235 protein-coding genes (2 of these 235 cut by a window edge) are annotated in these 219,940 nt (G+C 72.5%); 90 read left to right on the top strand and 145 right to left on the bottom strand.

All coding sequences use genetic code 11. The features are described 5' to 3' along the window. The 4 genes in view from ligD (EXE57_RS16735) to EXE57_RS16720 are tightly spaced (at most 19 nt apart) and all read right to left on the bottom strand, a layout consistent with a single transcriptional unit that may run on beyond the window. A protein-coding gene (gene ligD, locus EXE57_RS16735; RefSeq protein ID WP_135079456.1) for a non-homologous end-joining DNA ligase crosses the window boundary here: on the bottom strand, window positions 1-652 show its 5' portion. It extends 254 nt beyond the left edge of the window; the window shows 652 of its 906 coding nt (coding positions 1-652); it begins with the start codon at window positions 650-652; the stop codon falls past the left edge of the window. Then, a complete protein-coding gene (locus EXE57_RS16730; protein WP_135079454.1) occupies window positions 649-1,353 on the bottom strand; it encodes a L,D-transpeptidase family protein in 705 nt (234 codons plus the stop codon). Before EXE57_RS16730 ends, ligD (EXE57_RS16735) begins: the two co-directional genes overlap by 4 nt. Beyond that, complete coding sequence (gene ligD / locus EXE57_RS16725; protein ID WP_135079452.1) at window positions 1,350-2,264, bottom strand: non-homologous end-joining DNA ligase; 915 nt, start codon at window positions 2,262-2,264, stop codon at window positions 1,350-1,352. The genes EXE57_RS16730 and ligD (EXE57_RS16725) overlap by 4 nt, the downstream gene beginning before the upstream one ends. A gap of 19 nt (window positions 2,265-2,283) precedes the next feature. Further along, window positions 2,284-3,006 carry a VOC family protein gene (locus EXE57_RS16720; protein WP_135079450.1) on the bottom strand — a complete coding sequence of 241 codons (723 nt, stop codon included), beginning with the start codon at window positions 3,004-3,006 and terminating at the stop codon, window positions 2,284-2,286. A 55-nt stretch (window positions 3,007-3,061) separates the two neighbouring features. Here EXE57_RS16720 and EXE57_RS16715 point away from each other — a divergent pair, with 55 nt between their 5' ends. Both EXE57_RS16715 and ku read left to right on the top strand, forming a co-directional pair. Further along, entirely contained in the window at window positions 3,062-3,436 is a 375-nt protein-coding gene (locus EXE57_RS16715) for a nuclear transport factor 2 family protein (protein WP_135079448.1), read from the top strand. A 25-nt stretch (window positions 3,437-3,461) separates the two neighbouring features. Next, window positions 3,462-4,331 carry a non-homologous end joining protein Ku gene (gene ku, locus EXE57_RS16710; RefSeq protein ID WP_135079446.1) on the top strand — a complete coding sequence of 290 codons (870 nt, stop codon included), beginning with the start codon at window positions 3,462-3,464 and terminating at the stop codon, window positions 4,329-4,331. 9 nt (window positions 4,332-4,340) lie between these two features. Here the strand turns inward: ku and EXE57_RS16705 are convergent, their stop codons facing one another. Continuing rightward, on the bottom strand, window positions 4,341-5,315 hold the full coding sequence (locus EXE57_RS16705; protein WP_135079444.1) for a helix-turn-helix transcriptional regulator: 975 nt from the start codon (window positions 5,313-5,315) through the stop codon (window positions 4,341-4,343). Between the two features lie 92 nt (window positions 5,316-5,407). Between EXE57_RS16705 and EXE57_RS16700 the strand changes: the two genes are divergently transcribed. Then, a complete protein-coding gene (locus EXE57_RS16700; protein WP_135079442.1) occupies window positions 5,408-6,892 on the top strand; it encodes an MFS transporter in 1,485 nt (494 codons plus the stop codon). A gap of 43 nt (window positions 6,893-6,935) precedes the next feature. On the opposite strand, the gene EXE57_RS16695 is transcribed toward EXE57_RS16700, so the two are convergent. Continuing rightward, on the bottom strand, window positions 6,936-8,108 hold the full coding sequence (locus EXE57_RS16695; protein ID WP_135079440.1) for a CaiB/BaiF CoA transferase family protein: 1,173 nt from the start codon (window positions 8,106-8,108) through the stop codon (window positions 6,936-6,938). 166 nt (window positions 8,109-8,274) lie between these two features. Between EXE57_RS16695 and EXE57_RS16690 the strand changes: the two genes are divergently transcribed. Next, complete coding sequence (locus EXE57_RS16690) at window positions 8,275-9,036, top strand: sulfite exporter TauE/SafE family protein (protein WP_135079438.1); 762 nt, start codon at window positions 8,275-8,277, stop codon at window positions 9,034-9,036. Window positions 9,037-9,049: 13 nt separating this feature from the next. Here the strand turns inward: EXE57_RS16690 and EXE57_RS16685 are convergent, their stop codons facing one another. The 3 genes from EXE57_RS16685 to EXE57_RS16675 are packed head-to-tail and all read right to left on the bottom strand — an operon-like array spanning window position 9,050 to window position 15,796. Continuing rightward, window positions 9,050-10,111 (bottom strand): ABC transporter permease, encoded by a 1,062-nt coding sequence (locus tag EXE57_RS16685; RefSeq protein WP_135079436.1) that lies wholly within the window; start codon window positions 10,109-10,111, stop codon window positions 9,050-9,052. Continuing rightward, window positions 10,108-10,941, bottom strand: a complete 834-nt coding sequence (locus EXE57_RS16680; protein WP_135079434.1) for an ABC transporter ATP-binding protein — start codon at window positions 10,939-10,941, stop codon at window positions 10,108-10,110. The genes EXE57_RS16685 and EXE57_RS16680 overlap by 4 nt, the downstream gene beginning before the upstream one ends. Window positions 10,942-10,951: 10 nt before the next feature. Further along, window positions 10,952-15,796 (bottom strand): NAD-glutamate dehydrogenase, encoded by a 4,845-nt coding sequence (locus tag EXE57_RS16675; protein ID WP_208543114.1) that lies wholly within the window; start codon window positions 15,794-15,796, stop codon window positions 10,952-10,954. 119 nt (window positions 15,797-15,915) lie between these two features. On the opposite strand from EXE57_RS16675, the gene EXE57_RS16670 reads away from it, so the two are divergent. Then, the gene (locus tag EXE57_RS16670; protein ID WP_135079430.1) at window positions 15,916-16,398 is read left to right on the top strand and encodes a DUF2505 domain-containing protein; all 483 of its coding nucleotides are present in this window, start codon (window positions 15,916-15,918) and stop codon (window positions 16,396-16,398) included. A 5-nt stretch (window positions 16,399-16,403) separates the two neighbouring features. On the opposite strand, the gene EXE57_RS19840 is transcribed toward EXE57_RS16670, so the two are convergent. From EXE57_RS19840 to EXE57_RS16655, 4 genes are all read right to left on the bottom strand, one after another. Next, window positions 16,404-16,556 carry a cytochrome c-type biogenesis protein CcmH gene (locus EXE57_RS19840; RefSeq protein ID WP_167305948.1) on the bottom strand — a complete coding sequence of 51 codons (153 nt, stop codon included), beginning with the start codon at window positions 16,554-16,556 and terminating at the stop codon, window positions 16,404-16,406. 89 nt (window positions 16,557-16,645) lie between these two features. After that, window positions 16,646-18,274 carry an L-glutamate gamma-semialdehyde dehydrogenase gene (gene pruA / locus EXE57_RS16665; RefSeq protein ID WP_135079428.1) on the bottom strand — a complete coding sequence of 543 codons (1,629 nt, stop codon included), beginning with the start codon at window positions 18,272-18,274 and terminating at the stop codon, window positions 16,646-16,648. 10 nt (window positions 18,275-18,284) lie between these two features. Then, window positions 18,285-18,641 carry a DUF6912 family protein gene (locus EXE57_RS16660; protein WP_135079426.1) on the bottom strand — a complete coding sequence of 119 codons (357 nt, stop codon included), beginning with the start codon at window positions 18,639-18,641 and terminating at the stop codon, window positions 18,285-18,287. After that, the gene (locus tag EXE57_RS16655; RefSeq protein WP_135079424.1) at window positions 18,638-20,086 is read right to left on the bottom strand and encodes a WS/DGAT/MGAT family O-acyltransferase; all 1,449 of its coding nucleotides are present in this window, start codon (window positions 20,084-20,086) and stop codon (window positions 18,638-18,640) included. The genes EXE57_RS16660 and EXE57_RS16655 overlap by 4 nt, the downstream gene beginning before the upstream one ends. A 127-nt stretch (window positions 20,087-20,213) precedes the next feature. On the opposite strand from EXE57_RS16655, the gene EXE57_RS16650 reads away from it, so the two are divergent. Beyond that, the gene (locus EXE57_RS16650) at window positions 20,214-20,564 is read left to right on the top strand and encodes a hypothetical protein (RefSeq protein ID WP_135079422.1); all 351 of its coding nucleotides are present in this window, start codon (window positions 20,214-20,216) and stop codon (window positions 20,562-20,564) included. Between the two features lies 1 nt (window position 20,565). Beyond that, a complete protein-coding gene (locus EXE57_RS16645; RefSeq protein ID WP_135079420.1) occupies window positions 20,566-21,891 on the top strand; it encodes a hypothetical protein in 1,326 nt (441 codons plus the stop codon). Here the strand turns inward: EXE57_RS16645 and EXE57_RS16640 are convergent. Both EXE57_RS16640 and EXE57_RS16635 read right to left on the bottom strand, forming a co-directional pair. Further along, window positions 21,870-23,072, bottom strand: a complete 1,203-nt coding sequence (locus EXE57_RS16640) for a CpaE/TadZ family protein (protein ID WP_135079417.1) — start codon at window positions 23,070-23,072, stop codon at window positions 21,870-21,872. The two genes, EXE57_RS16645 and EXE57_RS16640, sit on opposite strands and share 22 nt — an antisense overlap. 4 nt (window positions 23,073-23,076) lie before the next feature. After that, complete coding sequence (locus EXE57_RS16635) at window positions 23,077-23,724, bottom strand: hypothetical protein (RefSeq protein ID WP_135079415.1); 648 nt, start codon at window positions 23,722-23,724, stop codon at window positions 23,077-23,079. Between the two features lie 101 nt (window positions 23,725-23,825). Between EXE57_RS16635 and EXE57_RS16630 the strand changes: the two genes are divergently transcribed. Further along, a complete protein-coding gene (locus EXE57_RS16630; protein ID WP_135079413.1) occupies window positions 23,826-24,092 on the top strand; it encodes a helix-turn-helix domain-containing protein in 267 nt (88 codons plus the stop codon). Between the two features lie 9 nt (window positions 24,093-24,101). On the opposite strand, the gene EXE57_RS20405 is transcribed toward EXE57_RS16630, so the two are convergent. From EXE57_RS20405 to sigE, 3 genes are all read right to left on the bottom strand, one after another. Beyond that, complete coding sequence (locus EXE57_RS20405) at window positions 24,102-25,382, bottom strand: S1C family serine protease (RefSeq protein WP_135079411.1); 1,281 nt, start codon at window positions 25,380-25,382, stop codon at window positions 24,102-24,104. Window positions 25,383-25,464: 82 nt separating this feature from the next. Next, the gene (locus EXE57_RS16620) at window positions 25,465-25,932 is read right to left on the bottom strand and encodes a hypothetical protein (protein WP_135079409.1); all 468 of its coding nucleotides are present in this window, start codon (window positions 25,930-25,932) and stop codon (window positions 25,465-25,467) included. Next, window positions 25,929-26,513, bottom strand: a complete 585-nt coding sequence (gene sigE, locus EXE57_RS16615) for an RNA polymerase sigma factor SigE (protein WP_135079407.1) — start codon at window positions 26,511-26,513, stop codon at window positions 25,929-25,931. Before sigE ends, EXE57_RS16620 begins: the two co-directional genes overlap by 4 nt. Before the next feature lie 275 nt (window positions 26,514-26,788). Between sigE and EXE57_RS16610 the strand changes: the two genes are divergently transcribed. Next, window positions 26,789-27,349 (top strand): O-methyltransferase, encoded by a 561-nt coding sequence (locus EXE57_RS16610; protein WP_425271689.1) that lies wholly within the window; start codon window positions 26,789-26,791, stop codon window positions 27,347-27,349. 13 nt (window positions 27,350-27,362) lie between these two features. Here the strand turns inward: EXE57_RS16610 and EXE57_RS16605 are convergent, their stop codons facing one another. From EXE57_RS16605 to EXE57_RS16595, 3 genes are read right to left on the bottom strand one after another with little or no spacing between them, the layout of a single operon-like run. Next, a complete protein-coding gene (locus EXE57_RS16605) occupies window positions 27,363-27,686 on the bottom strand; it encodes a hypothetical protein (protein WP_244246879.1) in 324 nt (107 codons plus the stop codon). 11 nt (window positions 27,687-27,697) lie between these two features. Continuing rightward, entirely contained in the window at window positions 27,698-29,251 is a 1,554-nt protein-coding gene (locus tag EXE57_RS16600; RefSeq protein ID WP_135079401.1) for a leucyl aminopeptidase, read from the bottom strand. Window positions 29,252-29,255: 4 nt separating this feature from the next. After that, window positions 29,256-29,423, bottom strand: coding sequence for a DUF3117 domain-containing protein (locus EXE57_RS16595; RefSeq protein WP_167305947.1), 168 nt, complete (start codon window positions 29,421-29,423; stop codon window positions 29,256-29,258). Window positions 29,424-29,551: 128 nt separating this feature from the next. Here EXE57_RS16595 and EXE57_RS16590 point away from each other — a divergent pair, with 128 nt between their 5' ends. Both EXE57_RS16590 and EXE57_RS16585 read left to right on the top strand, forming a co-directional pair. Further along, window positions 29,552-30,322, top strand: coding sequence for a PaaX family transcriptional regulator (locus EXE57_RS16590; RefSeq protein ID WP_135079399.1), 771 nt, complete (start codon window positions 29,552-29,554; stop codon window positions 30,320-30,322). 141 nt (window positions 30,323-30,463) lie between these two features. Continuing rightward, window positions 30,464-31,258: an enoyl-CoA hydratase-related protein gene (locus EXE57_RS16585; RefSeq protein ID WP_135079397.1), complete on the top strand. Its 795-nt coding sequence runs from the start codon at window positions 30,464-30,466 to the stop codon at window positions 31,256-31,258. 4 nt (window positions 31,259-31,262) lie between these two features. On the opposite strand, the gene EXE57_RS16580 is transcribed toward EXE57_RS16585, so the two are convergent. The 5 genes from EXE57_RS16580 to dapE are packed head-to-tail and all read right to left on the bottom strand — an operon-like array spanning window position 31,263 to window position 34,601. Then, complete coding sequence (locus tag EXE57_RS16580) at window positions 31,263-32,054, bottom strand: M14 family zinc carboxypeptidase (protein WP_135079395.1); 792 nt, start codon at window positions 32,052-32,054, stop codon at window positions 31,263-31,265. Then, window positions 32,051-32,476, bottom strand: a complete 426-nt coding sequence (locus tag EXE57_RS16575) for a hypothetical protein (RefSeq protein ID WP_135079393.1) — start codon at window positions 32,474-32,476, stop codon at window positions 32,051-32,053. Before EXE57_RS16575 ends, EXE57_RS16580 begins: the two co-directional genes overlap by 4 nt. Window positions 32,477-32,490: 14 nt before the next feature. Then, window positions 32,491-32,772 carry a DivIVA domain-containing protein gene (locus EXE57_RS16570; RefSeq protein ID WP_135079391.1) on the bottom strand — a complete coding sequence of 94 codons (282 nt, stop codon included), beginning with the start codon at window positions 32,770-32,772 and terminating at the stop codon, window positions 32,491-32,493. Window positions 32,773-32,784: 12 nt separating this feature from the next. Next, entirely contained in the window at window positions 32,785-33,540 is a 756-nt protein-coding gene (locus EXE57_RS16565) for an LOG family protein (RefSeq protein WP_135079389.1), read from the bottom strand. Further along, the gene (gene dapE, locus EXE57_RS16560) at window positions 33,537-34,601 is read right to left on the bottom strand and encodes a succinyl-diaminopimelate desuccinylase (RefSeq protein ID WP_135079387.1); all 1,065 of its coding nucleotides are present in this window, start codon (window positions 34,599-34,601) and stop codon (window positions 33,537-33,539) included. Before dapE ends, EXE57_RS16565 begins: the two co-directional genes overlap by 4 nt. A 65-nt stretch (window positions 34,602-34,666) precedes the next feature. Here dapE and EXE57_RS16555 point away from each other — a divergent pair, with 65 nt between their 5' ends. Beyond that, window positions 34,667-35,860: an endonuclease/exonuclease/phosphatase family protein gene (locus EXE57_RS16555; protein WP_135079385.1), complete on the top strand. Its 1,194-nt coding sequence runs from the start codon at window positions 34,667-34,669 to the stop codon at window positions 35,858-35,860. 24 nt (window positions 35,861-35,884) lie between these two features. Here EXE57_RS16555 and ileS read toward each other — a convergent pair whose 3' ends face one another. Then, complete coding sequence (ileS, locus tag EXE57_RS16550) at window positions 35,885-39,145, bottom strand: isoleucine--tRNA ligase (protein ID WP_135079383.1); 3,261 nt, start codon at window positions 39,143-39,145, stop codon at window positions 35,885-35,887. 312 nt (window positions 39,146-39,457) lie between these two features. Between ileS and EXE57_RS16545 the strand changes: the two genes are divergently transcribed. Next, the gene (locus EXE57_RS16545; protein ID WP_135079381.1) at window positions 39,458-40,012 is read left to right on the top strand and encodes a DinB family protein; all 555 of its coding nucleotides are present in this window, start codon (window positions 39,458-39,460) and stop codon (window positions 40,010-40,012) included. A gap of 39 nt (window positions 40,013-40,051) precedes the next feature. Here EXE57_RS16545 and aceB read toward each other — a convergent pair whose 3' ends face one another. The 4 genes from aceB to EXE57_RS16525 all read right to left on the bottom strand — a co-directional run bounded on the left by aceB (window position 40,052) and on the right by EXE57_RS16525 (window position 44,677). Continuing rightward, window positions 40,052-41,662, bottom strand: a complete 1,611-nt coding sequence (aceB, locus tag EXE57_RS16540) for a malate synthase A (RefSeq protein ID WP_135079379.1) — start codon at window positions 41,660-41,662, stop codon at window positions 40,052-40,054. Between the two features lie 138 nt (window positions 41,663-41,800). Next, window positions 41,801-42,586, bottom strand: coding sequence for an IclR family transcriptional regulator (locus EXE57_RS16535; RefSeq protein WP_135079377.1), 786 nt, complete (start codon window positions 42,584-42,586; stop codon window positions 41,801-41,803). A gap of 106 nt (window positions 42,587-42,692) precedes the next feature. Beyond that, the gene (locus EXE57_RS16530; RefSeq protein WP_135079375.1) at window positions 42,693-43,235 is read right to left on the bottom strand and encodes a gamma carbonic anhydrase family protein; all 543 of its coding nucleotides are present in this window, start codon (window positions 43,233-43,235) and stop codon (window positions 42,693-42,695) included. Continuing rightward, window positions 43,232-44,677 (bottom strand): SLC13 family permease, encoded by a 1,446-nt coding sequence (locus tag EXE57_RS16525; protein ID WP_208542890.1) that lies wholly within the window; start codon window positions 44,675-44,677, stop codon window positions 43,232-43,234. The genes EXE57_RS16530 and EXE57_RS16525 overlap by 4 nt, the downstream gene beginning before the upstream one ends. 210 nt (window positions 44,678-44,887) lie before the next feature. Here EXE57_RS16525 and EXE57_RS16520 point away from each other — a divergent pair, with 210 nt between their 5' ends. From EXE57_RS16520 to EXE57_RS16510, 3 genes are read left to right on the top strand one after another with little or no spacing between them, the layout of a single operon-like run. After that, a complete protein-coding gene (locus tag EXE57_RS16520) occupies window positions 44,888-46,054 on the top strand; it encodes a pyridoxal-phosphate-dependent aminotransferase family protein (RefSeq protein WP_135079371.1) in 1,167 nt (388 codons plus the stop codon). Next, a complete protein-coding gene (locus EXE57_RS16515; RefSeq protein WP_208542889.1) occupies window positions 46,051-48,963 on the top strand; it encodes an FAD-binding and (Fe-S)-binding domain-containing protein in 2,913 nt (970 codons plus the stop codon). The genes EXE57_RS16520 and EXE57_RS16515 overlap by 4 nt, the downstream gene beginning before the upstream one ends. Next, entirely contained in the window at window positions 48,960-49,631 is a 672-nt protein-coding gene (locus EXE57_RS16510; protein WP_135079369.1) for an HAD family hydrolase, read from the top strand. Before EXE57_RS16515 ends, EXE57_RS16510 begins: the two co-directional genes overlap by 4 nt. 12 nt (window positions 49,632-49,643) lie before the next feature. Here the strand turns inward: EXE57_RS16510 and EXE57_RS16505 are convergent, their stop codons facing one another. Next, complete coding sequence (locus EXE57_RS16505) at window positions 49,644-50,060, bottom strand: GlcG/HbpS family heme-binding protein (RefSeq protein ID WP_135079367.1); 417 nt, start codon at window positions 50,058-50,060, stop codon at window positions 49,644-49,646. Between the two features lie 46 nt (window positions 50,061-50,106). Here EXE57_RS16505 and EXE57_RS16500 point away from each other — a divergent pair, with 46 nt between their 5' ends. From EXE57_RS16500 to EXE57_RS16475, 5 genes are read left to right on the top strand one after another with little or no spacing between them, the layout of a single operon-like run. Continuing rightward, window positions 50,107-50,538, top strand: a complete 432-nt coding sequence (locus EXE57_RS16500; protein ID WP_425271688.1) for a helix-turn-helix transcriptional regulator — start codon at window positions 50,107-50,109, stop codon at window positions 50,536-50,538. Window positions 50,539-50,548: 10 nt separating this feature from the next. Further along, entirely contained in the window at window positions 50,549-51,010 is a 462-nt protein-coding gene (locus tag EXE57_RS16495) for a VOC family protein (protein WP_208542888.1), read from the top strand. Further along, window positions 51,010-52,311 (top strand): phosphotransferase, encoded by a 1,302-nt coding sequence (locus tag EXE57_RS20030; RefSeq protein ID WP_208542887.1) that lies wholly within the window; start codon window positions 51,010-51,012, stop codon window positions 52,309-52,311. The genes EXE57_RS16495 and EXE57_RS20030 overlap by 1 nt, the downstream gene beginning before the upstream one ends. Before the next feature lie 10 nt (window positions 52,312-52,321). Then, a complete protein-coding gene (gene dapD / locus EXE57_RS16480; protein WP_135079365.1) occupies window positions 52,322-53,269 on the top strand; it encodes a 2,3,4,5-tetrahydropyridine-2,6-dicarboxylate N-succinyltransferase in 948 nt (315 codons plus the stop codon). Between the two features lie 12 nt (window positions 53,270-53,281). Then, complete coding sequence (locus tag EXE57_RS16475) at window positions 53,282-54,253, top strand: VldE C-terminal domain-containing protein (protein WP_425271687.1); 972 nt, start codon at window positions 53,282-53,284, stop codon at window positions 54,251-54,253. A 7-nt stretch (window positions 54,254-54,260) separates the two neighbouring features. Here the strand turns inward: EXE57_RS16475 and EXE57_RS16470 are convergent, their stop codons facing one another. Then, the gene (locus EXE57_RS16470; protein WP_135079362.1) at window positions 54,261-54,605 is read right to left on the bottom strand and encodes a hypothetical protein; all 345 of its coding nucleotides are present in this window, start codon (window positions 54,603-54,605) and stop codon (window positions 54,261-54,263) included. A gap of 88 nt (window positions 54,606-54,693) precedes the next feature. On the opposite strand from EXE57_RS16470, the gene EXE57_RS16465 reads away from it, so the two are divergent. Together EXE57_RS16465 and EXE57_RS16460 are read left to right on the top strand one after the other, a co-directional pair. Further along, on the top strand, window positions 54,694-55,701 hold the full coding sequence (locus EXE57_RS16465; RefSeq protein WP_425271717.1) for an NADP-dependent oxidoreductase: 1,008 nt from the start codon (window positions 54,694-54,696) through the stop codon (window positions 55,699-55,701). 86 nt (window positions 55,702-55,787) lie between these two features. Further along, the gene (locus tag EXE57_RS16460; protein WP_135079358.1) at window positions 55,788-56,483 is read left to right on the top strand and encodes an alpha/beta fold hydrolase; all 696 of its coding nucleotides are present in this window, start codon (window positions 55,788-55,790) and stop codon (window positions 56,481-56,483) included. Between the two features lie 24 nt (window positions 56,484-56,507). On the opposite strand, the gene dapC is transcribed toward EXE57_RS16460, so the two are convergent. After that, on the bottom strand, window positions 56,508-57,620 hold the full coding sequence (dapC, locus tag EXE57_RS16455) for a succinyldiaminopimelate transaminase (RefSeq protein ID WP_279633162.1): 1,113 nt from the start codon (window positions 57,618-57,620) through the stop codon (window positions 56,508-56,510). Then, the gene (gene fdxA / locus EXE57_RS16450; RefSeq protein ID WP_135079356.1) at window positions 57,617-57,943 is read right to left on the bottom strand and encodes a ferredoxin; all 327 of its coding nucleotides are present in this window, start codon (window positions 57,941-57,943) and stop codon (window positions 57,617-57,619) included. Before fdxA ends, dapC begins: the two co-directional genes overlap by 4 nt. Window positions 57,944-57,999: 56 nt before the next feature. Between fdxA and EXE57_RS16445 the strand changes: the two genes are divergently transcribed. The 4 genes from EXE57_RS16445 to EXE57_RS16430 are packed head-to-tail and all read left to right on the top strand — an operon-like array spanning window position 58,000 to window position 61,389. Continuing rightward, window positions 58,000-58,905 carry a GNAT family N-acetyltransferase gene (locus EXE57_RS16445; RefSeq protein WP_135079354.1) on the top strand — a complete coding sequence of 302 codons (906 nt, stop codon included), beginning with the start codon at window positions 58,000-58,002 and terminating at the stop codon, window positions 58,903-58,905. 38 nt (window positions 58,906-58,943) lie between these two features. After that, window positions 58,944-59,717, top strand: a complete 774-nt coding sequence (locus tag EXE57_RS16440) for a LamB/YcsF family protein (protein ID WP_135079352.1) — start codon at window positions 58,944-58,946, stop codon at window positions 59,715-59,717. After that, a complete protein-coding gene (locus tag EXE57_RS16435) occupies window positions 59,714-60,406 on the top strand; it encodes a 5-oxoprolinase subunit B family protein (protein ID WP_135079350.1) in 693 nt (230 codons plus the stop codon). The genes EXE57_RS16440 and EXE57_RS16435 overlap by 4 nt, the downstream gene beginning before the upstream one ends. Beyond that, a complete protein-coding gene (locus EXE57_RS16430) occupies window positions 60,403-61,389 on the top strand; it encodes a 5-oxoprolinase subunit C family protein (protein ID WP_135079348.1) in 987 nt (328 codons plus the stop codon). The genes EXE57_RS16435 and EXE57_RS16430 overlap by 4 nt, the downstream gene beginning before the upstream one ends. Window positions 61,390-61,420: 31 nt before the next feature. On the opposite strand, the gene EXE57_RS16425 is transcribed toward EXE57_RS16430, so the two are convergent. Genes EXE57_RS16425 through EXE57_RS20250 form a run of 5 tightly spaced genes read right to left on the bottom strand, consistent with a single transcriptional unit; the run spans window position 61,421 to window position 65,110 of the window. Beyond that, window positions 61,421-63,142: a VanW family protein gene (locus tag EXE57_RS16425; protein WP_135079346.1), complete on the bottom strand. Its 1,722-nt coding sequence runs from the start codon at window positions 63,140-63,142 to the stop codon at window positions 61,421-61,423. Next, window positions 63,139-63,504, bottom strand: coding sequence for a hypothetical protein (locus tag EXE57_RS19835; protein WP_167305758.1), 366 nt, complete (start codon window positions 63,502-63,504; stop codon window positions 63,139-63,141). The genes EXE57_RS16425 and EXE57_RS19835 overlap by 4 nt, the downstream gene beginning before the upstream one ends. Then, window positions 63,504-64,409, bottom strand: a complete 906-nt coding sequence (gene mshB / locus EXE57_RS16420) for an N-acetyl-1-D-myo-inositol-2-amino-2-deoxy-alpha-D-glucopyranoside deacetylase (RefSeq protein WP_244246878.1) — start codon at window positions 64,407-64,409, stop codon at window positions 63,504-63,506. The genes EXE57_RS19835 and mshB overlap by 1 nt, the downstream gene beginning before the upstream one ends. Before the next feature lie 24 nt (window positions 64,410-64,433). Then, on the bottom strand, window positions 64,434-64,718 hold the full coding sequence (locus EXE57_RS20255) for a hypothetical protein (RefSeq protein WP_135079344.1): 285 nt from the start codon (window positions 64,716-64,718) through the stop codon (window positions 64,434-64,436). Beyond that, complete coding sequence (locus tag EXE57_RS20250) at window positions 64,715-65,110, bottom strand: (deoxy)nucleoside triphosphate pyrophosphohydrolase (protein WP_135079342.1); 396 nt, start codon at window positions 65,108-65,110, stop codon at window positions 64,715-64,717. Before EXE57_RS20250 ends, EXE57_RS20255 begins: the two co-directional genes overlap by 4 nt. A gap of 41 nt (window positions 65,111-65,151) precedes the next feature. Here EXE57_RS20250 and EXE57_RS16405 point away from each other — a divergent pair, with 41 nt between their 5' ends. After that, a complete protein-coding gene (locus EXE57_RS16405) occupies window positions 65,152-66,234 on the top strand; it encodes a hypothetical protein (RefSeq protein WP_135079340.1) in 1,083 nt (360 codons plus the stop codon). Window positions 66,235-66,250: 16 nt separating this feature from the next. Here EXE57_RS16405 and EXE57_RS16400 read toward each other — a convergent pair whose 3' ends face one another. Next, window positions 66,251-67,045, bottom strand: coding sequence for a thioesterase family protein (locus tag EXE57_RS16400; protein ID WP_135081075.1), 795 nt, complete (start codon window positions 67,043-67,045; stop codon window positions 66,251-66,253). 126 nt (window positions 67,046-67,171) lie between these two features. Between EXE57_RS16400 and EXE57_RS16395 the strand changes: the two genes are divergently transcribed. The 4 genes from EXE57_RS16395 (at window position 67,172) to EXE57_RS16380 (ending at window position 72,511) form a co-directional block, all read left to right on the top strand. After that, the gene (locus EXE57_RS16395) at window positions 67,172-69,682 is read left to right on the top strand and encodes an ATP-binding protein (protein WP_135079338.1); all 2,511 of its coding nucleotides are present in this window, start codon (window positions 67,172-67,174) and stop codon (window positions 69,680-69,682) included. Window positions 69,683-69,736: 54 nt separating this feature from the next. Further along, on the top strand, window positions 69,737-70,939 hold the full coding sequence (locus EXE57_RS16390) for an MFS transporter (protein ID WP_135079336.1): 1,203 nt from the start codon (window positions 69,737-69,739) through the stop codon (window positions 70,937-70,939). 70 nt (window positions 70,940-71,009) lie between these two features. Beyond that, window positions 71,010-71,204, top strand: a complete 195-nt coding sequence (locus tag EXE57_RS16385) for a hypothetical protein (RefSeq protein ID WP_135079334.1) — start codon at window positions 71,010-71,012, stop codon at window positions 71,202-71,204. Continuing rightward, window positions 71,201-72,511, top strand: coding sequence for an NAD(P)/FAD-dependent oxidoreductase (locus EXE57_RS16380; RefSeq protein WP_135079332.1), 1,311 nt, complete (start codon window positions 71,201-71,203; stop codon window positions 72,509-72,511). Before EXE57_RS16385 ends, EXE57_RS16380 begins: the two co-directional genes overlap by 4 nt. A 22-nt stretch (window positions 72,512-72,533) precedes the next feature. On the opposite strand, the gene EXE57_RS16375 is transcribed toward EXE57_RS16380, so the two are convergent. The 10 genes from EXE57_RS16375 to EXE57_RS16330 form a co-directional block, all read right to left on the bottom strand. Continuing rightward, window positions 72,534-73,538 carry a sugar phosphate isomerase/epimerase family protein gene (locus tag EXE57_RS16375; RefSeq protein ID WP_135079330.1) on the bottom strand — a complete coding sequence of 335 codons (1,005 nt, stop codon included), beginning with the start codon at window positions 73,536-73,538 and terminating at the stop codon, window positions 72,534-72,536. A 40-nt stretch (window positions 73,539-73,578) separates the two neighbouring features. Beyond that, on the bottom strand, window positions 73,579-74,739 hold the full coding sequence (gene xylA / locus EXE57_RS16370) for a xylose isomerase (RefSeq protein WP_135079328.1): 1,161 nt from the start codon (window positions 74,737-74,739) through the stop codon (window positions 73,579-73,581). After that, the gene (locus EXE57_RS16365) at window positions 74,736-75,929 is read right to left on the bottom strand and encodes a Gfo/Idh/MocA family protein (protein WP_135079326.1); all 1,194 of its coding nucleotides are present in this window, start codon (window positions 75,927-75,929) and stop codon (window positions 74,736-74,738) included. Before EXE57_RS16365 ends, xylA begins: the two co-directional genes overlap by 4 nt. 76 nt (window positions 75,930-76,005) lie before the next feature. After that, a complete protein-coding gene (locus EXE57_RS16360; RefSeq protein ID WP_135079324.1) occupies window positions 76,006-77,079 on the bottom strand; it encodes a substrate-binding domain-containing protein in 1,074 nt (357 codons plus the stop codon). A 76-nt stretch (window positions 77,080-77,155) separates the two neighbouring features. Further along, a complete protein-coding gene (locus EXE57_RS16355; protein ID WP_135079322.1) occupies window positions 77,156-78,250 on the bottom strand; it encodes an ABC transporter permease in 1,095 nt (364 codons plus the stop codon). Further along, window positions 78,247-79,767, bottom strand: coding sequence for a sugar ABC transporter ATP-binding protein (locus tag EXE57_RS16350; RefSeq protein WP_208542885.1), 1,521 nt, complete (start codon window positions 79,765-79,767; stop codon window positions 78,247-78,249). The genes EXE57_RS16355 and EXE57_RS16350 overlap by 4 nt, the downstream gene beginning before the upstream one ends. Further along, the gene (locus tag EXE57_RS16345) at window positions 79,764-81,035 is read right to left on the bottom strand and encodes an ROK family transcriptional regulator (protein ID WP_135079320.1); all 1,272 of its coding nucleotides are present in this window, start codon (window positions 81,033-81,035) and stop codon (window positions 79,764-79,766) included. The genes EXE57_RS16350 and EXE57_RS16345 overlap by 4 nt, the downstream gene beginning before the upstream one ends. Before the next feature lie 107 nt (window positions 81,036-81,142). Then, on the bottom strand, window positions 81,143-82,567 hold the full coding sequence (xylB, locus tag EXE57_RS16340) for a xylulokinase (RefSeq protein ID WP_135079318.1): 1,425 nt from the start codon (window positions 82,565-82,567) through the stop codon (window positions 81,143-81,145). Window positions 82,568-82,614: 47 nt separating this feature from the next. Further along, a complete protein-coding gene (locus tag EXE57_RS16335) occupies window positions 82,615-83,970 on the bottom strand; it encodes a hypothetical protein (protein ID WP_135079316.1) in 1,356 nt (451 codons plus the stop codon). A gap of 75 nt (window positions 83,971-84,045) precedes the next feature. Then, window positions 84,046-84,258 (bottom strand): PLD nuclease N-terminal domain-containing protein, encoded by a 213-nt coding sequence (locus EXE57_RS16330; protein ID WP_135079314.1) that lies wholly within the window; start codon window positions 84,256-84,258, stop codon window positions 84,046-84,048. 113 nt (window positions 84,259-84,371) lie between these two features. Here EXE57_RS16330 and EXE57_RS16325 point away from each other — a divergent pair, with 113 nt between their 5' ends. Further along, the gene (locus tag EXE57_RS16325) at window positions 84,372-84,554 is read left to right on the top strand and encodes a hypothetical protein (protein ID WP_135079312.1); all 183 of its coding nucleotides are present in this window, start codon (window positions 84,372-84,374) and stop codon (window positions 84,552-84,554) included. Between the two features lie 108 nt (window positions 84,555-84,662). After that, window positions 84,663-85,868 carry a patatin-like phospholipase family protein gene (locus tag EXE57_RS16320; protein ID WP_167305946.1) on the top strand — a complete coding sequence of 402 codons (1,206 nt, stop codon included), beginning with the start codon at window positions 84,663-84,665 and terminating at the stop codon, window positions 85,866-85,868. Between the two features lie 21 nt (window positions 85,869-85,889). Here the strand turns inward: EXE57_RS16320 and ychF are convergent, their stop codons facing one another. Beyond that, window positions 85,890-86,966, bottom strand: coding sequence for a redox-regulated ATPase YchF (ychF, locus tag EXE57_RS16315; protein ID WP_135079308.1), 1,077 nt, complete (start codon window positions 86,964-86,966; stop codon window positions 85,890-85,892). Window positions 86,967-87,082: 116 nt separating this feature from the next. Continuing rightward, on the bottom strand, window positions 87,083-87,907 hold the full coding sequence (locus EXE57_RS16310) for a M57 family metalloprotease (protein WP_135079306.1): 825 nt from the start codon (window positions 87,905-87,907) through the stop codon (window positions 87,083-87,085). A 126-nt stretch (window positions 87,908-88,033) separates the two neighbouring features. Here EXE57_RS16310 and EXE57_RS16305 point away from each other — a divergent pair, with 126 nt between their 5' ends. From EXE57_RS16305 to EXE57_RS16270, 8 genes are all read left to right on the top strand, one after another. Further along, window positions 88,034-88,807, top strand: coding sequence for an exodeoxyribonuclease III (locus EXE57_RS16305; protein ID WP_135079305.1), 774 nt, complete (start codon window positions 88,034-88,036; stop codon window positions 88,805-88,807). 49 nt (window positions 88,808-88,856) lie between these two features. Then, entirely contained in the window at window positions 88,857-90,383 is a 1,527-nt protein-coding gene (locus EXE57_RS16300) for a glycosyltransferase 87 family protein (RefSeq protein ID WP_135079303.1), read from the top strand. Between the two features lie 2 nt (window positions 90,384-90,385). After that, the gene (locus EXE57_RS16295; RefSeq protein WP_135079301.1) at window positions 90,386-91,903 is read left to right on the top strand and encodes a hypothetical protein; all 1,518 of its coding nucleotides are present in this window, start codon (window positions 90,386-90,388) and stop codon (window positions 91,901-91,903) included. 115 nt (window positions 91,904-92,018) lie between these two features. After that, entirely contained in the window at window positions 92,019-93,560 is a 1,542-nt protein-coding gene (locus EXE57_RS16290; RefSeq protein WP_167305945.1) for a DolP-mannose mannosyltransferase, read from the top strand. Beyond that, window positions 93,557-94,504, top strand: coding sequence for a glycosyltransferase family 2 protein (locus EXE57_RS16285; RefSeq protein ID WP_135079297.1), 948 nt, complete (start codon window positions 93,557-93,559; stop codon window positions 94,502-94,504). The genes EXE57_RS16290 and EXE57_RS16285 overlap by 4 nt, the downstream gene beginning before the upstream one ends. Next, window positions 94,501-95,244: a sulfotransferase family protein gene (locus EXE57_RS16280; RefSeq protein ID WP_135079295.1), complete on the top strand. Its 744-nt coding sequence runs from the start codon at window positions 94,501-94,503 to the stop codon at window positions 95,242-95,244. The genes EXE57_RS16285 and EXE57_RS16280 overlap by 4 nt, the downstream gene beginning before the upstream one ends. Then, the gene (rffA, locus tag EXE57_RS16275) at window positions 95,241-96,386 is read left to right on the top strand and encodes a dTDP-4-amino-4,6-dideoxygalactose transaminase (RefSeq protein WP_135079293.1); all 1,146 of its coding nucleotides are present in this window, start codon (window positions 95,241-95,243) and stop codon (window positions 96,384-96,386) included. The genes EXE57_RS16280 and rffA overlap by 4 nt, the downstream gene beginning before the upstream one ends. Next, a complete protein-coding gene (locus EXE57_RS16270; protein WP_135079291.1) occupies window positions 96,383-97,093 on the top strand; it encodes a class I SAM-dependent methyltransferase in 711 nt (236 codons plus the stop codon). Before rffA ends, EXE57_RS16270 begins: the two co-directional genes overlap by 4 nt. Here the strand turns inward: EXE57_RS16270 and EXE57_RS16265 are convergent. Continuing rightward, entirely contained in the window at window positions 97,058-98,305 is a 1,248-nt protein-coding gene (locus EXE57_RS16265; protein ID WP_135079289.1) for a hypothetical protein, read from the bottom strand. The two genes, EXE57_RS16270 and EXE57_RS16265, sit on opposite strands and share 36 nt — an antisense overlap. A gap of 79 nt (window positions 98,306-98,384) precedes the next feature. On the opposite strand from EXE57_RS16265, the gene EXE57_RS16260 reads away from it, so the two are divergent. Together EXE57_RS16260 and EXE57_RS16255 are read left to right on the top strand one after the other, a co-directional pair. Further along, window positions 98,385-99,431: a DNA recombination protein RmuC gene (locus EXE57_RS16260; RefSeq protein WP_135079287.1), complete on the top strand. Its 1,047-nt coding sequence runs from the start codon at window positions 98,385-98,387 to the stop codon at window positions 99,429-99,431. A 21-nt stretch (window positions 99,432-99,452) separates the two neighbouring features. Further along, a complete protein-coding gene (locus EXE57_RS16255; protein WP_135079285.1) occupies window positions 99,453-99,938 on the top strand; it encodes a DUF6542 domain-containing protein in 486 nt (161 codons plus the stop codon). Here EXE57_RS16255 and EXE57_RS16250 read toward each other — a convergent pair. Together EXE57_RS16250 and EXE57_RS16245 are read right to left on the bottom strand one after the other, a co-directional pair. Continuing rightward, on the bottom strand, window positions 99,884-100,507 hold the full coding sequence (locus tag EXE57_RS16250) for an L-threonylcarbamoyladenylate synthase (protein ID WP_135079283.1): 624 nt from the start codon (window positions 100,505-100,507) through the stop codon (window positions 99,884-99,886). The genes EXE57_RS16255 and EXE57_RS16250 overlap by 55 nt on opposite strands. A gap of 16 nt (window positions 100,508-100,523) precedes the next feature. Continuing rightward, complete coding sequence (locus tag EXE57_RS16245) at window positions 100,524-101,540, bottom strand: 4-hydroxy-3-methylbut-2-enyl diphosphate reductase (RefSeq protein WP_135079281.1); 1,017 nt, start codon at window positions 101,538-101,540, stop codon at window positions 100,524-100,526. Between the two features lie 179 nt (window positions 101,541-101,719). On the opposite strand from EXE57_RS16245, the gene EXE57_RS16240 reads away from it, so the two are divergent. Continuing rightward, window positions 101,720-102,292 carry a dihydrofolate reductase family protein gene (locus EXE57_RS16240; RefSeq protein WP_135079279.1) on the top strand — a complete coding sequence of 191 codons (573 nt, stop codon included), beginning with the start codon at window positions 101,720-101,722 and terminating at the stop codon, window positions 102,290-102,292. 78 nt (window positions 102,293-102,370) lie between these two features. Then, a complete protein-coding gene (locus EXE57_RS16235) occupies window positions 102,371-103,207 on the top strand; it encodes an MBL fold metallo-hydrolase (protein ID WP_135079277.1) in 837 nt (278 codons plus the stop codon). Here the strand turns inward: EXE57_RS16235 and EXE57_RS16230 are convergent, their stop codons facing one another. Continuing rightward, window positions 103,208-103,690 carry a hypothetical protein gene (locus EXE57_RS16230; protein WP_135079275.1) on the bottom strand — a complete coding sequence of 161 codons (483 nt, stop codon included), beginning with the start codon at window positions 103,688-103,690 and terminating at the stop codon, window positions 103,208-103,210. Between the two features lie 84 nt (window positions 103,691-103,774). Between EXE57_RS16230 and xseA the strand changes: the two genes are divergently transcribed. Together xseA and EXE57_RS16220 are read left to right on the top strand one after the other, a co-directional pair. Continuing rightward, window positions 103,775-105,019, top strand: coding sequence for an exodeoxyribonuclease VII large subunit (gene xseA / locus EXE57_RS16225; RefSeq protein ID WP_244246877.1), 1,245 nt, complete (start codon window positions 103,775-103,777; stop codon window positions 105,017-105,019). Further along, window positions 105,016-105,249 carry an exodeoxyribonuclease VII small subunit gene (locus EXE57_RS16220; RefSeq protein ID WP_135079271.1) on the top strand — a complete coding sequence of 78 codons (234 nt, stop codon included), beginning with the start codon at window positions 105,016-105,018 and terminating at the stop codon, window positions 105,247-105,249. Before xseA ends, EXE57_RS16220 begins: the two co-directional genes overlap by 4 nt. Window positions 105,250-105,258: 9 nt before the next feature. Here the strand turns inward: EXE57_RS16220 and EXE57_RS16215 are convergent, their stop codons facing one another. Beyond that, window positions 105,259-105,801, bottom strand: a complete 543-nt coding sequence (locus tag EXE57_RS16215) for a DUF4245 family protein (protein ID WP_135079269.1) — start codon at window positions 105,799-105,801, stop codon at window positions 105,259-105,261. Between the two features lie 34 nt (window positions 105,802-105,835). Between EXE57_RS16215 and EXE57_RS16210 the strand changes: the two genes are divergently transcribed. Genes EXE57_RS16210 through glpX form a run of 6 tightly spaced genes read left to right on the top strand, consistent with a single transcriptional unit; the run spans window position 105,836 to window position 111,080 of the window. Beyond that, window positions 105,836-107,074 carry an SLC13 family permease gene (locus EXE57_RS16210; RefSeq protein WP_167305944.1) on the top strand — a complete coding sequence of 413 codons (1,239 nt, stop codon included), beginning with the start codon at window positions 105,836-105,838 and terminating at the stop codon, window positions 107,072-107,074. Between the two features lie 58 nt (window positions 107,075-107,132). Beyond that, window positions 107,133-107,528, top strand: coding sequence for a TOBE domain-containing protein (locus EXE57_RS16205; RefSeq protein ID WP_208542883.1), 396 nt, complete (start codon window positions 107,133-107,135; stop codon window positions 107,526-107,528). A 1-nt stretch (window position 107,529) separates the two neighbouring features. Beyond that, entirely contained in the window at window positions 107,530-108,267 is a 738-nt protein-coding gene (gene modA, locus EXE57_RS16200) for a molybdate ABC transporter substrate-binding protein (RefSeq protein ID WP_135079263.1), read from the top strand. Window positions 108,268-108,289: 22 nt separating this feature from the next. Further along, the gene (locus tag EXE57_RS16195) at window positions 108,290-109,081 is read left to right on the top strand and encodes an ABC transporter permease (protein WP_244246876.1); all 792 of its coding nucleotides are present in this window, start codon (window positions 108,290-108,292) and stop codon (window positions 109,079-109,081) included. Then, on the top strand, window positions 109,078-110,064 hold the full coding sequence (locus EXE57_RS16190; protein WP_167305943.1) for an ABC transporter ATP-binding protein: 987 nt from the start codon (window positions 109,078-109,080) through the stop codon (window positions 110,062-110,064). The genes EXE57_RS16195 and EXE57_RS16190 overlap by 4 nt, the downstream gene beginning before the upstream one ends. Further along, the gene (gene glpX / locus EXE57_RS16185; protein WP_135079258.1) at window positions 110,061-111,080 is read left to right on the top strand and encodes a class II fructose-bisphosphatase; all 1,020 of its coding nucleotides are present in this window, start codon (window positions 110,061-110,063) and stop codon (window positions 111,078-111,080) included. Before EXE57_RS16190 ends, glpX begins: the two co-directional genes overlap by 4 nt. On the opposite strand, the gene EXE57_RS16180 is transcribed toward glpX, so the two are convergent. Next, complete coding sequence (locus EXE57_RS16180; protein ID WP_167305942.1) at window positions 111,045-111,878, bottom strand: lipase family alpha/beta hydrolase; 834 nt, start codon at window positions 111,876-111,878, stop codon at window positions 111,045-111,047. The two genes, glpX and EXE57_RS16180, sit on opposite strands and share 36 nt — an antisense overlap. Window positions 111,879-111,966: 88 nt before the next feature. Between EXE57_RS16180 and EXE57_RS16175 the strand changes: the two genes are divergently transcribed. Beyond that, the gene (locus tag EXE57_RS16175) at window positions 111,967-112,893 is read left to right on the top strand and encodes an alpha/beta fold hydrolase (protein WP_167305941.1); all 927 of its coding nucleotides are present in this window, start codon (window positions 111,967-111,969) and stop codon (window positions 112,891-112,893) included. 66 nt (window positions 112,894-112,959) lie between these two features. Here the strand turns inward: EXE57_RS16175 and EXE57_RS16170 are convergent, their stop codons facing one another. From EXE57_RS16170 to EXE57_RS16155, 4 genes are all read right to left on the bottom strand, one after another. Further along, window positions 112,960-114,051, bottom strand: coding sequence for an ABC transporter ATP-binding protein (locus tag EXE57_RS16170; protein WP_135079254.1), 1,092 nt, complete (start codon window positions 114,049-114,051; stop codon window positions 112,960-112,962). A gap of 153 nt (window positions 114,052-114,204) precedes the next feature. Beyond that, window positions 114,205-115,134 carry a carbohydrate ABC transporter permease gene (locus tag EXE57_RS16165; RefSeq protein ID WP_244246875.1) on the bottom strand — a complete coding sequence of 310 codons (930 nt, stop codon included), beginning with the start codon at window positions 115,132-115,134 and terminating at the stop codon, window positions 114,205-114,207. Further along, the gene (locus tag EXE57_RS16160) at window positions 115,131-116,312 is read right to left on the bottom strand and encodes a carbohydrate ABC transporter permease (RefSeq protein WP_135079252.1); all 1,182 of its coding nucleotides are present in this window, start codon (window positions 116,310-116,312) and stop codon (window positions 115,131-115,133) included. Before EXE57_RS16160 ends, EXE57_RS16165 begins: the two co-directional genes overlap by 4 nt. Further along, window positions 116,309-117,679, bottom strand: coding sequence for an ABC transporter substrate-binding protein (locus EXE57_RS16155; RefSeq protein ID WP_135079250.1), 1,371 nt, complete (start codon window positions 117,677-117,679; stop codon window positions 116,309-116,311). Before EXE57_RS16155 ends, EXE57_RS16160 begins: the two co-directional genes overlap by 4 nt. 240 nt (window positions 117,680-117,919) lie before the next feature. Between EXE57_RS16155 and EXE57_RS16150 the strand changes: the two genes are divergently transcribed. Further along, on the top strand, window positions 117,920-119,035 hold the full coding sequence (locus tag EXE57_RS16150) for a LacI family DNA-binding transcriptional regulator (protein ID WP_208542882.1): 1,116 nt from the start codon (window positions 117,920-117,922) through the stop codon (window positions 119,033-119,035). On the opposite strand, the gene EXE57_RS16145 is transcribed toward EXE57_RS16150, so the two are convergent. After that, entirely contained in the window at window positions 118,977-119,624 is a 648-nt protein-coding gene (locus tag EXE57_RS16145; RefSeq protein ID WP_135079248.1) for a DUF1707 SHOCT-like domain-containing protein, read from the bottom strand. The two genes, EXE57_RS16150 and EXE57_RS16145, sit on opposite strands and share 59 nt — an antisense overlap. 35 nt (window positions 119,625-119,659) lie before the next feature. Here EXE57_RS16145 and EXE57_RS16140 point away from each other — a divergent pair, with 35 nt between their 5' ends. Together EXE57_RS16140 and EXE57_RS16135 are read left to right on the top strand one after the other, a co-directional pair. After that, a complete protein-coding gene (locus tag EXE57_RS16140; protein ID WP_135079246.1) occupies window positions 119,660-121,351 on the top strand; it encodes a fumarate hydratase in 1,692 nt (563 codons plus the stop codon). Window positions 121,352-121,407: 56 nt separating this feature from the next. Then, entirely contained in the window at window positions 121,408-121,713 is a 306-nt protein-coding gene (locus tag EXE57_RS16135) for a TFIIB-type zinc ribbon-containing protein (RefSeq protein WP_135079244.1), read from the top strand. A gap of 62 nt (window positions 121,714-121,775) precedes the next feature. Here the strand turns inward: EXE57_RS16135 and EXE57_RS16130 are convergent, their stop codons facing one another. After that, window positions 121,776-122,717, bottom strand: a complete 942-nt coding sequence (locus EXE57_RS16130) for a PDDEXK family nuclease (RefSeq protein ID WP_135079242.1) — start codon at window positions 122,715-122,717, stop codon at window positions 121,776-121,778. Window positions 122,718-122,888: 171 nt separating this feature from the next. Here EXE57_RS16130 and EXE57_RS16125 point away from each other — a divergent pair, with 171 nt between their 5' ends. Then, a complete protein-coding gene (locus tag EXE57_RS16125; protein WP_244246874.1) occupies window positions 122,889-123,563 on the top strand; it encodes a spermidine synthase in 675 nt (224 codons plus the stop codon). Here the strand turns inward: EXE57_RS16125 and EXE57_RS16120 are convergent. The 3 genes from EXE57_RS16120 to EXE57_RS19830 are packed head-to-tail and all read right to left on the bottom strand — an operon-like array spanning window position 123,556 to window position 124,987. Further along, on the bottom strand, window positions 123,556-124,080 hold the full coding sequence (locus EXE57_RS16120; protein WP_135079238.1) for an SRPBCC domain-containing protein: 525 nt from the start codon (window positions 124,078-124,080) through the stop codon (window positions 123,556-123,558). The two genes, EXE57_RS16125 and EXE57_RS16120, sit on opposite strands and share 8 nt — an antisense overlap. Next, window positions 124,077-124,442, bottom strand: a complete 366-nt coding sequence (locus EXE57_RS16115) for an ArsR/SmtB family transcription factor (protein ID WP_135079236.1) — start codon at window positions 124,440-124,442, stop codon at window positions 124,077-124,079. Before EXE57_RS16115 ends, EXE57_RS16120 begins: the two co-directional genes overlap by 4 nt. Window positions 124,443-124,474: 32 nt before the next feature. After that, window positions 124,475-124,987 carry an HTH domain-containing protein gene (locus tag EXE57_RS19830; protein WP_167305940.1) on the bottom strand — a complete coding sequence of 171 codons (513 nt, stop codon included), beginning with the start codon at window positions 124,985-124,987 and terminating at the stop codon, window positions 124,475-124,477. A 57-nt stretch (window positions 124,988-125,044) separates the two neighbouring features. Between EXE57_RS19830 and EXE57_RS16105 the strand changes: the two genes are divergently transcribed. The 3 genes from EXE57_RS16105 to EXE57_RS16095 are packed head-to-tail and all read left to right on the top strand — an operon-like array spanning window position 125,045 to window position 127,337. Continuing rightward, window positions 125,045-125,500: an SRPBCC domain-containing protein gene (locus EXE57_RS16105; protein WP_167305939.1), complete on the top strand. Its 456-nt coding sequence runs from the start codon at window positions 125,045-125,047 to the stop codon at window positions 125,498-125,500. After that, window positions 125,497-125,913, top strand: a complete 417-nt coding sequence (locus EXE57_RS16100; protein WP_135079232.1) for a DUF6855 family protein — start codon at window positions 125,497-125,499, stop codon at window positions 125,911-125,913. The genes EXE57_RS16105 and EXE57_RS16100 overlap by 4 nt, the downstream gene beginning before the upstream one ends. Before the next feature lie 38 nt (window positions 125,914-125,951). Continuing rightward, a complete protein-coding gene (locus EXE57_RS16095) occupies window positions 125,952-127,337 on the top strand; it encodes a class II fumarate hydratase (protein WP_135079230.1) in 1,386 nt (461 codons plus the stop codon). An 87-nt stretch (window positions 127,338-127,424) separates the two neighbouring features. Here EXE57_RS16095 and EXE57_RS16090 read toward each other — a convergent pair whose 3' ends face one another. From EXE57_RS16090 to EXE57_RS16080, 3 genes are all read right to left on the bottom strand, one after another. Further along, window positions 127,425-128,105, bottom strand: coding sequence for an aggregation-promoting factor C-terminal-like domain-containing protein (locus EXE57_RS16090; RefSeq protein WP_135079228.1), 681 nt, complete (start codon window positions 128,103-128,105; stop codon window positions 127,425-127,427). Window positions 128,106-128,369: 264 nt separating this feature from the next. Next, a complete protein-coding gene (gene phoH2 / locus EXE57_RS16085) occupies window positions 128,370-129,734 on the bottom strand; it encodes an RNA 5'-3' helicase PhoH2 (RefSeq protein ID WP_208542881.1) in 1,365 nt (454 codons plus the stop codon). Between the two features lie 267 nt (window positions 129,735-130,001). Further along, entirely contained in the window at window positions 130,002-130,787 is a 786-nt protein-coding gene (locus EXE57_RS16080) for an isoprenyl transferase (protein WP_425271686.1), read from the bottom strand. A gap of 73 nt (window positions 130,788-130,860) precedes the next feature. Between EXE57_RS16080 and trhA the strand changes: the two genes are divergently transcribed. Beyond that, window positions 130,861-131,580: a PAQR family membrane homeostasis protein TrhA gene (gene trhA / locus EXE57_RS16075; protein WP_135079224.1), complete on the top strand. Its 720-nt coding sequence runs from the start codon at window positions 130,861-130,863 to the stop codon at window positions 131,578-131,580. 66 nt (window positions 131,581-131,646) lie between these two features. Here the strand turns inward: trhA and EXE57_RS16070 are convergent, their stop codons facing one another. Both EXE57_RS16070 and EXE57_RS16065 read right to left on the bottom strand, forming a co-directional pair. Further along, window positions 131,647-133,593, bottom strand: coding sequence for a thioredoxin domain-containing protein (locus tag EXE57_RS16070; RefSeq protein ID WP_135079222.1), 1,947 nt, complete (start codon window positions 133,591-133,593; stop codon window positions 131,647-131,649). Between the two features lie 40 nt (window positions 133,594-133,633). Then, window positions 133,634-134,425, bottom strand: a complete 792-nt coding sequence (locus EXE57_RS16065; protein ID WP_208542880.1) for a class II glutamine amidotransferase — start codon at window positions 134,423-134,425, stop codon at window positions 133,634-133,636. Window positions 134,426-134,635: 210 nt separating this feature from the next. On the opposite strand from EXE57_RS16065, the gene EXE57_RS16060 reads away from it, so the two are divergent. Further along, window positions 134,636-135,910: a hemolysin family protein gene (locus EXE57_RS16060; RefSeq protein ID WP_135079218.1), complete on the top strand. Its 1,275-nt coding sequence runs from the start codon at window positions 134,636-134,638 to the stop codon at window positions 135,908-135,910. Between the two features lies 1 nt (window position 135,911). On the opposite strand, the gene EXE57_RS16055 is transcribed toward EXE57_RS16060, so the two are convergent. Next, window positions 135,912-136,760: a patatin-like phospholipase family protein gene (locus EXE57_RS16055; RefSeq protein ID WP_135079216.1), complete on the bottom strand. Its 849-nt coding sequence runs from the start codon at window positions 136,758-136,760 to the stop codon at window positions 135,912-135,914. Between the two features lie 25 nt (window positions 136,761-136,785). Here EXE57_RS16055 and EXE57_RS16050 point away from each other — a divergent pair, with 25 nt between their 5' ends. From EXE57_RS16050 to EXE57_RS16040, 3 genes are read left to right on the top strand one after another with little or no spacing between them, the layout of a single operon-like run. After that, window positions 136,786-137,898 carry an FUSC family protein gene (locus tag EXE57_RS16050; RefSeq protein WP_167305938.1) on the top strand — a complete coding sequence of 371 codons (1,113 nt, stop codon included), beginning with the start codon at window positions 136,786-136,788 and terminating at the stop codon, window positions 137,896-137,898. 9 nt (window positions 137,899-137,907) lie between these two features. Next, window positions 137,908-138,330, top strand: a complete 423-nt coding sequence (locus EXE57_RS16045) for a hypothetical protein (RefSeq protein WP_135079212.1) — start codon at window positions 137,908-137,910, stop codon at window positions 138,328-138,330. Window positions 138,331-138,364: 34 nt separating this feature from the next. Further along, window positions 138,365-138,988, top strand: a complete 624-nt coding sequence (locus tag EXE57_RS16040; RefSeq protein WP_135079210.1) for a class I SAM-dependent methyltransferase — start codon at window positions 138,365-138,367, stop codon at window positions 138,986-138,988. A 4-nt stretch (window positions 138,989-138,992) separates the two neighbouring features. Here the strand turns inward: EXE57_RS16040 and EXE57_RS16035 are convergent, their stop codons facing one another. Both EXE57_RS16035 and mca read right to left on the bottom strand, forming a co-directional pair. Then, complete coding sequence (locus tag EXE57_RS16035) at window positions 138,993-139,235, bottom strand: hypothetical protein (protein WP_135079209.1); 243 nt, start codon at window positions 139,233-139,235, stop codon at window positions 138,993-138,995. Window positions 139,236-139,261: 26 nt separating this feature from the next. Next, on the bottom strand, window positions 139,262-140,146 hold the full coding sequence (mca, locus tag EXE57_RS16030; protein ID WP_135079208.1) for a mycothiol conjugate amidase Mca: 885 nt from the start codon (window positions 140,144-140,146) through the stop codon (window positions 139,262-139,264). Between the two features lie 43 nt (window positions 140,147-140,189). Between mca and EXE57_RS16025 the strand changes: the two genes are divergently transcribed. Further along, window positions 140,190-140,585: a DUF4307 domain-containing protein gene (locus tag EXE57_RS16025; RefSeq protein WP_167305937.1), complete on the top strand. Its 396-nt coding sequence runs from the start codon at window positions 140,190-140,192 to the stop codon at window positions 140,583-140,585. Window positions 140,586-140,710: 125 nt separating this feature from the next. Continuing rightward, the gene (gene greA / locus EXE57_RS16020; protein ID WP_135079206.1) at window positions 140,711-141,217 is read left to right on the top strand and encodes a transcription elongation factor GreA; all 507 of its coding nucleotides are present in this window, start codon (window positions 140,711-140,713) and stop codon (window positions 141,215-141,217) included. Between the two features lie 102 nt (window positions 141,218-141,319). On the opposite strand, the gene ilvA is transcribed toward greA, so the two are convergent. From ilvA to EXE57_RS16000, 4 genes are read right to left on the bottom strand one after another with little or no spacing between them, the layout of a single operon-like run. Further along, complete coding sequence (gene ilvA / locus EXE57_RS16015) at window positions 141,320-142,528, bottom strand: threonine ammonia-lyase (protein WP_135079205.1); 1,209 nt, start codon at window positions 142,526-142,528, stop codon at window positions 141,320-141,322. Further along, on the bottom strand, window positions 142,521-143,837 hold the full coding sequence (locus tag EXE57_RS16010) for an AI-2E family transporter (protein WP_244246873.1): 1,317 nt from the start codon (window positions 143,835-143,837) through the stop codon (window positions 142,521-142,523). Before EXE57_RS16010 ends, ilvA begins: the two co-directional genes overlap by 8 nt. 10 nt (window positions 143,838-143,847) lie before the next feature. Beyond that, window positions 143,848-145,233, bottom strand: coding sequence for a glutamate mutase L (locus EXE57_RS16005; protein ID WP_208542879.1), 1,386 nt, complete (start codon window positions 145,231-145,233; stop codon window positions 143,848-143,850). Next, window positions 145,226-146,389, bottom strand: coding sequence for a cystathionine gamma-synthase (locus EXE57_RS16000; protein WP_135079204.1), 1,164 nt, complete (start codon window positions 146,387-146,389; stop codon window positions 145,226-145,228). The genes EXE57_RS16005 and EXE57_RS16000 overlap by 8 nt, the downstream gene beginning before the upstream one ends. 104 nt (window positions 146,390-146,493) lie before the next feature. Between EXE57_RS16000 and msrA the strand changes: the two genes are divergently transcribed. Beyond that, the gene (gene msrA / locus EXE57_RS15995; RefSeq protein WP_135079203.1) at window positions 146,494-147,138 is read left to right on the top strand and encodes a peptide-methionine (S)-S-oxide reductase MsrA; all 645 of its coding nucleotides are present in this window, start codon (window positions 146,494-146,496) and stop codon (window positions 147,136-147,138) included. A 23-nt stretch (window positions 147,139-147,161) separates the two neighbouring features. Here msrA and EXE57_RS15990 read toward each other — a convergent pair whose 3' ends face one another. The 3 genes from EXE57_RS15990 to EXE57_RS15980 all read right to left on the bottom strand — a co-directional run bounded on the left by EXE57_RS15990 (window position 147,162) and on the right by EXE57_RS15980 (window position 150,782). Next, a complete protein-coding gene (locus EXE57_RS15990; protein ID WP_135079202.1) occupies window positions 147,162-149,336 on the bottom strand; it encodes an AGE family epimerase/isomerase in 2,175 nt (724 codons plus the stop codon). A gap of 114 nt (window positions 149,337-149,450) precedes the next feature. Continuing rightward, a complete protein-coding gene (locus EXE57_RS15985; protein WP_135079200.1) occupies window positions 149,451-150,257 on the bottom strand; it encodes an isocitrate lyase/PEP mutase family protein in 807 nt (268 codons plus the stop codon). A 69-nt stretch (window positions 150,258-150,326) separates the two neighbouring features. Further along, a complete protein-coding gene (locus tag EXE57_RS15980; protein WP_167305936.1) occupies window positions 150,327-150,782 on the bottom strand; it encodes a GNAT family N-acetyltransferase in 456 nt (151 codons plus the stop codon). 60 nt (window positions 150,783-150,842) lie between these two features. Between EXE57_RS15980 and EXE57_RS15975 the strand changes: the two genes are divergently transcribed. The 3 genes from EXE57_RS15975 (at window position 150,843) to EXE57_RS15965 (ending at window position 153,867) form a co-directional block, all read left to right on the top strand. Further along, entirely contained in the window at window positions 150,843-151,379 is a 537-nt protein-coding gene (locus EXE57_RS15975; protein WP_135079196.1) for a hypothetical protein, read from the top strand. A gap of 74 nt (window positions 151,380-151,453) precedes the next feature. Further along, on the top strand, window positions 151,454-152,188 hold the full coding sequence (locus EXE57_RS15970) for a YcnI family copper-binding membrane protein (RefSeq protein WP_135079194.1): 735 nt from the start codon (window positions 151,454-151,456) through the stop codon (window positions 152,186-152,188). Then, the gene (locus EXE57_RS15965; protein WP_135079192.1) at window positions 152,185-153,867 is read left to right on the top strand and encodes a copper resistance CopC/CopD family protein; all 1,683 of its coding nucleotides are present in this window, start codon (window positions 152,185-152,187) and stop codon (window positions 153,865-153,867) included. The genes EXE57_RS15970 and EXE57_RS15965 overlap by 4 nt, the downstream gene beginning before the upstream one ends. Before the next feature lie 3 nt (window positions 153,868-153,870). Here the strand turns inward: EXE57_RS15965 and EXE57_RS15960 are convergent, their stop codons facing one another. Continuing rightward, complete coding sequence (locus EXE57_RS15960; RefSeq protein WP_135079190.1) at window positions 153,871-154,698, bottom strand: hypothetical protein; 828 nt, start codon at window positions 154,696-154,698, stop codon at window positions 153,871-153,873. Between the two features lie 90 nt (window positions 154,699-154,788). On the opposite strand from EXE57_RS15960, the gene EXE57_RS15955 reads away from it, so the two are divergent. Then, a complete protein-coding gene (locus EXE57_RS15955; protein ID WP_135079188.1) occupies window positions 154,789-156,120 on the top strand; it encodes an ABC1 kinase family protein in 1,332 nt (443 codons plus the stop codon). A 28-nt stretch (window positions 156,121-156,148) separates the two neighbouring features. Here EXE57_RS15955 and EXE57_RS15950 read toward each other — a convergent pair whose 3' ends face one another. From EXE57_RS15950 to EXE57_RS15930, 5 genes are all read right to left on the bottom strand, one after another. Continuing rightward, window positions 156,149-156,454: a putative quinol monooxygenase gene (locus tag EXE57_RS15950; protein ID WP_341869405.1), complete on the bottom strand. Its 306-nt coding sequence runs from the start codon at window positions 156,452-156,454 to the stop codon at window positions 156,149-156,151. Window positions 156,455-156,515: 61 nt separating this feature from the next. Continuing rightward, the gene (locus EXE57_RS15945) at window positions 156,516-157,004 is read right to left on the bottom strand and encodes a GNAT family N-acetyltransferase (protein ID WP_135079184.1); all 489 of its coding nucleotides are present in this window, start codon (window positions 157,002-157,004) and stop codon (window positions 156,516-156,518) included. Further along, complete coding sequence (locus EXE57_RS15940; RefSeq protein WP_135079182.1) at window positions 157,001-157,525, bottom strand: DinB family protein; 525 nt, start codon at window positions 157,523-157,525, stop codon at window positions 157,001-157,003. The genes EXE57_RS15945 and EXE57_RS15940 overlap by 4 nt, the downstream gene beginning before the upstream one ends. Further along, complete coding sequence (locus EXE57_RS15935) at window positions 157,522-158,247, bottom strand: VOC family protein (RefSeq protein ID WP_135079180.1); 726 nt, start codon at window positions 158,245-158,247, stop codon at window positions 157,522-157,524. The genes EXE57_RS15940 and EXE57_RS15935 overlap by 4 nt, the downstream gene beginning before the upstream one ends. After that, a complete protein-coding gene (locus EXE57_RS15930) occupies window positions 158,244-158,615 on the bottom strand; it encodes a pyridoxamine 5'-phosphate oxidase family protein (RefSeq protein ID WP_135079178.1) in 372 nt (123 codons plus the stop codon). Before EXE57_RS15930 ends, EXE57_RS15935 begins: the two co-directional genes overlap by 4 nt. 120 nt (window positions 158,616-158,735) lie before the next feature. Between EXE57_RS15930 and EXE57_RS15925 the strand changes: the two genes are divergently transcribed. Both EXE57_RS15925 and EXE57_RS15920 read left to right on the top strand, forming a co-directional pair. Beyond that, on the top strand, window positions 158,736-159,269 hold the full coding sequence (locus tag EXE57_RS15925) for a SigE family RNA polymerase sigma factor (protein WP_167305935.1): 534 nt from the start codon (window positions 158,736-158,738) through the stop codon (window positions 159,267-159,269). After that, window positions 159,266-160,507, top strand: a complete 1,242-nt coding sequence (locus EXE57_RS15920) for a hypothetical protein (RefSeq protein ID WP_135079176.1) — start codon at window positions 159,266-159,268, stop codon at window positions 160,505-160,507. Before EXE57_RS15925 ends, EXE57_RS15920 begins: the two co-directional genes overlap by 4 nt. 3 nt (window positions 160,508-160,510) lie before the next feature. Here the strand turns inward: EXE57_RS15920 and tsaD are convergent, their stop codons facing one another. Next, on the bottom strand, window positions 160,511-161,557 hold the full coding sequence (tsaD, locus tag EXE57_RS15915) for a tRNA (adenosine(37)-N6)-threonylcarbamoyltransferase complex transferase subunit TsaD (protein WP_135079174.1): 1,047 nt from the start codon (window positions 161,555-161,557) through the stop codon (window positions 160,511-160,513). 29 nt (window positions 161,558-161,586) lie between these two features. Here tsaD and EXE57_RS15910 point away from each other — a divergent pair, with 29 nt between their 5' ends. Beyond that, a complete protein-coding gene (locus tag EXE57_RS15910) occupies window positions 161,587-162,336 on the top strand; it encodes a GNAT family N-acetyltransferase (RefSeq protein WP_135079172.1) in 750 nt (249 codons plus the stop codon). On the opposite strand, the gene rimI is transcribed toward EXE57_RS15910, so the two are convergent. The 6 genes from rimI to EXE57_RS15880 are packed head-to-tail and all read right to left on the bottom strand — an operon-like array spanning window position 162,258 to window position 168,358. Beyond that, complete coding sequence (rimI, locus tag EXE57_RS15905; protein ID WP_135079170.1) at window positions 162,258-162,728, bottom strand: ribosomal protein S18-alanine N-acetyltransferase; 471 nt, start codon at window positions 162,726-162,728, stop codon at window positions 162,258-162,260. The genes EXE57_RS15910 and rimI overlap by 79 nt on opposite strands. Next, a complete protein-coding gene (tsaB, locus tag EXE57_RS15900) occupies window positions 162,725-163,363 on the bottom strand; it encodes a tRNA (adenosine(37)-N6)-threonylcarbamoyltransferase complex dimerization subunit type 1 TsaB (RefSeq protein ID WP_135079168.1) in 639 nt (212 codons plus the stop codon). Before tsaB ends, rimI begins: the two co-directional genes overlap by 4 nt. Before the next feature lie 33 nt (window positions 163,364-163,396). Beyond that, the gene (gene tsaE / locus EXE57_RS15895; protein ID WP_167305934.1) at window positions 163,397-164,794 is read right to left on the bottom strand and encodes a tRNA (adenosine(37)-N6)-threonylcarbamoyltransferase complex ATPase subunit type 1 TsaE; all 1,398 of its coding nucleotides are present in this window, start codon (window positions 164,792-164,794) and stop codon (window positions 163,397-163,399) included. After that, window positions 164,791-165,837: an alpha/beta fold hydrolase gene (locus EXE57_RS15890; protein ID WP_135079166.1), complete on the bottom strand. Its 1,047-nt coding sequence runs from the start codon at window positions 165,835-165,837 to the stop codon at window positions 164,791-164,793. Before EXE57_RS15890 ends, tsaE begins: the two co-directional genes overlap by 4 nt. After that, the gene (alr, locus tag EXE57_RS15885) at window positions 165,834-166,964 is read right to left on the bottom strand and encodes an alanine racemase (protein ID WP_135079164.1); all 1,131 of its coding nucleotides are present in this window, start codon (window positions 166,962-166,964) and stop codon (window positions 165,834-165,836) included. The genes EXE57_RS15890 and alr overlap by 4 nt, the downstream gene beginning before the upstream one ends. After that, complete coding sequence (locus EXE57_RS15880; RefSeq protein WP_135079162.1) at window positions 166,961-168,358, bottom strand: NAD(P)H-hydrate epimerase; 1,398 nt, start codon at window positions 168,356-168,358, stop codon at window positions 166,961-166,963. The genes alr and EXE57_RS15880 overlap by 4 nt, the downstream gene beginning before the upstream one ends. A gap of 124 nt (window positions 168,359-168,482) precedes the next feature. Between EXE57_RS15880 and EXE57_RS15875 the strand changes: the two genes are divergently transcribed. Continuing rightward, on the top strand, window positions 168,483-169,400 hold the full coding sequence (locus tag EXE57_RS15875; protein ID WP_135079160.1) for a PDDEXK family nuclease: 918 nt from the start codon (window positions 168,483-168,485) through the stop codon (window positions 169,398-169,400). Window positions 169,401-169,452: 52 nt separating this feature from the next. On the opposite strand, the gene EXE57_RS15870 is transcribed toward EXE57_RS15875, so the two are convergent. After that, a complete protein-coding gene (locus EXE57_RS15870) occupies window positions 169,453-169,806 on the bottom strand; it encodes a holo-ACP synthase (protein WP_135079158.1) in 354 nt (117 codons plus the stop codon). 9 nt (window positions 169,807-169,815) lie between these two features. Continuing rightward, window positions 169,816-171,660, bottom strand: coding sequence for a glutamine--fructose-6-phosphate transaminase (isomerizing) (glmS, locus tag EXE57_RS15865; RefSeq protein ID WP_135079156.1), 1,845 nt, complete (start codon window positions 171,658-171,660; stop codon window positions 169,816-169,818). 57 nt (window positions 171,661-171,717) lie between these two features. Here glmS and coaA point away from each other — a divergent pair, with 57 nt between their 5' ends. After that, the gene (gene coaA, locus EXE57_RS15860) at window positions 171,718-172,692 is read left to right on the top strand and encodes a type I pantothenate kinase (RefSeq protein WP_135079154.1); all 975 of its coding nucleotides are present in this window, start codon (window positions 171,718-171,720) and stop codon (window positions 172,690-172,692) included. Between the two features lie 72 nt (window positions 172,693-172,764). Here coaA and EXE57_RS15855 read toward each other — a convergent pair whose 3' ends face one another. From EXE57_RS15855 to rplM, 5 genes are all read right to left on the bottom strand, one after another. After that, window positions 172,765-173,199, bottom strand: coding sequence for an Ohr family peroxiredoxin (locus tag EXE57_RS15855; RefSeq protein WP_135079152.1), 435 nt, complete (start codon window positions 173,197-173,199; stop codon window positions 172,765-172,767). A 71-nt stretch (window positions 173,200-173,270) separates the two neighbouring features. Then, window positions 173,271-174,284 (bottom strand): GNAT family N-acetyltransferase, encoded by a 1,014-nt coding sequence (locus EXE57_RS15850; protein WP_135079150.1) that lies wholly within the window; start codon window positions 174,282-174,284, stop codon window positions 173,271-173,273. Next, window positions 174,281-175,630: a phosphoglucosamine mutase gene (glmM, locus tag EXE57_RS15845; RefSeq protein WP_135079148.1), complete on the bottom strand. Its 1,350-nt coding sequence runs from the start codon at window positions 175,628-175,630 to the stop codon at window positions 174,281-174,283. The genes EXE57_RS15850 and glmM overlap by 4 nt, the downstream gene beginning before the upstream one ends. A 24-nt stretch (window positions 175,631-175,654) precedes the next feature. Beyond that, window positions 175,655-176,152 (bottom strand): 30S ribosomal protein S9, encoded by a 498-nt coding sequence (gene rpsI, locus EXE57_RS15840; protein WP_135079146.1) that lies wholly within the window; start codon window positions 176,150-176,152, stop codon window positions 175,655-175,657. A 23-nt stretch (window positions 176,153-176,175) separates the two neighbouring features. After that, a complete protein-coding gene (gene rplM, locus EXE57_RS15835) occupies window positions 176,176-176,619 on the bottom strand; it encodes a 50S ribosomal protein L13 (protein ID WP_135079144.1) in 444 nt (147 codons plus the stop codon). A 312-nt stretch (window positions 176,620-176,931) separates the two neighbouring features. Here rplM and EXE57_RS15830 point away from each other — a divergent pair, with 312 nt between their 5' ends. Beyond that, complete coding sequence (locus EXE57_RS15830; RefSeq protein ID WP_135079142.1) at window positions 176,932-178,236, top strand: citrate synthase; 1,305 nt, start codon at window positions 176,932-176,934, stop codon at window positions 178,234-178,236. Window positions 178,237-178,309: 73 nt separating this feature from the next. After that, window positions 178,310-179,446 (top strand): MFS transporter, encoded by a 1,137-nt coding sequence (locus EXE57_RS15825; RefSeq protein ID WP_167305933.1) that lies wholly within the window; start codon window positions 178,310-178,312, stop codon window positions 179,444-179,446. 13 nt (window positions 179,447-179,459) lie between these two features. Here the strand turns inward: EXE57_RS15825 and EXE57_RS15820 are convergent, their stop codons facing one another. From EXE57_RS15820 to EXE57_RS15810, 3 genes are all read right to left on the bottom strand, one after another. Then, complete coding sequence (locus tag EXE57_RS15820; RefSeq protein ID WP_135079138.1) at window positions 179,460-180,422, bottom strand: YihY/virulence factor BrkB family protein; 963 nt, start codon at window positions 180,420-180,422, stop codon at window positions 179,460-179,462. Window positions 180,423-180,492: 70 nt separating this feature from the next. Continuing rightward, window positions 180,493-182,064: a long-chain-fatty-acid--CoA ligase gene (locus tag EXE57_RS15815; protein ID WP_135079136.1), complete on the bottom strand. Its 1,572-nt coding sequence runs from the start codon at window positions 182,062-182,064 to the stop codon at window positions 180,493-180,495. Between the two features lie 61 nt (window positions 182,065-182,125). Further along, window positions 182,126-184,219, bottom strand: coding sequence for an acyltransferase family protein (locus EXE57_RS15810; protein WP_167305932.1), 2,094 nt, complete (start codon window positions 184,217-184,219; stop codon window positions 182,126-182,128). Between the two features lie 185 nt (window positions 184,220-184,404). Between EXE57_RS15810 and EXE57_RS15805 the strand changes: the two genes are divergently transcribed. Then, window positions 184,405-185,634: a S1C family serine protease gene (locus tag EXE57_RS15805; RefSeq protein WP_135079132.1), complete on the top strand. Its 1,230-nt coding sequence runs from the start codon at window positions 184,405-184,407 to the stop codon at window positions 185,632-185,634. Between the two features lie 100 nt (window positions 185,635-185,734). On the opposite strand, the gene EXE57_RS15800 is transcribed toward EXE57_RS15805, so the two are convergent. The 3 genes from EXE57_RS15800 to EXE57_RS15790 form a co-directional block, all read right to left on the bottom strand. Further along, window positions 185,735-189,274: a M36 family metallopeptidase gene (locus EXE57_RS15800; RefSeq protein WP_167305931.1), complete on the bottom strand. Its 3,540-nt coding sequence runs from the start codon at window positions 189,272-189,274 to the stop codon at window positions 185,735-185,737. A 187-nt stretch (window positions 189,275-189,461) separates the two neighbouring features. Next, entirely contained in the window at window positions 189,462-189,968 is a 507-nt protein-coding gene (locus tag EXE57_RS15795; protein WP_135079128.1) for a hypothetical protein, read from the bottom strand. A 94-nt stretch (window positions 189,969-190,062) separates the two neighbouring features. Then, on the bottom strand, window positions 190,063-191,748 hold the full coding sequence (locus tag EXE57_RS15790) for an ABC-F family ATP-binding cassette domain-containing protein (RefSeq protein ID WP_135079126.1): 1,686 nt from the start codon (window positions 191,746-191,748) through the stop codon (window positions 190,063-190,065). A gap of 112 nt (window positions 191,749-191,860) precedes the next feature. Between EXE57_RS15790 and EXE57_RS15785 the strand changes: the two genes are divergently transcribed. Then, entirely contained in the window at window positions 191,861-193,015 is a 1,155-nt protein-coding gene (locus EXE57_RS15785; RefSeq protein ID WP_135079124.1) for an acyl-CoA dehydrogenase family protein, read from the top strand. Between the two features lie 10 nt (window positions 193,016-193,025). Next, window positions 193,026-194,165 (top strand): acyl-CoA dehydrogenase family protein, encoded by a 1,140-nt coding sequence (locus EXE57_RS15780; RefSeq protein ID WP_135079122.1) that lies wholly within the window; start codon window positions 193,026-193,028, stop codon window positions 194,163-194,165. Window positions 194,166-194,234: 69 nt separating this feature from the next. Here EXE57_RS15780 and EXE57_RS15775 read toward each other — a convergent pair whose 3' ends face one another. From EXE57_RS15775 to truA, 6 genes are all read right to left on the bottom strand, one after another. Next, the gene (locus EXE57_RS15775) at window positions 194,235-194,720 is read right to left on the bottom strand and encodes a GNAT family N-acetyltransferase (RefSeq protein WP_135079120.1); all 486 of its coding nucleotides are present in this window, start codon (window positions 194,718-194,720) and stop codon (window positions 194,235-194,237) included. Next, window positions 194,717-195,745, bottom strand: a complete 1,029-nt coding sequence (mgrA, locus tag EXE57_RS15770; RefSeq protein WP_135079118.1) for an L-glyceraldehyde 3-phosphate reductase — start codon at window positions 195,743-195,745, stop codon at window positions 194,717-194,719. Before mgrA ends, EXE57_RS15775 begins: the two co-directional genes overlap by 4 nt. Window positions 195,746-195,757: 12 nt before the next feature. Continuing rightward, window positions 195,758-196,756, bottom strand: a complete 999-nt coding sequence (locus EXE57_RS15765) for a hypothetical protein (RefSeq protein WP_135079115.1) — start codon at window positions 196,754-196,756, stop codon at window positions 195,758-195,760. Further along, window positions 196,749-197,261, bottom strand: a complete 513-nt coding sequence (locus EXE57_RS15760) for a SigE family RNA polymerase sigma factor (RefSeq protein ID WP_135079113.1) — start codon at window positions 197,259-197,261, stop codon at window positions 196,749-196,751. Before EXE57_RS15760 ends, EXE57_RS15765 begins: the two co-directional genes overlap by 8 nt. Before the next feature lie 92 nt (window positions 197,262-197,353). Beyond that, window positions 197,354-197,953, bottom strand: coding sequence for a class I SAM-dependent methyltransferase (locus EXE57_RS20020; protein ID WP_208542878.1), 600 nt, complete (start codon window positions 197,951-197,953; stop codon window positions 197,354-197,356). Further along, window positions 197,950-198,750, bottom strand: coding sequence for a tRNA pseudouridine(38-40) synthase TruA (truA, locus tag EXE57_RS20015; protein WP_208542877.1), 801 nt, complete (start codon window positions 198,748-198,750; stop codon window positions 197,950-197,952). Before truA ends, EXE57_RS20020 begins: the two co-directional genes overlap by 4 nt. A gap of 39 nt (window positions 198,751-198,789) precedes the next feature. On the opposite strand from truA, the gene EXE57_RS15750 reads away from it, so the two are divergent. The 4 genes from EXE57_RS15750 (at window position 198,790) to EXE57_RS15735 (ending at window position 201,961) form a co-directional block, all read left to right on the top strand. Beyond that, a complete protein-coding gene (locus EXE57_RS15750) occupies window positions 198,790-200,442 on the top strand; it encodes an NAD(P)/FAD-dependent oxidoreductase (protein WP_244246872.1) in 1,653 nt (550 codons plus the stop codon). A 79-nt stretch (window positions 200,443-200,521) separates the two neighbouring features. Continuing rightward, window positions 200,522-200,890 carry an ArsR/SmtB family transcription factor gene (locus tag EXE57_RS15745; RefSeq protein ID WP_135079109.1) on the top strand — a complete coding sequence of 123 codons (369 nt, stop codon included), beginning with the start codon at window positions 200,522-200,524 and terminating at the stop codon, window positions 200,888-200,890. Continuing rightward, window positions 200,887-201,384: an SRPBCC domain-containing protein gene (locus EXE57_RS15740; RefSeq protein WP_135079107.1), complete on the top strand. Its 498-nt coding sequence runs from the start codon at window positions 200,887-200,889 to the stop codon at window positions 201,382-201,384. Before EXE57_RS15745 ends, EXE57_RS15740 begins: the two co-directional genes overlap by 4 nt. 4 nt (window positions 201,385-201,388) lie before the next feature. Continuing rightward, the gene (locus EXE57_RS15735) at window positions 201,389-201,961 is read left to right on the top strand and encodes a TIGR03086 family metal-binding protein (RefSeq protein ID WP_135079105.1); all 573 of its coding nucleotides are present in this window, start codon (window positions 201,389-201,391) and stop codon (window positions 201,959-201,961) included. A 9-nt stretch (window positions 201,962-201,970) separates the two neighbouring features. Here the strand turns inward: EXE57_RS15735 and EXE57_RS15730 are convergent, their stop codons facing one another. Next, on the bottom strand, window positions 201,971-202,882 hold the full coding sequence (locus EXE57_RS15730; protein ID WP_135079103.1) for a PfkB family carbohydrate kinase: 912 nt from the start codon (window positions 202,880-202,882) through the stop codon (window positions 201,971-201,973). Window positions 202,883-203,037: 155 nt separating this feature from the next. Between EXE57_RS15730 and EXE57_RS15725 the strand changes: the two genes are divergently transcribed. Together EXE57_RS15725 and EXE57_RS15720 are read left to right on the top strand one after the other, a co-directional pair. Next, on the top strand, window positions 203,038-203,421 hold the full coding sequence (locus EXE57_RS15725; RefSeq protein WP_135079101.1) for a DUF805 domain-containing protein: 384 nt from the start codon (window positions 203,038-203,040) through the stop codon (window positions 203,419-203,421). Between the two features lie 6 nt (window positions 203,422-203,427). Beyond that, entirely contained in the window at window positions 203,428-203,784 is a 357-nt protein-coding gene (locus EXE57_RS15720) for a GntR family transcriptional regulator (protein WP_135079099.1), read from the top strand. Window positions 203,785-203,855: 71 nt separating this feature from the next. On the opposite strand, the gene rplQ is transcribed toward EXE57_RS15720, so the two are convergent. The 29 genes from rplQ to rplB all read right to left on the bottom strand — a co-directional run. Continuing rightward, on the bottom strand, window positions 203,856-204,392 hold the full coding sequence (gene rplQ / locus EXE57_RS15715) for a 50S ribosomal protein L17 (RefSeq protein WP_135079097.1): 537 nt from the start codon (window positions 204,390-204,392) through the stop codon (window positions 203,856-203,858). A 155-nt stretch (window positions 204,393-204,547) separates the two neighbouring features. Beyond that, window positions 204,548-205,567 carry a DNA-directed RNA polymerase subunit alpha gene (locus EXE57_RS15710; protein WP_135079095.1) on the bottom strand — a complete coding sequence of 340 codons (1,020 nt, stop codon included), beginning with the start codon at window positions 205,565-205,567 and terminating at the stop codon, window positions 204,548-204,550. 70 nt (window positions 205,568-205,637) lie between these two features. Next, window positions 205,638-206,246, bottom strand: coding sequence for a 30S ribosomal protein S4 (gene rpsD, locus EXE57_RS15705; RefSeq protein ID WP_135079093.1), 609 nt, complete (start codon window positions 206,244-206,246; stop codon window positions 205,638-205,640). A 32-nt stretch (window positions 206,247-206,278) separates the two neighbouring features. Continuing rightward, window positions 206,279-206,674, bottom strand: coding sequence for a 30S ribosomal protein S11 (gene rpsK / locus EXE57_RS15700; RefSeq protein ID WP_135079091.1), 396 nt, complete (start codon window positions 206,672-206,674; stop codon window positions 206,279-206,281). 78 nt (window positions 206,675-206,752) lie between these two features. Further along, window positions 206,753-207,130: a 30S ribosomal protein S13 gene (gene rpsM, locus EXE57_RS15695; RefSeq protein WP_135079089.1), complete on the bottom strand. Its 378-nt coding sequence runs from the start codon at window positions 207,128-207,130 to the stop codon at window positions 206,753-206,755. A gap of 162 nt (window positions 207,131-207,292) precedes the next feature. Beyond that, window positions 207,293-207,406: a 50S ribosomal protein L36 gene (gene rpmJ, locus EXE57_RS15690; RefSeq protein ID WP_135079087.1), complete on the bottom strand. Its 114-nt coding sequence runs from the start codon at window positions 207,404-207,406 to the stop codon at window positions 207,293-207,295. 34 nt (window positions 207,407-207,440) lie between these two features. Further along, window positions 207,441-207,662, bottom strand: coding sequence for a translation initiation factor IF-1 (gene infA / locus EXE57_RS15685; protein WP_011757309.1), 222 nt, complete (start codon window positions 207,660-207,662; stop codon window positions 207,441-207,443). A 240-nt stretch (window positions 207,663-207,902) separates the two neighbouring features. Beyond that, window positions 207,903-208,949 carry an LLM class flavin-dependent oxidoreductase gene (locus EXE57_RS15680; RefSeq protein ID WP_208542876.1) on the bottom strand — a complete coding sequence of 349 codons (1,047 nt, stop codon included), beginning with the start codon at window positions 208,947-208,949 and terminating at the stop codon, window positions 207,903-207,905. A gap of 44 nt (window positions 208,950-208,993) precedes the next feature. Further along, window positions 208,994-210,019 carry a TerC family protein gene (locus EXE57_RS15675; RefSeq protein ID WP_135079085.1) on the bottom strand — a complete coding sequence of 342 codons (1,026 nt, stop codon included), beginning with the start codon at window positions 210,017-210,019 and terminating at the stop codon, window positions 208,994-208,996. A gap of 56 nt (window positions 210,020-210,075) precedes the next feature. Beyond that, a complete protein-coding gene (map, locus tag EXE57_RS15670; protein WP_425271716.1) occupies window positions 210,076-210,912 on the bottom strand; it encodes a type I methionyl aminopeptidase in 837 nt (278 codons plus the stop codon). Between the two features lie 12 nt (window positions 210,913-210,924). Further along, complete coding sequence (locus EXE57_RS15665) at window positions 210,925-211,500, bottom strand: adenylate kinase (protein ID WP_135079081.1); 576 nt, start codon at window positions 211,498-211,500, stop codon at window positions 210,925-210,927. A 1-nt stretch (window position 211,501) separates the two neighbouring features. After that, window positions 211,502-212,797 (bottom strand): preprotein translocase subunit SecY, encoded by a 1,296-nt coding sequence (gene secY, locus EXE57_RS15660; RefSeq protein WP_135079079.1) that lies wholly within the window; start codon window positions 212,795-212,797, stop codon window positions 211,502-211,504. Between the two features lie 205 nt (window positions 212,798-213,002). Continuing rightward, window positions 213,003-213,443 carry a 50S ribosomal protein L15 gene (gene rplO / locus EXE57_RS15655; protein WP_135079077.1) on the bottom strand — a complete coding sequence of 147 codons (441 nt, stop codon included), beginning with the start codon at window positions 213,441-213,443 and terminating at the stop codon, window positions 213,003-213,005. Between the two features lies 1 nt (window position 213,444). Further along, a complete protein-coding gene (gene rpmD, locus EXE57_RS15650; RefSeq protein WP_135079075.1) occupies window positions 213,445-213,627 on the bottom strand; it encodes a 50S ribosomal protein L30 in 183 nt (60 codons plus the stop codon). After that, window positions 213,627-214,247: a 30S ribosomal protein S5 gene (gene rpsE, locus EXE57_RS15645; protein WP_135079073.1), complete on the bottom strand. Its 621-nt coding sequence runs from the start codon at window positions 214,245-214,247 to the stop codon at window positions 213,627-213,629. Before rpsE ends, rpmD begins: the two co-directional genes overlap by 1 nt. Before the next feature lie 31 nt (window positions 214,248-214,278). Continuing rightward, entirely contained in the window at window positions 214,279-214,662 is a 384-nt protein-coding gene (rplR, locus tag EXE57_RS15640) for a 50S ribosomal protein L18 (RefSeq protein ID WP_135079071.1), read from the bottom strand. Between the two features lie 2 nt (window positions 214,663-214,664). After that, window positions 214,665-215,204, bottom strand: coding sequence for a 50S ribosomal protein L6 (gene rplF / locus EXE57_RS15635; protein ID WP_135079069.1), 540 nt, complete (start codon window positions 215,202-215,204; stop codon window positions 214,665-214,667). A gap of 31 nt (window positions 215,205-215,235) precedes the next feature. Further along, on the bottom strand, window positions 215,236-215,637 hold the full coding sequence (rpsH, locus tag EXE57_RS15630) for a 30S ribosomal protein S8 (RefSeq protein ID WP_135079067.1): 402 nt from the start codon (window positions 215,635-215,637) through the stop codon (window positions 215,236-215,238). Between the two features lie 77 nt (window positions 215,638-215,714). Then, window positions 215,715-215,900 (bottom strand): type Z 30S ribosomal protein S14, encoded by a 186-nt coding sequence (locus tag EXE57_RS15625; protein ID WP_011757321.1) that lies wholly within the window; start codon window positions 215,898-215,900, stop codon window positions 215,715-215,717. A 13-nt stretch (window positions 215,901-215,913) separates the two neighbouring features. Continuing rightward, entirely contained in the window at window positions 215,914-216,483 is a 570-nt protein-coding gene (gene rplE, locus EXE57_RS15620) for a 50S ribosomal protein L5 (protein WP_135079065.1), read from the bottom strand. Window position 216,484: 1 nt separating this feature from the next. Next, complete coding sequence (rplX, locus tag EXE57_RS15615) at window positions 216,485-216,859, bottom strand: 50S ribosomal protein L24 (RefSeq protein WP_208542875.1); 375 nt, start codon at window positions 216,857-216,859, stop codon at window positions 216,485-216,487. 2 nt (window positions 216,860-216,861) lie between these two features. Further along, window positions 216,862-217,230 carry a 50S ribosomal protein L14 gene (rplN, locus tag EXE57_RS15610; RefSeq protein ID WP_135079063.1) on the bottom strand — a complete coding sequence of 123 codons (369 nt, stop codon included), beginning with the start codon at window positions 217,228-217,230 and terminating at the stop codon, window positions 216,862-216,864. A gap of 93 nt (window positions 217,231-217,323) precedes the next feature. Continuing rightward, window positions 217,324-217,593 carry a 30S ribosomal protein S17 gene (gene rpsQ / locus EXE57_RS15605; RefSeq protein ID WP_135079061.1) on the bottom strand — a complete coding sequence of 90 codons (270 nt, stop codon included), beginning with the start codon at window positions 217,591-217,593 and terminating at the stop codon, window positions 217,324-217,326. Next, window positions 217,590-217,835, bottom strand: coding sequence for a 50S ribosomal protein L29 (rpmC, locus tag EXE57_RS15600; protein WP_135079059.1), 246 nt, complete (start codon window positions 217,833-217,835; stop codon window positions 217,590-217,592). The genes rpsQ and rpmC overlap by 4 nt, the downstream gene beginning before the upstream one ends. After that, entirely contained in the window at window positions 217,835-218,254 is a 420-nt protein-coding gene (gene rplP / locus EXE57_RS15595; RefSeq protein ID WP_135079057.1) for a 50S ribosomal protein L16, read from the bottom strand. The genes rpmC and rplP overlap by 1 nt, the downstream gene beginning before the upstream one ends. A 3-nt stretch (window positions 218,255-218,257) precedes the next feature. Further along, entirely contained in the window at window positions 218,258-219,088 is an 831-nt protein-coding gene (rpsC, locus tag EXE57_RS15590; RefSeq protein ID WP_135079054.1) for a 30S ribosomal protein S3, read from the bottom strand. After that, on the bottom strand, window positions 219,088-219,522 hold the full coding sequence (gene rplV, locus EXE57_RS15585) for a 50S ribosomal protein L22 (RefSeq protein ID WP_135079052.1): 435 nt from the start codon (window positions 219,520-219,522) through the stop codon (window positions 219,088-219,090). Before rplV ends, rpsC begins: the two co-directional genes overlap by 1 nt. A gap of 30 nt (window positions 219,523-219,552) precedes the next feature. After that, complete coding sequence (gene rpsS / locus EXE57_RS15580) at window positions 219,553-219,834, bottom strand: 30S ribosomal protein S19 (RefSeq protein WP_110182960.1); 282 nt, start codon at window positions 219,832-219,834, stop codon at window positions 219,553-219,555. Between the two features lie 5 nt (window positions 219,835-219,839). Next, a protein-coding gene (gene rplB / locus EXE57_RS15575) for a 50S ribosomal protein L2 (protein ID WP_135079050.1) crosses the window boundary here: on the bottom strand, window positions 219,840-219,940 show its final stretch. It continues 736 nt past the right edge of the window; 101 of the gene's 837 nt are visible here — the last part of the coding sequence; its start codon lies beyond the right edge, outside the window — the gene reads right to left on this strand; its stop codon occupies window positions 219,840-219,842.

Here is a 219,940-nt window from a genome sequence, read left to right as displayed (position 1 = left end):
TGGCCTTCGGGTGCTCCTGCTGCAGCTCCTCGGCGACCTCCTTGGCGAGCCCCGTGGACCCCTCCGGGTCGAGCCTGCCGGGGAGGTGCGCGTAGAGGTGGAGGCCCTTGCTGCCGCTGGTGACCGGCCACGCCTCGAGGTCGCGCTCGGCGAGCTTGCCACGGACCAGCAGCGCGACCGACGCGCACTCGTGGAGACCCGCACCCTCGCCGGGGTCGAGGTCGATGACGAGCCGGTCGGGGTTGCGCGGCTGGCCGCGGGAGCCGACCGTCCACTGGTGGACGTGCAGCTCGAGCGCCGCGAGGTTGGCCAGCCAGGTGAGCGTCGCGAGGTCGTCGACGATCGGGAAGACGAGGGTGTCGCCGTGCCGGGACTCCCCCCGCGAGCCGGTCGTGGGGACCTTCGCCGTGTGGACCCAGGAGGGCGTGCCGGCCGGGGCGTTCTTCTCGAAGAAGCTGCTGCCCGCCACGCCGTGCGGCCAGCGCACGCGGGTGACGCAGCGGTGGGCGAGGTGCGGCAGCATCACGGGCGCGATCCGGGCGTAGTAGTCGATCACCTCGCCCTTGGTGGTGCCGGTGCGGGGATAGAGCACCTTGTCGAGGTTGCTCAGCGTGAGCGTGCGCCCCTCGACGTCGACCCGGACCTCGGTCACCGGCCGATCGCGATGACGGGCGCGGCCCCGGACGAGAGCCGGCGTACGGCGCGCTTGAGGAACCAGCGGGGCGCGCTCACGCAGCCGGCGGTCGCCCCGCTGCCGTTGACGTGCAGGAAGATCGCCCCGCCCCGGCGCTTGACCTGGCGCCGGTTGAAGCTGGTGACGACCGCCCACTCATACTGCTGGGGGTAGTCCTTGAGCCGCTCGGAGCTGTCGGGGTGGCTCGAGCCCAGCCGCCAGCGGAAGCCGCCCTGCCGCCTGTTGCGGTAGCGGTTGTAGTGGGCGGACTGGTTGTCGAGCACCCAGTAGTCGCCGCGGCGGACCCGGCGATAGCTGGGGTCCCAGGCGTCGCGCTGCGGGTGCATGCCGAAGGAGTAGGGCAGCCGGAAGGTGCCGAGCGGGGTGGTGCCCGAGCCCTGCACCCGCCGGGTCGGGCGCACCAGCCCGTTGTAGCCGATCCGCCCGTCGGTGGCGGTGAACTGGCGCTGCCAGCGGCCGTCGTGGCGTCCCCAGAAGACGACGCGCGCGCGCCACCCCCGGGTCCGGTTGACCGTCACGACCTGGCGGGTGCCGGGTCTCGGCTTCACGGTGACGCCGTCGAGCACCACGCTGCCGGCGCCGGCCGCGGCGGTCGGGGTCGCGGAGGGGGCGGCGACGAGGGCGGTGGCCAGGAGCACGAGGACGAGCAGCTTCTTCACGAGAGATCCTCCGGGGTCAGGTCGGTGCGGACACCCTGGAACGACGGCTGGCGCAGGCGATCGTAACCAAGGCCGTGGGTGTCGATGTCGACGACCACGACCGGCTCGACCCAGGTCGTGCCGAGCGCGTCGACCCGCGGCACCTCGTCGGCGAACGGGCTCGCGGCGAGGTGGAGCGGCGCCAGCCGCTCCTGCAGCATGCGGGCGGTCGCGCCGGTGATGCCGCTGCCGACCCGGCCCCGGTAGAGCAGTCCCTCGGCCGTCGGCTCCCCCACCAGCAGCGCGGCCAGCCGGTCGGAGGTGCCGACCTGGGGACGCCAGCCGCCCACCACGAAGGAGCCGCGGTGGCGGTGGGCCCGCTTGAGCCAGTCCTTGCTGCGGGTGTCGAAGCGGTAGCGCGAGGTGAGGCGCTTGCTGACCACGCCCTCCAGCCCCTGCTGGCCGGTCGCGTCCCAGAGCATCTGCCCGTCGTCGTACACCGCGGGGACCTGCCAGCGGGTCTCCGACAGCTCCAGGCCCTCCAGCAGCCGGCGACGCTCGGCCAGCGGGCGACCGGTGAGGTCCTCGCCGTCGAGGCGCAGCAGGTCGAAGACCATCAGCGTCGCGGGGATCTGCTCGGCCAGTCGGGTGGCGTCGGAGGCCTTGCGGACGTGCATCCGGTGCTGCAGAACGCGGAAGTCGGGGATCCCGCGGTCGTTGAGCGCGATCACCTCGCCGTCGACGAGCAGGTCCCGCTCCCCCAGCGGCGGCTCGGCCAGGTCGGGCCAGGCGGCGGTGACGACGTTGCCGTTGCGGCTCAGCATCCGGGTACGGCCGTCGACCACGTCCACGAGGACGCGGACGCCGTCCCACTTCACCTCGTGGTGCCAGCCCTCACCGACCGGGACGTGGTCGGTGTGGGTGGCGAGCATCGGCCGCAGCTCCGCCACGTCAGCCCCGGGCCGGCAGCAGGCAGAACTCGTTGCCGGAGCCGTCGACGAAGAAGCGCCACGGCAGGTCTCCCCAGTCGGGGTGCAGCACCTCGCGGCCGCCACGCTCGGCGACACCCAGGGCGACCAGGTCGGGGTCGTCGCCCTGCTCGAGCCGTACGTCGAGGTGGATCCGGTTCTTCTCCGGTCCCTTCGGGCCCGCCTCCTCGCACAGCTCGAGCAGCGGGCCACGGCGCGAGGGGTGACGCAGGCTGACGGCCGCCGTCCCGGGGGCCTCCGTCCAGCCGGTGAGCCACGCCCACAGCAGCGCGTCGCGCGCCGGGTCGGCGGAGTCCAGCGGCAGCGCGGCGAGCGGACCGGTGTCGGAGTAGGCGTCGCGGTCCTCCATCACGCAGAAGGGGTTGCCTTCGGGGTCGGCGAGGACCACCCACGGGACGTCGCCCTGGCCGATGTCGAGCGGGCTCGCGCCCAGGCCGAGCAGCCGCTCGACGGTCTGCCGCTGCCGCTCGGTGCCGCGCAGGTCGAGGTGGAGGCGCAGGGGCTCGGCCGGCCGCTCGGGGACCGGTTGGAAGCACAGGTCGAGCTCCGGCCCGCCCTCGATCGCCAGCCGGGTCTCGTAGCCGGCGGGCTCGTCGGTGAGCGTCTCGCAGCCCAGCGCCGCCTCCCAGAAACGACCGAGGCGCCGGGGTTCGGCCGCGTCGAACACGACGTTCTCGAGGTACATGGGCTTCAGCCTAGATGTGGGACCCGCTGTCGGTGGTGCCTGCTGTCATGGGCCCATGACCGACCACGCGGAGACGATCCGTCACTACTGGGACGCCGCCGAGCGACGCGACTGGGAGGGCTTCGCCGCCACGCTCGCGCCCGACGTCCTCTACGAGGTGCCGCAGACCCGAGAGCGGGTGCGCGGACGCGAGGCGTACGTCCGCTTCAACGCCGAGTTCCCCGGCGACTGGCACGTCACGGTCCGGCGCGTCGTGGCCGACGCTGCGGGCGGGGTCGCCTGGACCGACGTCGCGGTGGGCGAGGAGCGGCTCACCGGGCTCCACTTCTTCACCTTCGACGGCGACGGGCTGGTGCGCCGGGTCGACGACTTCTGGCCCGAGCCGTACGAGCCGCCGCCCGGTCGCGGCCACCTCGTCGAGCGATTCTGAGCGGCCTCAGGGCTACCCTCGTCCCATGCGTGCGATCTGGAAGGGCTCGGTCAGCTTCGGCCTGGTCAACGTGCCCGTCAAGCTCTACTCGGCGACCGAGTCCCACGACGTGTCCTTCCGACAGGTGCACGCCAAGGACGGCGGACGCATCAAGTACCAACGGGTCTGCTCGATCGACGGCGAGGAGGTCGCGTACGCCGACATCGCCAAGGGCTACGAGACCGAGGACGGCGAGATGGTCATCCTCAGCGACGACGACATGGCCGACCTGCCGGTGACGTCCTCGCGGGAGATCGCGGTCGAGAAGTTCGTGCCGAGCGACCAGATCGACCCGATGCTGCTCGAGAAGTCCTACTACCTCGAGCCCGAGAAGACCGGCGCCAAGCCGTACGCCCTGCTCCGGCAGGCCCTGCTCGACGCCGACCGGATGGCCGTGGTCACCGTGGCGCTGCGCCAGCGGACCACGATCGCGGTGCTGCGGGTCAAGGACGACGTGATCGTGCTGCAGACGATGATGTGGCCCGACGAGATCCGCAAGCCCGACTTCTCCATCGAGGGCGGCGAGGTCAAGGACGCCGAGGTCAAGATGGCCACGATGCTGGTCGACACCTTGGCCGGCGACTTCGACGCCTCGGAGTTCGAGGACGACTACGCCGAGGCCGTCCAGGAGCTCGTGAAGGCCAAGATCGAGGGTGGTGAGATCAAGCGGACCCCGACGTCGACCAAGTCCTCCGGCGAGGTCGTCGACCTGCTGGCCGCGCTCCAGAAGTCGGTGCAGGCCGCCAAGGACTCCCGCGGCGAGTCCGACGGGACGGAGAAGTCCGCGAAGGCCGCGAAGAAGAAGCCGGCCAAGAAGTCCGCCGCCAAGAAGACGGCGAAGAAGAAGGCCAGCTAGCCCGGGCCCTCAGCCGGCGGTGGCCGCGGTCTCGCCGAGCCGCTGCGACCACTCCCGCAGGGTGCGGACGACGCTCTCCGGTGCGTCGACGAGGGTGACCGGTGCCTCGAGGTAGGCGAGCCCGAAGGCCACCCACCTCGGGTCGGTGGCCTCGATCTCCAGCCGGCACCCACCGTCCTCCTCGGCGACGATCGTCGCCCACGGCCCGATCCGCCGCTCGACGTGCGGGCGGGGTGCGGCGACGCTGACCGTGAGTCGCAGCGACTCCCCGCGCGACAGCCCGGCACGGACGTACGCCGCGGCGTCCCCGCCGGGGACGTCGCGTGGCCGGAAGATCGCCTTGGTCCCGGCCGGCTCGGCCAGCCGGTCGAGCCGGAAGGAGCGCCAGTCCTGCCGGTCGAGGTCGTAGCCGACGAGGTACCAGCGGCGGCCGACCGTCACCATCCGGTGCGGCTCGACGTGGCGGCGCAGCTCCTCGCCGGGGGCGCTGCCGCCGCGGGCGGTGTAGCCGAAGCGGACCCGCTCCTGGTCGCGGATCGCCTGGGCGAGCGTCGCGAGCACCCCCGCCTCGACCTCGGGCGCCTGCGAGAACGGGGCGTCGACGGTGGCGGCCCGCAGCGACTCGGCTCGACGGCGCAGCCGGCCCGGGAGCACCTGGACCACCTTGGCGAGCGCGGAGAGGGAGGCCTCCGACAGCGCGCCGCCGAACGCACTGGCGGTGCCCCCGAGCGCGACCACCATCGCGATCGCCTCCTCCTCGTCGACCACGAGCGGGGGCATCGAGCCACCGGGCGCGAGCTGGTAGCCGCCCTCGACCCCGCGGTTGGAGTGGACCGGGTAGCCCAGCTCGCGAAGCCGGTCGATGTCGCGGCGCAGCGTCCGCATCGAGACCTCGAGCCGACCGGCCAGCTCGGTGCCGGGCCAGAAGCGGTGGGTCTGGAGCAGGGAGAGCAGGCGCAGCGTCCGTGCGCTCGTGTTGGCCATGGCTCCAGAATGCCTCGGATTCCGGTCAGGAAGTGGCCGCAATCGTCACTAGCGTCGGAGACGTCACGCACCACCGACCTCGAGGAGACCTGATGGCCACCACCATCGAACCCACCGCGGACGTCGTCGCCGACGGCGGCGGAGCCAACCCGGCGCCCGGCCGGACCGCGGCCCTGATCAGCCTGCTGCTGGCATCGACCATGGAGCTGATCGACACCACCATCGTCAACGTCGCGCTGCCGACGATCGAGGCGGACCTCGGCGCCACCGGCTCGCAGCTGCAGTGGATGGTCGCGGCGTACCCGCTGGCCTTCGCGGTCGCGCTGGTCACCGGCGCCCGACTCGGTGACGCCTTCGGTCGCAAGCGGCTCTTCCTGCTCGGCCTGGTCGCCTTCACAGTCATGTCGACGGCCTGCGGGCTGGCGCCCACGGCCGAGGCGCTGGTCGCCTTCCGGGCGCTGCAGGGGTTCGGCGCCGCGGCGATGATCCCGCAGGTGATGTCGAGCATCCAGGTGATGTACGCCCCCGAGGAGCGGGCGAAGGCGATGGGCGCCTTCACCGGCCTCGCCGGTCTCGCCACGGTCGCCGGACCGGTCCTCGGCGCGGTGCTCACCCAGGCCGACATCGGCGGGACCGGCTGGCGCCCGATCTTCCTCATCAACATCCCGGTCGGGCTGCTCGCGCTCGCGGCGGCGATCCGCTTCATCCCCGAGTCGTACGCCGCTCGCCGCCCCTCGCTCGACCCGGTCGGCGTGCTCACCCTCGGTGGTGGCCTGCTGGCGGTGCTCTACCCGCTGACGATGGGCCGCGAGGAGGGCTGGCCGGCCTGGGTCTTCGCGCTGATGGCACTCGGCGTCGCGGTGCTCGTGCGGTTCGGCCGCAGCCAGCACCGGGCCGAGACCCGTGGCGAGGAGCCGCTGGTGCTGCTCGGCCTCTACGGCAACCGAGGCTTCGCCGGAGGCTCGCTGGTGCTGCTGGTGCTCTTCGTGTCGATGTCGGCGTACTTCCTGGCCCAGACGATCTACTTCCAGGCCGGACTGGGCTGGTCGGTGCTCAAGGCCGGACTGGTGGGCGTCCCGTTCGCGGTGACGACCGCCGTGTTCGCCGGGTTCGGCGTCACCGTGCTCGCGCCGCGGATCGGTCGCCGGGTGCTCCAGCACGGCGCGGTCGTGCTCGCCGCCGGGGCCGTCGTCACGGCGGCGACGGTCCACGTCGCCGACCCGACCACCGCCTGGTGGGTCTTCGTCCCCGCGCTGGTGGTGTCGGGTGCCGGCTTCGGGCTGATGGTCGCGCCGATCGGGATGTTCACCGTGGCCGACGTCCCGGTCGAGAAGGCCGGTGCGGCCTCCGGGCTCTTCAACACCACGACCCAGCTGGCCAACGCGGTCGGCGTCGCGCTGCTCGGGACGCTCTTCTTCGAGGTCGTGTCCCGGCAGGTCGGGTCGGTCCCGGCGGAGCTGTTCGGACCGGCGTACGAGGTGGTGCTCGGTGCCGTCGCACTGCTGATGGGGCTCGCCTGGCTGGCGGCCCGGACGCTGCCGGAGACGGCGCCCGAGGAGGTCCCGGAGCTCGTGTGAGACCCACGGACCCATGGGCTCCCCGGCCGGCCGGCCGGGGAGCTCAGCCGTCCTCGTCCAGCCACTCCCGGATGGCCCGGCCGTGCTCGTCCAGCACCGGCGGCGCGCCGTGGTCGCGTCTGGTCACCTCGTCGCCACCGGCGCCGAAGAACCGCAGGGGTGGACCGGGCAGGGTCACCGGGCCGAGGGTGCTGTGGTCGACCCCGATCGTCAACCCCTGGCTGAGCGCCTGGTCCCACGTGTAGACCTCGTCGAGGCTGCGCACCTTCCCGGCCGGGACCCCGACCTCGGCGAGCCGGGCCAGCAACGGCTCGGCGTCCCAGTCGGCGAAGGCTTCCTCGACCACGGCGATCACCCGGTCGCGGTGGGCGACCCGCTCGGGGTTGCTGGCCAGCCCCTCGACCGCCGGGTCGAGGCCGAACCCCTCGCAGAAGCGACGCCAGAGGCCCTCGCTGCCGAGGGCGATCTGCACCGCCCCGTCGCGGCAGCGGAACAGGCCGTAGGGGGAGATCGACGGGTGGTGGTTGCCCTGGGCACGGCCCACCTCCCCCGCGACGGTCCACCGGGTGCCCTGGAAGGCGTGGACGCCGACCACCGCGGCCAGCAGCGAGGTCCGCACGACCGTGCCGACACCGGTCCGCTCCCGCTCGTGGAGCGCGGCGAGGACGCCGTACGCTCCGTACATCCCGGAGAGCAGGTCGGCGATCGGGACCCCGACGCGCTGCGGGTCCTCGGGCCCCGACCCGGTCAGCGACATCAGCCCGGCCTCGCCCTGCGCGATCTGGTCGTAGCCTGCGCGCCCGCCCTCCGGCCCGTCGTGGCCGAAGCCGGTGATCGAGAGGACCACCAGGCGCGGGTTGCGCTCCTGGAGGGACTCGATGCCGAGCCCGAGCCGCTCGAGCACACCGGTCCGGAAGTTCTCCACGAGCACGTCGGCCCGGTCGACGAGCCGCAGCAGCACGTCGCGGTCCGCGTCGGCCTTGAGGTCGAGGGCGATGGACTCCTTGTTGCGGTTGGTCGAGAGGAAGTACGTCGACTGCCGCGCGTCCGGCTCCCCCACGAACGGCGGTCCCCAGCCGCGGGTGTCGTCGCCGTGGCCGGGGGCCTCGACCTTGATCACGCGGGCACCGAGGTCACCGAGCATCTGGGTGGCGTGCGGCCCGGCCAGGGCGCGCGAGAGGTCGACGACGAGGACGTCCTCGAGCGGTCCGCTCATGCGCTCACCACCCCCTCGACGACCATCGACGACGCGACCCGATCCGAACCCATCCTCGTCCTCCCTGCTCGGTCCCCGAGAGCCGCGCAGCAGGGCTCCGCGTACGTCGGCTCGCAACCTGTCCACCCAACCGACCCGGCGCGGGGCGCGTCAATAGGGTGGTCCCGTGGACGGGACCGAGCAGCTCCTGGTGCTGGCCGCGGGGCTCGGGGCCGGGATCCTGTCCTCGACGGTCGGCGTCGCCTCCCTGGTCAGCTTCCCGACTCTCGTGGCCCTCGGCCTGCCGCCCGTGGTCGCCAACGTCACCAACACCATCGGGCTGGTGCCCGGGGGTCTCAGCGGGGCGTTCGGCTACCGCGAGGAGCTGCGGGCGCACCCACGGATGACGATCGCGATCCTGGTCTGCTGCGCGGTCGGCGCGGTCGGTGGTGCCGCGCTGCTGCTCGGACTGCCGCCGGGGGTCTTCGAGGCCGTGGTGCCGTGGCTGATCCTCTTCACCTGCCTGCTCGTCGGCGCGCAGCCGCGGATCGCCGCGTGGCTGCGGCGCCGCCACGGCGACGACATACCGCCCGAGCGGCTGCACATGTCGCCGGTGACGACGTTCTTCGCCACCGTGACCGGCGTGTACGGCGGATACTTCGGTGCCGGTGCCGGCGTGATGATGGTCGCCGTGCTCGGCCTCGGCACCGACCTGGAGCTGCGGGTCGTCAACGGCCTCAAGACCGTCTCGCTGATGGCAGGAAACGTCGTGGCCGGGCTGGTCTTCGTCTTCGTCGCCGAGCCCGCCTGGGACGCCGTCGTGCTGCTCGCCGCCGGCTCGCTCGTCGGCGGCTACGTCGGCGCCCGGGTCGGCCGCCGACTCCCCGACTCCCTCTTCCGCAGCCTGGTCGTCGTCGCGGGCGTCATCGCGGCGATCCTGCTCTTCTGAGCCCGGACGAGGCTCAGAGGGTCTCCCAGCGGAACAGACGCGCCGCGACGGCCGTGACGACGACCGCGAAGCCGGCGAGGATCGCCATCGGCAGCAGCGCGGCGGTCCAGGGCTCGCCGCGGACCATCACGTCGAGCATGCCGTCGTTGAGGTGGCGCAGCGGCAGGACGCCGGACAGCCCCTGCAACCAGCCGGGCGCGGCGTCGAGGGGGAAGAACGAGCCGCTCAGGAACGCCATCGGCAGCACGATGAAGTTGGCCATGTTGACCGCGCCCTCCGTCGTACGGGCGAGCGCGCCGGCGAGCAGGCCGACCGACATGAAGCACAGCGTCCCCACCACCAGCAGGGGGATCGCCATCGTCCAGGCGCCGGTCAGCTGGAGCCCGAACGCGGCGGCGCCCAGACCGAGGAAGATCGCCATCTGCACCAGCGCGATCAGGATCGTCACGACCACCCGCGCCCCCACGACGGTCGACGTGGAGACCGGGGCCAGCTGGAGCCGCCGCAGCAGCTTCGATTGGCGCCACCCCTGGAGGGTCGCCGCCGCACCGAAGGCGGCACTCATCGCGACCGCCCACCCCAGCAGGCCGGGGGTCACGAACTGGATCGTGGAGAGCGAGTCGTCCTCCACCCGCTCGGTCTCGAGCGCGAACTGCGGCTCCACGCCGGTCGCGGCGAGGTTGGCGTTGTCCACGAACGCGCGCAGCGTGCCCTGCGTGATCGCCGCCTTCACCTGGTCGGTCTGGGTGTAGTGGGCGACGACGGTGTCGCCGTCCTGCTCGACGGCGACGTCGGCGTCACCCGCGCGTACGTCGTCGATCGCGGCCGCCAGGTCGTCCGAGCGCGTCACCACGAAGGTCTGGTCGAACGCCTCGCGCACCGGGCCCGGCAGCTCGTCGACCAGCGCGACGTCGCCGACCTGGACCAGGTCGACCTTCGACTGGGTCTGGTCGGCGAAGATCCCGCCGAAGAGCACCAGGAACATCAGGGGGAAGACGATCGCGAAGAACACCGACGCCCGGTCGCGCCAGAAGCCCTTGCTGATCGCCAGGGCGAGGCTCCAGAAGGTCCTCATGCGCGGTACTCGCGGCCGGTGAGGTCGAGGAAGACGTCCTCGAGCGTGGCGGTCCGCACCGAGATCCCGTCGAGCCGCTGCTCGTCCGCCAGCCGGGTCAGGACCGCGGCCGGGTCGGTGGTCTCCAGCGTCTCGCCGTCCGCGGTGGTGATCCGGGTCGGGGCCGCCAGCCCCTGGATCAGCGCCGCCGGGCTGGCGAGCTGCAAGATCCGGCCCCCGTCCATGATCGCGACCCGGTCGCACAGCGCCTCGGCCTCGTCCATGTGGTGCGTCGTCAGGACGACGGTGCGCCCGGAGTCATTGAGCCCGGAGAGCAGGTCCCAGAGGTTGCGCCGCGCCTGCGGGTCGAGCGAGGCGGTCGGTTCGTCGAGGAAGACCACCTGCGGGTCGTGGACGAGGGCGCAGGCGATCGAGAGCCGCTGCTGCTGCCCGCCCGAGAGGTCCTCGACGCGGGTGTCGGCCTTGTCGACGATACCGACCCGGTCGAGCCAGGCGTCGGCGGCGGCCGGCGCCACGTCGTACAACGCGGCGAAGGTGTGGATCTGCTCGCGCGCGGTGAGCCGTTCGAAGAACGAGGAGGCCTGCAGCTGCACCCCGATCCGGGGCAGCAGGGAACGGTTGCGCCGCCAGGGCGACTCCCCCAGAACGCGGACGGTCCCGGCGTCGGGCTGGCGCAACCCCTCGACCAGCTCGAGCACCGTCGTCTTGCCGGCTCCGTTGGGTCCGAGGATGCCGAAGAACTCCCCCTCGGCCACCTCGAGACCGACGTCGTCGACCGCCCGGAGCTCCCCGTAGACCTTCGTGAGGCCCTCGACCTCGATCGCTCGCATGCGGGCGAGGCTAGCCCTGCGACAGCAGCCCGCGGACGACCCTCAGCCCGACCGAGAGTCGTGCGAGGTCCGCACCCTCGTCGGCACAGATGTCCTCCAGCGTCGCGACCGCCCGCGTGACGGCGACCTCGTCGTCGTCCTCCCACGACGCGATCCGGGCCGGAGCCGAGTCGCCGTCGGCGGTGCCGGCGAGCACCTTGGCGGTCAGCTGGCCGTGCACGGCGTTGAGGTCGTCGCGAATCGCAGCCCTCGCCATCGTCTGCCACCGGTCCTCGCGTGGCAGCGCGAAGATCCGCTTCATCACGATCGACAGCCCGAGCCGCTCGCCGAGTGCGTAGTGGACGCGCGCCACCTCGGCGGGGTCGAGCCCGTCGCGGCTGGCGGTGTCGACGATGCCGAGCAGCGAGTACGCCGTGTCCAGCACCGCCACCCGGGTCGCGAGGTCCTCCGGCACGTCGCGCGCCGTCAGGGAGTCCCGCCGCGCGAGCAGGTCGTCGAGCTCACGGCCCGTCATCAGGTCGGGCAGCTCGCGCATCAGCTGCTGCACCGGGCCGCTGAAGTGGTCGACCGTGCCCTGGCTGTCGAGAGGCGGCCGGCGGTTGGTCACCAGCCAGCGGGAGGCCCGTTCGACGAGCGTCCGCATCTGGATCCGCATCCGCGTCTGCACCTGCGCGTCGAGACGGTTGTCCCAGCCCTTGAGCTCCTCGCGCAGCGGCAGCGAGGCGAAGATCTCCCGGGCCACGAAGTTGGCGCGGGTCAGCTCGGCCGCCGTCGCCCCCGTCTCTCCGGAGAGCCGCGGCACGAAGGTCATCCCGGCACCGTTGACGAGGTCGTTGACCACCTGGGTCACGATGATCTCGCGACGCAGCGGGTGCTCGCGCAGCTGCTGCGTGAAGCCCTTCTGCATCGGCGCGGGGAAGTAGGCCTGCAGGTCGATGTCGAGGTACGGGTCGTCGGGCAGGTCGGAGGCCAGCAGCTCGTCGGCCAGCACGATCTTGGTCCACGACATCAGGACGCAGAGCTCCGGGACCGTCAGCGCCCCGCCCCGCTCCAGCCGGCGACGGACCTGCCGGCTGGTCGGCAGCGCCTCGAGGTCGCGGTTGAGGACGCCGTCGCGCTCGAGCTTCTTCATCCAGTCCTCGTGGACGTGGAGCAGCGACGGCGAGTTGGCGACGGCGTTGGCGAGCGCGAGGTTCTGCTCGTAGTTGTCGCGCAGCACCAGGTCGGCGACCTCGTCGGTCATCTCGGCCAGCAGCGAGTTGCGCCGCTCGCCGGTGAGGTCCCCGCCGGCGACCACGCGGTCGAGCAGGATCTTGATGTTGACCTCGTGGTCGGAGGTGTCGACGCCCGCGGAGTTGTCGATGAAGTCGGTGTTGATCCGACCGCCACGCTGGGCGTACTCGATCCGTCCGAGCTGGGTCAGCCCGAGGTTCCCGCCCTCCCCCACGCACTCGGCCCGCAGGTCGCGGCCGTCGACCCGGATCGCGTCGTTGGCCTTGTCGCCGGCGTCGGCGTGGGTCTCGTCGGCCGCCTTGACGTAGGTCCCGATGCCGCCGTTCCAGAGCAGGTCGACCGGAGCCTGCAGGATCGCCTTCATCAGCTCCGCGGGCGTGACCTTCTCGACGGACTCGTCGAGGCCGAGCGCCTGCCGGACGGCCGGGTGCACGGGGATCGACTTCATGGAGCGCGGGTAGACGCCCCCGCCCTCGGAGATGAGGTCGCGGTCGTAGTCCTGCCAGCTCGACCGGGGCAGGTCGAAGAGCCGGCGCCGCTCGGCGTACGACGTCGCGGCGTCGGGGTCCGGGTCCAGGAAGATGTCGCGGTGGTCGAAGGCGGCGACCAGCCGGATGTGCTCGGAGCACAGCATCCCGTTGCCGAAGACGTCACCCGACATGTCGCCGATGCCGACGGCGGTGAAGTCCTCGGCCTGGCAGTCGATCCCGCGCTCCCGGAAGTGGCGCTGGACCGAGACCCAGGCGCCGCGCGCGGTGATGCCCATCGCCTTGTGGTCGTAGCCGACCGAACCCCCCGAGGCGAAGGCGTCGCCGAGCCAGAAGCCGTAGTCCTGCGCGACCCCGTTGGCGATGTCGGAGAACGTGGCGGTGCCCTTGTCCGCGGCCACCACGAGGTAGGAGTCGTCACCGTCGTGGCGGACCACGCTGCGCGGCGGGACGGTCCGGCCGTCGACGAGGTTGTCGGTGATGTCGAGCAGCCCCGAGATGAACGTCGTGTAGCAGGCGATGCCCTCGGCCATCCAGGCGTCCCGGTCGCCCGGGTCGGGAAGCTGCTTGCAGAAGAAGCCGCCCTTGGCGCCGACCGGCACGATCACGGTGTTCTTGACCATCTGCGCCTTGACCAGGCCCAGCACCTCGGTGCGGAAGTCGTCGCGTCGGTCCGACCAGCGCAGGCCCCCTCGCGCGACCGAGCCGAAGCGGAGGTGCACGCCCTCGACGCGCGGTGAGTAGACGAAGATCTCGTAGGACGGGCGCGGCTCGGGGAGGTCGGGGATCGCCGACGGCTCGAGCTTGAAGGAGATGTAGGGGTGGACCCCGCCCTCGGCGCCCGGCTGGAAGTAGTTGGTCCGCAGCGTCGCCCGGATGTGGGTGAGGTAGGCGCGCAGGATCCGGTCGTGGTCGAGGCTGACGACGTCGTCGAGGGCGCCGGCGAGCTTGTCCTCGACCTCGCCCGTACGTCGGCCCCGCTCCTCCGCGTCTGCCGCCGCCTCGGGGTCGAAGCGCACCTCGAAGAGCCGCACCAGCAGCCGGGTGATGTCGACGTTCCCGGCGAGCGCGTCCTCGATGTAGTCCTGGGCGAACGGGCTGTTGCCCTGCCGCATGTACTTCGCGTACGCCCGCAGCACCGTGGCCTGCCGCCAGGTCAGGCCGGCGTCGAGCACCAGCCGGTTGAACCCGTCGATCTCGTTGTAGCCCTCCCAGACCGCGCGCAGCGCGTCCTGGAAGCGGACGGGCGAGTCGGGGCCGGTGGCCTTGTCGTAGCGGAGCCCGAACTCGTAGATGAACGTCGGGCGGTCCAGCCCGTCGAGCTCGTACGGGCGCTCGTCGACGACCTCGACGCCCATCGACGACAGCATCGGCAGGATGTGGGACAGCGACAGCGGGGAGCCGGTGCGGAACACCTTGAGCCGGCCCTCGTCCGGGCTCTCGTCGCCCTTGGCGTAGAGACGGAGGTCGATCCCCACCTCACCGAGTGCCTCCAGCATCTCGAGGTCCGCAGCGCCGATCCCGGGGCTGAAGTCCTCCTTGAAGGCCTCGGGGAAGGAGTCGGCGTACTTCCCGGAGAGGTGGGCGCCCTCGTCGTCGCCGTACTGCTCCATCGCCGCGGAGACGAAGTCGTCGCGCCACGAGCGGGAGGCCTCGGCCAGCTGGCGCTCGAGGTCACCGGTGTCGACCGAGCGGATCTCCCCGCCCTTGGGCGGGTGGACCACGAAGTGCACGTTGGCGGTCGCCGACTCCCCCAGGCGTACGGAGAACTCGACGCTCTCGCCACCCAGCTCCTCCTGCAGGATCGCCGAGAACTTCTCGCGGACGCTGGTGTTGTAGCGGTCGCGCGGCAGGTAGACGAGGGCGGAGACGTAGCGGCCGTAGGTGTCGCGTCGGATGAAGATCTTGACCTGACGACGCTCGCGGGCGTGCATGACGGCCACCGCGATCGGGACCAGCTCCTCGACAGGCGTGTGGAACAGCTCGTCGCGGGGGTAGTTCTCGAGGGTGTCCATCAGCGCCTTGCCGGCGTGGCTGCGCGGGTCGAAGCCGGCCCGCCGGATGACCTCGCTGGCCTTCTCGCGCAGCAGCGGGATGCGCAGCACCGACTCGGTGTAGGCGGCGCTCGAGAACAGGCCGAGGAAGCGCCGCTCGCCGACGACCTCACCGGCGGCGTCGAAGGTCTTGACGCCGACGTAGTCGAGGTAGGCGGGTCGGTGGACGGTCGCCCGCGAGTTGGCCTTCGCGAGGACCAGCAGGGTCTTCTCGCGCGCCTTGGCGCGGACGGCTGCCGGCAGCTTGCCGAACGACGACGACATGTCCTGGTCGAAGCGCAGGATGCCCAGGCCGGTCCCGGGAAGGGCGCGCAGGACGTCGTCCTCGCCGTCGGACTCGAGGCGGTACTCGCGGTAGCCGAGGAAGGTGAAGTGGTCGGCCGCCAGCCACCGCAGCAGGTCCTGGCCCTGCGCGATCTCGCTCCGGGACAGCGGCGGCGGGTCGGTGCCGAGCACCGCGTCGATCTGGCGGATCTCCTCGTTCATCTTCGGCCAGTCCTCGACCGAGACCCGGACGTCGACGAGCACCCGCTGGAGGGCCTCCTCGATGGCGGCCACGTCCTCGTTGCGGCTGACGCGGGACATCTCGATGTGCATCCACGACTCGCGGATCACGTCGCCCTCGGGGGCCACCGAGCCGTCCTCGACGCCGGTGACGGACTTGAGCTGCCCGGTGATGTCGCGGACGACGTCCATCTGGGGGTGGATCACGACCCGGACGTCGCGGTCCTGCTGGACGAGCTCCATCGTGAGCGAGTCGACGAGGAACGGCATGTCGTCGGTGACGACCTCGACGACGGAGTGGCCGCCCGCCGACCAGCCGTCCTCCGCGACCGGGGTCAGCACCCGGACGCACGCAGTCCCCTGCGGACGGCTGGCGGCCAGGGCGACGTGGGAGGCGAGGGCGCCGTACAGGTCCTCGGGCGTCCGCTCGGTGACGTCCTCGGCGGCGACGTTGCGGTAGTACGGCTTCACCAGCGGCCCCACCGCGACGCCCTCCTGCGCGTCCGTCCCCCGGTCAGGACCGGGGTGCCGGGCGGCCTCGCTGAGGAGTTCGGACTTCTCGTCGTCGAGCGTCATGGACACGGGACCGACACTAGGACCACGCGGGAGGGGGGACAACAACGGGGAGGGGGCAGTGTCGGGACCGGACGGGTGGGGCCGCCCAGCGTGCGAGCCACGTCCGACATGATGTGCCCATGGCGAAGCGGATCACCCACGACCTGACGTACGACGCACCCCTGGCCGAGGTGGCAGCGCTGCTGGCGGACGCCGACTTCCGGCGCGAGGTGTGCGCCCGGCAGGGCAACCTCCGCTCCGAGGTCACGGTGGTGCCCGAGGGGTCCGGCAAGCACGTCACCATCGACCAGTTCCAGGCCGCCGACGGCCTCCCGTCCTTCGCGAGGAAGTTCGTCGGCGACGAGATCCACATCGTGCAGACCGAGCGCTGGAGCACCGACGACGCCGCGGACGTCACCGTCACGATCCCCGGCAAGCCGGGCGACATGAGCGGGACCGCGCACCTCGTGGAGAGCGGGGGCGTCACGACCGAGACGGTCGACCTCACGATCAAGGTCGGCATCCCGCTCGTCGGCGGCAAGATCGAGGGCCTGATCGCCGACCTGCTGCTCAAGGCGCTGAAGACCGAGAACGTCGTCGGCCGGGAGTGGCTCGCCCGCTGACCGGCCTAGCGAGCCGCGGTCTCGTCCTCGCGCTGCTCGGCCTCCTCGCCGCGGCGCCGCCAGATGACGAGCCCCAGCACCACGAACGGCCCGAAGGCGAGCAGCAGCGTCAGCCACTGCTCGACCGGGTGGAGCGCTCCGAGGTGCAGCGGGATCATGGTCGCCATCCTCCCACCGGCGAGGTTCGTCGGCGAGTCGCGGGGGTTCGTCACGGGTGCTTGCATGACGAACCCCCGGCGGCGGCGCCTCAGCCCATGTACGGGTAGCGGTAGTCCGTCGGCGGGTCGAAGGTCTCCTTGATCGACCGCTGGCTGGTCCACCGCATCAGGTTCTGCGGGGCGCCGGCCTTGTCGTTGGTGCCCGAGGCACGCGCGCCTCCGAAGGGCTGCTGCCCGACGACGGCACCGGTCGGCTTGTCGTTGATGTAGAAGTTGCCGGCCGCGAAGCGCAGCTCCTTGCGGGTCCACGCGATCGCGGAGCGGTCCTGGGCGATCACGGCGCCGGTGAGGGCGTACGGCGCGAAGGACTCCATCTGGTGCACGACCCGCTCGTAGCGGGAGTCGTCGAAGACGTGGACGGCGAGGATCGGACCGAAGTACTCGTCCTTGAACATCTGGTCGGTCGGGTCGGTCGACTGCACGATCGTCGGCCGCACGAAGTAGCCGACGGAGTCGTCGAGCTGGCCGCCCGCGAGGGTCGTGAGGTGCTTGTTGGCGCGCACGCGGCTGAGCGCCTTCTTGTGCTTGGCGAACGCCCGGTCGTCGATCACCGCGCCCATGAAGTTGGACAGGTCGGTGACGTCACCCATCGCGATCGCCTCGGTCTCCGAGACCAGGTCGTCCTTCATCTTGTCCCAGACCGACTTGGCGACGTAGGCCCGCGAGGCGGCAGAGCACTTCTGGCCCTGGAACTCGAACGCGCCGCGGATCATGGCCGTTCGCAGCACGTCGGGGTCGGCGCTCGGGTGGGCGACGATGAAGTCCTTGCCGCCGGTCTCGCCGACGATCCGGGGGTAGGAGCGGTAGCCGGAGATGTTCTCCCCCACCGTGCGCCACAGGTGCTGGAAGGTCGGCGTCGAGCCGGTGAAGTGGATCCCGGCCAGGTCGGGGTGGGTGAGCGCGACCTTGGAGACGTCGAGGCCGTCGCCGGGGAGCATGTTGATGACGCCCGGCGGCATCCCCGCCTCCTCGAGCAGCTCCATCGTCAGCGACGCGGCGAGCTGCTGGGTCGGGCTGGGCTTCCAGACGACCGTGTTCCCCATCAAGGCCGGGGCCGTCGGCAGGTTGCCGGCGATGGCGGTGAAGTTGAACGGCGTGATCGCGTAGACGAAGCCCTCGAGCGGACGGTGGTCGGTGCGGTTCCAGATGCCTCGGCTGTTGGCGATCGGCTGCTCGGCCAGGATCTGCTTGGCGTAGTGGACGTTGAAGCGCCAGAAGTCGATGAGCTCGCACGCGGAGTCGATCTCGGCCTGGAACGCGGTCTTGGACTGGCCGAGCATGGTCGCGGCGTTGATCCGCTGACGCCACGGGCCCGCCAGCAGGTCGGCGGCCTTGAGGATGATCGCGCACCGCTCGTCGACCGGCATCGCCCGCCACATCGGGGCCGCGTCGAGGGCGGCCTTGACCGCGGCCTCGGCGTCCTTGGTGGTGGAGTTCTTGAAGGTGCCCAGCACGTGCTGGTGGTCGTGCGGCTGCACGACGGTCATCTCGGCGCCGCCGCCGTTGCGCTTGCGACCGTTGACGTGGGCGCGGAGCGTGTGCTGGCGGCGCTCGAGCCGCTCGAGCTCGGCGAGCAGGGACTCCCGCTCGGGGCTGCCGGGGGCGTAGGTCAGGTTCGGCTCGTTCACCGGAGCCGGCGGGGTGGTGATGGCGTCCATGGGGCCGACCCTAGCCGCCGCCGACGCCCCCGATGAGGTCCGGGATCTCCTGGGTCGCGAACCACGCCAGGTCGTCCTCGGGATCGGCGCCGGCCGGACGGTCCTCGGTGTCGCTGTGGACCGACACCACCAGCCGCATCGGGACCGCTGCCCCGGGCTCCGGCACCTCGGCGACCAGCACCACGCGTCGGCCGTCCGGCGGCGCGAGCTCCGCCGAGGCTGCGGCCGCGGTCATCAGCGCGTCGTACTCGCTGTCCTCGTCGTCGCCCTCGGGCTCGACGTGGTCGGTCCCTGCAGGCACCTCGCCCGCGGCGTGGAAAGCGGCCAGCCCCGCGAGGGTGGTCGGCACGTAGACGCGGACGCTCACGGCTCGACCCGCTTGGACGGACGGCGCCGACCGCGAGGGGCGCGGCCGCGCGACCCGGACGCGGCGTCGACCAGCTCGTCGAGCGCGTCGGTGACACACTGCCCGAGGAGCTCCGCGTCGGGCAGCAGGTCGCGGTCGGCGGTGATGCCGTAGAACACCCCGCCGTCGTACGACGTCACGCCGATGGCCAGCGCGTGGCCGGGCAGCAGCGGGTGGACCGGGTAGGTCTCGGTCATCCGGGCGCCCGCGGCGTAGAGCGGCGACTGCGGGCCCGGGACGTTGGTGACCGCGACCGCGAACCCGCGCCGCAGCTCCTCGGCCGCCACCCTGGCACCCAGGGCGTGGAAGGTGGCCGGCGCGAAGCCCGAGATCCCGGCCAGCCGGTCGGCGGCCACGCCGCGGCCGGTGTCCTTGTGGGCCTGGAAGGAGTACGACACCTGGTGCAGCCGGACCACGGCGCTGGGCTCCCCCACCGGCAGGTCGACCCAGTGCGGCGCGATCTGGGTGCCGAGGGAGGTCGCCTCGAGCTCCTCGTCGATGACCGAGACCGGTGCCACGGCGCGGACCCGGCGCACGCCCGACAGCGACTCCTGGCGGGTCATCAGCCAGCCGCGCAGCGCCCCGGTGACGGTCGCGAGGATCACGTCGTTGACGCTCCCCCCGCAGGCCTCCCGCACCTTGCGGTGGGCGGCCAGGTCGGTCCGGACCGTGACGACCCGCCGCTGCTGCGAGAGCTCGCCGGCCAGCGGCGACTCCGCGACGGGGCGGCGGTTGGCGAGGGCACCGGCGACGCGGCCGACGCGGTCGGCGGCCCCGCCGACGGTGCGCAGCGCGGACGCCGAGTTGGCACGCACCGTGTCCCAGACCAGGCGCGGATCGTGGAGCGCGTCTGAGACCGCCTCGGTCACGAGGCCGATCGGCGTGGGTGCCCGCTCCGGTCGCCACTCGTCACGACCCAGCGACGTCGGCTCCGGGCTGGTGTCGAGCAGCACCTGGCCGAGGTCGACCGTGTCGATCCCGTCGACCAGGGCGAGGTGCGACTTCCAGAGGACGGCGACCCGCCCGTCGGCGAGCCCCTCGACGACGTAGACCTCCCAGAGCGGCCGGCCCTGGTCGAGCGGGCGCGACACGATCCGGGCGACGAGCTCTCGCAGCTGGTCCATGCTGCCCGGACGGGGCAGCGCCGACCGGCGTACGTGGTAGGCGAGGTCGAAGTCGCGGTCGTCGACCCAGACGGGGGTGGCGAGCCGTCCGGGGACGGTCTGGACCCGGCAGCGGTAGCGCGGGACGAAGGAGATCCGCTCCTCGATCAGTGCCACCAGCCGGTCGTGGTCGAAGCCGGTGTCGCCCGGGTCGAAGATCTCGACCGTCGCGTGGTGCATCGGCGTCGCCGCCGTCTCGTCGGCGAGCAGGGCCAGGTCGCGCGGCCGCAACCGTTGGCTCATGCGACGTCCCTCCCGCCCCTCGGCACCGTTGACGCGGGGTGCGTGTCCGCGGACTTGCTCAACGTGGGATTCTGGCAGAGGTGACGACCCGGTGGCGTCGCCGCCCCGAACCGAGAGGAACCCGATCGTGCGTCGAGCCGCACTGGCCCTGACCGCCTTGCTGACCGTCCTCGCCACCACGGCGTGCGGCGACGACCCGGAGGCCGAGCAGCAGTCGGGCCCCGAGAGCATCGAGATCACGATCGAGGACGGCGAGAGCTCGCCCGTGCAGCGCGTCGACGTGGAGGCCGGCGAGGAGATCGAGATCGTGGTCAAGGCCGACGAGCCGGGCACCCTCCACGTGCACTCAGACCCCGAGGACGAGCTCGACTACACGGCCGGGACCACCACCCTGAGCCTCAGCATCGACCAGCCGGGCGTGGTCGAGGTGGAGTCGCACGAGCTGGAGACCCAGGTCCTGCAGCTCGAAGTCCGCTGAGGTGGACGACGACCTGACCCTGGCCCACGGGCTGGGTGGTCCCGCCGACCTGCCGATCCCACCGGAGCTCGCGATCGCCGGCGCGGTCGCGGCCCTCGTGGTGTCCTTCACGGTGCTGGCCGTCGCCTGGCGCAAGCCCCGCTACGACGAGGCGACCAGCGGCCGCCCCGCCCCCGCGTGGCTCGCCCGCGTCGTCGACTCCCCCGGCTTCCGGATCGGTCTGCGTGCCTTCGGGCTGCTCGCGGCGGCGTACGTCGCGGTCGCCGCCGTCCTGGGGCCCGACCTCCTCACGAACCCGGTCTTCGGGATCTTCTACGTCTGGTGGTGGGTCGGGCTGGTGCCGGCCTCGGTGCTGCTGGGCCCCGTGTGGCGCGCCATCAGCCCGGTCCGCAGCATCAACGCGGGCTTCGCCCGCCTCACCGGCAGCGATCCCGACCGCGGCCTCTACGACTACCCGGCGCGGCTCGGCTACTGGCCGGCGGCGCTCGGCCTGCTCGCGTTCGTGTGGCTGGAGCTGGTCTACCCCTACTCCACCGAGCTCGGCCCCGTCCGCCTCTGGCTGGCGGTGTACGTCGCGCTGATGCTGCTCGGGGGCGCGCTGTTCGGATCGTCGTTCTACGAGCGCGGCGACCCGTTCGAGGTCTACTCCTCCCTCTGCGCCAAGCTCTCCGTGTGGGGTCGCCGCGACGGCCTGCTCGTGGTGCGCAGCCCGCTGGCCAACCTCGACACGGTGCGCGTACGGCCGGGCCTGGTCGCGGTCGTGGGCGTGCTGTTCGGCAGCACGGCCTTCGACTCCTTCCGTGAGTCGATCGCCTTCCTGCGGTTCGTGCAGGAGTCCAGCGCCTCCGCCACGACCATCGGGACGCTCACGCTCGTCGGCTTCTGCGCGGGGGTCTCGCTCGTGCTCGTCGCGGGCTCGATGGCGACCGGGGTCGCACCCGGCACCGACCGGCGGCAGCTGCCCGGACTCTTCGCCCACTCGGTGGTGCCGATCGTCGTGGGCTACATCGTCGCCCACTACCTCAACTACTTCGTGGCCCTCGGGTGGCAGACGCTCATCGACGTCAGCGACCCGCTCGGCACCGGCGCCAACCTCCTCGGCACCGCCGACCTGGCGCCCATCACCTGGCTCGGGTCGAACCAGACACTGCTCGCCTCGCTCAAGGTCGCCGCGGTCGTGCTGGGCCACGTCGTCGGGGTGGTCGCCGCGCACGACCGGGCCATCAAGGTGCTGCCGCCGCGCCACCAGCTGACCGGCCAGCTCCCCATGCTGGCGGCGATGATCGCCTTCACGGTCGGCGGTCTCTACCTGCTCTTCGCCGCCTGAGGCGGGACCACGCTCGCGGCGAGGGCGGCGAGCGCCCGGGTCAGCCCCGAGTCGCCGACCTCCTGGAGCGTCCGGCCCGCCACCAGCGCCCGGTCGACGGTCGCCCGGTCCTCGGGCAGGAAGTGGACCCGCTCTGCGGGGACCAGCCCGCCGAGCATCCCGACGATGTCGCGCTCCGCCCACCCCAGCGTCGGACGCATCCGGTTGACCACGACGTACGTCGACGTCGGCGCGACCACCTCGCCCAGCTCGACGAGCCCCCGCGCCAGACGCGAGAGGCCCACCGGGTCGGCACTGCCGACGACCACCACCTCGTCGGCCACCGCCAGCGCCTCGAGGGTCATCAGGTTGCGGCCGGGCCGGGCACCCACCTGGTCGAGCGCAGGCTCGTCCTCGAGGCAGAAGCCGGTGTCGACGACGACCTGGCCGTGTCGCCGGGCCACCTCGAGCAGGCCCTCGACGACGCCGCGACGGATCTCGACCCACCGGTCGGCCCGCGGGAGCCCGGTCACGACGCTGAGCCGGTGGTCGAGCGAGCGCTGGACGCCGGCGAACCGCTCCGCGAGCTGGCCGCCGACGACCATCCGGGCGGCCGCGAGCAGGCCGGAGACCTCGTCGACGATGCCGAGCTGTTGGGCGACGGCGCCACCCCAGGGGTCGCCGTCCACGAGGATCGTGCGGTGCCGGCGGCCGAGCTCGGCCGCCACGCCGACGGCCACCGTCGTCCGGCCGGGGCCACCCGCCGGCCCCCACACGGCGGTGACGCGGCCGGGGCGCGCGGTCGGGGCGACCGCCTCGCCGTCCAGCGAGGCGTCGCCCTGCCCCGGCTGGTCCTCCGCCGTCACCGCCTCGGCCAGCCCTTCGAGCGCCTCCTGCCGGACGATGCTGCGGATCCCGGTCCGGCCGGCGGCCAGGGTGGCGGCGTCGGCGTCCGGGCCCGCGGGAGTGACGGCCACGGGACGTACGCCGTGGGCGCGGAGGTGGTCGACGGCGGCAGCGTCGAGGCCGGGGGCGTCCACCCCCACGACAGCCACGTCGGCCTGGCCGGCCGAGGCCGTCGCCAACAGGTCGGCGACGTCGACACATCGCTTGAGGACCACCACGTCGGGGCGCTCACCCAGCAGTGCCAGGGCCGGGGACTCCCACCCCGCGCCGGCGGCGAGCACCAGGACCACGACCACCGGCTCAGCCCCTCGCGAGGACGGTGACCGTCGGCGCCTGGAGCCGCGCCAGCAGGCCGAACCAGCGGTCGGCCTCCTCCTGGCTGACCGCCAGCACCAGCTGCTGGTCACCGGTGAGCTCGTCGGCGGCCGGTGCGGTCACCACCGCGACCTCGGCCAGCGCTGCCTCCGCGCACCCGGAGCACCGCCCGTCGGAGCGGAGGTAGACGTCGACGACCGATCCCGCGCCCACGTCGGGCGGGACGGCGCCCGGCGGCACGGTCACGGGGAGCTGCAGCACCCCGGCCTCCTGGCTGGTCCCGGTGGCCGACCGCGCGAGCAGCTCGCCCCCGCCGACGCCCTGGACCAGCCGCAGGTCGGCCGGCAGCGCCCGGTCGGCCGCGAAGTAGAGGGAGAGGTCGGCCGGATCGACGAACCGGACCCGACGGGCGACGAGGTCCTCGGGGCCCACCTCGTCCCCGGCGGCCATGTCGCCCACCGCGGCCCAGACCGGCACCGACTCGTCGGCCGCGGCCAGCAGCCGGGACCCGGCCACCACGGACAGCACGACGATGAGCACACCGATCCAGAGCCGAGGGTCGCGCCAGCCCGGCGTGGTGGCGCGGGTGGCGGCAGGCGGCGTCGACGTCGTGAGGTCCCCGAGACTGGTCACCGGGACATCATGGACCGGAAGCGGGCCGGGGGCACGCCGTTCTCCACAGGGAGGGCGGCCCAGCCTGTCCGCGACCCTGCCGGTGGTGCCACCATGGGGTCATGCCCGGTGCGCCCCGCTTCCTCACCCTGGCCGACGTGGCGGAGGTCCTCAACACCTCCAGCGCACAGGTCTACGCCCTGGTGCGACGCGGCGACCTCCCGGCGATCAAGATCGGCGGCCGCGGCCAGTGGCGGGTCGAGGCCAACCAGCTCGAGGACTACATCACCCGGATGTACGCCGAGACCCGCGACTTCGTCAGCAGCCACCCCTTCGTCGATCCCGAGGGGCAGCCGATCGAGGCGGAGGACGGCCCGGCGGTGCCCTAGGAGACGGGCCTAGCCGGTCTCGGCGCCGAGCGTCACCGAGACGACCTGCTCGTCGCCGTCGCGGGTGAGCGTGAAGTCGATGGTCTCGCCCGGCTGGTAGGACCGGATCGCCACGATGAGGCTGATCCCGTCGGTCACGCGCTGGCCGTTGACCTCGGTGACGACGTCCCCCTCCTGCAGTCCGCTGGCCTCGGCCGGGGTGTCGGCGAGCACCTGGTCGATCCGGGCACCGTTGACGTTGCTCTCGCCCCCCGTCTGGACCTGTGCGCCGATCACCGGGTAGCGGGCCTCCCCGGTCCGGAGGATCTGGTCGGCCGTGACCCGGACCTGCTCGATCGGGATCGCGAAGCCGACCCCGATGTTGCCGGAGCGACCACCGAGGGCGCTGCCGGTCGTGGCGATGGCGCTGTTGACGCCGACCACCTGGCCCTGCAGGTTGACCAGCGGCCCCCCGGAGTTGCCCGGGTTGATGGCCGCGTCGGTCTGGACCGCGTTGATGTAGGAGGAGTCGTTGGCCGAGTCGCCGGTCGTGACCGGCCGGTTGAGGGCGCTGACGATGCCCGAGGTGACGGTGGAGCTGAGGCCCAGCGGCGACCCGAAGGCCACGACCGACTCGCCGACGGCCAGCCTCCGGGAGGCGCCGAGGGCCGCAGGCGGGAGACCGCGCGCGTCACGGGCGTAGAGCACCGCGAGGTCGTAGACCGCGCTGCGGCCGACGACCTCGACGTCGTAGCGGTTGCCCTTGTCGTCGACGACCTGGATCAGGCCGTCGTTCTCGTCGGCCTGCTGGACGACGTGGTTGTTGGTGATGATGTGGCCCTGCCGGTCCAGCACGAAGCCGGAGCCCGTGGCGCCGCCCTCGGCTCCGTCGTACTCGGCGAGGATCTGGACCGTGCTCGGGAGCAGCTGGTCGGCGACGGCGACGAGCGAGCGGTTGCCGCCGGCGAGGGGTGCGTCCTCACGGGTCTGGACGCCCTGGAGGCCGTCGCTCACGGTGCCGGGACCGAGGCTGTCGAGGTCGTCGACCAGGACCGCCCCGCCGATGCCGCCGAGCAGGCCGATCACCAGCGCGAGCCCTGCGACCGCGGGCCAGACCCAGCCGGCGACGCGGCTGCCGCCCTGGGGCGTGGCGAGCGGCTGGGTCGGAGGCGCCTGCCAGTGCCCCGGAGGGGCCTGGTGGACGGGCGGCAGCCAGGACGCGCCCGCGGAGGGGGTACGCACGATCGGCTGCGTGGGCTCGCCGGCATCGGACGGGTCCGCCCGGTGCTGGCCCTCGTGGTGGTCGCTCACCCGCACAGTCTCCCCCAGGGGCGGTGACATGCCCAACCGCGGATCTGCGAGGTGGCGCCCACGGCCCGGCGCCCCGGGAGACCTACTCCTGCGGCGTGAGGGCGCCGCCCCGCTCGGGCACGGGCACCCGCACCGGTGCCGGCCGGGGCGCGTCGGTGCCGACGCCCGACAGGTTGGTCACCGGGGCCCGGCGGTCGGGGGCCGGGGCGTCCGGCCCCGTCACCAGGCCGAACGCGAGCACGCCCAGCACGGCGACGCCGGCGGCGGAGCCGCCGAGCACGGCGAGACCGGGCCGCCGCCGGGGGTCCTCGAGCAGCGACGGCTCGGGACCGGTGGCCCCGGGACCGACCAGCAGCGCTCCCTTGAGGTGGGACGGCGCGCACGCGCCGCCGCCGAGGCCGGCGAGGCGGCTCTTGACCCAGCCCTCGCGCTCGACCGCGTCGCGGCAGACGTGGCACAGGTGGACGTGGCTCCAGGCCCGTTCTGCCTCCGTCGCGGACAGCTGCCCGTCGAGCAGGGCGCTGACCCGGGTGCCGAGGTGGCCCATCACGACGCCCCCTCCGCGGCCAGCGACGGTCCGGAGTAGCGCACCCGGCCCGCGGCCGGTGCCCGGTGGGCGAGCGCCCGTCGGAGCATCGCGCGGCCGCGGTGGATCCGGGACCGCACGGTGCCGAGCTTGGCGTCGAGGATGTCGGCGATCTCCTCGTACGTCAGCCCCTCGACGTCGCACAGCACCACGGCGGCGCGGAACTCGGGCGGGAGCGACGCGAGCGCCTGCTCCACGTCGTCGTCGAACATCCGGTCGGCGACGGCCGAGTCGGGCGCCGGTCCGGGGCTGCGCAGGAGGCCGGCCCGCTCGTCGGAGAGCGCATCGAAGCGGATCCGCTGCTTGCGGCGCGCCTGGTCGAGGAAGAGGTTGGTGGTGATGCGGTGCAGCCAACCCTCGAAGGTGCCGGGCGTGTAGGTGTCGAGGCTGCGAAACACCCGGACGAAGACCTCCTGGGTGAGGTCCTCGGCGTCGAACCTGTTGCCGGTGAGCCGGTAGGCCAGCCGGTAGACGCGGTCGGAGTGGCGCTCGACCACCTCGTCCCAGGTCGGGACGGGGTCGGGACCCTTCTCGGGTGACTCCATGGGCGTGACCTTCGAGGTGAACAGCGGTGGACTCCTCAGGCTAGGACCAGGTTCTGAGAGCAACCTGTGAGTGGCGACGCCCTCCCCAACGAGCCGCGGGCGGCGCGTGTTCCCGGCAGCACGCGATAGGGTCGTGACCGCTCGACCGCGCCCCCGGGCGCCCTACCCAGGAGGCCACCATCACCAGCCCGATCAAGCCCGCCAGTTGGTCCTACGCGGAGGCCTTCGTCGGAGAGGACGAGGTCCTGGCTGCCGCCCGGTCGCGCGCCGAGGAGGTGGGGGTCGCCCCCATCGGTCCCGGCGGTGGCGCCGCGCTGCAGTTCCTCGCCTCCGTGCTCGAGGCGCGGGCCGTGGTCGAGATCGGGACCGGTACCGGCGTGTCCGGGCTGTGGCTGCTGCGGGGCATGCGTGCCGACGGCATCCTCACCACGGTCGACATCGAGGCCGAGCACCAGCGCCTGGCCAAGCAGTCCTTCAGCGAGGCCGGCATCGCCTCGCAGCGGGCCCGCACCATCCCCGGCGCGGCGCTCGACGTGCTGCCGCGGCTGACCGACGGCCACTACGACCTCGTCTTCTGCGACGGCGACAAGACCGAGTACGGCGCCTACCTCACCGAGGCGCTGCGGCTGCTGCGCCCCGGCGGCGTGGTGGCCTTCGACAACGCCCTCTGGCACGACCGCGTGGCCGACCCGGCCCAGCGCGACGAGGAGACCGTGGCCATCCGCGAGCTCGGGAAGCAGGTCGCCGAGGACGACGACCTGGTCGCGGTGCTGCTGCCGGTGGGCGACGGGCTGCTGGCGGCCAAGAAGGTCTGGACGCCCGAGGCGGGCGACTGAGCCTCGCGAGGCGTCAGAAGCGGCTGGCGGCCCGGAACCCGTCCTGGCCCTCGGCCACGGCCACGACGTCGCACTCCTCGATGAGGATCGGCGGGCTGCCGATGATCTTCGAGCCCGGCGCCTCCGGCGCGCCCTGGGCGAAGGTGCGCTGGAACTCGGCGCGCTCCTCGTCGCCGGCGAAGACGTAGCAACCCTCGAACCACTGGCCCGGCCGCATCCGCCAGGTCTTGAAGTGCAGTCCGCCCATGCCGGTGAAGCGGGCGTGCGAGCTGTCGGCGACGTACGCCTCGAGCTCCGCCGCGACGTCGTCACCGGCGTCCTCGAGGGACCAGCGCACGGTGAGCCCCTTCACCGGACGACCCCGTCGAGCGGGTCGGGCCCGGTGAGCCACCCGAGCAGGACGCGGGCGCCGAACCCGGTGGGGCCGGCCGTCCACTCGTGGCGGTCGCTCGGGGCGTCGCCGACCGAGGCGACGTCGAGGTGCGCCCAGGGGACCTGGCCGACGAAGTGCTGGAGGAAGAGCGCCGCGCTGATCGCCCCGGCGTGCTTGGGGCCGTTGTCGGCGTCGGCGACCTTCGACTCGAGGTACTGCTCGTAGTCGCCGACCAGCGGGAAGCGCCACAACGGCTCCCCCGCCTGGTCCCCGGCCTCGCGCAGCACGTCCGCGAGCCCGTCGCGGTTGGCGAAGAACCCGCCGACGCTCTGCCCGAGCGCGACCTTCATGGCGCCGGTGAGGGTCGCGACGTCGACCACGACAGCCGGGTCGAGCTCCGCCACGGCGTACGCGAGGGCGTCGGCCATCACCAGCCGCCCCTCGGCGTCGGTGTTGGTGACCTCGGTGGTGCGGCCGCCGTAGTGGCGGAGCACGTCGCCGGGGCGCATCGCGTCGCCACCGACGGCGTTCTCGGCCGCCGCGACCAGGCCCGTGACGCGGACCGGGCAGTCGAGGGCGGCGAGCGCGGCCAGCACGGACAGCACCACGGCGCCGCCGGTCATGTCGCGCTTCATGGTGGTCATGCCCTCGGCCGGCTTGATCGAGAGCCCGCCGGTGTCGAAGGTGATGCCCTTGCCGACCAGGACGACCCGGGGCGCCTTGCGTCCCCCGCGGGGGACGTAGTCGAGGCGGATCAGCCGGGGTGGGGTCGCCGAGGCCTGACCGACGCCGACGATGCCGCCGAACCCCTCGGCCGCCAGCCTCTTCTCGTCCCACACCGTGACGTCGAGGCCCGCCTCCTGGGCGATCTCCTCGGCCTGCTCGGCCAGCCACTGGGGGTTCTTGATGTTGGACGGGACGGTCGCGAGCATCCGGGCGCGCCAGCCCGCCCCGCCGAGGGTGATCCCGCGGTGGAGGGCGACGGCGAGGTCGGCGTCGTCGGGGAGGCCCGCCAGCACCACCTGCTCGACCGGCCGGTGCTCCGGCCCGTCGGAGCGCATGTGGAACCCGAAGGACCCCAGCGTCAGCCCGACCACGAACGCGGTCAGCCCCTCCGCGTCGCAGACCGCCGCGACCGAGGTGGCGACCGACGACCGGTCGCGGACCGCGCGGGCCAGCGCGGCTCCGGCGCGGCGGAGGTCCTGGGCGGACTGGTCACCGACACCGACGAGCAGCACCAGCCGCAGCGCGGCGTTGTCGGCCGACCCGAGCGGCACCGGGCAGGTCGTGACCTCACCGGTCCGGCCGGTGGCCTGCTGGGACTCCAGCAGGCCGAGCAGGTCGAGGTCGAGCGCCTCCGCGAGCGCGTCGGCGCCGGGCCCCAGCAGCGGTGCACCGTCGTCGGTCGCCGGGACCACCGGCAGGGCGACGACCTCGACCCCGGAGACGGCGTGCGGCGCGAGTGCGCTGAGCGCGAACTCCGGTGGCGAGACCTGGGCGGGCAGGGACAGGGGCAGGGTGTTGGGCACGGTGTCAGCCGGTGACGCCCTCGAGCGCCTCCCGCAGTGCTGTTGCCTCGTCGGCGTTGAGTTCCACCACGAGCCGGCCGCCCCCCTCGAGCGGGACGCGCATCACCAGGCCGCGTCCCTCCTTGGTGACCTCCAGCGGACCGTCGCCCGTCCGGGGCTTCATCGCCGCCATCCGCGCACCTCTTCCTTGACGTATTTCCCCAGGACCGGCCGCCCTGAGCGGCGCAGCCGTGTCGTACTCCGGTCCATTATCCCTCATGAGTGAGGTGATGCCGACCACAGGGCTGGCACACTCCCTCCATGCACGCTCGGTCCGCGCTGTTCGACGTCTACGGCGATCACCTGCGCGGACGCGGCAGCAGGGCGCCCGTCGCGGGTCTCGTGCACCTCCTCGAGCCGGTCGGGATCCAGCCCCCGGCGGTGCGGACCGCGATCTCGCGGATGGTCGCGCAGGGCTGGCTCGAGCCGGTCCACCTGCCCGCCGGGCGTGGCTACCGTGCGACGGACCGGGCGATCCGATGGCTGGACGACGCCGGTGCGCGGGTCTACCGGCGCGACGAGCAGTCGTGGGACGGGCACTGGCAGCTCGCCCTCGTCGAGCCCCCGCCCGACCGAGCGGCGCGGGCGCGGCTGCGCGCCGACCTCGCCTTCGTCGGGTACGCCGAGGTCGCACCGCAGGCCTGGATCAGCCCCTACCAGCGGGCCGAGCTCGCCGAGGTGCTGCAGCGGGCCGGCACCACGGCCCGCGTGGTGCGCGCCGACGACATCTCCCCGAGCCCGGTCGACGCGTGGGACCTCGACGCGCTCGACGCGGCGTACCGCGCCTTCATGGCGTACGCCGACCGGTTGCTCGGCGGGGGTGAACAGACCGACGACCCCGACCGGACCGCCTTCGCCGCTCGCTTCCAGCTCGTGCACGAGTGGCGCAAGTTCCTCTTCACCGACCCCGGGCTGCCCGCCGAGCTGCTCCCGGCCGGCTGGAGCGGCCATGCGGCCGCCGAGCTCTTCACCAGCGAGGCGACGCGGCTCAAGCCGGCGGCCGACCGCTACGTCGCACGCTGCCTGGATTGATCGCGCCCGCGTCAGCGGGTGCGATCGATGGTGGTCGAGCAGCGAGCGCGGCTGAGGCACGAAGCCGCGACCTCGCGTGTCGAGACCCGGTGAGGTACGCACCCACCTCACGCCACCCAGCCGGTGCGGCAGACTGCGGCCATGACCACCGACCCCGTGCTCGTCGACGTGATCGACGGCGTCGCCACCGTCACCCTCAACCGTCCCGACGCGATGAACAGCCTCGACGTCGCCACCAAGGAGGCGTTGCTCGAGGCCGTGCGCGCGGTCGCCGAGGACGCCGCGGCCCGCTGCGTCGTCCTGACCGGGACCGGTCGCGCCTTCTGCGTCGGCCAGGACCTCAAGGAGCACATCCAGATCCTGCAGAGCGGCTCCACCGACACGCTGTTCAGCACCGTCGACGAGCACTACAACCCGATCGTCACGGCGCTGGCGACGATGCCCAAGCCGGTCATCGCCGCGGTCAACGGGGTCGCGGCGGGCGCCGGGGCGAGCCTCGCGTTCGCGTGCGACCTGCGGTTCCTCGCCGACACGGCCGGGTTCAACCTCGCCTTCGCCGGGGTCGCGCTGTCGTGCGACACCGGCGCCAGCTACCACCTGCAGCGCCTGGTCGGCCGCGCCCGGGCGATCGAGCTGCTCTACTTCCCGCGCACGGTCCCGGCCGAGGAGGCGCTGACCCTGGGGCTGGCCACCCAGGTCGTGCCGGCCGACGAGCTGCCCGACCTGGTCGCCAGGACCGCCGCCGGCCTGGCGGCGGGGCCCACGGTGGCGCTGGGCGCGATGCGCCGCGCGGTCGCGTACGCCGCCGGCCACTCCTTCGAGGAGGCGCTGGAGTTCGAGAGCGAGATGATGACGCTCACCGGCGCGACCGCCGACCACGCAGCCGCCGTCCAGGCGTTCGTGGCCAAGCAGAAGCCGGTCTTCGAGGGCCGCTGAGGGCTCAGCGCGGGACGCGCACCCGACGGGCGCCGAAGACGTCGAGCACCCGGTTGGGGGCGGTGCGGCGCATCATCCGACGCGACGGCGAGGAGCCGTACTCGACGGTCAGCGCGGCCCCGTCGTGCCGGTGGTTGTACCAGCTGGTCATGGTGCCGTGGCAGACCCCACCGCAGTCGAAGACCTTCTTGGGGAGCTTGAGCTTGCGGGCCACCCGACGTGCGAACCGCCGGTTCTTGGTGTCCTGGTCCACGCCGTAGAGCGGCTGGTGGAAGCTGAGGATCCGCCGGGGTTGCACGCGGTTGAGGAACCGGATCACCGCACGCGTCTCCGGCTCGGACTTCGGCCGCGGCCCGGACTCGTAGGCACCGTCGAGGTCGGCCCAGCGGTAGGGGAAGTTGCGGTTGAGGTCGACGCCGCGCGCGTTCTTGCGGGTCCCGCGCGCCGCGCCGTCGGGGTTGAAGGTGGGGATCACCCACAGGTCCACGCCCCGGATGGGTCGCCGGTCCTTGAGCGACCAGAGGATCTGGCGGGTCGCCCGCTCGTCGCCGTGCATGGTCGAGATCAGCACGACCTTCGGCTTGCCCCGCTCCCCCAGCCGGTAGGCCATGATCGGCCGCCCGCGCACCGACTCGCCCAGCTTGCGACGACCGACGACGGCATCGGCCTTCGCAGCCGCCGTCGTGGCGAGACCGCTGGCCACCGGGGCGGCGGCCGTCGTCGCGGGCGGTGCCGCGGTCACCACCAGCGCCGCGGCGAGGAGGGCACCCAGCGGCGCGCGGAACCGGCCGGTCACACCAGCGACCCGGCGTACGCGTAGGTGAAGACCAGGACGCCCACCAGCATCCCGACGTGGGCCAGGACCGAGAGCCCGGGGCCCTCGGACCAGGTGTCCTCACGGGCCTGCGTGGCGTGCTTGCCGCGGCTCGGGAGCCAGCGGACCAGGATCAGCAGGCCGACGAGGGCGGTGATCCACCAGAACGTCAGGGCGATGATGCCGGCCAGGGAGCCGCCCAGCGCGGTGTCCTCGCCCGCGACCAGGTAGGCGACCCAGCTGAGGAGGGCCAGCACACCGGCGACCGTGTGGACGTTCAGGAGCAGGGTCCCGACCTCGAGCCGGCCCGCGCCACCGCCCTCCTTGCCCAGCCGCAGCCGGGTCAGCACCACGACGACGGCAGCGAGCGCGGTGAGGATGTAGACGACGACCTCGATGGACACGGGGGCAGTGTGCCCTAGGGCGTGTCGGCCTCGCCACGACCCCGCGTGTCGGTGCCGCCCTCGCGCTCGCGCGCGAGCCGGTCGAGGAGCGCGTCGACCTCCGACATGCGGTAGCCGCGGAACGCCAGCGAGAAGCGCACCCGACGCAGGTCGTCGGCGCTGACCGGTCCGCTCGCCGGCACCGTCGCGTCGGGGCGGTCGTCGTACGTCGTGGACATGGGCTCACCCCGGCCGGCCGCCACCGCGGCGATGCCGCCGAGCGCCAGCACGACGAGGACGGCGAAGACCCAGGTCATCGGGGGTTCACCTCACTCGGCACGGTGGGCGGGCGGGATGGGGAGGTCCTCGTCGCGGGCCCGCACCATGAGCTCGACCGCCTGGTCGACGTCGTCGGTGAGGACCAGCATCGACAGGTCGGACTCGTTGATCTTGCCCTCCGCCAGGACGGTGTCGCGCAGCCAGTCGATCAGCCCCTGCCAGTAGCTGACGCCGAGCAGCACCACCGGGAAGGAGGTGACCTTGCGGGTCTGCACCAGGGTGAGCGCCTCGAAGAGCTCGTCGAAGGTGCCGAGGCCGCCCGGGAGCACGATGAACCCCTGGGCGTACTTGACGAACATCGTCTTGCGGGCGAAGAAGTAGCGGAAGTCGATGCCGAGGTCGACGTAGTCGTTGAGGCCGGCCTCGAAGGGGAGCTCGATGCCGAGACCGACCGAGACTCCCCCGGCCTGGCTGGCGCCCTTGTTGGCCGCCTCCATGGCACCTGGCCCGCCGCCGGTGATGACCGCGAACCCGGCGTCGGCCACCTTGCGGCCCACCTCCTCGCCGATGGCGTAGAACGCGTGGTCCCGCGGCGTACGGGCCGAGCCGAAGACGCCGATCGCCGGTCCGAGCTCGGCCAGGGCGCCGAAGCCCTCGACGAACTCGGCCTGGATCTTGAGCACCCGCCACGGATCGGTGTGCACCCAGTCGCTGGGCCCGCGGGAGTCGAGCAGCCGTTGGTCGGTGGTGCCCTCGTCGACGGCGTCGCGCCGCAGGGTGACCGGTCCCTTGGACTTGCTCCTCATGCGCTGCCTCCGAGCCAGTCGCGGAGCTGCCGCTCGCAGCGCTCGATGTGCTCGACCGGGACGTGCTCCTCCTGCTTGTGGGCCAGCATCGGGTCCCCGGGCCCGAAGTTGACGGCCGGCACGCCGAGCGCGCTGAACCGAGCGACGTCGGTCCAACCGAACTTGGGCTTGACCGGGCCGCCGACGGCGTCCACGAACTCCTTGGCCGCCGGGAGGCCCAGACCGGGCAGCGCGGCCGGGGCGCTGTCGGTGACGGTCACCTCGAAGCCCTCGAAGAAGTCACGGAGGAACTGCTCGGCCGCGGCCTCGGAGCGGTCGGGGGCGAAGCGGTGGTTGACCACGACCACGCACTCGTCCGGCAGCACGTTGCCGGCGACCCCGCCGTGGATGAAGACGGCGTTGAGCCCCTCGCGGTACTCCAGCCCGTCGATCACGGGCTTGCGCGGCTCGAAGGCGTTCAGCCGGGCCAGCACCTCGTGGGCGCCGTGGATCGCGTTGACCCCGTTCCAGCTCCGGGCGGCGTGCGCGCGCTCGCCGGTCGTCCGGACGTCGACCCGCATCGTGCCCTGGCAGCCCGCCTCGACGGCCGCGCCCGAGGGTTCCATGAGGATCGCGAAGTCGGCGGCCATCAGGTCGGGGTCGCTCTCGCTGAGCAGCCGTAGCCCGTTGAACTCGTCCTCGATCTCCTCGGCCTCGTAGAGGATGAACGTGAGGTCCCGGTTGGGCTCGGGCAGCGTGGCCGCCAGCCGGAGCAGGACGGCGTCCCCGCTCTTCATGTCACAGCTGCCGAGGCCGTGGAGGATGCCGTCCTCGAGCCGGGACGGCAGGTTGTCGTTGAGCGGGACCGTGTCGATGTGGCCGGCGATGACGACCCGCTCGGCCCGGCCGAGATCGGTGCGGGCCACGATCGTGTGGCCGCGCCGCGTGACGGTGAGGTGGGGAAGGCCGCGCAGCGCCTGCTCGATCGCGTCGGCGATCGCCTGCTCGTTGCGGCTGACCGACTCGATGTCGACGAGCTGGCGGGTGAGGGTGACGGCATCGGCGGTGAGGTCGAGGGTCATGGCTCCATCCAACCAGCCGCCGGAACCACGGGGGACCTTGTGCGGACCCTCCGGTGGGGAGCAGCATGACCGAGCGACCTCCCGAGCCGGGCGACGAGTCCCCGCCGGAGCCGAGGCCGCTCACGGAGGGGATGAGGGCGATGGGTCGTACGCGCAGGTTCACGAGGGGCTGCCTCGCGGCGGCGGTCGCGGCGCTGATGGCGGTGACGGCAGCCTCCGCACCCGCCGCCCAAGGGAGCCCGGACCGCAGCGCTGCCCCGCGCGAGCTGGGGGTCGCGACGTACAACGTGTACCTCGGCGCCGACCTGACCCCGCTCTTCGCCGCCGGCAACCAGCAGGAGTTCGTCGCGGCCGCGGCGGCCGTCTACGCGCAGATGGAGTACACCGACTTCCCGCGCCGTGCCGAGGCGATCGCCGACCAGATCGGGGCCCACGAGCCCGAGGTGCTCGGCCTGCAGGAGGTCGCGCTCTGGCAGAAGGGCCCGCTCGGCGGACCGCTCGGGACCACGTACGACTTCCTGGAGGTCCTGCTCGACGCGCTGGCGGCCCGCGGCATGGACTACGAGGCGGTGGCCACCAACGCCAACTTCGGGACCACGCAGCCGGTCCCGATCAGCGCCACCGAGCAGGTGTCGTTCCTCGACCGCGACGTCATCCTGGTCCGCACCGACTCCCGGCTGAAGGTGAGGAACGCGCAGTCAGCGCTCTTCGACGCCGCGCTGACGCTGCCGTCCGCGATCGGACCGATCACGGTGCCGCGCGGCTACTCCACGGTCGACGTGAAGGTGCGGGGCAAGTGGGTCCGGGTGGCCAACACCCACCTCGAGGCGTTCGGGGGGAGGTTCGTCCGCGAGCTCCAGGGGCGGGAGCTGATCGCCGCCCTCGCCGGGTCGCCGTACCCGGTGGTCGTGCTGGGCGACCTGAACACCTGCCCGGAGAACACCGACCCGTGCACGCTCGACGACACCTACGAGGACGTCGTCGGCGCCGGCTACGTCGACGCGTGGGCCGAGCTCAACGGCATCCAGGGCGGCTGGACCTCCGGCCAGAGCGCCACCCTCGACGACCCGGACGAGATCACCCACCGGATCGACTACGTCCTGCACCGGGGCGCCGGCCTGCGCGCCACCGAGGTGGAGGTGATCGGCGAGGAGGAGGCCGACCGCACCGGCGGCACGCCGAACCTCTGGCCCTCCGACCACGCCGGCGTGGTCGCCACCATCGTCCGGGCGCGGCCGGGTCGGCACGTCCACGACTGAGCGCGTCGCGCCGACCCGCCGGGCTCAGGCGCGCGCGACGGCCACCGAGGTCTCGCCGGAGCCCTCGTAGACCACCGACGTCGCGAGTGTCTCGCTCGCCAGGAGCTCCTCGTGGGTGCGCGCAGCCGCGAGCACGTCGTCGGGTCCGGCGACCGTGAGCGTGATCCGGTCGGAGACGTCGAGGCCGGCGTCGCGGCGGGCCTGCTGCACCGAGCGCACCAGGTCGCGGGCGACCCCCTCGGCCTCCAGCTCGGGGGTGACGGCGAGGTCGAGCACCACGAAGCCGCCGCGGGGCAGCATCGCCGTGGCCGCGTCGCCCGCGGAGGCGCCCGCCACGGTCTCGAGGGAGTACTCGCCCTCCTGAAGCTCGAAGCCACCGCTGGTGACCGTGCCGTCGGCGGCCACCGACCAGTCGCCGGACTTGGAGCCCACGATGGCGGCCTGCACGTCGCGGCCCAGGCGGGGACCCGCGGCGCGGGCGTTGACCGTGAGTCGCTGCTCCACGGCGTACGCCGCAGCCTCCTCGGAGCCGGCCTGCACCAGCCGGACCTGCTTGACGTTGAGCTCCTCGGCGAGGATCGGCTCGAAGCCCGCGAGGGCCGAGGCGTCGTCGACCACGAGGGTCAGCGAGGCCAGCGGCAGCCGGGTCCGCAACGCGTGGGCCTTGCGGAGGGCGAGCCCCGTCGAGGCCACGTCACGCACCTCGTCCATCGCGGCGACCAGCTTGCCGTCGGCGGGCAGCTCCTCGGCCGAGGGCCAGTCGGTGAGGTGGACCGACCGGCCGCCGGTCAGGCCGCGCCAGACCTCCTCGGTCACCAGCGGCATCAGCGGGGCCGTGACGCGGCAGACAGTCTCGAGCACCGTGTAGAGGGTGTCGAAGGCCTCCGGGCTGTCGCCCCAGAAGCGGTCGCGCGAGCGGCGGATGTACCAGTTGGTGAGCACGTCCAGGAAGGTGCGCGTCGTGTCGCACGCGCTCGCCACCTCGTAGTCGTCGAGCTGACGGGTCATCTGCTCGACGTACTGCCGGAGCTTGGCGAGGACGTAGCGGTCCATCACGTGCTCGGAGCCGGTCCGCACGGCGGCGTCGTGGCCGGCGGCGTTGGCGTAGAGCGCGAAGAAGTACCAGCTGTTCCACAGCGGGATCAGCACCTGCCGCACCGACTCGCGGATGCCCTGCTCGGTCACCACGAGGTTGCCGCCACGCAGGATCGGGCTCGACATCAGGAACCAGCGCATCGCGTCGGCGCCGTCGCGGTCGAAGACCTCCCGCACGTCGGGGTAGTTGCGCAGGCTCTTGGACATCTTCTGGCCGTCGGAGCCGAGCACGATGCCGTGCCCGATGCAGGTGGCGAACGCCGGCCGGTCGAAGATGGCGCCGGCCAGCACGTGCAGCGTGTAGAACCAGCCGCGGGTCTGGTTGATGTACTCGACGATGAAGTCGCCCGGGAAGTGGTGCTCGAACCAGTCCTGGTTCTCGAACGGGTAGTGCACCTGGGCGAAGCTCATCGAGCCCGAGTCGAACCACACGTCGAGCACGTCGGTGACGCGACGCATCGTCGACCGGCCGGTCGGGTCGTCGGGGTTGGGACGGGTCAGCTCGTCGACGAACGGCCGGTGCAGGTCGGGGTTGCCGTCCTGGTCGAGCGGGAGCCGTCCGAAGTCGCGCTCGATCTCCTCGAAGGAGCCGTAGACGTCGATCCGGGGGTACGCCGGGTCGTCGGACTTCCACACCGGCACCGGCGAGCCCCAGAACCGGTTGCGGGTGATCGACCAGTCGCGGGCGTTGGCCAGCCACTTGCCGAAGATCCCGTCCCGAATGTGGTCGGGGACCCAGCGGATCTCCTGGTTGAGCTCCAGCAGCCGCTCCTTGACCGCGGTGACCTCCACGAACCAGGACGAGACGCCCTTGTAGATCAGCGGCTGCTTGCAGCGCCAGCAGTGGGGGTAGGAGTGGTCGTACGACTCCCGCCGCAGCAGCACCGTGCCGGGCGTGACGCTCGCAGCCCCGGCGCGATCACCGCGCGTCGCCGCCTTGAGGTGGTCGATGATGTGGAGGTTGGCGTCGAAGACCAGCATCCCCGCGTAGTCGTCGACCGGGTGGGTGAAGCGGCCGTCCTTGCCGACCGGCATCACGGCCTCGATGCCCTCGCGGTCGGTGACCTCCTTGTCGGCCTCACCGAACGCGCCGGCGGAGTGGACCAGGCCGGTGCCGTCCGTGGTGGTCACGAACTCGGAGGCGGCGACCAGCCGGAACGCCTGCGCGTGGCCCTCGAAGTAGGAGAACGGCGGGGTGTAGGTCCGGCCGACCAGGTCGGCGCCGCGGTAGCGGGCGACGATGTCGAACTCCGTGGTCGAGCCGGACGTCAGGCCCAGCTCCCGCGCGTACGCCTCCAGCCTCGGCTCGGCGATCAGGTAGCGGGCGGTCTCGTCGGTCCCCGGCACCGGCGCCTCGACCACGACGTACTCGATGTCCTCGCCGACCATGACGGCGAGGTTCGACGGCAGCGTCCACGGCGTCGTCGTCCACACCAGGGCCAGCACGCCCGCCAGCTCGTCGCCCGTGCCGTCCTCGCCGGGCAGCGGCTCGATCCGGTAGCCGACGGTGACCGCGGGGTCCTGGCGGATGCGGTAGGTCTCGTCGTCCATCCGCAGCTCGTGGTTGGACAGCGGGGTCTCGTCCTGCCAGCAGTAGGGCAGCACCCGGAAGCCCTCGTAGACCAGGCCCTTCTCGTGGAGCTGCTTGAAGGCCCAGATCACCGACTCCATGAAGTCGGGGTTCATCGTCTTGTAGTCGTGGTCGAAGTCGACCCAGCGGGCCTGGCGGGTCACGTAGTCGCGCCACTCGCCGGTGTACTTCAGCACCGACTGGCGGCACGCGGCGTTGAACTTCTCGATGCCCAGCTCGAGGATCTCGTCGGTGGTCTTGATGCCGTTGAGGCGCATCGCCTCCAGCTCGGCCGGGAGCCCGTGGGTGTCCCAGCCGAAGCGGCGCTCCACGCGCTGCCCGCGCATGGTGCGGTAGCGAGGGATCAGGTCCTTGACGTAGCCGGTCAGCAGGTGGCCGTAGTGCGGCAGGCCGTTGGCGAACGGCGGGCCGTCGTAGAAGACGAACTCGTTCTTGTGGCCGTCGTCGTCGACGACCGGGCGCTGCTCGACGCTGGCCCGGAAGGTGTCGTCGGCCTCCCAGTGGGCGAGCACCTGCTCCTCGATCTCGGGGAAGCGCGGCGAGGACGGGACGCTGGTCGCGTCGGTGTGGGAGACCTTGGGGTAGGGCCGGCTGCTCATCGGGCGGTGCTCCTGGCGTCGTCGTCGGGTCGTGCACGAGGACGACGGGAGCCGCGGTACCACCTCGCTTGCCGGTGTCCCGGTGGGGACGCCGACCGCTCATGACGGCTGTGACGGGCCTACCCGTCCGGTTCTACTGGGCCACGGGGGCTGTTCTTCCGGAGGCTCACCGCTGATGACGGCTCGAACGCCTGTCCGCCCAGCGTACGGCGTGCCTGCGCCGGGCCGCCAATCAGTTGCCGCTCCACGCGGACCGGAATCGGCGACGAAAGTCGGTTGTCGGCCGGGCCGGGCTTCGCAAGGGTCGGACCCATGACGGAGCAGCCCGAGCGCAAGGAACCCGACATGTGGGTCGACCCCGAGGACGACCCGCGCAGCCAGGAGGTGACGCGGGGCGAGCGCGACACCGTGCTCGGCTACCTCGACGCCTACCGCAAGACGCTGGTGATGAAGTGCGAGGGGCTGACCCCGGAGCAGCTGGCCACCGCCTCGGTCCCGCCGTCCAACCTCACGCTGCTCGGGTTGGTCCGGCACATGGCGGCCGTCGAGCAGAGCTGGTTCCGCCGGGTCATGGACCGCCACCTCGAGCTGCCGCGCCTCTACGGCAAGGCGCAGGACCGGGACGCCGACTTCACGCAGGTCGAGCCCACCCAGGAGTGCGTCGACGAGGCGTTCGCCTCGCTCGCGCGCGAGGTGTCGTACGCCGAGGACTGGGTCGCCGCCCACGACCTCGACGACCTCGGCGAGCACCCTGACGGCGAGATCGAGCTGCGCGACGTGCTGGTGCACATGGTCGAGGAGTACGCCCGGCACTGCGGCCACGCCGACCTGCTGCGGGAGTGCCTCGACGGTCGCACCGGCCAGTAGCCGGCGCGACCGTCGTCGGCGGGGGTCAGCCGGAGCCGGTCAGGGCATCCGCTCGTAGGCCGGCAGCGTCAGGAAGTCGACGTAGTCGTCGGCGAGCGCGGTCTGCGTGAACGTCGCCCGGGCGTCGCCCCAGCGGCCCGAGGCGAAGGCGTCCTCGCCGACCCGCTCGCGGATCTTGGCCATCTCCTCCTCGACCATCTGCTCGACGAGCTCGCGGGTGACGAGCTGCCCGCCGGCGAGCTCGACGTCGTTGTGGAGCCACTGCCACACCTGGCTGCGGGAGATCTCCGCGGTCGCGGCGTCCTCCATCAGGTTGTTGATGCCGACCGCTCCGGAGCCGCGCAGCCACGACTCGAGGTACTGGATGCCGACGCTGATGTTGCTGCGCAGCCCGGCCTCGGTGATCTCCCCCGGCGTCGACCTCACGTCGAGCAGGTCGGCAGCGGTCACGTGGACGTCCTCGCGGAGCTTGTCGAGCTGGTTGGGCCGGTCGCCGAGCACCTTGGTGAACTCCTCGCGGCACGCCTCGACCATGCCGGGGTGGGCCACCCACGAGCCGTCGAAGCCGTCGCCGGCCTCGCGCGACTTGTCGTCGGCCAGCTTCTTGAACGCGTTGTCGTTGACCTCGGGGTCCTTGCTGGGGATGAACGCCGCCATGCCGCCGATCGCGTGCGCGCCGCGCTTGTGGCAGGTCCGGACCAGCAGCTCGGTGTAGGCCCGCATGAACGGCACCGTCATCGTCACCGAGTTCCGGTCGGGCAGCAGGAAGTCGCGACCGCGGCTGCGGAAGCTCTTGATGACGCTGAACATGTAGTCCCAGCGTCCGGCGTTGAGGCCCGCGGAGTGGTCACGCAGCTCGTAGAGGATCTCCTCCATCTCGAACGCCGCGGGGTAGGTCTCGATCAGCACCGTCGCCCGGATCGTGCCGCGCGGGATGCCGAGGAAGTCCTGGGCGAGGTTGAACGCGTCGTTCCAGAGCCGCGCCTCGAGGTGGGACTCCATCTTGGCGAGGTAGAAGTACGGGCCGCGACCGCGGTCGATCTGCTTCTGGCCGCACGCCGTCAGGTAGAGCGCGAAGTCGACGAGCCCGCCGCCGGGCTGCTCGCCGTCGACCAGGATGTGCTTCTCGGGCAGGTGCCAGCCACGCGGGCGTACGACGATGGCGGGCAGGTCGTCGACGTCGTTGCTCTTGAGCCGGTACTCCTTGCCCTCCGGGCTGGTGAAGTCGAGGTTGCCGGTCAGCGAGTCGAGCAGGTTGAGCGGTCCGTTGACGACGTTCTCCCACAGCGGGGTGTTGGCGTCCTCCTGGTCGGCCAGCCACACCTTGGCCCCGGAGTTGAGGGCGTTGATCGTCATCTTGCGATCGGTGGGCCCGGTCATCTCGACCCGGCGGTCGACCAGGCCGGGCGCGGGCTCGGCCACCCGCCACGAGTCGTCCTCGCGGATGGCGCGGGTCTCCTCGAGGAAGTCGAGGGTGCCGCCCTCGGCGAGGACGCGGAACCGCTCGCCGCGGCGGGCGAGGAGCTCCGCGCGGCGAGGCCCGAGCTCCCGGTGGAGCAGCCCGATCAGCTCCAGGGCCCGCGGGGAGAGGATCTCCTCGTAACGGTCGTGGATCGGGCCGGTGATCTCGATGCCCTCGGGAGTGTCCATGCCGCCTGCCTCGCTTCCATGATGTGAACATTTCCACCACGCGGAACTACCGATCGTGGTGTTGACGACGTTAGGAGCCAATTCAGGGGAGGGCAAGCCCGCGCCCACCCCTGAAGATTTCCGTATCGCGGAACAACGTCATGATCGTCGCCCCGCGAGGGACTCGGCGGCGCCGTGCAGCAGGACGGCCAGGGCGGGGACGGCCTCGGCCGTCACCCGGCTGGCCGGTCCCGACACCGAGACCGCCGAGCTGAGCACCCCGGGGACGGCCACCGCCACGCACCGCACTCCGAGCTCCTGCTCGCCGTCGTCGACCGCGTAGCCCTGCTCGCGCACCAGCCTCATCTCGGCGAGGAACTGGTCGACGTCGGTGATCGTGTGCTCCGTGGTCGCCGGCATGCCGGCCGTGACGACCACCTCCCGCACCTCGTCGTCGGGCAGCTGGGCGAGCAGCACCTTGCCGACACCGGTGCTGTGGGCGTGGACCCGGCGTCCGACCTCGGTGAACATCCGGACGGTGTGGCGGGTCGAGGCGGCCTGGGCGACGTAGACCACCTGGTCCACGTCGAGCATGGCCAGGTTCGCGGTCTCCCCGGCCGCCTCCGCTAGCGCGCGCAGGTGCGGGCTCGCCCAGGCCTCGACGGTCTGTGCGGCGCTGGCCCCGAGCCCGATCAGCCGCGGCCCCAGGGTGTAGCGCCGCGAGGGCATCTGGAGCACGTACCCGTTGGCGACCAGGGTGCGCACGATCCGGTGGATGGTCGGGACGGGCAGCCCCGACTCCGCGGCCAGCCGGCTCACGGCGATCTCGCCGCCCGCCGCCGCCATCAGCTCGAGGACGTCGAAGGCGCGCTCGAGCGACTGGACGCCACCGGAGGGAGCCACCTTGACCGGGTCGCTCGCCACGGCGTGCTCGTCACTGCTCATCAGGCCTCCTCGAGGGCTCCGGCTCCACCGGGTCCGGGCCCAGTATCGACCCGCACCCCGCACGGCCCCGGCACACCCTCCGGGCGGACCGGGTCGTGGCGGGACCTCACGCCCCGGACGACGCTTCCCGGTAGGCGCGCGCCCGGGTGACGTAGGAGGCGGTCCCGCTGCGCATCCGCTCCCGCTCGGCGTCGGTCACGGGACGCTTCACGCGGCCGGGGACCCCGGCCACCAGCGACCCGGGCGGGACCACGGTGCCCTCCAGCACGACCGACCCGGCGGCCACCAGCGACCCGGCGCCCAGCTCGACGCCGTTGAGCAGCACCGCACCCATGCCGACGAGGGCGCCGTCGCCGATGGTGCAGCCGTGGACGACCGCCCGGTGACCGATCGTCACGTCGCGCCCGACCGTGACCGGGAAGGTCGGGTCGGAGTGGAGCACGCTGCCGTCCTGGACGTTGCTGCCCTCCCCGACCTCGATCGGGGCTCCGTCGCCGCGGACCACGGCGCTGAACCACACGCTGGCGCCGGCGCCGAGCCGGACGGCGCCCACGAGGGTCGCCCCGTCGGCCACGAAGGCCTCCGGGTCGACCTCGGGGACCGCGCCTCCGTAGGGGACCAGCCGGGCGCCGGCACCGGTTCCCGTCATCGCAGGACCGGCAGGTCGAGCACCTGGTTGCCGATCACGATCAGCAGCAGCCACGTGACCATGGGCGCGATCGCCACCATCGAGAAGCCCCACTTGAGCAGGCTCCGGTAGACGGCCTCACGGTCGGCCTCGTTGGCGTTCGCCACCACGAGCGCACCCGAGGTGGAGTACGGCGAGGAGTCGACCACCGAGGAGGAGATCGCCAGCGCGGTCACCAGGGCCACGACGCCGAGCACGGCGTCGGGGCCGTCCAGGAACGGCACGGCGAGCGGGATCAGCGCACCGAGGATGCCGGTGGTGGACGCGAAGGCCGAGACCACGCCGCCGACGTACAGGATCAGTAGGGCGGCGATGGTGACCGCACCGAGACCGGCCGCCCAGTCGCCGAGCCAGGTGATGACGTCGCGCTCACCGCTCGGGTCGAGCGCGGGGTTCTGGAGCAGGCTGACGTAGGTCACGATGCCGCAGACCAGGAGGATCGTCGGCCAGGCGATCTCGCCGACCGCGCCCTTGGTGATCGTGGGGTTCGCCAGGCAGAGCAGCGAGCCGATGAGGAAGGAGAAGAAGCCCACGTCGAGCTGCAGGAAGAACGCACCCAGGGTGAGGATGACCATCCCGGCGAGCGTCATCGCCTGGTGGACGTCGAGCGTCGCGGGGGCCTCCGCGCCCGGCTCCGCGTTGCGGGACGCGCTCGACATCGAGGACGACCACTGGCCGGTCTGCTCGGCCGGCCCCTCGCGGAACCGGCTCACCGGCGAGCCGTCCGCCGCGACCAGCTCACCCTCGCCGACGTCGCGGACGCCCACGAGCTGACGCCCGCCGAAGAGGGCGAAGGTGACGAACCCGAGAACGACGTTGAAGACGAGCGAGGCGAGGAACAGGAACAGCGGACTGCCGTCGAGGCCGGCGCCGGCCACCACGTCGTTGGTGATCGAGCCGAAGATGCTCAGCGGGGAGAAGCCGCCCGCGGTGGCGCCGTTGATCACCATCAGGCCCATCAACAGCTGCTTGATGTCGTACTTGCGGGCGAAGGTCATGCCGATCGGGGCGATGATCGCGACGGCCGCAGGCACCACGGCCCCGACGCCGGTCAGGACCGCGGTGACGCCGAAGAACACCCACGGGATCAGGGCCACCCGGCCACCGACGGAACGGACGGCCGCGTGGACCAGCCAGTCCACCGTGCCGTTGTTCTTGGCGATGCCGAAGAGGAACGTGACCCCGGCCAGGGTGATGAAGAGCCCCCCTGGGAAGCCGTCGGCGATCGCGCCGGACTTCTCGTCGAGTGCCTCCGGACTGAACCCGCCGGGCAGCAGCAGGATGCCGAGGACGAAGGCGGCCGAGATGGCGAGCGCGCCCATGTGGATCGGGAGGAACGTGGCGATCAGGAAGATCACCGCGAGCACGAGGAGCGAGATGATGGAGACGGCTTCGAGGGACAAGGGATGAGACCTTCCGAGGGGTTCGGGCTTGCCGCCGGCGTCACCGAGTCGAGCTGCGTATTCCGTCATTTGGAATAGTGACGTCGATCACGCAGCATCACAGCACGCTCGAATACGCTCGTCAACAGGCCGTTGCCGACCTTTGCCGTGGCGGCTAGATTCCACATCCCGAGCGATTTCGCGCTTGACGTCGTACGAGAGGACCCCGGTATGCCCCGCACCACCGGCCGCCACTTCCTGCAGATCCCCGGCCCGACCAACGTCCCCGACGAGGTGCTCGCCGCGATGTCGGCGCCCACCATCGACCACCGCGGCCCGGACTTCGCGGTGCTGGGCCGGGAGGTGCTCGACGGGCTGGGGCCGGTCTTCGGCACCACCGGACCGGTGGTGGTCTATCCGAGCTCGGGAACCGGCGCGTGGGAGGCCGCGCTGGCGAACACCCTCTCCCCCGGCGACACGGTCCTGGCCTTCGAGACCGGCCACTTCGCGCTGCTGTGGCAGTCGATGGCGACGGCCCTCGGCCTGCAGGTCGACCTGGTCCCCGGCGACTGGCGTCACGGCGTGGACCCCGAGGTCGTCGAGGAGCGGCTCCGGGCCGACACCGGCCACGAGGTCAAGGCGGTCTGCGTGGTCCACAACGAGACCTCGACCGGCGTCACCAGCCGGGTGGCCGAGGTCCGGCAGGCCATCGACCGGGCCGGGCACCCCGCCCTGCTGCTGGTGGACACCATCTCCTCGCTCGGCTCCATCGACTACCGCCACGACGAGTGGGGGGTCGACGTCACCGTGAGCGGCTCGCAGAAGGGTCTGATGCTGCCGCCGGGACTCGGCTTCAACGCCGTGAGCGAGAAGGCGCTGGCGGCGTCCAGGACCGCCACGCTGCCCCGTTCCTACTGGGACTGGGAGCCGATCATCGCGGCCAACCAGCGCGGCTACTGGCCCTACACCCCGGCCACCAACCTGCTCTACGGCCTGCGGACCGCGCTGCGGATGCTCGACGAGGAGGGGCTGCCCGAGGTCTTCGCCCGCCATCAGCGGCACGCTGAGGCGACCCGGGCGGCGGTCCGGGCCTGGGGGCTGGAGATCCTGTGCGCCGACGAGCGCGAGCACTCCCCCGTGCTCACCGCGATCCTGCTCCCCGAGGAGCACGACGCCGACGAGGTCCGCCGGGTGATCCTGGAGCGCTTCGACATGTCGCTCGGGGCGGGCCTGGGCCGGGTGGCCGGCAAGGTCTTCCGGATCGGGCACCTCGGCCACTTCAACGACCTGACGCTGGCCGGCACGCTCTCGGGGGTGCAGATGGGGCTCCACCTCGCGGGGGTCCCCGTCAAGGAGGACGGCGTCTCCGTGGCCCTGGCCCGCCTGGAGCAGCCGTGACCCTCCTCGAGCACGACGAGCAGTCGGTCGAGCTGCAGCGCCGCCTCGAGCACGAGCTCGAGGGCGAGGTCGCCTTCGACGACTACACCCGGCACCTGTTCTCGCGCGACGCCAGCATGTACTCCATCCGGCCGCTGGGCGTGGTCTACCCACGCCACGCCGAGGACATCGCGGCCGCCGTCACGGCCGCCGCCGCGCTCGGCGTACCGATCACGCCGCGCGGTGCCGGCACCAGCCTCGCGGGACAGACGGTCGGAGCCGGCCTGGTGCTCGACACCTCCCGCCACCTGGACCGGATCCACGACCTCGACCCCGACGCGCGCACGGCCGTGGTCGACGTCGGGGTGGTGCAGGACCAGCTCAACCTGGCCGCCGCGCCCCACGGGTTGCAGTTCGGTCCCGACACCTCCACCAGCAACCGCGCCACCATCGGCGGGATGACCGGCAACAACTCCGCCGGCAGCGGCAGCCTGCAGTACGGCATGACCATCGACCACGTCCGCGCCCTCGACGTCGTCCTCTCCGACGGCTCGACCGTGCGGTTCGAGCCGGTCGACGAGGCCGAGCGCGCGCGGCGGGCGCGGGCGGACACCCTCGAGGGCCGCCTCTACCGCGGCCTTCCCGAGATCCTGGAGCGTCACGCCCGGTCGGTCGCCGAGGACTTCCCGGCGTTCTGGCGCCGCGCCTGCGGCTACCGGCTCGACCGGCTCGCCGACGACACCCCGTTCGACCTGGCGAAGTTCGTCGTCGGCGCCGAGGGAACGCTGGCGGTGACGACCAGGGCGGTGGTCGACCTGGTCCCGAAGCCGAGGCACGCCGTCTTCGCGGTCGGCCACTTCACCTCGGTCCCGGCGGCCATCGACGCCACCACCGACGCCCTCTCCTGCGACCCCGCCCAGGTCGAGCTGATGGACAAGACGATCCTCGACCTGTCGCGCAGCAAGATCGAGTTCGCCGACCTCGGCAAGAGCCTCGAGGGCGACCCGGCCGCGCTGCTGTTCGTCTCGTTCACCGGCGACGACACCGCCGAGCTGACCGACCGGCTGGACCGGCTGATCGCGCTCTGGCAGAGCAACGGCCACGGCTACCACACGCTCCGGGCGGTGACGCCGGCCCAGCAGGCCGCGCTGCTCAAGGTCCGCAAGTCCAGCCTCGGCCTGCTGATGGCCGCCTCCGTCGGCACCCGGCGCCCGCTGGCGTTCGTCGAGGACACCGCGGTCGACCCGGTGCACCTCAGCGCCTACACGCAGCGCTTCAAGGAGGTGCTCGACCGGCACGGGCTCGAGGCGGGCTTCTACGGCCACGCCTCGGTCGGCTGCCTCCACGTCCGCCCGTTCGTCGACCTCGCCGACCCTGCCCAGCAGGCGGCGATGCGCGCCGTGGCGGTGGAGGTGAAGGACCTCGTGCGGGAGTGCGGCGGCGTCAACTCCAGCGAGCACGGCGACGGGCTCGCCCGCAGCGAGTTCAACCGCGAGCTGTTCGGCGACGACCTCTACGAGGCCATGCGCGAGGTGAAGGGCCTCTTCGACCCCGACAACATCATGAATCCGGGCAAGATCGTCGACGCGCCGGCCATGACCGACCACCTCCGCGACGCGAACCTGCCCGAGCCCGGTCCGCTCCGGACGACGCTCGACTTCGAGGTGGTGGGCGGGATGCGGGGGGCCGCGGACCGCTGCATGAACATCGGCGCCTGCCGCAAGACGACCACCGGGGTGATGTGCCCCTCCTACATCGCCACGAAGATGGAGGAGCACTCCACCCGGGGACGGGCCAACGCCCTGGTCAAGGCCCTCAGCGAGCCGGACCCCGCAGCGGCCCTCGCCGACGACCGCCTCCACGAGGTGCTCGACCTGTGCCTGATGTGCAAGGCGTGCAAGAGCGAGTGCCCGCTCGGCGTCGACATCGCCACCCTCAAGAGCGAGACCCTCTCCCACCGCCACGCTGTGCACGGGACACCGCTGCGCTCACGGGTCTTCGGCGCGATCCGGACCCTGAACCGGCTCGGCTCCGCGACTGCACCGCTCTCGAACCTCCCCGGCCGTACCGCCTGGATGCGGCGCGCGATGGGTCGGGTGATCGGGATCGCGCCCGAGCGGCCGCTCCCGGTGTTCGAGCGGGAGACCCTCCCCCGCTGGTACGGCCGCCGTCGTTCCGTGGCGCCGGGCTCGGCCGGTCCGGTGACCTTCCTGGCCGACTCCTTCACCAGCTTCACCGAGCCCGGGGTCGGCCGGGCGGCCATCGAGCTGCTGGAGGCCGCCGGGCACACCGTACGGCTGGAGAGCGGCGGCTGCTGTGGCCGCGCCAGCCTGTCCAAGGGCCTGGTCGACGACGCGAGGAAGCAGGCGGGTGCGCTGGCACGCCGGCTCTCCGAGGGGTCCGAGGCGGGCTCGCCGATCGTGGGCTGCGAGCCGTCGTGCCTGTTCACGCTGCGTGACGAGCACCGCGCTCTGCTGCCCGAGGACCCGCACGTCCGCGACGTCGGCGGGCGGGTCCGCCAGGTCGAGGAGCTGCTCGCGGAGGCCATCGACGACGGCCGCCTCGTGCTCGACCCCGACTCGTGGCTGGCCGGGCGCAAGGTGCTCTACCACGGCCACTGCCACCAGAAGGCCGAGGTCGGGACCGCCGCCACCGTCGCGCTGCTCGCCAGGATCCCCGGGGCCGAGGTCGCCGAGGTCGACGCCGGCTGCTGCGGCATGGCCGGCTCGTTCGGGTTCGAGGCCGAGCACTACGACGTGTCGATCGAGGTGGGTGAGGACCGGCTCTTCCCCGCCGTCCGGGCCGAGCCCGAGGACACGGTCGTGGCCGCCACCGGCGTCTCCTGCCGGCAGCAGATCCAGCACGGCACCGAGCGACGGGCGCTGCACCCGGTCGAGCTCGTGCGGAGCGCCCTGGTGACCGGGCGGTGAGCACGGGGCAGGTCGTCACCTTCGACCTCTTCTCCGCCCTCATCGACTCACGGACCGGCGGGTCAGCGGCGTTCGCGACGCTGGCGCGACGCCACGGCTGGCCGGTGACGGGCGAGCAGGTCTACGACGCCTGGGACCCCCGCAACAAGGCCGCGCAGCGGGACTGCCCGACGTGGGAACCTTGGCGCGGACCGGCGCTGCGGGCGCTGGTCGCGGCGTACGACGCCCTCGGGATCGGCGGCGACCCGGCGCGGGACCTCGAGACGCTGGTCGGCTCGATGCCGGGCTGGCCGCTCTGGCCGGACGTGGCCACCGGGCTGCCCGGCGTGGCCGAGCGGCACCGCGTCGGCGTGCTGTCCAACGTCGACGGCGCGCTCTTCGCGGCCACGGCCGCGGCCGGCCTGGTGGACCACGACGTCGCCCTCACCTCGGAGCGGCTCGGCGTCTACAAGCCGCACGCCGAGATCTACCGGCGCGCCGTCGTCGGCTGGGGGCCGCTGGTGCACGTCGCCAGCTCCGCCCGCGACGTCCGGGGTGCCCTGGAGTCGGGGATCCCCACCATCCGGCTGCGTCGGCCCGGTCACGAGCTCGACCCGGACGGGCCCCGGCCGACCCACGAGGTCGCGAGCACCGTCGACGTGGCGGCCGCGGTGTCGGACCTCGGGTGAGCCGGTGCCGGGTCAGGCCTCGGTGGTGAAGCCCGCGCCGGTCACGGCGGTCGTGCACGCGGCCTCGTCCTGGTCGCCGGTGCCGCCGCTTCCGCCGAGGGCACCCAGCAGCTGCCCGTCCCGGTAGACCGGGACCGCCCCGGTCTGGGGGGTGAACCTGCCGTGCGTCATCGCGGTCAGGGCACCTGCGAAGTTGGGCATCGGCTCCATCTTGGCCTTCTGGCCCGCGCTCGGCATGCCGTAGGCGGCCGAGGTCCAGGCCTTGCCCTGGGCCACGTCGGCGCTGATCCAGGGAGCCCCGTCCATCCGGACCAGGCTCACCAGGTGACCGGCAGGGTCCATGACCGCGAAGGACATCGGGACCCCCATCGCGGTGGCGGCGTCGCGCGCGGCGGAGCAGAGAGCGGTGGCGTCGTCGAGAGTCAGCATGTCCGTCAGTCTGCCCCACGGGTCACCCGGATGAGAGGCTGGTGCCGTGGAGCGTGAGGACCTGGTCCGGCTGCGCCGCGTGCGCGACCTGATGGACCGCGACTACGCCGAGCCGCTGGACGTGCCGCGGCTGGCGGGGCTCGCCCACATGTCCCCGGGACACTTCCAGCGCTCCTTCAAGGAGGCGTTCGGCGAGACGCCGTACGCCCACCTGATGACCCGGCGGATCGAGCGCGCGCAGGCGCTGCTGCGGCTCGGCGAGCTCAGCGTGACCGAGGTCTGCATGGTCGTGGGCTGCACCTCGCTCGGGTCCTTCAGCGCCCGCTTCACCGAGCTCGTCGGGGAGACCCCGAGCGCCTACCGCGCCCGCACCCATGACGACCTCCGCGGGATCCCGGGCTGCATCGCCAAGGACGTCACGCGGCCGGTCCGCAACCGGTCAGTTTCCGAGAAGCCCGCGGGGACCTCCGCGTCCTAGCGTTCCCGGCATGACGAACACACTCACCGAGAAGGACACCATGACTGCACCGACCGGATCGCTCAAGGTCGCCAACTGCTTCGTGCCCGTCGACGACCCCGAGAAGGCCCTGGCCTTCTACGGCGGCGTCCTCGGCTTCGAGGTGCGGACCGACGTGAGCCACGGCGACTACCGCTGGCTCACGCTCTCCACCCCCACCCAGCCCGAGCTGGAGATCACCGTCCACCAGGTCGGCTCGAGCCCGATGTCCGACGACGACAGGGACGCCATGGCCGACCTGCTCGCCAAGGGTCTCCTGGGCGCCCTGATCTTCCACTGCGACGACGTCGACGCGCTGTTCGAGCACGTCCGCGCCTCCGGTGCCGAGGTCCTCCAGGAGCCGGCCGACCAGTTCTACGGCGTCCGCGACTGCGCGTTCCGCGACCCGGCCGGCAACCTGGTGCGCTTCAAGGCCGACCTGCAGCAGGACTGATGTGCCGACCGGGCTGGCCGCCGCCGACGGGTGAGCGCGTCGCGCTGTACGACGCCGACGGCCGGCCGGCCGGCTCGACCACCCGCGAGCGGGTCCGGGCGCTGAACCTCACCCACGCCGCCACGGCCGTCGTGGTCCGGGATCCCTGGGGCCGGGTGCACGTGCACCGGCGCACGGACACCAAGGACGTCTACCCCGGACGCCACGACTTCGCCGCCGGTGGCGTCGTCGGCGCCGGCGAGGACCCCGCTGCGGCCGCCGCCCGCGAGCTCGAGGAGGAGCTCGGCATCAGCGGTGTGGCCCTCGAGCCGCTCGGGGTCGCCCGCTTCCACGACGACCACACCGACTACTGGGGCCACTGCTTCACCACGACGTGGGACGGTCCGGTCCGGCTGCAGCCGGAGGAGGTCGCGTGGGGTGACTGGTGGCCGCTGGAGCGGCTGGTCGCCGCCCTCGACGACCCGGCGTGGGCGGTGGTGCCCGACACGACCGGGCTGCTCGGCGACTGGCTGCGCGAGCGGCTCGCCGACCGGGTGCCGGTCACCGAGCAGGGGTGGGACAGCCACGCCGAGGTGGTGGAGGGCCGCTGGCTCGACCGGACCCCCCGCCGGCCGGAGGTCCGCACCTGGCTCGAGGTCGAGGCACGGCTGATGCCCCGGCTCGCGCCACGACTGCCGCTCGCGGTGCCCGTCCCCGTCCTGCTCGACACCCAGCCGCCCCGGGCCCGCCACCTGCTGGTCCCCGGGGACCCGGTCGACCGCGACCTGCTCGACGCGACCGACGGGCGCGTGGTCGGGGAGTTCCTGCGGTCCCTGCACGACACACCGGCCTCGGTGTGGGCGGGCACGGGAATCGGCGCCGACACCGACCGGCTGCCGATGCTCGAGACGATGGACCAGCAGGTCGTGCCGCTGCTCCCCGCCGACCTGCGCGACGCAGGGAAGGCGCTGCTGACCCGGTGCCGTGCGGCGTCCCACCACCGCGTGCTGCGCCACGGCGACCTCGGCCCGGAGCACCTCCTCACGACCGACGGTCGCGTCACCGGCGTCATCGACTGGACCGACGTCGCGCTGGGCGATCCCGCCCTCGACCTGGCGTGGCTGGTCCACCGCACACCGGGCCCCTTCGCGGACGCGCTGGTGACGGCGTACGGCCCGACCCGCGAGGAGCTCGCCCGCGGCCGCGACTGGCACCTCCTCGGACCGTGGTGGGAGGTGCGCCACGGGCTCACCGGCGGCGGGAGGGAGTACGCCGGCTCCGGGCTCGACGGCGTGGTCGAGCGGCTGCGGGGCACTCCGTAGGCTTGCCCCCGTGACTGACACTCCGACCTCCGCCTGGGGCTGGGGCCTGGCGACGCTCGACGCGTCCGGCGCCGTGCTCGACGTCTGGTTCCCCGCGCCCTCGCTGGGCGACCCCGACGAGTCCGACGCGCCCGCCGAGCTGGTCGCGCTGACCGGCGACGACGACGCCCGCGCGGTGTCGCGTCGTGTGAGCAGGGTCGTCGTGGGCGACCTGCAGCAGCCGATCGACGGCACCGAGGACGCCTGGCTGCGGCTGCACCTCCTCTCCACCCGCCTGGTGGCCCCGCACACCATCTCGATGGACGGCGTGTTCGGGGCGCTCACCAACGTCGTGTGGACCTCGGCCGGACCCTGCGCGGTCGCCGGCTTCGAGGCCACGCGGGCACGGCTGCGCGCGTCCGGCCGGCACGTCACCGTCCACGGCGTCGACAAGTTCCCGCGGCTGGTCGACTACGTCATCCCCTCGGGGGTCCGGATCGCCGACGGTGACCGGGTGCGGCTCGGAGCGCACCTCGCCGAGGGCACCACCGTCATGCACGAGGGCTTCGTCAACTACAACGCCGGCACGCTCGGCACCTCGATGGTCGAGGGCCGGATCTCGGCCGGCGTGGTGGTCGGCGACGGCTCCGACGTCGGCGGCGGAGCCTCGATCATGGGCACGCTGTCCGGTGGCGGCAAGGAGGTCATCTCGGTCGGCGAGCGCTGCCTGATCGGCGCCAACGCCGGCATCGGCATCTCCCTCGGCGACGACTGCGTGGTCGAGGCCGGCTGCTACGTCACGGCCGGCACCAAGGTGACGGTCGTCGGCACCGGCGAGGAACCGACGGTCGTCAAGGCCGCGACCCTCTCGCACGTGGACAACATCCTGTTCCGGCGCAACTCCGTCACGGGTGCGGTCGAGGCCACCCCGTGGCAGGGGCAGGGCGTGGCGCTCAACGCCGCGCTCCACGCCAACTGACCGGCGACCGCAGTGAGACGCAGGCTGTGGACGATCGGCGCGGTGGTCGCGCTGGTCGCCGGCGGCATCGTGACCTGGCTGTCCGTGCGTGACACGGTGGGCCCGCTGCTCGGCGGCGACCGCTGCACCGCCACGGTGCAGGGACGGACCGTGGAGCTGGACCCGGAGCAGGCCGAGAACGCCGCGCTCATCGCGGCCATCTCGGTCCGCCGTGGCATGCCCGCCCGGGCGGCCACGATCGCCATCGCCACGGCGTACCAGGAGTCGAAGCTCACCAACATCGACTACGGCGACCGCGACTCGATCGGGCTGTTCCAGCAGCGACCCTCCCAGGGCTGGGGCACACGGGCGCAGATCCTCGACCCGGAGTACTCCATCAACGCCTTCTACGACGCACTCGTGGGGGTCGACGGCTACGAGTCGCTGGAGGTCACGGTCGCGGCCCAGGAGGTGCAGCGTTCCGGCTTCCCCGACGCCTACGCCGACCACGAGGCCGACGCACGAGTGCTGGCCAGCGCCCTGACCGGCCAGTCCTGGCGGGCCTTCCACTGCACCGTGACCGGCGACCCGGACCGGGCGTCGACCCGGCTCGACAGCACCGGGCTGACCACGCGTGCGGCGCTCGTACGCGACGACCTCGAGGCGGCGTTCGGCCCGCAGTCACTGGGCGGCTTCGCCCCGGGCGGCGTCCGCGACGGCCACATGAAGGGCTCGGCCCACTACGACGGCCGCGCCGTCGACATCTTCTTCCGGCCGATCAGCCGGCAGAGCCGCGAAGGCGGCTGGGCGCTCGCCCACTACCTCGTCGCCCACGCCGACCGGCTCGAGATCCGCACCGTCATCTACGACGGCCGGATCTGGACCTCCGGCTGGCGCTCCGGCGACGGCTGGCGCCGCTACACCCCCGACACCTCCACGGCCTCACCCGAGACCGCGGCGATCCTCGAGCACCGCGACCACGTGCACGTCGACGTCCACGAGTAGCGCGCGCTCAGCGGCCGAGGTCTCGCAGGGTCCGGGCGGCCTGGCCGTCGACCAGCGTCAGCGCCAGCAGGCTCACGGCCGTGGCCCGACCCGACCAGCTGCCCCGGCCGACGGCGACCGCGGTGCCGACGTTGGCCACGGCACGTGCCGCCAGCCACGGCCACCGGGGCGTGCCGACCAGCAGGCCCGGCGCCAGCGCCAGGTCGACCAGGCCGACCCTCCGCGCCGTCCGCGGGTCGTCGATACCGGCCAGCGGCCCCGCCCGACCGGGAGCGGCGAGCAGGGCCGAGCCGATGACCAGGGTGGCGAGTCCCGCGGTCCTGCCCGCCCGGAGCGCTGCTTCCTCGTCCATGCGGGGATCATAGGCTCGAACCTCCACGGCGCCCGCCGGGCCGACCCCCACCCGTCCGACACGATCGATGTCGAGAGGACTGATCATCATCGAGACTCCCCACAGCACCCGCGAGATCCACCTGGCGTCCCGGCCCCACGGGGAGCCGACGGCGGACGACTTCGAGCTCGCCGAGGTCGACGTACCCGCGCTGGATGAGGGTGAGGTGCTCGTCGCGAACCACTACATGTCGGTCGACCCCTACATGCGCGGCCGGATGAACGACACGAAGTCGTACGTGCCTCCGTTCCGGATCGGCGCCCCGCTCGAGGGCGGGGCCGTCGGCGAGGTCCTCGCCTCCACGAGCGACCGGGTGCCGGTCGGCTCCACGGTGCTGCACGGCCTCGGGTGGCGCGAGCACGCCGTGCTGTCCGCCGACAAGGTGAAGGTCGTCGACGCCTCGCTGGCTCCCGAGTCCGCCTACCTCGGCGCCCTGGGCATGACCGGCCTGACCGCCTGGGGCGGGCTCACCCGGGCTGCCGCCTTCCAGCCGGGTGACGCTGTCTTCGTGTCCGGTGCCGCCGGCGCGGTGGGCTCGATCGTGGGCCAGATCGCGAAGGTGTCCGGGGCCTCGCGCGTGGTCGGGAGCGCCGGGTCGCCGGAGAAGGTTGCCAGGTTGCTCGAGCTGGGCTTCGACGCAGCCTTCGACTACCACGACGGCCCGGTCGCACAGAGCCTGAAGGACGCTGCGCCCGACGGGATCGACGTCTACTTCGACAACGTGGGCGGCGAGCACCTCGAGGCCGCCCTGTCCGCGATGAACGTGTTCGGACGAGTGGCGGTCTGCGGGGCGATCTCGCAGTACAACGCCACCGCGCCGACGCCGGCTCCGCGCAACCTGGCGCTGCTGATCGGCAAGCAGCTCACCCTGAGGGGCTTCCTCGTCAAGGAGTACGCCGACCTGTCAGCGGAGTTCGCCGAGCTGATGGCCGGCTGGCTGGCCGACGGGTCGATCACCTTCGACGAGACGGTCCGGGAAGGTCTCGACCAGGCGCCGCAGGCCCTCATCGACCTGCTCCGCGGCGGCAACACGGGCAAGATGCTGGTCCGGCTCTAGCCCACCCCCCGCCCACCGCGCCGACCCGGTCGCTCGCGTCCCATTCCGGAAGCACATCGTCCGCATACGGCCCTAGGGTCTGCCGCATGGACATCATCCTGGTCCCGGGACTCTGGCTCCACGGCCGCTCGTGGGACGCCGTCGTCCCCGCCCTCGAGGGGGCCGGGCACCGGGTCCGCGCCCTGACCCTTCCGGGCATGGACGGCCGGGACGACGACCGCGCCGGGATCACGCTGGCCGACCACGTCGGAGCCGTCGTCACCGCGATCGACGCGGTCGACGGCCGGCCGCTGCTGCTGGTCGGGCACTCCGCCGGCAGCGCCATCGGCCACGCCGCGGTCGACGCCCGGCCGGACCGGGTGGCGAGAGCGGTCTACGTGGGCGGGTTCCCGTCGGCCGACGGCGAGCCGCTGCTGGCGGGCCTCCCAGCGCAGGACGGCGAGGTCGCCATGCCGGACTGGGCGGAGCTGGGCGAGGAGGCCAACGTCGTCGACTTCGACGAGGCATCGCTGGCGCGGTTCTACGCCGAGGCGGTCCCTGCTCCCGAGGGCGTGCTGACAGGCACCGTGCGGCTCTCGGACGAGCGGCGGTGGGGCGTCCCCGTGACGTTGGTGTGCCCGGAGTACACCGCTGCCGAGCTGCGCGACTGGGTCGCACAGGGCGAGCTGCCCGAGGTCACCCGGATCGAGGAGGTGGAGTACGTCGACCTGCCGGGCGGACACTGGCCGCAGCTCACCCAGCCCGAGCGTCTCGCGCGCGTCATCCTCGACGCGGCCGGGTGACGGCCGCGTCCCCCACGCCTGCGGTCAGCCGAGGCGCGAGGCGACCCGGGCGATGCGCTCGTCGGTCGCGGTGAAGGCGACCCGGACGTGGCGCGAGCCGGCCGGGCCGTAGAACGACCCGGGCGCGACCAGGACGCCGCGCTCGGCGAGCCAGCCGACGGTGTCCCAGCAGTCCTCGTCGCGCGTCGACCAGAGGTAGAGCGAGCCCTGCGAGTGGTCGATCCGGAACCCTGCCGACTCCAGCGCCTCCCGCAGCACCGCACGCCGCGCGGCGTACACCGCGTGCTGGGCCAGCACGTGGTCGTCGTCGGCCAGCGCGGCAGCCATCGCGTGCTGCTGCGGGCCCGGCACGATCAGCCCGAGGTTCTTGCGGACGGCCAGCAGCTCGGCCACGACCGCGGCGTCGCCGGCGACGAACGCACAGCGGTAGCCCGCGAGGTTGGACCGCTTGGAGAGCGAGTGGACGGCGAGGATCCCCTCGGCGGACCCGCCGCAGATGTCGGGGTGCAGCACCGACACGGGCTGCGTGTCGGCCTCCCAGCCCATCTCGACGTAGCACTCGTCGGAGACCAGCAGCACGCCGCGCTCACGGCACCACGCGACGACCTTGCGCAGGTGGTCGGGCGGCAGCACCCGTCCCGACGGGTTGGACGGGGAGTTGATCCACAGCAACGCCGGGGTCTCCGGTCCGAGCGCCGTCAGCGAGTCGGTCGCGACCGCCCGCGCGCCGCACAGCGCCGCCCCCACCTCGTACGTCGGGTAGGCGAGCTGCGGGTAGGCGACCAGGTCCCCCGGACCCAGCCCGAGGTGACCCGGCAGCGAGGCGATCAGCTCCTTGGACCCGATCGTCGGCAGCACGTGCTCGATCCCGAGGCCGGTGACGCCGAGGCGACGAGCCAGCCAGTCGACCACCGCCTGCCGGGTGGCGGGCAGCCCGATCGTCGTCGGGTAGCCCGGCGAGTCGGCCGCCGCACGCAGGGCGTCCTGGACGACGGCGGGCGTCGGGTCGACGGGCGTGCCGATCGACAGGTCGACGACCCCGTCGGGGTGCGACCGGGCGACCTCCCGGTGGGCGTCGAGCTGGTCCCAGGGGAAGTCGGGGAGGTGCGAGGAGACCCCCTTGTGGGGCAGCGTCACTCGTCGTGTTCTTGCGGGGGCAGCGCCGCGACGAGCTCGTGGTCGTGGTCGATCTCGCCCATCTTGGCGGCACCGCCCGGCGAGCCGAGCTTGTCGAAGAAGTGGACGTTGGCGTCGTAGTAGGCCTTCCACTCCTCCGGGGTGTCGTCCTCGTAGAAGATCGCCTCGACCGGGCAGACCGGCTCGCAGGCACCGCAGTCGACGCACTCGTCGGGGTGGATGTAGAGCATCCGCTTGCCCTCGTAGATGCAGTCCACGGGACACTCGTCGACGCAGGCACGGTCCTTGAGGTCGACGCACGGCTGGGCGATGACGTAGGTCACCTGTACCTCCTGGAGTCGCTGCGGATGCTGTTCGCAGCCCAGCCTAGTATCCCCTCGTGCCCGATGCTCCCGAGGCCCACCGTCTCGGACCACACGTCGTCGGCACCCGTGTCGTCGTACGCCGGGTGCTGCCGGGCGAGACCGGTCCGACGGGTGGACCCGCCCTGACCGACGTGCTCGGGACGTGCCTGCGCTGGTCCGACGGGGAGTGCGTCGTCCAGCCCGAGTCCGGCCCCGCGGTGACCATCCCCTGGCGGCTGATCGTCTCGGGCAAGCCGGTGCCGCCGCGTCCCTCCGTACGCCACCGCGCGAGCCCCCGCGAGGTGCAGCTCCGGTCGCTGGTGCTGTGGCCGGGCCTGACCACCGAGCCGCTCGGCGACTGGGTGCTGCGGGCCGCCCCGCCGGTCGACGGCCGGCGGCTGCGCCGCGCCAACTCGGCCCTGGCCATGGGTGACGCAGGCGTGCCGCTGCCGGACGCGGAGCGCGCCGTCCGTGCCTTCTACGCGCGCCACGACCGTGCTCCGATCGCGATGGTCGAGCTCGACGGAGCGATCCACGCCGGGCTCTCCGGGATGGGGTGGGAGCCGATCGAGGTCGCACCGGTACGCGTCCAGCTCGCCTCGGTCGCCCGGGCGGCCCGCGCGTGCGGCCGGCCGCCCGACCGGGCCCGGCTGGAGGTGTCGGGCCCCCGGGCGGAGGTCCACCTCGACGGCGCCGCGCGTGGCCGGGCCGCGGTCGACGGCGACTGGGTCGGGCTCCACGGGGTCCAGGTCCAGCCAGACCGGCGCCGCAGCGGCCTCGCGAGGGAGGTCGTCGCGACGCTCCTCGACTGGGCCGCCTCGCAGGGAGCCACGACCGCCTGGCTGCACGTCGAGTCCGACAACCCGGCCGGACTCGCGCTCTGGGAGTCGCTCGGCTTCCGCACCCACCACACCCACCGTTACCTCTCCCCCGGCGGGTGACCCTTCACCCCGGGGGCCGGACGCGAGAGGGTGGGGCCATGCCACGACTGATCGACCTGTCCGCCGACGTAGGTGAGGGCTACGGCTCGTGGACCATGGGCGACGACGCCCGCCTGCTCGACTCGCTGAGCTCGGCCAACGTCGCGTGCGGGTTCCACGCCGGCGACCCCTCGACGATGCGCCACACCGTCGAGCTCTGCCGCCACCGCGGGGTCGCGATCGGCGCCCACCCGTCCTTCCCCGACCGGGTCGGCTTCGGTCGGCGCACCATGCAGATGTCCTACGACGAGCTCTTCTGCGACACCGTCTACCAGGTCGGCGCGCTCGCCGGGTTCGCCCGGGCGGCCGGTGTCCGGCTCCAGCACGTCAGCCCGCACGGCCGGCTCGGCAACCTCGTGGTCACCGACGAGGCGTACGCCGCCCCGGTGCTCGACGCGATCGCCGCCGTCGACACCGAGCTGGCGGTGGTGACCTACTCCGGCGTGCTCGAGCGCCTCGCACGCGACCGCGGGATGCGGGTCGGGCTGATGGGCTTCCCCGACCGCGCGTACGAGGACGACGGAACCCTGGTGTCGCGGCAGGAGCCCGACGCAGTCGTCCACGAGACCGAGCTCATCGCCGAGCGGGCGCTCCGGATGGTCGAGACCGGCACCATCGAGGCCCGGAGCGGCCGGACCATCGAGATCAACGTCCAGACGGTGCTGCTCCACGGCGACAACGACGCGTCGGTGCACGCCGCGATCCACGTCCGTCGGGTGCTGGAGGAGGCGGGCGTGGAGATCGCCCCGCTGTCCGAGGTCCTCGACGCGTGACGACGATCGTCCCGTACGGCGACGCCGCGCTGCTGGTCGAGCCCACCGGCTCCGACGACGAGCGCTGGTCGACCGCCCAGGCGCTCGGCCGGGTCCTGGTCGCCGAACCGCCACCCGGCTTCGTCGACGTCGTCGCCAGCTTCCGGCACGCCTTCGTCACCTTCGACCCGGTGCGCACGGACCACGACACCATGGCCGAGGCCGTGCGCACCCGGCTCGCGCGGGCCACGACGCCGCGCCGGCGGCGGACCTTCACGATCCCGGTGGTCTACGGCGGCGATCACGGGCCCGACCTCGACGACGTCGCGGCGATCCTCGACGTCACCCCGCAGCAGGTCGTCGACCTGCACACCCGCGAGCCGTGGCTGCTGCGCTTCGTCGCCTCCCCGGTCGCCGCGCCGTTCGTCGAGCTCGCGGACGTCCCGGCCCCGGTCCCGCGGGTCCCGTCACCCCGGGTCCGGATCCCACCCGGGTCGGTCGCGATGAGCGGTCGCCAGTCGATGATCTACCCGGTCGGGTCGCCCGGCGGCTGGCGGCTGGTCGGCCGGACGCCCCTGCAGCTCTTCGACCTCACCGACCCCGACGTCGTCCCGTACCGCGCCGGCGACCTGCTGCGCTTCCGGGCCGTGGACGCCGAGGCCTGGGACGACCTGCTGGGGCAGCCGGCGACCCCCGACGCCGACGCATGACCACCCCACGGAACGGCAGCACGACGCTCACGGTCGGGCAACCGGGCATCACCTGGGTGCAGGACCTCGGCCGCCCCGGCCTGGCCCGGCTCGGCATCTCGGACAACGGCGCCGGTGACCGCTACGCCGCAGCAGTGGCGGCCGCGCTCGTCGGCAACGACCCCGGCACGCCGGTGCTCGAGGTCATCGCGACGCAGCTGTCGTTCACCGTCGACCGGCCCACCCTCGTGGCGGTGACCGGCGCCGCTTCGGCGGTGCAGGTCGGACCGGCCACCCAGCCCGCCTGGCAGACGCTCGTCGTCCCGGCCGGCGCCACGGTCACCGTCCCCGCACCGCTCCGCGGCCTGCGGTCGTACGTCGGTCTCCGCGGCACCCTGGTCGCGGAGACCACCCTCGGCAGCGTCGCGCCCGACCCGCTGCTCGGGGTCGGCACCCGGCTGGCCGCCGGCGACCGGCTCGAGCTGCGCACCACGTTCACCGGCCTCGACCACCCGCACACCCGGATCCCGGTCTTCCGCTTCCCCGTGGACCGCCCGGCAGCGGGCGACCTCCACCTCGTCGACGTCACCCCCGGACCCGAGGCCACCGAGTTCCCCGCGGACGCCCTGGCAGGCCCGTGGGAGGTGGCACCGGAGTCGGACCACGTCGGGCTACGGCTCGCGGGAGAGGCGCCACGACGGTCGCACGAGGCAGAGATCCTCTCCCGCGGCGTGCCCGTGGGTGCGGTCGAGATCCCGCCGTCGGGCGGCTTGCTGGCGCTGCTGCGCGGGAGGCTGGTCACCGCCGGCTACCCCGTCGCCGGCGTCGCGACCACGGTGGCCGTGGACCGGCTCGCGCAGGCCGGCCCGGGGGACACGATCCGGTTCCGACTGTGCTCGGTCGCCGACGGGGTCGCGCAGGCGCGGCGGCAGGCGGCGTCGGTGGCACGGCTCGCCGGCTCCGTCCGGGCCGGGCTCGCCGCCGCCGGGGTGACTCCGGCCTGACCGCGGTCCCGTGTCCTCGGGCGTCGGGCGGTCAGCCGGCGGCCGGGTTGGTGCAGATCACCGTGTCGCTGGGGATGTAGGTGGTGTTGAACTTCTCGGTCCGCACCAGCTCCGAGGAGCCGGGGCGACGGAAGTAGCGCCACACGTCGACGTCGAAGCCGCCGTACCCCTCGTTGGGGTAGCAGTCGGCGGTGTCGAGCCGCCGGGTGTCCGGCTCGGTGAAGGCGTAGCGGTCGCTGGTGCGCGTCGTGATGTCCCAGGTCTTGGTGGACCACATGCTCACGGTCACCACGCCGGACGTGGAGGGGGTGCTGGGGGTGACGCTGGTGGTGACCAGCACCCCGTGGGGGGTGTCGTTGCGGAACCGCAGGTCGACCGCGCCCCAGGCGACCGTCGCCTCGCGCCCGACGGGGTAGCGGTCGATGTAGAAGGAGTGGGGCTTGTGCTCGATGTCCTCGAGGCCGGCGAAGAACGCGGCGTTGAAGGTCGTCGTCGCCATCTGCGAGACGCCGCCGCCGAGGTCCTCGACCAGGATGCCGTCGGAGATCACGAAGCCGTCGGTGAAGCCGTTGGCGCGGGTCCGCTCACCCACGATGTCGTTCATGGAGAAGGTCTCGCCGGGCTGGAGGACCGTGCCGTCGATGAGCTCGCCGGCCCGACCGATGTTGGTGTTGCGGTAGTCGGCGTGGGGGTAGTAGGTCGTGAAGGTCGAGACCCGCTCGACGATCCCGAGGTCGCGCGCCTCGGCCGTGGTCAGGTCGGCCGGATCGGTGGTGGCCGGCACCCGGTCCTCCCGCTTGCCGCTGGGGCGGGTGACCAGGTCGAGGAACGTGTCGGCGAGGTCGGCCGGACGGTAGGTCACGCCGGGCCGCGCGGGCACGACCCGGGGCTGGCCGTCGACGATCCGGAAGCCGGCGTCGACCGGCGCCGCGTTGGTGCTGATGCGTGCGTCCATCAGCTCCTGCAGCCGCGCGCGGTCCAGCACCGGGACCAGCTCGCCGTCGCGCGGCTCGAGGGCCAGCGCATCGACGTAGTCGCCGGGCATCAGCTGCACCCGGGAGTCCTCGAAGAGGATCGTGACCGGCCCCGACATCGCGGGGTTGGCGAAGGTCTCGACGGCCTCCGCCACGTCGGCGTCGTCGACGTCAGGACGCGACGCGGAGAGCTCGAGCCGGAGCGGCTCCTCGGAGAGGTACGCCGCCCGCAGCCCGTCGGCGGCCACGGCGGGGTCGAGCTCCTCGCCCGGCTGCGCCTCGGTCACGTCGACCCGGGTGCCCTCGAAGGTGACCGCGCCGTCGCGGGCTTCGGTCCCGACCTGCTCGGCCAGCTGCTCGGCCGCGGCCGTCAGGGCGGCCTCGTCCACGGTCAGCACGGCGTCGAGGTCGTCGCCGCCGGTGTAGTGGTTCCACAGGCGGGAGGGGTGCCACGAGCGGCCGCCGCCGGCGGCGGCCACGGACGCCTCGTGGTCGACGGCGAGACCGGCCTCCGCGGGAGTCACCCGCACCACCTCGTCGCCGACCCGGACCCGGACCGGCGCGGCGGCGCGGTCGGCGAGCTCGTCCTCGAGCGTCGCGACGGCCTCCTCGGGGGTCTGGCCCCCGACCTCGACGCCCTCGATCGTGGTGCCGCGGGGGACGCGGTCCCCCGCTCCGGCGTACGCCGCGGCGTAGCCGCCGCCCAGCAGGAGGGTCAGCGCCAGCAACAGCAGCAGGACGACGCGACCGCCTGCCTTCTCGCGTCCGGGAGTGCTCATCGCGCGCCAGTGTAGGGCGGCGGATCCAGCGGGGCCGGATCGTCACGCCGCCCCGGGCGCGGCAGCGTGGCGAGGGACGCCCCGGCGGCCACCAGGGCGAGCAGGAGCAGCGCGTAGCCCGACAGGTCGGAGGACACGACGAAGTCGCCCTCGGGCCTGGTGCGGGCGAGCGCTCCCACCGCCACGCCGAACCCGACCCCGAAGGGCAGCCGGAGCAGCCAGCCCGGCGGGAGCGCCACCAGGGCCGCGGCCACCGCCACGACCGCCAGCAGCAGGCCCCACCAGCGGCCGTGGACCGCCACCGCCGCGACCGCGGTGACGCCGCCGGCGGCCAGCAGCGCGAGACCGGCGAGGACCCGCATCACACGCCGGCGAACAGGTCCGTCTCGTAGCCCTCCGGGCCGGGGACGGCCACCCCGCGGACGATGCGGTAGGCCTCCTCGCCCCAGAAGGCGTGGCCGCTCTCGCCGCCGCTGAAGAACGGGCCGTCCTGCTCGACCTGGGTGCGGTGCTGGGCCAGCGCGGTCAGCTTCTGCTCCACGAAGGCCGACCCGTCGACACGGGTGGAGATCAGGTGGTCGGGGGTGATGAACGGCGGCAGGTCGCCGTCGGGGTCCATCCCCTCGAAGGTGGTCGTGTCCCCCGCGTCGCGCAGCGCACGCAGGCTCTCGCGCATCCTGCCCTCGGACATGCCGACCCAGTAGACCTTGGCGATGTCCCACGGCTCCCCCAGGTCGAGGCGGTAGGACGGCACGGCCGCCAGGGTGGCGGCGTACATCGCGACCCGGTGGGCCTGGATGTGGTCGGGGTGCCCGTAGCCGCCGAACTGGTCGTAGGTGACCAGCACCTGCGGCCGTACCTCGCGCACGACCTGCACCAGGTGGTCGGCCGCCTCGGTGAGGTCGGCGTGCCAGAAGGCGTCCTCGCGGGTGTCGTCGGCGGCGACGGCGTGGCCGTCCTCGTGCCAGGCCATGCCGGAGTCGCGGTAGGTGCCGAAGCCGCCGAGGAACCGGTGGTCGGTGACCCCGAGCGTCGCCATGGCCGTCGCGAGCTCCTCCCGACGGTGCGGTCCGAGGGTGTCGTCGTTGTCGGCTGCGAGGTGGGCGAGCTCGGGGACGAGCACCTCGCCCATCTCGCCCGCCGTGCAGGTCACGAGCGTGACGCCGGCCCCCTCGGCGACGTAGCGGGCCATCGTGGCGCCGTTGTTGATGGTCTCGTCGTCGGGGTGGGCGTGGACCAGCAGCATCCGGTGGTCGGCGTGGGGCATGGGTCCCAGCCTACGGAGCATCGCCTACGGAGCGCGGTGGTGGCGGCGCGGCGCGGCGGGCAGGTCGAGCGGGGGCGGCGGGGGTCCCTGGGTCCGGGCGGCGTCGCCGGTGTCCAGCCAGCCGTCGTACCGGTCGACGAGCAGCTCCACGGCAGCGCCGGGAGCGTCGGAGATCACCGCCCAGGGATGGTCCTCGTCGTCGTCCTCCCCCGCCAGCCGCTCCCGCTCGAGGCGCGCGTCGTAGCCGTCGGCGCGCAGCCGCGCGGCCGCCGCGCGTGCGTGCTCCTCGTCGAAGAAGATCGCCCTCACGGCACCATCATCCGGTCCCGGAGCCCGGCCAGGAAGGGCCGGTCCGGCTCGAGCCAGTCGACGGTGTCGAGCTCGGTGGCGGTCAGCCAGCGGACCTGGTCGTGCTCGGTCGGCGCGGGCTCGCCCGAGCGCAGCCGCGCCAGGGCCACGACCAGCTCGTGGCGGTCGCCGACCGGGGCGGCACCGTCGAGCCACCCGGTCACCTCGATCCGGCAGCCCAGCTCCTCGGCGACCTCCCGGACCAGCGCCTCGGCTCGGGTCTCGCCGGGCTCGACCTTGCCACCGGGGAGCTCCCACCGGCCGGCCGTCGCGGGTGGAGCCGTGCGCCGGGCGGCGAGCAGCCGACCGTCCCGCAGGATCGCCGCTCCCACGACCACCGCACGCTCGCCCACGCCGGCCATCCAAGCACGGCAGGGCGGCTACGGTGCATCCCATGCGCGACCGCGTCCGCCACGGCATCCACCTCGGCCGCACCGACGAGCAGGGCCCGGCGATCGAGGCTCTGACCGGCCGGGCCGGCGGCGCGGTCGGTGTCGAGGGGGTCGCCGCCGGGCTCACTCGGCAGGCCCGCCCATCGCGGCTCGGTCGGGTGCTCGGCCGGGCCGTCTCCGAGGCGTACGCCTGGGACGACCGCGACAGCCGGGACCCCCGCTGGTGGCCCCAGGGCATCTCGAGCTCCGCCGACGCCTCGCCGACCGAGCTGGCCGCCGGACGCCGGCTGCTGGTGACCACGTCCTACGCCAAGCAGGTCGGCGGCAGCTCGCACGGCTGCCGGGTGACCTTCGTCGACCTCGACACCCTGCGCTACGAGCACGTGCTGGTCGTCCGGCCCGGCGTCGACCCGGACGGCTCCCCCACCCTCGAGCCGGTGCACCTGCACGCGGGCGGGATCGTCTGGCACGGCCCGTTCCTCCACCTGGCGGCGACCGCCCGTGGCCTGGTCAGCTGCCGCGTCGACGACATCCTCCCGGTGAGCGACCCCGACACCGCCGAACGTCTCGGCGTCGACGGTGACCGGGTGACGGCGTACGGCCACCGCTTCGTGCTGCCGGTGCGGTTCACCCAGCCCGCCGGCGCCGACCGCGGCCATGCACGCTTCCGCTACTCCTTCCTCGCCCTGGACCGCAGCGAACCGGAGCCGGCGCTGGTCTCCGGGGAGTACGCGCGCCAGGGACCCACCCGGCGGCTGGTCCGCTACGAGCTGGACCCGGGCACGGCGCTCCCGCGACTCGACGAGGACGGCCTGGCCCGCCCGGTCGCCCTCGCCGAGGGCGTGGCCCGGATGCAGGGTGCCGTGGTCCGTCGCGGCCAGCACCTCGTCAGCGTCTCGACGGGCCCGCTGCTCCCGGGCACCGTGTACGCCGGCACCCCCGGACACCTGCGGGCGCGACGGCTCGCGGTGCCGATGGGGCCCGAGGACCTCTGCTACTGGCCCTCCACCGACCGGGTCTGGTCGGTGACCGAGCACCCCCGCCGCCGGTGGTTCTTCTCGATGCGGCGCAGCTGGTTCGACTGAGCGCGGCCGAGCCGCGTCAGCGCGGCTGGCGTGCGAGCTGGCGACTCTGTGCCACGAGGCGACCGGCCGAGTCCCAGACCTCGCAGTCCTCCTCGAACATCCCGCCGGCCAGGTTGCGGGTCGCGTGGCGGACCCGCAACCACCCCGGGGCGGGGTGGCTGCGCACGTGGGCCGTGAGCTCCAGCGTCGGCGCCCACCCGAACATCCCCAGGTCGAAGGTCACCGGCGGCAGCGCGTCGACAACCATCAGCAGCGACACCGGGTCCGGCTCGCGCTCGTCGACCAGCCGGAACCACGCCTGCAGCTCGCCGTTGCCGCTCGGCTGCCCGACCGCCCAGCCGACGTGGCGGGGGTCGAAGCGCATGTCGAAGCGGTCCATGAGGGGCGCGATGCTGCGGATCTCCTCCGGCGCCATCGAGTTGGGGACGCACTCCTGCAGCGGCGGCAGGTCCGGCGGGGTGGCGGTGGTCCGGACGTCCTCGGGCAGCGCCCCGAGGTCGCCGTACGTCGCGAGCACGGTGATCCTGGCGTCACCGTCCTGCTCGAGGTCGGCCGAGAGGGTCGCCACGCTGCCGCCGTCGCGCAGGACCCGCGTCCGGACGGTCGCGGGACCGGGTCGGGCCGCGGAGAGGTAGTAGGCGCTGACCGCGATCGGGTCGGGCTTGCCGGGGGCCGCCTGCGCCAGGGCGCTGCCGACGACGGCGAGCTGGTAGCCGCCGTTGACGCCGCCCCCGACCACCCAGCCCTCCGACAGCTCCGCGGTCCACTCGTGGTCGCCGCCCTCGAGGGCGATGTGCCGGTCGAACTCCATCACGCGCCCAGCCTAGGGAGGCGCTCGCGGGGGCCGCACGCCGGTCGGTTTCCGCCGAAGTGCTCCCACACAGGGACCGCTGGTCCCACACTGGAGCCGAAGAGCCCCCCAGAGAGGTCCGGCACCATGGCGACCACCTCGTCCGGGCCGGCCGACGCCGGTCCCGCACGTCGGCTGCTGTGGCCTGCCGTCGTCGGAGTCCTCTACTTCGCCGCGGTGGCGGTCCACGTGGTCCGACCCTCGGACCTCCTGGTCGCCGTCGCCTTCATCGGGGTGCTGTCCGGGGCGGCGGTCTTCGCCTGGGTCGCCGCGGGCAGGACGGTGGCCGAGCGCCGGCTGCCGGCCGCGCTGGTCGCGGCCGGCCTCACGACGAACGCGCTCGGGGAGGTGGTCTGGTACACCGCGATCATCGACAGCGAGAGCACCGACGTCTCCTTCGCCGACGCCTTCTGGCTTGTCTCGTACGTCTTCTTCGCGGCAGCCCTCGTCGTGTCGCTGGTGCGCTCGCGCGCCGGCGACGGGTTCGACGCCGACTCGCTCATCGACGCCCTGACCATCGTCGTGGTCAGCGTGCTCGTGCTGTGGAACTTCTCCGTCGCGGAGATCACCGGCGACCCCTCGCTCACCCCGCTGGTGAAGCTGGTGTGGTCGACCTACCCCATCGCGGACGCGATCCTGATCGCGCTGGTGGTCCGGATCGCGACCGACCGGCGGGCGCGCGCCCAGCTCGACCCGTGGTTCGGGGTCGGCGTCGCGGCGTGGCTGGTCGCCGACCTCGGCTTCCTGATGCTGCCGCTGACCGACTTCCACGAGGCGTGGGAGAACGCCGGGTGGATGATCGGCGCGATCCTGATGGCCCGCTTCCACAAGGGCGGCCGCATCGCCGGCGCGCCCGCCGAGCGGGAGGAGCACTGGGTCGGCAAGCTCGCCATCGCCATCGGGCCGCTGGCGATCGTGGTGCTGATCCCCGCCGTCGACCTGCTCACCGGTCGCCCGATCCGTCCCTGGGGACTGATCCTCGGTGGAGCGGTGCTGCTCGGCCTCGCGGTGGTCCGGACGGCGCGGCTGCTGCTCTCCGAGCAGCGGGCGATCGCCGAGCTGAGCGCGGCCCGCGACGCGGCGCTCGAGGCGTCGCGCGCGAAGTCGGAGTTCCTGGCCACGATGAGCCACGAGATCCGCACCCCCATGAACGGGGTCCTCGGGCTCTCCGACCTCCTGCTCCGGACCGACCTCACCGACCGGCAGCGCCAGTACGCCGAGGGGGTGCGCGGAGCGGGTCAGAACCTCCTCGACCTGATCAACGGCATCCTCGACTTCTCCAAGGTGGAGGCGGGCCGGCTCGAGCTCGAGTCGGTCGACCTCGACGTCGTCGGCGTCGTCGAGGACGCCGCCGACCTGGTGGCGAGCGCCGCGCACCGCACCGGCCTGGAGCTGATCACCGTGTGCGACCCCGACCTACCCGCGCTCGTCCGCGGCGACCCCGGTCGGCTGCGGCAGGTGCTCCTCAACCTGGCGGCCAACGCGGTGAAGTTCACCGAGTCGGGCGACGTCGTGCTGCGCGCGACCCGGGTGCCCGGCGGGGACGACGCGACGTGGGTGCGCTTCGAGGTCTCCGACACCGGCATCGGCATCGACGACCAGACCTCCGAGCGGCTGTTCGAGGCGTTCTCGCAGGCCGACTCCTCGACCACCCGGATGTACGGCGGCACCGGTCTCGGGCTCGCCATCTGCCGGCAGCTGGTGACGCTGATGGGCGGGGAGATCGGCGTCGACAGCACCACCGGTCAGGGCAGCAGGTTCTGGTTCACCGTCCCGTTCTCCGCCGCCGAGGCCGCGGTCGACCCGGTGCACGATCCCGAGGTGGCGGGCCAGCGGGTGCTGGTCGTCGACGACAACGCCACCCAGCGGCTGGTCCTCGCCGAGCGGCTGCGCCGGTGGGGTGCGGAGGTGACGCTGGCCGTCGGGGGCCCGGCGGCGCTGGCCGATCTGGCCGCGCCGGACACGGCGTACGACGTGGTGGTGCTCGACGGAACGCTGCCCGGGACGGCAACCGCCGACGTCGCCGACCGGGTGGTGCTCCGGTCCGGGCACCGGCCCGGCCTGGTGCTGCTCGTCTCCGAGGACGAGCGCGTCGCCGTACGGGCCGACGTCGCCTCCGACGTGGTGCTGGACAAGCCGGTCCGCCTGGCCGCGCTCCGCACCGCGGTCGCCGAGGCTGCCGCGGTGTCGGCCACCACCGCGGACGCCGCCGCGAGGCGCCGGGTGCTGGTGGTCGACGAGCGCTCGGTCAGCCGGATGATCACCGGCGGCATGGTCGAGCACCTCGGCTACGACGTCGACGTGGCGACCGACGAGGCCGAGGTGCTGGCCGCCCTGGCCCACGCCCCGGACGCGATCCTGCTCGACTGCCCGGATCCCGGCGGTGAGCCGCCCCCGTCGGTCGGTGCGATCCGCCGCTGGGAGCGCGACGGCCGGACCCCGGTCGTGGCGCTCGTGCCGGGGGACGCCCGGGTGGACGAGACGTGGCTGCACGGGGCCGACGTGGACGCCCACCTGGCCCGGCCGGTGTCGTTGCAGGGGCTGGCCGACGTGCTGCTCCGGGCCACCTCTCACTCCGCGGCCCCCACCCGGGGGTGACGCCGCGGGACCGTAGGCTCCGGGCGTGACCGACCCGTACCGCCGAGCCGAGCGGTGAGCCCGCGCAGGGCCGGCGCACTGGTCCTCTTCACCGCCGTCGTCCTGGTGTCGGTCAACCTCCGGCCCGGGGCCTCCGCGGTCGGACCGGTGCTCGCGGAGGTGCGCTCCGGGCTCGGGATGGGCTCCGGCGTCGCCGGTGCGCTCACCGGCCTGCCCGGGCTCTGCTTCGGGATCTTCGGGGCGATGGCGGTGACCCTGGCCCGGCGGGTCGGCACCACGGCCGGGATCACCCTCGGCCTGCTGGCCGTCACGGTCGGCCTGCTGCTGCGCCCGGCCACCGGCTCGGTGGCGGTGTTCCTGCTCATGAGCACGGTGGCCCTGGCAGGCATGGCGGTCGGCAACGTGCTCGTGCCGGCCTGGATCAAGCAGCACGGGGGGCGGCACGAGGTCGGCCTGGCGACGGTCTACGGATCGGGGCTGGTCCTCGGCGGGTCCCTCGGCTCGCTGCTGACCGCGCCGCTGCTCGAGGCGACCGACAGCTGGCAGGACGCCCTCGGCGCGTGGGGTCTCGTGGCGGCGCTGGCGCTGCCCGTCTGGGCGTGGCTGGCCGTCGGCGAGCACCGTGAGGACCGGCTGACCCGCAGCGACGGGCCGGCCTCGGCACCGCCCGCCACCGGCCGGATCACCACCTCCCCGACCGCGGTCGCGATGGCGACGCTCTTCGCGGTGCAGGCGATGCACGCCTACATCCAGTTCGGGTGGCTGCCGCAGATCTACCGCGACGCCGGCCTCTCCGCGACGTACGCCGGCGCGCTGCAGGCGCTGCTGAGCGGGATCACGATCATCGGCGGGCTCGCGATGCCCACCGTCATCGCCCGCTCGCGCACCCTCGCGCCGTACGTCGTGGTCTTCGGCGTGCTGCTGGCCGTCGGCTACCTCGGGCTGCTCGTGGCACCGGCCACGGTGCCGTGGCTGTGGGCGGTCGTGCTCGGGGTGTCCGGCTTCGCGTTCCCGACCGTGATCGCCCTGATCACCGCGCGCACCCGCCACCCGGCCGTCACCGGCCGGCTGTCCGGGTTCGTGCAGCCGGTCGGCTACCTGCTGGCCGGGCTCGGCCCCTTCGCCGTCGGGCTGGTCCACGACGCGACGGGCGACTGGACCCTGGTGCTGTGGCTGCTCGCGGCCACCGCGGTGCCGTTCACGTGGGCAGGGCTGCGGGCCTCCCGCCGCGTGTTCGTCGACGACGAGCTCGCGTGACCTGCTGTCGCTCGGCCGTCGGGAGCCTCGGCGCGCTCGCCCCTCCGTCGCACCCGGCTAGGGTCGGCACATGAGCTGGCGGACCGATGTTGCCCTGCGTGCCGTGATGCTGGTGGTGGCGACGGCCCTGCTGGTGACCCGGCTCCTCCAGCAGGACTGGGTGTGGGCGGGGCTCTGGGCCCTCGGCGTGGCGCTGGTCTCCGTCGAGCTCGTCCGCGCCCTGCGCGAGGGACCCGGCAGGACGACCGGCCGGGGCGCGAGGTGACCGAGGGCGTCGACGCGGTCGTCATCGGCGCGGGCGTCATCGGCTCCTCGATCGCCCTCGAGCTGGCCCGCTCCGGGCGACGCGTGGTGGTCGTGGACAAGGCCGGTGGCGCCGGCCACGGCTCGACCAGCGCGTCGAGCGGGATCGTGCGCTTCCACTACTCGACCTTCGCCGGCGTGGCCCTCGCGTGGGAGTCGCTGCACGGCTGGCGGGACTGGGCGGGCCACCTCGGCCACGTCGACCCGGCCGGCACGGCCGGGTTCCGGCGTACGGGGATGCTGGTGCTCGACCGCATCCCGGGCGCGTCGGCCGCGATCACCGCGCTGCTCGACGAGGTCGGGGTGCCGTGGGAGGCGTGGGACGCGGCCGAGATCGCCGCCCGGGTGCCTGCGCTCGACCCCGGCGCCTACGGCCCGCCGGCCCCGGTGGACTCCGACGCGTTCTTCGCCGACGCCCACGGCTCGCTCACGGGCAGCTTCACGCCTGACGCCGGCTACGTGCCGGACCCCGCGCTGGCCGCCCACAACCTCGCGGAGGCTGCCGTCCACCACGGCGCCGTGCTGCGGCTGCACCGCGAGATCCGAACCGTGGCCGAGGAGGGCAGCCGCCGCTGGCGCCTCACCACGACCGACGGCGAGGTCCTCGACGCCGACGTCGTGGTGAACGCCGCCGGACCCTGGTCGTCCCGCGTCAACGCGATGGCGGGCATCGGGTCGGACTTCACCGTGACCACCCGGCCGCTGCGGCAGGAGGTGCACGAGGTCGCGGCGCCGCCCGGCTTCGAGCCGACCGACGGCGAGCCCGGCGTCACGATCGCCGATCCCGACCTCGGGATCTACATCCGCTCCGCGCACGCGGGCGCGCTGCTGGTCGGCGGCATGGAGCCGGAGTGCGACCCGCCGGAGTGGGTCGAGGACCCCGACGCCGCGGACCCGCGCCCCACGGTGCCGGTGTTCGAGACGCAGGTCCTCCGCGCCGCCCGTCGCTTCCCCGACCTGGCCGTCCCCCACCGGCCGCTCGGCATCGCCGGCGTCTACGACGTGACGACCGACTGGGCGCCGGTCTACGACCGCACCGACCGGCCGGGCTTCTACGTCGCGATGGGCACGAGCGGCAACCAGTTCAAGAACGCCCCCGTCGTCGGCACGCTGCTGCGCACGCTCGTCGACGCGGTCGAGTCCGGCCACGACCACGACCGCGACCCCGTCCGCCTCACGCTCCCGCGGACGGGGACGGTCGTCGACCTCGCCGCGTGGTCACGGCTGCGCCCGGTGGCCGACGACCCGCCCAGCAACGTCCTCGGCTGAGCCCGTCACCGGGCCCGGCGCCTCACTGCGTCGAGAACGCCGCGTCGAAGGCCGCGGTGGGCGCGTCGAAGGCCAGCCGCCGGACGAACTCGAGCGCCTCCGGCGCCCCGACCAGGCGGTCCATCCCGGCGTCCTCCCACTCGACCGAGATCGGGCCGTCGTAGCCGATGGTGTTGAGCATCCGGAAGCACTGCTCCCAGGGAACGTCACCGTGGCCGGTCGACACGAAGTCCCAGCCGCGCCGGGGGTCCGCCCACGCGAGGTGGGACCCGAGCCTCCCGTTGCGCCCGTTGCCCACGAGCTTCTTCGCGTCCTTGCAGTCCACGTGGTAGATGCGGTCGCGGAAGTCCCACATGAAGCCGACCGGGTCGAGGTCCTGCCACACGAAGTGGCTCGGGTCCCAGTTGAGGCCGAAGGCCTCACGGTGCTCCACCGCCTCGAGCGTGCGCACGGTCGTCCAGTAGTCGTAGGCGATCTCGGACGGGTGCACCTCGTGGGCGAACTTCACGCCCTCGGCGTCGAAGACGTCGAGGATGGGGTTCCAGCGCCGGGCGAAGTCCTCGTAGCCCGCGTCGACGAGGTCCTGCGAGGCCGGCGGGAACATCGCGACGTACTTCCAGATCGAGGAGCCCGTGAACCCGACGACCACGTCCACGCCCAGCTTGCGCGCGGCCCGCGCGGTCATCTTCATCTCCTCGGCGGCCCGCTGGCGGACCCCCTCGGCGTCGCCGTCACCCCAGATCCGGTCCGGGAGGATCCCGCGGTGCCGCTCGTCGATCGGGTCGTCGCAGACCGCCTGGCCCTTGAGGTGGTTGCTGATCGCGAAGACCTGGAGGTCGTACTTCTTCAGCAGCTCGAGCTTGGCGGGGACGTACGCGTCGTCCTCGACCGCCGCCCAGGGGTCGAAGTGGTCGCCCCAGCAGGCGATCTCGAGCCCGTCGTAGCCCCACCCGGAGGCGAGCTTGCACATCTCCTCGAAGGGCAGGTCGGCCCACTGGCCGGTGAACAGCGTGATCGGTCGGGTCACTGGTCGCTCCTCGTCTCGTCGTGTCGGGTGCTGCAGGTCCTCACCGGATCCCCAGCAGGTGGTCCATCGCGAGCTGGTCGAGGACCTCCATGCCGACACTGCGCTCGGCAAGTCCCTCGATGTCGTAGGTGGCCGCCCGCAGGTCGGCGAGCGTCTCGCCGGGGGCCATGGTGGGCTCGCGCAGCGTGGCCACCTCGGCCGCGTCGAGGGCCGCTGCGACCTCGGGGTCGGCCCGGAAGGACCGCACCCGCTCGCGCAGCACGAGGTAGTTGCGCATGCAGGCGCTCGCGGACGCCCAGACCCCGTCGGAGGCCTCGGCACGCGGGGGCTTGAAGTCGAAGTGGACGTAGCCGTCGTACGCCTTCCCGCTGCCGGCGCCGAGCAGGGCGTCGACCGTCCAGAAGGCACCGCGCACGTTGCCCGCACCGAACCGCAGGTCCTGGTCGAAGCGCGGGCCGTGCTGGCCGTTGAGGTCGACGTGGAACAGCTTGTCGTGCCAGAGCGCCTGGCTGATGCCCTGCGCGAAGTTGAGGCCCGCCATCTCCTCGTGCCCGACCTCGGGGTTGAGCCCCACCCTGGCGGGGTCGTCGAGCTCTCCGATGAACGCGAGGGCGTGGCCGATGGTGGGGAGCAGGATGTCGCCCCGCGGCTCGTTGGGCTTGGGCTCCAGGGCGAAGCGAAGGTCGTAGCCCTGCTCGGTGACGTAGGCGCAGAGCAGGTTCAGCGACTCGGCGTAGCGATCGAGCGCCGCCTGCACGTCCTTGCCCCCGCCGTGCTCGGCTCCCTCGCGCCCGCCCCACAGGACGAAGGTGCGCGCCCCCAGGGACGCCGCGAGGTCGATGTTGCGGACCACCTTGGACAGCGCGTAGCGCCGGACCTCGCGGTTGTTGGCCGTGAGGCCGCCCTCCTTGAAGACCGGGTGGCTGAAGAGGTTCGTGGTGACCATCTCGACCACCAGGCCGGTGTCGGCCAGCGCCTTCTCGAACCGCTCGAGGGTCGCCTCGCGCAGGCTCTCGTCGGGGACCAGGTCGTCGTCGTGGAAGGTGACGGCCGCGGCGCCGATCTCGGCGAGGCGGTACGTCGCCTCGACCGGGTCGAGCAGGGACCGGGAGGCCGGTCCGAAGACGTCCGTGCCCTGCCACCCCACGGTCCACAGGCCGAAGGAGAACTTGTCGTCGGGGGTGGGGGTGAGGTCGCTCATGCGGGGATCTCCTGCCAGGAGTGGGTGTCGGAGCTCCGCTCGACGGCGGCCAGCACACGCTGGACCTGCAGGCCGTCGGCGAAGGAAGGGGACGGTGCGGTGCCGGAGGCCAGGTCCCCGACGAGGTCGACGACCTGGTGGGTGAAGCCGTGCTCGTAGCCGAGCAGGTGGCCCGGCGGCCACCACGCACCGACGTACGGGTGCTGCGGCTCGGTCACGAGGATGCGACGGAAGCCGGCCGACTCGGGGTCCTCCGTGCCGTCGAAGAAGTGCAGCAGGTTCATGTCCTCGAAGTCGAAGGCGAGGCTGCCGCGCGAGCCGTTGATCTCGATGCGGATGGCGTTCTTGCGCCCGTTCGCGAAGCGCGTGGCCTCGAAGACGCCGAGCGCGCCCCCGCGGAAGTCGGCCAGGAAGGTCGCGGCGTCGTCGACGGTGACCGGGCCCCGCCCGGTCCCCGCGGTCCCCGAGAGGCCGGCGTGCTCGGCCGGGAGCGGTCGCTCGTCGACGAAGGTGCGGAGCCGACCGGACACGCGAGCCACGGTGTCTCCGGTGATGAACTGCGTGAGGTCGACGATGTGGGCCCCGATGTCGCCCAGCGCACCCGACCCGGCCTTCGCCTTGTCCAGGCGCCACGACAGCGGCGCCTCGGGGTCCACGATCCAGTCCTGGAGGTACTGCGCCCGGACGTGGTGGATCGTGCCGAGCCTCCCGTCCGCCACCAGCTTCCGGGCCAGGGCGATCGCCGGCACCCGGCGGTAGGTGAAGCCCACCATCGCGTGCACCCCGCGGGCCGCCGCCGTCTCGGCCGCCGCGGCCATCGCCTCGGCCTCCTCGACGGTGTTGGCGAGCGGCTTCTCGCACAGCACGTGCTTGCCGGCCTCCAGCGCCGCGATCGCGATCTCGGCGTGGGTGTCGCCGGGCGTGCACACGTCGACGAGGTCGATGTCGTCGCGGGCGACGAGCGCCTCCCACGACGTCTCCGTCGAGTCCCATCCCAGCCGTCGGGCAGCCGCCGCCACACCCGCCGCGTCACGTCCGGCGAGCGCCGTCATCCGTGGCTGCAGCGGGAGGTCGAAGAACCGTGGGGCACTGCGCCAGGCCTGCGAGTGGGCAGCGCCCATGAAGGCGTAGCCGACCATGCCGACCGAGAGGCCGGGGGCGGCGCCGGGGACGTCGGGTGTGGTGGTCATGGACCTGCTTCCTCGTGTCGGCGGGCGGGCTCCGCGGCGGCTCCCGGCCAGCTGGGCCGGGAGCCGCCGAGGGGGGTCAGGACAGGAACGCCGAGTCGATGAACTGGTCGACGTTGTCAGCGGTCACCACGGGTGCGTAGAGCTGCACCGTGCGGGGCACCTCGACCTCGACCAGGTCGCTCATGGACTTCCCCTGCGCGACGAGCCGGGCGAGCTTGACCCCGTCCGCGCCCTGCGTCGAGGGGTAGATGACGGTGGCCTGGAGCACCCCGTCACCGCTCTGGATCTGCTCCATCGCCTGCTGCGACCCGGCGCCGCCGACCATGAAGAACTCGTCGCGGCCGGCGTTCTCGATCGCGGCCAGGACGCCGACGCCCTGATCGTCGTCGTGGTTCCAGATCGCGTCGATCTGCGGCGCGGCCTGGAGCAGGTTGGCCGCCGCCTCCTCGCCGCCCTCGACCGTGAAGTCGGCGGCGACCCGGTTGGAGACCTCCAGCCCGCACTCCGAGAGGGCGTCCTCGAAGCCCTGGCTGCGGTCCTGGGTCAGCGGGAGCGAGTCGATCCCGGCGATCTCGGCGACCACGGCGTCCGGGTTGTCGCCCAGCTCCTGGCACATGTACTGCCCGGCGGAGACACCCATGCCGTAGTTGTCGCCCAGCACCGTGACACGGGCCGCGTTCGGGTCGTCGAACTCACGGTCGACGTTGATGACCGTGATGCCGGCCTCCATGGCCTCGAGCGCGATGGGCGTCATCGCGGCCCCGTCGAACGGGAGCAGCACGATGGCGTCGACCTCGTCGTTGATGAAGGTCTCCACCTGGCTGATCTGGAGGTTGACGTCGTTGGTTCCCTCGGCGATCTGGAGGTCGATGTCGGGGTACTCCTCCTGGAGGTCGCGGACGTTGTTGGTGATGGCTGCCATCCAGCCGTGGTCGGCGGCAGGAGCGGAGAACCCGATGGTGACGGTGTCGCCCTCCTCGTCGTTGCTCCCGGCGGCAGCGGCCGGCTGGTCGCTGCCGGAGTCGTCGTTCTCGGCGTCCTGGGCGCTGCCGGTGCAGGCGGACAGGGCCAGGGCGGCGACCGCGCCGGCGGCCACGAGGCCTGTGACACGACGGCTCCGGAGAGTGGTGGTGGTGGTGCGCAGTCGCATGGCTGGTGCTCCTTGTTTTCTCGATGGATGCGGTGGTGCTGGTGCTGCGGTGGTGCGGTGGTGCGGTGTCCGAGGTCTAGGTGGCGGCCGAACGTCTCGCGAGGCGCTGCTGGAGCATCACGGCGACGACGATGATCAGGCCCTTCGCGACCGCCTGGGTCGAGGTGTCCTGGTTGTTGAGGGTGAAGACGTTGGTGAGCGTCGTGAAGATCAGCACCCCGAAGACGGTGCCGACGATCGTGCCGCGGCCCCCGGAGAGCAGGGTCCCGCCGATGACGACGGCGGCGATCGCGTCCAGCTCGTAGAGCTGGCCGTGCGTGGAGCTGCCCGTCGTGGTGCGCGAGATCAGCATCAGGGCGGCGATGCCGCAGCAGACACCGACGAGCACGTACAGCATCACGGTGTGCCGGTTGACGTTGATGCCGGCCAGGCGGGCCGCCTCGGGACTGCCGCCGACCGCGAGGGTGCGGCGGCCGAAGGTGGTGCGGTTGAACACCACCCAGCCGATCGCGGCGACGAGGGCGAAGATGATCACGATGACCGGGACGCCGAGCACGTCGGCGCCGAAGAAGTCCTTGAACTCCTGGACGCTGACGATCTGCGTACGTCGTTCCGAGATGATCTCGGCCAGGCCCCGGGCGCTCGCGAGCATCGCGAGCGTCGTGATGAACGGCACGACCTTCCCGTAGGCGATCAGGACCCCGTTGACCAGGCCGCACCCGGCGCCGACCGCGAGGGCGACGAAGACCATCACCAACCAGTGGGTGTCCTCGGCCATGGTCTGGGTGGCGAAGGTCGTGGCCCACACCGAGCAGAGGGCGAGGATCGCCCCCACCGACAGGTCGATCCCACCGCCGGTGATCACGAAGGTCATCCCGACGCTGACGACGCCGATCGTCGAGGCCAGCCGCAGGATCGTCACCATGTTGTCGACGCTCGCGAAGCGGTCGCCGACGGTGATCACCCCGGCCAGGCAGATCAGCGCGAGGGCGACGACCAGCCCGAGGTTGTGGCCCACGCTTCCGCTGAGGATGCCTGCCCGCGGCGAGCGGTCGGTGGCCGCGGCACGCTGCTCGACCTCCAGGGTGTCGCGCGTCGGCTCGACGGTTTCCTCCGCGAGCCGCCGCTCGGCCGGCCTGTCGGCCCCGGGGCTCGTGCTCTGCTCGCTCATGCGACCCTTCCTTCCATCACGAGGTCCAGGACCCGCGACTCGTCGATCTCCGTCGCCGGTCCCTCGTGGACGACCCGGCCCTCCCTGATGACGAGCACCCGGTCGGAGAGTCCGAGCACCTCCTCGACCTCGCTCGACACCACGACCACGGCCACGCCGGAGTCGGCGAGCGTGCGGATCAGGGCATAGATCTCGGTCCTGGCCCCCACGTCGACTCCGCGCGTCGGCTCGTCGAGCAGCAGCACCTGGCACCCCCGGAGCAACCACCGGGCCAGCACCACCTTCTGCTGGTTGCCGCCCGACAGCAGCCGCACCAGGCGCTCGACGCCGGCGGGCCGTACGTCGAGGGAGTCGGTGACCTCGCTGGCCCGGCGACGCTCGGCACGGCTGTCCAGCAGGCCGAACCGGGAGAACCGCCTGAGCGAGGAGACCGTGACGTTGCGGTAGACCGCCTGGTGGAGCAGCAGCCCCTGGCTCTTCCGCTCCTCGGGGCACAGCCCGACCCCGGCGCGTACGGCGGCCGGCACCGACCCTCCGCGGAGCGGCTGGCCGTGGACCGTGACGGTGCCGGAGGTGGGCTTGCGCGCGCCGTAGACCGTCTCGAGGATCTCGGACCGCCCGGCGCCCACCAGCCCCGCGAGACCGACGATCTCGCCGGTCCGGACCGTGAGGTCCACGCCTGAGAAGGCTCCGGCCAGTGCGAGGTCGCGCACCTCGAGGACGGACGTCGCGTCGGCCGCGACGTTCCCCCGCGGCGGGAAGACGTACTCGATGGACCGGCCGGTCATCAGGCGGATCAGCTCGGAGGTCGGCGTGTCCCGGGCTGCGAGTCCGGTGGCCACCGTCTTGCCGTCCTTGAGCACCGTGATCCGGTCACCGATCTGGCGGATCTCCTCGAGCCGGTGCGAGATGTAGATGATGGCGACGCCCTGTGAGGTGAGCTCGCGGATCACCCGGAACAGGTTGTCGACCTCGCCCTGGTCCAGGACGGCCGAGGGCTCGTCGAGCACGAGGAGCCGGGTGTCGTGGGACAGCGCCCGCGCCATGCTGACCACCTGCTGCGCCGCCGGCGAGAGCATGCCGACCGAGCGTCCCGGCGGGATCTCGGCATGGCCGAGACGGGCGAGGAGCTCCCGTGCCCGCCGGGTGGTCTCGGCCCGCTGGCTGAAGCCCGCGGTGGACAGCTCGTGACCGAGGGAGATGTTCTCGGCGACGCTGAGCCCGGGGACCAGGTCCAGCTCCTGGTAGATCGTGGAGATCCCGATCCGCATCGCCGCCTGCGGCGTCGACAGCGACACCGGCTCGCCCTCCCACCGGATCTCGCCCTCGTCGGGCTGGTAGCTCGCGGAGAGCACCTTGATCAGGGTCGACTTGCCCGCACCGTTCTGGCCGAGCAGGCAGTGCACCTCGCCGGCCCGCACCTCCAGCTCGACCCCGCCGAGGGCGACGACTCCCGGGAAGCGCTTGACGATCCCGCTCATCGAGAGCAGGGGCGCCGTGGTCGTGGTGGTGGTCATGAGGTCGCTCCCAGCTCGGGGACCCCGGCGCGCGGCACGAGCGTGGGGTCCTCGTAGACGTGATCGATGGCGACGGCGGCGCCACCACGGACGGCGGCGGACAGGCCGATGGTCGAGAGCGCGATCCGGGTGCCGCCCGATCCCGGGGCCAGGACACCCGAGGCCACCTCGGCCTCGACGTCGGCCTCGATCCACTCCCCGATCTCGCCGAGGTAGCCGCTGAGCACGATGACCCCCGGGTTGAGCGCGTTGGTCAGGGCGGCCGCGCCGATGCCGACCCACCGTCCCACCTCGTGCAGGGCGGCCAGGGTGCGCTCATCCCCGGCGGCTGCCCGCCGGTTGATCTCGGCGACGCGCTCCTCCAGCTCGAGCTCCGGGCCACGGAGGTCGTCGGTCGGGTCCGCGGCCTCCTCCAGCAGGCGGGTCAGGCCGATCACGGTCTCCCAGCAACCGGTGCGCCCGCAGCCGCAGCGCCGGCCGTCACGGTCGACGACCATGTGGCCGAACTCGCCGGCGAACCCCAGACGCCCCTGGTAGGGGCGGCCGTCGGCGATGATCCCGCCTCCGATGCCGACCTCACCGTGGACCACGAGGATGTCGCGTCGGTCCGGGTCGCCGGGGGTGGCCTCGGCGACCGCGGCGAGGTTGGCCTCGTTGGCCACCTCGACGAGGTAGTCCGGCTCGTCGAGGCGCTCGCGCAGCATCGCGGCCACGGGGACGTCCTGCCAGCCGAGGTTGGGGGCGACCGACACCGTCCCGCGGTCTCGGTCGACGAGTCCGGCGACCCCCGTCACGACCGCGACCGGCTCGCTCCCGCGCTCCGCGACGTCGGCCAGGGTGCCGTGGAGCAGCTCCACCAGCCGGTCGACGACCTGCTCGGGCCGCAGCCCTCGGGTGTCGACCGAGGATCGGTGCTCGCTGACGACCTCGCCGGCGAGGTCGACGGCGAGGGTCGTGACGTGGTTGACGTTGATCTCGGCGCCGACGCCGTACGCCCCCGTGCCGTCGAGCTCGACGATCGTGCCGGGACGGCCGACGGCGCCACGCTCGGCCTTCCCCTCGCGGACCAGGCCGCGCTCCATGAGCTCGCCGACCAGGCTCGAGACGGTGGCCTTGTTGAGACCGAGGTCGGCGGCGAGCCGGGCCCGGGAGCGGGGACCGCCGTCGCGCAGGCCGTGCATGACGAGCGCCAGGTTGGCCCGACGCAGCGTCCGCTGGTCGGCACCACCGGAGCCGGCACCCTGCCAGCCGTCCCGCGCCTGCGCCATGTCGAGTCCCCCCGGCGACGTCGCCGATTAGTTTGATGGACCGCCAAACTAATCGTGTGGCACGCGTCACGTCAAGGGTCGGGTGTGGGTGTCGCGCGGTGGTCTGGTCAGCCGAGGCGGGACAGGTGCAGGCCGCTGGCCTCGCGGTAGCGCTCGCGCACGGCGGGCACCGCGGCCGCGTCGTAGCGGCGGGTGCCGGTCCGCGGCCACGTCGGCGGGACGTCGTCCCCCAGGAGCGCCCAGGCGGCCTGGCGGGCCGCGCCGTCGGCGACGTACTCCCCCGCCGGCGGTACGTCGACCGGCAGGCCGAGCACCTGCGGCGCCGAGGTCCGGACCGCCTCGGAGGCGGCCGCGCCCCCGACCAGCAGCACCCGCCGCGGCTCCACTCCGGTCGCCGCCACGGCCTGCATGCCGTCGGCCAGCCCGCAGAGAAGGCCCTCGACCGCCGCGCGGGCGAGGTCGTGACGGGTGGCCGAGGCCAGGGTCAGGCCGTGCACCGACCCCGTGGCGTCCGGGAGGTTGGGGGTGCGCTCGCCCTCGAGGTACGGCACCAGGACCAGGCCACCGGCACCCGGCGCCGCCTGCATCGCGAGCTCGGCGAGGCCGTGGTGGTCGACGCCCAGCAGGCCGGCCACGGCGTCGAGCACCCGGGCCGCGTTCAGCGTGGCCACGAGCGGGAGGAAACGGCCGGTGGCGTCCGCGAACCCCGCGACGGTGCCGGTCGGGTCGACGGTCGGGCTGTCGGTCACGGCGGTGACGACACCCGACGTCCCGATCGAGACGACCACGTCTCCCACCTCCGCGCCCAGCCCGAGTGCTGCGGCGGCGTTGTCCCCGGCACCCGCTGCGAGCAACGTCCCCCCGGGCGTCGTCGCCGCCGCTGCACCCGGTGCGACCACCCGCGGCACCCGGGGCACCGAGCCGAAGGCCTGCTCGAGGAGGTCCTCGCGGTAGGAGCCGGTCACGGCCGACCAGTAGCCGGTGCCGCTGGCGTCGCTGCGGTCGGTCGTCAGGTCCGCCAGGTCCGTCGCCCCCGACAGCCGCCAGGTCAGCCAGTCGTGCGGCAGGCAGACCGCTGCCGTACGGCGGGCGTGCTCGGGCTCGTGCTCGGCCAGCCACCGCAGCTTGGTGATCGTGAAGGACGCCACCGGGACCACGCCGACGGCCTCCGCCCAGGCCCTGCCGCCGACCTCGGGCCCGCCGAGCTCGTCGACCAGGTCCCGTGCCGCCCCCGCCGAGCGGGTGTCGTTCCACAGCAGCGCCGGACGTACGACGTGGCCGTCCTCGTCCAGGCAGACCATGCCGTGCTGCTGGCCGCCGACCGACACGGCGGCCACGTCCTCGAGGCCACCGGCGAGGCCGACCGCGGTCTGGAGCGCGGTCCACCACGCCTCGGGATCGACCTCCATCCCCTCGGGGTGCGGGGCGCGTCCCTCACGCACCAGGCGTCCGGTCCGGGCCTCCCGGACCACGACCTTGCAGGACTGCGTCGAGGAGTCGATGCCCGCGACGAGCGGGCCAGGTGTCGTCATGCGCCGGAATAGTGGCACAGATGGTGGCGACGCAGGTCCGACTGCGGCTACGGCACCAGTCGTCGGGACCGGTCGCGGCAGACGAGGAGCGCCCCCAGGAGCGAGCCGAGGAGCACCGGTCCGACCACGAGCAGCCCTCGTGGCGACTGGTCGTCAGCCGACGCCGGCTCGACCCCGGCGGGGACGACGGTCGGTACCGAGGGGGAGGTCGTGCCGGTGCCGGGCGCGACCGCCACGCAGTCGACGTCGAACGTTCGTCGGCCCAGGACCCGGTCGTCGGCCAGCAGCTCCACCACCACCGTCTGGTCCTCGAAAGCGGTCAGGTCACCGACGATGGTGGTCTCCTCGCCCCCGTGGATCGGCGCGCTGCGCTGCACGACCCGACCGTCGATGCGGATCGTGAAGACCACGGTCGAACCGGGGTCGCCGTCGTTGGCCAGGGTCAGGGTGGTGCTCGGCGGTGGACACACGGCACCGGCGATCCCGACCCGCGGCGCCGGCTCCGGGGCCACGCAGTCGGGTGAGATGACGAACCGCGCGACCTCGACCCCGTCGACGAGGATCACCGCGGTCACGGTCTGGTCCTCGTACGCCGACAGGTCGGCCGCGCCGGTCTCCGTCGCGCCAGGCGCAACCGTGACGGGTGCCCCCACCGGGGTCCCGTCGACCGTCGCGGTCACCTCGACCGGCTCGGTGCCGTTGTTGGTGAGGGTGACCGTGCCCTGCGCCGTGGCCCCGGAGCAGCCGAGCTGCGCCGTGAGCTCCACGTCGGGCGGGCCGGCCTCGCAGTGCACGGTGACGACCTTGCTCGCGACGATCTCCCCACCAGAGCGGACGGTGACGGCGAAGGTCTGGTCCTCCCGGGTGGCGAGCGCGGGTCCGAGCACGACCGTCTCGCTGGCGCCCGGCGCGACGGGGCCGACGCGTCGCACCACCGACCCGTCGACGCCGATGGCGAAGAACGCGGGCTGGGTGGCGTCCGGGGCGTTGCTGACCGTGATCGTGAGGGTGGGCAGCGTGCCGGCACACTCGACGTCCCCGATCGTCGCCGACGGCAGCGGCCCCACGTCCGGCTCCACCTCGCAGCCGTTCTCGAGCACCGAGCGGCCCTCCGGCCAGTTCAGCCCGCCGGGCAGCCCGGGGATCGGCGGGATGATGTCGCCCCAGTTGTCGGCCCCCACGGTGAAGATCGGGCCCGTGTGGCCGGCGTGGGCGTTGAGCGCCGCCGACTGGGCCACGGCGATCTGGTCGTAGGGGTTGGTCGGCGAGGTCGTGCGGTGGCAGATCGTCACCTTCTGCTCGGGCGCCGCCGACGCGGGCGGCGCCAGCGTGACCAAGCCGGCCACCAGCGCGAGCAAGAGGATGGTGAGGCGCCCGAGGCGCCCGTGCTTCGCCATCTCCATGGCCTCTCCCTCAGCAGCTGGAGCCGATTCCACCCGCGCAGTGTGGCACCGGGCGGGCGCCGTGAGAAGGGGCCACTACTTGCGACCGGCAACGAAGTAGGCGACCGGGCCGACCGGCTGCACGAACGTGGCGAGGGCCCACGCCGCCTTCGGTCCCCGTACGCCCTCCGCGGGCCGGCGGGCCAGGTCGACGAGGGCCGCCACGGTCAGGACGGTCTCGACCACCCCCACGGCGACGATGGCGCGCTGCTGCGACGGGCTGAGCTCGGACCACGACTTCTGTGCCACGCGCCGAGGCTATCCCCGGACAGCACCGTGGCGGTTCACCCTCCTCGGGGGATGCCTCGGCCGTCCCTCCCCACGAGAGTGGGCCCACCCCACCGAGGGACCGAGGAGCAGCGATGCACGTGACCGGCGCGGCCCGCGAGGTCTCGCGCGCCCTCGTCGACGGCACCGGGCTGACCCCCCACGAGATCGCGGCGCTCGCCACCGTCGCCGCGGCCGCGACCGCCGCGCTCGTGACGCTGCGCGTGTACGACTATCTGCACGACGCGCGTCCGGCACCTGCGCGCGTCCGGCGCTGAGCACCTCCCTGCTGGAAGATCGTCATCTGCAGTCGGATCGCGTGCGGGACCCTCACGAACTAGGCTCAGGAGGTGCAGGCTGGCCAGGCTCGGAGAGCGGATGCGCCCGTGGTGGCGCTGGTTCTCGATGCGGGAGGCGCTCGCTCGGCCTACCAGGTGGGCGCGCTGGAGGTGCTCCTGCCGGCCGTGGCGGAACGCGGAACCCGGCCCCGCGTGCTGGTCGGAACCAGCGCCGGCGCCCTGCTCACGGCCGCGCTCGGCGCGACGGCCCACCTGGAGCCGGACGAGCAGACCACGCGGCTCGACAACGTGCTCAGCCACACCACGAAGCAGAACGTGATGCGCCCGCTGTGGAGGCAGGTGCCCGACGTGGTCGTGCGGTACGCGTCGGAGACGCTGGGGCTGTCGCACTTCCGGCTGCGCGGGTTGTTCGGAAGCCAGCCACTCGCCCAGACCCTCGCGACGCACATCGACTGGGATGCCCTGCACCGCAACGTCACGGACGGCGTCATCGGGTCCGTGGCCGTCACGGCGACCTCCGTCCGAACCGGGCGGGTCACCATGTTCACCGAGTCCGGCTCCCCCGTACCTCGCTCGGCGCCCGAGTACCACGGGCGCTTCGTCGCCGCCCGGCTCGACGTCCCCCACCTGATGGCCTCCGCGGCGATCCCGGTCCTGTTCCCGTCGGTGCACGTCGACGAACCGGCCGAGGCGGCGGGGTGGTTCGTCGACGGCGCCACCCGCCGACGAGCGCCTCTCGCTCCCGCACTCGAGCTCGGTGCCGATCGGGTGGTCGTGGTCGGCACCGGCGGGCTACGCCCACCAGCCGCAGAACCCGACCTGGACCGGGTCGCCGTCGACCTGGGAGACGCCGGGGCCACCCTGCTCGGCGCAGTCATGGACGACCCGCTGCGACACGACCTGCGACGGCTCACGGACCTGAACGGGCTGACCGGCGACGCCGAGCTCGCCCCGATCCTCGAGCGTCACCGCGCGGCCCGAGGCCGGGACGCGTACCGCACGGTCCCCTACGTCGCCGTCGCGCCCGAGGACGGCGAGGAGCTGGCTCGGACCGCGATCCAGGTCTTCCGCGCCAACCACGGCTCGCTGATGCGCACCCTCGGCGATCCCGACCTGCAGATCGTGCACCGGTTGCTCGGCAGCGACAGCCCGCTGCAGGGCGAGCTTCTCTCCTACCTCCTGTTCGACCCCGACTTCTTCGCCGCAGCCGCCGCCTTCGGGCGCCGCGACGCCCTGCGTTGGGTCGAGCAGAACCCGGACCTGTGGCGGACCGATGCCCTTCCGGACCCTTGAGCGCCGACGGGTCGCCCTGATTCAGACGTTGAAGCGGAACTCCACGACGTCGCCGTCCTGCATCACGTAGTCCTTGCCCTCCATGCGGACCTTGCCGGCCTCCTTGGCCTTGAGCATCGACCCGGCCTCGAGGAGGTCCTCGAACGAGACGATCTCGGCCTTGATGAAGCCCTTCTGGAAGTCGGTGTGGATCACGCCCGCGGCTTCGGGGGCCGTCGACCCCTTGCGGATCGTCCAGGCGCGGGCCTCCTTGGGCCCGGCGGTGAGGTAGGTCTGCAGGCCGAGGGTGTCGAAGCCGACCCGGGCCAGCTGGTCGAGGCCGGGCTCGGTGATGCCCATCTCGGCCAGCATCTCGCGGGCCTCGGCGTCATCGTCCAGCTCGACCAGCTCCGCCTCGAACTTCGCGTCGAGGAAGATCGCCTCGGCGGGCGCGACCAGGTCACGCATCCGCTGCTTGAGGTCCTCGTCGACCAGCTCGTCGGCGTCGCAGTTGAAGACGTAGATGTACGGCTTGGCCGTCAGCAGGGACAGCTCGCGGAGCAGCGCTCGGTCGAGGTCGGTTGCGATGATCGGCGTCCCAGCCTCCAGCGCCGCCTGGGCCTCCCTGGCGACCGCGACGACCGGGAGCAGCTCCTTCTTGCCCTTCGCCTCCTTCTCCAGCCGCGGGACCGCCTTCTCTACCGTCTGCAGGTCGGCCAGGATCATCTCGGTCTGGATCGTGGAGATGTCGCTCGCAGGGTCGACCTTGCCGTCGACGTGCGTGACGTCCTCGTCGCGGAAGACCCGCGTCACCTGGCAGATCGCGGCCGACTCCCGGATGTGGGAGAGGAACTTGTTGCCGAGTCCCTCGCCCTCGCTGGCGCCGCGGACGATCCCGGCGATGTCGACGAACTCGACGGTCGCCGGCAGGACCCGCGCGCTGTCGAAGACCTCCGCCAGCTGCGGGAGCCGCTCGTCGGGGACCCCCACGACGCCGACGTTCGGCTCGATCGTCGCGAACGGGTAGTTCGCCGCGAGCACGTCGTTCTTCGTGAGGGCGTTGAAGAGGGTGGACTTGCCGGCGTTGGGCAGGCCGACGATGCCGATGGTGAGAGCCACGGGCGGGCAGTCTACGGCGCTGGCGGACCCGCCCCGAATCACCGGCGTACCCGCCGGGACGCGGACAGCCCTCCCGCCGGGGGGAGGCGGGAGGGCTGTCGCGGGGGGAGGCGGGGTCAGGAGCCGTACAGCGCCCTGGCACCCGCCCGGTCGGTCTCGGTCATGCTGAGGTCGTCGGAGGACCCGTTGCACTGGGGGTAGTGCATGATCGAGGCCGAGTCGTAGGGCGTCAGCGGGCGCCAGTTGTTGTCCTCGAAGCAGGTGCCCGACTCGGGACGCGTGTGCTCGTGGCGGAAGCCCAGCGTGTGGCCCAGCTCGTGGGCGACGATGTTGGAGGGCGTCCAGGACCCGGAGGTCCAGATCGAGTCGTCCACGAGGACGTTGCGCGACCGCTTCGGGCTGCTCGGGAAGAACGCCCGCGCGATGTAGCTGCTGGAGTTCACCGGCTCGACGGAGAAGAGCACGTTGTTGTTGCGCGTGTTGCAGCTGGCGTCCTGGGCCGGGACGTGCACGAAGTCGACCGCCGACGAGGCCGCCTCCCACTGGCCGGCCCCGCTGGCCATCGCGGTGACCATCCGGGAGTGGTCCGAGCCGAACTTGGTGCTCACGCAGTACGTCAGGTTGCCGACCTGCGAGGCGCTCCACCTGTCGTCCTGGCCGTTGACCCGGTTGACGATGAGCCCGTCCTCGACCTGACGACCGGTGTGCCTGTCGCCCACCATCTGGTCGTAGAACTGGCGGAGCCGCCCGTCCGTGGCGACCGGCTCGTCGCCGTTGACGATGTACTGCGCGTCGGAGTCGACGTACGTCGAGGCGCGGAAGTCCTGGTAGGACGGGGCGTCGCCGTACTCGTTCGCAGCCTGGGCGGGGAGCGCCGAGACGGCGAGCGCGCCGGCCGCGAGGGTGGCGGCGGCGACGGTGCGGGGGTTGAGGCGCGTCATGGACCTTCCTTCTGTGAGGGTGCCGAGCAGGCTGCCGAGTGAACCGCTGCCGGACCCGCCGCCACCAGACCCCGCCCGGCTCAGGTTCGTGCGCTGCACACATCTGAGGCGGGCTAGGGTCGCGGGGTGCGCCTCGCCACCTGGAACGTCAACTCACTCCGCTCCCGCATCGACCGGGTCGAGGCGTTCCTGCAGCGGCACGACGTCGACGTGCTGGCGCTCCAGGAGACCAAGGCCCGCGAGGACCAGCTGCCGTTGATGGGCCTGCAGGCGATGGGCTACGAGGTCGCCGCTGCCGGGGTGAACCAGTGGAACGGCGTGGCGATCCTGAGCCGGGTGGGGCTCGCGGACGTCGAGGTCGGCTTTCCGGGCCAGCCGGGCTGGGGCGAGCCCGCGGCGGCCGAGGCGCGGGCACTCGGAGCCACCTGTGGCGGCGTACGGGTGTGGTCGCTGTACGTCCCCAACGGCCGCAAGCCGGACGACCCGCACTACGTCTACAAGCTCGACTGGCTGGCCCGGCTCCGTGACGCGGCCACCGGCTGGCTCGGCGAGCCGACCGCGCTCGTGGGCGACTGGAACATCTGCCCCACCGACGACGACGTCTTCGATCCCGCACAGTTCCGCAACAGCACCCACGTCACCCCGCCCGAGCGGGCCGCCTTCCAGGCGTTCCTCGACGAGGGATACCTCGAGGTCACCCGCGAGCACGCCCCGGGCTACACCTACTGGGACTACTACCGCCAGCGCTTCGAGCGCGACCGCGGGCTGAAGATCGACTTCGTGCTCGGCTCCCCGTCCCTGGCCGAGCGCGTGACCGGCGCCTTCATCGACCGCGACGAGCGGGCCGGGACCGGAGCCTCGGACCACGCGCCGGTCGTGGTGGACCTCACGACCCCGTAGGGCGGCCGCGGTGCCCCGATCCTCACCCGGCCGCCCTACTGTGTCCCGCGTGCCCGAGACGCTGAACCGCCTCCGCCGGATCGACCCGTGGGGGCCGGCGCTCGCCGCCGCCTCCGTCGTGGTGTTCCTGGTCCACGGCTTCGGCGGGATCCTCACCCGCGACCTCGCGCTGTACGCCTACGGCGGGCAGCAGTTCGCCGAGGGCGTCCCGCCCTTCGTGTCGGTCCTCAACCGCGCCGGACCGCTGGCCCACATGGTGCCGGGCGTCGCCACCTGGGTGGGCCGGCTCCTCGGGGCGGACTCCGGCTCCGACGACCTGTTCGTGATGCGGCTGCTGATGATGGTGCTGTCCGTCGCCGCGGTGTGGGTGGTCTACCTCCTCTCCCGGGACGCGTTCGGGTCGCGTCTCGCCGGGGTCGCCGCCGCGTCGAGCCTGCTCGCGTTCCAGGGCTTCGTCACCTACGCCACCGGTGGTCCGCGCGAGAAGACGACCATGATGCTCCTGGTCGCGATCGCCCTGTGGGCCGTCGTGCACCGGAGGTGGGGCCTCGCCGGGACCACGGTCGCACTGGCCACCCTGACCTGGCAGCCCGTCTTCTTCGGCGGCGCCGCCGCCGCCGCCGTCGCGATCCTGCTGCTCCGGGCCCGTCGGGCACAGCTCACGGCCCTGGTCCGCTTCGCCGTCGGCGGCCTGCTCACGACGGCTGCCTTCGTCCTCTACTACGTGCTGGTCGACGCGCTCGAGGAGTTCCTGGACGCCTTCTACTTCATCAACGCGACCTACACCCGTCAGACCGGGCTGCTGGCCTACTTCGCGGACGAGCCGAGCGAGATCTTCGACGGCTTCGGCTGGTCGCTGTGGCTGATCCTGCTCGGTCTGGCCGCGATGGTCGTGCTCGGAGCCGTGCGCGTCCGCCGGCTCGACCGCGACGACCCGCACACCGTCGCGGTGGTCGCCCTCGGCGGCGGCACGCTGGCCAGCGTGCTGTGGTCCTGCTACGTCTTCAACGGCTGGGCCGACGCGATGTTCATGCTGCCCTTCGCGGCGGCCGGTCTCGGCGGCCTGGTCCACCTGGTCGCCCGGCTGGTCCCGGCCCGTGCGGGCACGGTCGTCGTGGCGGCGTACGTCGCGATCGTGCTCGTGGCCGCCACGCTCTCGTCGTGGCAGACGCGCGACGAGCGGCTGTGGGCGATGCGCGACGTCAACGAGGACGTCCTCGAGGTCGTGGGGCCCGACGCGACGGTGATGTCGGTCGGCGCGCCGCAGCCCCTGGTCTTCGGCCGCATGCGCAACATCGTCTACCACCAGATGTTCATCGCCGGCCTCTACGAGTACGTCGACGACACCTGGCCCGGCGGCCTCGAGGGCCTGGCCGCGGACATCGAGGACGAGCGCCCCACGCTGATCACGATCGACCACCCCACCTGGTACGACTTCATCGACCCGGTCGTCGAGCGCCACTACGAGGAGCTCGGCACGACCTACCTGATGACGTGGTACGTCGACCGGTCCCTCGGCGAGGCGGAGCTCGAGGAGCTCCGCGAGATCGTCGGCCGGGACCTCCCGGACGACTGAGGGTGGGACGCTTCCGGATCGATCCCTGGGGCCCGCTGCTGGCCCTCGCCGCACTCGGCGTCCTGCTGCTGCGCGGGTTCGAGGGTCGGCTCGGCGCCGACCCGGCGCTCTACGCGTATGCCGGCCAGCAGCTCGCCGAGGGAGCACCTCCCTACGTGGGGGTCCAGAACCGGGCCGGCCCGCTGGCGCACCTGGTCCCCGGGCTGGGGGCGATGGGGGCGCGTGCGATCGGGATCGACGACCTCCTCGGGATCCGGCTGCTGATGGCCCTCGTCTCCGTCGGGGCCGTCTGGGTGGCCTACCTGGTCGCCCGCGACACCTTCAGGTCCCGGGCGGTCGGGGCGGTGGGCGGTGGCACGCTGCTCGCCCTCCAGGGGTTCGTGGAGCTCGGGACCTCCGGTCCGCGCGAGAAGACGACGATGGTGCTGTTCGTCCTGCGGGCGATCTCCCGCCGGGCCTGGCTGTACGCCGGGGTAGCCGTCGCTCTCGCCACGCTCGCCTGGCAGCCGTCGTTCCTCCCGGCCTCCGTCGCGGTGCTGGCCGCGGCGGTCCTCGAACCCTCGTGGCGGGCCCGGCTCCGCGCGGTCCTGGGGGTCGTCCTCGGCGGCCTGACGGTGCTCGCGGTGACGGTCGCCGGCTTCGCGGCGGTGGACGCCGTGCCCGAGTTCTACGAGGGCTTCGTCGGCGTCCACCTCGGCGGGTACACGACCCAGGCCACGGTCCTGGACCGACTCGCAGCGCAGCCTGCGAGCCTGGTCGAGGGCTACGGCTGGTCCGTGGGGCTGCTCGCCCTCGGCACGGTCGCGACGTTGGTGCTCGCCGGTGCCGTGCTCGCGCGCCCGGGCCGCGGCCACGGCACCCGACCCACGCGGGTCGCCCTCGGCGCCGGCACCCTCGGGTGCCTGGCGTGGACGCTGGTCGCCTACCAGGGATGGCCGGACTCCCTGGTCCTGCTGCCGTTCGCCGCGCTCGGCGTGGCGGGCGCGGCCGGGTCGGCCGCCCGTGTCCTCCCGGACCGGGCCGGACGGCGCACGCTCGCGACGGTGGCGGTGTGCCTGGTGGTCGCGGCGGCTGCCTCCTCGTGGTCGAGCCGACCCACCGGGTTGGCCGGGCAACGCGAGCTCGCGGCCGACATGATCGCCGCTGCCGGCCCGGACGCGACCGTCCAGTCGTTCGCGTCCTCTGCCCCGCTGGTGCTCACGGGAAGGACCAACCCCACCCGCTACGTGAACTTCGGGCGTGGCCTCGCCCGCTACATCGACGAGCAGGTCCCTGGCGGCCTCGCCGGGCTGGCCGCCGACGTCGAGCGCCGCGAGCCCACCCTCCTGGTCATGGGCAAGCCGCACGCGGCCGGCTACACCTGGTTGCGCCCGGTGCTCCGCGAGCACTACGTGCTGCTCGGTGGCAGCCGGGAGGACGGCTTCTGGTTCGCCACCACCTCGCTCGAGGACGAGCGGGTCGACGACCTGCGCGGTGTCCTCGAGGACGCCGGGGTCCCCACGGCGTCGCCGCGCGCGTGACACGCCGCTCCTGACCCGGGCTTGCGGCGGGCCTTCGCGAGTTGCGACCATCCGCGCGTGATCGATGGCCGGTGGGAGCCGGCCGCGGCCTCGCACGCTGGAAGGACCTCTCGGGTTGTCGAATGCTCTCCCGTCCCGGATCGACCGTGTCGGAGTCCTGGTCGCCCTCGCGGCCACCGGGGTCTTCCTGCTCCACGGCTTCCGGGGCAACCTGGGCCAGGACGCCGCGGTCTACGCGTACGCCGGGCAGCGGGTCGCCGACGGCGTACCTCCCTACGTCGGGATCCTGAACCGGTCCGGCCCGCTCGCCCACCTCGTGCCGGGAGTCGGCGCCCTGGTCGGCCGCGTCGTCGGGACCGACGACCTGCTGGCCATGCGGGTCCTGCTGGCGCTCGTCTCCGTGGCCTCGGTCTGGCTGGCCTACCTCGTCGCCCGCGACTGGTGCGGCTCCCGGCTCGCCGGGCTGGTGGCCGGGACGACGATGCTCACCTTCGGCGGGTTCGTGCACTACGCGACGTACGGACCACGCGAGAAGACCACGATGATCTTCTGCATCCTGCTGACCCTGTGGGCGATCGGGCGCCGCCGGTGGGTCACCGCCGGTGTCGGCACGGCGTTGGCGACGCTGACCTGGCAGGGCGCCTTCTTCCCCCTCGTGGTCGCGGCGCTCGTGGCCCTGCTGCTGCTCCCCGGCCGCCGGTCCACCCTGAGCGCGCTCGGCCGCTACCTCGGCGCCGGCGTCGTGGTGACCGCCGTGACCCTGCTCGGCTTCTGGGTGGTGGGGGCGCTCCGGGCGTTCCTCGAGGGCTTCCTGCTCGTCAACCTCGGCTACACCGAGCAGCGGGGCCTCCTCGAGGCGTGGGCCCGGGTCCCCGAGATCCTGCGACCCGTCTACGGCTGGTCCACCGTGCTGCTGATCGGCGGCAGCCTGGCGTGCGTGGTCCTGGCGGCGCTCGCGGCCCGACGGCTCGACCGCGCCTCCCCCACCGCGGTCGGCGTGGTCGCGACCGGCGCGGGGGTCCTCGCCGAGCTCGGCTTCAGCCTGACGGCCTTCCAGGGCTGGCCCGACGCCCTGGTCTTCGTCCCGTTCGCTGCCCTCGGCACCGCCGGGGTGCTCCACCTCCTCACCCGTGCACTCGACGCGCGAGCACGGCGGGCGGTGCTCGCCGTGGCCTCCGTCGCCCTGCTGGTCGCGGCCGCGCAGGGCTCGTGGTCGACCCGCAACACCCTCCTGGAGGAGCAGCGGGAGCAGGCGCACGCACTGCTCGCGGTCACGGGTCCGGAGGCGACCGTCCTCTCGATCGGCTCTCCCCAGCCGCTGGTCCTCGCCGACCTCGACAACCCGATCCGCCACCAGATGTTCCTCAACGGGATGACGGAGTTCGTGGACGACACCCGGCCGGGCGGCCTCGAACAGCTCGTCGAGGACCTCGAGCGGATCCGGCCCACGATCATCGCCGTCGACCGGCCGGTGACGCACGACTGGCTGCAGCCCTTGCTCGCGGAGGACTACGTGCGCCTCGGGGGGTCACGGGCGAGCGTCCGCTGGTTCGTGATCGACACGCTGAGCCGGGAGGACGTACGTCGGGCGCGTGAGCTCGTGCATGCGGGGCCTCTGACGACGGAAGTGCCCCTCGTGGGACGATCCGGCCCATGACCGACCTGCTCGACCGGGAGAGCTTCTCGTACTCGATCGTGATCCCCGTCTACAACAGCGAGGAGATCGTCGGGACGACCATCGACCGCGTGGTCGAGGTGTTCACCGAGGCCGGGCTGCGGCACGAGGTGGTCCTCGTCAACGACGGCAGCAGCGACGACAGCTGGCGGGTGATCTCCGAACGTGCGGCACGGACGCCGGGGGTGGTCGCGCTGGACCTGATGAAGAACTACGGCCAGCACTACGCCAACCTCGCCGGCCTGCGCGAGGCCGGCGGCGACTACGTCATCACCATGGACGACGACCTGCAGAACCCTCCCGACCAGGCGCTCGTGCTCATCGACAAGGCGATGGCGGGCCACGAGGTCGTCTTCGGCCAGTTCGAGCAGAAGCAGGCCGCGGGCCACCGGCGCCTGGGCAGCAGGCTGATCGGCCTCATCAACCGGCGCGTCTTCGGCCAGCCCACGGACCTGGTCGTCTCCAACTTCCGGATCCTGCGGCGCGACGTCGTGGACCGCATCGTCTCGTCGCGCACCGCCTACCCCTACATCACCGGTCAGGCCCTGATGTTCTCGGGCAACCGCGCCAACGCCACCGTCCGCCACGACCCGCGCCCGGCGGGCAAGAGCACCTACAGCCTGATCAAGATCCTGCGGCTGGTCACCACGATCCTCTTCAGCTACAGCTCGTGGCCGCTGCGCGCCGCCGCGCTCGTCGGCTTCGCGATCTCCGGGCTGAGCTTCCTGCTCGGCGGCTTCCTGCTCGTGCGCGCGCTGGTCACGGAGTCGATCGTGCCGGGCTGGACCTCCATCATGGTCCTCGTGTCGCTGTTCGCCGGTTTCATCATCGCGCTGCTCTCGATGATCGGCGAGTACGTCGTCCGGACGCTCAACACCGTCAGCTCGGACGCGACCTTCCACGTGGTGCGGAGGGTGGCCCGGTGACGCGGCACTTCCTCGTCGTCGGCGCGCAGCGCTGCGGGACCACCTGGTTGCACGACCAGCTGGCCGCCCACCCCCAGATCGCGATGGCCCGGCCCTCGCGGCCGGAGCCGAAGGTCTTCCTCGGGGACGATCCTGTCGACGCCGATGCCTACCGCGCCCGCTGGTTCGCCCACGCCGCCGGTGCGGTGGTGCTCGGCGAGAAGAGCACGAGCTACCTCGAGAGCCCGACCGCGCCCGACCGGGTGGCCGAGGCCCTGGGCACGCCGCAGGTCGTGGTGCAGCTGCGCGACCCGATCGCGCGCGCCGTCTCCAACTGGAGCTTCAGCCGCGACCACGGCGTCGAGAACCGCCCGCTCGCGGAGGCGCTGCGGGCCAACCTCGACGGACCGCACCCGTGGGACCCCGCGACGTCGTCGGTCTCGCCGTACGCCTATCTCGAGCGCGGCCACTACGTCCGCGACCTCTCCCGCTGGCTGGACCGCTTCCCCGTCCGCATCCAGCTGCTCGAGGAGATGCTGGCCGAGCCCACGCGGATCGCCGAGCTCTACGCCTGGCTGGGGGTCGACCCGGACGTCCGGCCCGAGGCGGACGAGGACCCGGTCAACGCCAGCACCACGGCCGGCGGGGAGCTCGACGACGACCTGGTCGCGCGGCTGCGCCACCACTTCCGGGAGAGCGACGAGGCCCTCGCGGGCCTGCTCGGTCGCGACCTCCCGTGGACCACGAGGAGCCTGACATGAGCGACATCCCCTTCAACCGACCCGAGGTCACCGGGCAGGAGATGGACCTCATCGGCGAGGCGGTGGCCAGCGGCCACACGTCCTCGGGAGGGCCGTTCTCCCAGCGTGCCGGAGCACTGCTGAAGGAGGCCACGGGCGCCCAGGAGGTGCTGCTCACGACCTCGTGCACCGACGCCCTCGAGCTCAGCTGCCTGCTGCTCGACCTCGGCCCCGGCGACACCGTCGTCGTGCCGTCGTTCACCTTCACCAGCAGCGCACTGGCCTTCGCCCGGCAGGGCGCACGGATCCTCTTCTGCGACGTCGAGCCGGACACGCTGGGCCTCGACCCGCGCCACCTCGCCGAGCTGCTGGACGACTCGGTCCGGGCGGTCGTCGTCGTCCACTACGCCGGGGTGGCGTGCGACATCGACGGCATCCGTGCCGCCCTGAGGGACCGGCCCGACGTGACGATCGTCGAGGACGCCGCCCACGGCCTGTTCGGCCGCTGGCGCGACCAGCCGCTCGGCAGCCTGGGACGGCTGAGCACGCTGAGCTTCCACGAGACCAAGAACTTCATCTGCGGCGAGGGCGGAGCGCTCCTGCTCAACGACCCGGCCGACGTCGACCGCGCCCGCGTCCTCTACGACAAGGGCACCGACCGGCAAGCCTTCTTCCTGGGCCAGGTCGACAAGTACTCCTGGCGCGACACCGGCTCCTCCTTCGGGATGTCCGACGTGCTGGCGGCCTACCTCCTCGCCCAGCTCGAGCAGGCGGAGTCGATCCAGTCCCGGCGCCGGGCGGTCTTCGAGGGCTACCTCGGGAGGCTGGCCGGGCCTGCCGAGGAGCTCGGCCTGCGGCTCCCGGTCCTCCCCGACCACGTCGACCCCGCCTGGCACCTCTTCCACGTGCTGCTCCCGGACCCCGGGATGCGGCCCGGGGTGATGCAGGCGATGCGCGAGCAGGGTATCGCCACGACCTTCCACTACGTGCCGCTGCACAGCTCCGAGGGCGGCCGGCGCTTCTCGGCCCGTCCCACGGAGTGCCCGGTGTCCACCGACGTCAGCGCGCGGCTGGTGCGGCTGCCGTTCTTCAACACGCTCACCGAGGCCGACGTGGCGCGGGTGAGCGAGAGCCTCGTGGCCGCGGTGAGGGCCACGTCGTGACCCAGCAGCGCCAGGGGTCGGCCTCGATCGAGCAGCCCGACTACTGGTGGTACCGCGCCCGTGCCGAGCTGCTCCACGCCGCCCTGGGCGACCACCTCGGCAACCCGGGCCGGCTCCTCGACGTCGGCAGCGCCGACGGGCCGAGCGTGACCTGGATGCACGGGGCGGAGCAGCACGTCTCCGTCGACCTCGACCCCCGCGGCCTCGTCCCCGGCCAGGGTGTCCGGGCCTCCGCGCTCGACCTGCCCTTCCCGGAGGCCACGTTCGACGTGGTGGCCGCCTTCGACGTGATCGAGCACTGCGAGCCCGAGGCCCGCGCGGTCTCAGAGCTCGCGCGGGTGCTGCGTCCTGGCGGTCGGCTGCTGCTCTCCGTCCCGGCCTACCAGTGGGCCTGGACCGACCACGACGTCCGGGCCGGCCACCACCGTCGCTACACCCAGCCGCGGTTGCTGGCGGCCGTCGAGGCAGCCGGTTTCGACGTACGCCGCTGCACGCACGGGTTCGCCGGGGTGTTCCCGCTGTTCGCGGTCGAACGGCTGCTGCGACGGGTGCGTCGCTCCGCGCCGGCGGACGACGGCCTGCCGCAGCCCTCCCCCACCGTCGAGCGGCTGATGCTCGGCGCGAGCCGGGTCGAGCAGTGGGTGCTCAGGCGGCGCGACCTGCCGTTCGGGTCATCGATCTTCCTGGCCGCCGAGAAGCCGGTCTGAGCGCACGTCCAGCACCACGAAGGCCACCCACGCGGTGGCCTCGACCGCGAGGAAGGTGGCGGCCGTGTCGTCGAGGGCGCTCCCGCCCCGCAGCAGGAAGGCCGCGGGGCCGGCCGGGGCCGCGACGAGCCACACCCAGGCGGCGGCGACCGGGCGACCACGGGCCAGGGTGCCGATGGTCCAGACGAGGTTGGCGAGGGCGAAGACGCTGCCGACGGCGATGACGGCGGTGGCACCCGGCTCCAGTCGTACCCCCTCCCCGAAGACCAGCTCCATCAGGTCCGGCCCGAGCCAGGCGGCCCCCAGGCCGCCCAGGAGCCCGAGCACGACCGTGGCCGCCACGACGCCGTGCCGCACCCGCCGCAGCGTCGCACGGCGCCGGGCGACGACGAGCCGGGTGAGTCGGCCGGTGAGGGCCGAGACGAGCCCGAGCCCGAGGGTGTAGGGCGCCCGGAAGAGCGCGAGGCCGGCGAAGAGCGCCGTCACCTCGGCCGGAGCTCCCCCGACGGCCGCCAGCAGCACCGGTCCGCCGGTGAGTGTCACCTGGGCGAGCAGCTGGCCGGCGGAGGCGGCCGACACGAAGGCGAGCGACGGACCGGCAGCGCCGGCGTTCCCCCGGCGCGGGACCAGCGCGGCCGGCCAGATCAGGACGGCGGCGTACCCGGCCACGAGCGCGAGTCCGTACGCAACGGGGTCCTCCACCCCACCGGCCATCAGCACGGCGGCGGCCGCGCAGCGCAGCGCGTTCTCCACGGCCAGCCCGGTGCCCACGGCGCTGAAGCGCCGCCGGGCACTGAGGGTGCCGCGCACGAGCCCGATCAGCGCCGACCCGACGCCCACCGCGACGACCAGCAGCGGGAAGGACGCGCCGTCGAGGCCGAAGAGCCGGTCGCGGGCGAGCCAGGCGAGACCGCCGGCCGCGAGGGAGACGGCAGCCACGGCTGCGGCGACCCGCGGCAGCCCGTGGCGGATCCCACCCTCGCCGTGGTCGAGCGCCGACTGTCGTGCGATCCAGTGCTGGATCGGGAAGGTCAGCGCAGCACCGGCGAAGCTCCACCACGCCCAGAGCACGGCCACCGGGGCGGCGTCGTCGGCGCCGAGCGCACGGGTGACCATCGCGAAGAAGACGTAGGCGAGGACGCCGCCCCCCAGCGATCCTGCTGCCAGGACCGACGCGTCACGTCCGCCTCGGGCGGTCACCGGCTTCTCCATCGGTCGCTGATTGTGCCGGACCCGGACCTGTTTCCCCGCACCGACGGACCTGTCGGTGGGCTCCGGCATGCTCGACCCCATGGAGACAGCGGAGTTGCTCGTGGTGCTGGTGGTGCTGGTGCTCGGCCTGCTGCTGGGCGTCGCCCTCGGCTGGCTGGCGGCCCGCTCGCGCCCGCAGGTGGCGGCGGGGATGGTCGAGCAGTCCGAGGTGATGCAGGGCCTCGACCGGCTCAGCGACCAGGTGCTCGACCTCGACCGGCAGCGCGCCAGCTGGCAGGGGGAGCTGCACCAGCACGTCTCCGCGCTCCAGCAGGAGACCCGCTCGCTCTCGACCGCGCTGCGCCGTCCCCAGGTGCGCGGCCGCTGGGGAGAGCTCCACCTGCGCCGCGCCGTCGAGCTGGCCGGGCTGGTCGACCGCTGCGACTTCCGCGAGCAGGTGCAGGTCGACGACGGTGCCCGCCGGCCCGACCTCGTCGTCCACCTCGCCGGTGGCCGGACCGTCGTGGTCGACGCCAAGGTGCCCCTCGACGCCTACCTCGACGCCACCTCGACCGAGGACGCCGCCGTCCGTGACGACGCGCTCGCGCGCCACGTCCGTCAGCTGCGCCACCACGTCGACGCGCTCGGCTCGAAGTCCTACTGGCGTTCCTTCGACGAGACGCCCGAGTTCGTGGTGCTGTTCGTGCCGGCGGAGTCGTTCCTCGCGGTCGCGCTCGAGACCGACGGTTCCCTCATCGAGTACGCCGCGGCCCGGCAGGTCGTGCTGGCGTCCCCGACGACCCTGATCGCGCTGCTGCGCACCGTCGCCCACGGCTGGCGCCACGAGGCGCTCGCCGGCCGGGCCCGGGAGATCCACCACCTCGGGCGTGACCTCCACGAGCGGCTGGGGACGCTCGGGAGCCACCTCGACCAGGTGGGTCGCTCGCTCACCGGCGCCGTCACGAGCTACAACCGCGCCGTCGGGAGCCTCGAGTCGCGGGTCCTGGTCGCCGCTCGCCGGTTCCACGACCTGTCGGTGACCGACGACGAGCTGCCCACCCCGCGCCAGGTCGAGACGGCCACCCGCTCCGTGGCGGGCGTGGAGCTGCGCAGCGTCGACCGGCGCGCCGCGTCCGGTGAGGACTGAGGTCGCCCTACGGTGGTGAGCGTGTCGCAGAGCACGGACCGGGAGCGGCGCACCCTCTGGGAGGAGGGCCGCGAGCCCGGCCTCCAGGTGGTCGCCCTCGGAGTGGCGGTCTCCCTCAGCGCGCTCGCGATCGACCTGGCCCTCGGCGGCGACGTCGGCCTGTTGTTCGACCTCAGCTTCGTCGCGCTCTGCCTCGGGCTCGCGCTGGCCGTGCGACCACGCGACTTCTTCGTCGTGGGGGTGCTGCCCCCGATGCTGATGGTCGGGGTGCTCCTGCTGCTCGAACTGACCCGCCCCGCGGTGCTCGGCCACCCCCGGGACGGCGCGATCCAGTCCTTGGTGACAGGGCTGGCCGACCACAGCGGCGCCCTCGTCGCCGGCTACGTCCTCACCCTCGCCACGCTCGCGCTCCGCCAGCGCTTCGCCGGTCGCGCCACCGCCGCGGCCGAGGCTCAGGCAGCGAACCTCGACGGGTCGCCCGCGCCGACCCGGACCACCTCCGGATAGCCCTCCGACCAGTCCACGACCGTCGTCGGCTCCGGGAGCACCTCGCCGGACTCGACGACGATGTCGACCTGGTGGTCGAGCTCCTCCTTGATCTCCCAGCCGTGGATGCGGGGCTCGTCCTCGCCCGGGAGGATCAACGTGCTGGTGAGCAGCGGCTCACCGAGCTCCTCCAGCAACGCACACACCACCACGTGGTCGGGGATCCGCACCCCCACGGTCCGCTTCTTGGGGTGCATCAGGCGGCGCGGCACCTCGCCCGTCGCCGGCAGGATGAAGGTGTACGGCCCCGGTGTCGCGGCCTTGATGGCGCGGAACGCCGCGTTGTCGACGTGGACGAACTGCCCGAGCTGGGCGAAGTCCTTGCACATCAGGGTGAAGTGGTGCCGGTCGTCGAGCTGGCGGATCCGCAGGATCCGGTCGCGACCGTCCCGGTTGCCGAGCTGGCAGCCCAGTGCGTAGCCGGAGTCGGTGGGATAGGCGATCAGCGCGTCGTCGCGCAGCGCGGCGACGACCTGGCCGACCAGCCGCGGCTGGGGGTTCTCCGGGTGGAGGTCGACGTACCTCGCCACGGCCCGCGCCCGGTCCCTACGCGCGTCCGGCGGCCTGCTGGGCAGCCGCCTTGAGGTCGCGACGCAGCTCCTTGGGGAGCGCGAAGATCAGCGATTCCTCGGCGGAGTGCACCGCCTGGGCGTCGGGGTAGCCGCGCTCGGCGAGGAAGTCGAGGACGCCGCGCACCAGCTCCTCGGGGACGCTCGCTCCGGAGGTGACGCTCACCGTCGAGACGCCGTCGAGCCACGCCTCGTCGATCTCCGAGGCGTCGTCGACGCGGTAGGAGGCCGCGGCGCCCGCCTCGAGAGCGACCTCGACCAGCCGGACCGAGTTGGAGGAGTTGCCGGAGCCGACCACGATCACCAGGTCGGCGTCGCGGGCGATCTCCTTGACGGCCAGCTGACGATTCTGGGTGGCGTAGCAGATGTCGTCGCTCGGCGGGTCCAGCAGCGCCGGGAAGCGCTCCCGGATCGCGGCCACGGTCTCGAGGGTCTCGTCGACGCTCAGCGTGGTCTGCGACAGCCAGGCGACCCGCTCGGGGTCCCGGACGACGATCTGGTCGACGTCGCCGGGGCCCTGGACCAGCTGGATGTGGTCGGGAGCCTCACCGGCGGTCCCCTCGACCTCCTCGTGTCCCTCGTGGCCGATCAGCAGGATGTCGTAGTCCTCACCGGCGAAGCGCTTGGCCTCGTGGTGGACCTTGGTGACCAGCGGGCAGGTCGCGTCGATGGTCTTGAGCTCGCGCTCGGCGGCCTGGCGGTGCACCTCGGGCGACACCCCGTGGGCGGAGAAGACCACGGTCGCCCCCTCCGGCACCTCGTCGAGCTCCTCGACGAAGATCGCGCCGCGAGACTCCAGGTCGGAGACGACGTGCTTGTTGTGCACGATCTGCTTGCGGACGTAGACCGGGGAGCCGTAGAGGTCCAGGGCCTGCTCGACGGTCACCACCGCGCGGTCGACGCCGGCGCAGTAGCCCCGGGGCGCCGCGAGCAGCACGACCCGCTCGGCCTCGTCGGGGCTCAGGACGGGAGGGGTCCCCAGGTCGGTCGTCATGGGGCCGAGTCTAGGGAATCGCGGGTGAGGTGCCGAGTCGGCGACCGTGCTGCTCCGCGCCACCGTGCTGCGCGGCCGATGAGACTGGGCGAGGTTCCGGGTCTGCTCGTCCGTGACGTACGCGTCGGCCCGGGGAGGCCGTCGGCTGAGGGATGATCGGGACCAAGGAGGGTAGTCGGATGGAGGACACGACACGGCAGACGGCGCAGGGCAAGGTTCTCCTGCACTTCTCGATGTCGCTGGACGGGTTCGTCGCCGGCCCTGGCCACTCGATGGACTGGATGAGGCAGGACGCCACCAACCGCCCGGGCCTCGTCGAGGAGTACGTCGCGACGACCGGCGCCGTGCTCGGCGGTCGGAACGGCTGGGATGCCTTCCCCGACCCCGCCGCGATCTACGGCGGAGCATGGACGGGACCGGTCTTCGTCCTGACCCACCACCCCGAGGACGCCGAGCCCGCCGACGGAGTGACCTTCCTCGACTGCGACGTGGCCGAGGCCGTACGCATCGCGCTGGAGGCAGCCGCGGGCAAGAACCTCGAGGTCCTCTCACCCACGATCGGACGCCAGCTCCTCCAACGCGGCCTGGTCGACGAGCTCGACCTGCACGTCTCGCCGGTGCTGCTCGGAGACGGGGTCCGGCTCTTCGACAACCCGGGCGGCACACCCGTCGGGCTGGAGCTGAGGAACGGCGAGGACCCCGTGGCCGAGGTGAACCTTCGCTACCGCCCGATCACGGCCCCCCTGACCTGAGACCGAGGAGAACGCGATGAGCCCCACCCACCTGGCCCTGTCCGGGCCCTGTACCAGCCACGCACGGCCGGGGGCCAGGTGCTGACCCCGGTCGCGGACGGCGTCCTGGTCCACCAGAGCGAGCTGCTCCGGAACAACGCCGTCGTCGTCGAGGGCCGCAACGGCGTGCTGCTGGTCGACCCCGGTCTCACGGACTCCGAGCTGCGATGCCTTGCGCACGACCTCCGCGAGCTCGACCGACCCGTCGTGGCGGGCTTCGCGACGCACCCGGACTGGGACCACGTGCTCTGGCACGCCGACCTCGGCGAGGCGCCCCGCTTCGGCACGGCCCGCTGCGCCGACTTCATGCACGCCCTGCGGTCGGACGCGGACTGGCGGGCCCGCGTCACCGAGGGGCTGCCACCGGAGATCGCCGAGGAGGTACCCCTGGACCCGTTCGGCCTGATCACGGCCCTGCCCGCCGGAACCACGCACCTCCCCTGGGACGGCCCACCCGTGCGGGTCGTCGAGCACCCCGCCCACGCCCCGGGCCATGCGGCCCTGGTGGTCGAGGACCGCCGGGTGCTCGTCGCCGGCGACATGCTGTCGGACGTCTTCGTGCCGATGCTCGACGACTGGAACAACGCCCACGATCCCGTCGAGGGGTACCTGACCGGGCTGCGGCTGCTCGAGGACGTGGTGGGCGGCGTCGACGTCGTCGTCCCCGGGCACGGGTCCGTCGGCAAAGGCGAGCAGGTAGGCGCACGGATCCGGCTGGACCGCGCGTACGTGGACGCCCTGCGCGACGGCCGCACCCCCGACGACCCGCGGATCGGCCCCTCGGTCGAGCCAGGCTGGGAATGGGTCGCCGACATCCACACCGGGCAGGCCGAGGCCCTCGCCCGGAGGCGTGGTCGCGACGCGACGTCGGGCTAGCTAGTCGCGGAGAGCGTCGATGACGTCCCCGCTGTGGGTGAGCGGGATCCGGTTGCCCTCGAGCTGGATGGAGGACCCCGTGGCGCTGTCCACGAGCTCGAGGATCCTCACGTTGACGCGCTGGTGCACCTTCACCTCGACCTGGTCACGGGAGACGCCGAAGACCAGTGCTCCGCAGGGGCTGCTCCGGTGGGCGGCCTCGAAGCCGTAGACGTGCGTCGCCGTCACGCCGACCACCATGTTCGCCGGCATCCCGCTGGCGGCGTCGTGCATCCGTGCGCCGGCCAGCGCGCCGCCGACGGTGCCCACGGAGTCGGCCACACCCCCCAGGCCGCCGGTGAGGCTGTCGCCGATCATGCCGCCGGCGAACATGCTCCCCGTGTGGCCGCGCGGCTGGAACTGGCCCGCCGCGGTCACCCCCTCCGAGACCCCGAGCTCGCGCAGCGCGGTCTCCACGTGCTCCACCATCGTCTGCTCGGACATCCGACCACCCCTCCCGGTGCGACGCTCCTGCTGGACATCATGCGCGGGGCCCGAGGGGTCGCGCCAGCCCGTAGGCTCCCCGTCGTGCCCTCGCTGCGTGAGACCACCGCCGACGCCCCGGCGCCCGTGCGCGCGGTGTCCAACGCCCTGTCGCAGTGGATCGGCCAGCTCGGCGCCGTCTGGGTGGAGGGCCAGGTCACCCAGTTCACGCGGCGCCCCGGCCTCAACACCGTGTTCGTGACCCTGCGCGACCCGGTCGCCGAGGTGTCGGTCCAGGCGACCTGTGCCCGGTCCCTCTTCGACTCCCTCAACCCGCCTCTGGTCGAGGGTGCGAGCGTCGTGATGCACGCGCGGCCCAGCTTCTACGCCGGCAACGGCAGCCTCTCGCTGGCCGCCTCCGACATCCGCATGGTCGGCCTCGGGGAGCTGCTCGCCCGGCTGGAACGGCGGCGACAGCTGCTCGCCGCCGAGGGCCTCTTCGACCCGGCCCGCAAGCGCCGGCTCCCCTTCCTGCCGGGCTGCGTCGGGCTGGTGACCGCCCCCGGCTCGGCCGCCGAGCGCGACGTGCTCGACAACGCGCGACGACGGTGGCCGGCGGTCCGGTTCACGCCGACGTACGCCGCCATGCAGGGGCCTCGTTCCGCGCTCGAGGTGATCGAGGCCGTGGAGCGCCTCGACCGCGATCCCGACGTCGACGTGATCATCGTGGCGCGCGGCGGCGGCTCCGTGGAGGACCTGCTGCCGTTCTCCGACGAGGGGCTGGTCCGGGCGGTCCACGCCGTCCGCACCCCCGTGGTCTCGGCGATCGGCCACGAGCCCGACTCGCCGCTGCTCGACCTCGTCGCCGACGTCCGCGCGTCGACCCCGACCGACGCGGCCAAGCTGGTCGTCCCCGACGTGGCCGAGGAGCTGCGCGGCGTCACCGTCGCCCGGGACCGGCTGCGGGCGGGGCTGGCCCGGCTGCTTGACCGTGAGCAGGCCGCGCTCGACGCCGTCCGCTCCCGTCCCGCGCTGGCCGACCCCCGCGGGCTCGTCGACGACCGGCTCGCCGAGGTCGACGACCTTCGACGACGGGCCCGCCGCGCGCTGGGCCACGGCCTCGACCGGGCCGCCGACAACCTCGACCACCAGCGGGCCCGGGTGCGGTCGCTGTCCCCGCTGGAGACGCTGCGGCGTGGCTACGCCGTGCTGCAGGACGACGCCGGCCACGTCGTCACCTCGGTCGAGGGCGTCGAGACCGGCCGACCCGTCAGCGTGCGCGTGGCCGACGGCCGCGTCCTCGCCACCACCACCGGCACCCAGCCCGATCCGACGGAGGAGCACAGTTGAGCACCCAGCCAGAGCCCGGCACCGGCCAGGGCGAGGAGAACCCGCCGTACGAGCAGGCCCGCGAGGAGCTCATCGAGGTGGTGCGTCGCCTCGAGGCCGGCGGCACGACCCTCGAGGAGTCGCTCACGCTCTGGCAGCGGGGCGAGCAGCTGGCCGGGATCTGCCAGGCGTGGCTCGACGGGGCGCGGGAGCGCCTGGAGCAGGCGATCGCCTCCGACGACGAGGACTGAGGTCCGGCCTCAGCCCGCCACCGGCGCGGTCGTGAGCGACCCGGCCAGCTCGAGCAGGTCGGACTCCGGTGCCGAGCCGTAGACCAGCACGGTCTGCCCGTCGAGCCGGGAGGCGTACGCGAGGTCGCCCCCCGCGTCCTCGAAGGCCAGCCAGCGACCGGCCAGCTCGCCGCCGGGGACGACCGGGTCCACGGCCGTGGTGTCCTCGTCGACGTAGGTCCGGAGCATCGAGGAGAGCGACTCGTCCGCCTGCTGGACGCCGGCGAAGCCGTCGCCGGTCAGGAACCCGATCCCCCACGCCTGCTCGGCGCTGGCGTCGATGCTGGTGGCGGTCCAGCCCTCCGGCAGCGCCTCGGGGTAGACCACCTGCCAGTCACCGGACTGGGCCGCCTCGACCGCGCTGAGGTAGTCGACGGGCTCCGGCCGGACCTCCAGCTCCTCGCGGTTGAGGGCCCGGAAGCCCGCGAACGCCCCGATCGCCAGCAGCAGGACCAGCATCGCGCCGATCATCCCGGAGGCCGAGCGCTGGTAGCGGCCGGGCTGTTCACTCACGGGACCAGTCTCACAGGTGCCGTAGATTCCGCGGGTGCCACCCCTTGCCGAGCTCGTCGCCGTCGCGGCCCTCGTCGCCCTCCTGGTCACGGCCTTCCGCCACCCCTCCGGCCGGGTCGAGCTCGCCGTCGGCGCGGCCACCGTCGTGGCCGTCGGGAGCGCCGGCCTGCTCGACGCCGACCTCGTGGGGTCGACGCTCGCGCACCTCGGTCCGGTGGTGCTGTTCCTGGCCACGATCCTCGTGGTCGCCGACGTGTGCGCCGCGGCCGGCCTGTTCGCGTGGGCGTCCGACCGCATCGTCCGGCTGGGCCGCGGTCGGGCGGTGCCGGTGTTCACGGGGACCTTCCTCGTGGCCGCGGCCATCACCACCACCCTCAGCCTGGACGCGACCGTCGTGCTGCTGACCCCTGTCGTCGTCGCCGCCGCACTGGCGCTCGGGATCCCGCACGGTCCGGGCGCCTCCGCCTGCCTCCGGATGGCCAACTCCGCCTCGCTGCTGCTCCCGGTCTCCAACCTCACCAACCTCCTCGCGATGCCACACCTCGACCTCGGCTTCGCGGCCTTCGCCCTGGTCATGGCACCCGTGCTCGCGGTCGTCCTCGTCGTCGAGTACGTCGGTCTCCGCTGGCTCCACCGGCTCGAGCTGGCCGACCCGGGGCGGCACCGCCCGCCCGCCGTGCAGGCCCCGCTGCCCGTCGTACCCGTCGTCGTGGTCGGCGCGATGCTGGTCGGCTTCGCCGCCGGCTCGGTCGTCGGCATCGAGCCCGGCTACGTGTCGACCGTGGCCGCGGTCGCGCTCGTCGGCTGGGCCCGGCACCGCCGGATCGGCGGGTTCCGCCGGGCCGTGGCGGCGGCCCACCCCTCGTTCGCCGGCTTCGTGCTCGCCCTGGGCCTCGTGGTGGCGACCCTCGGCGAGGGTCCGCTCGGCACCGAGGTCCGGGGGCTGCTCCCGAGCGGCACCGGGGTCGTCGACCTGTTCGTCGTCGCCGGACTCGCGACGGTCCTGTCCGCGCTGCTGACCAACCTGTCGGCGACCCTGCTGGTCGTGCCGATGCTCGCACCGCTCGGGACACCCGCGGTCCTGGCCGCCCTGCTCGGGCTCACGATCGGTTCCGGCCTGACGTGGACGGGCTCGCTCGCCAACCTGCTGTGGCGACGGGCACTGGTCCGGCAGGGGCTGCCGGTCTCGAGCCGCGAGTTCCACCGGGTGTCGCTGCTGCTCACGCCGGTCAGCCTGCTGGCCGCCGTGCTGACGCTCGCCCTGATCACCTGAGTTCCTCAGATGCGGTTCGATCATTGCGATCAAGCCGCAGATGCGGCACGCTGTCTGCGTGACTCGCTACCGGATCGCGGAAGCTGCCGACCTGCTCGGCGTCAGCGACGACACCGTCCGGCGCTGGGTCGACGCCGGTCGGATCGAGGCTGACGCCGAGGGCGGGCGCGCGACGGTGGACGGGGTCGACCTGGCGCGGCTGGCCGGCGAGCTCGCCGACCACCCCGACCGTGACCGCACCCGCGCCAACGCCGTCAGTGCCCGCAACCGGATGACCGGGATCGTCACCAAGGTCGTCCGCGACACGGTGATGGCACAGGTCGACCTGATCTGCGGCCCCTACCGGCTCGTCTCGCTGATGAGCGCCGAGGCCGCCGACGAGCTCGGGCTCGAGGTCGGCGTCCGGGCCATCGCGTCCGTCAAGTCCACCAACGTCGTCGTCGAGAGGCCCTGACATGCGCGTGCTCGTCCTGCTCCTCCTGGCGCTCCCGCTCGCCGCGTGCGGCGGTGGCGACGACCAGGCCGAGGGGCAGCAGGAGCTGACCGTGCTCGCCGCCGCCTCCCTCACCGACGCCTACGAGGAGCTCGCGGCCACCTTCACCGAGCAGACCGGGGCCGAGGTGACCTTCTCCTTCGGCTCGAGCACCGACCTCGCCGAGCAGGCGGCGGACGGCGCCCCGGGGGACGTGCTGGCCACCGCCGACGAGGCGTCGATGCAGGTCGCCGAGGACGCCGGCGTGGCCGGCGAGGTCACGACGTTCGCCACCAACGTGCTGGTGATCGTGACCCCGCCGGAGAACCCGGCCGGGATCGAGGGGCTCGACGACCTGACGGGATCGACCTGGGTCCGGTGCGCCGACGAGGTCCCCTGCGGTCGGGTGGCGCTCGCGGTGCTCGAGGCCGGCGGGGTCACCTCAGAGCCGGCCAGCCTGGAGGAGGACGTCCGGGCCACCCTCGACAAGGTGATCTCCGGCGAGGCCGACGCCGGGCTGGTCTACGCCACGGACGCGGTGGCGGCGGGCGACGCGGTCGAGACCGTGGAGATCCCCGGCGCCGAGGAGCAGACGACGTCGTACTTCACGACGCCGCTCAGCCAGAGCGAGGACGCCGGGCTGGCGGCCGAGTGGGTCGAGCTGGTCACCTCCGAGGAGGGCCAGGAGATCCTCGTGGACGCCGGGTTCACGCTCCCGTGACCCGCGTCCCGGAGTCGGCACGGTGAAGGACCCGCTCGGTCGGCCGCCGCCCTTGCTGCTCGTCCCGGCGGTGGTGGCGACCCTGCTGCTCGTCGTCCCGCTGGTCGCGATGGTGGCCGCCACCAACTGGGCCACGCTGCCGGAGACGCTGCGCTCGGAGCCGCTCCAGCAGGCCCTCTGGCTCTCGGTCACCACATCGACGGCCGCGGTGGCGTTCTGCCTCGTGCTGGGCCTCCCCCTCGCCTGGGTGCTGGCGCGGGTCAGCTTCCGTGGCCGTGGCGCGCTGCGGGCCCTGGTCACCGTCCCCCTCGTGCTGCCCCCGGTCGTGGCGGGCGTCGCCCTGCGGACGGCGTTCGGCCGGACCGGCGTGATCGGCGAGCCGCTGCTGGCGCTGACCGGTTTCAGCTTCCCCTTCACGACCTGGGGCGTCGTCCTCGCCCACGTCTTCGTCTCCCTCCCCTTCGTGGTGATCGCCATCGAGGGCGCCCTCCGCTCCGCCGACAGGGACTTCGACCTCGCGGCCGCCACCCTGGGCGCGACCCGCTGGACCACCTTCCGCCGCGTCACCGCGCCCCTCGCGATGCCCGGGATCGTCGCCGGGATGGTGCTCGGCTGGGCTCGCTCCCTCGGCGAGTTCGGTGCGACCATCACCTTCAACGGCAACTACCCCGGCACCACGCAGACCATGCCCAACCTGATCTACGTCACCCGCCAGTCGGACCAGGACGCCGCCCTGGCCCTCAGCCTGGTGATGCTCGTGGTCTCGGTGGCCGTGCTGCTGCTCCTCCGCGACCGTTGGCTGGGGGTGCCGTGAGCCTGGACCTCGACCTCCACGTACCCGGGCGGGTCCGGGTGGCGCTGCGCGCCGAGCCCGGCGAGGTGATCGCCGTGATCGGCCCCAACGGCGCCGGCAAGTCGACCCTCGTCCACGCGCTGGCAGGGCTCGTGCCCGCCACCGGGTCGGCCGTCCTCGACGGCACCGACCTGCTCGCGCTCCCCACCCGGGAGCGGTCGGTCGGCTTGGTCTTCCAGCGCCAGCTGCTCTTCCCGCACCTCTCCGCCCTCGACAACGTGGCCTTCGGCCCCCGCGCCCGTGGTGGGTCGCGGCGCGAGGCCGAGCAGCGTGCCCACGACTGGCTCGACCGGCTCGGGGTCGGCGAGCTGTCCGGACGCCGGCCGCGGGAGCTCTCGGGCGGCCAGGCGCAGCGGGTGGCCATCGCCCGCGCGCTCGCCACCGACCCGAGGCTGCTGCTGCTCGACGAGCCCCTGACGGGCCTCGACGTCAAGGTGGCGATGGCGCTGCGGATCGAGCTGGGCCGCCACCTGGCGACGTACGACGGGATCACGCTGCTGGTCACCCACCACGCCCTCGACGCTCTGACGATCGCGGACCGGGTGCTGGTCCTCGACGAGGGCCGGGTCGCCCAGCTGGGCACGCCCGCGGAGGTCGCGCAGCGGCCCCGGACCGAGCACGTCGCCCGGCTGGTCGGCCTCAACGTGGTGCCGTCGGAGGGCCGGCTGACGGCCTTCACCCCCGACGCCGTGACGGTCTCCCTCGAGCCGCCCGTCGGGTCCGCGCGGCTCCGCTGGCACGGTCCCGTCGTCGACGTCTCCCCGCACGGCGACGCCGTACGGCTGCTGGTCCGCGCCGAGCCCGACCTGATCGCCGACGTCACGCCGGCGGCCGCCACCGAGCTCGGCCTCGCTCCGGGCCGCGAGGTGTGGCTGTCGGTCAAGGAGACGGCCGTACGCCGCTACGACCTGGCCCCCGAGCAGACCGGTACAGTCGCGCCATGACCGACAACGCAGGCACCGAGACCCCCGGCAAGGTCGATCGCAACCTCGCGATGGAGCTGGTGCGGGTCACCGAGGCGGCGGCGATGGCCGCCGGGCGCTGGGTCGGCCGCGGCGACAAGAACGGCGCCGACCAGGTCGCCGTCAACGCGATGCGGGTCATGATCTCCACGGTCTCGATGAACGGCACCGTCGTCATCGGCGAGGGCGAGAAGGACGCCGCGCCGATGCTCTACAACGGCGAGCAGGTCGGCGACGGGACCGGCCCCGAGTGCGACGTCGCGGTCGACCCGATCGACGGCACCACGCTCACCGCCAAGGGCATGAACAACGCCATCGCGGTGCTCGCGGTGGCCCCGCGCGGCGCGATGTACGACCCCTCGGCCGTGTTCTACATGAAGAAGCTCGTCACCGGGCCCGAGGCCGCCGACGTCGTCGACATCCGCTACCCCGTGGCCGAGAACATCCATCAGGTCGCCAAGGCCAAGGGCTCCCGCCCCGAGGACGTCACCGTCGTGCTGCTCGACCGGCCGCGCCACGAGAAGCTCGTCGACGAGATCCGCCGGACCGGCGCCCGGATCAAGTTCATCACCGACGGCGACGTCGCCGGCGCGATCATGGCGGCCCGGGCCAGCACCGGCATCGACCTGCTGCTCGGGATCGGCGGCACGCCCGAGGGCATCATCGCCGCGTGCGCGATGAAGTGCACCGGCGGCATCATCCAGGGGCAGCTGTGGCCCCAGGACGACGAGGAGCGGCAGAAGGCGCTGGACGCCGGCCACGACCTCGACCCCGAGCACGTCCTCACGACGGACGACCTGGTGAAGGGCGACGACGCGTTCTTCGTGGCCTCCGGGATCACCGACGGCGAGCTCATGCGCGGCGTCCGCTACCGCGCCGGCGGCTGCACCACCGACTCCCTCGTGATGCGGGCGCGCAGCGGCACCATCCGCTCCATCACCTCCGAGCACAAGCTGCAGAAGCTACGCACTTTCGCCTCGATCGACTTCGACCACTGAGGCGAGGTCGCGGTGGCGCACCAGCGCCGCCGCCACGGCCTCGATCACCCGCGGATCGATCGCCATGCCGACGTGGGAGGCCCGGACCTCGACGGCCTGCGCCTGCGGGTCGACACAGGCGCGCCAGTCGACGATCCCGTCGCGCCGGGAGTAGACGGCGCTGAAGGCGACCGCCTCCGGCACCGGCTCACGACTCTCCTCGAAGCTGGTCCGGGCGCACGTGCCCGCGACGCAGTCCTCGGCCATCAGCCCCGGCACCCCGGCCCGGCTGAGCCGCACCAGCACGTCCACGCTCGCGGTCAGTGACGCGTGGTGGGCGGCCGGGGCGAGCATCGGGCTGCCCAGGGTGACGATGCCGGACACGAGGTCCGGCCGGCGTACGGCGAGTCCGCGGGCGAGCATCCCCCCGAGGCTGTGGCCCACGACCTGGACCCTGCTGCCGCGGCGGTGGGCGATCGACTCCAGGCGAGCCTCCAGCTCGGCGGCCGCGACCCGGGTGCAGCCGATGTTGGCGTTGATGGAGGACCGGTAGGTGCGGTAGCCGCGCCGACGAAGCGCGCGGGCCATCGGCAGCAGGGAGAGGTCACCGGCCAGGAACCCCGGCACCAGCACGACCGGCTCGCCCCGCAGGGCGCCACGGCTGGCGTACGGCGTCCCCCGGCGCTGTCGCCGGTCGCCGGCGGCCCACGCCAGGTGGCGGCCCGCCTCGCCGACCACGCTCCCCTCGCGCAGCACCGCGACCACCCGCGGACGGTCGAAGCCGTCCGGGTGCAGGAAGGTGCCCAGCGTGGGAGCCACGCCGTCGAGGGTAGGACGAACCCACCCGGAGGGAGGGGATTTCGCCACCGGGGCCGGATCGGCTGGACTCGTGTTGTTCACTGGACACATGTCCACCAAGCGCGGGCCCGGCAGCGAGATCGCCGTCTCCGAGGAGCTGTTCGCTCCCGTCGGGAGCGGCATCGAGCTGTGCTACCAGACCTTCGGCGACCCCGACGACGAGCCGCTGCTGCTCGTGATGGGGCTCGGCGGTCCGATGACGTGGTGGGACCCGGCGCTGTGCCGGATGCTGGCGTCCCGGGGCCTCTACGTCATCCGCTTCGACAACCGCGACACCGGCCGCTCGACCAGGATCCGGGAGCGGGTGCGCCGGTCGGCGCTGGTGCGGTCCTTCGCCGGACGGCCGTCGCGGCCGCCGTACACCCTCGGCGACATGGCCGAGGACGGCTTCGGGCTGCTGGACCACCTCGGCCTCGAGACGGCCCACGTGGTGGGGGTGTCGATGGGCGGGATGATCGCCCAGACCATGGCGATCGCCCGGCCCGGGCGCGTCCGCTCCCTCACCAGCATCATGTCCACGACCGGCAAGCGCTCGGTGGGCTGGCAGCACCCCCGGCTGCTGCCGATGCTGATCGCCCCGCGCGGGGCCGGCCGCGACGCCTACGCCGCCGGCTCGGCGAGGATGTCGGAGCTGATCGGCTCCCCGGCCTTCCCCCAGCCCCGCGAGGAGGCCGTGGCCCGCGGCCACGAGACCTTCGACCGCGGCTTCTCCGCCAGCGGCGTGCTGCGCCAGATGCAGGCGGTCCTGGCCGCCGAGAACCGCGGCCCGCGGCTCCACGCCCTGCGCATGCCCGCGCTGGTCGTGCACGGCCTCAGCGACAAGATGGTCCACGTCTCCGGAGGCCGGGCCACCGCGCGCGCCATCCCTGACGCGGAGCTGCTGCTGATCGAGGGGATGGGCCACGACCTGCCGCCCGCCCTCTACCCCACCTTCGTCGACGCCATCGAGCGGACGGCCCGACGGGCTGGACGATGAGATAGGCCCCTGCACCGCCAAGGCGTTGCAGAGGCCCAGCTCAGGTGTTGCGGAGGCCCACCTCGGCTAGTCGGAGAGCCGCTCGCCCGTCCCGTTGTCGAAGACGTGGACGTTCTGCGGGTCGGTGGTGACGTGGATCGTGTCGCCCTTGTGGATGGAGTCGCGGGCCGAGACGCGCACGATGACGTTGCTGGGCGTGCCCTCGACGTCGCTGGTGCCGTAGACGAACCCGTCGGCGCCGAGCTCCTCCACCACGGTCACGTGGACCGGCAGCCCGCCCTCGCTCTCGGAGACCAGGCGCCAGGCCTCGGGGCGCACGCCGACGGTGATGTCGTTGTGCTGCGGACCGAGCTTGTTCGAGGCAGTCGGGTCGACCGGCACCAGGTAGTTGCCGATCTGGGCCTGGCCGTCCTTCGCCGAGGCGCTGAGGAGGTTCATCTGCGGGGAGCCGATGAAGCCCGCCACGAACAGGTTCTGCGGCTTGTCGTAGAGGTTGAGCGGGGAGTCGACCTGCTGGAGGTAGCCGTCCTTCATCACCGCGACGCGGTCACCCATCGTCATCGCCTCGACCTGGTCGTGGGTGACGTAGACCGTGGTGACGCCGAGGTCCGACTGCAGCTTCGCGATGTCGGTCCTGGTCTGGACGCGCATCTTGGCGTCGAGGTTCGACAGCGGCTCGTCCATGCAGAAGACCTGCGGATTGCGGACGATCGCACGCCCCATCGCGACCCGCTGCCGCTGGCCGCCGGAGAGGGCCTTGGGCTTGCGCTCGAGGTACTCCTCGAGGCCGAGGATCTTGGCCGCCTCCGCGACCCGCTGCTTGCGCTCGGCGTCGGGGACCTTGGCCATCTTCAGCGCGAAGGCCATGTTGTCCGCGACGCTCATGTGCGGGTAGAGCGCGTAGTTCTGGAAGACCATCGCGATGTCGCGGTCCTTCGGCGGGATGTGGGTGACCTCCTTGTCGCCGATGAAGATCTTCCCGTCGTTGACCTCCTCCAGCCCCGCGAGCATCCGCAGGGTGGTGGACTTGCCGCACCCGGAGGGCCCGACGAGGACCATGAACTCCCCGTCGCGGATCTCGAGGTCGATGCCGGGCACCGCGGGCTTGTCCGCCCCGGGGTACCAGCGCTGCGCCTTCTGAAACGTCACTGTTGCCATGTTGAACTCGCTCCTTCACCGGCAGGTACGTGCCGGACGATCCGTCGTGAAGTGACGGGCGTCACGCTAGTGGGTCGGCGGGTTTCCGGCCACCGGCGGTCTGCCGTACGGGGCCGGACGGGTGGTTGGCCCACCCGTCCGGCGTGGTGGTGCTCAGCCCTTGACCGCACCGGCCGTGAGGCCGCGGACGAAGAAGCGCTGCATGGTGAAGAAGACGAGCATCGGCAGCACCATCGAGACGAACGCACCCGCCGTCAGCAGCTCCTGGCCCTGCCCCTGGGTGCCGAGCAGCTGCTGGAGCTGGACGATCACCGTGGTGTTGTCCTGGGACAGGAAGAGCTTGGCGATCAGCAGGTCGTTCCAGACCCAGATGAACTGCAGGATCGCGAACGCCGCCAGCGCCGGCACCGACATCGGGACGATCAGCCGCCAGAAGGTCTGGTAGTGGCTGGCGCCGTCGATCTTGGCCGACTCGATGACCGTCTTGGGCAACGTCGCCATGTAGTTGCGCAACACGTAGATCGCCAACGGCATGCCGAAGCCGGTGTGGAGCAACCAGACCGCGATGTACTCGCCGGAGATCCCGAGGCCACGCGGGCCGAGGATGTCGAGCAGCGGGCTGAAGGCCACCTGGATGGGGACGACCATCACCGCGACGATCGCGATGAAGAAGAGGTCCTTGAACCGGAAGTCCATGAACGCGAACGCGTACGCCGCGAAGGCGGCGAACATGATCGGGATCACGGTCGCGGGGATCGCCACCAGGATGCTGTTGACGAAACCGCTGCCCATGTCGGCGGTCCCGGTGAACACGCCCTCGTAGTTGGCGAACGTCCAGCTGCTCTCGATCGGGTGGAGCAGGGCGTCCCACCAGCCCGTGGCCGCCGCGTCCTCGCGGGTGCGGAACGACGTCACCAGCAGGCCCAGCGTGGGCACCGTCCACAAAAGCGCGAGCAGCACCATCGTGATGATCGCGACCGGGCTGCGTCGCCGGCCGTCGGCCATCAGGCCGGAGCCACGGCGCGGCTTGGGCGCCTCCACCCCGGGTCCTGTGCCGGGGGCCACCATCGTCTGGTCGCTCATCGCGCTGCCTCCTCTTCCCGGAAGTGCTTGACCTGGTAGACCAGGATCGGCAGCACGGCGATCAGCAGGATCACCACGATGGCGCTCGCCTGCCCGGCCTGGTTGTCGGCGAACAGCCTGTTGAAGAACAGGTTGGCGATGACGTTGGAGTTGAAGTTGCCGTTGGTCAGCACGTAGACGATGTCGAAGACCTTCAGCACCAGGATCGTCACGGTGATGAAGACCGTGATGATCGTCCCCTTGATCTGCGGGATGACCACCTTCCAGAAGATCTGCCACTCCGAGGCACCGTCGATCCGGGCCGCCTCGAGGGTCTCCTCGGGGACGCCCTTGATCGCCGAGGAGAGCAGGATCATCGCGAACCCGACCTGGAGCCAGATCAGGATCACCATCATCAGCAGCGAGTTGAGCCGCAACGTCGAGGTGTTGAGCCACGTGACCGGATCACCGCCGAGCGTGGTCCAGATGGCGTTGAGCAGTCCGGTCTGAGCCGATCCCGGGTCGTCGTAGGCGTAGACCAGGCCCCAGATCGCCGACGCACCGACGAAGGAGATCGCCATCGGCAGGAAGATGACGCCCTTGGAGACCTTCTCTCCCTGCTGGGACAGCCGGTCCGAGAGCACCGCCACGACGACGCCGATCGCCACCGTCACGGCCGGCACGATGAGCAGCCAGAGGATGTTGTTGAAGATCGTGCTCCGGAACTCCGACGAGCCGAAGATCTCCACGTAGTTGTCGAAGCCGACGTACTCAGTGGAGTCAGCGTTGGCGAAGGAGTAGTTGATGGTCTGGATCGTCGGGTAGAGCAGCATCAGCGAGATCGCCGCGAAGCCCGGCAGCAGGTAGGCGTAGGGCATCACGCCGCGACCGACCCGCTCGGGAAGGCCCTCGACCGCGAGGTTGAGGAACCAGAAGAAGACCGCGGCACCGCCCACGCCGGCGATCAGCGCGAGCACCCCGATCAGCAGCTTGCTGTCGAAGAACCAGCCGGGGTAGTAGGCGAAGGCGAGGAACAGGTTGGCGATGAACCAGCCGGTCAGCACCATCCCGCCGACGCCGGCGGCCAGGCGAGCCGGATTGGCCTTGCTGGTGGGGTCCCACTCGTCCCCGCCGGAGGCCGGCGGGTCGGGAGGACTCTCGCGAGGCGGGGAGCCCGCCTCGACGGTGTCGGTGCTCATGACTCCTCCGTCTCCTCACCGCTCGCCGGCCAGCTGCTCTCCAGGTTGTCGAGGGTGGTCGCGGTGTCGGCGCCGTCGATCCACTTGACCATCTCGGTCCAGAAGGTGCCGGAGCCGACGGACTTGGGCATCAGGTCGGAGGCGTCGTAGCGGATGACGTCCGCCTCGTACGCCATGTCGGCGATCGCCCGGGTCACGTCGTCGGGGTAGGCCTCGGAGTCGAAGGTGGCGTGCGGCGAGAGCCAGCCACCGACGGCTGCCCACTCGGCACCGAAGCTGTCGGCGGAGATGAACTCCATGACCTGGGCGACGTCGTCGTCGTTGCCGTTGAACACCGCGGCGTAGTCACCGCCCACCAGCACCGGCTGGCCGTCGTAGCCGCCGTCGTAGCGCGGGAACTGGAAGACGCCGACCTCCTCGTCGAGGTTGTTGCGGATCTCCTCGGGGAAGAAGCCGATCCCGAAGTTGCCCTGCCGCTCCATCCAGCACTGCGGCGGGTCCTCGAACATCGGCAGCGCCGCCTCGGCGAAGGCGGTGTTGAGGATCGACTCCTTGCCGCCCAGCACGGTGCCGTCGGTCTTGGCGATCTCGGCGAAGGCGTCGGTGGCGTCGGCGACCGCGGGGTCGTTGAAGGGGATGTCGTGGTTGACCCAGTCGTCGTAGACGTCGGGCCCGTTGACGCTGAGCATCATCTGCTCGATCCAGTCGGTCCCGACCCAGCCGGTGGCCTGGTCGGACTCCCAGCCCATGCACCAGGGGGTCTCCCCGTCGGCCTTGAGCTGGTCGGAGAACTCCATCAGCTCCTGGAAGGTCGCGAACTCCTCGGGGTAGCCGGCCTCCTCCCACGCCTGCTTGGGGTAGTAGACGACGCTCTTCACGGCCATCCGCATCGGAGCGGCGTAGACCCGGCCGTTGAAGCGGGCGAAGTCGAGGAAGCCGGGCACGAGGGTGTCGTCGAGGGCGTCGTAGTCGAGGTAGGTGTCGATCGGCTGCACCGAGCCGGAGTCGACGAACTCGGCGATGCCGCCGGGCTGCGGGAAGATGCCGATGTCCGGGCTGTCGCCGCTCTGGACCCGGGTCTTGATCGTGGTGGTGAAGTCCTGGTCGGCGGTGTAGTTGACGTCGATGCCGGACTCCTCCTCGAAGGCGGCCAGGGACTCCTCGAACGCCTCCTGCTCGGTGCCACCGAAGGCGCCGAGGATGGTCACGGACCCGTCACCGTCGGTCTGCGCGTTGTCGACGTAGCCCTCGAGCCCGGCGCCGGCGGCGCCACTCTCGTTGGGGTTCTGCAGGCACCCCGTGAGCGCCAACGAGCCGACGGCCATCAGTCCGACAGCCGTGAGCCGGCGCCGCTTCCGTGTAGCCATGTTCCCTCCTCGTGGAGGCGCCGCGGCACCTCATCCGCTCGGCAGTGTGACGACTGCCACACCGGGCCTTTCAATCTGTCTTACTGACAACGATCGCGTTTGTCGAGGTCACCGAGCCGTCGACGGACGATCGTCGGTCACAAGTCGGTCACGAAAACGTTTGCATGCGATCGTGGCGCAGGTCACACAGGATGGTCAAGAGGGCTGCGCAAACGTTTTCCAAATGAGTACCTTGAGCACATGACCAGGCTGGTCGGCCCCACGCCGCCGCGGCCCACGCCGCGGGCGCCGCAGCGCCCCGGCGAGGTCAACATGGCCGACGTGGCCGCCCGCGCCGGCGTCTCGATCGCGACCGTCTCGCGCGCCCTGCGCGACGTCCCGGGGGTCAGCGAGCCGACCCGCGCCCGGATCCGGGAGCTGGCCGCCGAGCTGTCCTACGTCGTCTCCCCGCAGGCCTCCTCGCTCTCCCGGCGCGAGACCGGACGGGTCGCGGTGGTGGTCCCGCGGATCGATGTGTGGTTCTACTCGGCGATGCTCGCCGGCATCGAGGAGGTCCTCCGCGGCGCCGAGCTCGACGTGCTCGTCTACCAGGTCGACGGGGAGGCGCAGCGCAGCCGCTTCTTCCACGAGCTGCCGGCCCGGCGCAAGGTCGACGCCGTGGTCCTCATCGCGTTGCCGGTGCTGGCCGAGGAGGAGCAGCGGCTCGACCTGCTCGGCGTCCAGGTGATCGTCGCCGGCGGCCAGCTGCGCGACTACCCCCACGTCCGGGTCGACGACCACGCCGTCGCGCTGCTCGCCGTACGCCACCTGCTCGACCTCGGTCACCGCCGGATCGGCATGATCCGCACCCACGACACCGAGGGGACCCGCTGGTCCTCGGACGTCGAGCGCAGTCGGGGCTACCACGAGGCGCTGGCGTCCGCCGGCATCGGTCCTGACCCCGAGCTCGTCGTCACCCGCCCCTTCGGCGTCAACGCCGGCGCCGAGGGCGTCGACGAGCTGCTGTCGCTCCCGGAGCCGCCCACGGCCGTCTTTGCCTACTCCGACGAGATCGCGATCGGCGCCCTCCACGGGCTGCTCGCGCGGGGCCTGCGCGCCCCGGACGACCTGTCCGTGGTCGGCGTCGACGGACACCCGCTCGCCGCGCCCTTCGGACTGACCACGGTGGAGCAGGGGGTCGGCCAGCAGGCCCGGCACGCAGCCGCGATGGTGACCCACGTCGTACGCGGGGAGCCCATCGAGGAGCCCACCGTCGTGCTCCGGCCCACCCTCGTGGTCCGGTCGTCGACCGGCCCGCTCAGGACCCGCCGAGCAGCTTCCGCCTCACCCGCGGGGGGCCCTTCCGGGTCACGGTGACCCCGGCCATGAGGGCCACGCCCTTGACGCGGACCACCGGCGAGTCCGCGGTCACCTCGGCCGGCACCTTGTCGCGCCCCTGGTCGAAGGCGCCCATGATCCCGACGCCCTCGACGATGACGTGGGTGCGAGCGTCGACGTAGATGTCGATGCCGCCCATCACCGCGTTGGCGAAGATCACCGTCTCCCTGCCGGCGAACGTCGCCTCGCGCAGGTCGATCTCCACCCCGCCCATCAGCGTGAACGCCTGGTGCCGCTCGGGGACCAGCCACGCGCCCTTGCGCGTGCAGCCGCCCATGATCGCGACGGAGGAGTCGTACGAGGTGGTCGCAGGCAGCGTCTCGCGGGGTCGTACCGGCGGGCGCTGCTCCTGCGGGTGGGCCGGGAGGTCGATGGTGATCGGCACGAGGTCGCCGTACGTCTTGGCGGCGTACGTCGCCTCGAGCCGCTCGTCGAGCTCCTCGAGGTCGAGCCTTCCCTCCCCCGCGGCGTCGCGCAGCAGCTCCGCGACCTTGTGACGGTCGTCGTCGGAGATGCGCAGCTGGCTGGGGTCGCCGGGCTGGTCCCGGGGCTCGAGCAGTCCTCCCATGCGGCCAGCCTAATCGGGCGACTAGCCTTTCCCGGGTGAGTGCAGCGACCGAAGGCCCCGAGTTCCGCTATTCCGACCTGCTGCCGCTGGGTCCCGACGACACCCCCTACCGGCTCCTGACGACCGAGGGCGTCTCGACGTTCGAAGCCGGGGGCCGGACCTTCCTCCAGGTCGAGCCGGAGGCGATCCGACTCCTCACGGACGAGGCGATGCACGACATCGCCCACTACCTCCGCCCGACCCACCTCGCGCAGCTGCGCCGGATCATCGACGACCCCGAGGCGTCCGGCAACGACCGCTTCGTCGCGCTCGACCTGCTCAAGAACGTCAACATCTCGGCCGGCGGCGTGCTGCCGATGTGCCAGGACACCGGCACCGCGATCGTGATGGGCAAGAAGTCCGAGGGCGTCGTCACGGGAGTCGACGACGGCGAGGTCATCTCGCGCGGGGTCTACGACGCCTACACCAGGCTGAACCTGCGCTACTCCCAGCTCGCGCCGCTGACGACGTACGAGGAGAAGAACACCGGCACCAACCTGCCGGCGCAGATCGAGCTCTACTCGGTGCCGGGCGACCGGCCGGAGTACAAGTTCCTCTTCATGGCCAAGGGCGGGGGGTCGGCCAACAAGTCGTTCCTCTTCCAGGAGACCAAGGCGATCCTCAACCCGCAGCGGATGCTGACCTTCCTCGACGAGAAGATCCGCTCGCTCGGCACGGCCGCCTGCCCGCCGTACCACCTGGCGGTCGTCATCGGCGGCACCTCCGCGGAGTACGCCCTCAAGACGGCCAAGTACGCCTCGGCGCACTACCTCGACCACCTCCCGACCGAGGGGACGATGGACGCCCACGGCTTCCGCGACCTCGAGCTCGAGGAGGAGGTCTTCAAGCTGACGCAGGGCTTCGGCATCGGCGCGCAGTTCGGCGGGAAGTACTTCTGCCACGACGTGCGGGTGGTCCGGCTGCCGCGCCACGGCGCGTCCTGCCCGGTCGCGATCGCGGTGTCGTGCTCGGCCGACCGGCAGGCCCTCGGCAAGATCACGCCGGAGGGGATCTTCCTCGAGCAGCTCGAGACGGACCCCGCCCACTACATGCCCGACGCGGGGACGGCCGAGGACATCTCCGGCGGCGAGGTCGTCCAGATCGACCTGACCCTGCCGATGGACGAGATCCTCGCCGAGCTGGCGAAGCACCCGGTCAAGACCCGGCTCTCGCTCACCGGGCCGCTGGTCGTCGCCCGCGACATCGCGCACGCCAAGATCAAGGAGCGGCTCGACGCCGGTGAGGAGATGCCGGCGTACCTCCGCGACCACCCGGTCTACTACGCCGGCCCGGCCAAGACGCCCGACGGCATGGCCTCCGGCTCCTTCGGACCGACCACGGCCGGCCGGATGGACTCCTACGTCGAGCAGTTCCAGGCCGCCGGCGGGTCGATGGTGATGCTCGCCAAGGGAAACCGGTCCAAGGTCGTCACCGAGTCCTGCGACGCCCACGGCGGCTTCTACCTCGGGTCGATCGGCGGGCCTGCCGCACGCCTGGCCCAGGACTGCATCCGCTCGGTGTCGGTGCTCGAGTACGAGGAGCTCGGCATGGAGGCGATCTGGAAGATCGAGGTCGAGGACTTCCCCGCCTTCATCGTCGTCGACGACAAGGGCAACGACTTCTTCACCGACCCCTCCGGCACCACCACGATCCCGCTGACCGGCATCCGGGTGCGCTCCGCGCAGTAGACCCGGGAACCACCCGCTCCCACCCGTCGTTGCACCGGATGACGACAGGAGAGCCCATGAAGTGCCCCAACGACGGTTCGACGCTCACCATGAGCGAGCGGAGCGGCATCGAGATCGACTACTGCCCCGACTGCCGTGGCGTGTGGCTCGACCGTGGCGAGCTCGACAAGCTGATCGAGCGTTCGACGATGCAGGCTCCCCCGGCGCCCACACCGGCACCGCCGCCGTCGTCGTACGAGCGGGAGCGCGACCAGCGCCGGCAGGACCACGACCGGCGCTACTCGCAGCCCGGCCAGTCCTACGGGCAGCAGCCGTACCGCAAGAAGCGCAAGGAGAGCTGGCTCAGCGAGATCTTCGACTGACTCCTCCTCTGACGTCATACGGACGGAGCCATCGGTTGCACGGTTCGCATGACGTCCCGGGCTCAGGCGGCCCGCCCCGTCCAGCCAGCCCTCACGAGGGCTTGCTCGATCTGGTCGAAGAACTCCTCCCGGGCGAGGCGGTAGCCGAGCAACGGCAGCCGCAGCACGGTGTCGCCGTCGAGGGCGAGCGCGTTCTGCCGCAAGGCGTCGCGAACGACGTTCTCCGCCCACGCGTCGTGGATGCCGTCGACCTCGACGACCAGCCGCCAGCGAGGCCAGTGCAGGTCGAGGTAGTAGCGGTTGCGGTAGTCGCGCCGGAGCACCTGCCGCTGCGGCGCCGGGAGTCCACGTCGTCGCAGCTCGTTCCCGACGTCGAGCTCACCGAGGGACCGTGCGCCGTCGAGCAGGTCGTGGAGGACCGTGTGGAGCAGCAGTCGTCGACGGTCGCGGCGGACGCGGAGCAGGGCGGTGCCGAGTGCCTCGGGCGTGGTGAGTCCCTGTTGGACGACGAGTGTCAGCAGGTACGTCGCCTGCCGATCGGTCCTGGCCCAGAGCGCAGCCCTGACCGCGGCGACGTCGACCCGGGTGCGCGGGATGCCGCCGGGAGCGAGGTCCTCGGCCTGCCAACGCCTGGTCTGCCGGATGTCGTAGCGGTGGCTGCGACGTACGCGCGCTCCCCGGGGCACCGACACCCGGATCCGCTCCTCCTCGTAGCGCACCAGCCCGCTGGCCCGCAGTGATGCGACCCCGTCGAGGCAGGCTCGCGGTCCGCCCTGGAAGACCGCGGCCCACAGGTGGCCGACGTCGTCGACCGTGGCGTTGTGCAGGCAGATCGACTGGTCGCCGACTCGCTGCCAGCGACCGGACCGCAGCTCGCCCCGGATCTCCCAGCGTGTGATCCCGAGCGCGTACATCTGGGGACGCGACAGCACCCACCCCTGGTCGCCGGCCACGATGCGGGCTCCGACGAAGCGCGGGTCTTCGTGGGGCGTGCGGGTGGCCATGCCTCGACGATGCCGACCTTGCCCGGCTTCCTGCCGGCGCAGCGGGCCGGCCTGGGGACGAGCCTGCGGGAGCTCTGGCTGTGGACGGTGGATGGCCTCCGCCGCCAGCAACGTCATACGTCGCGGAGCCCCAGGTTGCACCGTCCGCACGACGTCCGTGAGGCTCTCCTCGTGGAGTACGTCGAGGTCGCCCGCGCCGAGTCCGAGCGCGGGGAGCTGGTGCTCCGGGAGCGTCGTGAGGAGGGCGGACCGGCCTTCCTCGAGCTCCGCGCCAACGGCGTGTTCGTCATGGACAACGCGGAGTTCACCAGCGAGGAGGCGCTGGCGAGCGCAGCCCTCGAGCTGGTCGACACCCCACGGCAGGTGCTGGTCGGGGGGATGGGGCTCGGCTTCACGATGCACCGCGTGCTGGCCGACCCGCGGGTGGAGCGCTGCACCGTCGTGGAGATCGAGGAGGCGCTCGTCGGGTGGATGCGCGACGGCACCGTCCCGCACGGGCAGACGATGCTGGCCGACGAGCGCGCCCACGTGGTCGTCGCCGACGTCACCGACGCGCTCGCCGAGGCCGCTCCGACGTCGTACGACCTGGTGCTGCTCGACGTGGACAACGGCCCGAGCTTCCTCGTCCACGAGTCCAACGCCCGGCTCTACGAGTCGGACTCGCTCGGCGACGCCAGGCGCGTGCTGCGACCCGGCGGAGCCCTCGTCGTCTGGTCCATGGACCGGGCCCCGGAGCTCCTCGGGGCGATGGCCGGGGTCTTCGACGACGTGGCCGCCCAGCCGCGGGCGGTCCGGTTGCAGGAGCGCGACGAGGAGTACTGGCTGCTCACCGGCCGGGTCAGGTGAGACCGGCGCGGTAGTGGGCGGCGAGCACCGGGTAGTAGTCGTCGAAGTCGATGGCGTCGAGGTCGCCGCCCGTCTCGGCCGCGACCATCCGGTCGAGGTAGTAGTCCCAGCCGGGCCCGACGCTCTCGGCGAGCGTCACGTCGACCATCTCCTGGGCGAAGGTCAGGGTCGTGACCCCGTCGGCCTCGGCGAGGTCGATCTGCCAGGTCCACTGCTCCGAGGAGTCGTCAGGACGCGCCGAGCGCATCACCAGCCGGCTCGGCGCCCGGCACTCGTCGATGAGGATGCTCTCGCGCGGCGCGTCCGGGCTCTCGGCGGTCATCCAGAAGCCGACCTCCCCCGAGGCCGGGTCGCCGGCCCAGGTGCCGATCCAGCGCGCGAGCCGGGCGGGCTCGGTGACGGCCGCCCAGACGTCCTCGAGGGGAGCCGCGAACCGGCGCTCGAAGACGACGTACGCCGTCCCGTCGCGCTCCTCGAACCGGCCGGTGGCGCTCGGGGTGATGGGGCTGCTGCTCATGCGGTCTCCTCGGTCGGGCCCACGGTGGTGGCGGTGGTGGTGGAACGCTCGCGCACGGTGCGCCGGACCTCGAGGTCGAGACCGTCGAGGAGGCGCTCGCCGAACCGCGGGCCGGCGGCCAGCTCCGCCAGCAGCGCCTGCACCGGCGCCAACCCGCGGCTGTCCAGGGAGTAGTGCCGTTCCCGGCCGCGGTCCTCGACCGTCACCAGGTCGGCCTCCCCGAGCACCCGCAGGTGGCGGCTGATCGCGGGTCGGCTGATCGCGTGGTCGGCGGCGAGGTCGACGACGCGGGCCGGCCCACGCGCGATCCGCCGGAGCAGGTCGCGCCGGACGGGGTCGGCGAGGGCGGCGAAGGGGTCCACCCGATATTGGTAACACTCCAGTTACCAATGCGTCAAGCGTGCAGGTCCGCGATGTGACGCCCGAGCTCGGCCATCGTCCCCCGCAGCTCGACCGGCAGCAGCACCTCGACGTCGGCCCCGAGCGCCAGCAGCTCCTGCGCGGCCACCTCGTAGGACGGGAACCGGAAGGAGCCCTCCACCCAGGAGGGCCGGTCGGGGTGCGGTTCCGCGCCCGGTCGGGGCCGCCACGCCTCGGGCCGCCCCTGCACGAGGGCGAGCTGGAGCGCCGATGGCGAGAGCCGGACGCGGACCCGGCGCAGCCTGCCCGCCGGCGCGACGATCCCGGCGGGGAGGGCGGGCACCTCGTGGTCGAAGGTGTCGAGCAGCTCGAACCCGCCACGGCAGCCGCGTACGGCGTAGACCGGGACGCCAGCGGAGCCGAGCCGGTCGAGGTCGCGCAGGACGGTCCGCTCGGACACCTCCAGCCGACGGGCCAGGTCCCCCGCGGTCAGTCGGCCGCCGTTCTGGAGGAGCAGCAGCAGGCTGAGCAGCCGGCGCGCACTCACGGACAGTCTCCGAACACTGACACATGATGTCAGGTATGGGCGGGCAGCATGGTCACCATGACGACCTTCGAGGCCCGCACCGACATCGCCGCCACCCCCAGCCGGGTCTGGGACGAGCTCCTGGACCTGACGGCCTGGCCGTCCCGGGACACGTCCCTGGGGCGCCTCGAGGGCAGCCTGGTGCCCGGTGGCCGCGTCACCATCCACGTCGAGGGCAGCTCGCGCGCCTTCCGGCTGCGGGTCGTGGAGCTCGAGCCGGGCCGCCGGGTCGTGCTGCGCGGGGGAATGCCGCTGGGGCTGTTCAGCGGCACCCGCCACTACACGCTGGAGCCCAGCGGCGACGGCCGGACCACCTTCACGATGGCGGAGACGTACGCCGGCCTGCTCTCGCCCCTCGTCACCCGCTCGATCCCGGACATGCAGCCCGCCTTCGAGGCGTTCGCCGCCGGACTGCGGCGAGACGCCGAGGCCGCCACGAGCGTGGCCACCCACGACCGGGAGGACCGAGCATGATCGACCACGTCGAGGGCACCGGCACGGCCGAGGACCCGTGGATCCTGACCACCCCGCCCGGCAGCTCGGAGTTCGACGCCTGGCACGACGAGGACAAGGACGCGCTCGTGGTCCGGGTCGGCTCGACCACCCTGAGCTACCAGTGGCGCTGCCTCGCCGACCTGCACGCGATGCTGCTCGAGCACGGCGACTGGATGCCGCTGGGCAACGCCGACGAGCAGAAGGTGGCCAAGCCGGGCACGGTCGAGGCGTGGGCACGGTCCGCGGGCAACCCGGTCGGTGGGTGGTACGGCCTGCGCAAGGGATACCGGGGCCGCTTCGGCACGTACGTCCCCCCGGTGCTGGAGCACCTGGGGCTGGCCGAGCTCGAGCACCAGCCGCGCAACAACCGGATCCGCGCCCGGGAGGCGTGACGGGTCTGCTGGCGGTCCGCCCCGGGTAACTTCGAGGCATGAGCGAGGACTACCGGACCGAGCACGACTCCATGGGGGAGGTGCGGGTCCCCACGGCCGCGCTGTGGCGGGCCCAGACCCAGCGCGCCGTGGAGAACTTCCCCATCAGCGGCACCGCGGTCGAGCCGCGCCTCGTCCGTGCCCTGGCGCTGGTGAAGCAGGCGGCCGCGCGGGCAAACCGGGAGCTGGGGGTGCTCGACGGCGACCTCGCGGCCGCGGTCGAGGAGGCCGCGGCGGCCGTGGCGGCCGGAGAGCACGCCGACCAGTTCCCGGTCGACGTCTTCCAGACCGGCTCGGGCACCAGCTCCAACATGAACATGAACGAGGTGCTCGCGACCCTCGCGACCCGATCGGGACCCGACGTCCACCCCAACGACCACGTCAACGCCAGCCAGTCGAGCAACGACACCTTCCCGACCGCGATCCACGTGGCGGCCACGCTGGCCGTCGTCGAGGACCTGCAGCCCGGGTTGCGCGCCCTGCACGACAGCCTGGCCGCCAAGGCCACCGAGTTCGCCGGTGCGGTGAAGTCGGGGCGGACCCACCTGATGGACGCCACGCCGGTGATGCTGGGGCAAGAGCTCGGCGGCTACGCCACGACCCTCGCGCTGGCCTCCGAGCGGCTCGACGCCGTCCTCCCCCGGGTGCGCGAGCTCCCGCTCGGCGGGACCGCGGTCGGCACGGGCATCAACACGCCGTCCGGCTTCCCGGAGCGCGCCATCGCCGCGCTCGGCGAGCTCACCGACCAGCCCTTCGTCGAGGCCCGCGACCACTTCGAGGCGCAGGCCACCCGCGACTCCCTCGTCGAGCTGAGCGGGGTGCTGCGCACGATCGCGGTGGGCCTCACCAAGATCTGCAACGACCTGCGCTGGCTCGCCAGCGGCCCGACGACGGGCCTGGCCGAGATCCGGCTGCCCGACCTGCAGCCGGGGTCCAGCATCATGCCCGGCAAGGTCAACCCGGTGCTCCCCGAGGCGACGCTCATGGTCTGCGCGCAGGTGGTCGGCAACGACGCGGCCGTCGCGTGGGCGGGAGCGAGCGGGAGCTTCGAGCTCAACGTGCAGATGCCCGTGATCGCACGCAACGTCCTGGAGTCCGTACGCCTGCTGTCGACCTCGACCCGGACCCTCGCCGAGCGCTGCGTCGACGGCATCGAGGCCGACGTCGAGCGGATGCGCGGCTACGCCGAGTCCTCGCCCTCGATCGTCACGCCGCTCAACAAGGTCGTGGGCTACGAGGCGGCCGCCAGGATCGCCAAGCAGGCGATGGCCGACGGGGCCACGATCCGCGACACGGTGCTCGCACTGGGTTACGTCGAGCGCGGCGAGATCACCGAGGAGCAGCTCGACGAGGCGCTCGACGTGGAGTCGATGACCCGCCCCTGACGTCGAGATGGGCCCCCTGCAACCCCTGAGATGGCCTTCAGCAACGCTCGAGATGGGAACGCGAGCCCATCTCGGCGGATGGGGGGCTCAGTACCAGTTGTTGGCCTGCTTGAACTCCCAGGCGCCGCAGGGGGTGCCGTACGAGTCCTGGATGTACTCCAGGCCCCAGCGGATCTGCGACTCGGCGGAGGTCATGTAGTCGGCCGGCAGGTCGTGCAGCTCGGTGAGCGCCTGCGGGATGCCGTAGGCCGAGGACGTCGGGTTGTCGGCGTCGACGCGCCAGTTGCTCTCGCTGACGTACAGCGCGTCGAGGCAGGAGAACTGGTCGGAGGAGAAGCCGTACTCCGGCAGCAGCGCGCGACCGATCTCGCGCGGGTCGGCCTCGGAGAGGTCCTCGGTCCGGGTCACGGCCGGTCCCCCGGCCTGCGAGAGCGAGGCCTGCTTGCCGCTGTCGGCACGGTCGCGGCTGTCCGAACGGGACACGACCTCGGCGCGGTCCTCGAGCTCGGCCTGGCTGATCGCAGCCGCGATCGGCTCCGACGACGTGCTCGAGGAGGTGCTCGACGAGGTCGAGGCCGCGGTGTCGGAGGAGACCGGCTCGGCGGAGCCGTCGAGGACACCGCCGATCACCGGGACGCCGGTGGCGGCGACGGCCACCGAGGACAGCATGACGGTGTTGCGGACGACCGTCGCAGGCGCGGAGCGCGCAAAACGGTCACCGCGGGACTGCCGGTGCTTGGGGGCGTGCTTCTGGCGCGTTTCAGTCACAGGAGGCATAAGGGAGGGGGAGTACGGGGGTTGGCGACACGGTCAGGACCACTGCGAGACGGAGGCCCGAACCACCAAGGTCACAGAATGATCACGAGCCACCTTGCAGGAGACGGGACGGGCGTGCAAACCGAACCGCGCAATTGGCCCCCGATCGGGACGCGATTCGCGTCACAGAGCGCCACACCAGTCACCACAGTCACACGGGCCACGACAGCCCCGCGGCGTACGCCGGGGAGCAGCCGTGGCCCGTGCCTGAGCGTGTCAGAGCGTGACGTTCTCCAGCATCTCGGTCACCAGGGCGGCGATCGGCGACCGCTCGCTCCGGTTGAGCGTGACGTGGGCGAACAGCGGGTGGCCCTTGAGCTTCTCGACCACCGCGACCACGCCGTCGTGCCGCCCGACCCGCAGGTTGTCGCGCTGCGCGACGTCGTGGGTGAGCACCACCTTGGAGTTGGCGCCGATCCGCGAGAGCACCGTCAGCAGCACGTTGCGCTCCAGCGACTGGGCCTCGTCGACGATCACGAAGGCGTCGTGGAGCGAGCGGCCGCGGATGTGGGTCAGCGGCAGCACCTCGAGCATCCCGCGGTCGAGCACCTCGTCGATCACGTCGCGCGAGGTCACCGCCCCGAGGGTGTCGAAGACCGCCTGCGCCCAGGGGTTCATCTTCTCCGACTCCGAGCCGGGGAGGTAGCCGAGCTCCTGGCCGCCGACCGCGAAGAGCGGCCGGAAGACGACGACCTTCTGGTGCTGGCGACGCTCCAGGACGGCCTCGAGGCCGGCGCAGAGCGCCAGCGCGGACTTGCCGGTGCCGGCCCGGCCGCCGAGCGAGACGATCCCGACCTCCGGGTCGAGCAGCATCTCGAGCGCGACCCGCTGCTCGGCGGAGCGGCCGTGGATCCCGAAGGCCTCCCGGTCACCCCGCACCAGGTGGACCTGCTTGTCGGCCCCGACCCGCCCGAGGGCGGTGCCGCGGTCGGAGAGCAGCACCAGGCCGGTGTGGCACGGGAGCTCGCGCGCCTCGGCGAGGTCGAGCGTGCCGTCGTCGTACAGCTCGTCGAGGTCGGCGCTGGTCACGTCGAGCTCGTCCATGCCGGTGTAGCCGGTGTCGGAGTCGCTGATCCCCTCGGCGCGGTACTCCTCGGCGTCCAGCCCGACGGCGGACGCCTTGATCCGCATCGGCAGGTCCTTGGAGACCAGGGTGACGCAGTGTCCTTCCTGCGAGAGGTTGTGGGCGACCGCGAGGATCCGGGTGTCGTTGTCGCCCAGCCGGAAGCCCGAGGGCAGCGACCCCGCGTCGGTGTGGTTGAGCTCGACCCGGACGCTGCCGCCCTCCTCGCCCACGGGGACGGCCTCGTCGAGCCGGCCGTGGGTGATCCGCAGCTCGTCGAGCAGCCGCAGGGCGGAACGGGCGAAGTAGCCCAGCTCCGGGTGGTGCCGCTTGCCCTCCAGCTCGGTGATGACGACGACCGGCAGCACCACCTCGTGCTCGTGGAAGCGGCGGATCGCACCGGGATCGGCGAGCAGCACGCTGGTGTCGAGCACGAAGGTCCGGGGATCCCCCGGAGCTGCGGCGGTGGAGGTCGGGCTGGAGGCGGGCGCCTGGGTCTTCCTGGCCGTGGTCGGCACGATGTCACCCCTCGCGGACCGGCGCGCGCACTCCTCGCCCGGTCCTGGTTCTACGCAGTGGACCGGGCAGGACGCGGTGGACCGGAGTGCCGGCCCCCGTGGCCGCGGCGGGGTCTCCGCCACGTCCGTCGGTCGTGATGAATCACGAACTCTTCCTCCCAGCACGACGAGCTTCCCCACTCGCCGTTACCTCCGGAAAGTACGCCTGGCCCACGACCCGGTCACAGCGACACGCCCGAACGGGGGGTGACAGGAAGGTGAAGGATCTCAGGAACCGAAGCGGCGCTCGCGCTGGGCGTACGCCCGGATCGCGCGCAGGAAGTCGACCCGGCGGAAGTCGGGCCAGTACGCCTCGCAGAAGTAGAACTCCGACCGCGCGCTCTGCCACAGCAGGAAGCCGCCGAGCCGCTGCTCGCCGGAGGTCCGGATCACGAGGTCGGGATCGGGCTGGCCCTTGGTGTAGAGGTGGTCGGCGATGTGCTCCACGTCGATCACCTGCGCGAGCTCCTCGAGGCTGGTGCCCTTGGCGGCGTGCTCGGTGAGCAGGGAGCGTACGGCGTCGGCGATCTCGCGCCGGCCGCCGTAGCCGACCGCGATGTTGACCAGCAGCCCGTCGACGTCGCGGGTCTCGTCGGCGGCCTGCTTGAGCCGGGTGGAGGTGCGCGCGGGCAGCAGGTCGAGAGCCCCCACCGGGTGGAGGCGCCAGCGCCGCTGGGCGGCGAGCGTGGCGACCGCCTCCTCGATGATCTCGAGCAGCGGGTCGAGCTCGGCGGCGCTGCGGTTGAGGTTGTCCGTCGACAGCAGCCACAGCGTGACCACCTCGACGCCGACCTCCTCGCACCAGTCGAGCAGCGGCTCGATGTTGGCGGCTCCGGCGCGGTGGCCGTGGGCGGTGTCGTGGCCGACGGCCTTGGCCCAGCGCCGGTTGCCGTCGAGCATCACGCCCACGTGCTTCGGGATCTGGTCGGCCGGCAGGGCGCGCACCATCCGCGACTCGTAGGCGGGATAGAGGACCCGGCGGACGGAGTCCTTGAGACCTCGCAACGTCGCCACGGCTCCGATGGTAGTCCTCGTGACGTCCGTCGCATCGGCCCCGCCGCGCCCACGACTCGCGTAGCCTCGTCGCATGAACGACGTCGTGCGCCAGGGCCTGGACCACCTCGCCCACGACGTCGCCGAGATCAGGGAGCAGATCAAGCCGAGGCTGCGTGGCTGGCTCCACCTGGTCAACGCGCCGCTCACGCTGGCGGCCGGCATCGTGCTGATCGTCCTCTCCCCCACCGCCGCCACCCGCCTCGGGTCGGCGATCTTCGCGGGCTCGGCGCTGGTGCTGTTCACGGTGTCGGCGGTCTACCACCGCGGCACCTGGTCACCGCGCGTGCACGACGTGCTCAAGCGCTTCGACCACGCCAACATCTTCGTGCTGATCGCGGGCTCCTGCACGCCCTTCGCGATCCTGCTGCTGGAGGGTGTCGAGCAGTGGTCGATGCTTGCGATCACCTGGGGCGGCGCCCTGGGCGGGGTCGCGCTCAAGGTGCTCTGGGGCGGCGCGCCCCGGTGGCTGTCGGCGCCGATCTACATCGCGCTGGGCTGGGCGCCGATCTTTTTCTTCGGCGACTTCGTCACCGGCGCCATGGGCTACGGCGACGGGATCGGGACAGCCGTGATCGTGCTCGTGGTCGTCGGCGGCGGCCTCTACACGCTGGGCGGCGTGGTCTACGGCACCAAGTTCCCCGACCCGTCCCCGCGCTGGTTCGGCTTCCACGAGGTGTTCCACACCTTCACGATCCTGGCGTTCGTCAGCCACTACGTCGGCGTCTCGCTGGCGACGTACTCGCTGCGCTGAGTCTCCCCTTTTTCGCGGCGTGTGCCTGAGACCGGCGCAGGGACCGGTCTCAGGCACACGCCGCGATCAGAGCCAGGACGGGTCGGTGACCGGCCGCTCGCACACCAGGTGCCGGCAGACGTACGCCGCCGGCCGGCCGTCGACGGGGTGGCGGTCACGCAGCAGCGGGACGTCGTCGCGGGCGGAGTCGGCCACCACCACGACCGCGCCGCGACGGCGGCGGGCCGCCAGCGCGAGCGCGTCCCGATCCGGACCGGCCGGACCCACGACCGCGATCTCCTCGGGGCCCTCCAGCATCGCCTGGGCGGCGGCCAGCGACCAGCCCGCGAAGCGGGGCGCCTTCCCGGCGATCGGAGCGACGGTGGCCAGGGCCGCCTCGGCCGCGTCGCTGTGGCGGCCCGAGCCGGTGAGGGCGGCGTACGTCGCCAGGGCGTGCACCATCGACGACAGCCCGGACGGCGAGGCGTTGTCGGAGGGGTCCCGCGGACGCGCGATCAGCGCCTCGGCGTCGTCGGCGGTGTCGAAGAAGCCGCCGTCGTCGGTCCTGAAGTGCTCGAGCGCACCGTCCAGCAGCACGCCCGCGCGCTCCAACCAGACCGTCTCACCCGTCGCCTGCAGCAGGTCGAGGAAGCCGGCCGCGACGCAGCCGTGGTCCTCGAGCACCCCGGCGGGAGCGCCCACGACACCGTCGCGCGAGACCCGTCGCAGCCGGCCGCCCACGAGGTGCACCCGCCACAGCAGGGCCCCCGCCGCCTCGGCCGCGTCGACGTACGACGGGACCCCGAGCAGCGTGCCCGCCACGCACAGCCCGCTGATCGCGAGCCCGTTCCAGGCGGCGACCACCTTGTCGTCGCGGGCCGGCCGCACCCGCTCCTCGCGCGCAGCCCGGAGCCGGCGCTGGACGTCGAACCACCGCTCGAGGTCGTCGGGGTCCTCGCGCAGCTGCAGCGTGGAGGCTCCGTGCTCGAAGGTGCCGGTCTCCGTGACCTCCAGCCAGCGGGCGGCCCACGGGCCGTCCTCGGGACCGAGCACCTCGGTCAGCTGCGCGGGCGTCCAGACGTAGTAGGTGCCTTCGGCACCCTCGGAGTCGGCATCCAGCGCGGAGGCGAAGCCGCCCTCGGCAGTGCGCAGCTCGGCGAGCAGGAAGTCGGCGATCCCCTCGGCCGCCCAGACACCGACGTCGGTCCCCCACTCGGCGTAGGCCCGCAGCAGCAGGGCGTTGTCGTAGAGCATCTTCTCGAAGTGCGGGACCTCCCAGCCGGCGTCGACGCTGTAGCGCGCGAACCCCCCGCCGAGCTGGTCGTGGATGCCACCACGAGCCATCGCCTCCAGGGTCTGCCCCGCCATCGCGAGCGCGTCATCCGAGCCGTGGCGCAGCAGGAACGCCAGCACCATCGACGGCGGGAACTTCGGCGCCCCACCGAAGCCGCCCCGCTCGGCGTCCAGCTCGCCCTGGAGCGTCCGGACCGCCGCGTCGAGGGCGTCGGCCCCGATCGGCGCGGCCGCCGCCGCTAGCGGCTGGCGCAGGTGGTCGCGCAGGTTCGTCGCCACCCGGCGTACGTCGTCGGCGCGGTCCCGCCAGGCCTCGGCCAGTGCCTCGAGGACCTGGCGGAAGCTGGGCTGGCCGTGCCGCGGCTGGTCGGGGAAGTAGGTGCCGGCGAAGAACGGGTTGCCGTCGTGGTCGAGCACGCAGGTCATCGGCCAGCCACCGTGCCCGGTCATCGCTGTCGTCGCGTTCATGTAGACCGCGTCGACGTCGGGCCGCTCCTCGCGGTCGACCTTGATGCTGACGAAGTGCTCGTTGAGGTACGCCGCCGTCGCCTCGTCCTCGAACGACTCGTGCGCCATGACGTGGCACCAGTGGCACGCGGCGTACCCGACGCTGAGCAGCACCGGCACGTCCCGGCGCCGCGCCTCCTCGAAGGCCTCGGGCTGCCACTCCCACCAGTCGACGGGGTTGTCGGCGTGCTGCAGCAGGTACGGCGACGTGGCGTCGGCGAGTCGGTTCGGCATCCGTCCACGCTAGCCGTCGACCCGAGGGGCCCGCGGACCCTCAGGCCGGCCCGAACGGCAGCAGCTCCTCGTTCCCTTCCCGGACCACCACGCAGGTGGACTCGGGCACCTCCCGCCACGCGCCGCGCAGGTCACCCAGCGGTTCCGACACCACCAGCCGGGCGTCGTCGGAGAGGTCGTGGAGGACCGGGTTGTCCGGGTACTGCTGCCGGAGGGTCGAGACGTCGGTGCTGTGGAAGAGCGACCGCGACCGACCCTCGCTGGAGTAGCGGAACGCCCAGGTGGTCTCGCCGTCCGTGGTGGCGACCGTCATCTGCATCGGGAGGGCGACGCCGTGGCTGCGCCCCACCTCCTCGACCACCCCGACCGCGCGGGCGACCGCCGCCGGCGGGTCCTCCCGGAGCCCGAGGGAGAGGGCGAGGAAGAAGAAGACCTCCGAGTCCGTCGAGCCCTCGATCTGCGGGTAGAGGTCCGGGTCGACCGCGAGGACCAGGTCGCGCTTGAGGACCGGGAAGTCGGTGATGGCCCCGTTGTGCATCCACAGCCAGCGGCCGTGGCGGAACGGGTGGCAGTTGGTCTGCTGCACCGCCGTGCCCGTCGAGGCGCGGATGTGGGCGAAGACCCGCCCCGCCCGCGCGTGCGCCGACAGCTCCTTCAGGTTGCGGTCGTTCCACGCCGGCTCGGTGCAGTGGTAGAGGCCGGGGGTGTCCTCGGCGCCGTACCAGCCGACGCCGAAGCCGTCGCCGTTGACGGTCTCCACGCCGAGCTGCGAGTGCCTGCTCTGCACGACCAGGGAGTTGGCCGGTTTGTAGAGCAGGTCCTCCAGGAGCACCGGTGAACCCGAGTATGCGAGCCAACGACACATCACGACCCCCTTGTCGTCACGAGCGGACCACGGCGACGTGGCAGCGCGGATCCCCCGCGCCGGATGAGGCTGCTCAGGACCGCCCGGGCTGGGGGGGTTCGCTAGCGTTCGGGCCATGGACGACCCCCGATGTCCCCGCCGTTCACGTCCCGCCACGGCGGGGGGTGAACGGGGCTGATGGACTCCCAGACCTTCCTCAACCTCGGCCTGGTCGTGCTGTTCGTCCTGGTGGGCGGCGTGTTCGCCGCCACCGAGATCGCGCTCGTGTCGCTGCGCGGCAGCCAACTCACCCAGCTCGCGCGCCAGGGTGCCCGCGGCGCGAAGGTGGCCGCCGTCGCTCGCGACCCCAACCGGTTCCTCGCCGCCGTCCAGATCGGGGTCACCGTCGCCGGCTTCTTCTCGGCCGCGTACGGCGGCTCGACGCTGGCACCCGACCTCGCGCCGTACCTCGTGGACCTCGGACTCCCGCAGGGCGCCGCCGACACGACGGCGCTCGTGCTGATGACGCTGCTCATCGCCTACCTCTCGCTCGTGCTCGGCGAGCTGGTCCCCAAGCGCCTCGCGCTGCAGAAGTCCGCGGGACTGGCGCTCGCGGTCACGCCCACGCTCGACCGCTTCGCCACCGTGATGCGACCCGTGATCTGGCTGCTGTCGGCCTCCACCGACGCGCTGGTCAAGCTCCTGGGTGGTGACCCGAAGGCCACCGGTGAGGAGCTGAGCGAGGAGGAGCTGCGCGACCTGGTGTCCACCCACGACTCGCTCGAGGACCAGGAGCGACGCATCCTCCAGGACGTCTTTGCCGCGTCCAGCACCTCCATCCGGGAGGTGATGCGCCCGCGCGGCGACGTGGCGTTCGTGGCGGCCGACCTCCCGCTCCTCGACGCACAGCGGGTCGCCCGCTCGCAGCCCTACTCCCGCTACCCGATCACCGGTGAGGGCTTCGACGACGTGCTCGGCTTCCTCCACGTCCGCGACCTGCTCGACCTCGCGGCCGACGACGACCGGCGGGTCCGCGACGTGGCCCGTCCGGTGCTGCTGCTCCCCGGGACGAACAAGGTGCTGCCCTCGGTGTCCCGGATGCGCCACGAGCGGACCCACCTCGCCGTGGTGGTCGACGAGTACGGCGGCACCGACGGGATCGTCACCCTGGAGGACCTCGTCGAGGAGCTGATCGGCGACATCGAGGACGAGTACGACTCCCCCGCACGGGCGGCCCGCGAGGGTGACGACCGCACGGTCGAGGGTGGCACCAGCCTGGAGGACTTCGCGGAGGCGACCGGCATCGAGCTGCCCGACGACGGGACCTACGAGACCGTGGCCGGCTTCGTCATCGCCCGGCTCGGGCGGATCCCGGAGGTCGGCGACGTCGTCGCGGTCGGCGACGCACGGCTGGAGGTGTCGTCGATGTCGGGCCCGCGGGTGACCGGGCTGACGGTGCACCCGGCTCCGTAGGTCAGGACGTCCAGACGTGGGCGACCTCGTCGACGAGCGCCTCGCTCTGCCGCAGGCCCGACCGTGCGGCCGGCGGCCGTCGGGTGGGGTCGAGCAGGTTCCTGCCGAAGTCGGCGAGCGCCTGCGGGTCGGGCGTGATCACCGACCACTCCCGCGGCGCCACCCTCTCGAGCTGGGCGCGGATGGAGGTGCGCTTGCTGAACGACCGTGGCAGCGGCGCCAGCACCACGACCCGCTCCGCACCGGCCACGAGGTCGACGTTGGCGGTGGAGCGCATCCCGCCGTCGACGTAGTGGTGGCCGTCGATGGCGACCGGCGGCCACACGGTCGGGACGGCGCAGCTCGCGGCGACGGCGCTCACGAGGTCGACCCCGGAGTCGCGGTCGAAGACGGTGAACCGGCCGGTCTCGGCCTCGACGGCGGTGATCCGGAGGTCGCGGTCCTGCGGCCACTCCGAGACCGCGATCCGGTCACGGAAGACCGCCTCGCGGTCGGCCGAGCCGGGCGGGTGGGAGCGCATCGCGACCTTGCCGACCCGCCGCAGCTTGTCACGCCCGCTTCCCGGCAGGACGTACGGCGGCACCAGCTTCAGCGTGGCGATCCGCGACATCCGGCCGCCGACCTCGGCATCGGCCGGGGTGAGCTGCTCGGCGTACATCTCCTCGATCGGGATGCCGGACGCCAGCTGCGAGCCGACCACCGAGCCGGCGGAGGTCCCGACGACCATGTCGGCGCCCGCCAGGTCGATCCCGGCACGCGCCAGCCCGGCGAGGATGCCGAGCTCCCAGGCGATGCCGGTGATGCCTCCACCACCGAGGACGAGGGCGGTCCGGCCCCTGGTTCGCGTCATGACTCCCGAGCCTATGCTCCCCGGCATGGGAGGACACTGGGGAGACCGCCTGCGGGACCCGGTGTTCTGGAGCGACGTGGTCCAGCTGTTCAAGACCGTCGTCGCGGCCGTCATCGCGTGGGTGCTGGCAGCCACCACCTTCGACCTGCCGCAGCCGTTCCTCGCGCCGTGGGCCGCGATCCTGGTCGTCCACGCCACCGTCTACCGGACCTTCTCGCGCGGGCTCCGGCAGGTTGCCGCCGCCGTGCTGGCGGTGCTGCTCGCCGCACTGGTCGGCAACCTGCTCGGGCTGGACACCGTGGCCGTCGCGGTCCTGATCGTGCTGGCCCTCGGACTGGGGTCGCTGCCGTGGTTCGGGACCGAGACGACGACGATCGCCACCACGGCCCTCGTGGTGCTCACGACCGGCTTCTCCGACGACACCCGGCTGCTCTCACGACTGCTCGACACGGGGATCGGCATCGCGGTCGGGCTGGCGGTCAACGTCGTGGTGTGGCCACCGCTGCGACGGCGTACGGCGATCGTCGCGATGAACCGCATCGACGACGGCATCGGCGAGCTCCTGGTCGACATCGGCACCGCCCTGGACCAGGGCGGCGGGGTGGTGGACGTGGCCGGCTGGATCGAGCGCACCCGCGACCTCGACGAGGAGCTCGACCAGGCCTGGGCCCTGGTCCGGCAGGCACGCGAGAGCGCCCGGATGAACCCCCGCCGCGCGGCGCACGAGTTCCGCGACCCGACGTACTGGACCGACCTGCTGCGCCGGATGGAGCAGGCGGTCGCGGAGACCCGCAGCATGGTCCGGACGCTCGGCGGCCCGCTGAACCCCAGCGACTCGTGGGAGCCCGCCTTCGCCGGGCCCTGGACCTCGTTGCTGGTCGCCGCCGGACAGGCGGTCGCCGACGCCGACCCCGGGGAGATCGGTGCGGTGCGGACGCGCCTGGAGCACCTCGTCGACGAGCTCTCGGCAGGTGGTCGCTCCGGGCAGTGGCCCGTCCACGGCGCCCTGCTGATCAACCTGCGCAACATCATCGACGCCATGGACGAGGTGGCGGCCGCCAACCCGCTCGGCCAGCCGCCGGTGCCGCTCTCCCGGCTCCGTCGCCGCCCGGCCGGCGGGCCGGGACCGGCGGCCTAGGATCGGGCCATGGAGCGCCAGCAGGTCGACGTCGATGCCTGGCTGGCGGAGCAGCACGACCCGACCCTCACCGCCCTCGACCAGATCCTGGTCGAGGGACTGCCGGGTCGCTCGCGGGCGCTGTGGACCGGCACCTTCTGGGGCGGGACCGAGCAGGCCATCGTCGGGTACGGCGACCTCGTGCAGCCGCGTCCGCGGGGCGCGGACGTCCACTGGTTCGCCGTGGGGCTGGCCCGGCAGTCACGCCACCACAGCCTCTACGTCAACGCCGTCGAGGACGGCCGCTACCTCGGCCCGCTCTACGCGCCGAGGCTCGGGCGGGTGAAGGCCGGGTCGGCGAGCCTGGCCTTCGGCTCCGTCGACGACCTCGACCTCGCCGTGCTCCGCGAGCTGGTCGGTCACGTGCACCGGGTCGTGCCGCCCGAGGGGTGACCACCCCTCCCGCGCGCCTGCTTCAATGCAGGGCATGGACGCAGACGCCTGGGACGAGCGGTACGCCGCGTCGGAGCTGGTCTGGTCGGCGACGCCGAACCAGTTCGTGGCGGTCGAGTGCGCCGACCTGCCACCGGGGACCGCGGTCGACCTGGCCGCCGGCGAGGGACGCAACGCGATCTGGCTGGCCGGCCTCGGCTGGCAGGTGACAGCCGTCGACTTCTCGCAGGTCGCCCTCGACAAGGGGCGCCGCCTCGCAGCGGAGGCCCTCGACGACGCGGCCCGCATCACATGGGTCCGCGGCGACGCGACCACGTGGCAGCCCGGGGAGCCGGTGGACCTGGTCGTCCTCGCCTACCTCCAGCTCCCGGCCGGCCAGCGCCGGGCCGCCGTACGCTGCGGCTTCGGGTCGCTGCGGGCCGGCGGCACGCTGGTGCTGGTGGCCCACGACTCGACCAACCTCACCGAGGGGACCGGCGGCCCACAGGACCCGAGCGTGCTGATGACCGCCGACGAGGTGCTCGCCGATCTCGAGGGCCTCGACCACCGGGTCGTGCGAGCGGGCAGGGTCGCGCGGGAGGTCGCTCCCGGCGACGACCACCGCGGCGAGCCCGCGCGGACGGCGTGGGACTGCCTGGTGCGGGTCGAGCGGGTCTGAGACGTCAGTCGCGGGGGGCGGTGTCGTCCTGCTCGACAGGAGTGACGGGCTCGTCGCCGTAGACCCCGGCGTCCTTGGCGGCCTGCGCCTTGCGGAGTTGCTTGACCAGGCTGAAGCCGAGCAGCGCGACGGCGACGCAGCCCCCCAGGAAGATCGCGAAGGCGGCCCAGCCTGCCTTGACGTCCTCGGGCTCGGGGCCCTGCGGCACCCCGTCGACGAGGGACACCAGGGCGGTCAGCAGCAGCATGCCCCCATTGTCTCAGGCCACCGGTGTCACTGCGGTGCCGGGATCCCGGCGAACAGGTCGTCCTCCGGGGTGGGTGAGTCGACGTGGCTGACGACCAGCTCGAAGTCCTCGGTCGGCCACACGTCGGCCTGCACCTCGCGGGGGATCGCGAACCAGTGGCCGTCCGGGTCGATCTGCGTCGCGTGGGCCAGCAGCGCCTGGTCGCGGACCCCGAAGTAGTCCGAGCACGGCACCCGGGTCGTGATCCGGGCGTCCCACTCCGGCTCCGGCTTCCACTCCTTGAGCCGCTCCCCCCACGGCGAGTCCAGCCCGTGGGCCAGCATCGCCTCGTGGAGCGCCTCCATCCGCGGCCGGTTGAAGGAGTGGTGGTAGTAGAGCTTCGCGGGCTGCCACGGCTCACCCGCGTCGGGGAAGGCGTCCGGGTCGCCGGCAGCCTCGAAGGCCGCGACGCTGACCTGGTGGCAGGCGATGTGGTCGGGGTGCGGGTAGCCACCGCGCTCGTCGTACGTCGTCACGACGTGCGGCCGGAACTCCCGGATCAGCCGCACCAGCCGCTCCGCGGCCTCCTCGACCGGAACCAGCGCGAAGCAGCCCTCGGGCAGCGGCGGCTTGGGGTCGCCGTCCGGCCACCCGGAGTCGACGAAGCCGAGCCAGTCCTGGGTGACGCCCAGGATGTCGCGGGCACGCTCCATCTCCTGCCGACGGACCTCGGTGATGTTGGCGAGGATGTCGGGGCGTTCCATCTTGGGGTTGAGGATCGAGCCCCGCTCGCCGCCGGTGCAGGTGACGACGTGGACGTCGACGCCCTCCGCGACGTAGCGCGCCGTCGACGCGGCCCCCTTGCTCGACTCGTCGTCAGGGTGGGCGTGGACGTGCATCAGGCGGTAGCCCGCACGAGGGCGCTGTGACATGGCGGCCAGTCTAGGTTCACGCCCCTGTGGGAAAATGGCGGGCATGTCCAGCCACACCGACCTGGCGGAGCGCTACGGCGCCCCGTCGGCGACCCGGCGCCGGCTGCTGCTCGGGGTCGTCGTCGCGGTCGTCGCGGCCGCTTCGGCGTGGCTGGCGTGGGCGACGCTCTTCCACGCGACCCCTGCGGTGCAGTCGGAGCTGGTGACCTTCGGGATCGTCGACGACCACGCGGCCACCGCGCGGGTGACCGTCGAGCTCGAGGACGGCGTGGTCGCCAGCTGCGTGCTGAGCGCCCTCGCCGAGGACCACACCACGGTCGGCGAGGTGGCCTTCGAACCGGTCGACGGGAGCAACGACGTGTCGATCCGGACCGAGCGCCGGGCGACCTCGGTGACCCTCGAGGGATGCACGGCCGAGGGGCAGCCGCGGCCCCGCTGACCGGCGTACGACCTGCGTCCTGCGCAGAAGGTTGCTAGCCTGTAGGACGTACATCCCGCAGGGCCGACCCGAACGACCAGGTCCGGCGGGTTTTTGTTTTTGTCTCCCGCAGGAAGTGAACAGCCATGACGCAGTCCGCCCAGCCGACCTCGGTCTGGCTGACCAAGAAGACCTTCGACCGGCTCAGCGCCGAGCTCGAGGACCTTCGTGGCCCCCGGCGCCATGAGGTCATCGAGCGGATCAGTGCCGCCCGGGACGAGGGCGACCTGAAGGAGAACGGCGGCTACCACGCGGCCAAGGACGAGCAGGGCAAGATCGAGGCATCGATCCGCCAGCTCGAGGAGATGCTCGAGACCGCCGACACCGACGCCGCCGCCGACGACGGCGTGGTGACGCCGGGCAAGCTCGTCACCTACCGCTTCGCCGGCGACGACGAGGACGCGAAGTTCCTCATGGGTGCCCGGGAGATCGAGGACGACTACGAGGACCAGGACCTCGAGGTCTTCTCCCCGCAGTCCCCGCTCGGTGCCGCCCTGATCGGCGCCAGCAAGGGCGAGACCGTGCAGTTCGAGGCCCCCAACGGCCGGACCCAGCGGATCGAGATCGTCGACGCGGTGCCGTTCACCGACTGAGCCGTCGACCGGGCGATCCGGTCGTCTCAGAACGCCCTGACCGGGCACTCGTGGTGACACGGGTGCCCGGTCGGTGCTTCTGGGGGCGCCTGACGTGCTCGGTCACTCGAAGATGCGGTAGCCGCACTCGCGCAGCCGCGTGATGACCTGCTCGGCGTGGGGCTCGCCGCGGGTCTCCATCTGCAGCCTGACCTCGACCTCGTCGAGCTGCAGGTTCGCCGAGATCCGCTCGTGCGCCACCTCGAGGATGTTGGCGCCGGCCTCTCCCAGCTCGTGCAGCAGCCGGGCCAGGCCGCCGGGCAGGTCGGGGATGCAGACCCGCAGGAAGAGGTAGCGGCCGGCCGAGGCCATGCCGTGGCGGATCACCTTGCCGAGCAGCAGCGGGTCGATGTTGCCGCCGGACAGCACGGCCACCGTCGAGCCGGCGTACGCCGTGGGGTGGTCGAGGATCGCCGCCACCGCGGCGGCCCCTGCCGGCTCGACGACCATCTTGGCGCGCTCCAGCAGCGCCAGCAGCGCCTGGGAGAGGGACTCCTCCGAGACCGTGATGATGTCGTCGACGTGCTGCTGGACCGCCGCGAAGGTGACCTCACCGGGCAGCCCGACCGCGATGCCGTCGGCCATGGTCTGCATCGACGCCAGCGGTTGCGGCGAGCCGGCCGCCAGCGAGGGCGGGAAGGCCGCTGCCCCCTCCGCCTGGACGCCGATGATGCGGACGTCGGGCCGGTGGGCCTTGACCGCGAGCGCGATGCCGGCCAGCAGCCCGCCACCGCCGGTCGGGACCAGCACCGTCTCGACGTCGGGCGCCTGGTCGAGGATCTCCAGACCGGCCGAGGCCTGCCCGGCGACGATGTCGACGTGGTCGAAGGGGTGGATCAGCACCGCCCCGGTCTCGGCAGCGAACTCGCGGGCGCGGACCAGCGCGTCCTCGAGGTAGCGGCCGTGGAGGACCACGTCGGCGCCGTAGCCCCGGGTGGCCTTCTCCTTGGGGATCGCCGCTCCCTCGGGCATGAACACGGTGGCCCGGATGCCGAGCATCTGGGCGGCCAGCGCGACGCCCTGGGCGTGGTTGCCGGCCGACGCCGCGACCACCCCGTGGGCGCGCTCGTCCGGCGAGAGCCGCGAGATGCGGACGTACGCCCCTCGTGCCTTGAAGGAGCCGGTGCGCTGGAGGTTCTCGCACTTGAGGCTGACCTGGCCGCCGGTGAGGGCAGACAGCCAGCGCGACTCCTCCATCGGCGTCACCACCGCGACGCCCTCCAGCAGCTCGCGGGCCGCGTCCAGCTCGGCGGACGTGGGAAGGTCAGTCACCGGGGGTCTCCTCCTCGACGGGTTCCACGGGTTCGCGCTCGACCTCGTCCGCCAGCGCCTGCTGCGGGTCCTCGCCGACGTCGGTCTGGCTCGCGAGGTGCTGGACCACGGCGTTGACGGCCGAGGCGAGCGGCACGGCCACGAGCGCCCCGGCGATGCCGGCGACCAGCACGCCGCAACCGATCGCGACGATCACCCCCAGCGGGTGCACCGACACGAAGCGGCCCATCAGGAAGGGCTGCAGCACGTGGCCCTCGATCTGCTGCACGGCGATGACCCCGGCGAGCATCAGCAGGGCGGTGATCGGGCCCTGGTCCACCAGCGCCACGAGGATCGCGACCGTGCCGGCCACCGTGGCGCCGACCATCGGGACGAAGGCGCCGAGGAAGACCAGCACGCCGATGGCGAGCACGAAGGGCACCCCGAGGACCGCCGCCACGATCATCACGCCGATCGCGTCGACGGCCGCCACGATCACGGTCGCGCGGACGAACTGGGTGGTGCTGCGCCAGGCGACCTGGCCCGAGCTGTCGACCTTCTCGCGGGCGGCCCTGGGCGCGAGCCGGACGGTCCACGCCCAGATCCGTTCGCCGTCGGCGATGAAGAAGAAGGTCGCGAACAGCACGATGAAGAAGCCGGCGACGACATGGCCGACGGCAGTGCCGACCTCGCCGATCTGGGTGAGCACCCCGCCCTCTCGGGTGGTCTCGGTGATCGCGCGCTGCACGTCGGTGAGGTAGCCGTCGAGCTGGGAGTCGCTGACCTTGAGGGGTCCGTCCTCGAGCCAGGCACGGATCTGGCCGATCCCGTCGACGACCGAGTCGGCGAGGTCGGTCGCCCCCGTCGCGACCTGCTGGCCGACGAAGGTGAGCAGCAGCCCGACCGACGCCAGCCCTCCCACGACCACGATCGCGGAGGACAGCTGGTGGGGCAGGGCGCGGTCGAGGAGGCGTACGAGCGGGGCCACGAGCGCCGCGATGAGCAACGAGATCGCGATCGGGAGGGCGATGACCGAGAAGAAGCCGATGACGCGGAACAGCAGGTAGCCGGCGGCGGCGATGACGAGGAAGCGCCAGGCCCACGCGGCGGCGAGGTCGACGCCGTACGGGACCTGGGCGCGCGCGACGTTGCTCGGCCCGCTGCGGATCGGCGGGGGCGGCTCGGGTCGACGCTCGGCCCGGGCCGTGGCCCACTGCTGGGCCAACCGCTCGGCGAGGCCCTCGTCGTGGCTGCGGCCGGGCAGGATCGGCAGGCGACGGCGGGGCGCGTGCTCCTCGCCGGGGCCGGACCGGTCTCCGTCGTCGTCCACGGTCGACAGGCTACTCAGCGGTCGCGAGCCGCTGCGCGAGGCGGTGGGCCGCGTCGGGGTGGTCCTGGGCCAGCAGCCCGATCGCACACAGGGCGTACTCGACGTCGACCACGACACGGGGTGACCGTGGCAGCTGCCAGCCGCCCTCGACGTCCTCCCCGAGGCTGTCGGCCAGGACGCGAGCGGTGACCCCGGGACGGCCGTTGCGCAGCACCCCGCCCGAGCCGACCAGCAGGTCGATCTCGCGGAGGTCCTTGCCGGTCCGTTCGACCACGCGCCCCTCCGGGCTCACGACGACGCGCGCACGTCCGGCGTGGCGCCGCAGCGCCAGTCCGACGGCGGCGCGAGCGATCTGCTCGTCGACGTCGGCCTCGGCGTCGTCGGCCGGGAGGTGTCCGGGTTGCTCCCGGAGCCGGCTCGCCACGGCGGCCAGCTCGGTCAGACCGGCGGCCTCGACGGTGGAGAGCGCCGACCAGCGCATGCCGAGGTCGCCCTCGACGGTGCGCGTGACGGGGGTGACGGCGACGACCTCGCGGGAGAGCCCGGCGTCCTCCGGGTCGAGCGCCACGACGCTGTGGACGTCGGTCGTGGCGCCGCCGACGTCGACCACCGCGACGTCCCCGGCCCCGGGATGCTCCTCGTCGAGTCCGTACGCGAGCAGCTCGACGCCGGCCAGCACCACGTCCGGGGTGGCACCCCGGACCATGCGGCGGAAGTCGTCGCTCGCGCTGAGGTGCTTGCCGCCGATCACGTGGGCCAGGAAGATCTCGCGGATCGCGGCACGGGCGCCGTCGGGGGCGAGCACCCCGATCCGCGGGACCACGTTGGGGGCGATCACGTGGGGCAGGTCGGCCAGGACCTCCGCGACCTCGTCGTGGGCGTCGACCGAGCCCGCCACGACGACGGGGCCGGTCCAGCCGGCGTCCACGAGGGCGCGGGCGCCGGCCACGAGGGACTCGGCGTTGCCGCCGTCGGTGCCGCCCGTCAGCAGCACCACGTCCGGCGCCGTGTGCCCGAGCACGGCCTCCAGACCGTTGTCAGGCACACGCGGCGAGGAGAGGGCGTGCACGGCGACCACCTTGCCGCCGCTGGAGAGCGCCACCCGGCGGCCGGCCTCGGCGGTGACGAGCTCCTCGTTGCCGAGCACCGCGACCCGCAGCCCGCCTCCCGCGCTCGAGCAGGCGAGCACCGCGGCGTCGGCGGCACGGGGATCCTGGCGGGCCAGCTCGTCACGGCAGGCGGCAAACCCGTCGAGGACGTCGGTGCCGATCGTGGTCGGGTGGCTGGCGGCGGCGACGATCCGCCCCTCGGCGAGGTCGACGAGCGAGGCCTTGGTGAAGGTGGAGCCGAAGTCGACGCAGACCAGCGCCCCACCGGACCCGGCGGCCTCAGTCACCGAGGGCCTGCTCCAGGTCCGCGACCAGGTCGGTGGCGGTCTCGATCCCGACGCTGAGACGGATCAGGTCGGCCGGGACCTCGAGGTCGGTGCCGGCGACGCTGGCGTGGGTCATCCGGCCGGGGTGCTCGATGAGGCTCTCGACCCCACCCAGCGACTCGCCCAGCGTGAACACGCGGGCCCGGTCGCAGACCTCGAGGGCGTGCTGCTCCCCACCGCTGACCCGGAACGAGACCATCCCGCCGAAGCGCGTCATCTGGCGGGCGGCGACCTCGTGGCCGGGGTGCTCGGCCAGGCCGGGGTAGATCACCTGGGTGACGGCCGGATGACCGGTGAGGAAGTCGACGACGGCCTCGGCGTTGTCGCAGTGGCGGTCCATCCGCACGCCGAGCGTCTTGAGGCCGCGGTGGGTGAGGAACGCGTCGAACGGGCCGGGGACCGCGCCGAGCGCGTTCTGGTGGTAGGCCACCCGCTCGGCCAGGTCGAGGTCACGCACCACGAGGGCGCCCCCGACGACGTCGGAGTGGCCGCCGACGTACTTGGTCGTGGAGTGCATCACGACGTCGGCGCCGAGCGTGAGCGGCTGCTGGAGGTACGGCGAGGCGAAGGTGTTGTCGACGACGAGGATCGCGCCGGCCTCGTGGGCCAGGCCCGCGAGCGCCTCGATGTCGCCGATGTTGAGCAGCGGGTTGGTCGGCGTCTCGACCCAGACGATCTTCGTCTCGCCGGGGCGGATCGCCGCGCGGACTGCGTCGACGTCGGAGACCGGCGCCGGGCTGTGGGCGAGCCCCCAGGCCTGCTCGACCTTGTCGAACAACCGGTGGGTGCCGCCGTACGCGTCGTCGGGGATCACGACGTGGTCGCCGGGCCGGCAGACCGTGCGGAGCAGGGTGTCCTCCGAGGCCAGGCCGGAGGCGAAGGCGAAGCCGCGCTCGCCCTCCTCGACCGCCGCCAGCGCGCCCTCGAGGGCGGTCCGGGTGGGGTTGGCGGAGCGGCTGTACTCGTACCCGCCGCGCAGGCCGCCCACGCCGTCCTGCTTGTAGGTGGAGGTGGCGTAGATCGGCGGGATCACGGCCCCGGTCGTCGGGTCCGGCTCGTATCCGGCGTGGATCGCGCGCGTCTCGAAACCGGCCTTCTCCGCATGCTCCTGGCTCACGTGACCGACCCTACTCACGCCCGGGACGGTGGGAAGGTTGGGAGGGCCTCCGTTGTTGGGCAGGGTGGAGGCCCCACTCCACCGCCTCCAGACGAGGAGCACCGATGTTCGGCCTGAGCAGGAAGACCGAGATGATCACCCCCGAGCAGGCCCTGCCGGGCCGTTCCGAGCGCCCGTGGAGCCTCGGCGATCACGTCGTGCTCCACACCCCCGTCGTGACCGACGAGGTCCCCGACGGCCACGAGGTCGCGATCTTCGGCCTCGGCTGCTTCTGGGGCGCCGAGGAGATCTACTGGCAGCTGCCCGGAGTCTGGTCGACGTCGGTGGGCTACGCCGGCGGCGTGAGCCCGCACCCGACGTACGAGGAGGTGTGCAGCGGCCGGACCGGCCACACCGAGGCGATCCGCATCGTCTTCGACCCCGCGGTGGTCTCGTACGCCGACCTGGTGAAGAAGTTCTTCGAGGTCCACGACCCGACCCAGGGCATGCGGCAGGGCAACGACGTCGGCACCCAGTACCGCTCAGCGATCTACTGGACGACTCCCGAGCAGGAGCAGACCGCGGCGGAGCTGACCAAGGTCTACGGCGACGAGCTCGCGCGCCGCCGGCTCGGCGCGATCACGACCGAGATCCGTCCTGCGTCCGAGACGCCGTACTACTACGCCGAGGACCCGCACCAGCAGTACCTCGCGAAGAACCCGTACGGCTACCGCTGCCACGCCAACACCGGGGTGAAGTTCCCCGCGTGAGGTCGCCGGCCCGAGCAGCCCGGCTACGAGGGGCGTCGGTCGTGCGGCACCTCGCACACGGCTGACGCCACGGTGACGTTGCCCGCTGTGTCGGTCGCTTCGCCCGTGACGGTGTAGGCACGCCCGTCCCCGCTGCCGTCGCGCTCGGCGCGGACACGGACCACGCCGTCGAGGACCTCGACGTCCCCGTCGGCCGGCTCGTCGACGGTGACGCCGACGGCGAGGTCCGACAGGCCGGACAGGTCGTCGCTGCCGGTGACGTCGCCCACCGTCACCAGCCGCCCGTTCGGCGGCCAGATCAGGCAGGGCTGGGCCGGCAGACCGGCGAGAACCGGCGGAGTGAGGTCTACACGCACCTGCACCGTCCGGGAGTCCTCGGTGTTGCCGACCCGGTCGACCGCCGCGAAGGTGACCTCGTAGTCACCCTGCTCCGCGAAGTCCACGGTGACCTCGTCGCCGGGTGAGATCCACGCCTCGTCGGGGGACCCACCGGTCAGGTCGCGCACCTGCGCCCGCACCTCGCGTACGCCGGCGAGGTCGTCGGTCGCGGTGAGGGTCAGCCTGACCGGCGTCCGGCTCCAGCCCGCCGCGTTGGCGGGCGGCGTGAGCTCGGCGCTGCTCACCGGCGCGACGTCGTCGTCCGGCGGTGGGAAGACCGGGTCGGGCACCTGGTCGAGCCCGGAGAGCCCGACCGTGACGTGGCGGTGCCCGGGGAGCACGCCCACCGCCCCGCCGACCACCCGGTGCTCGGTCGTGGCGTCGAACCAGTAGGGCTCGGCCTCGGCGGTCAGGGCCACGGCGTCGGGCAGCGCGTAGTGCAGCGTGGCCGGGCGACCCTCCATCGCACGGCCGTGGAGATACATCACGAGCGCGTGCTCGAAGACGTGGTACATGTTCTTGCCCCGGCCGGCCTTCTCGTCGCCGCCGGGAACCATGAAGCTCCCGTCGCGGAGGGGGCGGGTCCAGGTCTCGTGGGGAAACACCGGGTCGACGAACGCGTCGAGCCAGCCCTGCGCGCTGCGCGCCAGCCACCCGCTGCGGGCGAAGTCCTCGCGGAGGTCCAGCGCGGCCAGGGTCTGGTCAGCCTCGTTGTGCACCCACCAGGGGCTGTCGAGCTCGGCGGCGCCCGAGAAGTCGACCAGGTCGTCGTGCCAGCGCGCCGCGGCTTCGTCCCATGCCGTGGCGAGGAGCAGGTCCCGGTCGGACGCCAACGCCTCCCACGGGCGGTCCGCGAACACCTGGTTGGCGTTGTGGATCATCTCGTGGCTCTTGATCGTGTGCCCGAAGTCGGTCTGCAGGGCGGTGTGGATGCCGATCCGCCCGGTTCGCCCCCAGAACCACCAGGTCTCGGGTGAGGTGTGGTTGCGGTGCTGGTCGATCAGCGCCTGCGTGGTCACGCGGAGGTCGGAGCGGAACTGGGCGCGCCGGGAGGACTCGGTGAGCAGGTCGGCGTTGGGCAGCAGCAGCGCCGTCCCGGGGACCAGCATGTTGACGATGTCGCCGCCGTTGTTGCCGATGTCGACCGTGCGCGCCATGTTGGCCGACCGGGCGTCGAAGAACCGACCGGTCGCGGGGTCGTGGTAGCGCTGGAAGATCAGGTCGCGGACCTGCAGCAGCCCTGCCTCGGCCCAGGGCTCCCGGGTGACGTTGAAGTACATGCCGTAGGCGAGACCCAGCGACGCGAGGTCGAAGAGCTGCTTGCTGTCCGAGGGGTCGAGCGGCTCACCGGTCTCCGTGAGGTCGCGGTACCAGCCGCCTCGGACGTCGTCGAACCCGTGCTCCGCCAGCCACTCCAACCCCGCCCGGGCGTAGGTCAGGTACCGCTCCTCCCCCGTCAGGTGGAAGGCCACGCTGTAGCCGTACACCCCCCGCGCGAGGGTGGAGACCCCACGCCAGGTTCCCCTGGTCGGGTCGAGCTCCCCTGCCCCGTCGCGCCAGGACGGGTAGTTCCCCAGCGGCGTGCCCAGCGCGACCGGCATCTCCCAGTAGGGCAGCAGGTCGCGGCGAAGGTGCCGGAGCCAGGTGCGCGAGGCCAGCACCTCCGGCACCGCTCGTACGGTCGTCGCACCGCCGGCGCCGGCGACCGCTGCGGCACCGCCGGCGGCGTCGGCCTCCGGTTCGCCCTGCGAGGCGGAGGCGACTGCCGGCGAGAGCGCGACGAGCAGGGCGGTCGTCGTGAGCAGCTGGCGGGTCGTCATGGCGCCTCCCGGGGCCAGGCCCGAGCCGGCGCGGGCCGTTGCCGCCATCGTCGGGTCACGACACGGAAGACGCCATCGGTACAAGTGCTGACCTCGGCCGGGGTCGCCCAGCGGTCAGCGGGCGAGCAGCCCCTCGACGTCCGGCAGGCCCTCGAAGGCGGTGAAGGTGCCCGCGCCCGCGATCTCCCGAGCCGCCTCCAGGAACCCTCCCCAGGCCGCCCGGGCGAGGGTGCCACCGACACTGATGCGCCGTACGCCGAGCCGCTCGGCCTCGGCGACCGTGACGAACGGGGCGTTGGCGAGCAGGTTGACGGGCCTGGGCGCCACCGCAGAGACGACCGTCTCGACCTGCTCCAGGGTGGTCAGCCGAGGGGCGTAGAGGCAGTCGGCCCCGGCCTCCGCGTAGGCGAGCAGCCGGCGAACCGTCTCGTCGAGGTCCGGTCGGCCCACCACGAACCCCTCGGACCGCCCGGTGAGCAGCACCCCGCTACCGCTCTCGTCGATGGCGCGTCGCGCCGCGGCCAACCGCGCCACCGCGACGTCGAGCTCGAGGAGCGGGTCGGCCGGGTCTCCCGAGGCGTCCTCGATCGACAACCCGGCGATGCCCGTGTCGACGGCCCGTGCCACGTTGGCGGCGACCCCCGACGGGGAGTCGGCGAACCCGGCCTGGAAGTCGGCGTTCACCGGGACGCGGACGACGTCCGCGACGACCCGGAGGTGGGCGAGGGTCTGGTCGACGGTGACCTCGGTGTCGGTGACGCCCAGCGTCCAGGCGAGGCCGGCGCTGGTGGTGGCCAGGGCCGGGAACCCCAGCTGCTCGAGGGCGCGGGCGGTGCCGGCGTCCCACGGGTTGGGCATCACGAAGCAGCCGGAGGCGTGCAGCCGGCGGAACTCGGCGACGCGATCGGCCTGCGTACCCATCGGCGTCCCCCTTCTCGGGTTCCTCCCACAGTGGGACCGGGCGCGAGGCCGGTCAAGACCGGTCGTGGGTCAGTCCAGGTCCTTGGCGAACCACACGTCGGCGTCGGCGTTGCCGTTGTAGTCCTCCACGCGGTGGTAGCCACGCGACTCGTAGAGCGACACCGCCACCGTGAGGCTGCTGTTGGTGTCGAGCAGCGACTGCCCCCGTCCGGACTCGCGGATCAGGCCCTCCAGGTAGGCCAGCAGCGCGGCGGCCAGCCCCCGGCCCCGCGCCCAGGGCGCCACCCACATCCGCTTGATCTCACCGCGGTCCCGGTCGAGGAACTGCACCGCACCACACGCCACGGGCTCGTCGTCCGGCCCCGCCAGGACGAACAGGCCACGCGGCGGGGCGTACGCCTGCACGGCGTCGTCGAGCGCCGAACCGGCCTCGAAGCCGAAGGCCTGGCCGATCTCGGAGAAGTACTGCTCCATCGCCCACCGAGCCGGCGGCGACGACGGGTCGACCACGTGGAAGTCGTGCATGACCCCCATCGTCGCACTGCTCCGCCGAACACCCCGCCGGGCACCTGACATGATGGCGCCGTGACGGTCCGGTCCGAGCGAGCGCCGTACGCCGGGTGGCGTGCGGTGGCGGCGACCGTCCTGGTCATGGCGGGCGCGACCTGCGCCCACACCTGGGCCGGCGGCCACCTGCCCTCCGGACCCGGTCTGCTGGCGCTCGGCGGGCTGGTGCTCGCGGCCAGCCGCCTGGTCCTGCGCGGCAGCGTCCGACCCGTGGTGCTGCTCCCGGCCGTCGCGCTCGCACAGGTCGGCCTGCACACGGCTTTCGCCACGGGGGCCGGTGAGCACGCGGCTCACGCCGCCGCAACCGGCCAGGGGCTCTGGACCTGGCAGATGCTGGCAGCCCACACGGCGGTCACGCTGCTGACCGCCCTGGTCTGGCAGCTCTGCTCCCGTGCCGCCCACCAGGTGCTCACCGTCCTCGCGCTCGCGCTGCCCTACGCCGGCGGCCGCCACGACCGCGGCCTCGTGCTGCGCGACCTCGGCGTGCTGCTGGCGCGGCTCGACCTCGCGACCGCCCCGGGTCGCGGTCCTCCGCAGGCGCCCAGCCGCGCCTGATTCCGGCTCTGCCCGGTCGACGCGGCACGCCGCCGACCAGCACACCCACACCCGTCCCCAATCGGAGGACCAGCATGTCCCGTCGTACCCTCACGCGCCTCGGCGCGCTCACCGCCGCCACCGGCATCGCCGCCCTCGTCGCGGCCCCGGCCCAGGCCCACGTCTCCGGCACCCCGTCGGTGGCGAACGCCGGCTCGTACACCGTGCTCACCATGAGCGTCCCGCACGGCTGCGAGGGCTCACCCACGACCCGGATCGAGATCCAGGTCCCGGAGTCGGTGCTCTCCGTCACGCCGACCCGCAACCCGCTCTACGACCTCGAGGCGAACATCGAGCAGCTCGACGAGCCCGTCTCCGACGCCCACGGCAACGAGGTGACCGAGCGAACCGGCAGCATCGTCTACACCGCCAAGGAGCCGCTCCCCGAGGGGCAGCGGGACACCTTCGAGCTGTCCTTCCAGGTCCCTGACGCTGCCGGTGAGCAGCTCGTCTTCCCGACCATCCAGACCTGCGAGCAGGGCGAGACGGGCTGGGTCGAGGTGCCGCAGGAGGGTCAGGACGCCGAGGAGCTGGAGCACCCGGCCCCGTCCTTCGAGATCCTCCCGGCCAGCGAGGAGGGCGACGGCCACTCCGACGAGGAGGCCTCGGACACCGAGGCCGCAGCCACCTCCGACTCAGCGGACGGGACCCAGGAGGCCGCCGCGACGACCGACGGCACCAGTGCGGTCGGCTGGGCCGGCCTGGTCCTCGGCGCGCTCGGCCTCGTCGCGGGTGGCACCGCCCTGGCGCGGACCCGGAAGCCCGCGTGACCGTGGGCGGTCGACCGGTGCGGTGGCGGCTGGGCCTGCGGCTCGCCGTCACCGCGCTGGTCGCCGCCTGCGCCGTCCTCCTCGGTGCCGGTCCCGCCGCGGCCCACGCCGAGCTGCTCGGGACCGACCCGGCCGACGGCGCGGTGCTGGACACCGCGCCGGAGGCCGTGACGCTGACCTTCACCGAGCCGGTCCGCCTCACCGACCGCGAGATCACCGTCTACGACGCCGCCGGCGTGTCCGTGCCCTCGGAGGCGGCCGCCTCCGACGACGAGGTCACCGTGACGCTCACCGACCCGGAGGCCCTGGGGCGCGGCACCTTCGTCGTCGCCTGGGCGGTGATCTCCGCCGACGGGCACCCGATCTCGGGGTCGATCACCTTCTCGGTGGGTGAGCCCAGCGCCGAGGTGGCCGACCCGCCGCCCGCTCCGACCTCCTCGGGCGCGGTCACCGCGGTCCAGGGCGTGCTCGCGGGACTCACCTACCTCGGGCTGCTCGTCGCCGCCGGGCTCGCCGCGTTCGTCGCCCTGGTCCTCCCCGGCTCCTACGGCGGCCAGCAGACCCGGCTCCGGATCCGCCGCACCACCCGCGTGGCCGCTGCGGTGGCGACGGTCGCTGCCCTGCTGATGGTCCCCGTGGCGTCGACGTACGCGCAGGGCCTGGAGCTGGGCGACCTCCCCGGCTCGCTCGACCCCGGCCTGGTCACCGCCGAGATCCTCTCCGTCGTCCTGCTGGTCGCCGGTCTCGGCGTGGTCGTGGTGTCCCTCTCGAGCGTGCCCCCGGACCGCACCCAGCGTCCGGCCCTGCTGGTCGGGGCCGCGCTCGCGGTCGCCTCGCCGGCGGTCGTGGGCCACACCCGGTCCTACCAGCCCGAGGTGCTGCTGGTGGTCAGCGACGTGGTCCACGTCGCCGCCGGGGCGACCTGGCTCGGTGGCCTGGTCGGGCTGGTCGTCGCGCTGCGTGCGCTCGCCGGCAGGGAGGAGCTGGCTGCGGTCACGCTGGCCCGCTTCTCGGCGCTGGCGGGTGGTCTGCTGCTCGCGGTCGCCGCGACCGGGACGATGCTCGCCTGGCGGATCCTCGGCTCCTGGTCGGCCTTCCTCGACACCACGTACGGTCAGCTGCTGCTGGTCAAGATCGGGCTGGCCCTGGTGGTCGCCGCCCTGGGCGGGTGGAACCGCTTCGGCATGCTGCCCCGGGTGCGGGCGGCGGCCGGGTTCGGCGACCGCACCCGCGCCGCCACCCTGGTCTCGCGCACCCTCGTCGCGGAGGCGACCGTCGTCGTGGCGCTGCTCGGCGTCACCGGCTTCCTCGTCAACCAGTCGCCCCGGCCGGCCCCGGTCGACGCACCGGAGGGCACCACGGGCGTCGAGGCCGCGGAGTCGTCCGGCGACCTCCAGGTGTACGCCGCCCTCAGCCCGCGCCGGCAGGGGGCGACCACGCTGCTCGTCCAGCTCCAGGACGGGACCGGCGAGCCGGTCACGCCGCCGACCGCGCCCGAGGTGTCGCTGCGCTCGGGCGACGTCGACCTCGGTGACGTCGAGCTCACCGCGAGCGACGCCGGGACCTGGCAGGCCCGGGTGGTGCTGCCCCGGGCCGGCGTCTGGGAGGTCCAGGTGAGCACCCGGTTGAGCCGCTTCGAGGCGCCCGTCTCGACCGTGAGGATCGACGTCCCCGAGTGAGGGTCAGGCCGCGACGCTGACCTCGACCGGGACCCGGTGGAGGTAGCCGTCGACCCGCACCTGCACGAAGAGGACGTAGTCGCCGGCGAACTCGATCTCGGAGTGGAAGGTGAGGGTGGCGCCGTCCTCGGTGACCTCCGGCGCGCTCATCGGGTGCAGGTGGAGCATGGAGCCGGTGCCCGTGTGGAAGCCGGTCACGTGCCCGTACGCGCCGAGGTAGGTGTCGAGCCGGACCGGGCGCCCCTCGGTGTCGCTGACCGTGAGCTGCATCCGGCCGTTGGCGCCGGCGCGGGGCGACCTCGTGACCGCGACGTCGACGAGCGGGTCGACCGGGTCGGCCTCGACGGTCGGACCCGCGGCGACCGGGACCGACTCCCCGAGGACGACGTGGTCGCCGTTGCCGCCGGCGTCCTCGGCCACGAACTCCGCCACGACGCGGTAGTCGCCCCTGCCGGGCAGGACCACGGGGGCGGTCCAGGTGCCGTCGACGGCCATCGTGGGGTGCAGGTGCCGGAAGACGCCGAGATCCTCGCGGACGACGTACAGGTGGAGGTCGCGGGTCTGCTCCTCCAGGAACTGGGTGACCGGTTCGCCCTCAGCACCCTCGATCCGGAAGCCCACCTCACCGGTGGTGCCGGCCCGGTCCGGCAGCCTGACGTCGCGCAGCGCATAGCCGACCTCGCCCGAGGTGGTGCCGTCGCCGACCGGCAGCGAGACCATCGCACCGCCCGGCCCGTGGGAGTGGCCGCCGGCGGGCTCGTCCGAGGCGTCGGAGGTGCACGCGGGCAGCGCGAGCAGGAGGGCGAGGGCGAGCCCGAGCGTGCGCACCATGCCCCCCATTGTGCTTCCCACCCGGTGAGACCGGGCCGCCCACCCCGAAGTCAGGGGACGCGGCGCCCACCCGTCGGCCACAATGGCCTCATGCCCGACCTCCCTCGCAAGGCCGCCGCGCGCACCGCGCGGCTGGCCGCGCTGCCCCTCGGGTACGCCGGTCGCCAGGCCGTCGGGTTCGGCAAGCGGCTCGGAGGTCGCCCGGCCGAGCTGGTCGTGAGCGAGGTGCAGCAGCGGACGGCGGAGCAGCTGTTCCGCACCCTGGGCGAGCTCAAGGGCGGGGCGATGAAGTTCGGGCAGGCGCTGAGCGTGCTCGAGGCCGCGCTGCCCGACGAGGTCGCGGCGCCGTACCGCGAGGAGCTGACCCGGCTGCAGGACTCCGCACCCCCGATGCCGACCCAGACGGTGCGCGAGCAGATCGCCCGGTCGCTCGGCCCGGACTGGCAGGACCTGCTGGTGCACCTCGACGGCGCCCCGGCCGCCGCGGCGTCGATCGGCCAGGTGCACCGGGGCCGCTGGCACGACGGCCGTGACGTCGCGGTGAAGGTCCAGTACCCCGGCGCCGGGGAGGCGCTGATGTCCGACCTGCGCCAGCTCGCCCGCGTCGCCCGCGGCGTCGCGCCGGTCTTCCCCGGCCTCGACATCAAGCCGCTGGTGGCCGAGCTGCAGGCGCGCGCCGCCGACGAGCTCGACTACGCGCTCGAGGCCGAGGCGCAGACGGCGTACGCCGACGCCTTCCGCGACGACCCCGCCATCGTCGTGCCCGAGGTGGTGGCGGTCGGCGAGCAGGTGCTCGTGAGCGAGTGGCTGGACAGCCCGCACTCCCTGGCCCACGTGATCCGCGAGGGGACCCAGGCCGAGCGCGACCACTACGGCCGGGTCTTCGTGACGTTCCTGTTCGACGGACCGGCGCGGACCGGGATGCTGCACGCCGACCCGCACCCGGGCAACTTCCGGATCCTCCCCGGGCCGGACGGCGGGCCCGGCCGGATCGGCGTGCTCGACTTCGGCGCGGTCGCGCGGCTGCCCGAGCGGCGGCTGCCGAGCGCCATGGGCCGGCTGATCCGCGTCGCCGCCGAGAACAGCGCCGACGATCTCGTGGCCGGGCTGCGGGAGGAGGGGTTCATCAAGGAGCAGACGCGGGTCGACCCGCAGCGCGTGCTCGACTACCTCGCTCCGTTCATCGAGCCGACCCGGACCGAGACCTTCCGCTTCACGCGCGCCTGGATGCGCGCTCAGTTCGAGCGGATCAACGACCCGCGCAACCCGGCGTTCACCACCGCCACCAAGCTCAACCTCCCCTCGTCGTACCTCCTCATCCACCGCACCTGGCTCGGCGGGCTCGGCCTGCTCTCGCAGCTCGAGGCCGAGGCGCCGTTCCGGGCGATCATGGAGGAGCACCTGCCGGGGTTCGCGGGGTGAGTGGTCCGGGGAGAGCGGGACAGCCCCCTCACCCCACCTCGAACTCCCCCAACCGGTCCCAGTGGTCACCCTCCATCAGCTGGTTGCGGATGTACGGCGTCTCGCGCAGGTACTGAGGCAGGTCGGCCTGGGCCTGCTTGAAGTGGGGGGAGGTCACGTGCGCCTCGGCGGCGTCGTCGCGGAAGCCCTCGACGAGGACGTACTCGGTGGGGTCCTCGACGCTGCGCGACCAGTCGAAGAAGAGGTTGCCCTCCTCGGCCCGGGTCGCCTCGGTGAAGTCACGGGTGAGCTCGACCCAGTCGTCGGCGTGCTCGGGCTTCACGGGGAACTTCACGCAGATGAAGATCATCGGAGTCCTTCCGGGGGTGGTGGTGGCACACGAACGTACCGAACGGTCACCCGGCGAGGTCCAGCCACATCACGTGCAGCCCGACCGGCCCGTGGCTCGCCGATCGGAAGGCGCCGGGCACGGTGCCGATCGTCACGAAGCCGAGCGCGTGCCAGAGCGCCACGGCAGCGGTGTTGGTCTCGACGACGGCGTTGAACTGGATGCCGCGGTAGCCCTCCGCGCGGTGCCACGCGACGACCCACTCGGCGAGCCGGCGACCCACGCCGCGGCCGCGCGCGGCCGGTGCGACCATGAACGACGCGGTGCCGACGTGGTCGCCGCGGCCCGGCCGGTTCGGCCCCATCTTGGCGGTGCCGAGGACCTCCCCGTCCTCGTCGAGCACGACCGTCAGGCCGGGCGGTCGCTCCATCCAGAGGCGGCGCGCGTCCTCGGACCCGAGGTCCTCGGGATAGGCGTAGGTCTCGCCTGCCGCGACCGTGTCGCGGAAGATCGGCCAGATCGCCGGCCAGTCGGCGTCGGTGGCGTCGCGGATCACAGGTCCCTCGCTCCGTCGATCGACTCCCGGATCAGGTCGGCGTGCCCGCAGTGCCGCGCGTACTCCTCGACCATGTGGACGACGATCCAGCGCAGGCTGGGCTTCTTGCCGTGCCGGACCCGGGCGGCGAGCGCGCCGAGGTCACCGTCGACGAGAGCCTGGTGCAGGACCGCGTCGGCCGCGAGCACCTCGGCGTCGAAGAGGGCCCGCAGCTCCTCCGGGGAGTCGTCGGCGGCGGAGTGGAAGTCCCAGTCCCGGTCGGCCTTCCAGTCGACCGAGGCCCAGGGCTCCACCTGCTCCTCGCCGGCGAACACGTACCGGAACCAGAACCCCTCGACGAACGCCAGGTGCTTGAGCAGGCCGCCCAGCGTCAACGGGCTCGGGCCGAGGGTGCGCTGCAGGTCGGCGCCGTCCAGCCCCTCCGTCTGCCGCAGCAGCGTGGCGCGCTGGAAGTCGAGGAACGCCAGCAGCGTGGTCGCCTCGTCCGCGGCCGCGGGCGGGTAGGTGCGCTGGATCGTCATCGTGGCTCCCGGTCGGTGATGCAGTACGCCGAGCCGGCCGGGTCGGTCAGCACCGTCCAGCTGTCGAAGGTGGCGACCTCGGTCGCGCCCAGCGCGACGTGACGCGCGGTCTCGGCGGCCCGGTCGCTGGTCGCGAGGTCGAGGTGGCCCCGGACCTCGCCCAGCGGCTCCCCGAGGCGTTGCAGCAGCAGGTGCAACGGCTCGCCGTCGGGGCGATGCAGCCGCTGGAACTCCGCGTGCCCGGGCGAGGGGGCGAGCACACGGCCGGTCAGGGCCTGCCAGAAGGCGACCTCGCGGTCGTGGAGCTCGTGGGGCACGTCCACGCAGACCTGGTCGACGGCCGAGGAGTGGCCGCCCCAGTCGACGGCGGCAGCCGGCGTGGCCGCCGGGTGGGTGACGAGGCAGAACGGCAGTCCCCCGGGGGACGCCATCACGACGTGGCCCACGTCAGCCACCTCGCGCGCACCCAGCGCGACCGCCCGGTCTGCCGCGGCCCGTGGATCGTCGACGTGGAGGTCGAGGTGGATCCGGGACCGTCCGGCCACGAGCCGCTGCACCCGCAGGTGGCCGTCGCCCTCCGCCGGCACGAGCGACACGAGCTCACCGGCCGCACCCCGGGTCGCCGAGACCGCCGCGCCCGTCACGCCGCTCCAGAACGCCAGCCCGTCGTCGTACGCCTCGGGGGCGAGGTCGAGGAACGCGCTGACCCAGAAGGGCGTCACGCGACCGGGGAGCAGTCGTGGCCGCAGCCGTCACCGGCGACCGGCCCGTCGGCGTGGTCCGCGGGGCGGTGGAGCACCGCCGTCTCCGGGGTGAGGGCGATGGCCTCGTCGTCGGCGGTGGCGGTCCCGTCGACCAGGAGGGAGCAGCCGTGCTCCTGCCGTGGCCAGAAGACCAGGGTGGCGGCGGGGTTGCCCGCCAGGTTGCGGGCCGAGCCGCGGCTCGCCGGGCAGCGCAGCACCCCGTCGACGAGCGTCGGCTCGACGGTCACCGCCTTGACCCGCCCGTCCGCCGCGGCGGTCAGGAGGTAGCCGGCACCGAAGTCCGCCAGCGCCTCCGCGAGCTTCGGGATCTCCACCGGGATGCTCATGCCGCCGAGCATAGGCAGGTCGGCGTCGCCCGAATGCAACCTGCCTCCCACATTTCGCGTCTTGGTGGCGATGGAATGGAGGTGCACCGGATGCACGCAGCCGCAGGGACGGGGGTGACCATGTCAGCTCACGGGAGCGACACGCTGACTGCTCGCGACGCCGACTTCTCGTCGTACATGCACGCGCGCCAGGCGAGCCTGCTGCGCACCGCATACCTCCTGACGGGTGACCGGCACACCGCCGAGGACCTGGTCCAGGTCGCGTTCGCCAAGCTCTACCTCGCCTGGGACAAGGTCCACGACCGCGGCTCGATCGACGCCTACGTCCGCCGGATCCTGGTCAACGAGCACAACTCGCTCTGGCGCAGGGCGTGGAAGCGGCGCGAGCTCACCACCGAGGTGCTGCCCGAGAGCAGCCACCACGACACCTACGACGCCGGCGGCAGCGGCGAGCTGTGGGACCTGGTCCAGACGCTCCCGCGCAAGGCGCGGGCCGTCGTGGTGCTGCGCTACTACGAGGAGATGTCGGAGGCCGAGACCGCCGAGGTGCTCGGCATCTCCGTCGGCACCGTGAAGTCCCAGGCCAGCCGTGCGCTGGCCACCCTGCGCCAACGGGCGCCCGAGGGCCTGAACCCCCGGGAGGAGGAGCGATGAACGACCAGCTGACCACCCGACTGACGCGCCAGCTCCACGAGCAGGTGGACGGCATGACCGATGCGCCGCTCAGCCTCGACGACGTCCGGGGCCGGGCCCACGCGATCCGCCGTACGCGCCGACTCGCCGCCGCTGGGGTGGCCGCCGTCGCGGTCGCCGCGATCGCGCTCCCCATCGGCCTGCTCGGCGGCGACGGGGCCGGTCGCGGCGACCGGCCGCCGGTCGTCGACACGCCCAGCGAGGCCGTGGACCCGACGCCGCGGGCGGACGGGACCTTCCCGCTCACCCTCGACGTGCCGGAGGGTCCGGTGCCGGACACCGGCTACATCGTCTTCGGCGACCAGACGTACGTCACCCCCGACCGCACGCTCGACCTGCCGGGCAGCTTCGTCCAGATCGCGCCGTACGACGAGGGCTGGGTCGGCATCCGGGCTAGCAGAAGCTCCCCCACCGGCCACGAGGTGGTCGTGCTCGACGCCGACCTCGAGGAGGTCTCGGCGAGCCCGAGCGGTCCCGGACTCGCCCCCAGCAGCGACGGCACGCGCGTGGCCTGGCTCGACGTCGAGGGCGGCGGCGGGACGGGGACCCTCGTCAACGCCCCGGCCGACGGTGGGCAGCCCATCTACACCTCGGTCTCCTCGCGCTCCCAGATCGAGGGATTCCTGTCCCCGGAGCTCGTGGCCGTCTCCCTGTTCGACGACACCTCGGGCGACACGTCGTACCGTGGCGCCGGCCCGAACGGCTGGGACTTCGAGGAGCCGTCCCTGGCAGGCTTCCAGGCCGTCGGCGGCATCTCCGAGGTCGCCGGGCTCGTGGCGGGACAGACCCAGTTCCGCGGCGACAGCACCTGCTCGGAGGTACGTCGCACCGACCCGGCGCAGCCGGGGCTCGTCCACGAGACCTGCGACCACCAGCTCGGCGCGTTCAGCCCGGACGGGCAGCTGCTGCTCGGCTTCCCGACCTACTTCGACCTCGGGTCACCCGCCCTGGCCGTCCTCGACGCCGCCACCGGCGAGCCGGTCGTCGAGTGGACCAGCAGCCCCCGGCGGGAGGACGCAGCCATGGTGATGTCGGCCGTCTGGGAGGACGACGACACGGTCGTGGCCGTGGTCGAGCAGGGTCGCAACCAGCAGGTGCTGCGGTTCGAGCTCAACGGGTCCGTGACGAAGAGCGGAGAGGCGCTGCCGTCCCAGATGTCCATCGAGTACTTCCTGCCGGGCGACCTCGACCGGCAGTGAGGCTCAGACCAGCACCTCGGTGACGGGCAGCGAGGAGTCGGCCGGCAGGTCCAGCGCGGACGCCGGCCGGTTCCTCGCGACCATCTCGGCGCCGAGGGCGGCCACCATGGCGCCGTTGTCCGTGCAGAGGCCCGGACGGGGCACGCGGACCCGGATCCCCCGGGAGGCGGCCCGCTCCTCGGCCATCACCCGGAGCCGGGAGTTGGCGGCGACCCCGCCGCCGATCAGCAGGTCGTCGACCCCCTGGCTGGTCGCGGCGTCGAGCGCCTTGCGGACGAGCACGTCGCAGACCGCCTCCTGGAAGGAGGCCGCGACGTCGTGGACCGGCACCGGCTCGCCGGACCGCTCGCGCGCCTCGACCCAGCGGGCGACCGCCGTCTTGAGGCCGGAGAAGGAGAAGTCGAAGCGGTGCCGCTCGAGGTCGCGCCGCGAGGTCAGCCCCCGCGGGAAGTCGATGGCCACGGTGTTGCCCTCGCGGGCCGCCCGGTCGATGTGGGGACCGCCCGGGAAGGGGAGGCCCAGCAGCCGGGCCACCTTGTCGAACGCCTCCCCCGCGGCGTCGTCGATGGTCGAGCCGAGAGGGTCGACGTCGCCGGTGACGTCCCCGACCCGCAGCAGGCTGGAGTGGCCACCCGAGACCAGGAGCGCCAGGCAGGGCTCCGGCAGCGGGCCGTGCTCGAGCTGGTCGACCGCGACGTGGGCGGCGAGGTGGTTGACGCCGTACAACGGCTTGCCGAGGCCCACCGAGAGGGCCTTGGCCGCCGCCACCCCGACGAGCAGCGCCCCCGCGAGACCCGGGCCGCTGGTCACCGCGATGGCGTCGACGTCGTGGAGTCGTACGCCCGCCGTCTCGCAGGCCCGCTCGATCGTCGGCACCATCGCCTCGAGGTGGGCCCTGCTGGCCACCTCGGGCACCACGCCCCCGAAGCGGGCGTGCTCGTCGACGCTGCTGGCCACCGCGTCGGCCAGCAGCTCGTGGCCGCGGACGATCCCGACCCCGGTCTCGTCGCACGAGGTCTCGATGCCGAGGACGAGGGGTGCGTCGGTCATGGTCACATCATGCCCGCGACAATGGAGCCATGCGTGCCGTGGGGGTCGAGGAGCTGCGAGACCTGCCGTTCGTACGGCACCAGGTGGACCCGGGACTGCTCGTCGGCGCCTGGCAGGGCGCGGACGGAGCCGCGTTGGTGCTCGCAGGCCGTCACCTCGACGAGGGGCCTCGCCTCGTCGCCACCGCCCTCGGAGCGCCCGAACCGCTCGCGCCCTTGCTGGCGTACGCGGCGGCCAGCCAGCCGCTCCCGGCCCGTCTGCTGATCGCGGCGGGCTCGGAGGCCGCTGTGCCCGCGGCGTGGTCCTGGAGCCCCGGCCGGCGCTGGCACTGGATGCTGACGAGGGCGCAGCCGCAGCCTTCCGACCCGCGGGTGGTCGAGGTCGACGATCCCGACGAGATCACCGCGTTGCTCGACCGTGAGGCACCGGGCTCCTTCGCCCGCCCCGGCACGCCCGGGATCGAGGCCTGGCTCGGCGTCCGCGTGGCCGGCCGCCTTGATGCCGTTGGCGCCGTGCTGCGCCAGCCGGACGGCACCGGCCACCTGCGCGGTGTCACGGTGGCGGCAACCGCCCGCGGCCGGGGGCTCGGGCGACTCGTGAGCACGGCGCTCACCGCCCGGGCGCTGGCGGGCCCGGGTGTGGCGAGCCTCGGGGTCTACGTCGACAACGCTCCCGCCCTGCGGATCTACCGGGGACTCGGCTACGAGGTCGCCCACACGCTCATCGGCGGCCCGCTGAGCGGGAGCTCCATCACGACCGCGGTCGTGCCGTCGCGGTAGTAGCGCGGTCGCCGGGCGAGCTCGGCGAAGCCCCGGTCGGCGTAGAACGCGAGCGCGCCGGCGTTGTCCTCCCGGACCTCGAGCAGCACCCTCTCGACACCGTGCGTCCGGGCCAGCGCCAGCACCTCGTCCAGCAGCGCGGTGGCGACCCCGGCCCGCCGCCGACCGGGATCGACGGCGATCCGCTGCAGCTCGACCACGTCGCCCGCGACGCTGGCGACGGCGTACCCCGCCAGGCTCTCGTCGAGTCGCGAGACGAGGTAGTGGACCGTCGGCAGGCTCCCGGTCACACCCTGCGCGACCAGCGCCTCCGACCAGGCGTCGGCCGCGAGGGCGACCGCCTCCAGGGCGGCGATGTCGGCGACGTCGGCGGGGGTGGCCGGCTCGATCACGACGCCGGCTTGCGGGGACCCGGAGCCACTGCGTCGGGGCGCCGGAGGTAGAGCGGCTCGGGGTCGTGCAGCTCGGCACGCTCGTCGACCACCGTCCGGGCCAGCCAGCCCGCGCTCGGGCGGGTGGGGGCGCAGCCGTTCGGGAAGTGCTCGGGGTAGAGGACCGGGCCCTCGCCGACGACGAGCGCCTCGGTCGCGACCACGGCGGGCTTCTCCACGACGGGGCCGTCGAGCCGGTGGCCGGCCTCGTCGTACGACGCGAGGTAGACCTCCTTGCGGCGCGCATCGGTCGCGACGACGAAGTCGCCGATGACCGTGCCGGTGTCGACCGCCTCCACGGCCAGCACGTCGAGGGTGCAGACGCCGTAGACGGGGATCTCGAGGACGAAGCCGAGCGTGCGTGCGGTGACCAAGCCCACCCGCAGCCCGGTGAAGGGGCCGGGCCCCACACCGACCGCTATCGCGGTGAGGTCCTGCCGGACGATGCCGGCCTCGCGCATCGCCCGCTCCACCAGCGGTGCGAGCTGCTCGCCGTGGCGCAGCGTCTCCTCGCTGGCCAGCTCGACCACCACGTCCTCACCGTCGTGGAGGGCGACGGTCACGCGCGGGGTGGCGGTGTCGAAGGCGAGCAGCACGGCGTCAGGCTAGCCCCCACCCCGGGGCCGGCCTCAACGGGCGGCGTGGGCGAGGCGGGCCAGGTGGGCGTCGATCGGCGAGAGGCCCGGGTGGTCGACGACCGGGTCCCACCAGGCGAGGCCGTCGACCTCCGCGGTCGCCCGGAAGTCCGAGACCCGGGTCATCCGGCCGCGGAAGACGGCGACGTAGTCGATGCGGCGCTCGTGACCGAGCTGCACGGTGGCGACGCCCACGAAGGAGACGTCCCCGGGCTCCGAGCCGGTGCGCAGGCGGAAGTTGCGTACGGCGGCCTCGCGCGCCGACTCTCCCTCCTCGATCCGTGCGAGCGGCAGCTCCCACTCGTCGAACCGCGCGTTGTGGTCGAGCAGCACCCGGCCGTCGTGCTCGGCCACCATCAGGGCGAGCGGCACCGGCGCGGGCGGGTCGAGGTCGCCGAGCTCCTCCTCGGCGCACGGCCGGAAGTCGACGAGGAGGTTCTCGTTGAGCTTCTCGGCCAGCGGCGGCCGCTGCGTGGCCGGCACCTCCAGCGAGTACCAGCGCGGACCGACGGGCGTCATCAGCACGCGTCGCGGGTCGAGGTCGGCGTGCTCGTCCTCGTGGGCGAGTGCCCGGATGATCCGGATCTCCAGCCGCGACTCAGCCAGCCCCTCGGCGATCCCCTCGCCCCACTCGACCATCGTGACCGCGTCGTCGAGGGAGGTGTCGAGGTCGAGGTCGTCGAGCTCGTCGATGCCCCCGAGCCGGTAGGCGTCCACGTGGACCAGGGCCGGCCCGTCCGAGAGGGAGGGGTGGACCCGCGCGATGACGAACGTCGGCGAGGTGATGTCGCCCCGCACGCCGAGCCCGGCACCGACCCCCTGGGTGAACGTGGTCTTCCCGGCGCCCAGCTCCCCGCTGAGCACCACCAGGTCGCCGGCCCGGAGCTGGCCCGCGAGCGACCGACCGAGCTCGCGCATCGTCTCGGCGTCGGGGACGTCGAAGAGGAAGGTGTTGAGCGGCCGGCGCAGCTCCACGTTGGGCTCCTGCCTGCGGATCTCCCGGAAGCCGCGCCGCTCCCAGAACGCCACGGTCCGCGGCAGCTCGATCCGGGCGACCACGGTCAGGTCGTCGAAGCCCTCCGCCTGCTCGACCGCGGCCTCGATCAGCCGGGCCGCGATCCCGTGGCCCTGCACGTCGGGGAGCACGCCGAAGCGGCGGAGGTACATGGTGGTGCCGACCGGGTCGAGCACCAGCCCGCCGACCGGCTCGCCGTCGAGGGTGGCGAGCAGGCCGCCGTGCTTGCCGAGCAGCTCGGCCAGCGACTCGGCGGTCTCGGTGAGCGTGGCTGCCGGCGGGTCGAGCGGGGGGCGCGCCTCGAACGCGGGCCGGATGGCCGCCAGCAGGGTGGCGGCCTCCTCCGGCCCGATCGGCCGTACGTCGACGGTGCTCACCGCTCGTCGACCCGCTCCCCTGCTGCGGCCAGCAGCTGGTCGAGCTCGGCGTTGACCTGCTCGTGGCGCTCGAGGATGACCATGTGGCCGGCGCCCTCGCACTCCAGCAGCCGCGCCCCCGGGATCCGCGCCTGCAGCTTGCGGCTGTGCCCGATCGAGGTCAGCTTGTCGGCCGTCCCGCACACGACCGACACCGGGACCCGCCCCAGGGCCGACAGGGTGTGGAACTTGTCGAGCGCCCCGAGGGACGGGAAGAACTCGGCGATCACCTCGAACGGCGTCTTGGCCAGCATGTCGTCGACGAAGTCGACGTAGGACGACGGCACGTCGTCGCCGAAGGCGAACTGGTCGGTGACGACGGTCGCGAACGGCCGGGTCAGCCGGCGTACGCCGTCGACCGCCCAGTGCCCGCGCGCCAGCGTGGCGACGGTGCGCAGCCCCATCGTGCCGCCGAGTCCCGAGGGCATGAGCGGGATCAGCGCGCGGTGGGGGTCCAGCCCTCCGGCGGTGGTGGAGATCAGCCCCACCCCGACGATGCGGTCGCCGAAGACCTCCGGCGCCTGCTCGGCGAGCGCGATGATGCTCATGCCGCCCATCGAGTGGCCGACCAGGACGACCGGCCCGTCCGGCACGACGTGGTCGAGCACCTGCCGCAGGTCGTGACCGAGCTGGTCGATGGTGGCGTGCGACTTGCTGGAGCGACCGGAGCGGCCGTGGGAGCGCTGGTCGTAGAAGACCGTCCGGACCAGCCCGCGGTAACCGGCGCGCTGGAAGTGCCAGCAGTCAAGGGTGAGCGCGTAGCCGTGGACGAACACCACCGTCAGCGGTGAGTCCTCGCACTCGTCTACCTCGACGTGGAGCGGGACGCCGTCGTCCGCGACCACCGTCGTCGGCCGCGACCGGAGCGAGCCGAAGTGGGTCCCGTCGCCGGCGCCGCGACGGGCGATGACCCGGCGGCGGCGGGCGACCTCGACGGCAGTACCGGCGACGGCGACACCGGCCGCCGAGGCGACGGCCCCGAGGATCCTGCGCTTGATGCTCATTCCTGCCCTTCGTCGACGTAGCGGCGGACGAAGCGCCCGCCGATGCGGGTGACGATCTCGTAGCTGATGGTCCCGGCGGCCTCGGCCCAGTCCTGGGCGGTCGGCTCCCCCAGCCGGCCGGTGCCGAAGAGCGTGGCCCGCGCACCGGCGGCGACGTCGTCGTCGTCGAGGTCGACGACGAGCTGGTCCATGCAGACCCGGCCCCGGACCGGGCGGCGACGGCCGCCGACCAGCACCTCGGCGTGGTTGCTCGCGTGGCGCGGCACGCCGTCGCCGTACCCCACCGGCACGACGCCGACGGTGGTCGCGTGGGGCGCGTGCCAGGTGTGGCCGTAGGAGACGCCGGCGCCGGCCGGGATCCGCTTGACCATCGCGAGCTCGGCCACGGCCGACATCGCCGGCAGCAGCCCCAGGTCGGGGGTGTGGCCGGGCGCGGGGTCCAGGCCGTACGACGCGATGCCGCAGCGGACCAGGTCGAAGCGCGAGCTCGGTCGCAGGATGGCGGCGGCGGAGTTGGCCAGGTGGCGGACCTCCGGACGCAGCCCGGCCCGCTCGCCGACCTCGAGCGCGTGGCGGAACGCCGCTTCCTGCGCGTCGTTGGCGGGGTGCTCGGGCTCGTCGGAGCAGGCGAAGTGGGACCAGATGCCGGTGACCGTCCAGTCACCCCGCGCCTGCCCCGCAGCCGCCTCCGCCACCAGGTCCTCCCACGCATCCAGCGGGGCGCCGCCTCGGGACAGGCCGGTGTCGACCTTCAGCTGCAGGCGGGCGGGACGTCCGGCGGCGCCGACCGCCGCGGCGACCTCGCGAAGCTCGGCGACGGAGTACGCGGTGACGTCGACGTCCGCGGAGATGGCGGCGGCGTAGTCCTCGCCCGGCACGCCGAGCCAGGACAGCACCCGGCCGGTGTCGCCGGCCTCCCGGAGCCCCAGCGCCTCGTCGATGGTGGCGACGCCGAGCCACGCGGCCCCGGCGTCGCGGGCCGCGCGGGCGGCCGGCACCATCCCGTGGCCGTAGCCGTCGGCCTTGACGACCGTCATCATCTCGACGCCGGTGTGCTCGCGCAGGACACGGACGTTGTGACGGATGAGGGGCAGCTCGACGACGATCTCGGCGCGGGCCCGGCTCATGGGGCGGATTGTTCCATCCCCGGGTCGAGCAGTCGGCGCACCGTCCCGGGGATGGCCTCCGCGACGTCGCCGGCACGCAGCGGCCCGCCCCGCGAGGCGAGGGTCGCGGCGGCGCCGTGGAGCCAGGAGCCGACGGACGCGGCGTCGTAGGTGTCCAGGCCGCACGCCAGCAGCGCGCCGACGAGACCGGCGAGCACGTCGCCCGCCCCGGCGGTGGCCAGCCACGGCGGGCCGGTGGTGGTGACGCGGACGCGTCCGTCGGGGTGCGCGACCAGGGTGTGGCGGCCCTTGAGCAGCACCACGGCGTCGTACGTCGCTGCGGCCGCGCGGGCGTGGTGGAGCATCCGGGCCTCGACGTCCACGCGCTCGGCGCCGGTCATGGCAGCCAGCTCGCCGGCGTGGGGGGTGAGCACCGTCGGCACCCCGAGCGGGCCGCCGACGTGGGCCAGCGCGTCGGCGTCCACGACGAGCGGGACCCCGTCGGAGCGGGCGGCGGCGAGCTCGTCGCCGGCGGCCGCTCCCCCACCGGAGCCGACCACCCAGGCCTGGACCCGCCCGTCGCCGACGACGGCGGGGTGCTCGCGGCGGACCAGGTCGGAGACCTCGCCGACGTGGCGGACCATGCCCGCCAGCCCGCAGTCCGCGCCGGCCACGCAGAGCAGCGCGGCACCGGGGTAGGTCGTCGAGCCGGCCCGGACGCCCACCACGCCGCGGGTGTACTTGTGACCACCCGGCTCGGGCCGCGGCAGCAGCCGGCGTACGTCGGTCGGCTGCAGGGCCGACACCGGGGCCGGTGGCAGGTCGAGGCCCAGGTCGACCGGGTGGACCGCACCGCAGGCGGTCGCGGCCGGGTCGACCAGGTGACCGACCTTGAGCGTGCCGAAGGTGACGGTCAGCGTCGCCTCGACGTGCGGGCCGGCGAGCTCGCCGGTGTCGACGTCGATACCGCTCGGGACGTCGACCGCGACGACCGGGACGCCGCGGACGTGGTCGAGCGCCGCGACCGCGGCTGGCCGCAGGCCGGGGCGGCCGCCGATGCCGACGATCCCGTCGACGACCACGTCGGGGGTGGTGCCGGCGCGGGGCTCGGCCACCCGGCCGCCGGCTGCCCGCAGCGCCTCGAGGCCGGCCTCGTGGACCTGCCCGGCGAGCAGCCACGCCTCGACCGAGCAGCCCCGGCGGGCCAGCCGTGCTCCGGCGTACAGCGCGTCACCGCCGTTGTTGCCCGGCCCGACCAGCAGGAGCACCCGCCGGCCGTAGGCGCCGCCCATCAGGTCGACCACCGCGTGAGCCAGCCCCGCGGCCGCCTGCTGCATCAGCGCCCCGTCGGGCAGGTCGGCCATCCGGGCCGCCTCGGCCGCGCGGACCTGCTCGACCGTGTGCGCCTCTCGCATGCCACCCACCCTATTCGCGGCGTGTGCCTGAGCACGGCGCATGGACCGTTCTCAGGCACACGCGCCCGGGGTGAGCCTGTGGAGGAGCGCCACAGGCCCGCTGAGGATCGGCCAAGGTGGCCCGATGAGCGACCTCACCCGCCTCATCGACCACCAGGACGGCATGGTGGCGCGTCGCCAGTTGACCGACCACGGGGTGCACTGGGACGACGTGCGCTCCCATGCGCGAGCAGGTCGGTGCGTGGTCCGTACGCCACGGGTCGTCAGCGCCTTCACCGGCGAGCTGACGACCGAGCAGCGCCGGTGGCTGGCCGTGCTTCACGCGGGGCCGCGCAGCCTCCTGGGCGGTCTCACCGCCGCGGAGCACCACGGACTCAAGCGGTGGCAACGCGAGGCGATCACGGTCGTGGTGGACGACGAGCTCGCGTTCGAGCCCGTCGACGGGGTCCACTTCTTCCGTTCCCGCCGTTCCTTCGAGCTTCTCCGCGACCCCGGCTCGGCACTCCCGCGGTGCCGCCTCGAACCCGCGGTCCTCCTCTGGGCCGGCTACGACGCACCGCACAGGGCTGCCCACGCGATCCTCGCCTCGGCGGTGCAGCAGCGGCTCACGACACCCGGCGAGCTGCTCCGCTGGATCGACCGGCTCCGGCCCCTGCGACGGGCGCCCGCCTTCCGCGCCTCCCTCCGTGATGTCGCCGGCGGCTCCCAGTCAGGCGCCGAGCTCGATGTCATGAGGATGTGCCGCCGGTTCGGTCTGGAGCCGCCGGATCGGCAGCGGCCGCGCACCGACCGGGCGGGCAGGCGCCGGTGGACCGACTGCGAGTGGGACCTCCTCGACGGAGCGGTGCTGGTCCTCGAGGTCGACGGCTCGTTCCACATGGAGGTGGAGCACTGGGGCGAGGACAAGAAACGGGCCCGGCGGCTCACGGCGCACGACCGCACCGTCATCGGATGCACGGCGTACGAGGTCAGGCACGAACCCGCCGAGGTGGCCGGGGACCTGATCGCCCTCGGCGTCCCCCGAGCCGTCCCGTGTGCCTGAGCACGGCGCATGGACCGGCCTCAGGCACACGCCGCGACGAAGACTGTGTCGGTCAGGACTCGAGCACCACCATCGCCGAGGCGATGCCGGCGTCGTGGGAGAGCGAGAGGTGCACCGACCGTACGCCGAGCTCCGCGGCGCGCTCGGCCACGCTGCCGCGGATCGTGAAGACCGGTCGACCGGAGTCCTCGGACTCGACCTCGGCGTCCTGCCAGCGCATCCCCACCGGTGCGCCCAGCGCCTTCGCGAGCGCCTCCTTGGCGGCGAACCGGGCCGCGAGCGAGGCCGGCGGTCGGGTCGCCTCGGCCGGCGTGAACAGCCGCTCCCGCAGGCCCGCGGTCCGCCCGAGCGACTCCACGAACCGCTCGATGTCGACCACGTCGATCCCGACGCCGATGACCGCCATGTCAGCCGGCTACTCGACCGTGACGGACTTGGCGAGGTTGCGTGGCTGGTCGACGTCGTGGCCCAGCGCGGTGGCGATCTCGCAGGCGAACAGCTGGAGCGGCACGACCGCCACCAGCGGTTGCAGCAGCACGGGCACGTTGGGCAGCCGGATCATCGCATCGGCGTACGGCGTGATCGAGTCGTCGCCCTCCTCGGCCAGGCAGATCGTCCGGGCGCCCCGGGCGCGGACCTCCTGGATCCCGCTGATCATCTTGTCGTGGAGCTGGTCCCGCCCGCGCGGCGGCACGATGCACAGCACCGGCAGCCCGTCCTCGATCAGCGCGATCGGCCCGTGCTTGAGCTCTCCGGCCGCGAAGCCCTCCGCGTGGAGGTAGGCGATCTCCTTGAGCTTCAGCGCGCCCTCCAGCGCGACGGGATAGCCCGCGTGGCGACCCAGGAAGAGCACCGACCGTGTCCCCACGTGCTCCTGGGCCAGCGCGTAGACCTGGTCGGCGCGGTCGAGCACCGTCTGGACGTGGCCGGGCATCTCCTCGAGCTGGTCGATGACCTGGCTGATCTCGTCGCCGTAGCGGGTGCCCTTCACCTGCGCGAGGTAGAGCGCCAGCAGGTAGCAGGCGATCAGCTGGGTGAGGTAGCCCTTGGTGGAGGCGACGCCGATCTCGGGTCCGGCGTGGGTGTAGATCACGCCGTCGGACTCGCGCGGGATGGTCGAGCCGTTGGTGTTGCAGATCGCCAGCACCTTCGACCGCTGCACCCGCGCGTGCCGGATCGCCTGGAGCGTGTCGGCGGTCTCGCCGGACTGGCTGATCGCGACCACGAGCGTGGACTGCGTGAGGATCGGGTCGCGGTAGCGGAACTCCGAGGCCAGCTCGACCTCGACCGGGATCCGGGTCCAGTGCTCGATGGCGTACTTGGCGACCATGCCGGCGTAGAACGAGGTGCCGGCCGCGATGATGATCATCTTGTCGATGTCGCGCAGCTCGTCGTCCGAGAGCCGCATCTCGTCGAGCTGCAGCTCGCCGGTCGGCGTACGCCGGCCGAGCAGCGAGTCGGCCAGGGCCCGCGGCTGCTCGAAGATCTCCTTGCGCATGAACCAGTCGTAGCCGTCCTTCTCGGCCGCCGTGAGGTCCCAGTCGACGTGGTAGCGGCGGCCCTCGGCGGGCGTGCCGTCGAAGCCGCTCACCGCCACCCCGTCGCGGGTGATGGTGACGACCTGGTCCTGGTCGAGCTCCATCGCCTCGCGGGTGTGCTCGATGAAGGCGGCGACGTCGGAGCCGAGGAAGTTCTCGCCCTCGCCGATGCCGACGACCAGCGGGCTGTTGCGCCGCGCCGCGACCACGCGGTCGGGGTCCTCGGCGTCGACGGCCACCAGCGTGAAGGCTCCCTCGAGCGCGCGGCACATAGCCTGCATCGCCTCGGTCAGGTCGCGGCCCGCCAGCACCTCGCGCTCGAGCAGGTGCGCGGCGACCTCCGTGTCGGTCTCGGAGAGGAGGTCGTGCCCCTCGGCCTCGAGCCCGGCGCGCAGCGACGCGAAGTTCTCGATGATCCCGTTGTGCACCAGCGCGACGCGTCCGGTGCGGCCGAGGTGCGGGTGCGCGTTCGGGTCGTTGGGCGCGCCGTGCGTGGCCCAGCGGGTGTGGCCGATGCCGGTCGTCGACGCCGGTAGCGGCGCGTCGATGATCGCCTTCTCGAGGTTGGCGAGCTTGCCCGCGCGCTTGTCGCTCGCGATGGCGCCGTCGGCCACGAGGGCGACCCCGGCCGAGTCGTAGCCGCGGTACTCGAGACGGCGCAGACCCTCGATCACGACTCCCTGCGCCTGCTGGGTCCCGACGTATCCCACGATTCCGCACATGGGGGCGAGTCTAGGTGGCCGCTCGTACGGGTCGGCGCCGGTGCAAGAATGCCGCGCATGTCTCCCAACGGCGGGGTGTCCGACGACAACGGCCGCGAGTCCTCGCCGTACGTCGAGCTGGACCGCGCGGCCTGGGCCGCCCTCGGCAGGGAGACCCCGAGCCCGCTGACGGCCGAGGAGATCACCCGGCTGCGGGGCCTCGGCGACGCCCTCGACCTCGACGAGGTGGAGCAGGTCTACCTGCCGATCTCGCGCCTGCTCAGCATGTACGTCGGCTCCGCGGGACGGCTGCACCGCCAGCAGGAGGAGTTCCTCCACCAGCCGCAACCGCCGCGGACGCCGTTCGTGATCGGGCTGGCCGGGTCGGTGGCGGTCGGCAAGTCGACCACCGCCCGCGTCCTGCAGCAGATGCTGGCCCACTGGCCCGAGCACCCCCACGTCGCGCTCGTCACCACCGACGGCTTCCTCCACCCCAACGCCGAGCTCGAGCGGCGGGGGCTGCTGCAGCGCAAGGGGTTCCCGGAGTCCTACGACCGGCGCGCGCTGCTGCGGTTCGTCGTGGACATCAAGTCGGGCAAGGACGAGGTCGAGGCCCCGACGTACTCCCACCTCACCTACGACGTGGTCCCGGACGAGAAGGTCGTCGTCAAGCGGCCCGACATCGTCATCATCGAGGGCCTCAACGTGCTGCAGCCGGCGAGGGCCCGCGAGGACGGCCGCGTGGGCCTGACGCTGAGCGACTTCTTCGACTTCTCCGTCTACGTCGACGCCCGCACCGAGCACATCCAGCAGTGGTACGTCGACCGGTTCCTGCGGCTGCGCGAGACAGCGTTCCGGGACCCGGAGTCCTACTTCGCCAAGTACGCCGCGCTCTCGGAGGAGGAGGCGGTCGAGACCGCGACCCGCCTCTGGCAGACGATCAACGGCCCCAACCTCGTGCAGAACGTGCTGCCCACGCGCTCGCGAGCGACGCTCGTGCTGCGCAAGGACCGCGACCACTCGGTCCGGTACGTCCGGCTGCGCAAGCTCTGACGTGGCGTGTGCCTGAGACCGGTCCAGTGACCGGCCTCAGGCACACGAGGCGACAAAGGGAGGTGCTGCTGGTCAGACGCCCTTGCCGGTGACGGTCACCGGGACGTTGCCGCGGGTGGCCTTGGAGTAGGGGCAGATCTCGTGGGTCATGTCGACGAGCTTCTGGGCGGTGCCGTCGTCGACGCCGGGGACGGAGACGGTGAGGTCGACGGTGATGGCGAACGACTCGCCCTCGGGTCCGAAGCCGACCTTCACGTCGGTGCTGGCGCCGGAGGTGTCGATGCCCTCGGCCTTGCCGACCAGGCCCAGCGCGCCGGTGAAGCAGGCACCGAAGCCCACGGCGAAGAGCTGCTCGGGGTTGGTGCCGCCGCCCGGGCCACCCATCTCGGTGGGGGCCTGCAGGTCGACCTCGAGCTGGCCGTCGTCGGTCCTGCCGTGACCACCCCGGCGTCCCCCGGTGACGGTGGCGTTGGCGGTGTACACGATCTTGTCCGGTGTGTTCGTCATGCCGGGCCCAACGAGCCAGGGGGCCACGACATTTCCGGTCGTCTCACGATGCGGGACCGGACGTCTCGCGGTCAGAGCACGCGCTGCAGCTCCAGCAGCCGCTCGAGCGAGCGGTAGCCGAGCCGCTCGTTGACGGCGGACATGTGGCGGTTGCTCACCGCGTTGGTGGTCTCGACGACGGCGAGGTCGGGGAAGTGCTCGAGGGCCAGGTCGGTGACCGCGGCCTTGAGGGCGAGCCCGAGCCGGTGACCACGGTGCCGCGGGTCGACCAGCGTGATGCCCACGCTGCCGGTGGTGGGGGCGTCGTCGTCGACCCGCAGCCCGCTGAGGCCCGCCAACGTGCCGTCGGGGGCGACCGCGGCCGAGGTGAACGCGTGCCGGCCGATCGCCAGGTTGCGCCGCTCCCACTCCTGCATCCGCGCCGGGCTCCACTCCGAGTCCTCCAGCGCGAGGTCGCCGAGCGGGACCTGGGAGTTGAAGCCGCTGAGCAGCCGGCTGCACTCGAGGGCGTGCTCGTCGGGGCACACGGTGTCCCAGCCGATGATCCGGTAACCGCGGGCGTACGGCGCCACCTCCCGCACCAGGTCCTCCCGCAGCGCCCGGTAGGTCGCGACGTCCAGGTGCTTGATCGTCTCCTCGTTGGCGACCTCGTAGCCGCGCGCCGCCGCGAACGGCTCGCACGGGGCGGTGCCGCCCGGCGGGGCGTACCCCTCGATGACGACGGTGGTACGGCCCCGGTCGCGCACCCGCTGCTCGAGGTCGCGCACCAGGGTGGTCCCGTGGCCGCGTCTCCGGTGCCCGGGCAGCACCCCCAGGTCGGCGAACGCCAGGTGCGGGTTGTCGAGCACCGGCAGGATCACCATCCCGAAGCCGACGACCTCGTCGCCGTCGTAGGCGAGGTAGAGGCTGGCCTCGCGCTCGGGGTTGTGTGCCGGCAGCGCCCGCCGGCTCACCTCCCACGCCGGCCAGTCGTCGACGGCCCGGTCGGGCAGCCACGAGTCGCGGCCCACCTCCCACCACCGGCGCAGCACCGGCTCGAGCCGGGGGTCGACCTGTTCGACGTGGGCCGGCCCTGCTGGGCTCACAGCGCCAGCTGCCGTCGTACGACGTCGGCCAGCCTGTCGGCGACCTCGCCGGCCTTCTGCTCGGTGGGCGCCTCGACCATGACCCGGACGATCGGCTCGGTCCCGGAGGGCCGCAGCAGGATCCGGCCCTCGCCGGCCAGCACCGCCTCCTCCTCGGCGACCGCAGCCGCGACGACGGCGTCGTCGTCGGCCCGCGTCTTGTCGACGTCGGGGACGTTGACGAGGACCTGCGGCAGCCGGGTCATCACCGACGCCAGCTCCTTGAGCGACTTGCCGGTGGTCGCCATCCGCTCGAGCACCGCCAGGGCGGTGAGGATGCCGTCACCGGTGGTGGCGTGGTCGCTCATGATCACGTGGCCTGACTGCTCCCCGCCGAGCGAGTAGCCGGAGATGTTCATCGCCTCGAGGACGTAGCGGTCGCCGACCTTGGTCTGGCGTACGCCGATGCCCGCCTCACGCATGGCGTTGACGAAGCCGAGGTTGCTCATCACGGTGGCGACGACGGTGTCCTTGGCGAGCCGGCCGTGCTCGTGCAGCGACTGGGCGAGGATCGCGAGGATCTGGTCGCCGTCGACGACCGTCCCCTCGTGGTCGACGGCCAGGCAGCGGTCGGCGTCGCCGTCCAGCGCGAAGCCCACGGCGGCTCCGTCGCGCAGGACGGCCTCCTGCAGCGGGCCGAGGTGGGTGGAGCCGCAGCCGTCGTTGATGTTGAGGCCGTCGGGGATGGCGTGGATGGCGGTGAGGTCCGCGCCGGCGCCGACGAGCGCGCGGGGCCCGGCCTCGGAGGCGGCCCCCTCGGCGCAGTCGAGCACCACCCGCAGCCCCACGAGGGGGTGCTCGATGGAGGAGATCAGGTGGGTGACGTAGTCGTCGACGGCCTCGGCGTACGGGGTGACCCGGCCGACGCCCCCGCCCTGAGGACGCTGCCAGGGCTCGCGCATCCGCTTCTCGATCGCGATCTCGATCGTGTCGTCGAGCTTGCGGCCGCCGCGCGCGAGGAACTTGATGCCGTTGTCCGGCATCGGGTTGTGGGAGGCCGAGAGCATGACGCCCAGGTCGGCGCCCAGCTTCTGGGTGAGGTAGGCGACGCCGGGCGTCGGCAGCACCCCGAGGAGGAGCACGTCGACCCCGGCGGAGGCGAGCCCGGCGACGACCGCCGCCTCGAGGAACTCGCCCGAGATCCGGGTGTCGCGGCCCACGACCGCGAACGGTCGGTGCCCCGCGAAGTCACCCCGGTCGGCGAGCACGTGGGCTGCCGCAACGGAAAGGTCCAGGGCCAGCTCAGCGGTGAGATCACCGTTGGCCAGGCCCCGGACCCCGTCCGTGCCGAAGAGTCGCGTCGTCATGCGACGGACCCTAGATGATGCCGATCAGCGCTTGCTGAACTGAGGCGCCTTGCGGGCCTTCTTCAGACCGGCCTTCTTGCGCTCGATGACGCGGGCGTCACGGGTGAGCAGGCCGGCCTTCTTGAGCACCGCGCGGTTGGCGTCGATGTCGACCGCGTTGAGCGCACGGGCCACGCCCAGGCGCAGCGCACCGGCCTGGCCGGTGATGCCGCCGCCGTGCACGCGGGCGATCACGTCGAAGCGGCCCTCGAGCTGGGTGGTCACGAAGGGCTCGTTGACGACCTGCTGGTGCAGCTTGTTGGGGAAGTACGAGTCGAGCGCGCGGCCGTTGACGGTCCAGTTGCCCGTGCCGGGCACGATCCGCACGCGGGCGACGGCCTGCTTGCGGCGGCCGGTCGCGGCGGACGGCGCGATGGTGGAGTTGACCGGCGCGTCGGCGGCCGGGGCGCTCTCGGAGCTGTAGGCGACGCCCTGCTCGTTGGTCTCGAAGGTCTCCTCGACCTCGGTGCTGTTCTCAGTCACTACGTGTCCTCGGTCCTGGTCGGTCACTGGGAGATCTGCGAGATCTCGAACGGCTGGGCCTGCTGGGCCTGGTGGGGGTGGTGCGGGCCGGAGTAGACCTTGAGCTTCTTGATGATCTGGCGGCCCAGCTTGTTCTTGGGGAGCATTCCCCACACGGCCTTCTCGATGACCTTGCGGGCGTCCTTCTCGAGGCCCTGGCCGATCGGGGTGGCGGTGAGACCGCCCGGGTAGCCGGAGTGGCGGTAGCTGACCTTCTTGGTGGCCTTCTGGCCGGTCAGGGCGACCTTCTCCGCGTTGACGATGATGACGAAGTCACCGGTGTCCATGTGCGGGGCGAAGATCGTCTTGTGCTTGCCGCGCAGGAGGTTGGCGGTCTGGACGGCGAGACGGCCCAGGATCACGTCCTCGGCGTCGATGACGTGCCAGTCGCGCTGGATGTCGCCAGGCTTGGGGCTGTAAGTGCGCACGTGAGTGCCCTCTTCGTTCGTCGGTCCCGGACCGGAGGTCCCGGTCGGGTGGTGGAGCCACGACCCCTGACGAACACGGCCCGGTTCGCTCCTCCCGGTCGGGCTGGGAGGATGACGTCCGGATCAGCACCCGCCTCGTGGGCGGGCGCGGCAGGAGTCGCGACGGCCAAGGTTACGCGGGTGCGCGGAACGGCGGCAAATCACTGCACCGCCCGCTCCGGCCCGGGACCATCCGGCGGACCTCCGGTTCGCGCCACCTGCGGGGCCGGGCTAGGTTGGGACGGACCACAAAGACGTGAACGAGGAGCCGACGTGACCGACGTACCGGCCAAGGACTCCCTGACCGTCCGGGACAACCGGACGGGCAAGGAGTACGACATCGCGATCAGCGACAACGCCATCCGCGCCGCTGATCTCGGCCAGATCAGGACCGACGACGACCAGCCCGGGCTGGCGACCTACGACCCCGGGTTCGTCAACACCGCCTCCTGCCGCAGCTCCGTCACCTACATCGACGGAGACCAGGGCATCCTCGAGTACCGCGGCTACCCCATCGAGCAGCTGGCGGAGCACTCGAACTTCCTGGAGGTCGCCTACCTCCTGATCAACGGGTCGCTGCCCTCGCGCGAGGAGTACGCCGCGTGGGAGCACGAGATCACCTTCCACACCTTCGTGCACGAGAACGTGAAGCGGTTCATGCACGGCTTCCGCTACGACGCCCACCCGATGGGCATGCTGATGGCCTCGGTCGGTGCGCTGTCGACGTTCTACCCGGACGCCCGCAACATCGGCGATGCCGACAACCGGCACATGCAGATCGTGCGCATGATCGCGAAGATGCCGACCCTCGGCGCCTGGTCGTTCCGCCACGCGCAGGGCAAGCCGTTCGTCTACCCCGACAACGAGCTGAGCTACACCGAGAACTTCCTGTCGATGCTGTTCAAGATGAGCGAGAAGAAGTTCGAGGCCGACGAGCGGCTGGTCAAGGCCCTCGACGTGCTCTTCATCCTCCACGCCGACCACGAGCAGAACTGCTCGACCAACGCGGTGCGCTCGGTGGGGTCCTCGCAGGTCGACCCCTACTCCGCGGTCGCCGCCGGTGTCGGTGCGCTCTTCGGCCCGCTCCACGGTGGTGCCAACGAGGCCGTGCTGCGGATGCTGCGCCGGATCGGCAAGAAGGAGAACATCCCCTCCTTCATCGACGGCGTCAAGGAGGGCAACGAGAAGCTGATGGGCTTCGGCCACCGGGTCTACAAGAACTACGACCCGCGCGCCAAGATCATCAAGAAGTCCGCCGAGGACGTCTTCGAGGTGACCGGCACCAACCCGCTCCTCGACATCGCGCTGGAGCTGGAGAAGATCGCGCTCGAGGACGAGTACTTCGTCAAGCGCAAGCTCTACCCCAACGTCGACTTCTACTCCGGCCTGATCTACGAGGCCTTCCAGTTCCCGCCCGAGATGTTCACCGTCCTCTTCGCGATCGGCCGTACCCCCGGCTGGCTCGCGCAGTGGCTGGAGCTCGTGCAGGACAAGGAGCAGAAGATCGCCCGGCCCAAGCAGATCTACACCGGCGACCGGACGCTCGACTTCACCCCGGCCGCCCAGCGCTGGGCGTGACCGCCTGAGCAGCACCCCCGGCGCAGACGACCGCGGCCCCTCCCCCGCCGCCGGACCGACCTCGGTCCGGCAGGTGCGTGGGACGGGGCCGCTGGTCGTCTACTCCGTCACCGGCTTCTCCGGGTACGCCGTCCTGCTGCCCGTCGCACCGCTGTGGGCCGTGCACGGCGGAGCCGGCGCTGCCGGCGCGGGCCTGGTCAACGGCGTGCTGCTGGCCACCACCGTCCTGGCCCAGCTGGCGGTCCCCGCGCTGGTCCGGTCGCTGGGCCACGGCCGGGCGATGGTGCTCGGCCTGCTGCTGATGGCGACCGGCGCGGCCGCCCTGCCGGTCTCCGACGGCCTCGGCTGGATCCTCGCCTGCTCGGTGGTGCGCGGCGCCGGCTTCGGGGTGCTGACCGTCACCGGCAGCGCCGTCGTCGGCCACCTGGCGCCGCCCGGCCTGCGCGGCCGGATGGTGGGCGCGTACGGGCTCGCGGTGGCCGTCCCCAACCTGCTGCTGCTGCCGCTCGGCGTCGCCGCGGTCGACCTGGTGGGCTTCGCACCGGTGCTGCTGGTCGGGGCGCTGCCCGTGCTCGGTGTGCCCGCTGCGCTCGCCCTCAGGCGGCTCGTCGGGGACGCCGCTGCCGCGGGGCCGGCCCGCGACACCGACGACTCCTGGACCGGGTTGCTCGGCGCGATCGCGGCGCCGACCCTCGTCCTCCTCGCCTCGACCCTGGCGGGTGGCGCGCTGCTGACCTTCATCCCCCAGGTGACCACCCCGGTCGTCGCGAGCGTGGCGCTGCTCGTGATGGGCGCGACCGCAGCCGCATCTCGCTACGGCGCGGGCCACGTCGCCGACGCCGGCGCCCGCGGTGGCGAGGCGTGGCTGGTCCCGCTGCTGGTCGTGGCGGCGGCCGGCGCAGCGGCCTGCGCGTGGGGCGCGCGCGACGGCGCTGCCGTCTGGCTGATCGGCGGAGCGCTGCTGGCAGGGACCGGTTACGGCGCCCTCCAGAACCTCACCCTGGTCTCGGCGTTCCGTCGCGCCGGACCGGGTCGCGTCGACGAGACGAGCACGCTCTGGAACGTCGGCTTCGACGGCGGCACGGCCCTGGGGTCGGTCCTGGTGGGGCTGCTGGCCTCGGGCTGGGGATTCCCGACCGCGTTCGCCCTGGCGGCGTGCGCGTGCCTGCTGGCGCTGGTGCCCGCCGGCCTGCGCGGGCCGGCACGCTGACCGGCGGTCGGGGTCAGACGGTCTGCCGGTGCGGCCGGCCCGGGTCGTCGTACGCCGGCTGGTCGTCGCCGGCCCGCAGCGCCTCGAGCTGCGCGCAGACGGCGGCGCCGTAGAAGAACGCCATCGAGCTCAGCAGGCTCCACAGCAGCAGCACGAACACCCCCGCGAGCGGTCCGTACGTCGAGCTGAACGAGGCGCTCAGGCTGACGTACGCCGCCAGCCCGCCGGTCGCGACCGCGCTCAGCGCGACGGCGGTGCCCGACCCGAGGGCCAGCCAGGACAGCGCGGGCTGCCGGCGCCGCGGGGCGTGGTCGAGCAGCACCGCGATCGCGAACACGAGCATCGCCACCCCGAGTGGCCAGCGCACCCAGTCCCACCAGTCCTCTGCGGTCTCCGTCCAGACCCCCTCGGCCACCATCGCGTCGCCGAAGGCGCCTCCCCCGACCAGCAGCAGGAAGCCGAGCCCGACCGGGGCCGCCAGGACGACCGTGAAGACCGCAGCCCGGCCGTACTTGTGCAGGGCCGGCCGGTCGCGCCGGATCCCGTAGATCCGGTTGGTCCCGCGCTCGACCTGGGCCATCGCGGTCGTCATCGACACCAGGGCGAAGAGGAGGCCGAAGGTGAGCGCGATCTCGCCGCTCCGCTCCGACCCACCGGCGGCGGCCGCGAGCGCGTCGTTGGTGCCCTGCCCGGGAGCGATCGCGTTCACCGTCGCCGCGACCACCCGCGCCCACCGGTCGTCGTCGATGTCGGCCGCGAGGCCGGTGACGGCGAGCATGAAGGGCACCACCGCGAGGCAGGTCTGCAGCGCCAGCGCCCGGCTGTTGGTGAACCCGTCGCCGTACCGGAAGCGCACGAACGAGCTGACCACGACGTGCCGCAGACCGTGCCGCCGGGCGAGGTGCCAGGCGTCCTCCGCATCGAGCTCGTCGCCGTCCATCTCGGTCGTGACCGGGACGGTGCGCGCGGTGGTCATGCCCGGACCCTAGACCTCGCCGGCTACCGTCCCTCACCCGCGCGGTGTCGGGACCGCGGTCGCACCCCGTTCACACGGTCTGGCGGTCGCGCCCCTCCCAGTAGGGCTTGCGGAGGTCGCGCTTGAGGATCTTGCCGGTGGGGTTGCGCGGCAGCGCCTCGATGATGTCCACGCTCCTGGGGCACTTGAAGTGGGCGAGGTGCTCGCGGCAGTAGCCGATGATCTCCTCCTCGGTGGCCGCGGTGTCCGGCTTGAGCGAGACGACGGCCTTGACCACCTCGCCCCAGCGGTCGTCGGGCACACCGATCACGGCGACCTCCATCACGGCCGGGTGCTCGGCGAGGACCCGCTCGACCTCGGGGCTGTAGATGTTCTCGCCGCCGCTGATGATCATGTCCTTGAGCCGGTCCTCGACGTAGACGAAACCGTCGGCGTCGACCTTGCCGAGGTCGCCGGTGCGGAACCAGCCGTCCTCGGTGACCACCTGCGCGGTCGCCTCGGGCTGGCCGAGGAACCCCTTCATCAGCTGCGGCGTACGGAACCACAGCTCGCCGTGCTCACCGGTCGGGACGTCCTCGAGGGTGCCCGGGTCGACGACCCGGACCTCGGCGCCAGGGATCGGCTGCCCGGCACTGACCAGCCGCTCGGGATGGTCGGCGTCCCGGTGGGCCTCCGGCATCAGGTGGGTGATCACGCCGCCGAGCTCGGTGAGCCCGTAGACCTGGATGAAGTCGGTGTCGGGCCAGGCCTCCATCGCCGCGCGGAGCAGCGGCATCGGCATGGGCGAGGCGCCGTAGCAGTAGGTCTTGAGCCGCCCGAAGAGCGCGATCGCGTCGTCGCCGGACTGCAGCACCTGCGCGAGCACCGCCGGCACCAGGAACGTCCGGTTGGCTCCCGCCATGATCGCGGCGGCGAGCGAGGCGCCGTCGGGGTCCCGGGTCATCACGCTCGGGACGCCGTCGTGGATGCCGAAGAGGACGTACGACGACCCGCCCACGTGGAAGAGCGGCATCGCGACCATGTTCTTGTCACCGGGCTCGAAGCTCCACCCGTCGTGGGCGTTCAGCGTGTGGGCCACCATGTTGGCGTGGCTGAGCATGATGCCCTTGGGCCGCCCGGTCGTGCCCGACGAGTACATCACCAGGCAGGTGTCGTCGGGGCTCACGTCCGCCGGGCGTGAGACCGGGTCGGACACCGCGAGCCAGTGCTCGTAGGCATCGCCCTCGCCGCCCTCGGGCGTCACCTCGATGACCGTCCTCACCCTGGGCAGCCGGTCCCGGATCGAGGCGACCAGCGGCATCAGGTCCGACCCCACGACCAGCACCGTCGCCCCGGAGTCGTTGACGGTGTAGTCGACCTCGTCGCCGGCGAGCCGCCAGTTGACGATCGCGTTGGCCGCACCCAGCGACCCCGCGGCCAGGCTCAGCTCGACGCACGCCGGGTGGTTCTTGTCGAGGAAGGCGACGACGTCGCCGCGCCCGATCCCCAGCCCCTGCAGCCCGCCGGCGACGCGGCGGACCCGGTCGTCCCACTCCGACCACGTCCACGTCCTGCCGAGGTAGGACATCGCCTCCCCGTCGGGGTCGGTTGCGGCCCAGTGGGCCAGGCGGTCGTCGACGTACGTCGGTGCGGGAAGGCTCATGCCGGTTGATTGTGGTCCACGTCACAACCGTCGACAACCGCCCCGCCCGAGGCGTGGCGGACTACCCGGGCACGACGCCCGTGTCCTCGACCGCCGCCCACACCTCCGTGCGCAGGTGGCGGGTGATCGAGCCGGTCAGGTGGGCGGCGTCGCGCCACACCACCACCCCGTCGATGATCGGACGGCAGGCGGGTGCGTCGGGGCAGAACACGGGGTTGAGGTCGACCGTGGTGGCGTCGTCGTTGCCGATCGCCACCGACTCGTAGATCCCGTCGGCGACCGGCCGGTCCAGCGGGGGCGAGACAGCGCACTCGCGCTGCCGCTTCGCGCGGGCGAGGCAGTCGAGCGGGTCAGGCCCCTCCATCTCCCAGCCGTCGGTGCCCACGATGCTGCGGACCATCACCGCCGTGGCGCCGGCCCGGTTGATCTTCCGCACCGTCTGCCGCGTCGCCTCGAGCTGGCGCTGGTTGAGGTCCCCGCGGGCCCGGCCGTCCTGGTCGACGACCTTGCCCTGCCAGCGGTCCGGCGCACTGCGGGCCAGGTTGGCGAGGATCACCACGTCGGCGTCCATCGCCGGCAACGTCTGGTCGTAGAAGTCCTGCCGGGCGTCGAGGCAGCGACGCTGACTGCCCTCGGGCGCCTCGACGTTGAGGAGCCCGTCCTGCCACGGACAGCTGTTGACCACGCTCATGGAGAGCCGGAAGCCGCGTTCCTCCGCGAGCTCGACCAGCCCGGCCGACAGCATCCGGGCGTGGCTGTCGCCGACCACGACCACGTGCGGTCCGTCGCCGTCGACCACGGTGCAGTCGGCCGGCGCCGAGGGCCTGCAGAAGGTGACGCCCGGTCCCCGGTCGTTGCTGATCTTGCGGAAGTCGAGGTCGCCCGGGACCTGCCGCGCGAGCTTGCGGACGACCGCCTCGTCCTCGGCCACCGCCGCCTCGGCCGCGATCGAGCCGCCGACGGAGGCCGCCGCCACCGAGGGCTGGCGCTCGCTGGTCAGGATCGGACCGACCACGACCAGGGCCGTGCCGACGCTCACCGCCAGCCCGGCCGCCACGGCGGGCCACGGGAAGGCGTCGAGGACCCGGCCACGCCGGATCGGCGTCTCGAGCATCTGGTAGGACATCGACGCGAGCGCGATCGCCCCCACCAGCGCCATCAGGGCCAGCAGTGCGGGACGGACGTCGAAGACCCGCCCCAGCACCAGCAGCACCGGGTAGTGCCAGAGGTAGATGCCGTACGAGATCTTGCCCAGGTAGGTCATCCACGGCAGCGCGAAGCCGCGCGCCACGAGCGAGCCCGGTGCGGTGTACGTGCCGACGACCAGCGAGACGGCCAGCAGCGTGGCGAGCAGGTTGCGGTGCGAGACCGACATGTCGACCAGCTCGCTGCCGAGGAGGACGTACCCACCCAGGCCGGCGACGGCCAGCGCGCGGCCGGCCCGTCGCCAGTGGATGCCGCCCTCCGCGCGGCGCGTGGCGAACTCGCGCAGCGCGACCGCGAGGATCGCGCCGGCCAGCAGCTGGAAGAGCCGGGCGTCGGTGGCGAAGTAGGCCCGGGTGGGGTCGACCTGGGCCCAGTAGAGCTGCGAGGCGACCGACAGCGCGGTCAGGACGGACAGCCCGCCGAGGAGCACCCGCGCCCGGCCGGGGGCGAGCTTCCACCACGCCAGCAGGAGCAGCGGGAAGACGATGTAGTACTGCTCCTCGACCGAGAGCGACCAGAAGTGCATGAAGGGCGAGTCCCGGACGTCCCCGGCGAAGTAGTCCGCCCCGTCGGCGATGAACTGCCAGTTGGCGAGGTAGACGAGCGCCGCCTGCGCGTCGCGCACCAGCCCGAGCCGCTCGGGCTCCGAGGCGACCAGCACGAACACGACGGACGTCACCACGATCGTGACCACCGCGGCGGGCAGCAGCCGGCGTACGCGGCGGGCGTAGTAGCGACCCAGCCTGAGCTCGCCGGTCGCGTCCACCTCGCTGAGCACGACGTTCGTGACGAGGAAGCCGGAGAGGACGAAGAAGAGGTCCAGCACGATGAAGCTGCTGGACGCCCCGGCCACGCGGGCGTGGAAGAAGACGATGGCGACGACCGCGAACGTACGCAGGCCGTCGAGCTCGGGGCGGTACCTCCAGGCGCTGGCAGGGGTCGTGGACACGGAAGACGGCATAGCGGCGCTCATGACCCGCTCGACGCTACGGACGCGCAGCCGGCAGCTCCATGGGGGAAGGGCCCCATCTGGCGCCCCTCCGGTGTGGCCGAAGTCACCCATCGGCCCGGCTTCTTCAGGGGCACCCAGCGACCTCTCAGTCCTCTCACAGCCTCCTCCCCCACCGTGGAGGCATGAGCGACACACGAGTTCTCCCGCCGTTCCCGCCGGAGCGCGACCCGTACGGTCACGAGGCCGTGACCGACGCCCCCGCACCCACCACGACCGCCCCGCCGCGCACGCGACGTCGGGGCCTGGCCGCGACCGTGCTCGCCACCGCCCTGGTGGCCGGTGGGGCCGCCGGCGTCGGTGGCGCAGCAGCGTGGGACGCGTGGCAGGAGGACGGACCCACCACGTTCGACTCGGCCGGCACCGAGACCGCCCAGGTCGTCGACACCGGCGACGAGCCGGCGGCCGACGGCTCGGTCGAGGCGGTGGCCTCGAAGGTGCTGCCCTCGGTGGTCAGGATCGTCGTCCAGGGCTCGGAGGGCGAGGGCTCGGGGTCGGGCATCATCCTCAGCTCCGACGGCCAGATCCTCACCAACGCCCACGTGGTCGACGGAGCCGGTGAGGGCGCCGAGATGACGGTGTCCTTCGACGACGGCACCCACGCGCCGGCGACCGTCGTCGGCAGCGACCCGCTGACCGACACGGCCGTGATCCAGGCCGAGGGCGTCGAGGGGCTCACACCGGCCACCATCGGCACCTCCGGCAACGTCGACGTCGGCCAGGAGGTGGTGGCCATCGGGTCCCCGTTCGGCCTGGACTCGACCGTCACCAGCGGCATCGTCAGTGCTCTCGACCGGCCGGTGAACGTGGGTTCCGACGCGGCGGGCAACGCCACGGTCTATCCCGCGATCCAGACCGACGCGGCCATCAACCCGGGCAACAGCGGCGGCGCCCTGGTCGACATGGACGGCAACGTGGTCGGCATCAACTCCTCGATCCGCACCAGCGGCTCGAGCACCGGCGGCAGCGGCGGGTCGATCGGGCTGGGCTTCGCGATCCCGATCGACGAGGTGCTGCCGATCATCGACCAGATCGTCGCCGGCGAGACGCCCACCCACGCCCTGATCGGCGTCTCGGTGAGTGACGCCGCCTCCGACGACGGCGGCGCCACCGTGCCCAACGGCGCAGCGGTCGGCGAGGTGACCGAGGGCTCCGCAGCGGCCGAGGCCGGTCTCGAACCGGGCGACGTCATCACGGCCGTCGACGGCCGGCTCGTCACCAGCTCCGACGCGCTCATCGCCACCGTCCGCTCCTACCGTCCCGGTGACGAGGTGGAGCTGACCTTCCAGCGGGACGGCGAGGAGCAGACCACGACGGTCACCCTCGGCTCCGACGCGGAGTCCGGTACCAGCTGACCGCACCACCGGCCCAGCGGTGATGCCGGTGCTCCCCGGCCGAGGTCTCGACCGGGGAGCGCCGGTTTCGGCCGCTCGGCCGGGGTGACGCCGTCAGGGCTCAGGCCCGAGGGCCGAAGACCTGCAGCTCGGCGATCCGGACCTGCTCCACCGGCGGGGTCAGCACGGCCCGATCCGGCGTCTGCTCCTCGCTGTCGCAGTCGGGGTTGCTGAAGACCGGGTCGTTGGAGGGGTTGGCCGCCGCCTGGTAGGCCGGAGCGCCGGTGCACTGGCTGTCGCGAACCCGGATCCGGACGTGGGTGGCGTCCACGCCGGCGAATCGGAAGCCTCGCAGCGTCAGGTCCGGGGCCGCCGGGCGCGGGCGTACACCGGGGAAGGCGTCGGCCGCGCTGCGGTAGACGACGTCGAACTCCGCCTCGTCGTCGGTGCACGACCTGCCGCGCACGGTGGCGTCGCACACCAGGATGTCGAAGGAGCGCAGCGCCGAGAAGCGGCTCTGGCTGCCGGAGTCCTCGTCCTCGGCGTCGGTCGGCCTCAGCGCGGCGCTGACGTTGACCCGGTTGACCCGGACCGCCTCGTCACCGAGCTCGACCGTGACCTGCCGACCCTGCACCTGCTGGCCCTCGCCGCGTCCCTCGCTGGCCGTGCCGGCGGACTCCAGGGAGGCCCAGTTGGTCGCCTCGGTGTCGTCGATCAGGTTCTCGAGGTTGATGCCGTCGCCGGTCGCGGTGGCACCGTTGTGGGCCGATGCGAGGTTCGTGCGTAGCGGCACGCGGACGGTCACGTCCTGGCCCGGCTCGAACGTCCGGCTGAAGCGCACCGCGCCGTGGCCGGGAGCCTGCGCCAGGAAGCGGTAGCGACCGGGGACGAAGGAGACGGTGGCGCGGGTCGCGGTCCGGCGGATGTTGTCGGCCGTGGGGCTGATCCGCGCCTCGTAGTCACCGGTGAAGACCGTGGTCCGCCCGGCGGGCGACGCGAAGGTCACCGTCGCCTCGTTGCGGGTCAGCGGTGAGCTCCAGCCGGGGACCGGCTCCCGGTCGTCGGCGTCCGTCGACGACGCGGTCTCACCCATGCCGCGGCGGGCGAAGGCCTTCCACAGCTCGGCCTGGTTGGCGCCGCCGAAGCGCAGCCGGTCCGCGGCCAGCATCGCGTCGCGCGAGTCGAGCATGGTCGACCCGCTCGGGGTCAGCAGGAAGCCGTCGAACATGATCTGCGCCCAGCGCCGGTTGCCCGGGCAGCGGCCGGCGGGGAGCCGGCCCTTCGCGCAGCGCAGCTGCAGGACGCGGTCGCTCGAGGGGAACCGGGCGTCGTACTTCGCGTTGAGCGCCTCGGCGATGTCGAAGTTGGTGGCGCTCCAGATCTCGCCGTCCGCGTGCGGGGACGTGGTGCCGCTGCCGTCGTACTCCAGGTCGGAGTAGTTGAGCGGGCTGGCGTTCATCCCGTAGTTGCGGATGCCGCGCTCCTTGTTGCCGGAGACGTACGGCGCCAGCGCGAACGGGTTGGCGCCCTCGCCGGTCGAGATGCCGTAGCCGCGGAAGTACTCGGCGAAGACGAGGTCCGACCAGCTCTCCGTCTGTCCCTGGGTGCTGCCGGTGCCGGTGTCGGGCCCGGCCACCATCCGGTTGCTGATCGCGTGGCCGTACTCGTGCGCCACGACCGCCATGTCGTAGGCCCCGTCGGTGCAGGCGGCGTAGAACGCGCCGGCGAGCGGCTGCCAGAGGTACTGGTTGGTGATCGGCGCGATGCCGTCCTGCAGCGTGATCTGGTTGGCGTTGTCGCGGCCGTTGAAGGTCCGTCGGCCGGCCTGCGCGTTGCCGACCTCGGGGTCGTTCTCCCGCGTGGGGCCGGTGTTGCCGAAGTTGGAGACCTGCATGTTGGAGTTCAGCTCGGTGAACCCGAGGTAGTAGCTCCAGTCGTGCATCCGGTTGTGGCTGACGAAGAGGTTGGCCACCGACGCGTCGTCGTCGTTGCCAGCGGGCTGGTCGAAGACGGTGGGGTCGCAGCTGGAGTCGAACCAGGTGTTCTCCCAGTCGTAGTCGTAGCGGCGGTCCGGGCTCGCCGGGCGCTGGACGACCGTGTCGGGCGACACGAAGCTCACCTCGGAGATCGCGGTGGTGGCGTTGTTGCCGAGCGTGGTGAAGGTCGGGAGGCTGGGTGCGAGGACGTCCCACGGCAGCCGGGCCGCGGTGTTCTGCTGCTCCTCGTCGCACTCCGCGCCGTCGCCCACCCAGCACCACAGCTCGCGGGTGTCGGCGCCGGGGTCGGCGGAGTCGGTGAACTCCGGGTTGCCGGGGAAGACCCGCCAGCGCGGCAGCGCCGGTTCCACCGAGCCGGCCGGACCGGTGGCCACGGCGCCGACGTAGGCGATGGAGCCGGCGGCGGGGGTGAACTCGCAGACCTCGACCGCGTAGTCACCGGCCGGCACCCCGCCGGCGGGGGCGTAGCTGAGCACCTCGGGGCTCCCGAGCAGGTCCTGGGATGCGACGGGGTCGGCCTCGCCCGCCCGGTAGAGGTAGATCGTGATGTCGTCGTCGAGGCCGTTGGGGGTCGTGACGGCCGCGCTGACGGTCAGCTGGCCGGTGCCGTCGGCGACGTCGTACGGGCCGTGGCGCTGGGGCGTGCAGGCGCCCACGTCGTCCGTGCTGCCGGTGAAGGGCTCGGCGGTGGGGGCGGCGGTGGGCAGGGCGAGGTCCTCGGCGAGGTGGTCGACCCTGTTGTCGCGCAGCAGCACCTCGCCGGTGGCGGCGTCGACGAAGCTGATGAAGGCGGCCGGCTCGGCCATCCCCGCATGGTCGGTGTGGTCGGACTTCAGCAGCGTGGTCTCCCAGACCGTCCGCACCCCGTCGGTGGGCGTCGGCAACGCCATCAAGCGCGCCCGCTGGACGTCGCGGGAGAGCGCCGCCTCGAAGGTCGACCAGGGGCCGTCCGCGTCGACCGCGGTGAGCTCGCCGAGGTCGAGGTCGACGTCGTCGGCCGCCGCCCGGAGCGCCGCGGTGGCGTCGAGCTGCTGGCCCACGGAGGCGGTCTCGTCGCCCGTCACCGACGAGGACACGTACGCCACCCGTCCGTCGCGCTGGACACCCACGGTGAGCAGGCCGTCCTGGGCGGCGGCGAGATCGCCGAAGGTCTGCCGGAAGGTGACCACGTGGGGCACGTCGGCGTTGCGTGGCTCCTCGCCGACCCTCACCCGGGCGAGGTCGGGGCTGTCGTGGAGAGGCGAGTCGGTGACGACCTCGAGAGCCGCGACCGCGTCGGAGGAGAGCCTGAACAGCGCACGGTGGGTGTCCACGAAGCCACGCGCCACCTCGGTCGCCTCACCCGCCCGGGGCGCCGAGAGGTAGCCGCGGGAGTTGAGCAGCACCCGGGGCGTGCCGAAGGCGTTCCACCGGGCGGTGGTCGCCCCGAGCGACCGGGCGGCCGCACGCTGTGCCGCGGTCGGGCGAACGGCCCCCTCGCGGAAGTCCGCGGAGTCGACGTGGTCCTCGCCCTCCCCCTGGAAGGAGAAGTCGAGGCTGCCGGGCTCCGGCAGCGACGGCTCCTGGCCGCTGGCCGGGGCGAGCGTGGCCGCGACGGCCAGGCCGAGCGCGGGGACGCCGAGCAGGGCAAGCCGGCGACGAGAGGTGGTCCGGGACGGGCGCATGAGCAGTTCTCCTGCACGTCGGCGGATCCCGCCGACCTCGCTGGCGCGGCTGGTGGCCGCCGGTCGGTGCCCGACCCCTCCCCGAACCGGTACGACGCACTCAACGACGTCGTGCTCCCGAGGTCACGCACGCACTCGTGCGGGCGCGAGCCGTCGGGATGGCCGACCGCGACAGCGTCCCCCGGAGTCAGCTCGCGATGACCGCGGGCGGCACCGAGTCGCTCGTGTCGAGCATCGCGAGGTGCTGGGTGAGGTGCTGGCGCATCCGGTGCCGCTGGTCAGCCTCCGCCTCACGCAGCGCGTCGATCTGTGCCTCGAGCGCGGCCTTCTCGTCGGCCAGCCCGGCCAGGGCCGTCCTACGCTCGCGGTCGAGGTCGGCGGTCTGCTCCTCGCGGGCGCGGGCCAGCTCGGCCGCGACCCCCTCCGACTCGGCGCGGCTCGCCTCGGCGAGGTCATCGGCACCGGCCCGGGCAGCGGCGAGGAGGGAGGCGGCCTCCGCCTCCGCGTCGCTGACGAGCCGCTCGGCGGTTTCGGAGGCGAGCTCGAGCATCCGGGCGGCGGCGCTGAAGGGCGAGTCCTGGTCGGTCGCCGGCTCGTCGACCAGGGCGAGCCCGGTCTCGTCGGTGGTGGTGTCGGTCCCGTGCACTGCTCGGTCGAAGTCCAGCATGGTGTCCCCCTGGGTCGTGTCCGTCACTGGTCGCCAGTGTGGGCGCGAGACGTTCACCGCGGGGGCGAAACGCCGAAACCTTGAACCGGGGTCGAGCCGCCGCCGGGCGGCGGGTCAGCGGTCAGCGCGCCCGCAGCACCCGTCCCTCGTCCCAGACCGGGCCGTCCGACTCGTAGACGCCGCCGTCCGCGCCGTAGACGAGGAACCGGTCGAAGCCGCGGGCGAACCACCGGTCGTGCGTCACCGCGACGACCGTCCCCTCGAAGGACTCCAGGCCGGCCTCGAGCGCCTCGGCGCTCTGGACGTCGAGGTTGTCGGTGGGCTCGTCGAGCAGCAGCAGCGTCGCCCCGGACAGCTCGAGCAGCAGGATCTGGAACCGCGCCTGCTGGCCGCCGCTGAGCGACTCGAACTTCTGCTCTCCGGCGTGGGCGAGCTCGTAGCGGTCGAGCACCCGGGCGGCCTGCTCGCGTCCCATCCCGTCGCGGTGGTCGTCGCCGCGGTGGAGGATCTCCAGCAGGGTCCGGCCCACCAGCTCGGGGTGCTCGTGGGTCTGCACGAACCACCCTGGCCGGACCCGCGCGCCCAGCTTGGCGCGGCCGGTGTGGTTCACCGGCGCGACCGGGACGTCGCCGACCGGCAGGTGCTCGCGGTCGGGGTCGCTGCCGCCGGCGGCCAGCAGCCGCAGGAAGTGGGACTTCCCGGACCCGTTGCTGCCGAGGACGGCCACCCGCTCGCCGTACCAGACCTCGAGGTCGAAGGGACGCATCAGGCCGGTCAGCTCGAGCTGTTCACAGACCACCGCGCGCTTGCCGGTGCGGCCGCCCTTGAGCCGCATCTTCACCTGCTGCTCGCGCGGCTGCTCGGTCGGCGGACCGGCCTCCTCGAACTTCCTCAGCCGGGTCTGGGCCGCCTGGTAGCGGCTGGCCATGTCGGCGTTGTAGGCGGCCTTCTGCTTGTACATCTGCACGAGCGCCTTGAGCTTGGCGTGCTCCTCGTCCCAGCGCTTCCGCAGCTCCTCGAAGCGCAGGAACCGCTCCTTGCGCGCCTCGTGGTAGCTCGCGAAGCCGCCCGGGTGCGTCCACACCAGGTTGCCCGCGTGGCCGAGCTCCACCGTGACCACCCGGGTGGCGGTGTTGTCGAGCAGCTCGCGGTCGTGGCTGATGAAGAGGATCGTCTTCTCGGACTCGCGGATCCGCTGCTCCAGCCACACCTTGCCCGGCACGTCGAGGAAGTTGTCCGGCTCGTCGAGGAGCAGCACCTCCTCGGGCCCCCGCAGCAGGTACTCCAGCACCAGCCGCTTCTGCTCGCCCCCGGACAGGGTTCGCAGCTCGCGGTACTTCGCCCGGTCGTACGGGACACCGAGGCCGGTCGTCGTGCAGACGTCCCACGTCACCTCGAGGTCGTAGCCGCCGGCGTCGGCGTACTCCGAGAGCGCGGTGGCGTACGCCAGCTGTGTCCGCTCGTCGTCGGACTCCATCAGGGCGACCTCGAGCCGGTCGACCTCGGCATGCGCGGCGCGGACCCGCGCGGGCGCGACGCTCAGCAGCAGGTCGGCCACGGTCGGGGCCTCGCCCAGCCCGTGGGCGACCATCTGCCGCATCACGCCCAGGCCGCCGGTGCGGGTCACGACCCCGGCGTGCGGGGTGAGGTCGCCGGTGATGATGCGGAGCAGCGTCGTCTTGCCCGCGCCGTTGGCGCCGACCAGCGCCACCTTGGCGCCCTCCCCGACCCGGAAGGACACGTCGTCGAGCAGCACGCGGCCGTCCGGCAGCTCGTAGCGCACCCCGGCGACGTCCACGTGTCCCACGAACGACGATTCTCCCTGCCGACGACGTCCACCGCACCCCCATTAGTCGCCGCGTGTGCCTGGGACCGGCATCCTCGCCGGTCTCAGGCACACGCGCCGTATGTTGGGCGGCATGAGGCTGCAGCTGTCGGAGGACGACCGGGCGTTCCGCGAGGAGATGCGGCGCTTCTTCACCACCGAGGTGCCCGAGGAGATCAGGCAGACGGTGATCGAGGGGCGAGAGCTCTCCAAGGAGCAGATCGTCGAGGCCATGCGCGTCATGAACGGCGCCGGACTGGCGGTCCCGCACTGGCCCGAGGAGTACGGCGGCCGCGGCTGGAGCGACCTGCAGCGCCACCTCTGGTACGACGAGATGCAGCGCGCGGGCGTCCCACCGCCGCTCGCGTTCAACGCCTCGATGATCGGGCCGGTGCTCACCCAGTTCGGGACGCAGGAGCAGAAGGACCGCTTCCTCCCCGCCACCGCCAACCTCGACATCTGGTGGGCGCAGGGCTTCTCCGAGCCGGACGCCGGGTCCGACCTCGCCTCGCTGCGCACCTCCGCGGTCCGTGACGGCGACGAGTGGGTCGTCAACGGGCAGAAGACCTGGACGACGCTCGGCCAGCACGCCGACTGGATCTTCATGCTGGTGCGCACCGACCCCGAGGCCAAGAAGCAGCGGGGCATCTCGATGCTCCTCATCGACATGAGCCTCCCCGGCGTCGAGGTCCGCCCGATCGAGCTGATCGACGGCGGCCACGAGGTCAACGAGGTCTGGTTCGACGACGTCCGCGTGCCCGGCGACCTGCTCGTCGGAGAGCTCAACCAGGGCTGGACGATCGCGAAGTTCCTCCTCGGCAACGAGCGGGTGGGCGTCGCCCCGGTCACCGCCACCAAGCGGGCACTCGCGCGGCTCAAGGAGGTCGCGGCCGACGTCGTCGCCGACGACCCCCTCGCCCGGGCCCGGATCGCCGAGCTCGAGAACGAGCTGCTCGCCCTCGAGCTGACCGCCCTGCGGGTGGCGGCCCACTCCACCGACGGCGAGCCGCACCCCGCCTCCTCGGTCCTCAAGCTGAAGGGTTCGGAGCTGCAGCAGGCGGTCAGCGAGCTCGCCGTCGACCTCGCCGGCCCGGGCTCGCTCGCGAGCGGCGCCGACGACGACAGCGCCCTGGCGTCGTGGCAACGAGGATCGACCCCGCGCTACCTCAACCTCCGCAAGGCCTCCATCTACGGCGGCTCCAACGAGATCCAGCGGCAGATCATCGCCAGCCGGATCCTCGGGCTCTGAGAGGGCACCCATGGACTTCGAGCACGACGACGAGCAGCAGGCCCTGCGGGACGCGGTCAGGGGGCTGGTCGGCGAGACGTACGCCGACCACGACCACCGGCGTACGACCACCGGTGAGGACCCCGGCTTCGACGAGCGGCTGTGGGCGCGGATGGCGGAGATGGGGCTGCTCGGACTGCCCTTCGCCGAGGCCGACGGCGGCGCCGGGGCCGGGCCGGTCGAGATCGGCATCGTCTGCCAGGAGCTGGGGCGGGTGGCCGCGCCCGAGCCGTACCTCGCGGCGGTCGTGACCGCCGGTGGTCTGGTCGCGGCCTGCGGGTCGCCGGCGCAACGGTCCGAGCTGATCGGACCGCTGGCCGGCGGGGAGCGCCTGCTGGCCCTCGCCCACGCCGAGCCGGGTGGGCGCTGGACGGCCGAGGCGTCGTCGGTGACGGCGTCGGAGTCGGACGGCCGCTGGACCCTGAGCGGCACCAAGGAGCCGGTCCCCCACGGCGCGCGGGCCGACGTGCTGCTCGTGAGCGCCGTCCTGCCAACGGGCGGCACGGGTGTCTTCGTCGTCGACCCCGCCGCAGCCGAGGTCACCGGCTACGCCGTCTACGACGGCAGCCGCGCCGCCCGGGTCGTCCTCGACGACACGCCCGGTACCCCGCTGGGCGAGGCCGGCCGCGACCTCACCGCCAGCATCGCGACGGTGCAGGACCTCGCCCGCGTGATGGGAGCCAACCAGGCGCTGGGCGCGATGCGGTCGGCCCTGACGGCGACGACCGGCTACCTCACGAGCCGCAAGCAGTTCGGGGTCACGCTCAACACCTTCCAGGACCTGACCTTCCGGGCCGCCGACATGTACGTCTCCCTGGAGCTCACGCAGAGCGTGGTCGACTGGGCGACCATGGTGGTCGAGCAGGGCGACCCGGCGACGCTCGCCGATGCCGCTGCCCGGGTGTCCCTGCAGGTGAGCCGAGCCGGCCGCCACGTCGGCCAGGAGACGATCCAGCTCCACGGTGGCATCGCGATGACGGCCGAGTACTCCGTCGGCAGCCTGGTCGCCCAGCTCACCGTCCTCGACCACCTGCTCGGCGACGGCTCCCACCACCTCGCGCAGCTCGCCGGCCGCGTCGACGACCACGGGATGCTCGACCCGCTGGGCTGACCTGCTCCACGGGAGCCCCGGCGTGTGCCTGAGCACGGTCCCTGCGCCGGTCTCAGGCACACGCGGCGGCTAGGGCGCGAGCCGCTTCACCATCATCGCCACGGTGTGGTCGACGATGAAGCGCTCGCCGACCTGCTCGAAGCCGCGGCCGGCGTGGAAGGCGAGGGAGGCCTCGTTGGGTGGGTCGGTGTTGACCTCGAGGGTCAGCAGCGGAGCGGTCTGCGCGGTCCGGGCCTCCAGCTCGTCGTACACCCGACGGGCGAGGCCGAGCCGTCGGGCGTCCTCGTGGACGACGATCCGGTCGAGGTAGCAGTAGCGGTCGTAGCGCTCGGCGAACCAGGCGAAGTTCTCGCTGTCGAACGTCGCTCCGCTCGTCACGGTCACGACGAACCCACCGAAGCGTCCCCGGTCGCGGATCACCTCGACCGTGCCGACCTCGTCGAGGTGACGAAGCCGGTCGAGGTCCATCGGCGCGGTGAGGTGCTGGTGCCGCTCGTTGAGCGCGAGCACCGCGTCGTGGTCGGCCGCGCCGAGCGGCTCCAGCAGGCCGGTCACTCCTCGGTCGACTTCGCCCAGAGGTTGACGCCGGAGTCGCCGGCGTACCGGTCGATCTCGGCGAGCTCGTCGTCGGTCAGCGGCGGCGCGTCGACCGCGTCGAGGTTGGCGTCGAGCTGCTCGACGCTGGAGGCGCCGATCACCGCGCTGGTCACCCGCGGGTCGCGGACCGCCCACTGCAGCGCGAGCTGGGCGAGCTTCTGGCCACGGCGCTGCGCGATCTCGTTCAGCGCCCGCACCCGCCGCAGCACGTCGTCCTCGAGGCCGGTGAGCGTGGAGTCGTCGCGCGCCGCGCGGGAGTCGGCGGGGATGCCGTCGAGGTAGCGGTCGGTCAGCAGCCCCTGCGCGAGCGCGGTGAAGACGATGCAGCCCATCCCCTGCTGCTCGAGCTCGTCGAGCAGGTCGCCCTCGATCCAGCGGTTGAGCATCGAGTACGACGGCTGGTGGATCAGCAGCGGCGTGCCGAGGTCGCGGGCGATGGTCGCGGCCTCGCGCGTCTTCTCCGCGGAGTAGGAGCTGATGCCGGCATAGAGCGCGCGACCGGACCGGACCGCCGTGTCGAGCGCCATCATCGTCTCCGCGACCGGGGTGTCGGGGTCGAAGCGGTGGCTGTAGAAGATGTCGACGTAGTCCAGGCCCATCCGGGCGAGCGACTGGTCGAGGCTGGCGAGGACGTACTTGCGCGACCCGCCGCCCTGCCCGTACGGCCCCGGCCACATGTCGTAGCCCGCCTTCGTCGAGATGACCAGCTCGTCGCGGTACGGCTTGAAGTCGTCGGCGAGGTAGCGGCCGAAGTTCTCCTCCGCGCGGCCGTACGGCGGGCCGTAGTTGTTGGCAAGGTCGAAGTGGGTCACGCCCCGGTCGAAGGCCCGCCGCAGGATCGCTCGCTGGGTCTCCTCGGGGCGGTCCGTGCCGAAGTTCTGCCACAGCCCCAGCGAGAGCACCGGGAGCTGCAGCCCACTGTGGCCGGTGTGGCGGTAGTGCATCCCGGCGTCGTAGCGGTTCTCGGCTGCCTCGTAGCTCATGGCTCCAGAATGTCACTCACCACGCAGGTGCGGGGGCAGGGGTACGTCGTCGGACACCGCCCCCGACCAGCCGGGCGAGAGCGCCCAGTAGAGGACGTCCTCGGTGAGCCGGCGCTGCCCGTAGGTGAGGACGAGCTCCTCGCAGGTCAGGTCGAGCGTGGCGTCCACGCCGCCGCCCACGAGCCGGACCGTCACGGCCGACGTGCTCGCGCAGAGGTGGCCCTCGGCGGGCGGCGCCGAGCCCAGCGCGGCCGCCGCCTGCTGCGAGCCCGCCTTCGACAGCAGCTCGCTCTGCTCCAGCCACCCGTCCCCGGCATAGCGGCAGACCGACACCCGCCCGCTGGTCGAGGGGGCCGACATCTCGAGCCGGGTCGCGCAGCCGTTGGCGTCGACCTCGCCCACCGGCTCCACCGAGTCGAGCACCTGCCGGGTGAGGGTCCGCTCGTCGGTGACCACCCACACCGCGGCCTGACCGGTGGAGACGTAGCCGATCCAGGAGTCCTCGGGGTAGCGGCTGCCGCGGTACTGCTGCACCGCCCCCTCGGTCCCGGGCGGCAGCTCGCCGCGGCTGGGCTCGAGGAAGTGCGCGCCGTAGCCGTACGACGGCTCGCAGGCGATCGCCGGCACCATCCCGCCGGGCCGGCTGACCTGGCTGCCCGCCTCCTCGAGGCTGCCTTCGGTGCACCACGAGGTGCCGCCGCCCCAGGTCCACTCCGGGGGCACGCTGAGCGAGAGGTCGCGCCAGGTCTCGGTGCGCCAGCCGGTCGGGACGCTGTCGGTGACGGTGGGCTCGTCGCGGTCCGGGTCGCCGGCACTGCCGCCGCCCCCGAGGACGGTCAGGCCGACCGGGATCGCGACGACGGCGAGCGCGGCTGCGACGGTCGCGGCCGTCGTACGACGTCGGCGGCGGAGCCGCACCCGGGCGCCGGCGCCGAGGTCGCCGGGGTGGGGTGCCCGCTCGGCCGTGCCGGCCAGGCCGTCGGCGAGTCGCTGCTCGAGGCGGTCAGTCATCGTCGTCGTCCTCCAGCTCGGTGCGCAGCGCGGCCAGCCCGCGCGAGACCCGCGACCGGACGGTGCCCTCGCGCACGCCCGTCAGGTCCGCGATGTCGGCGTAGTCGCGCTGCTCGTAGTAGCGCAGCACGACGGCCACGCGCTGGTCGACGGGCAGCGCCAGGCAGGCCCGCCAGACCCGGTCCTGCTCCGCGACGTCCGGCTCGGCGGACTCGCCGAGGCGGACCTCGGCGACCGGCGACTCCCGCCGGCGGAACTTCCGCCACCACGACGTGTGGGCGTTGACGACCATCCGGCGGACGTAGGCGTCGGGATCCTCGACCGCGGCGATCCGCTCCCACCGCGGCAGGGCCCGCGACAGGGCGTCCTGGACGACGTCCTCGGCGTCGGCACGGTTGCCGGTGATGACGTAGGCGAGCCGGAAGAGCTCGTCCCCCCGGGCCGCGACCCACGCGTCGAAGTCGAGCACCCGTCCTCCGACCCCTCGCTCGGCCACCAGCTCCATGTCCCACAGACGCTAGCCGGACCGGGTTTGTTGCGCCGTACGACCGGCGCCACCGCCCTGCAACCGTGCGGTGCGCCGCGCGCCTCGGTCCCTCAGCCGCGCCGGGTCTCCAGCACCCGGAAGCCCTTCGCGCTCGCCAGGCGTACGGTCGGCCAGCCCTGGTCGGTCAGCCAGCGCTGGAGCGAGTCGGCGCCGAGGTTCTTGCCCACGACCATGACCGCCCGCCCGTCGGGACGCAGCCGCGGCAGCCAGGTGAGCAGCAGCTCGTGGAGCGCCTGCTTGCCGATCCGGATCGGCGGGTTCGACCAGATCTCGTCGAAGGTGAAGTCGGCCGGGACCTGGTCGGGCCGGCAGGCGATGAACCGGCCCTCGACCCCGAGGGCGCGGGCGTTCTCGTTGGCGAGCAGCAGTGCTCGCTCGTTGACGTCGACGGCCGTGACCGTCGCGAGGGGCACGGCCCGTGCGATCGCGAGCCCGATGGGTCCGTAGCCGCAGCCGAGGTCGAGCACCTGGCCCTGAGCCGGGGGCTCGCACTCGCGCAGGAGGACGGCGGTCGCGTGGTCGAGGTGCCCCCGGCTGAAGACGCCGGCGCCGCTCACCAGGCGGAGCTCGTGGCCCCACACCTCGCAGGTGAGCTCCTCGCGCGCGAACGGAGCCGCCGGGTCGGCGGAGAAGTAGTGGTCCTCGGTCACGGTTCCTCCCGGCGGGCCCGGGCACGACCGGCCTGGGCGAGAAGTCCGTCGGCGTCGTCGGGGTAGCCGACCTCCTCCAGCGTCAGCCCGTGCGCCGGGACGACGGCGACCGAGGGGTCCCGTTCGGCGGCAGCCAGGATCTCGGCGGGCCACGACGTCGCACGCCGGCCCTCGCCGACGGCGAGCAGGCAGCCGACCAGCGACCGCACCATGTGGTGGCAGAACGCGTCCGCCCGCACCGTCGCGACGGCGAGCCCCCGATCGTCTCGGGTCCACGTGAGGTCGAGGAGGGTGCGGATCGTCGTGGCGCCCTCGCGGCGCTTGCAGAACGCAGCGAAGTCCTGCAGCCCCACCAACGGGGCGGATGCCGCGGCCATCGCCTCGACGTCGAGCGGCCGGGGCCACCACAGCACGTGGCCGCGGGTCAGCGGGTCGGCGAGCTCGGCCAGGTCGGCCACCCGGTAGGCGTAGCGGCGCCACACGGCCGAGAAGCGGGCGTCGAAGCCGGCGGCCGCGGGCGCCGCACGTCGCACCCGGACGTCGGGCGGCAGGATCCCGTTGAGCCGGCGCAGCAGCCGCTCGTCGTACGCCTCGTCGGGGAGGTCGAGGTGGACCACCTGGCCCCGGGCGTGGACGCCGGTGTCGGTACGCCCCGCGCAGACCACCGGCACCGACGGCAGCCGCAGCACCGTCGCGAGCGCCGCCTCGAGGGTGCCCTGGACCGTCCGCAGCCCCGGCTGGGTGGCCCAGCCACGGAAGTCGCCCCCGTCGTAGGAGAGGTCGATCCGGAGCCGCACGGTGGCTCATCCTAGGTCAAGCGAGTCATGCTGTATCCCGTGACCAACCCCGCCATCGTGCTGGTCTCCCCCGACCACGTCGAGTTCCTGGCCGACGAGTTCGGCCGCTACTCCCGCGACTACGACCTCCACGGCGCCACGACGTTCGAGGACGGCGCCCGCCTGGTCAAGCGGCTGGACGCGGTGGGCGACCCGATCGCCCTCATGGTCGTCGACTCCGCGCTGCGTGAGACGACGCCGATCCAGACCTTCGGGAAGTGGCGGCAGCTGGTCCCGACCGCCAAGCGCGTGGTCGTGGCCCACTGGGACCGGTTCCTCGCCGACGCGCCCAGCCTGCGGGCGGGCCTGGCCACCGGCAAGTACGACGCCTACCTGCTGATGCCGCGTGGCGTTCGGGACGAGGAGTTCCACACCGCGATCACCGAGCTGCTCTCCGACTGGGGGTCGACGGTGGCCGAGCCCGAGGTGGAGACCGTGCGGCTGGTCTCGCCGTCGGGAGTCCCCCTCACCCTCGCGATCCGCGACTTCCTCGACCGGATGGGCATGCCCCACCGCACCTACGACCCCGCCACCGAGGTGGGCCGCGAGATCGTGGCGCGCTACGACGGCGAGGCCTCGTACCCCCTCGTCGACTCGCCCTACCGCGAGCTGCACGCGCCGTCGTCGGTGCGCGAGGTCGCGGCGGCGGTGTACGGCCGTCCCGACGACATCGACGTCGACACCGTGGTCGACCTCTGCGTCGTCGGCGCGGGGCCGGCCGGGCTCGCCGCCGCGGTCTACGGCTCCTCGGAGGGCCTGGACACCGTGGTGGTCGAGGCGGAGGCAGTCGGAGGCCAGGCCGGCACCAGCTCCATGATCCGCAACTACCTCGGGTTCCCCCGCGGCATCTCCGGGATGCGCCTGGCGCTGCGCGCACGCAACCAGGCACTCCGCTTCGGCACCAGGTTCTTCACCGGGTGGGAGGTCACCTCGGTCGACGCCTGTGCCCACGGCGACCACCACGTGGTCCGCACCGACGGGGGCGAGATCCACGCCCGCTCGGTCGTGGTCGCGACCGGCGTGCGCTACCGCAAGCTCGGCATCGACCGGGTGGAGGCGATGGTCGGGCAGGGCGTCTTCTACGGCAGCGCGATGAGCGCGGCCCGGGAGCTCGAGGGACAGCACGTGGTGGTCGTCGGCGGCGGCAACTCCGCCGGACAGGCCGCCCTCCACCTGGCCCGCTTCGCCCGGTCGGTGACGATCCTGATCCGCCGCGAGGCGCTCGAGGAGACGATGTCGAGCTACCTCGTGAAGGAGATCGACTGGAACCCGCGGGTGTCGGTGCGGACAGGCAGCGAGATCTGTGACGGTGGCGGGGAGGGACGGCTCGGCTGGCTCGACATCCGCCACCGGACCTCGGGCGAGGTGGACCGCGTCGAGGTCGGTGGGCTGTTCCTGCTGCTCGGTGCCGAGCCGCACTGCGAATGGCTGCCGGCGGGCGTGACCCGGGACGAACGCGGCTTCGTGCTCACCGGGCGCGACGTCCCGACCACGGAGTGGGTCGACGGGCTGCCGCCGGCCAACCTCGCCACGACCGTTCCCGGCCTGTTCGCGGTCGGCGACATCAGGGCCGGGTCCATGAAGAGGGTGGCGGCCGCGAGCGGCGAGGGGGCCAGCGTGGTCCCGCTCGTGCACGCGTGGCTGGCCGGCTGACATTCTTCAACCGTACGGTTGACAATGGCTGCGGGCGGGCCTAGATTCATTCTCAACCGATCAGTTGAGGATGGACCTGATGACCGACCAGCTCTCCCGGGTCTTCGCGGCCCTGAGCGACCCGACCAGGCGCGACATCGTCGCCCGGCTCACCCGCGAGGACGCCACTGTCGGCGACCTCGCCGCGCCGTACGACGTGAGCCTGCAGGCGGTCTCCAAGCACCTCAAGGTGCTCGAGGAGGCCGGCCTGGTCACCCGGAGCCGGGAGGCCCAGCGCCGCCCGGTCCACCTCGAGGCGGAGGTGTTCGACCTGATGACGAAGTGGATCGAGCGCTACCGCCGCCAGGCGGAGGAGCGCTACCGGCGCCTGGACGCCGTCCTGGCCGAGATGAACGAGCACGACGAGAGCACGACCGACGACCGACCCCAGGAGGGAACCGCATCATGAGCACGCAGACCGACAGCACCTACGACGAGGCCGCCATCGAGGCGGTCCCGGACCTCCCCATCGTCCGCATCACCCGCGACTTCCGGGCCACGCCCGAGCAGCTGATGCGCGCCCACACCGACCCCGACCTGTTCGTCCGGTGGATCGGCCCCGATGCCGTCAACGCCCGCATCGACCACTGGGACTGCCGCAGCCTCGGCTCCTACCGCTACGTCGCCGAGCACGACGGCGTCGAGCACGGCTTCCGCGGCACCTTCCCCGAGGTGTCCTCCGACCGGATCGTGCAGACCTTCGCCTACGAGGGGATGCCCGAGGCGATCGCCCTGGAGACCATGTGGTTCGAGGACGTCGGCGGCGGGCGGACCCGACTCCACGCCCAGTCCCTGTGTGACTCGATCGAGGGCCGGGACGGGATGCTCAGCAGCGGCATGGACGTCGGCGTCCACGAGGGGTACGCCAAGCTCGACCGGCTGCTCGCCGCCGGCGACGTCTGAGCCGATGGCGCTCCCCTCCTCCCCCGCGGCGCGCCACCGCGCCGTCGCCGGGACCTTCGAGGACCGGGTCCGGGGCGTGACCGACTGGGACGCCCCGAGCCCGGTGGCCGGCTGGACGGCGCGCGACGTGGTCGCCCACCTCGTCGACTGGTTCCCCGGGTTCCTGGAGGCCGGGGCCGGCATCGTGCTGCCGCCGGCGGACGCCGCGGCCGACCCGGTCGGCGCGTGGGACGCGCGGCGGCGGGCCGTCCAGGACGTCCTCGACGACCCGCGCACCGACGGCGCGGTGCTGGCCGACCCGCACGTCGGGGAGGTACCCCTCGCCGTGGCGATCGACCGGTTCTACACGACCGACGTCTTCCTGCACACCTGGGACCTGGCCCGCGCCTCGGCGCAGGACGACCGGCTGGACCCGGAGCAGTGCGCCGAGATCCTCGCGGGGTCCGAACCCGTGGAGGAGCTGATGCGCTCCTCCGGTCAGTACGGCCCGCGGGTCGAGGTCCCCGCCGGCGCCTCACCCCAGGACCGGCTGCTCGGCTTCATCGGGCGCGACCCGGCGTGGTCACCACCCGCCTGACCGCGCCGACTACTGCAGCTCGTGGCGGTACGGCGGGTCCGCGCCCGGCCGGCTCACCGTCACCGAGGCCGCCCTGGCGGCCTGGGCCAGGACCGACACCACCGTGTCGCGGGTGGCGGAGTGGAGCGCGTCCCGGCGGCCGGCTCCGATCAGGTCGCGCTGCCAGAGCGCGTCGAGCAGCCCCGCACAGAAGGTGTCGCCGGCGCCGATGGTGTCGGCCACCACGACCGGGACGGCGGCCACGTCGACCTCCTGCCCGATCGTCACCCACGTGGCGCCGCCGTTCCCGCGCGTCACCACGACCGCGGCGGGCCCGAGTGCCAGCAGCCGCTTGGCGCCCGAGAGCGTGTCGAGGTCGTCGTACAGCGCGGCGAGGTCCTCGTCGGACGCCTTCACCACGTCGCTCAGGGCGGCGACCGCCTCGACCTGGGCGACCAGGGCCGGGCCGGTGCCGGTGATGGCGGGCCGGGCGTTGACGTCGTAGCTGATCGTGGCCGTCCCCCGCAGCTCCTCGAGCAGGGCCACCACGTCGCCGGCGCCGGGCTCGATCACGGCGCCGAGGGAGCAGGTGTGGACCACCAGCGGCGGGATCGTCGTGTCCACCTGGTTGAGCCGCCACGCGAGGTCGAACTCGTAGCTCGCAGCACCGTCGGACCCGATGGTCGCCTGCGCGGTCGAGGTGTGCCCGACGGCGTGCGGGTCCGCGGCCAGCTCCACCCCGTCGCGGGCGAGCCGCTCGGCGAGCACCCGGCCGCGGTGGTCGTCGCCCCAGCTCGTCGCGAAGCTGACCGCACGTCCGAGCCGGGCCAGAGCCACGGCGACGTTGGCGGCGCTGCCGCCCGGGAACTCGGTGGTGCTGCCGTCGCCGCCGCGCACGATGTCGACCAGGGACTCCCCCACGACGAGTGCCTTGTCCGACATGGGACATGACTACCGCATCGCGGGATCCAGCGCGAGAGGCTGACCAGACCCGGGCACAACGCCTGGTGCAACGTCCCGCCATGCGGGCTTCCGCTGCGCTAGCGTGCCCGACGAGCGGCACGCGACGGGGCGTGCCCTGCCACGGGAGTCCTCAGATGAGCTTTGCCGATTCAGTCCGCACCTGCCTCTCGAAGTACGTCGTCTTCTCGGGACGCGCCCGCCGGTCGGAGTACTGGTGGTTCGTGCTGTTCAACATCCTGGTCGGCATCGTCGCCGCCATCCTCGACGCCGTCCTCGGCACCGGCTACGACAGCGGCTCCGGGCTGATCGCGTCCCTGGTCTCGCTGGCCCTGCTGCTGCCCAACATCGCCGTCGCGATCCGCCGCCTCCACGACACCTCGCGCACCGGCTGGTGGATCCTGATCGGACTGATCCCGATCATCGGCTGGATCATCCTGCTCGTCTTCTACGTCCAGGACAGCCACGCCGACAACGACTACGGCCCCAACCCCAAGGCCCTCCCGGCGCCGGCGGCCTGACCACCCGTGCTCGACCGTCCGGACCCGGACGCGGCGGAGCCGCCGTTCGAGCAGCTGCGCTCGCAGGTCGCCCGCCGGGCGGCCTCGGGCCAGCTGCCGGCCGGCACCCGGCTCCCCACCGTGCGGGCCCTGGCGGCCGAGCTCGGGCTGGCGGTCAACACCGTGGCCCGCGCCTACCGTGAGCTCGAGGCCGACGGCGTCGTGGTGACCGAGGGGCGGCGCGGCACGTTCGTCGCGTCCACGTCGGCAGCGACGACCGCCGACGCACGGGCCGCGGCCGACGCCTACGTCGCCGTCGCACGACGCCTCGGCCTGGGCCGCAGCGAGGCGACGCGGCTGGTCGAGCAGGTCTGGCCGCTCTGAGCCGACCCACGAGACGCCGACGGCCCGCCACCCACGCGGGGTGACGGGCCGTCGTACGTCGTGAGGAGGACTCAGGCGTCCTTGGACTCCTCGGACTCCTCGGCCGGGGCCTCCGCCTCGGCGGTCTCCTCGGCGGGAGCCTCCTCGGCAGTGGTCTCCTCGACCTCGGTCTCCTCGGCAGCCGGCTCCTCCGTGGCGGGGGTGGCAGCGGCCGGGGTGGCCTTGGTGCCTGACGCCGGCTTCGGCGTGTAGGCCTCGGTCACCAGCTCGATGACCGCCATCGGGGCGTTGTCGCCCTTGCGGGGGCCGATCTTGGTGATCCGGGTGTAGCCACCGGGACGCTCGGCGAAGGTCGGCGCGATCTCGGTGAAGAGGGCGTGCACGACCGACTTGTCGCGGACGGTCTTGAGGACCTCGCGACGGTTGTGCAGGTCGCCCTTCTTCGCCTTGGTGATCAGCTTCTCCGCGAGCGGACGCAGCGTGCGCGCCCGCGACTCGGTGGTGGTGATCCGGCCGTGCTCGAACAGCTGGGTGGCCAGGTTCGACAGGATCAGCCGCTGGTGGGCCGGGCTACCGCCGAGGCGGGGACCCTTCTTGGGGGTGGGCATCGTTGTTCTCTCATTTCTCCCGAGCCGTACCAGGTACTCGGGTAGATGGCTCCTGCGAGGTACCCGTCGGCCGCGACCACGGTGTCGGTCGCGACCATTGACGGGGTCCGGGGCGAAGCCCCGGTCGGGCTAGCGCGGGGCGGAGCCCCGCTCCATCAGTACTGCTCGTCCTCGACGAACGCGTCGTCGTCGTCATCCGCGCTGAAGGCGGCGAGGGCGGCGTGCGGGTCGAAGCCGGGCGCGCTGTCCTTGAGGGAGAGGCCCATCTCGTGGAGCTTGGCCTTCACCTCGTCGATGGACTTGGCACCGAAGTTGCGGATGTCGAGCAGGTCCTGCTCCGAGCGCGAGATGAGCTCACCCACGGTGTGGATGCCCTCACGCTTGAGGCAGTTGTAGGACCGCACCGTGAGGTTGAGGTCCTCGACCGGCAGGGCCAGGTCGGCGGCGAGCTGCTCGTCGACGGGCGACGGGCCGATGTCGATGCCCTCGGCCTCGACGTTGAGCTCCCGGGCCAGGCCGAAGAGCTCGACCAAGGTCTTGCCGGCCGACGCGATGGCGTCGCGGGGCCGGATCGACGGCTTGGTCTCGACGTCGATGACGAGCTTGTCGAAGTCGGTGCGCTGCTCGACTCGGGTGGCCTCGACCTTGTAGGTGACCTTGAGGACGGGGCTGTAGATCGAGTCGACCGGCATCCGGCCGATCTCGTTGTCGGCACCCTTGTTCTGGACGGCCGAGACGTAGCCGCGGCCACGCTCGACGACCAGCTCCATCTCCAGCTTGCCCTTGTCGGACAGCGTGGCGATCTTGAGGTCGGGGTTGTGGACCTCCACACCCGCGGGCGGGTTGATGTCGGCGGCGGTGACGTCACCGGCACCCGACTTGCGGAGGTACATGGTGACGGGCTCGTCGTGCTCGGAGGAGACGACGAGGCCCTTCAGGTTGAGGATCACCTCGGTGACGTCCTCCTTGACACCCTCGATGGTCGAGAACTCGTGGAGGACGCTGTCGACCTTGATGCTCGTGACCGAGGCACCGGGGATGGAGGACAGCAGGGTACGGCGCAGCGAGTTGCCGAGCGTGTAGCCGAAGCCGGGCTCGAGGGGCTCGATGACGAACCGCGAACGGAACTCGTCGACGGACTCTTCCGACAGGGTGGGGCGCTGTGCGATGAGCACTGGTTCTTTCCTTTCCGGGCGCGACCGCTATTTGACGTCGCCCAGATCTGCGGGGTGTGGCGGAAGGTGATTACTTCTTGGAGTAGTACTCGACGATGAGCTGCTCCTGGACCGGGAGGTCGATCTGCGCCCGCACGGGGAGCTGGTGGACCAGGATGCGCATCCGCGTCGGGATGGCCTCGAGCCAGGCGGGGACGACGCGCTCGCCGTGGGTCTCGCGAGCCACGATGAACGGGGTCATCTCCAGGGACTTCTCGCGCACGTCGATGATGTCGTGCGCCGAGACCTGGAACGACGGGATGTCGACCTTGTGGCCGTTGACCAGGAAGTGGCCGTGGACGACCAGCTGGCGGGCGGCACGACGGGTCCGGGCGAAGCCGGCGCGGTAGACGACGTTGTCGAGGCGGCACTCGAGCAGCTGCAGCAGGTTGTCACCGGTCTTGCCGGAGCGGCGGCTGGCCTCCTTGTAGTAGCGGAGGAACTGCTTCTCGAGCACGCCGTAGGTGAAGCGGGCCTTCTGCTTCTCCCGCAGCTGGAGGAGGTACTCGCTCTCCTTGATGCGGCCGCGGCCGTGCTGGCCGGGCGCGTAGGGACGCTTCTCGAAGGCGGCGTCGCCGCCGACCAGGTCGACACCGAGGCGGCGCGACTTCTTGGTCATGGGGCCGGTGTAACGGGCCATGGTTCAGGTGCTCCTTGGGTCTCTGGTGTCGGTCAGACGCGCCGGCGCTTGGGCGGGCGGCATCCGTTGTGGGGAGTGGGGGTGACGTCCTGGATGGTGCCGACCTCGAGGCCGATCGCACCCAGCGAACGGATCGCCGTCTCGCGGCCCGAGCCCGGGCCCTTCACGAAGACGTCGATCTTCTTCATCCCGTGCTCCTGTGCCCGACGACCAGCAGCCTCGGCTGCCATCTGCGCGGCGAACGGGGTGGACTTGCGGGAGCCCTTGAAGCCGACGGTGCCGGCGGACGCCCAGGCGATGACCGCACCCGTGGGGTCGGTGATCGTCACGATCGTGTTGTTGAACGTGCTCTTGATGTGGGCTTCGCCCTGAGCGACGTTCTTCTTCTCCTTGCGACGCACCTTGGTGGTGCGGCTCTTGGGAGGCATTCGTTATCTCCTGAAAGTAGCGGGAAGCTGTGGTGTCGGGGGAAGGGGTGACCCGTCAGGCTCGCGAGGAGCCGAGGGTCACTTGGCCTTCTTCTTGCCGGCGACGGTGCGCTTGGGACCCTTGCGGGTGCGCGCGTTGGTCTTGGTGCGCTGACCGCGGACCGGGAGGCCCTGACGGTGGCGGCGACCCTGGTAGCTGCCGATCTCGATCTTGCGGCGGATGTCCGCCTGCACCTCGCGGCGCAGGTCACCCTCGATCTTGATGTCGGCGCCGTCGATGGCGTCACGGAGCTTGACCAGCTCTTCGTCCCCGAGCTGGTGGACCCGCAGGTCCGGGGAGACCCCGGTCGCTTCCAGGAGCTTCTGGGCGCGGGTACGGCCGATGCCGTAGATGTAGGTGAGAGCGACCTCGATGCGCTTGTCGCGCGGCAGGTCGACTCCGACGAGGCGTGCCATGGGTGGCGTTCCCTTTCGGTTCACGGTGGTGTGGTCGTGACGCGTCCCGGGGTTTCCTGCCCGGGCTCCGGCCATCCGCTCCGGAGGTGGTTTCAGCGACAGGGCCTGGGGCCCGGCCACCTAGCGATCACGTGGTGGATGTGTTCAGTTGTGGGTGCTGCTTCAGCCCTGGCGCTGCTTGTGGCGCGGGTTGGAGCAGATCACCATGACGCGACCGTGGCGACGGATCACCTGGCACTTGTCACAGATCTTCTTGACGCTGGGGGCGACCTTCATGTCAGTCTGCCCTTTCTCCTCGTAGCGGCTTTGCTTACTTGTAGCGGTAGACGATCCGACCCCGCGTGAGGTCGTACGGCGAGAGCTCCACCACGACCCGGTCCTCGGGGAGGATCCGGATGTAGTGCTGGCGCATCTTGCCGCTGATGTGGGCGAGAACCTTGTGCCCGTTGCTCAGCTCGACGCGGAACATGGCGTTGGGGAGGGCCTCCACGACGGTGCCCTCGATCTCGATGACGCCTTCCTTCTTCGGCATGTCCTCCACAATCTGTTGGTTGGCCTGTCTACCGTCGACCCGCGAACCTCCGGCGTCGGATGACGCCGGTGGACCTCGTGCAGCGGTCCCGTGGTCCTCAACCCCGGGCGCACGCGCGAGTCCTGCGATCAGGATTCGGCGAGTGGTCCGGGCAGCCGCAAGGCACCACGAGACGCGACCCACGTTGGGCCGACACGCCAGTGTAGGGCGAAACCTGCGCGAACCCCAATTCAGCCGGGCTCAGCCGGCGAGCAGCCGCAGCGTCTGCTCGCGGGCCGGGGACGTACGCCGGTCGGTGCCCGCCAGGGCGCCTGCGACCGGGTGCACCATCACCTCGTCGACCCCGTGCTCGGCGGCCAGCCCGGCCACCGCCTTGCGTGCGGTCTCGGGATCGCCGATCACCCAGCGCGAGCGCATCGCATCGAGCAGGTCGCGGTGCGGCTCGGGGAGCTCGACCAGCTCGGCCTCCTCGACCAGCCGCTGCTCCGAGAGGGGCTGCCCGGTCCGCAGCGCGAGCATGGACAGCAGCTGCGGGAGGGCCAGCCGGTCGGCCTCCTCCTGGGTGGGAGCGACCACGACGTTGAGGGTCAGGAACGTCCGCGGCGCGGCGAGCTCCGGGGAGGGCCGGAAGTGCGTCCGGTAGAGCTCGAGCGCCTCGGCGGTGCCCGACCCGGAGAAGTGGTGCGCGAAGACGTACGGGAGCCCCTTCTCGGCGGCGAGTCGGGCGGAGTAGTCGGAGGAGCCGAGCAGCCAGACGTCGGCGACGCCCTCGGCGCGTGGCGTGGCCCGCAGCGCGTGGGTGCGCCCGGCGACCGACAGTGCCGCTCCCCCGGCGTCCATCATCGCCAGCACGTTGTCGACGTACTCCGGGAACCGGTTCACGGCGTCGTCGGCCACGCCGCCGGCGCCGTGGCGCAGGGCCCACCCGGTCACCGGGTCGGTGCCCGGGGCGCGGCCGATGCCGAGGTCGATCCGCCCGGGGTGGGCCGCCTCGAGCAGCGCGAACTGCTCGGCGACGACCAGCGGAGCGTGGTTGGGGAGCATCACGCCGCCGGATCCCACCCTGATCTGCCGGGTCGCGCCGGCGACCATCGCGATCAGCACCGGCGGGTTGGTGGCCGCCACCGCCGGCATGTTGTGGTGCTCGGCCAGCCAGTAGCGGCGGAACCCGAGCTCGTCGGCGGTCCGCGCCAGCCGGACGGTCGCGGCGAGCGCGTCGCCCGAGGACTGGTCGCTGCGGACCGGGACCAGGTCGAGGACGGACAGGGCCGGGCTGGAGGAGGTCACCCCATTCCAACCCGGCCCTGGCCGAGGCTATTCCGGAACGGCGCTCAGCCGTCCTCCCAGTCCCGCCGGGGACCGGTGGCCGCGTCCTGCTCCTGCTGCTCCATCCGGCGCGAGGCCAGCAGCGACCAGACCGCCGTGACGGCGAGGGTGCCGATGATGACCGCGAGCGAGAGCCAGATCGGGATCTCCAGCCAGTCGTAGTCGAAGTGCTCGCCGCCGTTGATGAACGGGACCTCGTTCTCGTGGAGGGCGTGGAAGATCAGCTTGACGCCGATGAAGGCGAGCAGGAACGCCAGGCCGTACGAGAGGTAGATCAGGCGCTGCAGCAGACCACCGATGAGGAAGTAGAGCTGCCGCAGACCCATGAGGGCGAAGATGTTGGCGGTCAGGACGAGGTACGGCTCCTTGGTGATGCCGAAGATCGCGGGGATCGAGTCCAGCGCGAACAGGAGGTCGGTCGTCCCGAGCGTGAGGATCACGATGAACAGCGGCGTGATCACGCGGGCACCGTTCTCGTGGGCGAAGAGCTTCTTGCCGTGCCACTCCTTGGTGGCGGGGAAGCGCTTCTCCACGAACAGGACGAGCTTGTTCTCCTCGTACTCGTCCTCGTCCTCGCCGCCCTCCTTGGCCAGCTTCCAGGCGGTGTAGATGAGGAACAGGCCGAAGAGGTAGAAGACCCAGCTGAACTGGTTGATGGCCGCGGCGCCGACGGCGATGAAGATGGCGCGCATGATCAGCGCCATCACGATGCCGATCATCAGCGCGAACTGCTGCAGCTCCCGCGGTACGGCGAACTTGCTCATGATGATGATGAAGATGAACAGGTTGTCGATCGACAACGAGTACTCGACGAGCCAGCCGGCGTAGAACTCACCGGCGTACTGCCCGCCGGAGGTGAGGTAGACCCCCACGCCGAACAGCAGCGCCATCCCGACGTAGATCGAGAGGTAGGCGGTGCACTCCTTCATGCTCGGCTCGTGCGGTCGGCGACCGACGATGAGAAGGTCGAACGCGAAGACCACCACCGTCACCGCACCTGTGACCCACCAGATCCACGGTGCTACGTCCACGTCGTTCCCTCCGAAGTCTCAGGTGTGGGAGCCGGCTCCGTCCGCCGACCCCGGTCTCAGCGTCCCCCGAAGGGGACACCCATCTCGTGCAGTCGCTGCTCGCCGCCGTCGAGGGCGGTGAGCACCCACGCTCCCCGGGGGGTGAGCGTGAACGTGTGCTCGTAGTGAGCGGCCCAGCTTGCGTCGACAGTACCGACCGTCCAGTCGTCGGGGAGCAGCGTGGTCTCCTTGCTGCCCAACGTGACCATCGGCTCGACCGCCAGCGCCAGGCCGCGGACCAGCTTGGGGCCGCGACCCGCCCGGCCGAAGTTGGGGACGTTCGGGGGCTGGTGCATCGCCGATCCGATGCCGTGGCCGACGTACTCCTCGAGGATGCCGTAGGAGCCGCCCGTCGGGTGGGGCTGTGACCGGACGTGGGCCTCCACCGCGTGGGAGATGTCGGTGACCCGCCCGCCCAGCCGGGCCGCGCCGATGCCGGCCCACAGCGACTCCTCGGTGACCCGCATCAGCTCGGCGACGTCGGCCGCGACCGCGCCGACCGCGACCGTGATCGCCGCGTCACCGTGCCAGCCGTCGACGATGGCGCCGCAGTCGATGGAGATGATGTCGCCCTCGGCGAGCACCCGCTCCCCCGGGATGCCGTGGACCACCTCGTCGTTGACCGACGCACAGATCGACGCCGGGAACGGCGGGTGGCTGTAGCCCTTGAAGGAGGGCGTCGCCCCCGAGGAGCGGATGTTGTCCTCCGCGATCGCGTCGAGCTCGCCGGTGGAGATACCCGCGCGGACCGAGCTGCGGAGCAGCTCCAGCGTCTGCCCGACCACGAGGCCGGCCCTGCGCATGACGTCGATCTGCTCCGGGGTCTTGATCTCGACCCCGCGGTCTCCGAACACCATCAGCCCGGGTCAGCTCTGGGGGATGTCGTCCAGGGCGGCGAAGATCCGCTTGGTCACCTCGTCGACCTCGCCCACGCCGTCGAGCTCGACCAGGATGCCGCGCTCGCGGTAGACCTCGATCAGCGGTTCGGTCTGCTCGGCGTAGACCTCCTGGCGGCGGCGTACGACGTCCTCGGTGTCGTCGGCACGGCCCTCGGTCTCGGCCCGCTGCATCAGCCGCTGGACGAGCTCCTCCGGGTCGACCGTCAGCACGACGACCGCGTCGAGGCTGTGACCGGTGAACCGGATCATGCCGTCGAGCTCCTCGACCTGCGCGAGCGTCCGCGGGTAGCCGTCGAGCAGGAAGCCCGGCTCCGCGTCCGGCTCGTCGATCCGGTTGCGGACCATCTTGTTGGTGATCTCGTCGGGGACGTACTCGCCGGCGTCCATGTAGCGCTGGGCCTCGACACCGAGCTCGGTGCCCTGCGAGACGTTGGCGCGGAAGATGTCGCCGGTCGAGATCGCCGGGATCCCGAAGTGGTCCGCGACGTACTTCGCCTGGGTGCCCTTGCCCGCCCCGGGGGGGCCCATCATGATCAGTCGCATCTCAGCGGAGGAATCCTTCGTAGTTGCGCTGCTGGAGCTGGCTCTCGATCTGCTTCACCGTGTCGAGCGCGACACCGACCATGATCAGGATGGACGTGCCGCCGAACGGGAAGTTGGCGTCGGCGTTGATCAGCACGAGCGCGATCAGCGGGATCAGCGAGATGATGCCGAGGTAGAGCGCGCCAGGCAGCGTGATGCGGGACAGGACGTAGGACAGGTAGTCCTCGGTCGGCTTGCCCGCCCGGATCCCGGGGATGAAGCCGCCGTACTTCTTCATGTTGTCGGCGACCTCTTCGGGGTTGAAGGTGATCGACACGTAGAAGTAGGTGAAGAAGATGATGAGGGCGAAGAAGGTCGCCATGTAGAGCGGGCTGTCGCCCTGCACGAAGTACTCGTTGACGAACTGGATCCACGCGGAGTCGCTGGTCTGGTTGAACTGGACCGCGAGCGCGGGGAGGTACATCAGCGACGAGGCGAAGATGACCGGGATGATGCCGGCCTGGTTGACCTTGAGCGGGATGTAGGTCGAGGAGCCGCCGAACATCTTGCGGCCCACCATCCGGCGGGCGTACTGGACGGGGATCCGCCGCTGTGCCTGCTCGATGAAGATGACCGCGCCGATGATCACGAAGCCGATGAGCAGCACGATGCCGAAGACCCACCAGCCCTGGGTCTGGCCGACGGCCCACAGCGAGCCCGGGAAGGTCGCGACGACCTGGGTGAAGATCAGCAGCGACATGCCGTTGCCGATGCCGTGCTCGGTGATGAGCTCGCCCAGCCACATGATCACGGCGGTGCCGGCCGTCATGGTGATGACCATGACCAGGAAGGTGGCGGTGCCGTCGCTGTGCAGCAGGTCCAGGGTGCAGCCCTGGAGCAGGTTGCCCGAGCGGGCCAGCGCGACGATGCCGGTGGCCTGCAGCAGCGCGAGGCCCAGCGTGAGGTAGCGGGTGTACTGGGTGATCTTGGTCTGCCCCGCCTGGCCCTCCTTCTTGAGGGCCTCGAGGCGCGGGATCACCACGACCAGCAGCTGCAGGATGATGCTCGCCGTGATGTAGGGCATGATCCCGAGCGCGAAGATCGTCAGCTGGAGCAGTGCTCCACCCGAGAAGAGGTTGATCAGGCTGTAGAGGCCCTGGTCCTCGACCTGGGCCAGGCAGCTCTGCACGTTGGCGACGTTGACGCCGGGGGCAGGGACCTGCGACCCGAGCCTGAAGATCGTGATGATCAGCAGGACGAACAGCAGTTTGCGCCGCAGGTCCGGGGTCCGGAATGCGTTGGCGAACGCGCTCAGCACGGCTTCCTCTTCCTCCAAGCAGGGTGCGGCTCCCGCCCCAGTGTGCACAGTGTCACCAGGTGCGACCCGCGACGACGAGAGGCCCGGGGCAGCCTAACAGGCGCCCTGAACCGCTCCGGGTGTGCGTCGGGGCGCGGACCGGTCCCCGTGTCGAGCTGGTCGACAGGACCGTCCGCGCCCCTGCGCAGGTTCATCAGGTGAACGATCAGGCGGTGGTCGTGCTTCCGCCCGCCGCCTCGATCTTCTCCTTGGCGGACCCGGAGAAGGCCTGGGCGGTGACGTCGACCTTGACGGTGAGGTCGCCCTGGCCGAGCACCTTGACGGGCTGGCCCTTGCGGACGGCCCCGCGGGCCACCAGCTCGTCGACGGTCACGGCGCCACCCTCGGGGAAGAGCTCGCTGATCCGGTCGAGGTTGACGACCTGGAACTCCACCTTGAAGGGGTTCTTGAAGCCCTTGAGCTTCGGCAGCCGCATGTGGATCGGCATCTGGCCACCCTCGAAGGAGGCCGGAACCTGGTTGCGGGCCTTGGTGCCCTTGGTGCCTCGACCGGCGGTCTTGCCCTTGGAGCCCTCACCGCGACCCACACGGGTCTTGGCGGTCTTGGCGCCCGGGGCGGGACGCAGGTGGTGCAGCTTGAGCGGCATGTCAGTCGACCTCCTCGACCGTCACCAGGTGACGGACGGTCTGGACCATGCCCCGGATCTCCGGGCGGTCCTCCTTGACGACCACGTCACCGATGCGCTTGAGCCCGAGCGTACGCAGGGTCTCGCGCTGGTTGGCCTTGCAGCCGATCGTGGACTTCTTCTGCTGGACCTTCAGCTGTGCCATCAGGCCGACACCTCCTGGGAGACGCCCTCGGGCACCTCGGCGCGTGCCTTCAGCAGGGCAGCCGGGGCCACGTCCTCGACCCGCAGGCCGCGACGCGCGGCAACCGACTCCGGCTGCTCGAGCATCTTCAGCGCCTCGACGGTCGCGTGGACGATGTTGATCTGGTTGGACGACCCGAGCGACTTGCTCAGGACGTCGTGGATGCCGGCGCACTCCAGCACGGCGCGCACCGGGCCACCGGCGATCACACCGGTACCCGGGGCGGCCGGACGCAGCAGGACGACGCCGGCGGCCTTCTCACCCTGCACGGGGTGCGGGATGGTGCCCTGGATGCGGGGGACCTTGAAGAAGTTCTTCTTGGCCTCCTCGACACCCTTGGCGATGGCGGCCGGAACTTCCTTGGCCTTGCCGTAGCCGACGCCGACGAGACCATCGCCGTCACCGACGATCACGAGGGCGGTGAAGCTGAAGCGACGACCACCCTTCACGACCTTGGCGACGCGGTTGATCGCGACGACGCGCTCGAGGTACTGGCTCTTCTCCTGCTGGCCACCGCGACCACCGTCGCGGCCACCGCGGCCGCCACCGGCGCGCTGTCCGCGCTGCTGGGATCCGCTCATCAGATAACTCCCTTGAATGTCATGTCTGCCATCAGAAGGTCAGCCCGCCCTCGCGGGCGCCGTCGGCCAGGGCCGCGACACGGCCGTGGTACTTGTTGCCGGCCCGGTCGAAGACGACCGAGTCGACACCGTGCTCCTTGGCGCGGGCGGCCACGAGCTCGCCGACCTTCTTCGCCTTGGCCGTCTTGTCGCCGTCGAGCGAGCGCAGGTCCGTCTCCATGGTGGAGGCGGAGGCCAGCGTCTTGCCGACGAGGTCGTCGACGACCTGCACGGTGATGTGCCGTGAGGAGCGCGTGACGACCAGGCGCGGACGCTCGGCGGTGCCGGCGACCTTCTTGCGGCCACGGACCTGACGACGCAGGCGTGACCGGGTGCGGGACGCGGTGTGCTTGTTGTGGGAGAGCTTGATGCCCATGGTCACTTACCAGCCTTTCCGACCTTGCGGCGGATGTGCTCACCCGCGTAGCGAACGCCCTTGCCCTTGTACGGCTCGGGCTTGCGCAGCTTGCGGATGTTGGCCGCGGTCTCGCCGACCAGCTGCTTGTCGATGCCCTGGACGCCGAGCTTGGTCGGGCCCTCCACCGTGAAGGTGATGCCCTCGGGGGCGTTGAACGTGATCGAGTGGGAGTACCCGAGCTGGAACTCCAGCTGGGTCGGGCCCTTGGACAGCACGCGGTAGCCGACGCCGACGATCTCGAGCTTCTTCTCGTAGCCGTCGGTCACCCCCACCACCATGTTGTTGATCAGGGTGCGGGTCAGACCGTGGAGCGAACGGCTCTCACGCTCGTCGTCGGGACGCTTGACCTCGAGCACACCGTCGTTGTTCTCCACCGTGATGGGGGAGGCGACAGCGTGGCTGAGGGTGCCCTTGGGTCCCTTGACCGTCACCAGACGGTCATCGATGGCGACGTCGACACCCGACGGCACCGCGATCGGGAGCTTGCCAATGCGCGACATGCTTCTTCTCTCCTTCGCGAGTAGTCGGGGGTCACCAGACGTAGGCGAGGACTTCCCCACCCACGCCCTTCTGGTTGGCCTGGCGGTCGGTCAGCAGGCCCTGGCTGGTCGAGATGATCGCGACGCCGAGGCCGCCGAGCACCTTCGGGAGGCCCGTGCTCTTGGCGTAGACCCGCAGGCCGGGCTTGCTGATCCGGCGGACGCCCGCGATGGAGCGCTCCCGGTTGCGGCCGTACTTGAGGGTGATCACCAGCAGCTTGCCGGGGCCCTCGGTGTCCTGCACCTCGAAGGAGGTGATGTAGCCCTCCTGGCGGAGGATCTCGGCGACACCCTCCTTCAGCTTGCTGTAGGGCATCGACACGTCGTCGTGGAACGCCTGGTTGGCGTTGCGCAGACGGGTGAGCATGTCTGCGATCGGGTCAGTCATCGTCATGGCCGGTCCGGCCCTTTCTCTCTGTGGTTTCGGTCCCCCGCGGGGAGACCGACCTTCAGCGGTTGATTCGGTGGGGTTTACCAGGAGGACTTGGTCACGCCGGGGAGCTCGCCCCGGTGAGCCATCTCCCGCAGGCAGATGCGGCACAGGCCGAACTTGCGGTAGACGGCCTTGGGCCGGCCGCAGCGCTGGCAGCGCGTGTAGCCACGCACCGCGAACTTGGGCTTGCGGGCCGCCTTGACCTTGAGTGCAGTCTTCGCCATGTCTCGCTCCTTCTCAGCGCTCGGCAAAGGGGAAGCCGAGCTGCTTGAGCAGCGCACGCCCCTCGTCGTCGTTGGTCGCGGTGGTCACGACCGTGATGTCCATGCCCCGCGAGCGGTCGACCTTGTCCTGGTCGATCTCGTGGAACATGACCTGCTCGGTCAGGCCGAAGGTGTAGTTGCCCCGGCCGTCGAACTGCTTGGGCGAGAGGCCCCGGAAGTCACGGATCCGCGGCAGCGCCAGCGACAGCAGGCGGTCCATGAACTCCCACATCCGGTCGCCGCGCAGCGTCACGTGGGCGCCGATCGGCATGCCCTCGCGCAGCTTGAACTGGGCGATGGACTTGCGGGCCTTGGTCACCATCGGCTTCTGGCCGGTGATCGCGGTGAGGTCCTTGACGGCACCCTCGATCAGCTTCGAGTCGCGGGCAGCCTCGCCGACGCCCATGTTGACCACGATCTTCACCAGACCGGGGACCTGCATGACGTTCTTGATCTCGAACTCGCCCTGGAGCGCGGGGATGATCTCCTCGCGGTAGCGGGTCTTGAGACGGGGCGTGACCTTCTCGGTCGTGATCTCGGTCATCTCAGATCTCCTTCCCGGTCGCACGGGAGATGCGGACGCTGCGCGTCGAGGTGTACGTCGAGCCGTCGGGACGACGCTTCTCGACCTCGACCCGCTTGAAGCCGATCCGGGTGACGCCGTCACCCTCGACCAGCATCACGTTCGACACGTGGATGGGGGCCTCGGCGGTGATGATGCCGCCGGTGGTGCCGGAGCGGCCACCCTGGTCGATGACCTTGGTGTGCTTCTTGATCCGGTTGACACCCTCGACGATCACGCGCTGCTCCTCGCGGAGCACCCGGATGACCTTGCCCTCGGCGCCCTTGTCCCGGCCGGAGATGACCCGGACCTGGTCGCCCTTCTTGATGTTCACAGACTTCTTTCCCTGCTTGGCCATGGTCAGAGCACCTCCGGCGCCAGCGAGACGATCCGCATGAACTTCTTCTCGCGCAGCTCGCGGCCCACGGGGCCGAAGATGCGGGTTCCGCGGGGCTCGCCGTCGGCCTTGAGGATGACGGCGGCGTTCTCGTCGAAGCGGATGTAGGAACCGTCGGAGCGGCGGCGCTCCTTGACGGTGCGCACGATGACCGCCTTGACGACGTCACCCTTCTTCACGTTGCCACCGGGGATCGCGTCCTTGACGGTGGCGACGATGACGTCACCGATGCCGGCGTAGCGACGACCCGAGCCACCGAGCACGCGGATGCAGAGGATCTCCTTGGCACCCGTGTTGTCGGCGACCTTGAGTCGCGACTCCTGCTGAATCATTTCTGTCTCTCCTTGTCGCCCCGGTTCTCACCGCGGTGAGCCTGGGGGAACGAATCGTCGGAACCGGGCGGCGCCCGGCGTCAGAGTCTTCAGTTACTTGGCGCGCTCGAGGATCTCGACGATGCGCCAGCGCTTGGTGGCGGACAGCGGGCGGGTCTCCATGATCAGGACCCGGTCACCGATGCCACAGTCGTTCTGCTCGTCGTGCGCCTTCAGCTTGGACGTCTTGCGCATGACCTTGCCGTAGAGGGCGTGCTTGACACGGTCCTCGACGGCCACGACCACGGTCTTGTCCATCTTGTCGGACACGACCAGGCCCTCACGGGTCTTGCGCGAGTTGCGCGTCGCCTGCTGCTCGCTCATGCGGAAGCCTCTTCCTTCTCAGCCCCGGGGGTGGAACGGATGCCGAGCTCTCGCTCGCGCACCACGGTGTAGATCCGGGCGATGTCCTTCTTGACCGTACGGAGCCGTCCGTGGCTCTCCAGCTGGCCGGTGGCCGCCTGGAATCGGAGGTTGAACAGCTCCTCCTTGGCCTCGCGGAGCTTCGCCTCGAGGTCGATGTCGGTCAGCTCGTCGAGCTCGTGAGCCTTCACGGTGCTGGCCATCAGAATTCACCTGCCTCGCGGGAAATGAACCGGCACTTCATCGGGAGCTTGTGCATCGCGCGGCGCATGGCCTCGCGAGCGGTTCCCTCGTCCACACCGGAGAGTTCGAACATGACACGACCGGGCTTCACGTTGGCCACCCACCACTCGGGCGAGCCCTTGCCGGAACCCATGCGGGTCTCGGCAGGCTTCTTGGTCAGGGGCCGGTCGGGGTAGATGTTGATCCACACCTTGCCGCCACGCTTGATGTGACGGGTCATCGCGATTCGCGCCGACTCGATCTGCCGGTTGGTCACGTAGTGACCCTCGATCGCCTGGATCCCGAAGTCACCGAACGCCAGGGTGGTGCCACCCTTGGCCGCACCACGCCGCTTGGGGTGGTGCTGCTTGCGGTGCTTGACACGACGGGGCATCAACATGGCTCAGGCCTCCGTTCCGGCAGTGCTGTCAGCGGCGGGCGCCGCAGCCGGAGCCGCGTCGGCGGCAGGGGCCTCGGCGCCACGGTCGGCACGCGTCGGACGGTCACCGCGCGAGCCGCGGCTCGGACGGTCGCCACCACGCGAGGGGCGGCCACCGCGACCGGGGACACCGGCGCGGGCAGCAGCCTGGGCCTGGCGCTCGGCACGGGTGCCGGCGACCTCGCCCTTGTAGATCCAGACCTTCACGCCGATCCGGCCGAAGGTCGTCTTGGCCTCGTAGAAGCCGTAGTCGATGTCGGCACGCAGGGTGTGCAGGGGCACGCGGCCCTCGCGGTAGAACTCCGTGCGCGACATCTCGGCGCCGTTGAGGCGGCCCGAGCACTGGATCCGGATGCCCTTGGCACCGGAGCGCATCGAGGTCTGCATCGCCTTGCGCATCGCACGACGGAACTGCACGCGACCGGCGAGCTGCTCGGCGACGCCCTGGGCGACCAGCTGCGCGTCGACCTCGGGGCTCTTCACCTCGAGGATGTTCAGCTGCACCTGCTTGCCGGTGAGCTTCTCCAGCTCGCCACGGATCCGGTCCGCCTCGGCGCCGCGGCGACCGATGACGATGCCCGGACGGGCGGTGTGGATGTCGACGCGGACCCGGTCACGGGTGCGCTCGATCTCGACCTTGGCGATACCGGCCCGCTCCATGCCCTTGGACAGGAGGCGGCGGATCGCCACGTCCTCGCCCACGTAGGACTTGTAGAGCTTGTCGGCGTACCAGCGGGACTTGTGGTCCGTGGAGATGCCGAGGCGGAAGCCGTTCGGGTTGATCTTCTGGCCCATTACTTGGAACCGCCCTTCCGTGCCTTGCTGGTCCCCACGACGCCGGCCGGCTGGACGGCGAGCGTGATGTGGCTGGTGCGCTTGAGGATGCGGGTCGCGCGTCCCTGGGCACGGGGGCGCCACCGCTTCATGGTGGGGCCCTCGTCGACCCGGGCGACGGAGACGACCAGGTCGCCCCGGTCGAGGCTCTCGGTGGTCTCCGCGTTCGCGAGGGCGCTCTCCAGCACCTTGTAGACGGTCTCCGAGGCGGCCTGCGGCGCGAACTGCAGCAGGGCCAGGGCCTCGTCGACGGGAAGACCGCGGACCATGTCGACGACACGGCGGGCCTTCATCGGCGTGATCCGCACGAAGCGGGCGGTCGCGAAGGCTCCCGGCTGGTCGCCGAGCAGCGACTCGCGGCGGGCGCTCGTGCGCCGGCGCTCAGTAACGCTCATTGGCTGATATCTCCTTAGCTCGCCCCCGCGTCAGCGGCGGCGACCCTTCCGGTCTTCCTTCACGTGCCCGCGGTAGGTGCGGGTGGGTGCGAACTCCCCGAGCTTGTGGCCGACCATCGAGTCGGTCACGAACACCGGGACGTGCTTGCGGCCGTCGTGCACGGCGATCGTGTGGCCGATCATGGCCGGGACGATCATCGAGCGACGAGACCAGGTCTTGATGACGTTGTGGCTGCCCTTGTCGTTCTCCGCGTCCACCTTCTTCATGAGGTGGTCGTCGACGAAGGGGCCCTTCTTGAGGCTGCGAGGCATGTCGTTTACTTCCTACCCTTGCCGGACTTGCGGCGGCGGATGATCTGGGAGTCGGAGGCCTTGCGCTTGCGCGTACGGCCCTCGGGCTTGCCCCACGGGCTGACCG

Source organism: Nocardioides euryhalodurans (assembly GCF_004564375.1).
Taxonomy (GTDB): Bacteria; Actinomycetota; Actinomycetes; order Propionibacteriales; family Nocardioidaceae; genus Nocardioides; species Nocardioides euryhalodurans.
This window is presented reverse-complemented; position numbering and strand designations above follow the sequence as displayed.

What these genes read in the sequence shown, in the direction of transcription:
- ligD (WP_135079452.1), bottom strand. Translation starts at nt 2,264, where the DNA reads ATGCTCGCCACCCACACCGACCACGTCCCGGTCGGTGAGGGCTGGCAC.
- EXE57_RS16720 (WP_135079450.1), bottom strand. Translation starts at nt 3,006, where the DNA reads ATGTACCTCGAGAACGTCGTGTTCGACGCGGCCGAACCCCGGCGCCTC.
- EXE57_RS16715 (WP_135079448.1), top strand. Translation starts at nt 3,062, where the DNA reads ATGACCGACCACGCGGAGACGATCCGTCACTACTGGGACGCCGCCGAG.
- ku (WP_135079446.1), top strand. Translation starts at nt 3,462, where the DNA reads ATGCGTGCGATCTGGAAGGGCTCGGTCAGCTTCGGCCTGGTCAACGTG.
- EXE57_RS16705 (WP_135079444.1), bottom strand. Translation starts at nt 5,315, where the DNA reads ATGGCCAACACGAGCGCACGGACGCTGCGCCTGCTCTCCCTGCTCCAG.
- EXE57_RS16700 (WP_135079442.1), top strand. Translation starts at nt 5,408, where the DNA reads ATGGCCACCACCATCGAACCCACCGCGGACGTCGTCGCCGACGGCGGC.
- EXE57_RS16695 (WP_135079440.1), bottom strand. Translation starts at nt 8,108, where the DNA reads ATGAGCGGACCGCTCGAGGACGTCCTCGTCGTCGACCTCTCGCGCGCC.
- EXE57_RS16685 (WP_135079436.1), bottom strand. Translation starts at nt 10,111, where the DNA reads ATGAGGACCTTCTGGAGCCTCGCCCTGGCGATCAGCAAGGGCTTCTGG.
- EXE57_RS16680 (WP_135079434.1), bottom strand. Translation starts at nt 10,941, where the DNA reads ATGCGAGCGATCGAGGTCGAGGGCCTCACGAAGGTCTACGGGGAGCTC.
- EXE57_RS16675 (WP_208543114.1), bottom strand. Translation starts at nt 15,796, where the DNA reads ATGACGCTCGACGACGAGAAGTCCGAACTCCTCAGCGAGGCCGCCCGG.
- EXE57_RS16670 (WP_135079430.1), top strand. Translation starts at nt 15,916, where the DNA reads ATGGCGAAGCGGATCACCCACGACCTGACGTACGACGCACCCCTGGCC.
- EXE57_RS19840 (WP_167305948.1), bottom strand. Translation starts at nt 16,556, where the DNA reads ATGATCCCGCTGCACCTCGGAGCGCTCCACCCGGTCGAGCAGTGGCTG.
- pruA (WP_135079428.1), bottom strand. Translation starts at nt 18,274, where the DNA reads ATGGACGCCATCACCACCCCGCCGGCTCCGGTGAACGAGCCGAACCTG.
- EXE57_RS16655 (WP_135079424.1), bottom strand. Translation starts at nt 20,086, where the DNA reads ATGAGCCAACGGTTGCGGCCGCGCGACCTGGCCCTGCTCGCCGACGAG.
- EXE57_RS16630 (WP_135079413.1), top strand. Translation starts at nt 23,826, where the DNA reads ATGCCCGGTGCGCCCCGCTTCCTCACCCTGGCCGACGTGGCGGAGGTC.
- sigE (WP_135079407.1), bottom strand. Translation starts at nt 26,513, where the DNA reads ATGGAGTCACCCGAGAAGGGTCCCGACCCCGTCCCGACCTGGGACGAG.
- EXE57_RS16595 (WP_167305947.1), bottom strand. Translation starts at nt 29,423, where the DNA reads ATGGCGGCGATGAAGCCCCGGACGGGCGACGGTCCGCTGGAGGTCACC.
- EXE57_RS16590 (WP_135079399.1), top strand. Translation starts at nt 29,552, where the DNA reads ATGCACGCTCGGTCCGCGCTGTTCGACGTCTACGGCGATCACCTGCGC.
- EXE57_RS16585 (WP_135079397.1), top strand. Translation starts at nt 30,464, where the DNA reads ATGACCACCGACCCCGTGCTCGTCGACGTGATCGACGGCGTCGCCACC.
- EXE57_RS16570 (WP_135079391.1), bottom strand. Translation starts at nt 32,772, where the DNA reads ATGACCTGGGTCTTCGCCGTCCTCGTCGTGCTGGCGCTCGGCGGCATC.
- EXE57_RS16565 (WP_135079389.1), bottom strand. Translation starts at nt 33,540, where the DNA reads ATGAGGAGCAAGTCCAAGGGACCGGTCACCCTGCGGCGCGACGCCGTC.
- dapE (WP_135079387.1), bottom strand. Translation starts at nt 34,601, where the DNA reads ATGACCCTCGACCTCACCGCCGATGCCGTCACCCTCACCCGCCAGCTC.
- EXE57_RS16555 (WP_135079385.1), top strand. Translation starts at nt 34,667, where the DNA reads ATGACCGAGCGACCTCCCGAGCCGGGCGACGAGTCCCCGCCGGAGCCG.
- ileS (WP_135079383.1), bottom strand. Translation starts at nt 39,145, where the DNA reads ATGAGCAGCCGGCCCTACCCCAAGGTCTCCCACACCGACGCGACCAGC.
- EXE57_RS16545 (WP_135079381.1), top strand. Translation starts at nt 39,458, where the DNA reads ATGACGGAGCAGCCCGAGCGCAAGGAACCCGACATGTGGGTCGACCCC.
- aceB (WP_135079379.1), bottom strand. Translation starts at nt 41,662, where the DNA reads ATGGACACTCCCGAGGGCATCGAGATCACCGGCCCGATCCACGACCGT.
- EXE57_RS16535 (WP_135079377.1), bottom strand. Translation starts at nt 42,586, where the DNA reads ATGAGCAGTGACGAGCACGCCGTGGCGAGCGACCCGGTCAAGGTGGCT.
- EXE57_RS16530 (WP_135079375.1), bottom strand. Translation starts at nt 43,235, where the DNA reads ATGACGGGAACCGGTGCCGGCGCCCGGCTGGTCCCCTACGGAGGCGCG.
- EXE57_RS16520 (WP_135079371.1), top strand. Translation starts at nt 44,888, where the DNA reads ATGCCCCGCACCACCGGCCGCCACTTCCTGCAGATCCCCGGCCCGACC.
- EXE57_RS16505 (WP_135079367.1), bottom strand. Translation starts at nt 50,060, where the DNA reads ATGCTGACTCTCGACGACGCCACCGCTCTCTGCTCCGCCGCGCGCGAC.
- EXE57_RS16495 (WP_208542888.1), top strand. Translation starts at nt 50,549, where the DNA reads ATGACGAACACACTCACCGAGAAGGACACCATGACTGCACCGACCGGA.
- EXE57_RS20030 (WP_208542887.1), top strand. Translation starts at nt 51,010, where the DNA reads ATGTGCCGACCGGGCTGGCCGCCGCCGACGGGTGAGCGCGTCGCGCTG.
- EXE57_RS16470 (WP_135079362.1), bottom strand. Translation starts at nt 54,605, where the DNA reads ATGGACGAGGAAGCAGCGCTCCGGGCGGGCAGGACCGCGGGACTCGCC.
- EXE57_RS16460 (WP_135079358.1), top strand. Translation starts at nt 55,788, where the DNA reads ATGGACATCATCCTGGTCCCGGGACTCTGGCTCCACGGCCGCTCGTGG.
- EXE57_RS16440 (WP_135079352.1), top strand. Translation starts at nt 58,944, where the DNA reads ATGCCACGACTGATCGACCTGTCCGCCGACGTAGGTGAGGGCTACGGC.
- EXE57_RS16430 (WP_135079348.1), top strand. Translation starts at nt 60,403, where the DNA reads ATGACCACCCCACGGAACGGCAGCACGACGCTCACGGTCGGGCAACCG.
- EXE57_RS16425 (WP_135079346.1), bottom strand. Translation starts at nt 63,142, where the DNA reads ATGAGCACTCCCGGACGCGAGAAGGCAGGCGGTCGCGTCGTCCTGCTG.
- EXE57_RS19835 (WP_167305758.1), bottom strand. Translation starts at nt 63,504, where the DNA reads ATGCGGGTCCTCGCCGGTCTCGCGCTGCTGGCCGCCGGCGGCGTCACC.
- mshB (WP_244246878.1), bottom strand. Translation starts at nt 64,409, where the DNA reads ATGCCCCACGCCGACCACCGGATGCTGCTGGTCCACGCCCACCCCGAC.
- EXE57_RS16405 (WP_135079340.1), top strand. Translation starts at nt 65,152, where the DNA reads ATGCGCGACCGCGTCCGCCACGGCATCCACCTCGGCCGCACCGACGAG.
- EXE57_RS16400 (WP_135081075.1), bottom strand. Translation starts at nt 67,045, where the DNA reads ATGGAGTTCGACCGGCACATCGCCCTCGAGGGCGGCGACCACGAGTGG.
- EXE57_RS16395 (WP_135079338.1), top strand. Translation starts at nt 67,172, where the DNA reads ATGGCGACCACCTCGTCCGGGCCGGCCGACGCCGGTCCCGCACGTCGG.
- EXE57_RS16385 (WP_135079334.1), top strand. Translation starts at nt 71,010, where the DNA reads ATGAGCTGGCGGACCGATGTTGCCCTGCGTGCCGTGATGCTGGTGGTG.
- xylA (WP_135079328.1), bottom strand. Translation starts at nt 74,739, where the DNA reads ATGAGCGACCTCACCCCCACCCCCGACGACAAGTTCTCCTTCGGCCTG.
- EXE57_RS16365 (WP_135079326.1), bottom strand. Translation starts at nt 75,929, where the DNA reads ATGACCACCACACCCGACGTCCCCGGCGCCGCCCCCGGCCTCTCGGTC.
- EXE57_RS16360 (WP_135079324.1), bottom strand. Translation starts at nt 77,079, where the DNA reads ATGCGACTGCGCACCACCACCACCACTCTCCGGAGCCGTCGTGTCACA.
- EXE57_RS16355 (WP_135079322.1), bottom strand. Translation starts at nt 78,250, where the DNA reads ATGAGCGAGCAGAGCACGAGCCCCGGGGCCGACAGGCCGGCCGAGCGG.
- EXE57_RS16350 (WP_208542885.1), bottom strand. Translation starts at nt 79,767, where the DNA reads ATGACCACCACCACGACCACGGCGCCCCTGCTCTCGATGAGCGGGATC.
- EXE57_RS16345 (WP_135079320.1), bottom strand. Translation starts at nt 81,035, where the DNA reads ATGGCGCAGGCGCGGGACGGCTGGCAGGGTGCCGGCTCCGGTGGTGCC.
- xylB (WP_135079318.1), bottom strand. Translation starts at nt 82,567, where the DNA reads ATGACGACACCTGGCCCGCTCGTCGCGGGCATCGACTCCTCGACGCAG.
- EXE57_RS16335 (WP_135079316.1), bottom strand. Translation starts at nt 83,970, where the DNA reads ATGGAGATGGCGAAGCACGGGCGCCTCGGGCGCCTCACCATCCTCTTG.
- EXE57_RS16325 (WP_135079312.1), top strand. Translation starts at nt 84,372, where the DNA reads ATGCACGTGACCGGCGCGGCCCGCGAGGTCTCGCGCGCCCTCGTCGAC.
- EXE57_RS16310 (WP_135079306.1), bottom strand. Translation starts at nt 87,907, where the DNA reads ATGACGCGCCTCAACCCCCGCACCGTCGCCGCCGCCACCCTCGCGGCC.
- EXE57_RS16285 (WP_135079297.1), top strand. Translation starts at nt 93,557, where the DNA reads ATGACCGACCTGCTCGACCGGGAGAGCTTCTCGTACTCGATCGTGATC.
- rffA (WP_135079293.1), top strand. Translation starts at nt 95,241, where the DNA reads ATGAGCGACATCCCCTTCAACCGACCCGAGGTCACCGGGCAGGAGATG.
- EXE57_RS16265 (WP_135079289.1), bottom strand. Translation starts at nt 98,305, where the DNA reads ATGGAGAAGCCGGTGACCGCCCGAGGCGGACGTGACGCGTCGGTCCTG.
- EXE57_RS16260 (WP_135079287.1), top strand. Translation starts at nt 98,385, where the DNA reads ATGGAGACAGCGGAGTTGCTCGTGGTGCTGGTGGTGCTGGTGCTCGGC.
- EXE57_RS16245 (WP_135079281.1), bottom strand. Translation starts at nt 101,540, where the DNA reads ATGACGACCGACCTGGGGACCCCTCCCGTCCTGAGCCCCGACGAGGCC.
- EXE57_RS16240 (WP_135079279.1), top strand. Translation starts at nt 101,720, where the DNA reads ATGGAGGACACGACACGGCAGACGGCGCAGGGCAAGGTTCTCCTGCAC.
- EXE57_RS16230 (WP_135079275.1), bottom strand. Translation starts at nt 103,690, where the DNA reads ATGTCCGAGCAGACGATGGTGGAGCACGTGGAGACCGCGCTGCGCGAG.
- modA (WP_135079263.1), top strand. Translation starts at nt 107,530, where the DNA reads ATGCGCGTGCTCGTCCTGCTCCTCCTGGCGCTCCCGCTCGCCGCGTGC.
- glpX (WP_135079258.1), top strand. Translation starts at nt 110,061, where the DNA reads ATGACCGACAACGCAGGCACCGAGACCCCCGGCAAGGTCGATCGCAAC.
- EXE57_RS16175 (WP_167305941.1), top strand. Translation starts at nt 111,967, where the DNA reads ATGTCCACCAAGCGCGGGCCCGGCAGCGAGATCGCCGTCTCCGAGGAG.
- EXE57_RS16170 (WP_135079254.1), bottom strand. Translation starts at nt 114,051, where the DNA reads ATGGCAACAGTGACGTTTCAGAAGGCGCAGCGCTGGTACCCCGGGGCG.
- EXE57_RS16165 (WP_244246875.1), bottom strand. Translation starts at nt 115,134, where the DNA reads ATGAGCGACCAGACGATGGTGGCCCCCGGCACAGGACCCGGGGTGGAG.
- EXE57_RS16160 (WP_135079252.1), bottom strand. Translation starts at nt 116,312, where the DNA reads ATGAGCACCGACACCGTCGAGGCGGGCTCCCCGCCTCGCGAGAGTCCT.
- EXE57_RS16155 (WP_135079250.1), bottom strand. Translation starts at nt 117,679, where the DNA reads ATGGCTACACGGAAGCGGCGCCGGCTCACGGCTGTCGGACTGATGGCC.
- EXE57_RS16150 (WP_208542882.1), top strand. Translation starts at nt 117,920, where the DNA reads ATGACCAGGCTGGTCGGCCCCACGCCGCCGCGGCCCACGCCGCGGGCG.
- EXE57_RS16145 (WP_135079248.1), bottom strand. Translation starts at nt 119,624, where the DNA reads ATGGGAGGACTGCTCGAGCCCCGGGACCAGCCCGGCGACCCCAGCCAG.
- EXE57_RS16135 (WP_135079244.1), top strand. Translation starts at nt 121,408, where the DNA reads ATGAAGTGCCCCAACGACGGTTCGACGCTCACCATGAGCGAGCGGAGC.
- EXE57_RS16130 (WP_135079242.1), bottom strand. Translation starts at nt 122,717, where the DNA reads ATGGCCACCCGCACGCCCCACGAAGACCCGCGCTTCGTCGGAGCCCGC.
- EXE57_RS16120 (WP_135079238.1), bottom strand. Translation starts at nt 124,080, where the DNA reads ATGAGCAGCAGCCCCATCACCCCGAGCGCCACCGGCCGGTTCGAGGAG.
- EXE57_RS16105 (WP_167305939.1), top strand. Translation starts at nt 125,045, where the DNA reads ATGACGACCTTCGAGGCCCGCACCGACATCGCCGCCACCCCCAGCCGG.
- EXE57_RS16100 (WP_135079232.1), top strand. Translation starts at nt 125,497, where the DNA reads ATGATCGACCACGTCGAGGGCACCGGCACGGCCGAGGACCCGTGGATC.
- EXE57_RS16095 (WP_135079230.1), top strand. Translation starts at nt 125,952, where the DNA reads ATGAGCGAGGACTACCGGACCGAGCACGACTCCATGGGGGAGGTGCGG.
- trhA (WP_135079224.1), top strand. Translation starts at nt 130,861, where the DNA reads ATGAACGACGTCGTGCGCCAGGGCCTGGACCACCTCGCCCACGACGTC.
- EXE57_RS16070 (WP_135079222.1), bottom strand. Translation starts at nt 133,593, where the DNA reads ATGCCGAACCGACTCGCCGACGCCACGTCGCCGTACCTGCTGCAGCAC.
- EXE57_RS16060 (WP_135079218.1), top strand. Translation starts at nt 134,636, where the DNA reads ATGGACTCCCAGACCTTCCTCAACCTCGGCCTGGTCGTGCTGTTCGTC.
- EXE57_RS16055 (WP_135079216.1), bottom strand. Translation starts at nt 136,760, where the DNA reads ATGACGCGAACCAGGGGCCGGACCGCCCTCGTCCTCGGTGGTGGAGGC.
- EXE57_RS16050 (WP_167305938.1), top strand. Translation starts at nt 136,786, where the DNA reads ATGGGAGGACACTGGGGAGACCGCCTGCGGGACCCGGTGTTCTGGAGC.
- EXE57_RS16045 (WP_135079212.1), top strand. Translation starts at nt 137,908, where the DNA reads ATGGAGCGCCAGCAGGTCGACGTCGATGCCTGGCTGGCGGAGCAGCAC.
- EXE57_RS16040 (WP_135079210.1), top strand. Translation starts at nt 138,365, where the DNA reads ATGGACGCAGACGCCTGGGACGAGCGGTACGCCGCGTCGGAGCTGGTC.
- EXE57_RS16035 (WP_135079209.1), bottom strand. Translation starts at nt 139,235, where the DNA reads ATGCTGCTGCTGACCGCCCTGGTGTCCCTCGTCGACGGGGTGCCGCAG.
- mca (WP_135079208.1), bottom strand. Translation starts at nt 140,146, where the DNA reads ATGTCACAGCGCCCTCGTGCGGGCTACCGCCTGATGCACGTCCACGCC.
- EXE57_RS16025 (WP_167305937.1), top strand. Translation starts at nt 140,190, where the DNA reads ATGTCCAGCCACACCGACCTGGCGGAGCGCTACGGCGCCCCGTCGGCG.
- greA (WP_135079206.1), top strand. Translation starts at nt 140,711, where the DNA reads ATGACGCAGTCCGCCCAGCCGACCTCGGTCTGGCTGACCAAGAAGACC.
- msrA (WP_135079203.1), top strand. Translation starts at nt 146,494, where the DNA reads ATGTTCGGCCTGAGCAGGAAGACCGAGATGATCACCCCCGAGCAGGCC.
- EXE57_RS15990 (WP_135079202.1), bottom strand. Translation starts at nt 149,336, where the DNA reads ATGACGACCCGCCAGCTGCTCACGACGACCGCCCTGCTCGTCGCGCTC.
- EXE57_RS15985 (WP_135079200.1), bottom strand. Translation starts at nt 150,257, where the DNA reads ATGGGTACGCAGGCCGATCGCGTCGCCGAGTTCCGCCGGCTGCACGCC.
- EXE57_RS15980 (WP_167305936.1), bottom strand. Translation starts at nt 150,782, where the DNA reads ATGCACGACTTCCACGTGGTCGACCCGTCGTCGCCGCCGGCTCGGTGG.
- EXE57_RS15970 (WP_135079194.1), top strand. Translation starts at nt 151,454, where the DNA reads ATGTCCCGTCGTACCCTCACGCGCCTCGGCGCGCTCACCGCCGCCACC.
- EXE57_RS15960 (WP_135079190.1), bottom strand. Translation starts at nt 154,698, where the DNA reads ATGGTGCGCACGCTCGGGCTCGCCCTCGCCCTCCTGCTCGCGCTGCCC.
- EXE57_RS15955 (WP_135079188.1), top strand. Translation starts at nt 154,789, where the DNA reads ATGCCCGACCTCCCTCGCAAGGCCGCCGCGCGCACCGCGCGGCTGGCC.
- EXE57_RS15940 (WP_135079182.1), bottom strand. Translation starts at nt 157,525, where the DNA reads ATGACGATCCAGCGCACCTACCCGCCCGCGGCCGCGGACGAGGCGACC.
- EXE57_RS15930 (WP_135079178.1), bottom strand. Translation starts at nt 158,615, where the DNA reads ATGAGCATCCCGGTGGAGATCCCGAAGCTCGCGGAGGCGCTGGCGGAC.
- EXE57_RS15925 (WP_167305935.1), top strand. Translation starts at nt 158,736, where the DNA reads ATGTCAGCTCACGGGAGCGACACGCTGACTGCTCGCGACGCCGACTTC.
- EXE57_RS15920 (WP_135079176.1), top strand. Translation starts at nt 159,266, where the DNA reads ATGAACGACCAGCTGACCACCCGACTGACGCGCCAGCTCCACGAGCAG.
- tsaD (WP_135079174.1), bottom strand. Translation starts at nt 161,557, where the DNA reads ATGACCGACGCACCCCTCGTCCTCGGCATCGAGACCTCGTGCGACGAG.
- EXE57_RS15910 (WP_135079172.1), top strand. Translation starts at nt 161,587, where the DNA reads ATGCGTGCCGTGGGGGTCGAGGAGCTGCGAGACCTGCCGTTCGTACGG.
- EXE57_RS15890 (WP_135079166.1), bottom strand. Translation starts at nt 165,837, where the DNA reads ATGAGCATCAAGCGCAGGATCCTCGGGGCCGTCGCCTCGGCGGCCGGT.
- alr (WP_135079164.1), bottom strand. Translation starts at nt 166,964, where the DNA reads ATGAGCCGGGCCCGCGCCGAGATCGTCGTCGAGCTGCCCCTCATCCGT.
- EXE57_RS15880 (WP_135079162.1), bottom strand. Translation starts at nt 168,358, where the DNA reads ATGCGAGAGGCGCACACGGTCGAGCAGGTCCGCGCGGCCGAGGCGGCC.
- EXE57_RS15875 (WP_135079160.1), top strand. Translation starts at nt 168,483, where the DNA reads ATGAGCGACCTCACCCGCCTCATCGACCACCAGGACGGCATGGTGGCG.
- EXE57_RS15870 (WP_135079158.1), bottom strand. Translation starts at nt 169,806, where the DNA reads ATGGCGGTCATCGGCGTCGGGATCGACGTGGTCGACATCGAGCGGTTC.
- glmS (WP_135079156.1), bottom strand. Translation starts at nt 171,660, where the DNA reads ATGTGCGGAATCGTGGGATACGTCGGGACCCAGCAGGCGCAGGGAGTC.
- coaA (WP_135079154.1), top strand. Translation starts at nt 171,718, where the DNA reads ATGTCTCCCAACGGCGGGGTGTCCGACGACAACGGCCGCGAGTCCTCG.
- EXE57_RS15855 (WP_135079152.1), bottom strand. Translation starts at nt 173,199, where the DNA reads ATGACGAACACACCGGACAAGATCGTGTACACCGCCAACGCCACCGTC.
- glmM (WP_135079148.1), bottom strand. Translation starts at nt 175,630, where the DNA reads ATGACGACGCGACTCTTCGGCACGGACGGGGTCCGGGGCCTGGCCAAC.
- EXE57_RS15820 (WP_135079138.1), bottom strand. Translation starts at nt 180,422, where the DNA reads ATGACCACCGCGCGCACCGTCCCGGTCACGACCGAGATGGACGGCGAC.
- EXE57_RS15815 (WP_135079136.1), bottom strand. Translation starts at nt 182,064, where the DNA reads ATGAGCCTTCCCGCACCGACGTACGTCGACGACCGCCTGGCCCACTGG.
- EXE57_RS15805 (WP_135079132.1), top strand. Translation starts at nt 184,405, where the DNA reads ATGAGCGACACACGAGTTCTCCCGCCGTTCCCGCCGGAGCGCGACCCG.
- EXE57_RS15800 (WP_167305931.1), bottom strand. Translation starts at nt 189,274, where the DNA reads ATGCGCCCGTCCCGGACCACCTCTCGTCGCCGGCTTGCCCTGCTCGGC.
- EXE57_RS15785 (WP_135079124.1), top strand. Translation starts at nt 191,861, where the DNA reads ATGAGGCTGCAGCTGTCGGAGGACGACCGGGCGTTCCGCGAGGAGATG.
- EXE57_RS15780 (WP_135079122.1), top strand. Translation starts at nt 193,026, where the DNA reads ATGGACTTCGAGCACGACGACGAGCAGCAGGCCCTGCGGGACGCGGTC.
- mgrA (WP_135079118.1), bottom strand. Translation starts at nt 195,745, where the DNA reads ATGAGCTACGAGGCAGCCGAGAACCGCTACGACGCCGGGATGCACTAC.
- EXE57_RS15765 (WP_135079115.1), bottom strand. Translation starts at nt 196,756, where the DNA reads ATGACTGACCGCCTCGAGCAGCGACTCGCCGACGGCCTGGCCGGCACG.
- EXE57_RS15760 (WP_135079113.1), bottom strand. Translation starts at nt 197,261, where the DNA reads ATGGAGCTGGTGGCCGAGCGAGGGGTCGGAGGACGGGTGCTCGACTTC.
- EXE57_RS15745 (WP_135079109.1), top strand. Translation starts at nt 200,522, where the DNA reads ATGACCGACCAGCTCTCCCGGGTCTTCGCGGCCCTGAGCGACCCGACC.
- EXE57_RS15740 (WP_135079107.1), top strand. Translation starts at nt 200,887, where the DNA reads ATGAGCACGCAGACCGACAGCACCTACGACGAGGCCGCCATCGAGGCG.
- EXE57_RS15735 (WP_135079105.1), top strand. Translation starts at nt 201,389, where the DNA reads ATGGCGCTCCCCTCCTCCCCCGCGGCGCGCCACCGCGCCGTCGCCGGG.
- EXE57_RS15730 (WP_135079103.1), bottom strand. Translation starts at nt 202,882, where the DNA reads ATGTCGGACAAGGCACTCGTCGTGGGGGAGTCCCTGGTCGACATCGTG.
- EXE57_RS15725 (WP_135079101.1), top strand. Translation starts at nt 203,038, where the DNA reads ATGAGCTTTGCCGATTCAGTCCGCACCTGCCTCTCGAAGTACGTCGTC.
- rplQ (WP_135079097.1), bottom strand. Translation starts at nt 204,392, where the DNA reads ATGCCCACCCCCAAGAAGGGTCCCCGCCTCGGCGGTAGCCCGGCCCAC.
- rpsD (WP_135079093.1), bottom strand. Translation starts at nt 206,246, where the DNA reads ATGGCCCGTTACACCGGCCCCATGACCAAGAAGTCGCGCCGCCTCGGT.
- rpsK (WP_135079091.1), bottom strand. Translation starts at nt 206,674, where the DNA reads ATGCCTCCCAAGAGCCGCACCACCAAGGTGCGTCGCAAGGAGAAGAAG.
- rpsM (WP_135079089.1), bottom strand. Translation starts at nt 207,130, where the DNA reads ATGGCACGCCTCGTCGGAGTCGACCTGCCGCGCGACAAGCGCATCGAG.
- rpmJ (WP_135079087.1), bottom strand. Translation starts at nt 207,406, where the DNA reads ATGAAGGTCGCCCCCAGCGTCAAGAAGATCTGTGACAAGTGCCAGGTG.
- infA (WP_011757309.1), bottom strand. Translation starts at nt 207,662, where the DNA reads ATGCCGAAGAAGGAAGGCGTCATCGAGATCGAGGGCACCGTCGTGGAG.
- EXE57_RS15665 (WP_135079081.1), bottom strand. Translation starts at nt 211,500, where the DNA reads ATGCGACTGATCATGATGGGCCCCCCCGGGGCGGGCAAGGGCACCCAG.
- rplO (WP_135079077.1), bottom strand. Translation starts at nt 213,443, where the DNA reads ATGCCGCTCAAGCTGCACCACCTGCGTCCCGCCCCGGGCGCCAAGACC.
- rpmD (WP_135079075.1), bottom strand. Translation starts at nt 213,627, where the DNA reads ATGGCACAGCTGAAGGTCCAGCAGAAGAAGTCCACGATCGGCTGCAAG.
- rpsE (WP_135079073.1), bottom strand. Translation starts at nt 214,247, where the DNA reads ATGAGCGGATCCCAGCAGCGCGGACAGCGCGCCGGTGGCGGCCGCGGT.
- rplR (WP_135079071.1), bottom strand. Translation starts at nt 214,662, where the DNA reads ATGGGCATCAAGCTCTCCCACAACAAGCACACCGCGTCCCGCACCCGG.
- rplF (WP_135079069.1), bottom strand. Translation starts at nt 215,204, where the DNA reads ATGTCGCGCATTGGCAAGCTCCCGATCGCGGTGCCGTCGGGTGTCGAC.
- rpsH (WP_135079067.1), bottom strand. Translation starts at nt 215,637, where the DNA reads ATGACGATGACTGACCCGATCGCAGACATGCTCACCCGTCTGCGCAAC.
- EXE57_RS15625 (WP_011757321.1), bottom strand. Translation starts at nt 215,900, where the DNA reads ATGGCGAAGACTGCACTCAAGGTCAAGGCGGCCCGCAAGCCCAAGTTC.
- rplE (WP_135079065.1), bottom strand. Translation starts at nt 216,483, where the DNA reads ATGACCGAGATCACGACCGAGAAGGTCACGCCCCGTCTCAAGACCCGC.
- rplX (WP_208542875.1), bottom strand. Translation starts at nt 216,859, where the DNA reads ATGGCCAAGCAGGGAAAGAAGTCTGTGAACATCAAGAAGGGCGACCAG.
- rplN (WP_135079063.1), bottom strand. Translation starts at nt 217,230, where the DNA reads ATGATTCAGCAGGAGTCGCGACTCAAGGTCGCCGACAACACGGGTGCC.
- rpsQ (WP_135079061.1), bottom strand. Translation starts at nt 217,593, where the DNA reads ATGAGCGAGCAGCAGGCGACGCGCAACTCGCGCAAGACCCGTGAGGGC.
- rpmC (WP_135079059.1), bottom strand. Translation starts at nt 217,835, where the DNA reads ATGGCCAGCACCGTGAAGGCTCACGAGCTCGACGAGCTGACCGACATC.
- rplP (WP_135079057.1), bottom strand. Translation starts at nt 218,254, where the DNA reads ATGTTGATGCCCCGTCGTGTCAAGCACCGCAAGCAGCACCACCCCAAG.
- rpsC (WP_135079054.1), bottom strand. Translation starts at nt 219,088, where the DNA reads ATGGGCCAGAAGATCAACCCGAACGGCTTCCGCCTCGGCATCTCCACG.
- rplV (WP_135079052.1), bottom strand. Translation starts at nt 219,522, where the DNA reads ATGAGCGTTACTGAGCGCCGGCGCACGAGCGCCCGCCGCGAGTCGCTG.
- rpsS (WP_110182960.1), bottom strand. Translation starts at nt 219,834, where the DNA reads ATGCCTCGCAGCCTCAAGAAGGGCCCCTTCGTCGACGACCACCTCATG.